General features: G+C 65.4%; 217 protein-coding genes, 1 tRNA gene and 8 pseudogenes (2 of these 226 cut by a window edge). 96 read left to right on the plus strand and 130 right to left on the minus strand.

Annotated features, from left to right (window positions below; genetic code table 11):
- Both ACAM42_RS30405 and ACAM42_RS30410 read right to left on the minus strand, forming a co-directional pair.
- On the minus strand, positions 1-759 hold the 5' end (the start) of the coding sequence (locus tag ACAM42_RS30405; protein WP_369630374.1) for an acetate--CoA ligase family protein. 1431 nt of this gene lie to the left of the window's left edge; the window shows 759 of its 2190 coding nt (coding positions 1-759); its start codon is at positions 757-759; its stop codon lies off the left edge, out of view.
- Between the two features lies 1 nt (position 760).
- Positions 761-1540, minus strand: a complete 780-nt coding sequence (locus tag ACAM42_RS30410; protein ID WP_369630375.1) for an enoyl-CoA hydratase/isomerase family protein — start codon at positions 1538-1540, stop codon at positions 761-763.
- Between the two features lie 407 nt (positions 1541-1947).
- Here ACAM42_RS30410 and ACAM42_RS30415 point away from each other — a divergent pair, with 407 nt between their 5' ends.
- Together ACAM42_RS30415 and ACAM42_RS30420 are read left to right on the plus strand one after the other, a co-directional pair.
- A complete protein-coding gene (locus ACAM42_RS30415; RefSeq protein WP_369632822.1) occupies positions 1948-3060 on the plus strand; it encodes a porin in 1113 nt (370 codons plus the stop codon).
- A gap of 11 nt (positions 3061-3071) precedes the next feature.
- Positions 3072-4781 carry a gamma-glutamyltransferase gene (locus ACAM42_RS30420; protein ID WP_369630376.1) on the plus strand — a complete coding sequence of 570 codons (1710 nt, stop codon included), beginning with the start codon at positions 3072-3074 and terminating at the stop codon, positions 4779-4781.
- Positions 4782-5086: 305 nt separating this feature from the next.
- Here ACAM42_RS30420 and ACAM42_RS30425 read toward each other — a convergent pair whose 3' ends face one another.
- The gene (locus ACAM42_RS30425; protein ID WP_369630377.1) at positions 5087-5365 is read right to left on the minus strand and encodes an enolase C-terminal domain-like protein; all 279 of its coding nucleotides are present in this window, start codon (positions 5363-5365) and stop codon (positions 5087-5089) included.
- Positions 5366-5810: 445 nt separating this feature from the next.
- On the opposite strand from ACAM42_RS30425, the gene ACAM42_RS30430 reads away from it, so the two are divergent.
- From ACAM42_RS30430 to ACAM42_RS30475, 10 genes and pseudogenes are all read left to right on the plus strand, one after another.
- Positions 5811-6554: a GntR family transcriptional regulator gene (locus ACAM42_RS30430; protein WP_139701193.1), complete on the plus strand. Its 744-nt coding sequence runs from the start codon at positions 5811-5813 to the stop codon at positions 6552-6554.
- Positions 6551-7309: an ABC transporter ATP-binding protein gene (locus ACAM42_RS30435; RefSeq protein ID WP_369630378.1), complete on the plus strand. Its 759-nt coding sequence runs from the start codon at positions 6551-6553 to the stop codon at positions 7307-7309. The genes ACAM42_RS30430 and ACAM42_RS30435 overlap by 4 nt, the downstream gene beginning before the upstream one ends.
- Positions 7306-8154, plus strand: coding sequence for an ABC transporter permease (locus tag ACAM42_RS30440; protein WP_139701191.1), 849 nt, complete (start codon positions 7306-7308; stop codon positions 8152-8154). The genes ACAM42_RS30435 and ACAM42_RS30440 overlap by 4 nt, the downstream gene beginning before the upstream one ends.
- Positions 8155-8159: 5 nt before the next feature.
- Positions 8160-9143 carry an ABC transporter substrate-binding protein gene (locus ACAM42_RS30445; protein WP_139701190.1) on the plus strand — a complete coding sequence of 328 codons (984 nt, stop codon included), beginning with the start codon at positions 8160-8162 and terminating at the stop codon, positions 9141-9143.
- 71 nt (positions 9144-9214) lie between these two features.
- A complete protein-coding gene (locus tag ACAM42_RS30450) occupies positions 9215-10219 on the plus strand; it encodes a zinc-binding dehydrogenase (protein WP_221937718.1) in 1005 nt (334 codons plus the stop codon).
- Between the two features lie 46 nt (positions 10220-10265).
- On the plus strand, positions 10266-10700 hold the full coding sequence (locus tag ACAM42_RS30455) for a PaaI family thioesterase (protein ID WP_139701188.1): 435 nt from the start codon (positions 10266-10268) through the stop codon (positions 10698-10700).
- A 7-nt stretch (positions 10701-10707) separates the two neighbouring features.
- On the plus strand, positions 10708-11499 hold the full coding sequence (locus ACAM42_RS30460) for a VOC family protein (protein ID WP_139701187.1): 792 nt from the start codon (positions 10708-10710) through the stop codon (positions 11497-11499).
- A complete protein-coding gene (locus ACAM42_RS30465; RefSeq protein WP_369630379.1) occupies positions 11496-13064 on the plus strand; it encodes a class I adenylate-forming enzyme family protein in 1569 nt (522 codons plus the stop codon). The genes ACAM42_RS30460 and ACAM42_RS30465 overlap by 4 nt, the downstream gene beginning before the upstream one ends.
- Positions 13061-13252: a hypothetical protein gene (locus ACAM42_RS30470; RefSeq protein WP_139701185.1), complete on the plus strand. Its 192-nt coding sequence runs from the start codon at positions 13061-13063 to the stop codon at positions 13250-13252. Before ACAM42_RS30465 ends, ACAM42_RS30470 begins: the two co-directional genes overlap by 4 nt.
- Positions 13253-14243: 991 nt before the next feature.
- Positions 14244-14768: pseudogene (locus ACAM42_RS30475) on the plus strand (ABC transporter substrate-binding protein).
- 36 nt (positions 14769-14804) lie between these two features.
- Here the strand turns inward: ACAM42_RS30475 and ACAM42_RS30480 are convergent.
- Positions 14805-15602 carry an IclR family transcriptional regulator gene (locus ACAM42_RS30480; protein ID WP_139701184.1) on the minus strand — a complete coding sequence of 266 codons (798 nt, stop codon included), beginning with the start codon at positions 15600-15602 and terminating at the stop codon, positions 14805-14807.
- A 221-nt stretch (positions 15603-15823) separates the two neighbouring features.
- Between ACAM42_RS30480 and ACAM42_RS30485 the strand changes: the two genes are divergently transcribed.
- Positions 15824-17122, plus strand: a complete 1299-nt coding sequence (locus ACAM42_RS30485) for an NAD(P)/FAD-dependent oxidoreductase (protein ID WP_369630380.1) — start codon at positions 15824-15826, stop codon at positions 17120-17122.
- A 73-nt stretch (positions 17123-17195) separates the two neighbouring features.
- Positions 17196-18155 (plus strand): alpha/beta hydrolase, encoded by a 960-nt coding sequence (locus ACAM42_RS30490; protein ID WP_369630381.1) that lies wholly within the window; start codon positions 17196-17198, stop codon positions 18153-18155.
- Positions 18156-18275: 120 nt separating this feature from the next.
- Here the strand turns inward: ACAM42_RS30490 and ACAM42_RS30495 are convergent, their stop codons facing one another.
- The gene (locus tag ACAM42_RS30495) at positions 18276-18563 is read right to left on the minus strand and encodes a transposase (RefSeq protein ID WP_369632823.1); all 288 of its coding nucleotides are present in this window, start codon (positions 18561-18563) and stop codon (positions 18276-18278) included.
- A gap of 60 nt (positions 18564-18623) precedes the next feature.
- Here ACAM42_RS30495 and ACAM42_RS30500 point away from each other — a divergent pair, with 60 nt between their 5' ends.
- Both ACAM42_RS30500 and ACAM42_RS30505 read left to right on the plus strand, forming a co-directional pair.
- A complete protein-coding gene (locus tag ACAM42_RS30500; RefSeq protein WP_185993689.1) occupies positions 18624-19775 on the plus strand; it encodes a porin in 1152 nt (383 codons plus the stop codon).
- A 186-nt stretch (positions 19776-19961) separates the two neighbouring features.
- Positions 19962-20801 (plus strand): tripartite tricarboxylate transporter substrate binding protein, encoded by an 840-nt coding sequence (locus ACAM42_RS30505; RefSeq protein ID WP_185993690.1) that lies wholly within the window; start codon positions 19962-19964, stop codon positions 20799-20801.
- Between the two features lie 477 nt (positions 20802-21278).
- On the opposite strand, the pseudogene ACAM42_RS30510 reads toward ACAM42_RS30505, so the two are convergent.
- Positions 21279-22800 (minus strand): annotated as a pseudogene (locus tag ACAM42_RS30510) (IS3 family transposase); the annotation flags it as partial.
- A gap of 228 nt (positions 22801-23028) precedes the next feature.
- On the opposite strand from ACAM42_RS30510, the gene ACAM42_RS30515 reads away from it, so the two are divergent.
- Entirely contained in the window at positions 23029-23250 is a 222-nt protein-coding gene (locus ACAM42_RS30515) for a hypothetical protein (protein WP_139701178.1), read from the plus strand.
- A 25-nt stretch (positions 23251-23275) separates the two neighbouring features.
- Here ACAM42_RS30515 and ACAM42_RS30520 read toward each other — a convergent pair whose 3' ends face one another.
- From ACAM42_RS30520 to ACAM42_RS30545, 6 genes are all read right to left on the minus strand, one after another.
- On the minus strand, positions 23276-24580 hold the full coding sequence (locus ACAM42_RS30520) for a CitMHS family transporter (RefSeq protein WP_139701177.1): 1305 nt from the start codon (positions 24578-24580) through the stop codon (positions 23276-23278).
- Between the two features lie 155 nt (positions 24581-24735).
- Positions 24736-25587, minus strand: coding sequence for a citryl-CoA lyase (locus ACAM42_RS30525; protein WP_139701176.1), 852 nt, complete (start codon positions 25585-25587; stop codon positions 24736-24738).
- Positions 25584-26786: a CaiB/BaiF CoA transferase family protein gene (locus tag ACAM42_RS30530; RefSeq protein ID WP_369630382.1), complete on the minus strand. Its 1203-nt coding sequence runs from the start codon at positions 26784-26786 to the stop codon at positions 25584-25586. Before ACAM42_RS30530 ends, ACAM42_RS30525 begins: the two co-directional genes overlap by 4 nt.
- A 13-nt stretch (positions 26787-26799) precedes the next feature.
- Positions 26800-27765, minus strand: a complete 966-nt coding sequence (locus ACAM42_RS30535; protein ID WP_369630383.1) for a tripartite tricarboxylate transporter substrate binding protein — start codon at positions 27763-27765, stop codon at positions 26800-26802.
- 18 nt (positions 27766-27783) lie between these two features.
- Positions 27784-28806, minus strand: coding sequence for a tripartite tricarboxylate transporter substrate binding protein (locus tag ACAM42_RS30540; protein ID WP_139701173.1), 1023 nt, complete (start codon positions 28804-28806; stop codon positions 27784-27786).
- Between the two features lie 41 nt (positions 28807-28847).
- On the minus strand, positions 28848-29861 hold the full coding sequence (locus tag ACAM42_RS30545; RefSeq protein WP_139701172.1) for an amidohydrolase: 1014 nt from the start codon (positions 29859-29861) through the stop codon (positions 28848-28850).
- Between the two features lie 221 nt (positions 29862-30082).
- Here ACAM42_RS30545 and ACAM42_RS30550 point away from each other — a divergent pair, with 221 nt between their 5' ends.
- On the plus strand, positions 30083-30871 hold the full coding sequence (locus tag ACAM42_RS30550; protein ID WP_139701386.1) for an IclR family transcriptional regulator: 789 nt from the start codon (positions 30083-30085) through the stop codon (positions 30869-30871).
- Between the two features lie 133 nt (positions 30872-31004).
- Here ACAM42_RS30550 and ACAM42_RS30555 read toward each other — a convergent pair whose 3' ends face one another.
- On the minus strand, positions 31005-31808 hold the full coding sequence (locus ACAM42_RS30555; protein ID WP_139701171.1) for a 3-hydroxybutyrate dehydrogenase: 804 nt from the start codon (positions 31806-31808) through the stop codon (positions 31005-31007).
- Positions 31805-32806: an NADPH:quinone reductase gene (locus ACAM42_RS30560; RefSeq protein WP_369630384.1), complete on the minus strand. Its 1002-nt coding sequence runs from the start codon at positions 32804-32806 to the stop codon at positions 31805-31807. Before ACAM42_RS30560 ends, ACAM42_RS30555 begins: the two co-directional genes overlap by 4 nt.
- A gap of 113 nt (positions 32807-32919) precedes the next feature.
- Between ACAM42_RS30560 and ACAM42_RS30565 the strand changes: the two genes are divergently transcribed.
- The gene (locus ACAM42_RS30565) at positions 32920-33765 is read left to right on the plus strand and encodes a LysR family transcriptional regulator (protein ID WP_369630385.1); all 846 of its coding nucleotides are present in this window, start codon (positions 32920-32922) and stop codon (positions 33763-33765) included.
- Positions 33766-33847: 82 nt separating this feature from the next.
- Here ACAM42_RS30565 and ACAM42_RS30570 read toward each other — a convergent pair whose 3' ends face one another.
- The 13 genes and pseudogenes from ACAM42_RS30570 to argH all read right to left on the minus strand — a co-directional run bounded on the left by ACAM42_RS30570 (position 33848) and on the right by argH (position 50424).
- Positions 33848-34900 (minus strand): ABC transporter substrate-binding protein, encoded by a 1053-nt coding sequence (locus tag ACAM42_RS30570; protein ID WP_313906290.1) that lies wholly within the window; start codon positions 34898-34900, stop codon positions 33848-33850.
- 649 nt (positions 34901-35549) lie between these two features.
- Entirely contained in the window at positions 35550-36479 is a 930-nt protein-coding gene (locus ACAM42_RS30575; RefSeq protein WP_369630386.1) for an IclR family transcriptional regulator, read from the minus strand.
- Between the two features lie 230 nt (positions 36480-36709).
- The gene (locus ACAM42_RS30580; protein ID WP_369630387.1) at positions 36710-38632 is read right to left on the minus strand and encodes an acyl CoA:acetate/3-ketoacid CoA transferase; all 1923 of its coding nucleotides are present in this window, start codon (positions 38630-38632) and stop codon (positions 36710-36712) included.
- A gap of 10 nt (positions 38633-38642) precedes the next feature.
- Positions 38643-39425 (minus strand): 3-hydroxybutyrate dehydrogenase, encoded by a 783-nt coding sequence (locus ACAM42_RS30585; protein ID WP_369630388.1) that lies wholly within the window; start codon positions 39423-39425, stop codon positions 38643-38645.
- 686 nt (positions 39426-40111) lie between these two features.
- Positions 40112-41110 (minus strand): branched-chain amino acid ABC transporter permease, encoded by a 999-nt coding sequence (locus ACAM42_RS30590; RefSeq protein ID WP_185993691.1) that lies wholly within the window; start codon positions 41108-41110, stop codon positions 40112-40114.
- Positions 41111-41120: 10 nt separating this feature from the next.
- Positions 41121-41996 carry a branched-chain amino acid ABC transporter permease gene (locus ACAM42_RS30595; protein ID WP_101489724.1) on the minus strand — a complete coding sequence of 292 codons (876 nt, stop codon included), beginning with the start codon at positions 41994-41996 and terminating at the stop codon, positions 41121-41123.
- A gap of 111 nt (positions 41997-42107) precedes the next feature.
- A complete protein-coding gene (locus ACAM42_RS30600) occupies positions 42108-43304 on the minus strand; it encodes an ABC transporter substrate-binding protein (RefSeq protein WP_139701165.1) in 1197 nt (398 codons plus the stop codon).
- 40 nt (positions 43305-43344) lie between these two features.
- A complete protein-coding gene (locus tag ACAM42_RS30605; protein ID WP_369630389.1) occupies positions 43345-44052 on the minus strand; it encodes an ABC transporter ATP-binding protein in 708 nt (235 codons plus the stop codon).
- A 1-nt stretch (position 44053) separates the two neighbouring features.
- On the minus strand, positions 44054-44827 hold the full coding sequence (locus ACAM42_RS30610; protein ID WP_369630390.1) for an ABC transporter ATP-binding protein: 774 nt from the start codon (positions 44825-44827) through the stop codon (positions 44054-44056).
- 939 nt (positions 44828-45766) lie between these two features.
- Positions 45767-46650 (minus strand): annotated as a pseudogene (locus ACAM42_RS30615) (IS5 family transposase); the annotation flags it as partial.
- 61 nt (positions 46651-46711) lie between these two features.
- Positions 46712-47680, minus strand: a complete 969-nt coding sequence (locus ACAM42_RS30620; protein WP_369630391.1) for a Bug family tripartite tricarboxylate transporter substrate binding protein — start codon at positions 47678-47680, stop codon at positions 46712-46714.
- Positions 47681-47703: 23 nt separating this feature from the next.
- Positions 47704-48747: an asparaginase gene (locus tag ACAM42_RS30625; RefSeq protein WP_369630392.1), complete on the minus strand. Its 1044-nt coding sequence runs from the start codon at positions 48745-48747 to the stop codon at positions 47704-47706.
- A gap of 144 nt (positions 48748-48891) precedes the next feature.
- A complete protein-coding gene (gene argH, locus ACAM42_RS30630; RefSeq protein WP_260685116.1) occupies positions 48892-50424 on the minus strand; it encodes an argininosuccinate lyase in 1533 nt (510 codons plus the stop codon).
- 189 nt (positions 50425-50613) lie between these two features.
- On the opposite strand from argH, the gene ACAM42_RS30635 reads away from it, so the two are divergent.
- The 3 genes and pseudogenes from ACAM42_RS30635 to ACAM42_RS30645 form a co-directional block, all read left to right on the plus strand.
- Complete coding sequence (locus ACAM42_RS30635; RefSeq protein WP_369630393.1) at positions 50614-51540, plus strand: LysR substrate-binding domain-containing protein; 927 nt, start codon at positions 50614-50616, stop codon at positions 51538-51540.
- Between the two features lie 164 nt (positions 51541-51704).
- Positions 51705-51829: pseudogene (locus ACAM42_RS30640) on the plus strand (hydroxyquinol 1,2-dioxygenase); the annotation flags it as partial.
- 49 nt (positions 51830-51878) lie between these two features.
- Positions 51879-52543: pseudogene (locus ACAM42_RS30645) on the plus strand (IS3 family transposase); the annotation flags it as partial.
- 66 nt (positions 52544-52609) lie between these two features.
- Here ACAM42_RS30645 and ACAM42_RS30650 read toward each other — a convergent pair.
- The 6 genes and pseudogenes from ACAM42_RS30650 to ACAM42_RS30675 form a co-directional block, all read right to left on the minus strand.
- Positions 52610-52921 (minus strand): annotated as a pseudogene (locus ACAM42_RS30650) (IS3 family transposase); the annotation flags it as partial.
- A 71-nt stretch (positions 52922-52992) separates the two neighbouring features.
- Complete coding sequence (locus ACAM42_RS30655; RefSeq protein WP_369630394.1) at positions 52993-53448, minus strand: OsmC family protein; 456 nt, start codon at positions 53446-53448, stop codon at positions 52993-52995.
- Positions 53445-54830, minus strand: a complete 1386-nt coding sequence (locus tag ACAM42_RS30660; RefSeq protein WP_139706873.1) for an LLM class flavin-dependent oxidoreductase — start codon at positions 54828-54830, stop codon at positions 53445-53447. Before ACAM42_RS30660 ends, ACAM42_RS30655 begins: the two co-directional genes overlap by 4 nt.
- A gap of 3 nt (positions 54831-54833) precedes the next feature.
- Complete coding sequence (locus ACAM42_RS30665) at positions 54834-55985, minus strand: ABC transporter substrate-binding protein (RefSeq protein WP_369630395.1); 1152 nt, start codon at positions 55983-55985, stop codon at positions 54834-54836.
- Positions 55986-56043: 58 nt separating this feature from the next.
- Entirely contained in the window at positions 56044-56784 is a 741-nt protein-coding gene (locus ACAM42_RS30670; RefSeq protein WP_369630396.1) for an ABC transporter ATP-binding protein, read from the minus strand.
- Positions 56781-57692 (minus strand): ABC transporter permease subunit, encoded by a 912-nt coding sequence (locus ACAM42_RS30675; RefSeq protein ID WP_369630397.1) that lies wholly within the window; start codon positions 57690-57692, stop codon positions 56781-56783. The genes ACAM42_RS30670 and ACAM42_RS30675 overlap by 4 nt, the downstream gene beginning before the upstream one ends.
- Positions 57693-58235: 543 nt before the next feature.
- Here ACAM42_RS30675 and ACAM42_RS30680 point away from each other — a divergent pair.
- The 12 genes from ACAM42_RS30680 to ACAM42_RS30735 all read left to right on the plus strand — a co-directional run bounded on the left by ACAM42_RS30680 (position 58236) and on the right by ACAM42_RS30735 (position 69962).
- A complete protein-coding gene (locus ACAM42_RS30680) occupies positions 58236-59150 on the plus strand; it encodes a LysR family transcriptional regulator (protein WP_369630398.1) in 915 nt (304 codons plus the stop codon).
- Between the two features lie 133 nt (positions 59151-59283).
- Positions 59284-59700: a malonate transporter subunit MadL gene (gene madL / locus ACAM42_RS30685; protein WP_369630399.1), complete on the plus strand. Its 417-nt coding sequence runs from the start codon at positions 59284-59286 to the stop codon at positions 59698-59700.
- 5 nt (positions 59701-59705) lie between these two features.
- Complete coding sequence (gene madM, locus ACAM42_RS30690) at positions 59706-60470, plus strand: malonate transporter subunit MadM (protein ID WP_369630400.1); 765 nt, start codon at positions 59706-59708, stop codon at positions 60468-60470.
- A 9-nt stretch (positions 60471-60479) separates the two neighbouring features.
- Positions 60480-62162 (plus strand): malonate decarboxylase subunit alpha, encoded by a 1683-nt coding sequence (gene mdcA, locus ACAM42_RS30695; protein WP_369630401.1) that lies wholly within the window; start codon positions 60480-60482, stop codon positions 62160-62162.
- Positions 62163-62175: 13 nt separating this feature from the next.
- A complete protein-coding gene (gene mdcC / locus ACAM42_RS30700; RefSeq protein WP_369630402.1) occupies positions 62176-62508 on the plus strand; it encodes a malonate decarboxylase acyl carrier protein in 333 nt (110 codons plus the stop codon).
- Positions 62505-63383 carry a biotin-independent malonate decarboxylase subunit beta gene (locus tag ACAM42_RS30705; RefSeq protein WP_369630403.1) on the plus strand — a complete coding sequence of 293 codons (879 nt, stop codon included), beginning with the start codon at positions 62505-62507 and terminating at the stop codon, positions 63381-63383. Before mdcC ends, ACAM42_RS30705 begins: the two co-directional genes overlap by 4 nt.
- 14 nt (positions 63384-63397) lie before the next feature.
- Positions 63398-64099: a biotin-independent malonate decarboxylase subunit gamma gene (locus tag ACAM42_RS30710; RefSeq protein ID WP_369630404.1), complete on the plus strand. Its 702-nt coding sequence runs from the start codon at positions 63398-63400 to the stop codon at positions 64097-64099.
- A gap of 27 nt (positions 64100-64126) precedes the next feature.
- On the plus strand, positions 64127-64810 hold the full coding sequence (gene mdcG / locus ACAM42_RS30715; protein ID WP_369630405.1) for a malonate decarboxylase holo-[acyl-carrier-protein] synthase: 684 nt from the start codon (positions 64127-64129) through the stop codon (positions 64808-64810).
- Positions 64807-65685 carry a triphosphoribosyl-dephospho-CoA synthase MdcB gene (gene mdcB / locus ACAM42_RS30720; RefSeq protein WP_369630406.1) on the plus strand — a complete coding sequence of 293 codons (879 nt, stop codon included), beginning with the start codon at positions 64807-64809 and terminating at the stop codon, positions 65683-65685. The genes mdcG and mdcB overlap by 4 nt, the downstream gene beginning before the upstream one ends.
- Complete coding sequence (locus ACAM42_RS30725) at positions 65682-66590, plus strand: acyltransferase domain-containing protein (protein WP_369630407.1); 909 nt, start codon at positions 65682-65684, stop codon at positions 66588-66590. The genes mdcB and ACAM42_RS30725 overlap by 4 nt, the downstream gene beginning before the upstream one ends.
- Positions 66591-66641: 51 nt before the next feature.
- Positions 66642-68609: an acetate--CoA ligase gene (acs, locus tag ACAM42_RS30730; RefSeq protein ID WP_369630408.1), complete on the plus strand. Its 1968-nt coding sequence runs from the start codon at positions 66642-66644 to the stop codon at positions 68607-68609.
- A 522-nt stretch (positions 68610-69131) separates the two neighbouring features.
- Positions 69132-69962, plus strand: coding sequence for a tripartite tricarboxylate transporter substrate-binding protein (locus ACAM42_RS30735; protein ID WP_369630409.1), 831 nt, complete (start codon positions 69132-69134; stop codon positions 69960-69962).
- Positions 69963-70347: 385 nt separating this feature from the next.
- Here ACAM42_RS30735 and ACAM42_RS30740 read toward each other — a convergent pair whose 3' ends face one another.
- The 4 genes from ACAM42_RS30740 to ACAM42_RS30755 all read right to left on the minus strand — a co-directional run bounded on the left by ACAM42_RS30740 (position 70348) and on the right by ACAM42_RS30755 (position 73719).
- Positions 70348-70698 (minus strand): H-NS family nucleoid-associated regulatory protein, encoded by a 351-nt coding sequence (locus ACAM42_RS30740; protein ID WP_369630410.1) that lies wholly within the window; start codon positions 70696-70698, stop codon positions 70348-70350.
- A 374-nt stretch (positions 70699-71072) separates the two neighbouring features.
- Positions 71073-71642 carry a GIY-YIG nuclease family protein gene (locus ACAM42_RS30745; protein ID WP_369630411.1) on the minus strand — a complete coding sequence of 190 codons (570 nt, stop codon included), beginning with the start codon at positions 71640-71642 and terminating at the stop codon, positions 71073-71075.
- A 327-nt stretch (positions 71643-71969) separates the two neighbouring features.
- Positions 71970-72152: a hypothetical protein gene (locus ACAM42_RS30750; RefSeq protein ID WP_369630412.1), complete on the minus strand. Its 183-nt coding sequence runs from the start codon at positions 72150-72152 to the stop codon at positions 71970-71972.
- 19 nt (positions 72153-72171) lie between these two features.
- Entirely contained in the window at positions 72172-73719 is a 1548-nt protein-coding gene (locus tag ACAM42_RS30755; protein ID WP_369630413.1) for a DUF6035 family protein, read from the minus strand.
- 182 nt (positions 73720-73901) lie between these two features.
- Between ACAM42_RS30755 and ACAM42_RS30760 the strand changes: the two genes are divergently transcribed.
- The 6 genes and pseudogenes from ACAM42_RS30760 to ACAM42_RS30785 all read left to right on the plus strand — a co-directional run bounded on the left by ACAM42_RS30760 (position 73902) and on the right by ACAM42_RS30785 (position 83661).
- On the plus strand, positions 73902-75317 hold the full coding sequence (locus ACAM42_RS30760; protein WP_369630414.1) for a protein kinase: 1416 nt from the start codon (positions 73902-73904) through the stop codon (positions 75315-75317).
- A 63-nt stretch (positions 75318-75380) separates the two neighbouring features.
- Positions 75381-76511: an AAA family ATPase gene (locus tag ACAM42_RS30765; protein ID WP_369630415.1), complete on the plus strand. Its 1131-nt coding sequence runs from the start codon at positions 75381-75383 to the stop codon at positions 76509-76511.
- A 12-nt stretch (positions 76512-76523) separates the two neighbouring features.
- Complete coding sequence (locus ACAM42_RS30770) at positions 76524-77900, plus strand: hypothetical protein (protein WP_369630416.1); 1377 nt, start codon at positions 76524-76526, stop codon at positions 77898-77900.
- 670 nt (positions 77901-78570) lie between these two features.
- Positions 78571-79401, plus strand: a complete 831-nt coding sequence (locus ACAM42_RS30775) for a hypothetical protein (RefSeq protein ID WP_369630417.1) — start codon at positions 78571-78573, stop codon at positions 79399-79401.
- The gene (locus ACAM42_RS30780) at positions 79394-82615 is read left to right on the plus strand and encodes a DEAD/DEAH box helicase (RefSeq protein ID WP_369630418.1); all 3222 of its coding nucleotides are present in this window, start codon (positions 79394-79396) and stop codon (positions 82613-82615) included. Before ACAM42_RS30775 ends, ACAM42_RS30780 begins: the two co-directional genes overlap by 8 nt.
- A 305-nt stretch (positions 82616-82920) precedes the next feature.
- Positions 82921-83661 (plus strand): annotated as a pseudogene (locus ACAM42_RS30785) (transposase).
- A gap of 152 nt (positions 83662-83813) precedes the next feature.
- Here ACAM42_RS30785 and ACAM42_RS30790 read toward each other — a convergent pair.
- The 4 genes from ACAM42_RS30790 to ACAM42_RS30805 form a co-directional block, all read right to left on the minus strand.
- Complete coding sequence (locus tag ACAM42_RS30790; protein WP_369630419.1) at positions 83814-84920, minus strand: ImmA/IrrE family metallo-endopeptidase; 1107 nt, start codon at positions 84918-84920, stop codon at positions 83814-83816.
- 10 nt (positions 84921-84930) lie between these two features.
- On the minus strand, positions 84931-85614 hold the full coding sequence (locus tag ACAM42_RS30795) for a hypothetical protein (protein WP_369630420.1): 684 nt from the start codon (positions 85612-85614) through the stop codon (positions 84931-84933).
- 642 nt (positions 85615-86256) lie between these two features.
- Positions 86257-86331 (minus strand) — tRNA-Arg (locus ACAM42_RS30800).
- 42 nt (positions 86332-86373) lie between these two features.
- Complete coding sequence (locus ACAM42_RS30805) at positions 86374-87042, minus strand: TetR family transcriptional regulator (protein ID WP_369630421.1); 669 nt, start codon at positions 87040-87042, stop codon at positions 86374-86376.
- Positions 87043-87221: 179 nt separating this feature from the next.
- Here ACAM42_RS30805 and ACAM42_RS30810 point away from each other — a divergent pair, with 179 nt between their 5' ends.
- From ACAM42_RS30810 to ACAM42_RS30825, 4 genes are all read left to right on the plus strand, one after another.
- Complete coding sequence (locus ACAM42_RS30810; protein WP_062481754.1) at positions 87222-88517, plus strand: efflux RND transporter periplasmic adaptor subunit; 1296 nt, start codon at positions 87222-87224, stop codon at positions 88515-88517.
- Between the two features lie 15 nt (positions 88518-88532).
- Positions 88533-91700, plus strand: coding sequence for an efflux RND transporter permease subunit (locus tag ACAM42_RS30815; RefSeq protein ID WP_070063807.1), 3168 nt, complete (start codon positions 88533-88535; stop codon positions 91698-91700).
- Entirely contained in the window at positions 91693-93117 is a 1425-nt protein-coding gene (locus ACAM42_RS30820; RefSeq protein WP_062481759.1) for an efflux transporter outer membrane subunit, read from the plus strand. Before ACAM42_RS30815 ends, ACAM42_RS30820 begins: the two co-directional genes overlap by 8 nt.
- Positions 93118-93232: 115 nt before the next feature.
- Positions 93233-93838 carry a cytochrome c5 family protein gene (locus ACAM42_RS30825; protein WP_062481762.1) on the plus strand — a complete coding sequence of 202 codons (606 nt, stop codon included), beginning with the start codon at positions 93233-93235 and terminating at the stop codon, positions 93836-93838.
- A 91-nt stretch (positions 93839-93929) separates the two neighbouring features.
- On the opposite strand, the gene ACAM42_RS30830 is transcribed toward ACAM42_RS30825, so the two are convergent.
- From ACAM42_RS30830 to ACAM42_RS30845, 4 genes are all read right to left on the minus strand, one after another.
- Positions 93930-94478, minus strand: a complete 549-nt coding sequence (locus ACAM42_RS30830) for a DUF2946 family protein (RefSeq protein ID WP_369630422.1) — start codon at positions 94476-94478, stop codon at positions 93930-93932.
- A complete protein-coding gene (locus ACAM42_RS30835; RefSeq protein ID WP_369630423.1) occupies positions 94471-95487 on the minus strand; it encodes a YheT family hydrolase in 1017 nt (338 codons plus the stop codon). The genes ACAM42_RS30830 and ACAM42_RS30835 overlap by 8 nt, the downstream gene beginning before the upstream one ends.
- A gap of 81 nt (positions 95488-95568) precedes the next feature.
- On the minus strand, positions 95569-96021 hold the full coding sequence (locus ACAM42_RS30840; protein WP_062481770.1) for a nuclear transport factor 2 family protein: 453 nt from the start codon (positions 96019-96021) through the stop codon (positions 95569-95571).
- A 52-nt stretch (positions 96022-96073) separates the two neighbouring features.
- Complete coding sequence (locus tag ACAM42_RS30845; protein WP_369630424.1) at positions 96074-96877, minus strand: hypothetical protein; 804 nt, start codon at positions 96875-96877, stop codon at positions 96074-96076.
- A gap of 53 nt (positions 96878-96930) precedes the next feature.
- Here ACAM42_RS30845 and ACAM42_RS30850 point away from each other — a divergent pair, with 53 nt between their 5' ends.
- From ACAM42_RS30850 to trxC, 4 genes are all read left to right on the plus strand, one after another.
- On the plus strand, positions 96931-97524 hold the full coding sequence (locus ACAM42_RS30850) for a LemA family protein (RefSeq protein ID WP_369630425.1): 594 nt from the start codon (positions 96931-96933) through the stop codon (positions 97522-97524).
- Between the two features lie 12 nt (positions 97525-97536).
- The gene (locus tag ACAM42_RS30855; protein WP_369630426.1) at positions 97537-98469 is read left to right on the plus strand and encodes a YgcG family protein; all 933 of its coding nucleotides are present in this window, start codon (positions 97537-97539) and stop codon (positions 98467-98469) included.
- Between the two features lie 5 nt (positions 98470-98474).
- Positions 98475-99005: a TPM domain-containing protein gene (locus ACAM42_RS30860; RefSeq protein WP_369630427.1), complete on the plus strand. Its 531-nt coding sequence runs from the start codon at positions 98475-98477 to the stop codon at positions 99003-99005.
- A gap of 61 nt (positions 99006-99066) precedes the next feature.
- Complete coding sequence (gene trxC, locus ACAM42_RS30865) at positions 99067-99516, plus strand: thioredoxin TrxC (protein ID WP_369630428.1); 450 nt, start codon at positions 99067-99069, stop codon at positions 99514-99516.
- Positions 99517-99534: 18 nt separating this feature from the next.
- Here trxC and ACAM42_RS30870 read toward each other — a convergent pair whose 3' ends face one another.
- The 16 genes from ACAM42_RS30870 to ACAM42_RS30945 all read right to left on the minus strand — a co-directional run bounded on the left by ACAM42_RS30870 (position 99535) and on the right by ACAM42_RS30945 (position 114223).
- Entirely contained in the window at positions 99535-100059 is a 525-nt protein-coding gene (locus ACAM42_RS30870; protein WP_369630429.1) for a DUF3617 domain-containing protein, read from the minus strand.
- A gap of 69 nt (positions 100060-100128) precedes the next feature.
- The gene (locus tag ACAM42_RS30875; protein WP_369630430.1) at positions 100129-100833 is read right to left on the minus strand and encodes a phosphatase PAP2 family protein; all 705 of its coding nucleotides are present in this window, start codon (positions 100831-100833) and stop codon (positions 100129-100131) included.
- Positions 100834-100885: 52 nt separating this feature from the next.
- On the minus strand, positions 100886-102052 hold the full coding sequence (locus ACAM42_RS30880; RefSeq protein ID WP_369630431.1) for a Gfo/Idh/MocA family protein: 1167 nt from the start codon (positions 102050-102052) through the stop codon (positions 100886-100888).
- Position 102053: 1 nt separating this feature from the next.
- Complete coding sequence (locus tag ACAM42_RS30885) at positions 102054-103019, minus strand: substrate-binding domain-containing protein (protein ID WP_369630432.1); 966 nt, start codon at positions 103017-103019, stop codon at positions 102054-102056.
- A 54-nt stretch (positions 103020-103073) separates the two neighbouring features.
- The gene (locus ACAM42_RS30890) at positions 103074-104078 is read right to left on the minus strand and encodes an ABC transporter permease (RefSeq protein WP_369630433.1); all 1005 of its coding nucleotides are present in this window, start codon (positions 104076-104078) and stop codon (positions 103074-103076) included.
- Positions 104068-105603 carry a sugar ABC transporter ATP-binding protein gene (locus ACAM42_RS30895; RefSeq protein WP_369630434.1) on the minus strand — a complete coding sequence of 512 codons (1536 nt, stop codon included), beginning with the start codon at positions 105601-105603 and terminating at the stop codon, positions 104068-104070. Before ACAM42_RS30895 ends, ACAM42_RS30890 begins: the two co-directional genes overlap by 11 nt.
- A complete protein-coding gene (locus ACAM42_RS30900) occupies positions 105600-106769 on the minus strand; it encodes an ROK family protein (RefSeq protein WP_062480207.1) in 1170 nt (389 codons plus the stop codon). Before ACAM42_RS30900 ends, ACAM42_RS30895 begins: the two co-directional genes overlap by 4 nt.
- 250 nt (positions 106770-107019) lie before the next feature.
- Entirely contained in the window at positions 107020-107439 is a 420-nt protein-coding gene (locus ACAM42_RS30905) for a F0F1 ATP synthase subunit epsilon (protein ID WP_062480186.1), read from the minus strand.
- Between the two features lie 18 nt (positions 107440-107457).
- On the minus strand, positions 107458-108873 hold the full coding sequence (gene atpD, locus ACAM42_RS30910) for a F0F1 ATP synthase subunit beta (protein ID WP_062480184.1): 1416 nt from the start codon (positions 108871-108873) through the stop codon (positions 107458-107460).
- A 43-nt stretch (positions 108874-108916) separates the two neighbouring features.
- Entirely contained in the window at positions 108917-109792 is an 876-nt protein-coding gene (gene atpG / locus ACAM42_RS30915; RefSeq protein WP_062480182.1) for a F0F1 ATP synthase subunit gamma, read from the minus strand.
- Positions 109793-109825: 33 nt separating this feature from the next.
- Positions 109826-111439, minus strand: coding sequence for a F0F1 ATP synthase subunit alpha (gene atpA, locus ACAM42_RS30920; protein ID WP_062480180.1), 1614 nt, complete (start codon positions 111437-111439; stop codon positions 109826-109828).
- 47 nt (positions 111440-111486) lie between these two features.
- Entirely contained in the window at positions 111487-112017 is a 531-nt protein-coding gene (locus tag ACAM42_RS30925; protein WP_062480178.1) for a F0F1 ATP synthase subunit delta, read from the minus strand.
- A 7-nt stretch (positions 112018-112024) separates the two neighbouring features.
- A complete protein-coding gene (locus ACAM42_RS30930; protein ID WP_062480176.1) occupies positions 112025-112495 on the minus strand; it encodes a F0F1 ATP synthase subunit B in 471 nt (156 codons plus the stop codon).
- Between the two features lie 33 nt (positions 112496-112528).
- A complete protein-coding gene (gene atpE / locus ACAM42_RS30935; protein ID WP_056576471.1) occupies positions 112529-112798 on the minus strand; it encodes a F0F1 ATP synthase subunit C in 270 nt (89 codons plus the stop codon).
- A 49-nt stretch (positions 112799-112847) separates the two neighbouring features.
- On the minus strand, positions 112848-113726 hold the full coding sequence (atpB, locus tag ACAM42_RS30940) for a F0F1 ATP synthase subunit A (RefSeq protein ID WP_095747009.1): 879 nt from the start codon (positions 113724-113726) through the stop codon (positions 112848-112850).
- 26 nt (positions 113727-113752) lie between these two features.
- Positions 113753-114223, minus strand: coding sequence for an ATP synthase subunit I (locus ACAM42_RS30945; RefSeq protein WP_056576477.1), 471 nt, complete (start codon positions 114221-114223; stop codon positions 113753-113755).
- Between the two features lie 137 nt (positions 114224-114360).
- On the opposite strand from ACAM42_RS30945, the gene ACAM42_RS30950 reads away from it, so the two are divergent.
- The 13 genes and pseudogenes from ACAM42_RS30950 to ispC all read left to right on the plus strand — a co-directional run bounded on the left by ACAM42_RS30950 (position 114361) and on the right by ispC (position 128283).
- Positions 114361-115254: a D-amino acid aminotransferase gene (locus ACAM42_RS30950; RefSeq protein WP_369630435.1), complete on the plus strand. Its 894-nt coding sequence runs from the start codon at positions 114361-114363 to the stop codon at positions 115252-115254.
- Positions 115251-115559: a YbeD family protein gene (locus tag ACAM42_RS30955; RefSeq protein ID WP_095747011.1), complete on the plus strand. Its 309-nt coding sequence runs from the start codon at positions 115251-115253 to the stop codon at positions 115557-115559. The genes ACAM42_RS30950 and ACAM42_RS30955 overlap by 4 nt, the downstream gene beginning before the upstream one ends.
- Positions 115560-115615: 56 nt before the next feature.
- Entirely contained in the window at positions 115616-116233 is a 618-nt protein-coding gene (gene lipB / locus ACAM42_RS30960; protein WP_235926976.1) for a lipoyl(octanoyl) transferase LipB, read from the plus strand.
- Between the two features lie 7 nt (positions 116234-116240).
- Positions 116241-117224 (plus strand): lipoyl synthase, encoded by a 984-nt coding sequence (gene lipA, locus ACAM42_RS30965; protein ID WP_062480166.1) that lies wholly within the window; start codon positions 116241-116243, stop codon positions 117222-117224.
- Positions 117225-117642: 418 nt separating this feature from the next.
- Positions 117643-119538 (plus strand): annotated as a pseudogene (gene dxs, locus ACAM42_RS30970) (1-deoxy-D-xylulose-5-phosphate synthase).
- A gap of 34 nt (positions 119539-119572) precedes the next feature.
- Positions 119573-120514 carry a cyclopropane-fatty-acyl-phospholipid synthase family protein gene (locus ACAM42_RS30975; protein WP_369630436.1) on the plus strand — a complete coding sequence of 314 codons (942 nt, stop codon included), beginning with the start codon at positions 119573-119575 and terminating at the stop codon, positions 120512-120514.
- A 27-nt stretch (positions 120515-120541) separates the two neighbouring features.
- Positions 120542-121465 (plus strand): cyclopropane-fatty-acyl-phospholipid synthase family protein, encoded by a 924-nt coding sequence (locus ACAM42_RS30980; RefSeq protein ID WP_369630437.1) that lies wholly within the window; start codon positions 120542-120544, stop codon positions 121463-121465.
- An 85-nt stretch (positions 121466-121550) separates the two neighbouring features.
- Positions 121551-122660 carry a terpene synthase family protein gene (locus ACAM42_RS30985; protein WP_369630438.1) on the plus strand — a complete coding sequence of 370 codons (1110 nt, stop codon included), beginning with the start codon at positions 121551-121553 and terminating at the stop codon, positions 122658-122660.
- A 35-nt stretch (positions 122661-122695) separates the two neighbouring features.
- A complete protein-coding gene (locus tag ACAM42_RS30990; protein ID WP_369630439.1) occupies positions 122696-123823 on the plus strand; it encodes a Rieske 2Fe-2S domain-containing protein in 1128 nt (375 codons plus the stop codon).
- A gap of 68 nt (positions 123824-123891) precedes the next feature.
- On the plus strand, positions 123892-124764 hold the full coding sequence (locus tag ACAM42_RS30995; RefSeq protein ID WP_369632824.1) for a polyprenyl synthetase family protein: 873 nt from the start codon (positions 123892-123894) through the stop codon (positions 124762-124764).
- 29 nt (positions 124765-124793) lie between these two features.
- Positions 124794-125732, plus strand: coding sequence for a 4-hydroxy-3-methylbut-2-enyl diphosphate reductase (ispH, locus tag ACAM42_RS31000; RefSeq protein ID WP_369630440.1), 939 nt, complete (start codon positions 124794-124796; stop codon positions 125730-125732).
- Positions 125729-127027, plus strand: a complete 1299-nt coding sequence (gene ispG, locus ACAM42_RS31005) for a flavodoxin-dependent (E)-4-hydroxy-3-methylbut-2-enyl-diphosphate synthase (protein WP_369630441.1) — start codon at positions 125729-125731, stop codon at positions 127025-127027. The genes ispH and ispG overlap by 4 nt, the downstream gene beginning before the upstream one ends.
- A gap of 8 nt (positions 127028-127035) precedes the next feature.
- On the plus strand, positions 127036-128283 hold the full coding sequence (gene ispC, locus ACAM42_RS31010) for a 1-deoxy-D-xylulose-5-phosphate reductoisomerase (protein WP_369630442.1): 1248 nt from the start codon (positions 127036-127038) through the stop codon (positions 128281-128283).
- Between the two features lie 94 nt (positions 128284-128377).
- Here ispC and phnY read toward each other — a convergent pair whose 3' ends face one another.
- The 4 genes from phnY to psrA all read right to left on the minus strand — a co-directional run bounded on the left by phnY (position 128378) and on the right by psrA (position 133674).
- On the minus strand, positions 128378-129835 hold the full coding sequence (phnY, locus tag ACAM42_RS31015; protein WP_369630443.1) for a phosphonoacetaldehyde dehydrogenase: 1458 nt from the start codon (positions 129833-129835) through the stop codon (positions 128378-128380).
- Between the two features lie 21 nt (positions 129836-129856).
- Positions 129857-131104 (minus strand): phosphonoacetate hydrolase, encoded by a 1248-nt coding sequence (gene phnA / locus ACAM42_RS31020; RefSeq protein WP_095950119.1) that lies wholly within the window; start codon positions 131102-131104, stop codon positions 129857-129859.
- A gap of 44 nt (positions 131105-131148) precedes the next feature.
- Positions 131149-132465 carry an MFS transporter gene (locus ACAM42_RS31025; protein ID WP_062480079.1) on the minus strand — a complete coding sequence of 439 codons (1317 nt, stop codon included), beginning with the start codon at positions 132463-132465 and terminating at the stop codon, positions 131149-131151.
- A 114-nt stretch (positions 132466-132579) separates the two neighbouring features.
- On the minus strand, positions 132580-133674 hold the full coding sequence (gene psrA / locus ACAM42_RS31030; protein ID WP_369630444.1) for an iron-containing alcohol dehydrogenase PsrA: 1095 nt from the start codon (positions 133672-133674) through the stop codon (positions 132580-132582).
- 177 nt (positions 133675-133851) lie between these two features.
- Here psrA and ACAM42_RS31035 point away from each other — a divergent pair, with 177 nt between their 5' ends.
- The 6 genes from ACAM42_RS31035 to ACAM42_RS31060 all read left to right on the plus strand — a co-directional run bounded on the left by ACAM42_RS31035 (position 133852) and on the right by ACAM42_RS31060 (position 139556).
- Entirely contained in the window at positions 133852-134736 is an 885-nt protein-coding gene (locus ACAM42_RS31035; protein WP_369630445.1) for a LysR substrate-binding domain-containing protein, read from the plus strand.
- An 87-nt stretch (positions 134737-134823) separates the two neighbouring features.
- Positions 134824-136377 carry a class I adenylate-forming enzyme family protein gene (locus tag ACAM42_RS31040; protein WP_369632825.1) on the plus strand — a complete coding sequence of 518 codons (1554 nt, stop codon included), beginning with the start codon at positions 134824-134826 and terminating at the stop codon, positions 136375-136377.
- Between the two features lie 4 nt (positions 136378-136381).
- Positions 136382-137503 carry an SLC13 family permease gene (locus ACAM42_RS31045; protein ID WP_369630446.1) on the plus strand — a complete coding sequence of 374 codons (1122 nt, stop codon included), beginning with the start codon at positions 136382-136384 and terminating at the stop codon, positions 137501-137503.
- 38 nt (positions 137504-137541) lie between these two features.
- Positions 137542-138231: a helix-turn-helix domain-containing protein gene (locus ACAM42_RS31050; protein ID WP_369630447.1), complete on the plus strand. Its 690-nt coding sequence runs from the start codon at positions 137542-137544 to the stop codon at positions 138229-138231.
- Positions 138232-138295: 64 nt separating this feature from the next.
- The gene (locus tag ACAM42_RS31055) at positions 138296-139147 is read left to right on the plus strand and encodes a DMT family transporter (RefSeq protein ID WP_369630448.1); all 852 of its coding nucleotides are present in this window, start codon (positions 138296-138298) and stop codon (positions 139145-139147) included.
- Between the two features lie 79 nt (positions 139148-139226).
- On the plus strand, positions 139227-139556 hold the full coding sequence (locus ACAM42_RS31060; protein WP_095747028.1) for a hypothetical protein: 330 nt from the start codon (positions 139227-139229) through the stop codon (positions 139554-139556).
- Positions 139557-139637: 81 nt separating this feature from the next.
- On the opposite strand, the gene ACAM42_RS31065 is transcribed toward ACAM42_RS31060, so the two are convergent.
- Entirely contained in the window at positions 139638-140702 is a 1065-nt protein-coding gene (locus ACAM42_RS31065) for a DUF6708 domain-containing protein (protein ID WP_369630449.1), read from the minus strand.
- A gap of 265 nt (positions 140703-140967) precedes the next feature.
- Between ACAM42_RS31065 and ACAM42_RS31070 the strand changes: the two genes are divergently transcribed.
- Positions 140968-141843 carry a hypothetical protein gene (locus ACAM42_RS31070; protein WP_369630450.1) on the plus strand — a complete coding sequence of 292 codons (876 nt, stop codon included), beginning with the start codon at positions 140968-140970 and terminating at the stop codon, positions 141841-141843.
- Between the two features lie 109 nt (positions 141844-141952).
- On the opposite strand, the gene ACAM42_RS31075 is transcribed toward ACAM42_RS31070, so the two are convergent.
- The 7 genes from ACAM42_RS31075 to ACAM42_RS31105 all read right to left on the minus strand — a co-directional run bounded on the left by ACAM42_RS31075 (position 141953) and on the right by ACAM42_RS31105 (position 150587).
- Positions 141953-142996, minus strand: a complete 1044-nt coding sequence (locus ACAM42_RS31075; protein ID WP_369630451.1) for an NADP-dependent oxidoreductase — start codon at positions 142994-142996, stop codon at positions 141953-141955.
- A 118-nt stretch (positions 142997-143114) separates the two neighbouring features.
- Positions 143115-143477 carry a DUF3325 domain-containing protein gene (locus ACAM42_RS31080; protein WP_143599174.1) on the minus strand — a complete coding sequence of 121 codons (363 nt, stop codon included), beginning with the start codon at positions 143475-143477 and terminating at the stop codon, positions 143115-143117.
- Positions 143478-143508: 31 nt separating this feature from the next.
- Positions 143509-144147: a DUF4198 domain-containing protein gene (locus ACAM42_RS31085; RefSeq protein ID WP_095747033.1), complete on the minus strand. Its 639-nt coding sequence runs from the start codon at positions 144145-144147 to the stop codon at positions 143509-143511.
- Positions 144148-144202: 55 nt separating this feature from the next.
- On the minus strand, positions 144203-146377 hold the full coding sequence (locus ACAM42_RS31090) for a TonB-dependent siderophore receptor (protein ID WP_369630452.1): 2175 nt from the start codon (positions 146375-146377) through the stop codon (positions 144203-144205).
- Between the two features lie 171 nt (positions 146378-146548).
- A complete protein-coding gene (locus ACAM42_RS31095) occupies positions 146549-149029 on the minus strand; it encodes a TonB-dependent siderophore receptor (RefSeq protein ID WP_369630453.1) in 2481 nt (826 codons plus the stop codon).
- An 87-nt stretch (positions 149030-149116) separates the two neighbouring features.
- Complete coding sequence (locus tag ACAM42_RS31100; RefSeq protein WP_369630454.1) at positions 149117-150055, minus strand: FecR domain-containing protein; 939 nt, start codon at positions 150053-150055, stop codon at positions 149117-149119.
- Positions 150048-150587, minus strand: coding sequence for a sigma-70 family RNA polymerase sigma factor (locus ACAM42_RS31105; RefSeq protein ID WP_174250314.1), 540 nt, complete (start codon positions 150585-150587; stop codon positions 150048-150050). The genes ACAM42_RS31100 and ACAM42_RS31105 overlap by 8 nt, the downstream gene beginning before the upstream one ends.
- Before the next feature lie 311 nt (positions 150588-150898).
- On the opposite strand from ACAM42_RS31105, the gene ACAM42_RS31110 reads away from it, so the two are divergent.
- The 3 genes from ACAM42_RS31110 to ACAM42_RS31120 are packed head-to-tail and all read left to right on the plus strand — an operon-like array spanning position 150899 to position 155315.
- Complete coding sequence (locus tag ACAM42_RS31110; protein ID WP_369632826.1) at positions 150899-151960, plus strand: efflux RND transporter periplasmic adaptor subunit; 1062 nt, start codon at positions 150899-150901, stop codon at positions 151958-151960.
- Positions 151957-153933, plus strand: a complete 1977-nt coding sequence (locus ACAM42_RS31115; protein WP_369630455.1) for a MacB family efflux pump subunit — start codon at positions 151957-151959, stop codon at positions 153931-153933. The genes ACAM42_RS31110 and ACAM42_RS31115 overlap by 4 nt, the downstream gene beginning before the upstream one ends.
- Before the next feature lie 8 nt (positions 153934-153941).
- Positions 153942-155315 carry an efflux transporter outer membrane subunit gene (locus ACAM42_RS31120; protein WP_369630456.1) on the plus strand — a complete coding sequence of 458 codons (1374 nt, stop codon included), beginning with the start codon at positions 153942-153944 and terminating at the stop codon, positions 155313-155315.
- On the opposite strand, the gene ACAM42_RS31125 is transcribed toward ACAM42_RS31120, so the two are convergent.
- The 10 genes from ACAM42_RS31125 to ACAM42_RS31170 all read right to left on the minus strand — a co-directional run bounded on the left by ACAM42_RS31125 (position 155296) and on the right by ACAM42_RS31170 (position 162655).
- A complete protein-coding gene (locus tag ACAM42_RS31125) occupies positions 155296-156696 on the minus strand; it encodes a sensor histidine kinase (RefSeq protein ID WP_369630457.1) in 1401 nt (466 codons plus the stop codon). The two genes, ACAM42_RS31120 and ACAM42_RS31125, sit on opposite strands and share 20 nt — an antisense overlap.
- Positions 156693-157391: a response regulator transcription factor gene (locus tag ACAM42_RS31130; protein ID WP_062478915.1), complete on the minus strand. Its 699-nt coding sequence runs from the start codon at positions 157389-157391 to the stop codon at positions 156693-156695. Before ACAM42_RS31130 ends, ACAM42_RS31125 begins: the two co-directional genes overlap by 4 nt.
- Before the next feature lie 50 nt (positions 157392-157441).
- The gene (locus ACAM42_RS31135; protein WP_369630458.1) at positions 157442-157822 is read right to left on the minus strand and encodes a hypothetical protein; all 381 of its coding nucleotides are present in this window, start codon (positions 157820-157822) and stop codon (positions 157442-157444) included.
- 5 nt (positions 157823-157827) lie between these two features.
- Positions 157828-158322, minus strand: coding sequence for a DUF4260 domain-containing protein (locus ACAM42_RS31140; RefSeq protein ID WP_369630459.1), 495 nt, complete (start codon positions 158320-158322; stop codon positions 157828-157830).
- A complete protein-coding gene (locus tag ACAM42_RS31145; protein WP_369630460.1) occupies positions 158315-158779 on the minus strand; it encodes a Spy/CpxP family protein refolding chaperone in 465 nt (154 codons plus the stop codon). The genes ACAM42_RS31140 and ACAM42_RS31145 overlap by 8 nt, the downstream gene beginning before the upstream one ends.
- 89 nt (positions 158780-158868) lie before the next feature.
- On the minus strand, positions 158869-159252 hold the full coding sequence (locus ACAM42_RS31150; RefSeq protein ID WP_369630461.1) for a DUF4148 domain-containing protein: 384 nt from the start codon (positions 159250-159252) through the stop codon (positions 158869-158871).
- A 168-nt stretch (positions 159253-159420) separates the two neighbouring features.
- A complete protein-coding gene (ptsP, locus tag ACAM42_RS31155; protein ID WP_139700413.1) occupies positions 159421-161226 on the minus strand; it encodes a phosphoenolpyruvate--protein phosphotransferase in 1806 nt (601 codons plus the stop codon).
- A gap of 10 nt (positions 161227-161236) precedes the next feature.
- Entirely contained in the window at positions 161237-161506 is a 270-nt protein-coding gene (locus ACAM42_RS31160) for an HPr family phosphocarrier protein (RefSeq protein ID WP_062478901.1), read from the minus strand.
- Positions 161475-161930, minus strand: a complete 456-nt coding sequence (locus ACAM42_RS31165; protein ID WP_062478898.1) for a PTS sugar transporter subunit IIA — start codon at positions 161928-161930, stop codon at positions 161475-161477. Before ACAM42_RS31165 ends, ACAM42_RS31160 begins: the two co-directional genes overlap by 32 nt.
- Positions 161931-162118: 188 nt before the next feature.
- Positions 162119-162655, minus strand: coding sequence for a hypothetical protein (locus ACAM42_RS31170; protein WP_159274724.1), 537 nt, complete (start codon positions 162653-162655; stop codon positions 162119-162121).
- 102 nt (positions 162656-162757) lie between these two features.
- Between ACAM42_RS31170 and ACAM42_RS31175 the strand changes: the two genes are divergently transcribed.
- On the plus strand, positions 162758-163255 hold the full coding sequence (locus ACAM42_RS31175; RefSeq protein WP_062478893.1) for a TlpA disulfide reductase family protein: 498 nt from the start codon (positions 162758-162760) through the stop codon (positions 163253-163255).
- Between the two features lie 66 nt (positions 163256-163321).
- Here ACAM42_RS31175 and ACAM42_RS31180 read toward each other — a convergent pair whose 3' ends face one another.
- A complete protein-coding gene (locus ACAM42_RS31180) occupies positions 163322-163768 on the minus strand; it encodes a cytochrome c (protein WP_062478890.1) in 447 nt (148 codons plus the stop codon).
- Between the two features lie 161 nt (positions 163769-163929).
- Between ACAM42_RS31180 and ACAM42_RS31185 the strand changes: the two genes are divergently transcribed.
- Positions 163930-164637: a cytochrome b/b6 domain-containing protein gene (locus ACAM42_RS31185; protein WP_369630462.1), complete on the plus strand. Its 708-nt coding sequence runs from the start codon at positions 163930-163932 to the stop codon at positions 164635-164637.
- Positions 164634-165224, plus strand: a complete 591-nt coding sequence (locus ACAM42_RS31190; protein WP_369630463.1) for a GNAT family N-acetyltransferase — start codon at positions 164634-164636, stop codon at positions 165222-165224. Before ACAM42_RS31185 ends, ACAM42_RS31190 begins: the two co-directional genes overlap by 4 nt.
- Positions 165225-165333: 109 nt before the next feature.
- Here ACAM42_RS31190 and ACAM42_RS31195 read toward each other — a convergent pair whose 3' ends face one another.
- The 23 genes from ACAM42_RS31195 to ACAM42_RS31305 form a co-directional block, all read right to left on the minus strand.
- The gene (locus ACAM42_RS31195) at positions 165334-165840 is read right to left on the minus strand and encodes a peroxiredoxin (RefSeq protein WP_070061892.1); all 507 of its coding nucleotides are present in this window, start codon (positions 165838-165840) and stop codon (positions 165334-165336) included.
- Between the two features lie 83 nt (positions 165841-165923).
- Entirely contained in the window at positions 165924-166193 is a 270-nt protein-coding gene (rpsQ, locus tag ACAM42_RS31200) for a 30S ribosomal protein S17 (RefSeq protein ID WP_062478880.1), read from the minus strand.
- Between the two features lie 9 nt (positions 166194-166202).
- Positions 166203-166412, minus strand: coding sequence for a 50S ribosomal protein L29 (gene rpmC / locus ACAM42_RS31205; protein WP_056577224.1), 210 nt, complete (start codon positions 166410-166412; stop codon positions 166203-166205).
- A gap of 55 nt (positions 166413-166467) precedes the next feature.
- Positions 166468-166884: a 50S ribosomal protein L16 gene (gene rplP, locus ACAM42_RS31210; protein ID WP_007838137.1), complete on the minus strand. Its 417-nt coding sequence runs from the start codon at positions 166882-166884 to the stop codon at positions 166468-166470.
- Positions 166885-166936: 52 nt separating this feature from the next.
- Positions 166937-167848 (minus strand): 30S ribosomal protein S3, encoded by a 912-nt coding sequence (rpsC, locus tag ACAM42_RS31215; RefSeq protein ID WP_062478877.1) that lies wholly within the window; start codon positions 167846-167848, stop codon positions 166937-166939.
- 17 nt (positions 167849-167865) lie between these two features.
- Complete coding sequence (rplV, locus tag ACAM42_RS31220) at positions 167866-168198, minus strand: 50S ribosomal protein L22 (RefSeq protein ID WP_007838134.1); 333 nt, start codon at positions 168196-168198, stop codon at positions 167866-167868.
- Positions 168199-168207: 9 nt separating this feature from the next.
- Positions 168208-168486 (minus strand): 30S ribosomal protein S19, encoded by a 279-nt coding sequence (gene rpsS, locus ACAM42_RS31225; RefSeq protein ID WP_062478874.1) that lies wholly within the window; start codon positions 168484-168486, stop codon positions 168208-168210.
- A gap of 10 nt (positions 168487-168496) precedes the next feature.
- A complete protein-coding gene (gene rplB / locus ACAM42_RS31230; protein ID WP_056576555.1) occupies positions 168497-169321 on the minus strand; it encodes a 50S ribosomal protein L2 in 825 nt (274 codons plus the stop codon).
- 2 nt (positions 169322-169323) lie between these two features.
- Positions 169324-169659, minus strand: coding sequence for a 50S ribosomal protein L23 (rplW, locus tag ACAM42_RS31235; RefSeq protein ID WP_056576559.1), 336 nt, complete (start codon positions 169657-169659; stop codon positions 169324-169326).
- Entirely contained in the window at positions 169656-170276 is a 621-nt protein-coding gene (gene rplD, locus ACAM42_RS31240; protein WP_062478869.1) for a 50S ribosomal protein L4, read from the minus strand. The genes rplW and rplD overlap by 4 nt, the downstream gene beginning before the upstream one ends.
- Entirely contained in the window at positions 170276-170956 is a 681-nt protein-coding gene (rplC, locus tag ACAM42_RS31245) for a 50S ribosomal protein L3 (protein WP_369630464.1), read from the minus strand. The genes rplD and rplC overlap by 1 nt, the downstream gene beginning before the upstream one ends.
- Before the next feature lie 236 nt (positions 170957-171192).
- Positions 171193-171747, minus strand: a complete 555-nt coding sequence (locus tag ACAM42_RS31250; RefSeq protein ID WP_369630465.1) for a hypothetical protein — start codon at positions 171745-171747, stop codon at positions 171193-171195.
- A 17-nt stretch (positions 171748-171764) separates the two neighbouring features.
- Positions 171765-173354 carry a hypothetical protein gene (locus ACAM42_RS31255; RefSeq protein WP_369630466.1) on the minus strand — a complete coding sequence of 530 codons (1590 nt, stop codon included), beginning with the start codon at positions 173352-173354 and terminating at the stop codon, positions 171765-171767.
- 151 nt (positions 173355-173505) lie between these two features.
- Entirely contained in the window at positions 173506-173820 is a 315-nt protein-coding gene (gene rpsJ, locus ACAM42_RS31260; RefSeq protein WP_007838118.1) for a 30S ribosomal protein S10, read from the minus strand.
- Between the two features lie 21 nt (positions 173821-173841).
- Complete coding sequence (tuf, locus tag ACAM42_RS31265; RefSeq protein WP_062478858.1) at positions 173842-175035, minus strand: elongation factor Tu; 1194 nt, start codon at positions 175033-175035, stop codon at positions 173842-173844.
- A gap of 141 nt (positions 175036-175176) precedes the next feature.
- Positions 175177-177279, minus strand: coding sequence for an elongation factor G (fusA, locus tag ACAM42_RS31270; protein ID WP_062478855.1), 2103 nt, complete (start codon positions 177277-177279; stop codon positions 175177-175179).
- 97 nt (positions 177280-177376) lie between these two features.
- Positions 177377-177850, minus strand: a complete 474-nt coding sequence (rpsG, locus tag ACAM42_RS31275; protein WP_007829591.1) for a 30S ribosomal protein S7 — start codon at positions 177848-177850, stop codon at positions 177377-177379.
- A 147-nt stretch (positions 177851-177997) separates the two neighbouring features.
- Positions 177998-178375, minus strand: coding sequence for a 30S ribosomal protein S12 (gene rpsL, locus ACAM42_RS31280; RefSeq protein ID WP_013543948.1), 378 nt, complete (start codon positions 178373-178375; stop codon positions 177998-178000).
- Between the two features lie 203 nt (positions 178376-178578).
- Positions 178579-179748: a D-alanyl-D-alanine carboxypeptidase family protein gene (locus ACAM42_RS31285; protein ID WP_070061890.1), complete on the minus strand. Its 1170-nt coding sequence runs from the start codon at positions 179746-179748 to the stop codon at positions 178579-178581.
- A gap of 40 nt (positions 179749-179788) precedes the next feature.
- Positions 179789-180421: an alpha/beta hydrolase gene (locus tag ACAM42_RS31290; RefSeq protein WP_070061889.1), complete on the minus strand. Its 633-nt coding sequence runs from the start codon at positions 180419-180421 to the stop codon at positions 179789-179791.
- Between the two features lie 70 nt (positions 180422-180491).
- Complete coding sequence (locus tag ACAM42_RS31295; protein WP_095950244.1) at positions 180492-180845, minus strand: ferredoxin; 354 nt, start codon at positions 180843-180845, stop codon at positions 180492-180494.
- Between the two features lie 21 nt (positions 180846-180866).
- Complete coding sequence (locus tag ACAM42_RS31300) at positions 180867-181979, minus strand: VanZ family protein (protein WP_369630467.1); 1113 nt, start codon at positions 181977-181979, stop codon at positions 180867-180869.
- A 19-nt stretch (positions 181980-181998) separates the two neighbouring features.
- On the minus strand, positions 181999-182427 hold the full coding sequence (locus tag ACAM42_RS31305) for a CopD family protein (RefSeq protein WP_062478845.1): 429 nt from the start codon (positions 182425-182427) through the stop codon (positions 181999-182001).
- 337 nt (positions 182428-182764) lie between these two features.
- Between ACAM42_RS31305 and hemB the strand changes: the two genes are divergently transcribed.
- Positions 182765-183778: a porphobilinogen synthase gene (hemB, locus tag ACAM42_RS31310; RefSeq protein WP_369630468.1), complete on the plus strand. Its 1014-nt coding sequence runs from the start codon at positions 182765-182767 to the stop codon at positions 183776-183778.
- A 75-nt stretch (positions 183779-183853) separates the two neighbouring features.
- Positions 183854-185002, plus strand: coding sequence for a magnesium transporter CorA family protein (locus ACAM42_RS31315; protein ID WP_369630469.1), 1149 nt, complete (start codon positions 183854-183856; stop codon positions 185000-185002).
- A gap of 84 nt (positions 185003-185086) precedes the next feature.
- Here ACAM42_RS31315 and ACAM42_RS31320 read toward each other — a convergent pair whose 3' ends face one another.
- Positions 185087-185455 (minus strand): hypothetical protein, encoded by a 369-nt coding sequence (locus tag ACAM42_RS31320; protein WP_062478764.1) that lies wholly within the window; start codon positions 185453-185455, stop codon positions 185087-185089.
- Between the two features lie 286 nt (positions 185456-185741).
- On the opposite strand from ACAM42_RS31320, the gene ACAM42_RS31325 reads away from it, so the two are divergent.
- Complete coding sequence (locus ACAM42_RS31325; protein WP_070061881.1) at positions 185742-186632, plus strand: LysR family transcriptional regulator; 891 nt, start codon at positions 185742-185744, stop codon at positions 186630-186632.
- Between the two features lie 51 nt (positions 186633-186683).
- On the opposite strand, the gene ACAM42_RS31330 is transcribed toward ACAM42_RS31325, so the two are convergent.
- Positions 186684-187367, minus strand: coding sequence for a dienelactone hydrolase family protein (locus ACAM42_RS31330; protein ID WP_062478769.1), 684 nt, complete (start codon positions 187365-187367; stop codon positions 186684-186686).
- A gap of 57 nt (positions 187368-187424) precedes the next feature.
- Positions 187425-188024 carry a 2-hydroxychromene-2-carboxylate isomerase gene (locus ACAM42_RS31335; protein WP_062478772.1) on the minus strand — a complete coding sequence of 200 codons (600 nt, stop codon included), beginning with the start codon at positions 188022-188024 and terminating at the stop codon, positions 187425-187427.
- A 139-nt stretch (positions 188025-188163) separates the two neighbouring features.
- Here ACAM42_RS31335 and ACAM42_RS31340 point away from each other — a divergent pair, with 139 nt between their 5' ends.
- Both ACAM42_RS31340 and ACAM42_RS31345 read left to right on the plus strand, forming a co-directional pair.
- A complete protein-coding gene (locus ACAM42_RS31340; RefSeq protein WP_369630470.1) occupies positions 188164-188910 on the plus strand; it encodes an SDR family oxidoreductase in 747 nt (248 codons plus the stop codon).
- A 2-nt stretch (positions 188911-188912) separates the two neighbouring features.
- Positions 188913-189566, plus strand: a complete 654-nt coding sequence (locus ACAM42_RS31345; protein ID WP_056576614.1) for a MarC family protein — start codon at positions 188913-188915, stop codon at positions 189564-189566.
- Between the two features lie 10 nt (positions 189567-189576).
- On the opposite strand, the gene ACAM42_RS31350 is transcribed toward ACAM42_RS31345, so the two are convergent.
- The 10 genes from ACAM42_RS31350 to purT all read right to left on the minus strand — a co-directional run bounded on the left by ACAM42_RS31350 (position 189577) and on the right by purT (position 200371).
- Positions 189577-190038: an EVE domain-containing protein gene (locus ACAM42_RS31350; RefSeq protein WP_369630471.1), complete on the minus strand. Its 462-nt coding sequence runs from the start codon at positions 190036-190038 to the stop codon at positions 189577-189579.
- 153 nt (positions 190039-190191) lie between these two features.
- Complete coding sequence (locus ACAM42_RS31355) at positions 190192-191358, minus strand: ABC transporter substrate-binding protein (RefSeq protein ID WP_369630472.1); 1167 nt, start codon at positions 191356-191358, stop codon at positions 190192-190194.
- A gap of 32 nt (positions 191359-191390) precedes the next feature.
- The gene (locus ACAM42_RS31360; protein ID WP_369630473.1) at positions 191391-193247 is read right to left on the minus strand and encodes a long-chain fatty acid--CoA ligase; all 1857 of its coding nucleotides are present in this window, start codon (positions 193245-193247) and stop codon (positions 191391-191393) included.
- An 8-nt stretch (positions 193248-193255) separates the two neighbouring features.
- Positions 193256-194029: an ABC transporter ATP-binding protein gene (locus ACAM42_RS31365; RefSeq protein WP_056576626.1), complete on the minus strand. Its 774-nt coding sequence runs from the start codon at positions 194027-194029 to the stop codon at positions 193256-193258.
- Between the two features lie 268 nt (positions 194030-194297).
- The gene (locus ACAM42_RS31370) at positions 194298-195116 is read right to left on the minus strand and encodes an ABC transporter ATP-binding protein (protein ID WP_095747054.1); all 819 of its coding nucleotides are present in this window, start codon (positions 195114-195116) and stop codon (positions 194298-194300) included.
- Positions 195113-196189, minus strand: a complete 1077-nt coding sequence (locus tag ACAM42_RS31375) for a branched-chain amino acid ABC transporter permease (RefSeq protein WP_062478791.1) — start codon at positions 196187-196189, stop codon at positions 195113-195115. Before ACAM42_RS31375 ends, ACAM42_RS31370 begins: the two co-directional genes overlap by 4 nt.
- 7 nt (positions 196190-196196) lie before the next feature.
- Complete coding sequence (locus ACAM42_RS31380) at positions 196197-197072, minus strand: branched-chain amino acid ABC transporter permease (protein ID WP_070061875.1); 876 nt, start codon at positions 197070-197072, stop codon at positions 196197-196199.
- A gap of 21 nt (positions 197073-197093) precedes the next feature.
- The gene (locus tag ACAM42_RS31385; protein ID WP_095950254.1) at positions 197094-197924 is read right to left on the minus strand and encodes an AraC family transcriptional regulator; all 831 of its coding nucleotides are present in this window, start codon (positions 197922-197924) and stop codon (positions 197094-197096) included.
- A gap of 113 nt (positions 197925-198037) precedes the next feature.
- The gene (locus tag ACAM42_RS31390) at positions 198038-198979 is read right to left on the minus strand and encodes an alpha/beta hydrolase (protein WP_369630474.1); all 942 of its coding nucleotides are present in this window, start codon (positions 198977-198979) and stop codon (positions 198038-198040) included.
- Between the two features lie 189 nt (positions 198980-199168).
- Entirely contained in the window at positions 199169-200371 is a 1203-nt protein-coding gene (gene purT, locus ACAM42_RS31395; protein WP_369630475.1) for a formate-dependent phosphoribosylglycinamide formyltransferase, read from the minus strand.
- A 180-nt stretch (positions 200372-200551) separates the two neighbouring features.
- On the opposite strand from purT, the gene ACAM42_RS31400 reads away from it, so the two are divergent.
- Genes ACAM42_RS31400 through ACAM42_RS31410 form a run of 3 tightly spaced genes read left to right on the plus strand, consistent with a single transcriptional unit; the run spans position 200552 to position 203665 of the window.
- Positions 200552-201400: a 3-hydroxybutyryl-CoA dehydrogenase gene (locus ACAM42_RS31400; RefSeq protein WP_062478806.1), complete on the plus strand. Its 849-nt coding sequence runs from the start codon at positions 200552-200554 to the stop codon at positions 201398-201400.
- A gap of 37 nt (positions 201401-201437) precedes the next feature.
- Positions 201438-202259: a crotonase/enoyl-CoA hydratase family protein gene (locus ACAM42_RS31405; RefSeq protein WP_369630476.1), complete on the plus strand. Its 822-nt coding sequence runs from the start codon at positions 201438-201440 to the stop codon at positions 202257-202259.
- 47 nt (positions 202260-202306) lie between these two features.
- Positions 202307-203665 (plus strand): serine hydrolase, encoded by a 1359-nt coding sequence (locus tag ACAM42_RS31410; protein WP_307581838.1) that lies wholly within the window; start codon positions 202307-202309, stop codon positions 203663-203665.
- A gap of 27 nt (positions 203666-203692) precedes the next feature.
- Here ACAM42_RS31410 and ACAM42_RS31415 read toward each other — a convergent pair whose 3' ends face one another.
- A complete protein-coding gene (locus ACAM42_RS31415; protein ID WP_369630477.1) occupies positions 203693-204478 on the minus strand; it encodes a type III pantothenate kinase in 786 nt (261 codons plus the stop codon).
- Positions 204479-204612: 134 nt separating this feature from the next.
- Here ACAM42_RS31415 and lysM point away from each other — a divergent pair, with 134 nt between their 5' ends.
- The gene (gene lysM / locus ACAM42_RS31420) at positions 204613-205074 is read left to right on the plus strand and encodes a peptidoglycan-binding protein LysM (protein ID WP_139700443.1); all 462 of its coding nucleotides are present in this window, start codon (positions 204613-204615) and stop codon (positions 205072-205074) included.
- Between the two features lie 19 nt (positions 205075-205093).
- Here the strand turns inward: lysM and ACAM42_RS31425 are convergent, their stop codons facing one another.
- Complete coding sequence (locus ACAM42_RS31425; protein WP_369630478.1) at positions 205094-206047, minus strand: AraC family transcriptional regulator; 954 nt, start codon at positions 206045-206047, stop codon at positions 205094-205096.
- 129 nt (positions 206048-206176) lie between these two features.
- Here ACAM42_RS31425 and ACAM42_RS31430 point away from each other — a divergent pair, with 129 nt between their 5' ends.
- Entirely contained in the window at positions 206177-206449 is a 273-nt protein-coding gene (locus ACAM42_RS31430) for a DUF4242 domain-containing protein (RefSeq protein WP_062478823.1), read from the plus strand.
- Between the two features lie 15 nt (positions 206450-206464).
- On the opposite strand, the gene ACAM42_RS31435 is transcribed toward ACAM42_RS31430, so the two are convergent.
- The gene (locus ACAM42_RS31435) at positions 206465-206875 is read right to left on the minus strand and encodes a rhodanese-like domain-containing protein (RefSeq protein ID WP_369630479.1); all 411 of its coding nucleotides are present in this window, start codon (positions 206873-206875) and stop codon (positions 206465-206467) included.
- Between the two features lie 218 nt (positions 206876-207093).
- Here ACAM42_RS31435 and ACAM42_RS31440 point away from each other — a divergent pair, with 218 nt between their 5' ends.
- The 3 genes from ACAM42_RS31440 (at position 207094) to ACAM42_RS31450 (ending at position 210933) form a co-directional block, all read left to right on the plus strand.
- Complete coding sequence (locus tag ACAM42_RS31440; protein ID WP_070061869.1) at positions 207094-208203, plus strand: TRAP transporter substrate-binding protein; 1110 nt, start codon at positions 207094-207096, stop codon at positions 208201-208203.
- Positions 208204-208330: 127 nt separating this feature from the next.
- Positions 208331-208999, plus strand: a complete 669-nt coding sequence (locus tag ACAM42_RS31445) for a TRAP transporter small permease subunit (RefSeq protein ID WP_369630480.1) — start codon at positions 208331-208333, stop codon at positions 208997-208999.
- Positions 208996-210933 (plus strand): TRAP transporter large permease subunit, encoded by a 1938-nt coding sequence (locus ACAM42_RS31450; protein ID WP_369630481.1) that lies wholly within the window; start codon positions 208996-208998, stop codon positions 210931-210933. Before ACAM42_RS31445 ends, ACAM42_RS31450 begins: the two co-directional genes overlap by 4 nt.
- 14 nt (positions 210934-210947) lie before the next feature.
- On the opposite strand, the gene ACAM42_RS31455 is transcribed toward ACAM42_RS31450, so the two are convergent.
- The 3 genes from ACAM42_RS31455 to ACAM42_RS31465 are packed head-to-tail and all read right to left on the minus strand — an operon-like array spanning position 210948 to position 212167.
- Positions 210948-211388: a DUF6691 family protein gene (locus ACAM42_RS31455; protein WP_369630482.1), complete on the minus strand. Its 441-nt coding sequence runs from the start codon at positions 211386-211388 to the stop codon at positions 210948-210950.
- Positions 211389-211403: 15 nt separating this feature from the next.
- Positions 211404-211841 (minus strand): YeeE/YedE family protein, encoded by a 438-nt coding sequence (locus ACAM42_RS31460; protein ID WP_369630483.1) that lies wholly within the window; start codon positions 211839-211841, stop codon positions 211404-211406.
- Between the two features lie 2 nt (positions 211842-211843).
- Entirely contained in the window at positions 211844-212167 is a 324-nt protein-coding gene (locus ACAM42_RS31465) for a helix-turn-helix transcriptional regulator (protein ID WP_062478840.1), read from the minus strand.
- A gap of 106 nt (positions 212168-212273) precedes the next feature.
- Here ACAM42_RS31465 and ACAM42_RS31470 point away from each other — a divergent pair, with 106 nt between their 5' ends.
- Positions 212274-213185, plus strand: a complete 912-nt coding sequence (locus tag ACAM42_RS31470; protein ID WP_369630484.1) for an MBL fold metallo-hydrolase — start codon at positions 212274-212276, stop codon at positions 213183-213185.
- A gap of 12 nt (positions 213186-213197) precedes the next feature.
- On the opposite strand, the gene ACAM42_RS31475 is transcribed toward ACAM42_RS31470, so the two are convergent.
- A complete protein-coding gene (locus ACAM42_RS31475) occupies positions 213198-215234 on the minus strand; it encodes a PEP/pyruvate-binding domain-containing protein (protein ID WP_369630485.1) in 2037 nt (678 codons plus the stop codon).
- 73 nt (positions 215235-215307) lie between these two features.
- Positions 215308-215586 carry a zinc ribbon domain-containing protein gene (locus ACAM42_RS31480; protein ID WP_369630486.1) on the minus strand — a complete coding sequence of 93 codons (279 nt, stop codon included), beginning with the start codon at positions 215584-215586 and terminating at the stop codon, positions 215308-215310.
- Between the two features lie 217 nt (positions 215587-215803).
- On the opposite strand from ACAM42_RS31480, the gene gorA reads away from it, so the two are divergent.
- Positions 215804-217162 carry a glutathione-disulfide reductase gene (gene gorA / locus ACAM42_RS31485; RefSeq protein WP_369630487.1) on the plus strand — a complete coding sequence of 453 codons (1359 nt, stop codon included), beginning with the start codon at positions 215804-215806 and terminating at the stop codon, positions 217160-217162.
- Here the strand turns inward: gorA and ACAM42_RS31490 are convergent.
- Entirely contained in the window at positions 217159-218067 is a 909-nt protein-coding gene (locus ACAM42_RS31490) for a ketopantoate reductase family protein (RefSeq protein ID WP_369630488.1), read from the minus strand. The genes gorA and ACAM42_RS31490 overlap by 4 nt on opposite strands.
- 52 nt (positions 218068-218119) lie before the next feature.
- Positions 218120-219034, minus strand: coding sequence for a LysR substrate-binding domain-containing protein (locus ACAM42_RS31495; RefSeq protein ID WP_369630489.1), 915 nt, complete (start codon positions 219032-219034; stop codon positions 218120-218122).
- 153 nt (positions 219035-219187) lie between these two features.
- Between ACAM42_RS31495 and ACAM42_RS31500 the strand changes: the two genes are divergently transcribed.
- From ACAM42_RS31500 to ACAM42_RS31530, 7 genes are all read left to right on the plus strand, one after another.
- A complete protein-coding gene (locus ACAM42_RS31500; protein ID WP_369630490.1) occupies positions 219188-219985 on the plus strand; it encodes an ABC transporter permease in 798 nt (265 codons plus the stop codon).
- A gap of 58 nt (positions 219986-220043) precedes the next feature.
- Positions 220044-221072 carry an ABC transporter ATP-binding protein gene (locus ACAM42_RS31505; RefSeq protein WP_369630491.1) on the plus strand — a complete coding sequence of 343 codons (1029 nt, stop codon included), beginning with the start codon at positions 220044-220046 and terminating at the stop codon, positions 221070-221072.
- Between the two features lie 22 nt (positions 221073-221094).
- Entirely contained in the window at positions 221095-222171 is a 1077-nt protein-coding gene (locus ACAM42_RS31510; protein ID WP_062481407.1) for an extracellular solute-binding protein, read from the plus strand.
- Between the two features lie 9 nt (positions 222172-222180).
- Positions 222181-223002, plus strand: coding sequence for an ABC transporter permease (locus ACAM42_RS31515; protein ID WP_369630492.1), 822 nt, complete (start codon positions 222181-222183; stop codon positions 223000-223002).
- Positions 222953-223501, plus strand: a complete 549-nt coding sequence (locus tag ACAM42_RS31520; RefSeq protein WP_062481403.1) for a TIGR00725 family protein — start codon at positions 222953-222955, stop codon at positions 223499-223501. Before ACAM42_RS31515 ends, ACAM42_RS31520 begins: the two co-directional genes overlap by 50 nt.
- Positions 223502-223546: 45 nt before the next feature.
- Positions 223547-225064 carry an AMP nucleosidase gene (locus ACAM42_RS31525; RefSeq protein WP_062481401.1) on the plus strand — a complete coding sequence of 506 codons (1518 nt, stop codon included), beginning with the start codon at positions 223547-223549 and terminating at the stop codon, positions 225062-225064.
- Between the two features lie 181 nt (positions 225065-225245).
- On the plus strand, positions 225246-226126 hold the 5' portion of the coding sequence (locus ACAM42_RS31530; protein ID WP_095747757.1) for a tripartite tricarboxylate transporter substrate binding protein. It continues 79 nt past the right edge of the window; 881 of the gene's 960 nt are visible here — the first part of the coding sequence; the start codon lies at positions 225246-225248; the stop codon falls past the right edge of the window.

Below are 226126 nucleotides of genomic sequence, written 5' to 3' on the forward strand. Positions count from 1 at the left end.
AGATTGAGCTGACTTGCGCCCGGCGTTGGTGCGGCCTGACTTGTAGATGACGACAGGCTTCTCTCGCGTGATGCGTTGCAGGCTCTCGAGAAATGTCCGACCGTCTTTCAAACCCTCGATGTACGCAATGACTACCTGCGTGTTTTCATCGACACGCAGGAACTCGAGATACTCGTGGAACTGAATGTCCGACTCATTTCCGATGCCAACGTAGATCGATAAGCCGATATAGCCGTTGGCCTGGGCTTCAGTAACGAGTGACAGCGCCATATTCCCGGATTGCGACACCAAGGCTATGCCACCCCGCTTCAGATCCGAGAAGCCGACAATATTCGCCTGCGCATGAGTGTTGAAAATGCCGGACGTATTCGGACCAACAATTCGGACCCCGCATCGCACGGCTTCTTCGACCATCCGCGCCTGAAGTTCCGCGCCTTCCTCACCCGCTTCAGCAAAGCCACCGGCGAGAACGACGGCACCCTTCACACCTCTTGCTCCGCATTGAGCGATGACGTCCGGTAGCGTTCGCGCCGGCGTGCAGATGAGTGCCAAATCAATCGAATCTGGAACGTGCGCCAGAGTGGGGTATGCAATTCTGCCGAGGATCGATACTTCCCGCGGATTGACCGGGTAAATCTCCCCGGGAAATCCGTCGTCGATCAATTTCTGGATTGACCGAAAACCGCGCTTCGTAGGATCTTTTGAAGCACCGACTACCGCAATGGACTTGGGATAGAAAACTGGATACAAGGTGTTCATTTCAGTCTCCGTGGAACACAGGTGCTCGCTTTTCTGCGAACGCGTCGACCCCTTCTTGCCAGTCACGCGTTGTGCTGACAAAGGTCATACCCTCCAGCTCTGCGCGTAAGGCCGCATCCAACGTTGACTCCGAAGCAAAGTTCAATTGCTCCTTCGCGAGTTGCATTGAGCGCGGCGCCTTAGTGACCAGTTGACGGCAGAACTGGAGCGCAGATTCGATGAACACCTCATCGTCGAACACGCGATTCGCCAATCCGATCCGTACCGCTTCTTCGCCTCCGATACGCTCACCCAGGAAAACCAGCTCCCGCGCCTTGGCAAGGCCCACAAGCCGCGGCAGCAGCCAGGTGACGCCTCCGCCGAGAAAGTTGCCGATGCTTATCTCCGGAAGACCGATCTGCGCAGTTCTGGACATCACGATGAAGTCCGAAGCGAGCGCGATCTCAGCACCAGCGCCGAGTGCATAGCCATTGACCGCCGAGACAACTGGCTTCTTGAGTTGCAGAAGGCGCTTGCAGAGTAACTGTTCACCTTGCAGGTACTGTCGCCGGTCATACGGCGTACGACCTGCCTTGTGCTCCTTCAGGTCCGCTCCAACGCAAAAGGCGCGGCCGGCTCCGGTGAGCAGGACAACCCGCACTTCGGAATCCCGCTCGGCTTCAACGAGTGCCTCGCCGAGCTCATCGTAGAGCTGCTGCGTGACAGCGTTGAGCCGATGAGGGCGATTGAATCGGATCTGCGCGATCCCGTCGGCAGCTGAAAACATGACTGTCTCGTACATCCAAACCTCCGTGTACGTCCCAGTATATGGATCAAATGCTCCAAATGCAATATGCAAGGATCAATTGGTTGATGCGCAGTTTGGGTGCGGGTCATCTGCGCACTGAGAGCGTTGCATCGCGTGGTCTAGGTAGAACCACCATGCATCATGTGTTTCACAAATCCATAACATGGCGCAAACGTTTGAATCAAAACATGAGCGTGTGGCTCATTTGTTTCACACGTTCAAGCGCGCCAGAGGGGCACCTTCGCCTGTCTCTCAGGAGCGTTCCGTTAGCCAGCCATCAACTCAACATGAAAGCGCAACCAGTGGACATGAAATTGACGGACCACACGACCACGAACATCAGTTCGACGAGAACATCCATCGCCACCGGCCTCGCGAGGTCGGGTTTCAAATGGAATCGTATGCACAAGTCCCTGATCGCGGTGGCGGCCATGACTTTTGCCGGCGCCGCCTTCGCTCAATCGTCGGTGACGATTTTCGGAGTCGTGGACGCCAGGGTGGCGTACGGCTCGGGCAGCGTGGCGAAAAAGACCCAGTTGGCCAGCTCCGGCATGAATGCCTCGCGTCTGGGCTTTCGCGGCGTAGAAGACTTGGGCGATGGCATGTCGGCTTCGTTCTGGCTGGAATCGGCCGTGAACGTCGACGATGGCTCGTTTGGCACAACCAACACTAACAACCAATCCAGCGGTTCCGCTGGTGGTGGCGCAATGGTCTTCGGCCGACGCTCGACGGTGAGCTTGTCCGGCAATTGGGGGGAATTGCGTCTGGGGCGGGACTTCACTCCGCAGTTCTGGAATTTGAGCGAGTTTGATCCCTTCGGGACTACAGGCAACGGCACGACCCAGACCCTCAACTCCATCATCACCGGCACAACGCAGGTCCGCGCTTCGAACAGCATCGGCTACTTCCTGCCCGAAAAGGCCCTGAATGGCTTTTACGGCCAGGGCATGTACTACCTGGGTGAGAACAACAGCAATGCCGTCAACGTCGTTTGTACCTCGCCTGGAGTTCCCGCTGGCTGTGGTGTCAGCACCAAGAACGACGGCAGCGGCTGGGGCGTGCGACTCGGATTCAAAAGCGGTCCATTCGACGTCGCCGCTGCAACCAGTCGCACCACGAACGCCGCAGGCAGTCCGCGACAGAGCAATATCGGAGGGCAATGGGACGCGGGAGTGGCGACGATCATGGCCCACTACTCATGGGACAAGGGCGTTGTGAACGGCTCGATGCGCAACGCCAAGGGTTGGCTGGTCGGCGGCTTGGTACCCGTGGGCGCCGGCGACATCCGCATCTCCTACTCTCAGTACGCGGTCAATCTGGCTCCCGCGCCCGATCGAATCACCAAGAAGTGGGCGCTGGGCTACGCATACAACCTGTCTAAGCGCACGGCTCTCTACGTCACGTACGCGCGCCTGAGCAACGGCGGCGGTGCAACACAGGCACTAAACGGCGCGACGACGGCGGCCAACGGCTCTTCGACCGGGTACGACATGGGCATTCGCCACAGGTTCTAATGAAAATGAAAATGAAAATGAAAATGAAAATGAAAATGGCTGAAGGCAATTGGGATCCCATGGAATCCAACAGTTTCGTAGACGGCGTCCGCGCAGGACTCACTCGTCGTGAACTGGCGGGGGCGCTCGCCATGTTGGCCTCCGCTATCTCCACGGGTGGATGCGCGCAATCGGGAGCATCGACCCAAGGGGCGAGCGCATCCACCACGGCGCCGTTGCACGGCATCGTCGCAGCGGGGGCGAAGCCAGCTGCCGACGCAGGCGCGGCCATACTTTCGGCAGGCGGGAATGCAGTCGATGCCATCGTCGCGACGGCAATTGCAATGGCCGTGGTCGATCCTTCGAACACTAGCATCATGGGGCGGACCCATCTCCTGGTTTTGAATGCGTCCGGTGAGTGTGACGCGATCGACGGCCGCTCCATGGTCCCGGCAGCGTGGCACGCCGGGGACAAAGCGACCGACAGGGCGGGCGTTGTTCCGGTGGGAGGCAACCCACGGAGCTTTGAACATGCCCTGCAGCGATTTGGCCGTCTGGCGATGGAACAAGTTTGCGCGCCGGCCATCCGTTTGGCGCGCGATGGCTTCGAGGTGCCTTCGAACTTGGCACGGGTCTGGTCTCGCCGGGTTCCGGTCCTGCAGCGCAACCCCGTGGCGGCGAAGCTCTTCCTCAAAGAGGGCGGCCTGCCGTACAGAGAGGGGGAAGTCTTCCGACAACCGGAATTGGCTGCATCCCTGTCTCTCTATGCGAAGGGTGGCGCGGATCGATTTCTGAATCAGGCACTGACTCGCGACTTAGCACTGTTGCAGGCAGCGGGAAGCAAGCTGACCACGGAAGACTTTCTGGCGTATCGTCCCATCGACGCCGAATACATCCACACTCGGTACCGCGGATGGGATGTCTGGACCATCGGCAGACAAGGCTACGGTTTCCTTGTGGCGCAGACGCTGGAACTTCTTCAGGCGTACGACCTCCGATTGATGAGTGCCGCCGATCGGTGGGCAACCATGCTCGTGGCTCAACAAGTGGCCTTCAAGGGCCAGCGCGATGAAGCTTTGGGATCGAACGCTTCGTCACTTCTGGATCGCAATCGCATCCAAATGCTCGCCCAACGTGTTCGGGCGATTTTGCAGTCGAGCAATGCTTCGGGCCTGTTCGAGCTTCCACCAACCAAACCTGGCATACCTCAGGACACGACTCACATCTCTGTCGTGGACGCGCAAGGCATGGTCGCTTCGATGACGGAATCCATCGGACCGCACTTCGGAACGGGATTCGCGTCGCCTAACGGCTACTTGTTCGCACACAGCTACCAAATGGCAAGTGGCCAGCCCGACCCGGACGGCCGTGACGTCACATCGATGCTGCCGACCATTCTGCGATCGCCCGATGGGACGCTGGTTGCCTTGGGAGCCGCAGGGGCCGACAAGATCCGCGGGGCGGTCTTGCGCGCCATTGTCAACACCGTCGATCTCGGCATGACCGCGCAGCAAGCCGTTGCCGAACCCGCCTGCGTCATCCACAACGGCTATGTGCAGGCTTCGCGGGAACTCGACCCATCAGTGCGGATGCACTTGCAACGAATAGGTGTCACTCCTCGAATGGTAGGACGAAGCGACGGTGATCATTTCGGCGTCCTGCACGTCGCGAAGCGCCATGCCGACGGAAGCTTTTCGGGGGGGGCGGACACCTACTGGGATGGTGGAACAGCGCTCGTTTGATCCCACCACTGCAGCCGCAGCTTCACGGCCCTGGTTAAGAGCTACGGACCGCGCCAGGAGTTCATCACGCCGGAACGTCTATTGATTCCGACGCGAGCTGATTCGTTTTCACATCTGCCGCAGGCGCAGCGGCGATTGAATCTTCTGCTCTTTCGTAGATTGCGACCGGCGCTTGCGTGCCGCCAGCTTGCGGCGATGGCGACCACCTTGCCCTTGAAACTGTCATGCGATCCGATATCGATCAACAACGGCAGGATCCGGATCGATTCCAAGCCCAGGCGCGGAGGGAACAGGCACATGGCCGTTTACCGGCACTGTCGCTCCTCCAAAAGATCTTCCTCGAAATCGCAGTAGAGCCTTTCAAAGATCGGTGTCGAGCGCGTAGCTGCATTGAGATGCAATGTCGCAAGCTGCCCCGGCCCAAAAAGCGCGAAATGAGGGAAAAACTCGATACCCTCGGCTTCACACAGCGCCCGCACCTTCACCAGTTCAGTATTGGTGCGCCCCCCCGCAGGGTGATGCAACAACGCCGTGCAGGTCCAATGCCTTGCAAAGACGCCGACCAATGCAATGGCTTCAAGCACCGCTCCACCATCGAATCAACGACAGTCCCGGAGAAAGGCCGTCCCAGCGGTTCAAGGCTGAGCAGGCAGCACACGCAGGGACTCAGTCGCCCAGCATGAGATGGTCGCGGTCGGACTTGAACGTCACATCAGTCGGCAACCGATGAAGCTCACGCGCTGCCCTACGCGCAAGTCCTGCTTCCAGTTGATCTCCTGCGGCGGTATCAGCAGCTCCGCAGACAGTGCCTGCGGAATTGGCCACCGGTGACTGCAGCGCCTCCGGAGATCCATCACCAATAGGGCTTCCACGCCGGCCATCGCGTGAGCTGCTCACAGAATGAATTTTCCACATAAGAACGAACGGATTCGTTCGTTAGATTTCAACGAGGCGGCTACTACGCTCTGAGCCCTCTTGTGGTGAACGCAGAACTTCTCTGTGAGCCGCTCACGGAGAAGTTCTGAGCCCATGCCCTCGCCCTTCACCCTTCCATTGCGCTCCGAGCCCGCCCCTTCCCAGGAAGGAGACAGCCAGGGCGCAGCCGCCTACGCGCTGATCCGCCGCGACATCCTGTCCTGCCGGCTGATGCCGGGCGTGACCGTGACGGAAGCCGAGCTGATGGACAGCTACACATTGGGCAAGAACAGCTGCCGCATCGCGCTCACGCGGTTGACCCACGAGCGACTAGTCCGTTCGCGACCCCGCAAAGGCTTCCAGATCGCCCCGATCACGGTGAAGGATGTCGAGGAGGTCTTCGCCCTGCGAGCGCAGCTCGAACCGATGGCCGCAAGGCTCGCCGTGGGCCGCGTCGACACGCAGTTGCTCCACCGACTCGAAGCCGCCTGCCGCGTCGAGCATGTGGCACCGCTGCACGAACGCATCGACGTGTTCATGGACGCCAACAAGCAGTTCCACCTGGCCATCGCCGCCGCCGCCGGCAACGACCGCCTGCTGCGCACGCTGTCCTCTCTGATGGACGAGATGTCTCGGCTGGTGGCCTTGGGCTTCAATGTACAGCGCGTCAAGCCCGAGATTAAGCACGACCACAACGCAATGATCCAGGCCTTCGACGAAGGTGACGGCAAGCGGGCCGAGCTCATCGCGCGCAGGCACATCGAGACCTTCCAGGCGCAGACGCTGGAGAAGGTGTATGCCAGTCTGTCGCAGGCGGGCGCCTACCTTCCCTTTCAGGCCGCGAGGAAGGCGCCGTGAGCGCGCTTGTACGGGACGAGGCCCCGGCGCTGGAAGCCAGGGGCATCGGCAAGCGCTACGGCCGCCTCGACGTGCTCGCCGGTATCGACCTCGCGGTGTATCCGGGCGAAGTGCTCGCGCTGGTCGGACCTTCGGGCTGCGGCAAGAGCTCGCTGCTCAACATCCTCTCCGGCCTCCTGCCACCCGACGCTGGCACCCTGGCCATCGCGGGTGTTCCTGCCAAGAGTTTCAGGCACTGGGAGCGCATCGCCTACATGTTCCAGGAAGAGCGGTTGCTGCCCTGGCGCAGCGTACGCGACAACGTCGCCTTCGGCCTCGAGGCCACGCAAGCGAACGGCGCCGAGCGCCTGCGCCGCGCCAGCGAGGCCCTGCGCAAGGTCGGTCTGGAAGCGGTGGCCGATGCCTGGCCACACGAACTGTCCGGCGGCATGCGCAGCCGAGTGGCGCTCGCGCGCAGCCTGGCGGTGCAGCCCTCAGTGCTACTGATGGATGAACCCTTCTCGAAGCTCGATCCGCAAACCCGCTCGCAGATGCACTCGGAATTGCTTCGCCTCCAACGTGGCAGCGGCGCGACGGTCGTCTTCGTCACCCACGACATGGAAGAAGCTGTGGTGCTGGCGGACCGCATCGTGCGGCTCGCGCCGAACCCTGGCCGTATCGTGGAGGTCGTGGACCTCACCGGGCTGACGCGTCCGCGCGTGCCGGTCGACCCCGCAGTCACGGAGCAGATCCGGCTGCTGAGGATGCGGGGATGAGCTCTACCTTCCCTAGGCGCTTCCTGACGCTGCTCGCACAGCGCCTGCTGCTGGCTGGCGTGATCCTGCTGGCCTGGTGGTGGGGCGCGCAGCACCTGCCCTCCTTCGTGCTTCCAGGGCCGGACAAGGTAACGCAGGCGCTGTTCGCGCTCTGGAACAGCGAGACCTTCGGCCGGGACGTCGTCGCCACCTGCCGGCGCGTGCTGCTGGGCTTTGGTATCGCAACGGTCGTCGGCACGCTGCTGGGCCTAGCCCTCGGCGCAAGCCGGGCGCTGGCGCGCTTCTTCGAGCCCTTGCTGGCCGTCTTCAACACGGTGTCCTCCGCCATCTGGGCGATCTTCGCAATCATCTGGTTCGGCATCTCGGACGCGACCACCGTTTTCGTGGTGTTCATGACGGCGATGCCCTTGATCCTTACCAGCGTCTGGCAAGGTGCGCAGACAGTGGAGCCGCAGTACGTGGACCTGGCGCGCAGCTTCCGCATGTCGCGCGCGCAGGTGCTGCGCAAGATCTACGGGCCGAGCATCTTGCCGCACTTCTTTTCCGGCGCGCGCTTGGCCTTCGGTTTCGGTTGGCGCGTCTCCCTCGTGGCCGAGACCATCGGCTCCTCGGACGGCATCGGCTACCGGCTGCGCCAGGCCGCCGACCTGGTGCAGACCGATCAGGTCTTCGCGTGGACCGTGCTGCTGGTCGCGCTGATGCTGGTGATTGAAGGCGGGCTGCTCAAGCCCGCCGAACGCTGGCTGTTCCGCTGGAAATCCGCCTCGAAGGGGTCGCGCTCCGCCGTGCCTTCGCCTTCTTCTCCTGCTTCCTCCCCCTCCCCGGTCCCAAGTTCTCAAGGATGAATCCCATGCGCAAGCTCTTCGCCGCGACCCTGCTCGCGGCGGCCACACTCACCTCCTTCGCGGCCCAGGCCGCCGACAAGGTCCGCATCGGCTACTGGACCAGTGGCGTCAGCCTCGGCTACGGTGCGGTGCTGGAGTCGAAGGATTTCCTCGCCAGGCGCGGCATCGATGCCGAGTTCGTACATTTCCCAGACGTCAACGCGCCGCTGCGCGCGCTCGCCTCGGGCTCCATCGACCTCGCCTTTGGCGCGCCGCTGGCCGGCGTGTTCGGCACGGCCGCGACTGGAGTGCCCGTGCGCATCTTTGCGGCCACGCAGCCGGCCGACGTGCAGTTCGTGGTGCCGGAGGACTCGCCCATCCGCTCCATCGCCGAATTCAAGGGCAAGAAGATCGGCATGTCGCCCGCGGGTTCGTCGGTGGCGGTGATCGCCGGCGCGGTGCTGGCCGGCAACTACCAGATCAAGCCCAACGAGTTCTCGCTGGTCGGCGGCAACGAGTCGCGGCTCGCCCAGTTCCTGGCGCAAAAGCAGGTCGACGGCGCGGCACTGCGCTCGGTCACCGTGGCGCAGCTGGGTGGCGAGCTCAAGCTGCGGCGCCTCGGCAGCTTCGCGGATGAGTGGAAGAAGCTCACGCGCTCGGACGCCCTGCCCTACATCGGCGTCGGCGCCGTGCGCGCGGAACTGGTGGACAAGCAGCCCGAGGTGGTCGCACGCGTCATCGCCGCCTTGCGCGACACCCTGGCCTGGGGCAACACGCACCGCGACGAGGTGGTGCAGATCCTCCAGAAGAAGGCCAACCTCCCGGCCGAAGACGCGCGGGCCTACGTCGCACTTTGGAACGCGATGAACCGCGTCGGCCTCGAGCCGGAGGACATCGCGACCCTGCGACGCGAGCATGCCGTCTTCGTCGAGTCCGGCCTGGTGAAGGGCGAACTCAAGGACGAGCTTTTCATCACCGCGCCCTATGAACAGTCGAAGACGCTGAAGTAAGCGACCTCGTCAGCCACCTCGCCCGACACAGCCATTCAACCAAGGAACCTTTCATGAGCAACCCCACCACCATGCGTGCTCTCGTGCTCGACGCGCACGGCGCCCTCGACCAACTGCGCGTCGTCACCGACAGACCGGTACCCCGCGCCCAGGCCGGCCACGTGGTCGTGCGCGTCGGTGCCTCGTCCTTCAACTACCACGACGTCTTCACCGTTCAGGGCATGCCCGGCATCAAGGTGCCGCTGCCGGTGGTCATCGGCCTGGACCTGGCAGGCACGATCACCGAGGTGGGCGACGGCGTCTCCGACTGGGCGCCTGGCGATCGCGTGCTGGTCAACCCGCTCAAGCCCGGCGTCGGCCTGATGGGCGAGATGATCGATGGCGGCATGGCCGAGTACGCGCTAGCCGATGCATCGCAGCTGATCGCGCTGCCCGACGAGGTGAGCTTCGAGCAGGCCGCGGCACTGCCGGTGGCCTACGGCACAGCGCATCGCATGCTGTTCACCCACCGCACCGTCAAGGCCGGGGACAAGGTGCTGGTGCTGGGCGCAAGCGGCGGCGTTGGCACAGCCACCGTGCTGCTGGCCAAGCTGCTCGGCGCGGAGGTGATCGCCGCCGCCGGCAGCGATGAGAAGGCGCAGCGCCTGCTCGCGCTGGGCGCGGACCACGTCGTCAACTACCGCGAGACCGATTTCTCCAAGTGGGTCATCGCGAAGTACGGCAAGCCGCAGCGGCGCACCCACGAAGGCGGTGTCGACGTGGTCGTCAATTTCACCGGCGGCGACACCTGGCTGCCCTCCATCAAGAGCCTGAAGCGTGGCGGCACCCTGCTCGTGTGCGGTGCCACCGCGGGCCACGACCCGCGCGAGGACCTGCGCTATGTCTGGAGCTTCGAACTCAATATCAAGGGCTCGAACAGCTTCTACGAAGACAACCTCAAGGCCCTGCTCGCGCTGGTGGCCGAAGGCCGGCTCGACCCCGTCATCGACCGGGTGCTGCCGCTGGAGCGGGCTGCCGAAGGCCTGGCTCTGATCCGCGATCGCGCTGTGCTCGGCAAGGTCGTCGTCGCGCCATGAGTCACCCCAATTGCGGCTTCCTTTCCCTCTTTCTCCGGACCCAACAATGACCGACACCGCATCCCCCGCGCTCCCCAGTGCCGAAGACATTCAGGCCCGTCTACAGCGCGGCCCCTACCACCAATGGCTGGGCCTTCAGGTCCAGTCCGTTGCGCATGGCGAAATCGCCCTGACAGCGAAGTTCCGCGACGAATGGGTGGTCAATCCCGAAGGCGGCTACATCCATGGCGGCATCCTCGCCGCGCTGGTGGACCTGACGGCCGACTGGGCACTGGTCTCGCACACCGGCAAGGGCGTGCCGACCATCGATCTGCGCGTCGACTACCACCGCGCCGCGCGCGGCGACCTGCGCGCGACCGGCAAGGTGATCAAGCTTGGCCGGCAGTTCTCGGTGGCCGAGGCCCAGGTGTTCGACGGCGAAGGCCAACTGGTGGCGAGCGGGCGCGGTGTGTATGCGACGCCGGCGCCGGCCAAGACCTGAGCCGCGCATGCCAGGGAGCTCCCTCGACCACCTGGTCGTCAACACCCGCTTCGAGACCAACGCCGCGCAGGCCCTGTTCGCAGACTTGGGCTTCACGCTGACGCCACGCGGCCACCACACCCTGGGCTCGATCAACCACCTCGTGGTCTTTCCCCAGGCCTACCTGGAACTGATCGGACTGCCGCAAGGCGGCGGCCGGCTGCGACAGGAGATCCTCGACAGCCCGGTGGGCATCGACGGTCTCGTGCTGGCCAGCCGCGATGCCGAGGCCTCGCACGCGGCGCTGGCCGCCGCCGGCTTCGCCGTGTCGCCTGTGCAGCACTTCTCGCGGCCGGTGGAGATCGACGGCCAGACGCACGACGCACGCTTCTCGACCGTGCGCCTGCTGCCGGGGCAGTTGCCCGCCGGCCGCGTCTACGTCTGCCAGCACCATACGCCGGAGCTCTTGTGGCGGCCCGAATGGACCGCTCATGCCAACGGTGTGCGCGGCATCGCCGGCCTGGCCATCGTCGGGCCCGCGCCGCTGCGGCTGCGCGGCGACTACGCCCGGCTCGGACCGTTGACGCCGGACTTCTCGACGGATTTCCTGGACCGCGCCGAGTTCGACGCGCGCTACGGCGCGCTGGCGTCGTTCTTGCCAGCGCGCGAAGACTTCTTCGGCGCGATTCGCCTCGCGGGTGGGGACCCGGCTGCGATGGCGGCCCGGGCCACGGCGATGGCGCTGCCGGCCGCGCAGACCCGCGACGGCCTGGCCATCGCGCTACCCCGCTTTCACACCGTGCTGGAGTTCAGCGCGTGAGCATCGAAGAAAGCCTCAACCTCGGCTGCGTGATCGACAGCGCCGCCGACCCGGAACGCGTGGCCTTCATCGGGCTCGACGCGGCCGGCCGCGCCACCGAGCACCGCTTCGGCGACATCGACGACCGCGCCAATGCCGTCGCCCGCGCCTTGCTAGCGCAGGGCCATGCGCCACAGGAGCGCATCGCGCTGTTGGCGGCCAACTCGGTCGACTACGTGGTCTCGCTCCTGGGCATCCTGCGGGCCGGGCTGGTCGCGGTGCCGGTCAATTTCAAGCTGCCGGCCCCGCTGATCACCTTCGTGCTACGGGACAGCGGCGCACAGCTGGTGCTGTGCGATGCCGAACGCAGGGCCCAGGTGCCCGAGGGACTGCCGGCGCTGGTCTTCGGCACGCAGGCCTTCGACGCGTGGCGCGCTCCCGGCGCACTAGCGCCGCACGTGTCGGTACCGCATGTCCCGGCGCCTGAAGACCTGGCCCTGCTGCTCTACACCTCCGGCTCCACAGGCCAGCCTAAGGGCGTGCGACTGAGCCATGCGAGCCACCGCTGGGTCGTGCGGATGCGCCGCGCGGCGACGCCGCTGGCCGACGAGCGCGTGCTCGTCGCAGCGCCGCTCTATCACATGAACGCGCTGGCGCTGGTGCTGCTCACCCTGGCATCCCATGCCACCGCCGTGCTGCTGCCGCAGTTCAACACGACAGCCTACATCGGCGCCATCGACCGCTACCGTTGCACCTGGCTCACAGCGGTGCCGCCGATGATCGCGATGATGCTGCGCGAACGGAGCGCTCTCGCGGCGGCCGACCTGTCCTCGGTGCGCGTCGTGCGCATGGGGTCCGCGCCAATCAGTCCCGGTCTGCTGGAGCAGATCCGCAGCCGTCTGCCCAACGCGCGCATCATCAACGCCTACGGCACCACCGAAGGCGGCCCGGTCGTTTTCGGCCCACATCCCCTGGGCCTGCCCACGCCACCACTCGCGGTCGGCTTTCCGCATCCGCAGGTGGAGGTACGGCTGGCCGACGACGCGGGGGCAGAACGCGACGAGGGCGTGCTGGAGATCCGCAGCCCCGGCCTGATGCAGGGCTACCACCAGCGGCCCGATCTCTCGCCCTTCACCGCGGACGGCTTCTACATCACCGGCGACGTTTTCCGGCGCGACGACGAGGGCTTCTACACCTTCGTCGGGCGGCGCGACGACATGTTCGTGAGCGGCGGCGAGAACCTCTACCCCGGAGAGATAGAGAAGGTGCTGGAACGCCATCCGGCCGTGCAGCAAGCCAGCATCGTTGCGCTGCCGGACGAGATCAAGGGCACCAAGCCGGTCGCCTTCGTCGTGCCGCGCGCGGGCGTTGCAGCGGTGAACGAGGAGACGCTCAAAGCGTTCTCGCTGCAGCACCTCGCGGCCTACCAGCACCCGCGCCGTATCTGGTTCACGGAGAGCCTGCCGCTGGCCGCTACCCAGAAGATCGACCGCGCCGCGCTGGTGCGGGAGGCTCTGCGCCGCAGCAGCGCCACGCAAGCGGCGCCCATCGATATGCCATTCGCATCCGACCATGGGAAACCATGACGCATCCATCCATCCGCTCCTCGGCCCTGCCAGCCACGCTCTTCGCCGGCATGCTGCTGGCCGCCACACCGAGCCACGCGCTCGACGAGGTCACCGTCGCCCTCGCGATCCCGTCCACCATGCATGACGACGCGTCCTACGCCGCGGCCCAAGCCTGGGCTCCTACAAGGAGCCCAATCTGGCGGTGACGATCATCGTAGTCTAGGGCGCTGGCGCGCGGCCCCGTAGATCGCCGACAAGCGCAGGCCTTCGGCTATCCGACCTGCGAGCCCGTAATGGCTGGCTATTTCTCCGGCAAGGCGCCTTGCCGCTGCGCTATTTCTACTACGGCGTGCCAGCGACCACAATGGAGTTCAGCTGAGCAGCGGCTTCCAGGCGCTTCGCACCGGCCGCGTCGATGCACTCAACTTCCATCGCAGTTTGGACTAGTCACAGGAACGCAGGCTGTAGTTGCGTTTCACCACGCTCAGTCAACCCTCCAGTCGTTCCGACCGAATACCAACAGGCAACTGCTGTCAAAGAGTGAGAGGCTTGGTGGTGGCACGCCGGTCCCGCCACCTGCGCCGTGCCCGTGCCGTTGATACGCGGTAGCGCGTTGAACTGGAAAGACCCGGCCGGCACTTGGCCGCATTACTAGCGGATGGTTGCAGCGGAGTTCGCGAAAGCATGTCAGGCCGTCCTTGCGGTTGCCGTTGACCCGGAGCCCGTAGGGGCGAATGCGCTGGAATCCCTTCGGCTGGTCGTGTTGGATCCTTGTTTTTCGGGATGGCGACCTATCCAGCGTCGAGCATCACCAAGTCGGCATGGTGACCGACCTTGAGCACGCTGCAGCCGCACATATCGAAGCTGCGTGTTGCGAGGCCCATTCTGTATCGCCTTCTTGCCGATTCAGGCTCTCCCCCGATGCCTAATTTTTAGCGCGCCCGACGCGAAAAACGATCCTTGGAAGCAACGCGGTGGGCTCCTAACATTCGCTCCCGCTGGCCCTTCAACGTGACGAAGACAACACGCAGGGTCACGCTCTCCGCTCCCAATTCTTCTACAAGGGAATCCGCCATGGCCAATCTCCGGGACCCCGGTCGCCGAAGCCTTCTCAAGACCTCGCTCGTTGCCGGGGGCCTCTCGTTCGGCAGCATGCTGTCGTTCGACACCTTCGCGCAGGGCAAGGCGCGCATCAACATGCAGCTCGGCTGGATCCCCAGCATCAACCAGATCGGCGAGGTAGTGGCCAAGCGGCTGGGCTTCTACGACCAGGAAGGCATCGAGTTCGCCATCCAGCCCGGTGGACCGAACATCGATGGCGTGGCCATCGTGGCTTCTGGCCGCTATGAGGTGGGCTAGGTTTCGTCCAGCCCCTCGGTAATGTTGGCCGTCTCGCAGGGCCTGCCGATCAAGTGCTTCGCTGTCGGCGCCCAGAAGCATCCGTTCACCTTCTTCTCACTGGCCAAGAATCCCGTGCGCAAACCCGCCGACCTGATCGGCAAGAAGGTCGGCATCCCCTCAACCGCGGCCATCCTGCTGCGCGCCCTGCTGGCGAAGAACAAGATCGCCGAGAAGGACGTCACCATCATCACGGTCGGCTCCGACATGGTGCCGCTGCTGACCGGCGAAGTCGACGTCGGATGCTGCAGGCAGGCGTGCTCAATAGCACCGCGACGGGGCCCTGCTTGGGCAATGCACGCGCAATTGTCTGGACGCTTATAGGGCGAGGGGCCTTGGAATGAAAATAGACGAACGCCCTCAGCCTAGGGCACGCACAGAATTGCTCAGGGTGCGCGCACAAGCCAGCAGCGAGGGCCCCAAGCGGCTCTCAGCCTCCTCGCGCGTCCAGCGGCTGGTGGGGGCCACGATATGCACGGCAGCCACAGGCCGGCCGTGGCTGTCGATCACAGGAGCACCCAGCGTCATGTCACCCAGGAACAGTTCTTCGCGATTGATGGCGTAGCCACGCTCGCGCGCCTGGGTCAACTCGGCCAGAATGGCCGACTCATCGGTGATCGTGAAGCGCGTGTGAACGGCACGCTCGCTCGCGCGCAACAGCGCCAAGGCCTCCGCATCGGGCAGCGCGCTGAGCCAGGCCCGGCCCGATGCCGTGCAGTACATGGGGATGCGGCTACCGATGGGCATGTGCACCGGTACAAACTGGGCGCTGACGAAGCGCGCCACATAGACCATCTCCAGCCCGTCGGGCTCGGTGAGGCAGGTGGTCTCGGTCGTCACGGTGGCGAGCTCCGAGAGATAGGGATTGGCCAGATCAATCAGCGTGTTGGCTGCCAGGTAGTTGTAGCCGATGCGCATCACGCGCGGTGCGAGCAAGTAGCGACGCGTCTGCGGATGCTTTCGCACAAAACCTAGTTGTTCCAGGGTGAAGACCATCCGTTGCGCCGAGCTCTTGCTGATGCCCGCCGCCGCCGCCACGTCAGCCAGCGTCATGCTGCGCCGCTGCGCACTGAAGGCGCAGAGCACGGCCAGCCCCTTTTCTAGCGACTGATTGAACAAGGGGTTCGCGTCTTCTTCGGGCGATTGCGGCGTGCTCATGTGAGAAGCATAGCAGACGCCATTTTAAATATCGCATATCGATATTATCGAATCTTTTAGTGGTTTTTACGTATTTTTATCAGCCTCGCATGTAGTGATGATTGATTCATGCGATTTGAATTTTTGACTGATGAGGCAACGAAGCACTCACCCAGCAACGAGCCCATGGACATGCCTGTGCAACCGGCCTTCCTGCGTCATGCGCCGGACGGAGATACGGCATGAGTGCCCCCTCCATCGGCTCGCACCCCGACGCCCCCTCGCTGTGGGCCGCCACAGCACCCCAAGCCCCCAACACACCCGCGCTCAGTGCCCCCTCGTCAACCGACGTGCTTGTGATTGGCGCGGGGTACACGGGCCTATCCGCCGCATTGCACCTGGCAGAGGACGGAGCCAGCGTGTGCGTTCTAGATGCGCACGAGCCCGGCTGGGGCGCCTCAGGGCGCAACGGCGGGCAAGTAAACCCCACGCTCAAGCACGACCCCGACGACTTGGTGCGCGTCTACGGTGCTGCGCGCGCCGAGCCGCTGATTGACGCCGTCTCCCACTCGGCCGACCTCGTATACAAGCTGATCGAGCGCCACGCCATCGACTGCGCCCCCGTGCGAGCCGGCTGGCTACAGGTGGGCTACACCCAGCAGGCGATAGACGGTATGCACGCTCGCGCCCAGCAATGGGAGCGGCGTGGCGTGCGCGTGGAGACGTTGGGCCGCTCGGCCGTGGCCGCACGCATCGGCACTCCGGCCTTCGCGGGTGGCTGGCTCGACGGACGCGCCGGCAGCATTCAGCCATTGGCCTATGTGCGCGGCCTGGTGCGCGCGGCACAGGCGCAGGGTGTGCAAGTGCACGGAGGCTCGCCCGTGGTGGCACTGCAGCGCCAGGGCACCGGCTGGGTCGCCACCACGGCCCAAGGCCACCGCGTGCAGGCGCAACAGGTGGTGTTGGGCACCAACGGCTATACCGACGGACTATGGCCGGGGCTGGCCCGCACAGTGCTCGCCGCCAACAGCTTCATCGTGGCCACACGGCCGCTCGGCAAGGCGGGTGAGCACATCCTGCCCGGCGGCGAAACGGGCTCGACCTCGCAGCGACTGCTGCTGTACTTCCGCAAGGATGCGCAGGGCCGGCTGCTGATGGGCGGACGCGGTCACTTCAACGACCCGCGGGGCCCCGGCGACTTCGCGCACCTGGAGCGCGCGGTAGCGCTGATGTTCCCCGGCCTCGGGCCTCTGCAGTACGAGTATCGCTGGGCCGGGCGCGTTGCCATCACACGCGATTTCATGCCGCACCTGCACCAGCCCGCGCCGGGCATCACCATGGCACTGGGCTACAACGGGCGCGGCATCGCCATCGCCACGAGCCTAGGCCGGCACGTGGCCGCCTTGACAGCGGGCGGCGGCGCGGCGGCCTGCCCCTTCCCGATCACGCCCGTGCAGCCCCTTCCGCTGCACGGGCTACAGCGCTTCTACATCGCTGCCGGGGTGGCCTGCTACAGCCTGCTGGACCGCATCTGGACGTGAGTGAACTCCGGTCTTGGAAGAGCCCGGGATCTATCTTTCCCTACACAAGAAACGACCTCAACTGGAGCTTTGAATGTACGAATATGCAGGACTAGACCTCGCTCTTGGCTATGCGGCCCATCTGGATCGGATGCAACAGCTAGCACGAGACAATCCACTGCAGGGCCTACCCGGCGTCCGTCTTCGGTACGACATGCTTGGAGAGCGCTATGTCTACCCGAGGCCCGCAGGCATGCGGGTGCGCAATACATTCATTGTGCTGAAAGGCAAGGAGATTCCACTTCGAGTCTATTGGCCTGCCACCGAAGAACCACCGCCTGTCATCCTCTATATGCATGGAGGCGGCTTCGTCGCAGGGAGCCACGATTCGCACGACATGATCGTGGCGCAGCTTGCTCAGGCAACAGGCGCGGCGATCGTTAGTGTGCATTACCGGCGAACGCCCGAGAACCCCTTCCCAGCGGCTCATGAAGATTGCTGGGAGGCTTTGAATTGGACGCACGCCCAAGGAACAACACTTGGATGGGATTCATCGCGGATGGCCGTTGCCGGCGACAGCGCGGGCGGACTGCTTTCCACTGCCATGTGCATGCTCGCAAAGAGAAAGGGAGGACCGCGCCTCCGCTGCCAAGCACTGGTCTATGGCGTCTTTGACATGAATACGGAGCGCCCGTACTACCGTACCGCCAAGGACACTTCGCTCTTCTACGATTCAATATGCACGCTAGTTCCTGCGTACCTCGGTTCGCAGCCTGGAGTCGCAACTGATTCTCTTGCAGTACCGCTGCGCGCGTCTATCGACGAGTTGCGAGGATTACCACCGGCATATTTCCTGAACGCTCAATACGACCCTCTGCTGGAGGAGGAAGGTGAATACGCGGCATTGCTTAAGCAGGCCGATGTCCTCACCACAGTAGAAATAGTCCCCGGAACTATGCACGGCATGTTACGGGCGATGGACGTGTGCCCCAGGGTAAGGGATGCGTTTGACCGTCTGGCGCTGGCGCTACGTCAGCATCTGGGAACAGCATAGCCCCCGCATTACAGCGGCTGACTGAGCCAAGTACTCATAGACGCTCCAAAGCCTTGGAACACCGAGGCGCCACCTTTCTGCGCTTCAGTTCAAAACACACGGTGCCATTGCGCGGTGTGCTTATTGATCGGTACCACGACAATGACATTGACACTGCGCAGCTTGCATCCAGAGCTTCTGGATGCTTTTGAGCCTATCACGCGCTGTCGCGCGCAGCTCGCCGAAGTCGGCGAGACAGCAGTTGGCCAGGACATGCGGCTTGAGCCATGCCCACAGGTATTCCACCGGATTGAGGTCAGACGCGTACGGCTGCAAGAGCACGATCTGGATATGGACACCCAGACAGCCAAAGTAGTCGTACCCCAGCCGACTGCGGTGCGCCTTCAAGACGTCCCAAATGATAAGCACTGGCTGCTTCAAGCATGACCTGTCAGATTACTCGCCCTAAAAAAAACCAGGAGACATTCAATGAAAGACACGCCGATGAGACACCACCCCCCCCTTTCTGCGGCCAGCTTTGCAGTTGCAGCGATATGTCTTTCGCCTGCCGCAAATGCACAATCAAGCGTGGCGCTATATGGCATCTTAGATGCAGGGTTCGTCGTCGCCGATCGTGGTCACGGCGTCAAAATCACCCAAGTCAGCTCCGGCATTCTCTCAGGCTCTCGTTGGGGCGTACGAGGGGTCGAAGATCTAGGTGCGGGACTGAAAGCGCTGTTCACGCTCGAAACGGGACTTGACCTAGATACCGGCACCCTTAAAGCCTTCAGTCCACAGCCTTCCAGCGCCACTCCAACCGCACCAAACGGCGCTGTCTTTACTGGGGGCTTCAATCGTCGCTCATTTGTCGGGCTCGACACACCTATCGGCGAGTTTCATTTCGGCCGTGACTATGCGCCGTTCTTTCATGCCGTACTAAAGGCTGACACGATGTCGCTTGGACTGTTCGGCAACCTACAAAGCAGCGTCAGCATCACTGGGTCATCGGAGCGATGGGTACGTTTTAGCAATGGGGTGAATTACCTCAGCCCGAACCTTGGCGGTTTGCGCGTCCGGGCCGCATACAGTTTTGGGGAAAACACTGGCGCACCCGGAACAGCACCAAAGGGCGCAAGCAATGCGTGGGGCCTCGGGGCTGAGTACTCAATGGGGGATCTTGAACTCGTTGGATCATATCAAGCGCTGCAACTCGCCAACACCGCCGGAATGCCCGTCGCATTCACAGGGAACACAACGACTGTGCGGAATTGGCTCCTCGGCGCTCGTTACACGAACGGCGATTTCGCGGCTACGACTGGGCACTGGCGTGGTTCTTCGCCGTGGAATGGCCGCACTAGCTGGATAGGAGTTGCCTACTCAATGGGAAACCACACCGTATCGACACAGGTTCAGAGCCTGAGCCAAGCCAATCCCGCAGGATCTAAGCGAGAGGCCACCGTGATCGGTCTAGGCTACACCTATAGTCTCAGCCGCCGAACCACGCTCTATGCAACTTGGGGGCGTAGCATAAACAACGCAACGGCCTCCGTAGCCGTGCTTGCAGCAGATGTGTCCATCGCTCCAACAGCGGCCGGAGCGGATCCCAAAGCAACGGCCATCGGCGTTCGCCATACTTTTTGAATGGCTCAGACTTTCAAATTACCACTAGAGACAAGAATGAACTCTGTTCGCAGAAGAACCATGTTACGCATGAGCGCGGCACTAGTAGCTCCAGTGACTATCTTTGTGTCATCCGCAAATGCGCAGAGCTCTACCAACTATCCAAACCGCCCAATAAGGGTCGTTGTTGGATTTACCGCGGGTGGGATGACCGACCTTGTAGCGCGCACAATCGCACTAAAGTGGGGCGAGCGGCTGGGGCAGCCTATGGTCATCGATAACCGTCCCGGCGCCAACAACGTCATCGCAACCACTTCGGTCGCAAATGCCCCCGCGGACGGCTACACCCTCCAGTTTGTAGGTGCCGGTCATGCACTCAATGCCGCCTTGTACAAAAATCTCCCTTACAACTCCGTTACCAGTTTTGAGCCAATCGGTACTGCAACAGTAACGAGCCCCATTCTGGTCGTTAGTCCGACTCTGAAAGTGAATAGCGTGCAAGAACTGGTCGCATTGATCAAGGCACACCCAGGAAAATTCAACTACGCATCCGCGAGTACCTCTGCTCAACTAACGATGGAGTTGTTCAAACAGGTCACAGGGACCGATATCGTGCATGTGCCGTATAAAGGGACTGCCGAGACGGTACCAGAGCTCGTAGCTGGACGTGTGCACATTGCCATTGATAGCATAGTTGGTCTATTGCCTACCATCCGGGAAAAGCGCTTGCGCCCGCTCGCTGTAGGAACGCCGACCCGATCGCCGCTCTTGCCTGAGGTTCCGACCTTTGCGGAGATCGGCCTTGGTGGATTTATTGCGCCAGCTTGGACGGGCTTTCTCGCCCCAGCAAAAACGCCATCGGCCATCGTTGCCAAGCTCAACTCTACGCTGAATTCCGCTTTGCAGGATCCCGAAGTGCAGGGCATGCTGGCACAACAAGCGTCCGTAGTGAAGGCCAGCACACCCGAGGAGTTTCGTCAACTTATCGCTGCGGATGCAGTTCGGTGGAATAAGGTGGTGGAAGAGGCAAATATTCCCAGAATATAGTGCGTGCAGTTTCGGTGTCGGCAATGAAATCTGCACAAGTGGTCTTGTTGCGCGCCATCAACACGCAGATGCCTCATGCGACGCGGGAAGAACCGGCCGTACCGGCGTGCAGTGCGGTGGGCGCGGCAACCATTCGTAGAACCTTGCGCGCTCAGGACATCGTGCGTGTGATGCCCGAGCGTAGAGTGTTCCAAACGCCTGTATCCAGTCAGTCCAATCACAAGCGCTACAGCTACACAGCCGCCCATCGGCGCGAAGCAGACCCGCAATACAGTAACCTGACCAACGCCGAATGGGCACTGGTCGCCGATCTCTTCGAGCGTCCAGCGAGAAAGCTTGGAACCGCCGGCTCGCTACGAGCGCCGGCACATGGTCGACGCCTGCTGCTACGTCCTGCATGCAGGCTACGCTCGGCGCCTGTTGCCATTGAGTTTTGCACTGTGGCAGGCAGTCTGCAAGGCATTTGTGCGCTGGATCCAGAGAGCCGAGAGAGATCTTGATTCGCTGTTCGTTGTACCAACGGATGTAGGAGTCCACCGCCTGTATGAACTGTTCGATGGTTGTGGACTGCCAGTTGCGAGGATAGAACAGCTCAGTCTTCAGCCTGCCGAAGAAGCCTTCGCACGCCGCGTTATCAGGCGAGTATCCCTTGCGCCACATCGAGCGAATCAGCTTCGCATCGGCGATGCGCGAGAGCCAGCCTGGCCAGCGATAGTGGGCGCCACGATCGGAGTGAACGACGGGCCGGTCTTCGGTATCGACCACCGTCTCGATGGCCGCGTCCAGCATCGTGTTGACGAGTTCAGCGTCCGGGCGCGTACCGAGCGACCAGCTGACGACGATGCCGTCGAAGCAGTCGAAGCAGTCGAAGCAGTCGAAGCAGTCGATCATGGGAGACAGGTACACCTTGCCGGCCGGGATCTGGAACTCCGTGATGTCGGTGAGCCACTTCTCGTTGGGCGCTGCAGCCCCGAAGTCTCGGTTCAGAAGGTGTCTGGCGCCGGACTGATCTCTCCCAGGTATGAGCCGTACCTGCGCCGCTTCGGTCGGGCAACGACCAGGCTCTCTTGCTTCATCAGCCGCTGCACAACCTTCTCCGAGATGTTCGCGCGCTGCCTGTTCAGGGAAGCCTGCAGCCGACGGTAACCATAGCAGCAGTGGTTGCGCTCGAAGATGTCGGTGAGGGTTCGTCGCACCTCGGCGTACTTGTCCGCTGCATCGAGCCGAGCTCGATGGTAGAAGTAGGAACTGCGGGCCAAGCCCACTTCGTTGAGCAGTTCCCCAAGGGAATACGTCTGCCTCAGGGCATCAACCAGCAGCGTCTTCTCCCGATTGGTCAGGAGCTGCCGGTTGATGCCCAGGTCTTTTTTGAGATTTCATTCGCCTTCTTCAAGAGGTCTTGCTCAAGCTTCAAACGTCGGATATCGCGTCGCAGGGCCTCGAGCTGGTGCTCCAGGTCCTCCCGTTCTGGGTCTGGCGGTAAATCGTTTTGACGCTTCATGGATGCAGGAGCCTCGCGACCGAGTAGCTGATTTTTCCAGTTGTACAGCGTCGGCCTGCACACGCCCAGCTCTTGGGCCACGGCTTGTGCACTCTCCTGGCGCGTGCACAACGCGATGACAGCCGCATGCTTCATCGCTGGCGGCCGCGCTGTCGCGTTAGATCGACCGACGATGCGCACGTGCAGTTCGGGGTGTGATTCGTGGATCCAGGAACGCAGAGAATCGCGTCCCGGATAGCCCAACGACCTGATGGTGAATGCGATGCAGCTCCCATGATCAAGGTAGTGCCTGACAGCCACCTCTTTCTGCTCCTGAGAATACTTGGGCTTGGAGCGCGCGTAGCCCTTTGGCAAGTCGGACCGCTGCTCGTAATCCCGATACCAACTTCTCAATGCATTCTTGGTTGGGTATCCCAATTGGCGAATGGTCGCCTTGACCCGTTTGCCGAGCTTGACGTACAGCTCGACCGCTCGAATCCTGTCTTCGTATGAATACATGAACTACCTCCTGGTAGTCCAAGTTTTCGTCCGCACCCCCACTGGCTCAGTTTCCGGTCGGCGCCAACATTGCCGCCGAGCGGTTGAAAGAAGTTGTCTGTGGGAGTCATATCGCGTGGCCTTTGGGGAATACTAGGCACGGGCGGAGTTCGGGGATCTCATAAATTTCAGCTTCCGCAGTTAGTTTTTTTGCTGCGGCCCCGGCCCCACCCACCTAGGATTTGGCGGATGAGCATTGCCCGTCCTGTCGTCTTTTTTTCCAGCTCGCTCGATTCACCCGACGCCTGGCATCGGGCCCTGAGCTCGGAACTGGGAGAGTTCGAGTTCGTGGTTGGTCCAGATTGCGGGGATCCCGCGCAGGTGGATGTTGCCCTCGTCTACAGCGTTCCCAAGGGCGGGCTTCGTCGCTTTGAAAACCTGAAGGCCTCAAGTGCCAAGGCGGGTTCGTGATTTTCTGCGGCTCGCGTTCGCCAAGCTATGGAATCGCGATCAACGGAATTACACCCAAAAGTAGCGCTGCTGCCAGCATCGCCAGCACCAGCCCGAAAACCCAAAGCAGTGACGCGCGTTGGTTGTCCCCATACTCGATATCGAGCATAGCAACCAAAAGATAGGTGGACGCGACCAGCGGGCTTAGCAGATGAATCGGCTGACCGAGAAGTGACGCACGAGCCATTTCTGCAGCCGTGATGCCATAGGTGCTGGCGGTGTTAGTCAGAATCGGAAGCACACCGAAGTAGAAGGCGTCATTCGTCAGCACGTAGGTCGCTGGCGCACTTAGCAGCGCAGTCGCTGGCGCCATGTACGGCCCTAGCCAGGTCGGCATCACATTGAGAAGGCCGTCCGACATTTCCTTGAGCATTCCAGTTCCCGCAAGGATGCCCGTGAAGATTCCTGCAGCAAAGATGAGGGAAACAACGGCCAACACATTTGAAGCATGCGCGGCGAGGCGCGCCTGCTGATCTTTCAGCTTGGGATAGTTCAGTAAGAGCGCGATTGCCGTAGCCACCAAGAACAACGCAGGCAATGGCAGCAAGCCCTTGATCAAGGCGATCAGAAGAAGCGCCGTCAACAGCAGGTTGGGAATCAACATGAATGGCCGTCGTGTGTCTACGGATCCGTCGACTGGAGGCTCTCGACTGTGATCTAACGAGAGCATGGCTAGAGCGCCAAGACGTCGACGCTCTTTGACGCCAAAGAATGCAGCGACACCCATTTGATAGATGAAACCCAACAGCATCACAGGGATCAGCGGAACGAACACCTCCGTAACGTCGATGTGCATGGCCGAAGCAGCGCGCGCTGTGGGTCCACCCCACGGCACGATGTTCATGATCCCGATAGACATGAGCAGAACTGTCGCCATGTACTGCAGGCGAACTCCGAGGCGACGGTAGATAGGCAAAAGTGCAGTGATGCAAATCACGTAGGTCGTTGCACCATCTCCATCGAGCGCCACTAGCGTTCCCATGATCGCAGTACCCAGCAGCAACTTTAGAGGGTCGTGGCCGACAACTCTCACGATCATTCGAATCAACGGGTCGAACAACCCTGCGTCTGTCATCACGCTGAAATACAGGATTCCGAACGTGAGCATGACTCCGGTGGGAGCGAGCTTGGTAATGCCTTCGATCATCATCTTTCCGATCGCGTCCGGCGAAGCGACCAGAAGACCAAATGCGATGGGCACCAGCGCCAGTGCAACAAGTGCTGACATGCGCTTGGTCATGATGAGCACCATGAAGGTCAAGACCATGCCGTACCCGAGGGCGAGTAACATTGAATTTTCTCCTGAGGCCGGCCCTGGGGAGTGAGATGTGTGACGACGCGACGCGAGGTCTAGCCATCTTTGGGATAGCACCATCTAGCCATTGACAAGAATGGCTGCCGGAAATTTTTTGATCGCCGCGAACTAGAGCAATCCGCGACTCGAGATCAGCGGGGCATGTCGCTAGCAGGCACCGGACGCGGAGAGGGTCCGTCGTAGCTCCAGATGTACTCGCGTGGAATCGGGCCCTTGTTTCTTCCGCCTTGCTGCGTTTGCTCCCATGCGTGAGCCAGAATTCCGACCGAACGCGACAAGCAGAACAATCCTCGCGCGAGTGGCGCAGGAAATCCTAGTTCCGCATAGATGACGGCAGTTGCACCATCGATGTTCATCGGAATGCGCCTGCCCCCCTTTCTAGACATGAGTTCCGCTTCCACGGCGCGTCCAATTTTTGCGAATCGTCCGCTGACATGACCAGCTTCGGCTGCCTGATTGACAAGTTCGAGTAGCCGCGGCGCCCTCGGATCGATCGGATGAAATCTGTGACCGAAACCAGAAACGAACTTCCCGTGAATGGCAATCGCGTCATCCAGTCCGCGTTGAACGGCAGCGATCTCATCTTCTCCACGCTCGATGCGAGCAGCGATGTTCTGGTACAACTGCACGGCTTGCTCGCCAGCGCCACCATGAACATCTCCCAAGACATTCACGGCCGAAGCCATCGCGTTGTTCAGGCCAATCCCACACGTCGCGGCCATCCTAGCAATGCCGATGCTTGGCGCCTGAGGGCCATGATCCACGGCAGACATCAGCGCAGCATCTAACAAGTTCCCCTGGCCCACGCTGGGGAGTTCGCCGCGGGTCATGAGCCAGATCATCTGTGCGAAGCTCACACGGCCTATTAGTTCCTCAATGGGATAGCCACGGTAGCGGATCACTCCTGGCTCCATTTCGATGATGGAGGTGCGCCACCAATCGCGCACGTCTTGTCGAACCTCTTCGCCCGTCTTTGCATTCATACTGCTTGCACCTCTTTCAGAGTTTCGATCTCGTGGACTCCGTAGCCCAGTTCAGCCAAGAGAGAGTCCGTATGCTCACCCAACTGCGGTGGCGGCGCCACGACGGAAGGTGCCTCACCATTGAGCTTGAAGCCCGTACGCAACACGCGTACATCGCGACCCACGCCCGGGACACTTTTATAGGTCGCGATCATGTCGCGCGTCGCAATCTGCGGGATTTCCAGCACTTGCGGCACGGAGTAAACGGGGCCCGCAGGTACTCCGACCTCATTAAGCGCCCGCCACCATTCATCCATGGAACGGCTTTGCATCGCTTGTTCGATCAGCAATTTGAGCGTTTCGCGGTTCTTGAGACGGGCAGCGCGATCGCTAAATCGCTCGTCGCTGATCCACTCTGGGTACCCCATCACTTTGCAAACCGCTTCGAACTGCTCTTGCTTGTTCGCCGCAATATTGATGAGTCCATCACCGGTCTTGAAAACGCCAGAAGGACTTGCTGTGACGTTGTCATTGCCCATCGGAGTCGGAACACGTCCAGCAACCAAATAGTTCGACACCGCCCATCCCATCGTTGCCATCGTTGCTTCAAGCATCGATACGTCGATAAATACCCCATCCGTGCGCTGCTTGTTCGCCAGAGCCGCCGCTACAGCAAAGGCGGCGGTTAGGCCTCCGATGGTGTCGGCGACAGGGTACCCTGCCCTCAGAGGCGCACAGTTTTCGTCGCCGGTGATGCTCATCGCACCTGACATGCCCTGGATGATTTGGTCATATGCCGGCAAATCACGCAGTGGACCGGTTTGACCAAACCCGGAGATGGCGCAATAGATGAGCTTCGGATTTTCTTTCAGCAACGATTCATAGCCAACGCCGAGACGATCCATCACACCGGGCCGGAAGTTTTCGACCACAACATCTGCGGTCTGCACTAGCCTGAGGAAAACTTCCTTCGCGCTGGCATTTTTCAGATTTAGGGTGATGGAACGCTTGCCCGGGTTCTGCGCCAAAAAGGACACTCCCATGTTGCAGCGATTTAGCTCCGCATCGGCGCCGAGTTGCCGAGCCAGATCTCCATTGCCGCGAGCTTCCACCTTGATCACGTCGGCGCCCATATGCGCCAGTTGATGACAGCAGAATGGACCGGCAAGAACGTTGGTGAGGTCGAGGACCCGAATGCCCTTCAGAGGGGTGAGTGCCATGATGTACTTTCAACTACTCGGGTTTGATGCCAGCTTGCTTGATGACGGCGCTCCAACGCTGGATTTCGCTTCTGACAAATTCGTTCGCTTGCGCGGGCGAATTTGTCACTACCGTCATCCCCATTTCTGCAAACCTCTTTCTAGCCTCGGGCTGCGCAAGCGCTGCACCGATTTCCTTGTTCAGCTTGTCGATGATGGGTTGCGGCGTGCCAGCTGGCGCACCAAGGCCGATCCAATAGTCGATATCCATCTTGGGAAGACCAGCCTCCTTGGCAGTGGGCACGTCGGGGATCATCACGTTCCGTTCTGATCCGGTCACCATCAACGCCTTGAGTTTTCCGCTCTTGATATGAGGCAATGCCGTTGGCACGGAAGTGATAAGGGCCTGGACCTGGTTGCCCATCAGGTCGGTCAGTACGGCGCCGGCACCCTTGTAGGGCACGTGGACGATGTCAGTCCCCGTGGTGTTCTTGAAAAGTTCGCCTGCCAGATGCGTGTTGGTGCCGTTGCCACCAGATCCGTAGTTCAGTTTTCCCGGCTGCGCCTTGGCCAGGGCGATGAACTCCTGAACGGTTTTCGCAGGCACAGCTGGGTTGATGACCAGGACATGCGGCACCTTGACCGCGGTCGTGATTTGCGCGAAGGCTTTGCGGGCATCGAAGGGAATATTCGGCAGCAGCCCCGCTGCGATGGCGTACGACAGTTCGACAGTCAGCAGAGTATTACCATCCGGCGCAGCACGCGAAGCTGCCCCCCATCCAACCAAACCTCCACCACCGGTCCGGTTGTCCACCACCATGGGCGAGCCTACGCCTGGAGCTGCGAACTGGGCAATCACGCGGGTTGCGAGATCGGCACTCCCACCTGGGGCGTAAGGCACGATGATCGTGATTGGCCTGTTCTGCGCAAGCGCGGAGTTTGCGAACAGACAGGCGGTGCCGACAAGCATAAGGCTGCGGCGAGTCATATTGGCTTTCATTTGGTCTCCAACGTTTAATCAAATTGAATCTCGGTCAAGCTTGGCACCCGAGTCCCGTACGGCAAGGCCCCAACGGGATTGCTCGTTCTTCATGAATGCGCCTAGCTCCGCCGCAGTGCCTCCTCGCGGCACACTGCCGTCGCCCCTCAGTCGCTCGACCACCGCTGGATGCATCAGTGCAGCATTCATGACCTTGTTGATGGTCGCGATGGCCTCAGGCGGCGTTCCCGCCGGGGCCACAACAGCCTTCCAGTCCTCTGCCACAAACCCTGGGTAACCAGCCTCGGCTGCCGTGGGTACGTTGGGCAAAACATCGAGTCGCGTGGACGAAGTCACGGCCAAGGCGCGCAGCTTTCCGCTCTTGACAAGAGAGATGACGCTTGGGGGAGTCGCGAAGTAGAAGTCGGTGATCCCTCTTAACAGGTCACTCGCAGCTGGACCGGCGCCCTTGTAGGGCATATGCATCATGTTGATGCCAACACGTTTCGCAAACATCTCGCCGGTGATATGCCCCACGCTGCCGACCCCTACCGAGGCCATGGAGAGCGGCCTTCTCTTGGACAGAGCCTGGAGATCTGCGAGCTGTTTGATCGGCGATGCGGCGCACACGACAAGCACCATCGGCTGCGACGCCAGGAGAACGACGGGGGAAAAATCGCTCTCCACGTCATACGAGACCTTGCTGTGGAGGCTTGGATTGATGGCTAGATTTGCGGTCTGCTCCACGCCAAGGGTGTAACCGTCCTTACTTGCTCTTGCGACAGCGTCGAGCCCGCTATTGCTGCCGACGCCCGACCTGTTGTCGATGACGAACGTCCACCTATCTTTGCGTTCCACCTCATTGACCACCAAGCGCATCAGCACATCTGCTTCACTCGCGGGAGGAAACGGCACAACGAGCTTGATGGGAGCATTGGGGTATGCGCTTTGAGCGAATGCACCTGTTTCTGCGACCAGGTACACCAAACCGGGGGCCACTATGACCAGGTGCGCCAGACTCAGAGCCACTATGCCGCAGGTCAAGAGTCTTCTTGCTAGCATGAAGTGCGCCTTCTTTGGGGTGTGGAGTTGCGAGGGGCAAGTCAGTGCAATCGGTAAACTTGGCTGGCTGTACCTTCGAACAGGTCTTGCCGTTCTTGATTGCTGGCCCTCTTGGTCAGTCGCTTGAAGGCGTTCCAGAGCGTTCTGTACGAGTACGATCCCTTGTCGACCGGAAAATTGCTCTCGAACATGCACCGGTGCGCCCCGAATGCTTCGATGCAGAGTTCGATCCATGGCCTCCACGCCTGAGCAAGCATCTCCGACCCGGGGGGGACATCGCCCTTTTCAAAGTCGAAGCCGTTAATACGCATGCCCAGTCCGCCCAGCTTGACGAAAACATTGGGCAGTTGAGCGAGCTGGCGCATCGATTGAGCCCAGAGCCTGAAGACTTCTGGACCACGCTCTTGATAGGAACCAATACGAACGATGCCACCGCAGTGATTAATGACAATCGTGGTGTCCGGGAACGCTTTAGCGAGATCAAATAGCTCCAGTAGCTGGGGGAAGAACACCCAGGCGTCGTACGAAAGACCGAGCGGGGCCAATTGAGCGAAGCCCTCACGGTAGTTGCGATCCAAGAGGAGTCCACGTGGCGCCGCCGAGAGGGGATTCACTAAAGTGGAGTCAGCATCCCAGGTCGCCAGATGCCTGATTCCGCGAAATCGCCCTTCGCCGGCGTCAATGTGCGCATCAAGCACCTCTCGGACTCCGGCGCCGACTCGGAGGTCCGCGTGCCCCACGATGCCTAGCGCTACTTGGGGCACATCTCTTGCCATTGCTCTAGTGGACTCAACGACAAAAGCCGTCTCGCCAACCGGTTTAAGCACATCTGGACCATCCAGGCGATATCGCGTCATTGCCTGCATGTACACAGACGCGCGCACGTCATGACCCGATCGCGCATCAGCGATGTATTGCTCTTGGAGATAGTGCCAACCGGGTCGATCGTAGAAATGGTGGTGCGCGTCGACGATCTTCAACTCTGGCTCAAGGACCTCTTCCTGCGACAGGGACAACCAGTCTTCACGGACCGCTAGGTAGTTGCTCGCGCTCATGTTTGCTCCTGCGAACCTCGGGATGGCTAGGAATTCCAATCTGAAGTTCTACTGAATAGAACTAAAATCCATCTAGCAGAACTATACAGGCGAGCCATCGTCGGGAATAAAGGGTTTTCCCTATATCAAAAGAGCGGAGATTCCGTTTGCGCGCTAGCTTGACCACTGTGCCAAACTTCGAGGTCACCGGCTGGCAGGCCGACCTACTCGACAAACCCGACATGGCAGAAACATTGGCCCTCACCGAATCCCAGACCATTTCGCTCGACTCGAGTGGTGTCGCAGTACTGGATCGTGCATTCGCGCTGCTCGCGGCCTTTGGGCCGACAGACGACATGCTCACGCTCACTGAGTTGTCTCGGCGGACAGGCCTATACAAGAGCACTGTGTTGCGATTGCTCGCGGCACTCGAGCACGGTGGCTTCGTGCGAAAGCTCTCAAACGGCCAGTACTCCGTCGGGCCCCAACCGCTGCGCCTCGCCGCCATCTATCAGCGATCGTTTCATGTAGAACATGTCATCGAACCATTGCTGAAAAATCTGAGCAGCGCGAGCGGCGAGACCGCATCGTTCTACGTACGACATGGTGAGGCTCGGATCGCAATATTCCGCATCGAACCCGTCCGCGCAGTTCGGGCCGCAGTTGCCATTGGGCAGGAATATCCCATCGGCCAAGGCGCCTCCGGGAAAGTGCTTCAGGCATTTACTCAGCCGCCGACGCCAGCCACGCATCCTATTCGCGGCCGCCTTTGGGCAGTCTCCTACGGTGAGCGGGAGCCGGACACCGCGTCGGTCTCCGCCCCTGTTTTCGGCGTCATGGGCGAACTGCAGGGTGCGCTTGCCCTGTCCGGACCAAGGCAACGCCTGTCCCCTCCAGACGCCATGCTCGCAGCATGTCGGAGTGTTCTGAGGTCAGCTAGTGATGCGACCCGTAGCCTCGGCGGGGATGCCGCCCCCTATGAGCTCAGCCTGAATGCCTTGCAACAAGACATGTTCTCTTTGCCGAAGTGATGGGGCAGAAGGACAGGCCTGCAACCTCTGACGCCCTGACACGACCGGCCCTTCCGTTTTCGGAGCCTCCTGAACTCACGTCCGCCTAAGCCATGTCACGCTGCTTGCAGCAGACCACTTGCCGATGCGCCACCTACTGCGCGGTCCATGCACCATCCATCGCAAGGCTGATACCAGTGATATTGCTTCCCGCCTCGCTGATGAGAAATGCAACTGCTGAAGCAATGTGCTCAGTCGTGGTGAAACGCTGAGAGGGCTCCTTCTCTGCAAGCAGAGTCCTCTCGGCGGCGTCATGATCAAGCCCCATGGCAGACATCCTGTGATGAACTTGCGCCTCGACAAGCGGCGTCCTGACCCACCCTGGACATATCGCATTGCAGGTGATATTCGATCTGGCGTTCTCTAGCGCGATGGTCTTTGTCAGCCCCACTACGCCATGCTTGGCAGATACATAGGCAGCCTTCTCCGCAGAAGCCACCAAGCCGTGGATGGACGCGATATTGACGATTCTCCCAAAGTTGCGCCGCTTCATCCCAGGCAACGCTGCTGCACAAGCGTGAAACACAGCGGACAGGTTGATCGCCATGATCTCGTCCCATTTCGAGGTCGGGAAATCCTCGACTCGCGAGGTGTGCTGTATCCCGGCATTGTTCACTAGCAGATCCACGCGCCCCAACTTGGACTCAACCTCAGACACCAGTCCACGCGCCTGTTCGGGCGACCTGAGATCGGCATGGAAATGGCGTGGCATGTTGGAAAATCCCACTTGCGAGGCGACTTGCATCAGCACGCTGTCGATCTCCTGCGCGGCTCCAAGACCGTGGAGGGCAACCATCCATCCATCAAGAATCAGCGCTTGAGCAATTGCCAGTCCAATTCCGCTGGTCGAGCCCGTCACCAGGGCCACTCTTTCGTAGCGGTTCCGACGATCGCTCATGCAGCCTCCGCCATCCTTAGTACCACAGCACCTTTTCGACCGGAATCTTCGATCAATTCATGCGCCACAGCGCAGTCGACGAGGCCCAACTCTGAGTGGATTGGCACATCGAGTTGACCGTTCTCGAGCAAGGCGATAACACGATTTGCAGCCTCGAAACGCTCACTTTGAGTCAACAGATATACCAGCAGGAACTGCAGTCGGATGCCCTTGAAGAGGAACTTGTAGAAGGGGAGATCCGGACGCAACACCCGCGCGGATCCATATGTGACGACCGTTGCACGCTCAGATAAAAGTTCAGAGAGATGCTCTGCATTTGCCCCAAATTCGACTTCAACCGCGTGATCAATGTGTCGGCCATGGGTTGCCGCCAGCACATCGCCAACAAAGGAGGTACTGGTGAAATCGACAAAGGCGTTTGCCCCCGCACTGGCGATATGCTCTTTGTCAGCCGCCCCGCGGCCTGAAGCAATGACAAAGGCCCCCGCGCGTCTGGCAAACTGAATAGCCAGCCTCCCGACATTGCCCGCGCCGCCACTGATCAACACAGCGCGCCCCGCTAGATCCCCGTATCCCGTCGTAGCATGGCACGCTGTAAGCGCGGGGATACCCAGCGCAGCCCCTGTGGCGAAGCTCACCGAATCTGGCAGGTGAAAGCAGTAGTTTTCGTCAATCGCGATGTATTCGGCAGCTGTCCCGTACTGCCGACGCCATTGACCGTTGCAGATCCAGACGCGGTTGCCAGGCGTGACCCGGCGGCACCCGCCCCCCACCTCGACAACAACACCCGCACCGTCGCTGTGGGGCACCACAAAGGGATAGGGCAATTCACTTTTCCCACCTCGAGTTCCAGCTCTAGCCTTGACGTCCGAAGGATTGACACCCGACGCATGAAGCCGCACCAGGACCTCGCCGACTCCCGGGACCGGGATCTGTCGCTCGCCGCATTTCAGAACGCTGCGCGCAGCGCCCACTTCCTCGTACCAAACTGCCTTCATCTTCAACTCCAAAAATCAATGAAGAGAAGTCTAGGCAGCGGGGATCAATCCGAAAAACGCATAATTCGAATCGCTTCCATCGGAATCAAGGATTGATCTTGCAGGATCTAGATATGGACCTCATTCGGTGCTTTGTCACCGTCGCGGACGCGCGCAGCTTCACCGCGGCGGCCAAACGCCTGTGCAGGTCTCAGTCCGCAGTCAGCACGCGCATTCAGCGCCTCGAACAGATGCTGGACGTCGAGCTTCTTCAGCGAAGCAGTCGACTCGTAGAACTTACTGCTGCTGGAGAGCAGTTTCTTCACCACGCCAACGGCTTGCTACGGCTGAACGACGAAGCGATCGGCTCGGTGGGACGCAACCGACTGCGAGGGCAGTTGCGACTCGGCGTGGTGGAGTACCTCGCACCTCATCGATTGCCTGAGCTTCTGAGTCGTATCCGCCGGCTGCTGCCCGGAGTTGACCTTAGCGTCCGAGTCGCCATGAGTGGCGTTCTGCTTCAAGAGTTCGATACCGGAGACCTGGACATAGCACTCGTCATGGAACAGGAAGGGCGCGGCTCCCCACAGAGCTTTTCCGAAGAGAAGCTGGTCTGGGTTAGCAGCCAGCACATGGCCGCGCCATCGGGCCTCACCGACCTATGCCTTCTACCAGCCCCTTGCGCCTTTCGCACAGCCGCTGTGTCTGCACTTAACACCCGGGGCCATCCATGGCGGGAGGCCGTGTCGTTGAGTGGTGTATTGGGTGTTCAAGGCTGTGTCCGGCAGGGATTGGGCGTTTCGGTCCTATGTGAGTCCGCCCTCGACAACGGATTGATTTGCTTGCCCCAGGGCGATAAGGCCTGGCCAGAACTACCGTCGATGCGATTGGTCACCTATGACCGAAGCTCAAGCCCAATCAGTCGCGCACTGCTGGAGTTACTCAAGAACTCAGGAAGCCCCAATGGGCTGCGAGATTGACCGCCGGACCGCGGCGAGCCCTGCGTTCGAGAGGAATCAGAGTCCAGAGTCACCTCGCCGAGAGGCTCTTCCTGCGAATACTCTATTTGAGTAGCTTCCCGCTGCTGCCAATCAGCGTCACCTCCACATAGCGGGATCCCACTCTTTGATCTTGTGCATAGTGGATTTCTATGCCTCCGAGATCATAGGCTTGCATGGATTCGAGTGCAGCGACAACACGCGATCGTGTAGGCCGTGGCCCGGCTCGACGCAATCCTTCCACCAGCACTTTTGCCCCGAGAAATTGCTCGAAGCTTGTGTAGTTCACAGCTTCACCGGGCGCATATTTTTTCAGCAACTCGTGATATTCACGAATCACTGAGAGGTTCGCAGTGTAGGGATAGGGAACGACTTGACTGATGCCCAACCCCTGCGCGTTCTTGAGTCCTGCAAGCGCCACCAGTTCATTCGGGTCAACCACCGAGATGTTGTAAAGCTGCGCCCGCCCGCCTGCCTCCCGATAGCGTTTGATAAAGGCAGCCGTCGGCCTATTGATAGATATCATGACGACTGCTTGCGCATCAGAATGACGAATGGCGTTCACCGCCGCACTCACTTCATCGGTATTGCGTGCATAGCTTGCTGAGACCGCCAGTTCGAGGTTTCGCTTAGTGAGGGCCGCCTCAACGCCCATGCGCCCTGCGTGCCCGAAGGCGTCATCCTGATGCATCACACCGATGCGCTTCACGCCCAGCGTGACGAGATGCTGCACTAAGTGTTCGGCCTCATCAGCGTAGCCCGCTCGCACATGGAAAATCCACGGATTGAATGGACTCCGCAACGGCTCCCCTCCTGTATATGGAGCCACCAGCGCCGCGCCACCTTGAGCTAGAACTCCCTCACTCAAGAGCCGCGCCACATTTGCTGTTCCGGCAAAGCCAAACAGGGCAACCACATCCGGCTGAGCCAACAAGCTGCGTGTCTGCTGGACAGATTTTTCGACCTCGTAGCCGTCGTCCATCACAACCTGGCGTAACTTGGCTCCATGCACGCCACCACGATCATTGATCCAGTCGAAGTAGATCCTTCCGCCCACGACCATCTGCCGCCCTGTGCTTGCGAGCACACCCGACAAGGGGGCTACTTGACCGATCACCAGATCAGGCGCGGTCGACCCACCTAGAGCCGTGCTCGTTCCAGACAGAAACCAGATAGCTAATGCCACACACCAACGCGACACTCCACATGCGCATATCTTCACGACTTGTCTCCTCGTTCTTTTTGAAAATTGATGTCTTGATGGAAAACAGCGTTGACCTACATCGATAGGAAGAAAGTCGCCCGGGCATCCGATGCAAGTGATCGAGCAGCCGTCGCCATGTCCAGAAGCTGACGTCCACCAGTTGCTAGGAAGCTAGCAGTTGCTAGTACCCCTCAACCCTTGGATTCGGATCGTTGCCGACTAGATCCTCGGAGCCGAAACGGAGGACGAGCGATCCCTTTGCTTTGCAAAGTTCCCGATGCAACTTGCGTAGACGTCCCCATTTTTCTACGCGAGCTACGGTTAGTGCTTTGAATTCGGCACTCAATCTCTCAGAGAGAGGCGCTCATCTCACACAGAAACCTATCGCTCGGAGATTCATTTTTCTGGACAAGGAGTGACGAACTACAGATCGACGCTCTTTCCCACTCAGTCCAGGCGTACCAATCCACTCTAATTTGCACACGAGGCTTCTGAGACTTCTAAGTCTCGGGAAGCCCTCAACTTATCCAACCCCCAACATCGGAGGAAACGCTGCCGACGCTCAATTTCGTTTGCGGGTTTTCAGCGGCGCCGCGGCCAAGGCCTTGCGCGAACTATGAACGTCGCGCGAATCATGAGTCTCAGTCGCGAAGCCGATAGGCACTTCGCCCCCGAGTCGATGCGACAGCCGACGTGCAACACTCAGTGCCTCCTCATGGTATCGCCGACCGCGGTCAGAACCGAGTCCGGCCTTGTTGACGCACACCGCGATGCCAGCCACTACACGACCAGTAGCATCAAATACTGGGGCACCAACCGAGTAGACGCCCTCGCGTACAGTCTCATCGTCAATGCTGTATCCGCGCTTGCGTGTTTGGGCGAGTTCTTTGAGCAAGTCGTCGATATCACTCGGGGCTTTGTTCGTAAGGTGCGTCACCAGACCATCTGCATAGAGTCGACGCACTTCCTCTGGATCGCGAAATGCGAGGATCGCCTTGCCGCTGCCCGAAAGATAGGCCGGCAACCGAGTGCCGATGTTGAAGGCAAGACCCAACGGCCGCGTCCCCTTGCGCGCAGCAAGGTAAAGAGCATCGCTCTCATCAAGCACGGAGAGCACAATGGTCTCCTCGGGCTGAGGACTGCCGTCCGCCCACAGTGCATTGAACTCTTGTGCCTCGTCCGTGTCAGCGAGAAAAGCCCCAGCCAACCCCATTACGCGTGGCCCAACCAGGAAAAAACCACCAGGCTGACGGCGCAAGTAGCCGAATGCAAGCAACGTATTGCACAGACCATGCACGCTGCTCTTCGGCAATGCGAGCTCGCTCGTGAGTTGCGTCAGACTCATCGGCTCTCGGCGCTGTGCGAGCAGGTTGAGCAGAGTCAGTGCACGCGCGACAGCCGGCACCAATGGTGCGGCCGCAGCTTGGGGCACGGTGGATTCGTTGGACGAGAGGGAGGGCGGCATGCTGCTGATGAAGAGCGCGACACCCATTGCAACTGTGCCACGCAGAATGTCTCGGGAGCTGTAAAGTTCATTGAATCGAACTGCGTTCAGCAAACTGGATTTAGTCTATCGACACAGGCACAGGGATCGCAAGATTCGAGCCATCGAACACGGGTAAACACCGAGCTTAAACCGCATTGGCTAGTAGATCACTAGCTCCTCTCCCCACCGACTCCTTGGCAGCCGCCTACGCGCGCGAACAGAGAACGTACGCATCCTTACAGCTTGGACCTCCCAGCTTCGCTTCGGCTTTCATACACATGCGCGGCGACTCCTCGGCGTTCAAGTGCCTCACCGAGCTTCAACCTCATGAATGCACTGGTCGTATAGCGTGACACCGTGGTGTAGTAGCGCTCACTCAGATCACGCACCATCTCTGCGTAGTCATCCAGTACGCCTTCATCGATTCGAAAATCGTCATAGTTGACGATCAGTTGGACCTTCTTGCCAATCGGCTGGAGCAATTTCTCAGCGGTTCCGCGGACTGCCTCGACATCCATCCTTGTCTGAATCTTCAACCCTTGAAAGTTGTAGAAAGCTGTTTCCTTTTCTGAAACATAGCTCATTCGGTCAGCAAGGCTGATTGATAGCAATGCGTCTTTCAAATGCATCGGTTCATCGTGAAAGATGCGCTCATCCATCAACGTGGGGTTGATGACAATGGGAGAAAAATCCATCTGCGCAATGATGTCCCGCTCGACATCAATGCCAGGCGCGACCTCGATCAACTCAATGCCTTCTTCACCGAGCTTGAACACACAACGTTCGGTCACATAGAGCACGCGCAAGCCACGCTTGAGCGCGTACGCCCCGCTGAACGTCACCTGATCAAGTTGCCGGACGAACTTCTGGGCTCTGCCTTCCTTTCGGATGAGTAGCCTCCCATCTTCCACTGCGATATCCAACCCGCCGGCGGTAAAAGTCCCGACAAAGACGACGACGCGGCTGTTCTGAGTAATGTTGATGAATCCTCCGGCTCCCGCCAGCTTGGAGCCAAAGCGGCTGACATTGATGTTTCCGTCCGCGTCGCACTGAGCCATTCCAAGACACGCCAGGTCCAATCCCCCACCGTCGTAGAAGTCGAACTGCTGGTTCATATCGATCACTGCATCAGCATTTACAGCAGCACCGAAGTTCAGTCCCCCTTGAGGCACGCCGCCGATCAACCCCGACTCCGCGGTCAGTGTCATGTAGCGAAGAATCTTCTCCTCCGCAGCCACGAGAGCCACGCCTTCGGGCATGCCTATCCCAAGATTGACAACCGCATTGGGCATCAGTTCGAGCGCAGCGCGACGGGCAATAATTTTGCGCTCGTCAAACGGCATCGCGCCCAACGCTTCCATCGGCACGCGCACCTCGGATGAGTACGCCGCGTTGTACAAGGAACCAAAGGTCTGCATATGATTCTCAGGATCCGCGACGACCACACAGTCAACCAGAATCCCAGGAACCCGCACACTGCGCGGATTGAGAGAACCATACTCCGCGATGCGTTCGACTTGCGCGATCACAAGACCACCTGCATTCCTTGTCGCGGTTGCGATGGCCAAAGTATCTTGCGTCAGACTCTCTCGTTCACACGTCAAGTTTCCCTCGGGATCTGCAGTGGTCGCGCGGATGAACGCCACGTTGATGGGGATTGCCTTGTAGAAAAGAAACTCCTGCCCCTCAATTTCCATGAGCCTGACCAAGTCCCCTTGCGTGCGTGTGTTGACTTTCGCACCTTCTAACCGCGGATCAACAAAAGTGCCCAGCCCAACTCGCGAGAAGCTTCCCGGCAATCCACAAGCCATGTCTCGATAGAGATGCGAAATAACCCCCAACGGCAAGTTCCAGCCATCGACTTTGTTTTCCATCACCAGCTTGCCGACCTCCGGGACCAAGCCGTAATGCCCTCCAATTACGCATCTAAGGAGTCCCTCGTGCGCAAGATGGTTCACGCCTCCACTCGCGCCATCGCCGGGCCCTCCGCCAAAAAGCAGAGTGAGGTCGCGTGGCGCCCCAGTCTCTAGAAAACGCTTCTCAAGTGCGGTGATGAGTTCGACGGGAACGCCGTTGGAACCGAATCCTGAGCAACAAAGTGTGTCTCCATCGCGCATGATCGCAATGGCCTCGGCGGCAGAAACGATCTTTGTTCTCATTGAAGCCCCCTCATTGGGCAGTCCACCCGCCGTCGACGCTGAATGTTGCACCTCGTATCTGATCTGCCGGTGCAGAGCTTAGGAACACAGCAATCCCACCAACCTGTTCAGGCGTCGCAAACTCCAAAGAGGGCTGCTTATCGGCGAGCAGTGACGCTCGAGCCTCTTCTCGCGAGACGCCCTGATGCTCCGCCTTATCATCGATCTGCTTCTGTACCAGTGGTGTCAGAACCCAGCCGGGGCAGACCGCATTGCATGTTATTCCGCTGCGAGCGGTCTCCAGTGCGATCACCTTGGTCAGCCCAACCACACCGTGCTTCGCCGCGACATAGGCCGACTTTGAGGCCGAGCCGACCAGCCCATGAACTGATGCCACGTTGATGATTCGCCCCCAGTTTCGGCTTCGCATGTGTGGCAATGCGGCCTTACAGGCATAGAAGTTCGAAGACAAGTTGGTCGCGATCACTTTCTCCCACACGTCGTCCGGAAAATCCTCAACAGCAGCTGTATGCTGAATCCCGGCGTTATTGACAAGGATATCTACGCTGCCCAATTCGGAGATGCACTGGGACACCATTTCGGCTACCTGCGCCGGAATGGAGATGTCTGCGCCGTTGTACGCCACACGCACGCCCCAGCGCCCGGAAATTTCTTCCTTCAGCTTCTGAATTTGCGCTGTATCGCCAAACCCGTTGAGCAGGATGTTTGCCCCCTTTTCGGCCAATGCCTTTGCAATTCCCAGACCGATGCCCCCCGTGGATCCGGTGACGAGTGCAACTTTACCTTTAAGCATATATGGAGCTTTTCAAATTTAAGCGAGGAGTAATTCGACCGAAGACTGGTCGAGGAGAAGCATCGCGCTGAGGGAAAGGCTGAGCACGTGTCCTCTATCAGCTGCGCGTGCAGACATCCTCTCCCTCCAAGCGTTTTCGAATCACACATGCGATCAGTACCACCGCACAAAGCGCTGACGTAGATCAAGCCAGCCAGCATCCCTCGCGACGCCCCTCGCCAGCGAAATAACTCCTCTCGGGCACAACACTTCTCTTCCGCCCTCAGGCCGATCTGGGCTCCGATTCCCTTGAACTATGTGCTCTGCTTCAGACTGCGGGATCGAACAACCTCGCACCTGATGCATAAGCACACGGCGTTCAGACACCACTGAAACGTTGATCACACGATCTCTAGTGGATCGAGCGTTCTCATCTACTTTCGCGCTGCGCGACCGCGACGCGTGGACCAGGGCTCAGGAGCAGATCTTGCGCACCGCTTCGCCCGGTTGTTTCGACCGAGCAATTTCAAACGTTGCGCAGGCCATTGACTTCCACGCCTTCAGCGCCAACCTAGACAAGAGCGTTTTCTATTACCTAGCCCTGAGAGTTGATCCCCCAGGGCCACGCCTTCAGAAGCGAGAAGAGCCTTTTCCAAGGTGAGGTACTCGATATCACATCAGATGATGTTCCGAGACGAACCGATCCTCTATCGTCTTGTTGGCGCGTCCCATACACGATTCACAAAGTCGATGATCTTTCCCATGATGCCCTTACGGAAGGCCAGCACGCAGATCACGAAGATCAGGCCCGTGACCATGGTGACCGACTCGCCCAGCGTATTGAACCAGTCGACGGTCGTGATGCGCGCCAGGAAGTTGCCGAGTTCGCCGATCTTGTTCTCAAGCAGCACGACCACCGCCGAACCCACGATGGGACCCGACAGCGTGCCCAGGCCCCCCACCAGTGTCATCAGGATGACCTGGCCCGAGGCGGTCCAGTGCACGTCGGACAGCGTGGCGAAGCCCAGCACCAGCGTCTTGAGCGAGCCGGCCAGGCCCGACAGCGCGGCCGAGATCACGAAGGCCAGCAGCTTGAAACGGCTCACGTCGTAGCCCAGCGAGAGCGCGCGCGGCTCGTTTTCCTTGATGCCCTTGAGCACCTGCCCAAACGGCGAGTGGATGGTGCGCACGATCAGCAGGAAGGCCGCGACCACGATCACCAGCGCCACGTAGTACATGGTGAGGTCGTTGGACAGGTCGACGATGCCGAAGAGCTTGCCGCGCGGCACGCCCTGCAGGCCGTCTTCGCCGCCCGTGAACTTGGCCTGCAGCGCGACGAAGAACATCATCTGCGCGAGCGCCAGCGTGATCATCGCGAAGTAGATGCCCTGGCGGCGGATGGCCAGCACGCCGAACAGCCAGCCCAGCAAGGCGCCGGTGAGCGTGCCCGCGATCAGGCCCAGCTCGGGCGTGAGGCCCCAGACCTTGATCGCATGGCCCGCCACGTACGCGGAGCCGCCCAGGAAGGCCGCGTGGCCGAAGGACAGCAGGCCGGTGTAGCCCAACAGCAGGTTGAAGGCCGCGGCGAACAGCGCGAAGCACATGAGCTTCATCACGAACACCGGGTAGGCGCCGAAGAACGGCGCGAGCACCAGGGCGACCAGCAGCAGCGCGTAGACGACGGTGGAGATTTTTTTCATGTTCATGCCGCTCGCCTTATTTCTCTTTGCCGAACAGGCCGGCGGGGCGGATGAGCAGCACGATGACCATGATCACGAACACAACCGTAGACGATGCTTCTGGATAGAAAACCTTGGTGAGCCCCTCGATCACGCCCAGGCCCAGGCCCGTGAGGATGGCGCCCATGATGGAGCCCATGCCGCCGATCACGACCACCGCGAACACCACGATGATGAGGTTCTGCCCCATCAACGGCGACACCTGCATCACCGGCGCCGCCAGCACGCCGGCGAAGGCGGCGAGCGCGCAGCCGAAGGCGTAGGTCAGCGTGATCATCAGCGGCACGTTGACACCGAAGGCTTCCACCAGGCGCGGGTTCTCGGTGCCGGCGCGCAGGTAGGCGCCCAGGCGGGTCTTCTCGATCACGTACCAGGTCGCGAAGCAGATCACCAGCGAGGCCACGACCACCCAGGCGCGGTAGTTGGGCAGCACCATGAAGCCCAGGTCGGTGGCGCTCGACAACGCATCGGGTGCGTCGTAAGGCAGACCCGACACGCCATAGACCGAGCGGAACACGCCTTCGATCAGCAACGTGAGGCCCAGCGTGAGCAGCAGGCCGTAGAGGTGATCGAGCTTGTAGATCCAGCGCAGCAGCAGCCGTTCGATGACCACGCCGAACAGGCCGATGAGGATCGGCGCGGCGATCAGCATCACCCAGTAGTTGACGCCCAGGTACTCCATGGCCATCCACGTGAGGACGGCCCCGAGCATGAACAGCGCGCCGTGCGCGAAGTTGATGACGTTGAGCAAACCGAAGATCACCGCCAGCCCGAGGCTCAGGATGGCGTAGAACGAGCCGTTGACCAGCCCCAGAAGGAGCTGGCTCAACAAGGCGGGAAGGGAAATGTTCATAAGCGTTTCAGAAAACCAACAGCTCTTGCGTTACGTGGAGTCACCGCACGCATCTTTCCCTTTAAAGGGAAAGATGCGCACGACACACGAAATGCGCAAAGCCTTGATGGGTTATTTCCAGAGCGCGCACTTGCTCTCTGCTTTGGTCGTGAAGAGCTGGTCTCCCGGCAGTGTCTTTAGGACCTTCAAGTAGTCCCAAGGCTTCTTCGATTCAGAGGGTGATTTCGCTTCGACGAGATACATGTCGTGGATGAAGCTACCGTCCGCACGAATCTGACCCTTGCCGTAGAAGTCATCAATCTTCATGCTCTTGAGTTGCGCCATCACCTTGTCGGCATCAGTGGTCTTGACCGCTTCGACCGCCTTCAAGTAGGTCATGGTGGCTGAATAGTCCGCAGCCTGAATGTCGGTGGGCATGCGCTTGGTCTTCTCCAAGAATCGGTTGGCGAACTTGCGCGAGCCGTCATTCAGATCCCAGTACCAGCTGGTGGTATGCAAAAGGCCTTCGGTGTTCTTCAACCCCAAGCTGTGAATGTCACTCAGAAAGACCAGCAGGCCGGCGGTCTTCATAGACTTGTTGATACCAAACTCCTTGGCGGCCTTGATTGCGTTGACCGTATCCCCGCCCGCATTGGCCAGACCCAGGATTTGCGCTTTCGAGTTCTGCGCTTGCAGCAGGAACGACGAGAAGTCCGATGCATTGAGGGGATGCTTAACACGCCCCACCACCGTGCCGCCCTTGTCATTGACCACCTTGGTGGTGTCCGCCTCAAGGGCGTGGCCGAAGGCGTAGTCTGCCGTCAAGAAGAACCAGCTCTTGCCCCCCCGCTCCACGACCGCCGAGCCAGTGCCCTTGGCCAGCGCCACAGTGTCGTAGGCATAGTGCACGGTATAGGGCGAGCACTGTTCATTGGTGAGTGCGGAGCTGCCGGCTCCGTTGTTGAAGTACACACGTTTTTTCTCCTGCGCGACCTTCGCAGTGGCCAACGCGGTACCGGAGTTGGTACCACCGAAGACCATGGTCACGCCAGCAGTGTCAATCCATTCGCGCGCCTTCGATGCGGCGATGTCGGCCTTGTTCTGGTGATCAGCCACTACGAGCTCGATGGGTTGGCCCAGCACCTTGCCGCCGAAATCGTCGATGGCCATTTGGATGGCGGTGGCGCCACCCTTGCCTTCAAGGTCGGCGTACAGGCTCGACAGGTCGGTGATGAAGCCGATCTTCACTTTTTCCTGCGCCTGCGCTGCGCCAATGCCCAGCACAAGCGTAGCGACTGCGGCGGCGATAAGACTGGATTTCGTTTTCATGACGATGTGTCTCCTCAGAGGTGTTGGTGAGTATTGGATTTCAGACGCCGAGCAGTTCGGTCAGCACGGGCATCTTGGCTTCGAGCTCGGCGGCGCCGAACTTCAGGGCGATGCGGCCGTGCTCCATCACGTAGAAACGGTCGGCCAGCGGCGCGGCGAAGCGGAAGTTCTGCTCGACCATGACGATGGTGTAGCCCTTGGCGCGCAGCGTGGTGATCATGCGGGCCAGCGCCTGCACGATGACGGGCGCCAGGCCTTCGGAGATTTCGTCGAGCAGCAGCAGCTTGGCGCCGGTGCGCAGGATGCGCGCCACGGCCAGCATCTGCTGCTCGCCGCCCGACAGGCGCGTGCCCTGGCTGTGGCGGCGCTCGGCCAGGTTGGGGAACATGGCGTAGATCTCGTCGACCGACATGCCCTGCCCCGCGCCCTTGAGTTCGGGCGGCAGCATCAGGTTTTCTTCGCACGAGAGGCTGGCGAAGATGCCGCGCTCTTCGGGGCAGTAGCCGATGCCCAGGTGGGCGATGCGGTGCGTCGCCATCGAGACGGTCTCGACGCCGTTGACCTTGATGCTGCCCTTGCGGGCGCCGGTGAGCCCCATCACGGCGCGCATCGTCGTCGTGCGGCCCGCACCATTGCGGCCCAGCAGCGTGACGACCTCGCCCGGCTGCACGACCATGTCGACGCCGTGCAGCACGTGCGATTCGCCGTACCAGGCCTGCAGGCCCTTGATTTCGAGTGCAGCGGTCATCTCAGTGAGCCCCCTGCATTTCGCCGTCGGTGGTGCCCATGTAGGCCTCCATCACCTGCGGGTTCTTCGAGACTTCGGCGTAGGGGCCTTCGGCCAGCACGGCGCCGCGCTGCAGCACCGTGATGGTGTCGGCGATGGTCGAGACCACGCTCATGTTGTGTTCGACCATCAGGATGGTGCGTCCGGCCGACACGCGCTTGATGAGTTCGGCCACGCGGTGCACGTCTTCGTGGCCCATGCCCTGCGTGGGTTCGTCCAGCAGCATCAGCTCGGGCTCCATGGCCAGCGTGGTGGCGATCTCGAGCGCGCGCTTGCGGCCGTAGGGCAGGTTCACGGTCTGTTCGTCGGCCAGGTCTTCGAGGCCCACCTCGGCGAGCAGTTCGCGGGCGCGCGCATCGAGCGGCTTGAGCGACTTCTCGCTCTTCCAGAAGTGGTACGAGGTGCCGAGCTTGCGCTGCAGGCCCAGGCGCACGTTCTCGAGCAATGTGAGGTGCGGGAACACGGCGGAGATCTGGAACGAGCGGATCACGCCGCGCCGCGCGATCTGCGCCGGGCGTTCGCCCGTGATGTCGTGGCCGTTGAACAGGATCGTGCCGGCCGTGGGCTCGAGGAATTTGGTGAGCAGGTTGAAGCAGGTCGTCTTGCCGGCACCGTTGGGGCCGATGAGCGCGTGGATCGAGCCGCGCTTCACCGAGAGGTCGACCTTGCTGACCGCGGTGAATCCCTTGAATTCCTTGGTGAGCTGGCGTGTTTCGAGGATGAGTTCCTCACTCATGTTGTCTTCCAATTCTTGGATTGCAGATTCGCAGCCGTGGCTCGCAACGACAAGCCTCCCGATCGAGCAACCCCAACACCAAAGCGACGCACAGGCTCATGCGAAGCAATGACAGGTCTGTCCGAACGGTGGCTGCATATTTGGGATACAGGGTGCATGACTTGGCGGCGCTATTCCATGGAGCATGGGCGCCAGTACGCCACTCGCCCTCGAATGTTCAGCATACTGAACTGCATTCAGCTTACCGATCTCCAGTCTAAATGTCCGTCCGCCCTTCCGACAAGAGGCAACAGCGCGACTACGGGAAAACACCAACCTGGCAATATGCGTGGCGCGGCGAGCCACAACAACGCGATCGTCACAAGCGCAGCCAATGCGATCGATCAACCAAAAAAGGCGCGTTGTGACTCCAATCTGCGGAGGGCGTGCCCGGTACGGTCTGCGGCCTGTACGAAGCGAGCGATACAGGCACTGGCGCGAAGCAAGTCGCACGTGGTTTTGCAAAGAGCTTCGTTCGCGCCTTAAGCGAGCGCGGAGATTTGGGTCCGCTGCTCAAGTACGGCAAGACCTGGATTCATGTTTATGACCCGCTGGTCTGGTGCGAAGTGGCGGGCGCATGCTGCGAAACGTAGGCTACCTCACAAGATGTTCCGGACAAGAAAACTCCTCACGGCTACTGCGTTCGGCTGGAGACAGGAAGGATCTACATCTTCCGTCATCGCGCGCCACGGGCCATCATGACTCGGATGCATCTGAGTTCTCTGATTTCAAGGCCAAGGATAGTCTGCAGAACGCGATCTGGAGGGTGGGTGAACAAGGTGATGGCGAGCCGTTCAGGCGATCAGATCGCGCAGCCCCAAGCATCGATCTGCTACGCCAAGCCTCGTTGCGTGAGCTTGGCGAGCCCAATTCACGCGCCGCAGACGCCCCCCCGGGCTGTATCAACCGCCTGCGCGCCATCCATTGGTCCGACAGCGAAAACAGCGTGACGAGCTGTGCCGAGTTCTTCGCCAAGCCTCGATAGCAAACCTTCGCGAACCCGAACTGCTGCTTAATCATTCGGAACGGATGCTCGACCTTGGCCCGGATGCTGGTCTTCAGCTTCTCCACTAGCTCGGCATCGAACCCGGGTCGATGAATAGATTCAGCCTCCTGCGTTTGCCCGGACGCATCGCCACGTCCTAGGTCGGCCCCACGGCCTCCGCTCGCTTGTGCACACCCCGGTAGTCCAAGTCACCGAAGGCCGTGTGTCCTTACCGTGCAAGAGCGCGCCGGCGACGTTGATGTCGCTGACGTTCGCCGCTGTGCCCGCCACCGCGTGCGGCAGGCCCAATGCGGCATCTACGCCGATGCGCGTCTTCATCGCGTAGCACCCCTGACGCATTTCCAGATAGCACCAGCCATCGGCGTTCTTGGTCGAACTGGACGCCAAGATCGGTGTAGCGTCCACGACCGTGCCCGTGCGCGCATCAGGCCCTTGGCCTGCAGGATGTCGTTGACCACGCGCAGCATGCCGACGGCCAGGTCATGGGCTTCCAGCAGATGACGAAACAGCAAGATGGTGGTCTCTTCGGGCAGGCGACTAGCGCCGTCACCCAGACCAGCGAACTCCCGGTACAGCGGGGCCGTCGTGCAGCGCTTCTTCCATGGCCGGGCCGCTCAGCCCGAACCATTGCAGCAAGTATTGAATGCGCAGCATCGCCTTTGGCTCGCGGGCTGTGCGGCTCAACGATTTGCACCACTGCGCTCCATGGAACCACCCGGTCGATCTCATCGAGGAACTCGCGCTTGCGCGCCTTCTTCGTCGACGGGTTCAGGCCCAGGCCAAGTTGACTCGGCGGCGTTTGGCGCTTGGCAACAGATGGCAGGCTAGTTTGCGGCTATTCAATCGACCCTGGCGCCAGCATCGCGCACGATCTTGGCCCACTTTTCAGCGTCAGAACGGATTCGATCGGCGAACTCGGTTGGAGTCGAGAGTAATGGCGTAGCTCCTTGTTCAGCCAACTTGCGCTGAATTTCCTTATTACGCGCAAATCCGGCGATCTCTCCTGAGAGCCGAGTCAGCACATTGCCAGGCAGCCCCTTGGGCGCAACCACGCCGAACCATACGTCTACAACATAGCCACGCACTCCCGCTTCGGCCATGGTAGGGACTTCCGGCAGCAGAGGGGATCTCGCAGCGCTGGTCACGGCCAGCGCGCGCAGCTTGCCCGCTTTAACATGTGGCAGCGAGCCTGGCAAATTGTCGAACATTAGCTGAACTTGGTTTGCCAAAAGATCGGCCATAGCCGGTCCACTTCCCTTATATGGGATATGAACAATCGGGGCATGAGTCATCGCCTTGAACAATTCGCCGGAAAGATGATTCGTGGTGCCGTTGCCAGCCGATCCCATATTCACTCGGCCGGGATCCCTCCCGGCATAGGCGATCAGCTCTGACACGGACCGGACCGGCACCTGAGGGTTGACAACCAGGATGTTCGGAACACTCGCAAGAAGTCCAATCGGCGTGAAATCTTTTTCGGGATCGTAGGGCAGGTGCTTGTAGAGCGCACCATTAATTGATTGTGTGCTGATACCAGCAAGCATCAGCGTATATCCGTCCGCAGCGGACTTCGCGACGATGTCGGACCCTATAGTGCCGCCGGCACCCGCCCGGTTGTCGACGATCACACGCTGTCCCAACGCCTCGGAAAGATGCGCAGCAAGCATCCGTCCCAGAAGGTCGGTGGTGCCACCCGGTGGAAACGGAACGATCAGGCGAATCGGCTTGCTGGGATAATCTTGCGCACAAACTACAGTGGCGGCAAGCGCGAGGAGAATCATTGCAAATAGATTTCGTAGACGCTTCATCATGTATCTCCTTGCGTTTTTAATTACTCGTGAAAATAATTTCGAATGGTTGGGACGTCTGCGCCCTGGGCTAGGGCCAGCATGAGCAGAATGCGAGACTTTTGCGGGTTGAAGATTCCCGAGGCAATCCCCTCAACACTCCTCGTGGAGAAGCCGCCGCCAGTACGGGTCGATAGCACGATGGGAAATCCCTGACTCGTCAGTTCAATCAGTCGCTTCCTGACGCTCAAAGGAGTGGCCCCATTCCCGCTTCCAGCAATCACGATTCCCTTGGCGCCTGCGCGAAGGGCCGCGTCGATCTGATCTGCATCCTGATCCTCGTACGAGTAGATGATGGGGACCTTGGGAAACGAATTCACGCCATTCACGTTGAAGGTCAATTTTCCGCGTGGAATTGCAGGCGAGTAGTAGAAGCGGGGCTTCACACCAATGAACATGCCTAGATAGCCTTGCTCCGTCGCTCGAAAAGCATCCAGAGATGTTGTGTTCGTCTTCGTGGTGTAGAAAGCTGAGCCGATCCTGTCGTTCAGAACGATCATGGCGCCTCTGTTGTCTGCATCTCTGCTGGCGGCCAGCGTGATCGCCTGGAGCAGATTCATCGGACCATCCGCGCTGATGGCCGTAGTGGGTCGCATCGCCCCGACAATCACGACCGGTTTTGTACCTGCGGTGGTCAGATCCAGGAAGAATGCCGTCTCTTCCAATGTGTCGGTCCCATGTGTCACCACAACGCCATGAACACCTGGATCGGCCAGGGATCGATTGATTTCTCGAGCAAGCCGCAGCAGGATCGACTGGTCAACGTCGGGACTGCCAACATTGGAGATCTGCTCACCCGTTACGGTCGCGACTTCCCGGATCTCGGGCACAGCATCGATCAGGCTTTGGACCTCGAGCGTCGAGGACCGGTATGTCGTTGTATCGATGCTGCTCTTGGCTGTGCCGGCGATAGTCCCCCCGGTGGCGAAGATGACGACCCCCGGCTTGACCTGCTGCTGTGCATGCACGGCGCCGTTCGCCAGAAGACCGGCGGCGAGGAAGGCGATGATGGTTCTGAAAGCGAGCACGAAATGATCTCCGCTATGCGTGGAAGAGGTGTGTCGAACCAACGGCCGATCTGAAGACTGGGGGCCAGCAGTGGCGCATCGGCTGCGCCCCTACAGGATCGAATGCCATGTCCAGCTCGTGCACCCATGCAGCAAATTCGTTCGTCATGCGACTTCAGCGGCAGCGGTAACCTGATCGACGGCTCGGTTCAGTTGGTTCTGCGCGCGTGCGAGGCGAACACGTGTCCTTTCCATCCACCCGCGGTCGGCTTCGAGCTCTGCCTGGGCATGGACCAGCAGACGTTCCACCTGTTGTGGCGCCACGCTGCCGTCAGTTACGCGCGTCTCGACAAAGCGTCGGGGGTCCAGTGCATCTCGCACGGCCTGATCATCAAAGCCCAATTCCAGGCCAGTGGTTTCCAGCGCCGCCTGGTCGAGCATCGCACCACTGAGATCGCCAGGACCAACCTGCTGCGCTAGGCAGTTGCGCACCAAGCGCGCCACAATGTGGTGGACTTGGCGGAACGAGAGCCCGCGTTCTCGCACGATCACGTCGGCCAAGTTGCTTGCCGTGCACCAACTGCCACGTAACAACGCCGCCATACGGTCTTCGTGCACGACTAGCGTCTCCAATATGCCGGTAAACAAGTCCAGCATGCCCTCGGTGGTGGAAAGCGCCTCGTCAATCAGCGGCAAATCGCGCATGGCTTGGTCGCCGGTGCCTTCAGCGCGGAAAGTAGCCAAGGAAGTGGCCAGCCAGGTCACCGCCGAGCCGGCAGCCTTCTTGATGGTCTCCAGCCCTGCGGGGTTCTTCTTCTGCGGGAAAATGCTACTGGTTCCGCAGTAGCTGTCGTCACTTTCGACCAGACCGAACTCGGTGCTGGACCACACGTGCAGGTCCGTGGCCAAATCGTTCAGGTCGGCCATCACAAAAGCCAACGCGGCTATCGCCTCCGCAGCGTAATATGCCTCTCGCCCCAGCTTGGAGTTCTCTACAAGCCCGTCGAAGCCGAGCAACTCCATCGTGCGCAGGCGGTTTAGCGGCCACGAAGTGCCGGCCAGCCCTACCGTGCCAAGCGGATTGCGGTTGACACGCCCCCACGCTTCGGTCAGGCGCTGGAAACTGTCGTGCAGGCGCGAACTAAAACTAAGGAGGTAATGACCAAATACCCAAGGCTGCGCGTGCTGCATGTGGGTGTAGCCGGGCATGATGGTTCGCGCGTGGCGGCGTGCCTGCTGGTCAATGACTTCGCGTAGGTTATTCAGGTGGTCCATCACATCCAGCATGCGGTTTCGCTTGTACAGGCGTCGGACCGTGGCACCTTGGTCGATTCGGCTTCGGCCGGTGTGCATCTGCCCTCCTAGATCCTCGCCAATAGCTGCGAACATGTACGACTCAACCTGCAGAAGGAAACTGCCTCTGCGCACGTCGATCGGGAAATCTGAAGGTTTGAGGTGCCGCATCACTTGCAATTGCTGCAGGATGGCACGCCCGGTATCTACCGAAATGATGTGCTCCTCGACGAGCATGACGGTATGCGCCATGTCGACAGCGATGAACTCATGAAACTGCCGCTTCTCGCGGTCCAGTCCGGGCAGATCGTGATACTTAATGAGCCGGGCGGCTGGCGGCGCGCTCAGTCGCGCCTCAACGAGCAGAGTTTCCGAGACGAGATGGGATGTCATTGTGATGGTCAATGCAAGGGGCTTAGTGCGTTTAGCTGCCCGAAGTCAAACGTGTGGCCGTCGTCATCGCTGTCTTCGGTTTGGCCACAAAATGATGATGGCGATATCTGCCCAGCACAACGCCATATGGAGTTGGACGCACATAAGGAAATGTTATGCTGACGACGTACGGCATGTGCAGCGCCAACAGAAGGCAACTTGATGCAACTGAATCCCCGACAGCTAGAAGCTTTTCGGAAGGTCATGCTCTCCGGCAGCATGACCACGGCCGCCGAACTTCTCAAGATCAGCCAACCTGCTGTAAGCAGGCTAATCAAGGACTTGGAGAAAACGCTTGATCTCCGGTTGTTCCGACGCGAAGGCAACAAAATCATTGCTGGCGCTGAAGCGCAGCAACTGTTTCGCGAGGTAGATCGCTACTATCGCGGACTTGAGCAGGTCGAACGTGTCGCTGCTGATTTGAAATCAGCACGCATCGGAACGTTGCGTATCGCCTCGATGCACACCTTAGGCCTGAGCTTGCTGAGCGAAGGAGTGCGACGGTTCGCACTGGCGCGACCTGGGCTGGCAATATCGCTAGATGTCCGGAATTCGCTTGGCATCCTCGAACTCACTGCAGCGCACCAGATCGACATTGGATTTGTCCAAATGGTTGGCACTGATTACCCAGGCGTGGAAATCCTTGCATTGCCTAGCGTTGCGAGCGTTTGCGCCCTCCCACGTGGCCATCGCCTTGCACGAAAGAAGATGGTGAAAATTTCCGACCTGCAAGGTGAATCATTTATCTCATTGAGCCGAAACAGTCCGTTCCGTATGCGGCTGGAACTGGCAATGGAAACGGCCGCAGTCACGTGCAATCGCTCCGTCGAAACCACCCTCGCACATGTGGCCTGTGGCATGGTCACTGGTGGACTCGGCATCACAGTAGTGGATCCCTTCACCGCCGCGAGATTTCGGGACGCCGCAATCGTGTTTCGCCCCTTAGTACCCACTGTACCGTTCGAACTTTGCATGGTCTTTCCTTCGCACCAACCGCGATCCAACGTGGTCAACGACTTCATTCACGTGATGAAAGAACTGATTGACGCCAACTACGCATGCGCAAAGGCGACTGGAGGCATACGTTAACGCTTGATATGCAGGAGTGGGCCGACGTCAAACTCGTCTTGGTCTTGCCCTGTTCTGTAGTCAAGGCCAGACCGGATCTACAGGCAACTGATACGACTCGATCAATGATGCAGGCGGGGAGTTACTTTCCGTAGCCATCGACGACCACGCCTCACTACGAACTTGGCGTAGACATCTCCAACGGTGCGCACGGCACTCCATGCCGGTGCGCGGCATCAGCGGCGAGCCGATTGCCAACACCCGCACGGACGCGTGGCAATCGGACGAAGACGGCCTGTATGACGTGCAGCATGGCGCCGGTGGCCGAGCAGCTTGTCTCAGTGAGCCTTGATCACCGCTCGCACTTCTACCATCGTGCTCGGCTTAAGGCAGGAGAGAAGTACGCCGAGGTGCGTCGTACGATCACCGATATCTTTGAGCGCAACCACTGCTGCTACGGCTACCGCCGGATCCAGGCCTCATTGGTCAGGCAGTGCTTGTGCGTCTCGGAGCGGGTGGTTCGACGCCTGATCAAGCAAGAGAGCCTTTTGGCTGCAGTACCAAAACGACGTCATTACGGCTCCTACCTGGGCGAGATCAGCCCTGCGAGAAACTGCTGAACCGCGACTTCGGCGCCACGGCGCCGAACCAGAAGTGGCTCACCGACATCTCGGAGTTCCAACTGCCCGCGGGCAAGGTCTACCTCTCGCCCATAGTCGATTGCTTCGACGGGACGGTGGTGAACTGGCCAATCGGCACATGACCAGATGCAGAGCTCGTCAACACGATGCTGGACGCGGCAATTGCTTCAGTGGGCAACACAGGCGCACGATCTGTTTTTCATTCCGACCGCGGCGCCTACTACCGTTGGCCAGGATGGCTGTCACGCATCGCCCAGGCCAAGCTGGTACGTTGGATGTCACGCAAGGGCTACTCGCCAGACAATGCAGCCTATGAGGGTTTCTTCGGCCGGCTCAAGACCGAGCCGTTCTACGTTCGTGACTGGCGGGCGACGACCATCGAATAGTTCACGCAGGTTCTGGATGCCTACATCAGGGGATGCGAACAAAAAATTGGACTGGTTTTGTGTAGCAAGTCCGAGACTTTTTCGGTAGTCGATAGGGCTGAGAGAACCAAGGGGGATTTTGATCCGCTTCTCGTTGTACCAGCGGGTGTAGGAATCAGTTACCTCAACGAACTGCTCAATGGTCGCGATCTTCGAGACCCGAGAGTACAACGACTTCGTTTTCAGCCGGTCGAAGAATCCTTTGCACACCGCGTTGTCAGGTGAGCGACCCTTGCGAGACATCGAGCGAATGAGCTTCGCACCTTCGATTCGCAAGGTCCGCCCTAGCCAGCGATAGTGAACACTGTGGTCGGAGTGGACGACAAACCGCGAGTCGGGGACGCTGGGCGAAGCAGCCGCTCGACTCCTGTTTCTCACGATCTTGCCCCTTCATTCGCTGCAGCTGCTCAGCGAATTGCGACAGTGGCCTCGATCGGACCACCCCTTCTCAAGGTGTTGTAGATAGGACAGGCGCCAGTGAACGCATCTACTAGCGATTGCGCGGTGGCCAGATCGACCCCTTCAAACAAGAAGTTCAGCCGAATAGCCGCGTAGCGCGTGCCATCTTCCGGGTCGCGCTCGAAGGAAACACCGACTTCGGCGTCCTTCAGCAGCACATCGCGCTCGCGCGCCGCCTTCTGCACCAACCCCAGACCGCACGAGGCGAGCGAAGCCAAGAGCAGTTCGCCCGCCTGCACTGCGTCCCCGGGCCCGCCAGCCGTAGCCTTCGTGTCCGATACGAAGTGGTGCTGGCGCGCGCTCACCAGGAAGCGGCCGAAAATGTCGACGGCACGAGCGCGCACGGTCACGATCTCGCCAGGCGCCACCGGGGCTTCGAGCGGTTGATCGGCGCTCGTGCTCATGCAGTCCTCCTTGCGGACGCAGCGGCTCCCGATGCAGCACGCTCCTTCCATGCGCCGGCAGCCGGCCGCTCCAGGCCCAGGTTCTCGCGCAGGGTCGCGCCTTCGTACGCCGTGCGGTAGAGCCCACGCCGCTGCAGTTCAGGCACCACCAGCCGCACAAAGTCTTCGAACCCGCCCGGCTGGTAGGGCGCGCTGATCATGAAGCCATCGCAGGCACCTTCCCGAAACCAGCGCTCCATGCCGTCCGCCACCTTGTCGGGCGTACCGATCAGGTCGCCTTCGTAGCGGCTGCCATAGCGCTTGCCCAAATCACGCAGGGTCAGCTTGTCGCGTTCGGTGGCTTCGCGCACTTCCTGGTAGTGGCCCTGCACTCCCGGCACGTCGATGTCGGGCAACGCCGAGTCGAGCGGGTATTTCGAGAGGTCCACGTCCAGGTGATAGGACAGCGTGGACAAGCCGGCATGAGGATCGACCAGCGCACGCAGCGCGCGGTCTTTCTCATCGGCGATGGCTTGCGTCTCCCCGACCAGCGGCGTCGCAGCGGGAAGCACCTTAAGCGAGTCGGGGTCACGGCCATGTGATCGCACGCGGTCCTTGATCTCCTTGTAGAAGGCCTTGGCGCTGTCCAGCGAATCGTGGCTCACGAAGATGGCGTCGGCCCATTGCGCCGCGAAGTCCCGGCCGCGGTCTGACGCGCCGGCCTGCAGGATCACCGGGTAGCCCTGCGGGGGTCGGGAGACGTTCAGCGGCCCCTTGACGCTGAACCACTCGCCCTCGTGGTCGACGTAGTGGACCTTCGACGGATCGGCAAACAGCGGTGTCTGGCGGTCCTGCACCAGCGCGTCGTCCTGCCAGCTGTCCCAGAGCTTGAAGACCACCTCGAGAAACTCGTCGGCCCGGTCGTATCGCTTGTTGCGCGGCACTTGCTCTTTCTTCGAGAAGTTGCGGGCTTCTGCGTCCTGGAACGACGTGACGACGTTCCAGGCGGCGCGGCCCGCGCTCAGATGGTCCAGCGTCGCGAAGGAGCGCGCCACCTCGAAGGGCTCGTAGTGGCTGGTCGAGCGCGTCGACGCCAGTCCGAGGTGCCGGGTCGCAGCCGCCATGATCGACAGCACCACCACCGGATCGAGCCGCAGCGAGCCGAGTGCGCCGTAGCGCAGCTGCGTATCGTTGCTGCCCTGGTAGCGGTCGGGCACCGCGAGGATGTCGGCGAAGAAGGCCAGGTCGAACAGCCCCTTCTCGAGCGTGCGCGCGATGCCCTGGTAGTAGTCGGCATCGAGCCAGCCGCTCTCCGATGCCGGATAGCGCCAGCCGCCGGGGCGGCCCGGGCCCGCAGTGACAAAGGCCGCGAGGTGGATCTTCTTGTCTTTGGCGTGGGTCATGGTTCAGGCGCCGAGTTCGGCGGCAACGAGTTTCTTGATGGCGTCGAAACGGGCGTCGAGCAGGAAGCTGCGCACGTCGACCTTGTTCGGCAGGACGCCCAGCGACTGGAAGTTGTCGGCCAGATCCTGCGTCGAATCGGCGGCGGCGCTGTCGATCGGCTTGAGCGCGACTGCCCCCGAGTCGGACAAACGGGCGTCAACGATCAATTGCCGATACACCTTCTGCTCGACGCTGCCGGCTTCGAAGCCTCCGAGCTTGGCCCAGGACGCGACGGTCTCGTCCGGATGCGAGACGGCATACTGCTGTGCCTCCCGGATCAGCCGCACGAGCTTGGCCGCCGCCTGCGGGTTCTTGTCGGCGAAGTCGGCGCGTGCGACGTAGAAGGCATAGTCATAGGTCTTCACCTCCGGCAACGTGCGCGCCTTGTCGCCGAGCTTGGCCAGGGCCAAAGCACTGGCGGGCTGCCAGTGGATCCACGCGTCCACGCTGCCCTGGGTAAAGGCCGTGTAGGCATCGGCACCGCTCAGGCTGACCGCCTGCACATCGCTTAGCCGCAGTCCAGCGCTCTCCAGGTACTTGATCAGGCTGTAAGTGCCGGTGGTGCCGTTCTGGTGGGCGATCTTCTTGCCCTTCAGATCGGCCGCGGACCGGATCGGCGAATCCTTCGCCACCAGCACGTCGACCTCGGTTGCCGGTAGCGGATATGCCGCCAACGGCACGATCGGTACGCCCGCCGCGACTGCGTTGACGATCGCGGTGGCGGTCGCGAAGCTGAAGTCGACGCCGCCAGCCTTGATGCCCTCCATGACCGGCAGCGAGGCGGTGAAGCCGGGCTGCCAGACCACCTTGGCGGCAATGTCGTTCTCGAGCTTGCTGCCGCCGTCCCCAGCGCGCAGCGACGCGAATACGCCCGTGCGGCCGTCACCGATGATGGCGATCGTGATCTGCGAAAGTGCGGCCGCTGAGGTATCGGCCACAGCGGCCGCGTTGCCAACCGCCTTGGCGGGTGCTGCCGGCGGAGTGTCGCCCTTGCCGCAACCGATCAGTGGCAGCGCGCCGGCACCGCCGGCCAGCGCCAGGCCGCTCAGACGCAGGAAATGCCGCCGTGCGGCCGAAGCCGTGGAGACAGGATGAGAAAGCTTGTCGATCGACATGGTCGAGAGTCCTGGTGTAAGTCAAGAAAACGAGAGTGGATGGCGTGCCTGTCGGCGTTCAACGGATGGCCTGCGCGGCTTGCGCAGACACGAGTCCTTCAAGCAGCTCTTCTTTGAGGGCGGCCAGTTCGGGGTCGCCGCGATGGCGCGGGCGCTCGTGGTCGATGAACAGGTCGCGGGCGACGCGCCCGTCGCGCATCAGCAGTACGCGGTCGGCCAGCACCAGCGCCTCTTCGACGTCGTGCGTGACCAGCAGCACGGTGCGCGGCCTTCGTGCGAGAAGGCCTTCGAGCAGCAGCTGCATCGACGTCCGCGTGATCGCGTCGAGCGCACCGAAAGGCTCATCAAGCAGCAGCAGTTCGGGCTCGTGGATCAGGGCCCGCGCGAGTGCGACCCGCTGGCGCTGCCCACCCGACAGAACGACCGGATAGTCCTTGTCGCGGCCGGCCAGCCCCACCGCCGCGAGCAGCGCGCGGGCATCGTCGTCACGTCCACGCAGGCCCAGCGTCACGTTGCGCAGCACCGTGCGCCAAGGCATCAGCCGGTCTTCCTGAAACATCATCCGGATGTCCGGCGACGGGTGGTTCGAGCGCAACTCGACACGCCCCGAAGTCGGCGGCTCGAGCCCCGCGACGATGCGCAACAGGGTCGACTTGCCGACACCGCTGGCACCGATGAGTGCGATGAACTGGCCGGTCGGGATCTCTAGGTCGACCTTGTGTAGCACGGTGCGTTCGCCGAAGGCCTTGCCGACACCGCGCAGGCTCAGCCCATCGCCGCTGGACGATGGTCCGGTCATCGCGCCGCCCCTTTGGCATAGCTCGGATGCCAGCGCAGCAAGCACCGCTCGACCACCCGGGTGATCGAGTCGGCCAGCCACCCGGCGATGGCGTACAACACGATCGCCAGCAGGATGACGTCGGTGCGCAGCAGCTCGCGGGCGTTCTGCACCATGTAGCCGATGCCGTCGCGCGATGCGATGGTCTCGCCGACCACCAACGTGAGCCAAGCCACGCCAAGGGCGTATCGAATGCCGGTCAGGATCGATGGCAATGCACCTGGCAGCACCACGCTGACGATCAGCCCGATGGGCCCAAGACCATACGAGCGCCCCAGCTCGATCAGCTTCGGATCCACATTGCGGATGCCGCTCATCGTGTTGATGTAGACCGGGAACAGCGACCCCATTGCCACCAGCAGCACGCGCGGCTCCTCGCCGATGCCGAACCAGAGAATCATTAGCGGCACCAGGGCCAGATGCGGGATGGTGCGAACCATCTGCAGCGATCGGTCGAGCAAGCCGTGCGCCAGGCTCGACAGTCCGACCAGGAAACCCAACACCAGGCCGGTCGCCGCGCCGGTCACGAAGCCGATCGCGACGCGACGCAAGCTCACCAGCACGTCTCGCTGCAACTCGCCTCGCTCAGCGAGTTGCCACGCCGCGCGCAGCACATCGGAAGGTGCCGGGAGAATACCCGCAGGCAGCCGACCGATTGCAGAAAAGTACTGCCACAGCGCAATCAGCGCGATCGGCAGAAGCCAAGGAACGAAGATGCGCCATCGACCCGGCTCGCTGCGTGTCGAGGACCCCTGCTTCCGATCAGCTGCCGCATCAGCGATGACGGTGATGCGACTTACGGAGGGAGGGAGCGAAAAGGTCGGAGGTGCCGATGGGTCGGGAACCAAGTGAGGAAGAACGGCACTCATGGACGAAGACGCAAGGCTCTCGGCGGCATTGGCGACACGAGAGCCTGCTGGGTTGACATGCTGGGGAAAGGCGGAAGCGTATCGGCGATAGTCCAATGCACAAACTTACATTTATGCATGTCAATATGCGTTCGGCGAGTAAGCATCTGCAGGCGATCAAAACCACACGAAACACTCCTTCGTTCGCCTCAACGGAATGTAGAGTTGTCACTGATTTTCAAGACTGCGCCTAGACAATTGATCCAAGGCAAGCACCTCCAGCACGGTGCGTCGCTTCCAGAGTTTCTGGGGGACTACATCTGCAAAGGCAGTTGTTTAGCGCCGTTGAGGCTCTCGATGCGGAATCACTGTTGCATACCCGCATGTCAACTCGCGATCATCGGGCTAGTACCGTCACCGTGTCGATCCAGTGGAGCCGCCGCTTCGAGCAGGCCCCGCTATGCCAATGGATTCGCAACCTTTTCGTTGGTTTTTTCAAGGACATAGGCGGCTGACAAATTTCGTTCGACTGCAGTACGATCCGCCCCCACTCGCAACCCGATCATGCATCTTCACGTCGACGAAGAGATCACCTTCCGCCGGCTCGAAATCCTCCTGGTCTTCATGGAGACCGGAAATCTCGCCCGTGCGGCCGAAAAGCTTGAAACCAGCGCCGTGAGCGTCCATCGCGCCTTGCATGCACTGGAGTCGGGGCTGCGCTGCACCTTGTTTCGACACGAGGGGCGCAATCTGCACCCGACCGACGCGGCGCAGGCGCTGGCAGAGGTGGCTCGCGACGTCCTGCGTACGATGTCCGAGGGCATCCGCTCCACGCGGGAGGTTGCCGGCTATTCCGCAGATCGGATCCGGATCGGCTCGCTCTACTCTTTGACAAGCCGCACGGTGCCGCGGCTGATCATGGGGTTGAAGCTGCGCATGCCGGACCTGCACACCGAGCTCGTGCTGGGGTCCAATGCCGACCTGTTGCAGAAGCTACGCGATGGCGCGATCGATGCCGCCCTCATGGCGGTTCCCGAGGGGACTTCCGACGTCGAATCCGAGCCGCTCTTCGAGGACGACATCCAATTCGCCGCCCCCACGGGATCTCCTTATTCGGCGCAGCAGGAGATCAACCTGGGCGCCTGCGCCAGCGAACGGTTCGTCAGCCTGAGCGAAGGTTTCGTCACGTACAGCGGTTTCGTGGAGTCGTTTCGCGTGGCGGGCTTCACGCCCAACGTGGTGATGAAGACAGGCGACATCTTTTCACTAATGAACCTGGTCAGCGGGGGCGTCGGCTACACGCTGCTGCCGGGCCGGGTGCGCGGCGTATTGCCGCATAACGTGCAATTGATCCCGCTGCAGCCCAAGTACCTGATGCGCCAGACCATTGCGCTCAACTTCCTGCGCACACGGGAGCGCGACCCCAACCTGCTTGCGCTGCTGACGCTGTGCCGCACTTCGAAGGCCGAACTGTCCTAAGGGTTTACCCGCAATCGTTTCACGCACCGTAAGCATCGCCGCCCCCGGTTAATTGATCGCGAGGGAGGCTGCCGATACCGTACGTCTTCAGAACGCTGCGCATCTTGCACGGCCACAAAAACTGGAGACGAACATGATCATTCTCGGAACCGCCCTGCTGGCTGTGTGCCACCTGCTGGGCATCTTCCTCGGCGATCTGCTCGGGCAGGCGCTGGGCGTGAAGACGAACGTGGGCGGAGTCGGCATCGCCATGCTTCTGCTGATCTTCGCGCGGCTCTACATGCAAAAGCGCGACATCCTGCCGAAGCTGACAGAGCTCGGCGTCGAGTACTGGGGTGCGATGTACATACCCGTCGTGGTCGCCATGGCGGCGCAGCAAGATATGGTCTCCGCGCTGCGCGGTGGCCCGGTCGCAGTGCTTTCGGCCATTGCCGCGGTTGCGGTCTGTGCCTGCGTCATCGCGCTGATCAATCGAACGGAGCGCACCCCCGTTGAAACGGAGGGCGCGCCCAAGCCGCACGACAACCCTCTGCTGACCGAAGCGGAGTGAACGACATGATCGAAATCCTCGAAAAAGCCGCCATCCAGAATGGCCTCGTTACCGCTTTTGCGGTGGTCGGCCTGATCATTCTCCTGTCGGGTCAGATCTCGCGCCGGCTGACCTTCGGCCGCGTTCATGGCTCCGCCATTGCAATCGTGATCGGCCTCGCGCTCGCTTACTGGGGCGGCACGCAGACTGGTGGCCACAAGGGGCTGGCCGACATGTCCTTGTTCGGCGGCATCGGTCTGATGGGTGGTGCAATGCTGCGCGATTTCGCCATCGTGGCGACGGCCTTCGAAGTGCAGGCCACCGAGGCGCGCAAGGCCGGGCTGATCGGCGTGGTGTCGCTGCTGCTGGGCACCGTGCTCCCCTTCATCGTCGGCGCGTGCATTGCACGCGCCTTCGGCTACTCCGACGCAGTGAGCATGACCACCATTGGTGCCGGAGCCGTCACCTACATCGTCGGCCCCGTCACGGGTGCGGCCATCGGCGCGAGTCCGGACGTGATGGCACTGAGCATCGCGACGGGCTTGGTCAAGGCCATCATCGTGATGGTGGGCACGCCCATCGCGGCGCGCTTCCTGGCGCTGAAAACCCCGCGCTCGGCGATGGTCTTCGGCGGCCTCGCCGGCACCGTCAGCGGTGTATCCGCCGGGCTCGCCGCAACCGACCGCAAGTTAGTGCCCTACGGCGCACTCGTGGCGACCTTTCACACCGGCCTCGGCTGCCTGATGGGCCCATCGGTGCTGTTTTTTGCCACCAAGGCACTCGTGGGTTGAGGAACCTCCATGGACCGCATGAACTGGAACATCAAGGCCGAGAATCGCACGGCACGTCTTGCGCGGGCGGCCGCCGCGCTCGGCACCGATCTGACGGGCAAGCGCGTAGCCACCGAAGCCGTCGGTAAGCTGCTGGAGGCCGTGCTACAGCCAGGCGACCGCGTCTGCCTCGAAGGCAACAACCAGAAGCAGGCGGACTTCCTGGCGCGCGCGCTGGTCCAGGTCGATCCGGCGAAGGTGCATGGCCTGCACATGGTGCAGTCGGTGCTGGCGCTGCCCGAGCACCTGGATATCTTCGAGAACGACGTGGCCGCCCGGCTGGACTTCAGCTTCTCGGGACCGCAGGGCGCGCGGCTGGCCAAGCTGGTGTCGGCCGGGCGCATCGAGATCGGCGCGATCCACACCTACCTGGAACTGTTCGCGCGCTACTTCGTGGACCTGACGCCCAAGGTGGCGCTGGTAGCGGCGCAGGCGGCCGATGCCGAAGGCAATCTCTACACCGGCCCCAATACCGAAGACACGCCGGCCATCGTCGAGGCCACGGCGTTCTCGGGCGGCATCGTGATCGCGCAGGTCAACGAACTGGTCGACGGCAAGACCACGACGCTGCCGCGCATCGACATCCCGGCCGACTGGGTGAACTTCGTCGTCAAGGCGCCGCGTCCCAACGTCATCGAACCGCTCTTCACCCGAGACCCTGCGCAGATCAGCGAAGTGCAGGTGCTGATGGCGATGATGGCGATCAAGGGCATCTATGCCGAGTACGGCGTGCAGCGCCTGAACCACGGCATCGGCTTCGACACCGCGGCCATCGAACTGCTGCTGCCCACCTATGCCGAATCGCTCGGCCTCAAGGGCAAGATCGGCAAGCACTGGGCGCTAAACCCGCACCCAGCGCTGATCCCGGCGATCGAAGCAGGCTGGGTCGAGTCGGTGCACTCCTTCGGCTCCGAGCTGGGCATGGAGGACTACATCCGTGCACGCTCCGACGTGTTCTTCACCGGCGCCGACGGCAGCCTACGCAGCAACCGCGCCTTCTGCCAGGCGGCCGGGCACTACGCCTGCGACCTGTTCATCGGCTCGACGCTGCAGATCGACCTGGACGGCAACAGCTCCACCGCCACGCTGGGCCGCATTGCCGGCTTCGGCGGCGCGCCCAACATGGGCGCCGATGCGCGCGGCCGCCGCCATGCGAGCCCCGCCTGGCTCAAAGCCGGCCAGGAGGCACGTGCCGGGCGCACCGGTGCGGCTGGCACACCGCGCGGGCAGAAGCTGGTCGTGCAGATGGTCGAGACTTTTCGCGAGCACATGCAGCCGGCCTTCGTCGACAGGCTCGACGCGTGGACGCTGCAGGAGCAGGCCGGCATGGACCTGCCGCCGATCATGATCTACGGCGACGACGTCACCCACATCCTCACCGAAGAAGGCATCGCCAACCTGCTGCTGTGCCGCAGCGATGCGGAGCGCGAGCAGGCGATTCGCGGCGTGGCCGGCTACACCGCGGTCGGCCTGGCGCGCGACCGGCGCGCCGTGGAGAACCTGCGCGACCGCGGCGTGATCCGCCGGCCGCAGGACCTGGGGATCGACCCGCGCCAGGCCACGCGCAACCTGCTGGCCGCGCGCAGCATGCGCGACCTGGTACGCGCCTCGGGCGGCTTGTACCAACCGCCCAAACGCTTCAGAAACTGGTAGCAGGAGTTCGACGATGAGCGACGTTCCCGCAGGGCTCGAGACCCTGGACTTTTCTTTTTCCGGCGGCCGGCCGGCTGGCGCCTTTGCGTCGATCCTGGTCGGCGTCGTCGGCTCCGGCAACCTCGAGGTCATGCTCGAGCCTGCCGAAGGCATTGACTGTGCAGTGCGCGTCGAGACCTCGGCGCGTGGCTTCGGTCCGATCTGGCAGGCAGTGATGAACGACTTTCACACGCGCCACCCGCTGGCCGGTGTGCGTATCTCGATCAACGACATGGGTGCCACTCCCGCGGTGGTGAGCCTGCGGCTCGACCAGGCGGTGGCCGAGATCACCGGAGGGCAGCCATGATCAGCTATGCCGAATGCTCGGCCCGCGAGCGGCTCGCGCTGCTGCTTGACCCCGGCAGTTTCCATGAATGGCTGCCGCCCGCCGAGCGAATCACCAGCCCGCACCTAGCGCAGCTCGGCGTGCCGTCAGCCTTCGACGACGGCGTAGCGATCGGCCGCGCGACGCTGGAGGGACGCAAAGTTCTCGTCGCCGCGCAGGAAGGCGCATTCATGGGCGGCGGCGTCGGCGAGGTGCATGGCGCCAAGCTGGTCGGCCTGCTGCAGCGGGCCTTGTGCGAGCGGCCGGCGGCCGTACTGCTACTGGCCGAATCGGGCGGCGTGCGATTGCACGAGGCCAACGCCGGTCTCATTGCGGTATCGGAAGTGATGCGAGCCCTGCTCAACGTGCGCGCCGCCGGCATCCCGGTGCTCGTGCTGATCGGCGGTGCCAACGGCTGCTTCGGCGGCATGGGCATCGTGGCGCGCTGCGCCGACTTCATCGTGATGAGCGATGTCGGGAGGCTGGCGATGTCGGGCCCCGAAGTGATCGAGGCATCCCACGGTGTGGAGGAATTCGATTCGCGCGACCGCGCGCTGGTCTGGCGCACGACCGGCGGCAAGCACCGGTGGCTGACGGGCGACTGCGACGCGCTGGTCGAAGACGACATTGCGGAATTTCGCGCAGCGGCCATCGCTGCGCTCGATGCGTCGAAGCCCTTGACCCTGGCCGCGCTGGAAGAGGAGCACGCATTGCTCACGGCGCGCGTGCACGCCCTGTTGGGAGACACCGCCAGCGACAACGAAGCGATGCTGCTCTGGAGCGCGCTGGGCGTTGCCGATGCGCAGCGCGTGCCGGACCTTCCGGTGGAAGTCGTGCGCGCCCTGCGCCCCCACTGACCAAGGAGCATCAGATGCATTGGAATTCCCTTGTCACCCAGCTCTTCGGCTCCTACCACGGCATGCGCGCGACCGGTGACTTTCTGCGCGGAGAAGTGATGTTCGAAGGCGAGCCGATCACGGTGATCGGCACTACGAATCATGCGCCGATCGGCGTCCAGCTCGCCCTGGCGCAGGCACGGGTGGTGCTCGATACCGTAAAGCAGCACCCAGGTCGACCGATCTTGCTTTTGATCGACACGCAAGGCCAGCAGCTTCGCCGACGCGATGAATTACTCGGCATCAACCGCGCAATGGCGCACCTGGGTGCAAGCATCGACCTGGCGCGGCGCCGCGGCCACATCGTGATCGGCCTGGTGTACGACCAGGCACTGTCGGGCGGTTTCATCACCTCGGGGCTAATCGCCGACGCCTGCTATGCGCTGCCGGAGGCAGAGATCCGAGTCATGCGCATTCCCGCCATGGCGCGCGTAACCAAGCTGCCAGAGGACAAGCTCACGGCGCTTTCGCAATCGAGTCCGGTATTTGCGCCGGGCGTGCAGAACTACGTGGCCATGGGTGGCGTGCGCGCCCTGTGGCAGGGCGACCTGAAGACGTGCCTGCGCGCTGCGCTCGCCAACACGCCGACAGAAGACCTGCGCGCGCGCGATGGCGCGCAACGGGGTGGACGCAGGCTTGCCGCCGAGGTCGTGCAGCGCGTGCTGGACGCCGCTTGAACGCCACCTGAACTCCACATCACCGCCATGCGTTCCCTGCGCCGCCACCAACTCGCCCGACTTTCCGAGCAAGGCTGGACCGCCCTCCTCGACGGCGCATGGGACACCCAGGCACGCGAGTGCCTTGCGCACTGGGCGACCCATCGGCTGCCGCTGGTGGTGACGCGCCAGCCGGACTACACCCTCACCAACGGATGGATCGCACTCGGTCTGCCCGCCCCTGCGTGCTGGGGCAGGCGCCGATTGACGTTGCAAGTGCCGCACACCGCGGTACTCGGCCTCGACGACTTCCCGCGTCTTGCTGAGGTGCAGGCGCTGTTGCCGCCGGCAGCACGAAGTCCGGTGCGCGATCTGCTCTGCGCTCTCGATGCGTGCCATGCAGAGGCGCGCGCGTTCGGCAGCTACGGCTGGGAAACCATCAGCGGGCTCGACCATGTGCGGCCGGGCTCCGACCTTGATCTGTCGGTCCGCGTCGATGACGTGGCGCATGCGGATGCGGTGGCGGGTTCGCTGCAGGCCTTTGGTACCGAACGGCTGCGGCTGGACGGCGAACTTCTGTTCGGCGACGGCGCCGCGGTGGCCTGGCGCGAATGGATCGAATGGCGCACCAGACACGCGCGGGCGCTGATCGTCAAGCACCTCGACGGCGTGAGCCTGCAGCACGACACCGCATGGTGCGGGCGAACCGAACCAGCGGAGCTGGCCGGATGAACAACACACCGCGGCCACTGCCACTGCAATTGCACACTCAGCTTACGCTGCTCACACCGATGGCGATCGGCCGCGCCGCCACGCTCGCGCTGTACGACGAGCTGTCGCTGTCGCCCAAGCCCGGCCTGGTCACGTTAATCGACATCGGCAGCCATGACGACATGGATGCCCATACCTTCATGCGCAGCCTGTTCTCGCTGCGCCATTACTTTGCGCAGATCGCCGAGGCCGGCGCTTGCGGCGCGGAATTCGCGGTGCTCGAGCGGTGCGGCATCGCCGCTGAGGCACGCATGCTCGCCGCCACCGGCGGCATCAACACTCACCGCGGCGCGATCTTCATGCTCGGCCTTTTGTGCGCCGCGGCGGGCGCCACACAGCACGGGCGTGCCGGTGCATTGCACCCTGAGTTGCTCCGCGATACCTTGCGCCGATATTGGGGCGATGCGCTGGCCAAGCGCACGCGGCGCGCGCCCGTGCTTCCGGGCGGCATCGCCGCGCAGCAATATGGCCTGCGCGGCGCGTCCGAAGAGGCGGCGCAGGCATTCCCGGTGTTGTTCGAGACCGCGCTCCCCGCCATGAGGCGCGCCCTCGCCCGCGGCCTGACGCCTTCGCAGGCTCGACTCGACACCCTGTTCCACATCATCGCCGTGCTGGACGACAGCAATCTCGCACACCGCGGCGGGCTCGCCGGCCTGCGCTGGGCACAGCGCGCTGCTCAGGGATTTCTGGACCGAGGCGGCATCGCCCGGCCCGATGGGCTTCGGGAGGCGCAATCCATTGCCGACGATTTCGTGCTGCGGCGCCTGTCACCCGGCGGCGCGGCCGACACACTCGCTGCCACCTGCTGGATCGGGCGCGTGTGCCCCGCCCCATGAGCTTCGCGCTGCTCTTTTCCGGGCAGGGCACCCAGCATCCGGCGATGCTGCCCTGGCTGGCCAACGATGAATTCGTGCGCGACATGCGCGCGCGGCTCGGCATCGACGACTGGCGAGCGGCCCTCGCCGATCCGGTCTGGGCCGAACGCAACGACAACGCACAGACGCTGCTGACCGGCCTCGCCCTGGCGGCCTGGAACCAACTGGCGCCGATGATTCAGGCGCCCGACGCGATCGCCGGCTACAGCGTCGGCGAACTGGCGGCCTTCAGCGCGGCCGGCGCGATAGCCCCTGCCACGGCCGCGATGCTCGCGACGCAGCGAGCCAAGGCCATGGACCAATGTGCTGCTCTCGTTCCCGGCGGCCTGCTGGCCGTGAGCGGTCTTTCGGAGCCGATGCTCGCGCAGCTGCTTGCAGAGACCGGCCTTGCCATCGCCATCCGCAATGGCCCGCAGAGCGTGGTCCTTGGCGGCCCCAAGTCGGCGCTGGACGATGCGGAACGCACCGCGCTCACCGCCGGCGCGCAATGCACGCGCCTGCGCGTCGGCGTGGCCTCACACACCCCCTGGATGCACGAGGCTGCGGAGAGCTTCGCGCAGACGCTTGCGGGGGTTCCGTTTCATGCGCCTCGCGTCTCGCTGTTCAGCAACGCGAACGACCGTGTGCGGGATGCCGCGTCGGCGCGAACCGCGCTGGCCGCCCAGATCGCCACGACGGTGCGCTGGGAGGAATGCATGGAGAACATCATGGCGCGCCAGGTGCGCTGCGTGCTGGAGCTGGGGCCGGGCCAGGCGCTGGCGCGCCTGTGGAACCAGCGCTACCCGGGCGTTCCGGCCCGCTCCTGCGACGATTTTCGAAGTGCCGCGGCGATTGCCGCCTGGCTGAACAGCCATGTGGACGGATGAATCGAATCGCCGTCTGTGATCCCACACCCCAAGAACCTCAGGAGATCCGCCATGAGCGACAACGAATCGACGTCCCATCCAATTCCGCCCCCCGCCATGGAGAACGCTTCCGTGTCCGGCATGGCCGCCTATGAACGGCTGGTGGCCGAGGCCGAAGCCGACCACAGCAGCTACTGGTCGCGCCTCGCGCGTGAATTTCTGAGCTGGAAGACGCCGTTCACCCGAGGACTCGACGACAGCCAGGCGCCGTTCTTCAAGTGGTTCGCGGATGGCACGCTGAACGTGTCCTACAACTGCCTGGACCGCCAGGTCGAGCGTGGCCTGGGCGACAAGACCGCAATCGTCTTCGAAGCTGACGACGGGCTGGTGACGCAGGTGAGCTACCGCGAGCTACTGGCGCGCACCTGCCGCCTGGCCAATGCACTGAAGGCGCGCGGCGTGAAGAAAGGCGACCGCGTCGTCATCTACATGTCGATGAGCATCGAAGGCGTGGTCGCGATGCAGGCCTGCGCGCGCATCGGCGCCACCCATTCGGTGGTGTTCGGCGGCTTCTCGGCGCAGAGCCTGCGCGACCGCATCCAGGATGCCGGCGCCGCGATGGTCATCACCGCCGACGAACAGTTACGCGGCGGCAAGCGGCTGCCGCTCAAAGCCATAGTCGACGAAGCCATTGCGCTGGGCGACTGCGAAAGCGTCCACAACGTCATCGTCTACAGGCGCACCCGCGGCGCCATCGAATGGGTGGCGTCACGCGACCGCTGGCTGCATGAGGAGATGCAAGACCAGGCCGAGACCTGCGAACCCGAATGGGTTGGGGCCGAGCACCCCCTGTTCATCCTCTACACCTCGGGCTCGACCGGTAAACCCAAGGGTGTGCAGCATTCCAGTGGTGGCTACCTGCTGCACGCGGCGCTGACCACCGCATGGACCTTCGACCTGAAGCCCGACGACGTGTTCTGGTGCACCGCCGATATCGGCTGGGTCACGGGCCACACGTACATCGCCTACGGCCCGTTGGCGCTAGGAGCGACCGAGGTCATGTTCGAAGGCGTCCCCACCTACCCCGACGCGGGGCGCTTCTGGCAGATGATCCAGGACCATCAGGTCAGCGTTTTCTATACCGCACCGACGGCGATCCGCTCGCTGATCAAGGTGGCCGAAGCCAACGAAGCCGTGCACCCGAAGCGCTACGACTTGTCGAGCCTGCGCATCCTGGGCTCGGTGGGCGAGCCAATCAATCCTGCCGCCTGGGAGTGGTTCCACGAGCACATCGGCGGTGGCCGCTGCCCAATCGTCGACACCTTCTGGCAAACGGAGACGGGCGGCCACATGATCACGCCGCTGCCGGGCGCCACGCCGCTGGTGCCGGGCTCGTGCACCCTGCCCTTCCCGGGCATCGACGCGGCCATCGTCGACGAGACCGGTACCGACGTGCCCAACGGCCAGGGCGGCATCCTCGTGGTGAAGAAGCCCTGGCCGAGCATGATTCGCACAATCTGGGGCGACCCCGAGCGCTTCAAGGCGAGCTACTATCCGCCCGAACTCAGGGGCTACTACCTCGCTGGTGACGGCGCTATCCGCGATGCCGAGACCGGCTACTTCACGATCACCGGGCGCATCGACGACGTGCTCAACGTCTCAGGCCATCGCATGGGGACGATGGAGATCGAGTCGGCCCTGGTGTCCTGCACCGAACTCGTGGCTGAAGCCGCGGTGGTTGGCCGTCCCGACGAAACCACCGGCGAGGCGATCTGTGCCTTCGTGGTGCTCAAGCGCCCGCGCCCAGTCGGCGAGGAAGCCATGCAGATCGCCAATGAGCTGCGCAACTGGGTCGCCAGGGAGATTGGCCCGATCGCCAAGCCCAAAGACATCCGCTTCGGCGACAACCTTCCGAAGACGCGAAGCGGCAAGATCATGCGCAGACTGCTGCGCTCGGTGGCGAGGGGGGAAACCATCACGCAGGACACCTCGACGCTGGAGAATCCCGCCATTTTGGAGCAGCTAACGCAGAAGAGCTGATAGTCAGTACGCACTGAATACAAAGGGACTCTCCGCATCCCTCCAGTCGTCGTCGCATACAAAACCAACTGCCAGCCGTTCGATTGGATTGCTTTCGCCGATTCGATCCTGGAGAAGCTGCGTCGACTTTTCTCGCATATCTGCGGGACTGCACGCTAGCTCAACTCTCACTCGGTGATGGTTCAATATTCAATCGACACCCAGCAACCACAACAGCGTCAACCAACTTTGTGGAAAGCCTGTCGCTCTATGTCACCTTGCACTACACCCAGAGCAGTTCGGCAATAGCCTCACTTCCTGAATCATTGGCGAGAAAGTACGCGGCGCCTGACGCTCTGGCCATCCCTCCCCTCAAGTTGCCGCGGCCGGTCCGTTCCGTAGGCCTGATATGGCTCAGGGGCCATCCGCTCACCGACAGTGCCCGGCTCGTCGTGACGTGTATCGAAGAGGTCGACAACGATCTTGCCACGGTCAACCAGAGATCAATTCTTGTGCTCGGCCACCGGCGCCGTACTCGACACCGTGGCACGCAGTTTCAACGCCGAATTGGCCAAAGAACTGCACGCCACCGTCATCGTCGAGAACCGCCCGGGCGCGGGTGGCAGCGTCGGCACATCTGCGGCCGCCAAAGTCACTGACCAGAACACGCTGCTGATGACGGCGGCGAGCCACAACTTCGCCGGCCATCTGTACCGCAATCCCGGCTACGACCCGATCAAGGATTTCACCGGCGTTGCCGATGTCGGCAACTCCGGCTTCGTCATCGCAGCGCCTGGCGGCTTGGGTGTCAACACACTGCAGGACTATGTCAAGCTGCTTAAGAGTAAGCCCGGGCAGCTCAACTACTCATCCGCAGGCAACGGCGGCGCCACACACCTGGGCATGGCGGCGTTCCTGTCTGCCGCAGGCGCGCAGATGCAGCACGTACCGATGAAGGCCACCGGCGAGGCGGTCAACGAGGTGCTGGCCGGTCGCGCACAAGGGACCATGGCCGCGACCATGGGCCTCACTGGCTTCGCCAATGATCCACGCATCAAGCTTCTGGCCTATACGGGCGCCAAACGCTCGCGCTTCATGTCCGACGTACCTACGGTCGCAGAGTCTGGGATTCCCGGTTTCAAATACGACACTTGGTTCGCCGTGCTCGCGCCTGCCAGTATGCCCAAGGCAGAGGTGGACAAGTTTCATACCGCACTGGGTAAGGTGCTGGCCGATCCAGTGGTGCAAGACCGACTCCTGCGCCTGGGCATGGAGCCCGGCACCATGACGGTTGACGAGCTCAATCGAATGGTGAGGGCAGACTACGAGGCGGCCGGCGCCTTGGTGAGATCGACCGGCGCGCGCATCGAATGAGGGAGTCTCACGATGTCCATCAACATCCCGCGATCCAAACTTCATTTGCGCCTTTGCGCACCATGACCAGTTACTCGCAAGGCAGGCGTCGTCCTCCGCAGGAGGCATCAGATTTGCGCAACCGTGAGTTGTCCCATGGCCGCCGTTGGTACTACGAATCCAGGCATTGCCAACTGGAATGAGCCGCCATCTGGCCGCAAAGCCGGGGGCCGCCACGCACTACCGTAGATTGGTCGCTACCGAGCCAGCTCGCGCTACATCGCAGTCAAGAAACGAGTAGATCTGGCCCGACGGAAATCCGCCGCTGGCGCAACCGCAGCAGACCGTCGAAACCTCTCCTACCACCTTAGCTCAAGTGCTGTGGTGGTGCCGGCTGGAGCCAATACTACTTGGCGAGCAACTCGTCGGTTGACTTTCCTCCTTCAAGGGCAGCTTTGAACCAGGCGGGACGAGGACCACGGCCACTCCATGTGTTGCCCTGCTCATCTCTGAACTTCGGCGCACGAGGTTCGCTTGACTTCTTGGTCTTGACGGTCCTATTTTTTACATTCTTCTTTGGCACAGCTACGCCGCCATTCACCTTTCCAAAACCCAGGTCCGCGGCACTGAAGCCATACACAGCGATCGCCTCCTTGATGCGACTGAGCACACCGTCCGCTTCTTTCTTACGCAGCTGTTCGGCCTCGCGTTGCAATTGCGCAATCTGATTTTGAACCTGGAGGAATGTCTTTGCCATAGGAGCTTTCAATTGAGAAGGGCTCGAGCTTAAACCCTGAGGACCTGCTGCTTGTGTCGGTATTCTTCCCTACTCACGGAGAACTTTCTCGCTCATGACTTTCCTTGTGCGATAGAACGATCTTCACAAGCAAGGACGAACCTCCGCGCTGTGTCACCATGACCTCACGAGCCGCGTACAAACGCCCCTCGTCAGAGAGAAGCAAAAGAACACCTCGAGAGGCGTCTGACTCGGTAGCTGGCCCCGCCTGCAGGATTGAGTACGAGCAGGCTGCTCAGCACTAGATGCGCAACATCTTTCTTCTTCGCCCGATCTGGCTGAACCTCCGCAAGTACGGCATCAGGGAGCGCGCCCTGATCTGTGGATTGACTACCTCATTGCCGCAGCAGCATTTCGTCCGTCAGGTGTCCATGGTCAAAAAGGAACTTTTTACCCTCACTCGTGATTCTCCAAGTTGAGCCGCTCCATTCGTCTCGAGGTCTTTTCTCTGAAGCGAATCGAAGCTCTTTCAGGTGAGCAAGACGCGCTTCAATCTTGAGAGCCGGCTCCTCTTTGAACCACCTGACAATCTCATGTTCGCTATACCCATACATCCGTTGTTCTCCCGTGAGGGAAACGAGAAGACTTATGGTCACAAGCTCGAGGTCGTGTGTGCGCTTGCGATTGGGTTCTTGGGGCAACGGCACCGAGGTCTCCATTGCTTCAAGCAGCACGGGCATTGCCTTCCTTAACAGATCAGCAATTGAGCCTTCGAAGAACTCCCGATTTTCAGAGTACCGACAGTTCGTTAGCAACGCGTGTAACTCTGCTTCAACTCGGACGGGATCGGCCACAGAGATGCAGGCCGCAAGCATGAACGGAGAGGGAACACCCGTAGAGTTGAGTTGGCGAATACGAGACTCAATATCCTGAGTGGTCTGTCCAATTTTGACGAGTCCAGGCATGGACCTATTGGTTAGGAAGTAGATATATCCACGCACCATATTTGGGCCCTCACGGGCAAGCGAACGAAGAAGCGTCCGTGCCGCATAACGCATTCATGATGCGTCGTACTGTAATACGGCGCTCGCGGCAGTAGCGTGGAGTCGATTGTGGGCAAATGATCGCGGCGCGTCATGGGAGAGTGTTCACGAGAAGCGGAGCTAGGCCATGGTAGGAGTATCTACCTCTCAGGGTGGCGGCTTAGAAATCAAGGAGGCATTCGCGGAGCACAGTGAACTACTCATGTTCTCACTCAACCTCACTTCAGAACACGATCCGCTCGAAGTGCTTCACTTCGCTTGGCCCAGGCATAGAGACCCCAGTTGCGCCGGTAACGCACGCAGGATCCGCGCGGGCACGTCGCCTGCGAGCAGGGCGCGCGTAGGGCCGATCATCGCGCCCGCGAACATCCGCGTCACCAGTTCGAAGTCCGCGTAGCGCACGTCGGATGCGCTTGCCAGCAAGCGCGGCAATCCCCTGAACCATCCTGTCCTATCGCGGCAACGGGGCAAGCTCCGGGAACAGCCACTCGAACAGCTGCCTGTGGGTTTCATCCACCTCATATCGGGCCTCCCGGTCTTTCATCGCCTGCTTGTAGCGCTTGACCTTCATCGCCCACTTCCCGCTTTGGTCCTGCTCAGCGAGGAGCTGGCCGCGGCCGAACACCTCGAGCGCACGGCGAAACCAGCGCAAGTATTTCGGGTACGACTCGACGACGTAGTGCGCGACTTCAATGAAGTGGCGCCGGCGAATGCCAACGGGCCGGCCGTGCTTGGCCGAGTAGAAGACATTGAGCATGGCCACCGGCAAGTATCGAACATGCTCTCTGCCATACGTGGCAAGGCAGCTTGCGTCCAGCATTCCCCAATCGTTCCAATGCACCGGAGCGCTCTCTGGAAAGTCCCAGACACTGTCCTCCAGATCCTCCTGCGAGCGCCTGCTGCCAGCCACCTCGAGCCACCACGCTTCGAAATAGGCGGGCCAACTCCTCCGCTCTTCCTCAAGAGCGGCCTGACATTCGGCTTTCCGACCTCGATAGTCGAAGTAGTAAGCCTGCTGTCGCTCGGTATCAAGCGTCAGTTGGAAGAACGATACGCGTTGCCGTCCTAGGATTGGCAGAAAGTGCGCTGGCTTGGGCTCAGACCAAGCGCAGTCAAGCAGGAAGTCGTTGGCAGCAAGGGAAGCATCCCTGGTGTCCTTGGACACAACGAAAGCATTCTGATTGTTGATGAAGAACAGATCGTCTTGGGTCAACCGGCGGCGCTCGTTGTCAAAGCGTGCGAACACCCACACGACGAGCCCGCCCTCCTGCTGATAGAAGTTCCAGCGCTCGGCAATGACATCCAGGAACGTTGTGGACAACTGAACCTCAAAGGCGACCTTCAGGTCCCCGTACATCGCGCTGACGTCGGGCTTGCGCCAATCCCCAGTGATGGATCCCGTCCAACGGGCCTCCTGGGCGATGTCCGTGAACTTACCACTCGCGTGCAGCGAATCAGCAATCCACTGCTTCATTTCGCGGTGAAGGTAGCTCTCCTTGGCACCGTTGTACTTGCGCGCATTGATTTCGGCCTGGGACAGCTTTCCACGGGTTACCGCGCTGCAACTACCGTCTTCGACAATGTGCCGGAAGTAGAAACGTCGGGCCTTCTTCATTGACACCAGAGACACCGGGACAAAGCACTCGGGGCACAGGTATTTCGCCTGGTCCTGCTTAATCAGCCGCTTCACGTCAAACCGGAGCCGCATGACGGTTTCTTCTTCTGCTGTCAGCAAGATGGCCGCATACACCTCGGCACCCGACTCGGTATCGAAGACCTTGGGGATGGCAGGCAACTCCACGCCGAAATTCCTGCCAGATGCGACCGTCGTTTCCGCCATATCAGCAATTTTGCAGCCTTCCGGCCAAGGCGCCGACCAATGAACGTCCCACAGTCCGAGGATCTCGGGGTGGTCTCTTGGAGACAAGCGTGGGAACGACTTGTTGCCGGACGAACCTCGGTGGCGGACCCGTTGCCCCGTCGCAGCGGCGATTTGCACACCATGAAGTAGTCCGTCGAAAATCCACCCGCCACTCTGCGTCTCGACTTGGTTCTAGTGCAGAATGTAACGAAGATAAACTGCGACTCCTCAAGTCGAGCATACGGGAGGGTTATGTGGTACGCGAGGCGCATGCTTAGGCTTGCCTGGGCAAGTAGGATCGCGGCTGTCGGAGCCGCATCGTGAAGCCAGAAGATGTAGACGCTTGTCGCGCACTCGCGACGAAGTACGTCTCGACCCGTGGCGGAGGTGAGGTTGGTGTCAACCTGGGCGACGGCGGATCAGCGGCGGTTTTTCGTTGGGACACAGGTTCAGCCACCAAAGCGCTCAAGGTCTACGACCCCAAGTTCCTCAGTGGTCCGGCGGCTCCTGCGGAGCGCTTCCGCCTCGGCTTGCAACGTCGTTTCATCGGAAATCACTGCCCGCCCCTTATCGACACGTTGGAGGTTGCCGAAGAACATGGCACCAGCTTCGTCGAGATGGAGTTCTTCCCGGGGAAAGAGCTTAAGAGAGTCCTGGCTGATGTACCTGACGACGCTATCGCGCCCGTCATTGGTCAGCTGGTCGCCGCCGTTCAGTTCCTGGACTCACTTGGGATAGTCCATCGCGACATCAAGCCGGAGAACATTCTGGTGTCGGCCGACTTCAAGGAGATGAAGCTGCTGGACCTGGGCATCATTCGTGAAATCACCGAAGTTGAAGACCGTCCGGACGGCACTGACCACGGTGAACGGCGCCCCTTCATCGCCACCGCTCAGTACAGCTCGCCCGAGTATCTTTTCAGGCTTGAAGCCCCTTCGCCGACACTGTGGAAGGCTCTCAGCATCTACCAGGTCGGAGGCGTTCTTCACGACTTGGTATGCAGACGACCACTGTTCGAGAGGGCCGTTGCCGCTGACAACAAGTACGCTTTGGCCATGGCGGTGATGAAAGAGCAGCCGGACTTCGCGGGTGTTCCAGCCCACCTGTCGGCCTGGGCCGCCTTGGCCGCCAGGTGCCTCGCGAAGGACAGTCGGGTCAGGCTGCAGTCCGTCGATTGGAGGGATTTCGCCGTCGCAACCGAATCGCCCGCAGACCGCCTTCGCCGGGCTCTTTCAGGCCGCGCTGCTCGAGCTGTCAAAGCAGAAGAAGTTCTGGCTCAAGCGGTGACCCTGGGCCTGCAGCGTGCGGCCGCTCTGAACGACCTGATCAACGGGGTCAGACGCCAACTGCTGACCGACTTCTCTCCTCAGCTTCGAATCGCATTGCAGGCTGTCGATGAGCATCGGGGCATCCTGCGCCTGACGCTCGACGCTTGTGCCCTGGAAGTGCTGGTGGCGCTGGAGTGCCGCTGGGAAGAGGGTATTCGCGAAGCGATCGGAACCGTTTCACTGGCTGCCATAGCAGTCCAGCAGCAAGGGGAAGGCTCGCCGCCGGAAACCTTCAGCGGTGCTCGACGATTCGTCGGAGAGCTTTCTGTCGGTCCCCCTTCAATGCCACTGTTAACGAGCGTCATCGAGGCAGTGAGTCAACTGACGGTCAAGCATGCCGAGCTGGTCGATGCCGCCATCGCCACGGCAGGACTTGACCTCGTCGCCATGTGCTGGCCGCCAGCCTGAGCGAGAGCGCGACCTACGAAAGGAGAGGTGATGAAGGGTAGTTGGTGGACAACAATCGAGCAGATGGATGCCGACCAGCGGGCGTTCGTTCGAATTGGCGCCGATGGTCGACACCTGTTGGTTGGACCGCCTGGGTGCGGGAAAACAAATCTGTTGCTGATGCGGGCCAGGTACATCTTTGGTCTGGGTCTGAAGAATGTACTCTTCCTGACGTACACGCGGGCGCTGGCTGACTTCATCCGTGCTGGCGTGGCCTCCAAGAAGGGGCTTCTTGAGCCGGAGCAGATTCAGACTTTCTCATACTGGGCCCTCAAGCACATCGCGACCTACGCACCCGAGAAGATGTCCACTCTCGACCGCAAGGCTTCCTACGAGACCTATCGACAGCAGGTGATGGCGGCCCTGGCGGTGGCCAACACCCGTATCGAGGGTGTGAACCTTTACGACGCGGTGCTGGTGGACGAGGTCCAGGATTTGCACATCGACGAGATTCAGGCGCTCCTGCGCGTCTCCGAGCGCGTCACCGTCGCAGGTGATGCAAAGCAGATGGTGTATGAATCGGGCGGCAGCATCGGCATGCTAGAAACCCTCGGATTCCACAAGACGGAGCTACGCTTCCACTACCGAATCGGCACTGCGATTGCCGACGTGGCCGACAAAGCTCTCCAGCCAGCGGACCCCGCCAACCGCCTCCGTGCGAACTGCAACTACCGCGAAGACGAGCAGCAGTCTCGCGCGCGCCTGACCGAGTTCGCCAGCCGTGACGAGCAGTTCGCCGCCATGCACAAGAGCATCGCCAGGCAGCTGCGCAGCTACCCCAATGAAGGAATCGGCGTCATCGTTCCCCGTACCTTCCTACTGCAGGAGCTCAAGGCGAAATTCGCAGCAGCGGAGCCCCTGGCGGGCGACGTGGCCTTCCACGACGAGGACGATGAAGAGCACGGCTTCAGCTCAGGCAAAAATGTGCACGTCATCTCGCTGAAGTCGTCGAAGGGTGCTGAATTTCGTGCAGTGCACCTGTACGGTCTCGAAGAGCTCAAGTACCCCCAGGTCCGCCGCGAACTCGTATTCACGGCGGTCACGAGGGCCAAGACCTCGCTCGACGGCTACTTCACCGGTAAGGTGCTGAGTTCAGTTTCTTCGGCTTTCGCTGAGGCGCCTGTAGCGCCCCTGTCTCCCGAAGACCTCATCTGAAACGAACGAAATATGAAACTAGATTGGCATTCCGCAGACCGAGAGCAGGTCATCGACGCCCTGCGGAGGGTCGGCCCGTCGCCGATGTTTGGGTCAAGTTTTCCGAGCAGTAGCGACCTCGGGCAAGTTCGCTACGCCGTCTCACACGACGACGACGTCATCAACCGTCGCGTCAAGGTTGTTCTTCTCGGCGATGAGCGCAAGGAGTTCTTCTCCTGGGCATCGACCTACGCCGAAGACGTTTTTCCGGTGTCGATGTGTGCACGCGTCATGCTCATGAGCGATTGGCTCGCGCTCGAGTTCGACCATCGGCGCGATTGGGTCGACTTCAAGAACTCGAGTGTCTGGGCCTCCATCTTGCTGGGCGAGCTTCTCGGTCAGTCGCAGGGTGACGTCGATGCTGCGTCGGCACCTATCGGCCGTGCGCCCGCGTGCTTCAGTTATGCAGTCGCTCGCGCTGACCTTCTCTATCCAGGAAACCCGAATGCCCGCACGGAAGTGATGAAACGGCTTACCTCAACGGGAAGAGATGGGCGATTCGGACGGCGTGCGATAGGTCCTGAGGCCTTGTCCCCGGTTTGGTCTATCTGTCAGCAGCTTTCTCACCTGCCAAGCGAAGACCTTGCCTCGCCGGGCACCATTATCAAAATTCTGGAGGCAGTGGACCCTGAAGCGGCGGCGTTGCTGAGCAGTACAGAGCTCCTGTCCAGCGATTTCGCAGAACATCGAATTGAAGGGTTCGATGCGTTGGTCGACCAGCTGTTCTACCGTCGTACGCCAACGGAGCACAGAGTTGGCGGAATCGCACCCGCACTTGCGGCAGCAGCGTTGCTTGCAGGGAGAAGCACGAGCCATATACAGCTGCTGGCGCCTGTGGGGCGCGAGCTTCCCGAGGTCTTGGCGTGGTTCGGAATGTTTGCGGGCCTACTCGGTCAAGGTTATTGGGACCTTGCGTGGACCCGAAGTACGAAGTCGGTCGACCGGCTCTTGCGTCAGCCGTTTCGTGTGGACGAGCCGGTTCGGGCCGACCTCTGCTGGATTGAGTTCGAGTGGCTGTCAGAGATGTTTGGCTCTAGCGAAGTATTCGCCGAGCTACCAAAGAGCGCCCCGAGGAGCCTCTTGGTCGAAGTCCTTCCTGGCGTGGAATTTCAACTTCGTCTGCCTTCAAGCGGGCGCGCGAATGAGCAAGCCTCGACATTTAGTGAGCCAGCAATCTCGTCCATGGCTGTAGATGAGGCTTTGAAGTTCATCGAAGCTGCACATTCGCTGCTGCGTGGGGGCTCGCCCAATAAGCAGTCGGACCTCTTCGGTACTGCGAGCCCACCACCGCCCACAAAAAAGGGAAAGACCGGCGGCACCGGCTCTCGTGGAAGCAAGCAGAAGTCCTGACGGATGTCCGCCTGTCGTCCGGCAGCAGCCCAGTGCCTAGCATCGTAATGGTCGGGAGTTCCAGTTTGCCCAAGCACGACTGGCCATTCGCCTAACCACCGCCGAGTACCCGGTCCTGAAGGTAGTGCGGTCATGGGCCGGTTTCGTGTCGGATGGCAGGTGACGGTTGCTGCCGACATTCAGGTCGCGGACAGTGGATGACTTGGTTCAGTCTGAAGGTGCTGCAGCCGAGGACTCCAGGCCCACCGCTGCCTTCGCCTTATGCAACCGCCCCGAGCGCGTGTCTCGATTAGGCCGTTTCAGCGACACGCGAGTACAGGCGTTTCTCCATTTGCCGAGCGCCGCGGACGCTAAGCAACATCGAGCACTACGCTGCTGCATTCCGCGACTCGCGCCGCTGCCCTCCGAGGCCTGTCGATCACCCCATTCTCTACACAACACAGGTCCCGGGCACGGAGGCCGGCGCAATGGTTCAATGGCTGGGCGTGAAGTCCTGGGGCCGGCGGGGAGACCGACCTGTCTTTTTTCCCCGTGGGTGCGCAGGATCGCGGCTGCGAACGATAGAGTTCATGCCTGTTGCCATCCCGGGAAGCCGGGCGGGGCAGGCACAGGCAGCCACCCGATCACTTTTGGACCGGCTGGCGGCCCCTATGCGTCGTTGGAGTGAGCATTGATAAATTCGATTCCTGTCAAGGTAGACAAAGATGTTTCGGGTCTGAACTGGGAGGTCAGTGATCCTCAGGAACTCGCCAGGCTCATCGGCGTGCTGGCGGTCGGGCAGGCCGCACATGCAGCGCGGATCTTGGAAAAGCTCGTACCAAATGCTCCTGCGGTTTCCGTGGCCGCCTTCAACGATGCCGCATGCGCGCAGCTAAGGATCAAGAGAGGGCTGACGGCGGAGCAGAAGACTGCAGCAATTGCGCATCGCGATGGATTTCTCTTCGAGTGCATTGCCTGGATCGCAACCCGTCAGAGCGCGAATGGGCGGACTTTCCTGAAGGACCCCCACATTAGCGCGACATCGCAGGGTCTTGACGGACTGGTGATCGAGCTTGAACCCAGACGGCAGAGGATCAGGGCTGTGACGATCTGCGAGGAAAAATGCACCATCACCCCTCGCAAACTGTTCAAGTCGCAGGTCATGCCCACCTTCACCGAGCACCATGCGGGAAGCAAGCGAAGCCGTGAACTGCTCGCGACGGCGGTGGATATCATCAAGACCAACTTTGCAGACACGACCGCTGCGACGAGGGCTGCGGCCAGGGTCATCGACCTGGACTGCCGTCACTACCGCGCCGCCCTAACCGTCAGTCCGCCGATGGCCACTGCAGCGGACCGCGCAAAGCTTTTCGCTGACTACAAGGATCTGGCCAATATCAAGCAGGCTCAGCGGATCGGTGCGACCTTTGTGGTGCATAACGACCTGCGTGGTTGGTTCGAGAAACTCGCAAAATCCGTCATCGCGGAAATCAAGAGCGGCGAGGTGAAGAAGCGTGTTTGACGCGAACAGCGCGCAGCTGCTTGAGGCTGCTCCCGCCGTCCCTGGACTGGATCCGGCGAAACTCCCAGAACTGCTGACGCGCCACTATGCGCAACTCGTTGCCCGGCGCCTGCGAAATTCCCAGGAGGAAGAGCGCAGCGACGCGCAGTGGCCCCTGGAGCGCATCGCCGACGTCTACGAGATCATTGCCTCGGTGAACGAGGATGCGGACACGCGGCGCCCCGCCGCGTTCGTCTCCGGTACCGCGCAGCAAATCCTGGCGCGCGAGACGGCAGCGACCCAAATGAACCGCGTCGCCGCGCTCAGCCGCGAGCAGCTCGCGGCATCGATGGCGTCCGCGCTGCTGTTCTTCATCGCGGAGCAATATGCCGACGCCTTTGAGGCCGGAGGCCTGATCGACCTCAGTACCGGCAGCGTGGAGGTCCGGCGCTTGGCCGCACACGTTCGGGATTTCGTGCGTGGAAGGGTCCAAGCCATCGCGGACCGAAGGTCGCAGACGGATGCAGACTCTTCCCCGGACCTGAACATCGAGGAACAGGCGTTTCGCCGGCTTGCGTCCACGCTTGCCGACGGGATCGAGTTCCTTGCGCTCGATGTGCTTTCCGAGCCGCCGTCGGGGGACGTCAGCCACCGCCGGCAGGCAAGGAACAGGTTCCGGCAGGTGCTGGCGCTGTCGGGCCACTCGGGCGAATGGGAGGGGCTGGACGGTGTTCTTCGCACCTCCTATCCGGGGCCAGCTCACCTGGCCTCGCTCCTGCTTGCCGCGAGCGATGGACTGGATGCAGTATGCCTAACAAAGTTGCCGCCCCCGAAGGGCTCGGACGAGGACTTCTGGAAGGGCTGGCTGCAATTCAGGGCCCAAGACAACCCCTATGTCTGGCACAACCATCGCGAGGCCATAGCCAGGGGTTTTCATCAGGTTGGCATGAACTCGGTCCTAGTCCTGCCTACCGGCGCCGGCAAGACAACGGTGTCGACGCTGAAGATCGCAGGTACGCTTGCCAGCGGCAAGAAGGTGGTGTTCCTGGTCCCGACCCACGCCCTGGCGGAACAGGTCACTGGCGACTTGCAAGGCCTTTTTCCTTCTGACCGCTTCGGCATGAAGGTCTCCGCAGAGTTTGACTCCCTGCTCGTCGAGGGCAGCTCGCTTCAGGATATCGAGGTCATGACGCCCGAGGGGTGCCTGGCCATGCTGTCGTACCTGCCCGAGTCGTTCAGCGACGTCGGCCTGCTGGTCTTCGACGAGTGCCATCTGCTGAGCCCAGAAAGCGGCAGGATCGGCCGCGCCCTGGATGGGATGCTGTGCCTCCTGACATTCTGCGAGCAGGTTCCCGATGCCGATCTGCTGTTCTTGTCGGCGATGCTGAAGAACGCGGATGAGTTCGGCGACTGGATCGCCGACCTCACGGGCCGCGACTGCGCCGTTGTGGAGCTACTTTGGAAGCCCAGCCGGCAGGCGCGCGGTGTGGTGGTCTATCGGGGTAGCGATATCACCGCGGCCGAAAAGGAGGCCCTGTCGACCCAGCAACAGCTGGATGAGGAGAAGAACAAGGTTGCCGCGAGCCTGCGAACGGATGCCAAAAAGGTGCTGGTCGCCAGGCCCTATGCCGTCTGGGGTTTGCGACACAACTGGGCCGACGTGCCGGACGCCCGTTCTCTGACCGCTCTTTCGGACACGGCGTTCCCGCTGTCCGGCAAGTATGGGCGCTCACGGGTGACGGCGCTACCCAATGCCAACGAAACGGCCGCGCTGCTGGCAGTCTCCGCAGCCCGGGGCGGCGCCAAGTCGATCGTCTTCGTCAACACAAAGCTTGTCTCGGTGACCACCGCAAAGAAGATCTGCGGCGGCCTGGATCTCGCAGTGGCCCTGAATGATCAGGAAAAGGCATTGTGGTCCACCATCGAGGCAGAGCTCGGCCATGCGAAGCACTCGGTATTCCGCCAAGGCGATTTCGCGGCGGTTCCTCACAATGCCGCGATGCTGCGCGTCGAGCGGATGCTTTCTGAGCAGCTGTTCAAGCGTGCGGGCGGTGCGATGGCGATCGTTGCCACACCAACGCTTGCCCAGGGACTGAACCTGCCCGCTCAGATGGCTATCCTTGCGGGTGACAAACGGGCGGCTGACCAGGGCAACGGCAGAGAGAACCTCGAAGCCCACGAGCTGCTCAATGCCGCTGCGCGTGCCGGAAGGGCCGGCCATCTGGCCAACGGGATCGTCCTTCTGGTCCCTGAGCCTCTCGTGAAATTCGAGAGCAGGCGTCTTGGAGGGTCGCAGTTGGAGGCCAAACTGAATTCAGTGCTTCCGGAAGATGACCGCTGCGTCACGATCACCGACCCGCTGGAGCAAATCCTGGATCTGATCGCCAGTGGCGACACGGATGACAAGTACGTGCGCTACACGGTCAACCGGCTCGCCACCCTGGCGCCATCGGACGCCGACTCCGCTCAGATGGACAAGCTGATGGCCCGGTCTTTCGGTGCCTTCAAGGCGCGTCAGCGACAACAGGAGGATGCCTACGTGGCCAAGACGCTGGGTCTATGGACGGAGGTTCAGGAGGCGGTGGAGGACGAATGGGAGGACGTTGTACTGCGGCTCGCCTCGAAGACCGGGCTGCCACTGGATGTACTGGAGCACCTGCGCCAGAAACTTCTCGATGCCCGCGATGCGTGGCCTGACTCCGTGGTGGCATGGATTCGATTCATCTTCCTTTGGCTGAGGAACGACAGGGAGGCGCGAGAGCATCTTCTTCTCGATGTCAGGAAGGCGGCGCTCAGCGCGACCGGACAGCCAGCGACGGACGCGCTTGAAGCCCTGACGTTGCGTGCGCTCGAGCCGGCCGTGGTCGCATGGGTGAACGGCAAGCCTCTAAATGCGATCGAGCGAATACTGAAGGGCGATCCGGATTCCGGCATTGCAACGCAGTTGCTGCTGCCCCGGGCGCGCAATCTCACTTCGATCTTCATCGTGCGTGGCCTGTCATTCATCGCGGGGGTTGTCGCCAGGATGGTGGTCGAGCTAGAGATCGAGCCGGCAGCAGAAGATGACTCCCTATCGGTCATCAACGGGTTGTCCGCTGCCATCCGGCGGGGCTTCGACTCTCCGGAGAAGCTGGCATTTGCGAATCGTCACCCTGAGGTGCTGGGCCGTGTGGAGCTGCACCGCAGATACGTGGCCGAGCAGTCGTTCGACGCCGAGGACGGGGAGGACCTGTAGCAGCGGAGCTGTCTGGAACTGACGAGCAAGAGGAGCGGCAGTTTCCATCATGGTCTCCCATCGAGTGGATGGGTCATGAACATGTTCCTTCTTGATGCCACTGTCCACGAGTGACCACGCTGGTTGTGTCAGCTTCTGAGGTCAAGAACAGGTCCGCGGAGTCTTCGACTGTCCGCTCTTCCGAGCAGCAGTCACTCAACGTTGAATGGGTGACCGGCCGCTTTCAGTCGAGGCTGTGTGAAAACGCATTGAATCCGTGAATACCGTCGCCTAGATTGAGACAACGCCACGAACTAGGTTGCCACATGAAGCGATTCATCGAGCCAGGGGATCGAAGCCAGATCACGCTGCTGCCAGAGTGCCTTGACGACTACATCTCAGAAGAGAACCCCATCCGCGTAGTCGATGTCTTTGTCGATGAACTCAAGCTCTATCAGCTCGGCTTTGAAGGTGCGGAACCTGCGGCCACCGGGCGGCCGTCGTACCACCCCTCAGTGCTGTTGAAGATCTACATCTACGGCTATCTGAACCAAGTGCAATCCAGTCGACGTCTGGAGCGAGAGGCACAGCGCAATGTGGAGTTGATGTGGCTGACCGGGGCGCCTGGCCCCTGATTTCAAGACCATCGCGGACTTCCGCAAAGATCATGGTGACGCCATTCGTCTGGTGTGCTGAGAGTTCGTTCTTTTGTGCCGCCGGCTCAAGCTATTTGCCGACGGCGTCATCGCCGTGGACGGAAGCAAGTTCACCTGAAGCCGCAGTGCACCCCGGCGCCAGCCAGGCGAATCAGTCGATGGGAGTACGAGGAGGTCCTGGAAAAGGTCCAAGCACGTCTAGATGCTGCGCCCGAGGCCTCAAAGTTCAGGCAACGAACGATCGAACACGTGTTCGGCACCCTGAAAGCGTGGATGGGGGCCACGCACTTCCTGACTAAGACCTTGCCGAACGTGAAAACCGAGATGAATCTGCAGGTTCTGGCCTACAACCTCAAGCGAGCAATCAAGATCCTCGGCGCAAGTACCGTGATTGCAGAGATGAAGTCGTAGGAGCCGACTCGCGTCTTGTGGAGACGGCCGAGAATTCCGGTAGAAACTGAGTCCGCCGGCCCAACGGATCTTGCGCCCCCCATCAATGCAGCTGTTTCCACACAGCCTCAGTCTAGAGCGGTCTTCGCAGCCTCGACTCACCGCAGGCGCCCCTACACTAGACGCAACTTCGGCGGCACTCTTGGCACTGAAGCCGCATCGACCGCCCCAGAAACCACGGACAGCTTGGTCAGTTGGAAAGTTAGCGCATTGATCTCATCCACGCTGAGATTCAGGCTCTCTGCGATCTCACGGCGTCCCTGCTTGCGGCTCTGCAGAATGTCGAGCACCTTAGAGAGGAGCTGAGAGGTTTCTCTTTCTATCGGCTCTGGCTCATTGGTGCGATAGCCACTCTTGGCAATCTCTATACATAAACTCCGGTAGTTCCACTCGCTGACTAGCCCGAGAGAGTTGAACCGATATGCCAGCGCGGCCAGCGACACACCCCAATAGCGCTTCAGCTTCACTAGATACTTGATGGTGTAAGCAGGCGGCTGATTAGCCGTCACGCTTTCCTTCGGCATAAGAAAAGCTGAGGCAAACGCATCGGCCTGGCGCTCCATCTCCGGCCCATGAGTTTGACCATGTTGCATGGTGTAAGTGTCCCGCACCAGATGACCGAGCTCATGAGCGGCATCGAAGCGGCTGCGTTCAGGAGACTTGATGGTGTTAAGAAAGACAAAGGGCCTGCCTTCGTACCAGGTGCAGAAGGCGTCCACATCGCGAGTTTCTTCAGCCAGAGAAAAAACGCGGATCCCCTTGGACTCCAGTAGGTGGACCATGTTGGGAATGGGTGCATTACCCAACCCCCAAACCCTGCGCAGGGTAGCAGCAGCCTCCTCTGGGCTCAGGTCACTCAGGTCTGGCAGATCTGCCTGCGGCAAGCTGAAGCGATCTTCGACCCATTGATTGACCTTGAAGGCAATGGCACCGGCCGCGAAGGCGCAGGCCTTCATGGAGTCTGTCATCTTCGAGAGCTTGCGAAAACTCACCGCATGCTCTTTGATCTCTGGCATGTCTTCGTCAAGGAAAAAAAACTGCTGAGGGAATCTCAGCAGTTTTGCGATACGGGCCAGAAGTTCCGGGTCAGGAGCAGATGCGCCAGTCTCGTAGTTCTGCAGGCTACGGCTGGTGACACCTAACTCCTTGGCTAACTGCGCCTTGGTCAAGCGCCTTCTAACCCTGGCAAATGTGATTTGCTTGGGGTTGATTTCGGACATGATCAACTACTCAAAACGTACCCGTCTTGGGTTCAACGTCCACCGTGGCAGGCGCGTTAGGTTCGTCCTTGCGGATCGTGAAATTGGCCGGATTGTTGGGGATGCTGCCCAGAATCAGGCGAATGCCCCACTCAGTGATTTTCTTGTTATCGAAACCGGTCGGCAACGACAGCTCGAAGCGCACCTCATTCAGAACCTTGTCGTAGTGGTACAGCAGCGCCCAGACCTGAGTCTCCTTCTGCTTTTCTTTGGCGAGCTTGAAAGAGTCACGATTGAAAAGCTCCAACTGACCATTCTTCTGAACGAAGCCCTCCGCCACGGCCCCTTTTTCGGCTTGGTTCGTGGGATCCTCGAAACCGTTCTTCCCCGTTTCGCTGTTGCCCGTCATTACCACGATGGAGATGGAGCGATCGGGCGAACTGATGAAAGGGCAATTCTTCTGCTCGTGGATATGCCACTGGAGCGCCGCGAGCAATGTGCGCAGATCTTCAACGGTTTTCAGCCACTGCTGTACGCCTGCTGCCGTCGGAGCCGACGCGCGCGTGGCGTCGTTGCGCCAGCCAAGACCACCCATGATGGCGTCCTTGAACAGGACAGCATTGAGATCCGAATGCAGTTCTTGCAGGCGCGCTTCCACCTGCACCGGATCATCAATGATAGTGGCACGCCGGATGAAGGCGTTGGGGGCTGTCAACTCAAACTTCCGCACGGCAGCTTCCTTTCAATTTTCCGGAAAGTCTACCTCATATTGAGGGTGAAAAAGCGGAAATACCTACTGACACATCAACACCACGTCACCTGATACTCATGGTCGTCTGGCGCTGCTGCCGTTCGAAGCGACGCGCCCCTATCGCCCGACACGCTGATCAAGGGCGCCAGCCCATTCGAGACTCACGGTCTATTCGATGGTTGATGACCTACGTCAGTAATCTCGGCATATGGGTCGGAGGGGCCGATTGAGTCTGCCGCCTCAAGCGGCCATTGAATTGGATTGGTAGGCTTCTGAAAGCGCGCCGGGCGTGCAACTGAGAAGGTGACGTGCCTCAAGCAGAACGCTCGCAAGAGCCTCCGCCGAGGCCCTCCGATAGGTGCCCCGGCTGAGAGTCAACAGGGACACTTTGACTTGAAGGTGCGCTATTCCTGATGTGCCTGAAAATGGGGGTGCAGGGCTGGCCTTCACGTACCCCCGAGCACCAATTTCGATACCCCTCTAGATACCCCAAAGATGCGTCGGATTGGGGCATACTGCATCGGACTCAATCGGACTACGGAATAGCCCTCTTCAGAGGAGAAAACAAAAAGGCCGGACACCTTTGGAAGTGTCCGGCCTTGTAGCTGGTCCCGCCGCCAGGAATCGAACCTGGATCTCAGCCTTCGGAGGGCCGAATTCTATCCGTTGAAATACAGCGAGAGGGGTGCTCCGGAATGCACCGGAGCCACACATTATGGCCTATCAGGCCGCGGCGGTTTCCGCGTCCTGCGCCGTCGGGACGCCACCGGCCGGCGTGCGCGGGAAACCGAGCCCGGCCAGGTAGACGCGGAAGGTGCGCCGGCCGGTCGACACGAGGTCGAAGGCCGTGGGGTCGAGCAGCCAGTTCTGGATCAGCCCGCCCATCAGGGCGTGCATGCCCTGCGCCGCGACTGCGCCCGGCAACGGCAGCCGGATGCGGGCGCGCCGCGCGGCCAGCCGCAGGGCCTTTTCGAAATCGACCACGCAGGCGTTGCGCGCGTCCAGGTGGCGCTGCTGCACCGAGGCCATGTCGTGCGTGTACTCGACCTTGTGGGTCGCGATGTCGAACACGCGCCGCACCTGCGGGTCGGCGACCATGAGCGTCAGCGCGTGGATCAGGCCTTCCTCGATCTCGACCAGCGGGTCATCGCCGGGGATGTCGCTCTTGGGCGGCGTCTCCAGCGGCAGGATCACGCGCTCCATCATGGCGTTGAACAGATCGGCCTTGTCCTTGAAGTGCCAGTAGATGGCGCCCCGGGTCGCGCCGGCCTGCTGCGCGATCTGCTGCAGCGTGGTCTGCGAAACACCTTGCGCCTGAAACAGCAGTTCCGCGGCATCGAGCAATCGATTCCGCGTCGCCAGTGCTTCTTCCTTCGTACGACGTGCCACCAAGTCTCCTGATTTGTAAAGCGAACGCCCTTTGCGTATCGTGGGGCCATTGCATGGCTGTCACTATACATCCATGAATGTATGTAAACTAGCGCGCTTCTCGGATGGCCCACCTGCCCGTGCTGGTTTACGGATCTCTCCCGCAAACGCGCCATCTCCCGTCTTCGCATCAAAGGAATCACATGCCTCTTCTGCATGTCTCGCGTCAACCGTCCTTGTCGTTTTCGCCGCGTCTCGCGACCGTGGCCCTCGTCTCCCTCCTGTTCCTGGCCGCCTGCGGCAAAGGCGAGGCCCCGGCCGGACCGGGCGGCGGTGGCGGTGGTGCCCGTCCGGCGCCTGAAGTCGGCGTGGTGACGGTCAAGCCCACCGACGTGGGCCTCGTGACCGAGCTGCCCGGCCGCCTCGAAGCCTCGCGCATCGCCCAGGTGCGCGCCCGCACGCCGGGCATCCTGCTCAAGCGCGAGTTCCGCGAAGGCAGCGACGTGAAGGCCGGCCAGCTGCTGTTCCGCATCGACCCGGCACCGCTGGTGGCCGCCACGCAGAACGCCCAGGCCGCACTGGCGCGCGCCGAAGCCAACGCCGTGCAGGCCAAGGCGCTGGCCGACCGCTACAAGCCGCTGGTCGAGGCCAACGCCGTGAGCAAGCAGGAATACGCGACGGCCGTGGCCTCCGCCAAGACGGCCGACGCCGACGTGGCCGCCAACCGCGCGCTGCTGCAGACCGCCAAGATCAACCAGGGCTACGCCGATGTCACCTCGCCCATCGCGGGCCGCATCGGCCGTGCGCTGGTCACCGAAGGCGCACTGGTCGGCCAGGGCGACGCCACCGAGTTGGCCGTGGTGCAGCAGATCAACCCGCTGTACGTGAACTTCACGCAGTCGGCCTCCGACGTGCTCAAGCTGCGCCGCGCCGTGGCCGCCGGCCAGTACAAGCGTGCCAGCGGCGAAGAAGCCGCGAGCATCCGCGTGGTGCTGGAAGACGGCACCGACTACGGACAGGACGGCAAGCTGCTGTTCTCCGACCTCACGGTCGACCCGACCACGGGCCAGGTCACGCTGCGCGCCGAGATCCCGAACCCCAAGGGCGAGCTGCTGCCCGGCCTGTACGTGCGCGTGAAGCTCGAGCAGGCCCAGGTGACGAACGCGATCACGGTGCCGCAACAGGCCGTCACGCGCACCCAGCAGGGCGACCACGTGACGGTGGTCAGCGCCGACGGCAAGCTGAGCCAGCGCACCGTGAAGATCAGCGCCGCCAAGGACAACCAGTGGGTGGTGCTCGACGGCCTGAAGGCCGGCGAACAGGTGATGGTCGACGGCTTCCAGCGCCTGCAGATGATGCCGCCCGGCACGCCCGTGAAGGCGGTGCCGTGGCAGAAGCCGACGCCGAACGGCGCGGCTGCACCCGCGGCACCGGCAGCGTCTGCTGCCGCAGCGGCACCCGCCGCCAGCCCGGCTTCGGCCCCGGCTGACAAGAAGTAATCAGGAGCGCCTCGCATGGCCAAATTCTTTATCGACCGACCTATCTTCGCGTGGGTGATCGCACTGTTCATCATCGTGGTGGGCGGCGTCGCCATCACGCAGTTGCCGATCTCGCAGTACCCGCCGGTGGCCCCGCCGGCCATCGTGATCAACGTCGCCTACCCCGGTGCCTCCGCGCAAACGCTCGAGGACAGCGTGCTGTCCGTGATCGAGCGCGAGATGAACGGCTCGCCCGGCCTGATCTACATGGAATCGGTGGCCCAGGCCGACGGCACCGGCGCCATCACCATCAGCTTCGAGGCCGGCACCAACGAAGACCTCGCGCAGGTGGACGTGCAGAACCGGCTCTCGCGCGCCACGCCGCGGCTGCCCTCGGCCGTGACGCAGCAGGGCGTGCGCGTGGACAAGTCGCGCAACAACTTCCTGCTGTTCGCGATGCTGTCCTCGGACAACCCCGACTTCGACCCGGTGGCGCTCGGTGACTACGCCGCGCGCAACATCGTGCCGGAACTGCAGCGGATCGACGGCGTGGGCCAGGCCCAGCTGTTCGGCTCCGAGAACGCGATGCGCATCTGGATCGACCCGGCGAAGCTGCAAGGCTTCAACCTGTCGGCCAACGACGTCAATGCCGCGATCCGCGCACAGAACGCCCAGGTGGCGTCGGGCACGCTCGGCGACCTGCCGAACATCCCCGGCCAGGCGATCTCCGCCACGGTCACGGTGAACGGCCAGCTCAACAGCGTCGAGCAGTTCCAGAACATCGTGCTGCGCGCCAACACCGACGGCTCGACCGTGCGCCTCAAAGACGTGGCGCGCGTCGAACTCGGCGGCCAGAACTACGCCACCTCCGCGCGCCTGAACGGCGTGCCCGCGGTCGGTATCGGCGTGCAGCCCACGCCCACCGGCAACGCGCTGAAGTCGGCCAAGGCCGTGCGCGCCAAGATGACCGAGCTGGAGCGCTACTTCCCCAAGGGCGTGAAGTGGGACATTCCTTATGACAGCTCGCGCTTCGTGCAGATCTCGATCTCCGAAGTGGTGAAGACGCTGTTCGAGGCCATCGCGCTGGTGTTCCTGGTGATGTTCCTGTTCCTGCAGAACTGGCGCTACACGATCATCCCGACGATCGTGGTGCCGATCGCGCTGCTGGGCACCTTCGCCACGCTGCTTGCACTCGGCTTCTCGATCAACGTGCTCACCATGTTCGGCATGGTGCTGGTGATCGGTATCGTGGTGGACGACGCCATCGTGGTGGTGGAGAACGTCGAGCGCATCATGAGCGAAGAGGGGCTGTCGCCGCTCGACGCCACGCGCAAGGCAATGCAGCAGATCTCGGGCGCCATCATCGGCGTGACCGTGGTGCTGATCTCGGTGTTCGTGCCGCTGGCCTTCTTCGCGGGTTCGACCGGCAACATCTACCGCCAGTTCTCGGCGGTGATGGTGGCCTCGATCGGCTTCTCGGCCTTCATGGCGCTGTCGCTCACGCCGGCGCTGTGCGCCACGCTGCTCAAGCCGGTGGAAGCCGGCCACCACCATGAGAAGCGCGGCTTCTTCGGCTGGTTCAACCGCGGCTTCTCGCGCACGGCCAAGGGTTACGAAGGCGTGGTCGCGCGCATCCTGCGCCGCGCCGCACGCTACCTCGTGATCTACGCCGCGATCATCGGCGCCGTCGCGTACTTCTACACGCACCTGCCGAGCTCGTTCCTGCCCGAAGAAGACCAGGGCAACATCATCGTGAACGTGCAACTGCCCCCGGGCGCGACGCAGGAGCGTTCGCTGTCGGTGATGCAGCAGGTCGAAGGCTTCATCCTGAAGCAGCCTGAAGTGCAGAGCATCGTGAGCGTGATGGGCTTCAGCTTCTCCGGCCAGGGCCAGAACGCGGGCCTCGCCTTCGTGACGCTGAAGGACTGGGAAGAACGCAAGGACCCGGCCAACTCGGCCAGCGCGCTGGCCGGCCGAGCCTTCGGTGCACTGTCGGGCATCCGCGACGCCTTCATCTACCCGCTGAGCCCGCCGCCGATTCCCGAACTGGGCAATGCCAGCGGCTTCAGCTTCCGCTTGCAAGACCGCGCGGGCGCAGGCCACGAGGCGCTGATCAACGCGCGCAACCAGCTGCTGGGCATGGCCTCGCAGAGCAAGATCCTCGCGCAGGTGCGCCCTGACGGCCTGGAAGACGCGCCACAGCTGGAGATCGACATCGACCGCGACAAGGCCAACGCCCTGGGCGTGAGCTTCGACGCGATCAACAGTGCGCTGTCGACCTCGCTGGGTTCGAGCTACATCAACGACTTCCCGAACCGCGGCCGCCTGCAGCGCGTGGTGGTGCAGGCCGATGCGCCGGCACGGATGCAGCCGGACGACCTGCTGCGCCTGAACGCCGTCAACACCAAGGGCCAACCGGTGCCGCTGTCGGCTTTCGCGACCACCAAGTGGGTCTCGGGCGCCACGCAGACCGTGCGCTACAACGGCTACCCCGCCATCCGCATCAGCGGTGACGCGGCGCCGGGCCAGAGCACGGGCGCGGCCATGGCCGAGATGGAAAAGCTCGCCGGCCAGCTGCCGCAAGGCTTCGGCTTCGAGTGGACCGGCCAGTCGCGTGAAGAAAAGCTCGCCGGCTCGCAGGCCATGATCCTGTACGGCTTCGCGATCCTGGCGGTGTTCCTCTGCCTGGCCGCACTGTACGAGAGCTGGTCGATCCCGCTGTCGGTGATCCTGGTGGTGCCGCTGGGCGTGCTGGGTGTGCTGGTGGCGACGATGCTGCGCGCCTATTCGAACGACGTGTACTTCCAGGTGGGCCTGATCACCATCATCGGCCTGTCGGCGAAGAACGCGATCCTGATCATCGAGTTCGCGAAAGACCTGCAGGCGCAGGGCCGCGGCGTGGTCGAGGCTGCGCTCGAGGCCGCGCACCTGCGGTTCCGTCCCATCATCATGACCTCGCTGGCCTTCGGCCTGGGCGTGCTGCCGCTGGTCCTGGCCTCGGGCGCAGGCTCGGCGAGCCAGCGTGCCATCGGCACCGGCGTGCTCGGCGGCATGGTGACCGGCACGGTCCTGGCCGTGATCTTCGTGCCGGTGTTCTTCGTGGTGGTGCGCACGCTGTTCAAGGGCAGCGCGCGCCAGCACGAGGCCGACAAGCGGCATGCGGCAGCTGCCGGCATCACGGGAGACACCACACACCATGACTAAGAAACCTCTGATCCCCACCGTGCTGGCAGCAGCGATGCTGCTGGCAGGCTGCTCGCTGATCCCGACCTACGAGCGCCCCGCGGCGCCGGTGCCGACGACCTACCCGGGCGACCCGGCGCAGCCGTCGGGCCCCGCCGCGGCCGCCCTGCCCTGGCAGGACTTCTTCACCGACCCGCGCCTGGCGGGCCTGATCCAGACGGCGCTGGCGAACAACCGCGACCTGCGCGTGTCGGTGCTCAACATCGAGCAGGCGCGTGCGCAGTTCCAGATCGAGCGCTCGGCGCTGTTCCCGGCGCTCGGCCTCACGGGCACGGGCTCGCGCTCGAGCCCCAACGCCTACCAGGCGATCGATCCGACGCAAGGCAGCGTGGCCTCGCAGTACGCTGTCAACTTCGGCTTCACCGCGTGGGAGCTCGACTTCTTCGGCCGCATCCGCGCGCTGAAGGACCAGGCGCTGTCGCAGTACCTGGCCACGGAAGAGTCGCGCAAGGCCGCGCAGATCAGCCTGATCGCGGCCGTGGCCAGCGGCTGGCTCACGCTGCTGGCCGACGACGAGCTGCTCGAGATCACGCGCCAGACCATGGTCACGCGCGACGAGTCGGTGCGCCTGACCAAGCTGCGCTTCGACAACGGCGTGTCGTCCGAGATCGACTTCCAGGCCGCGAACTCGCAGGCCGAGACCGCGCGCGCCGCCTATGCGCAGCAGCAGCGCGCCCGCCTGCAGGACGAGAACGCGCTCGCGCTGTTGCTCGGCGCGCCGGTGCCGGCCGAGGCCACCGCCGGCGGCACCAAGGGTCTCGCGGGCATCCGCCCGATGCCCGACGTGCCGGCCGGCCTGCCCTCCGACCTGCTGACCGAGCGGCCCGACATCCGCGCGGCCGAGCAGCAGCTGATCGCGGCCAACGCCAACATCGGCGCGGCGCGCGCGAACTTCTTCCCGCGCGTGTCGCTCACGAGCTCGATCGGCACCGCGAGCAGCGAGTTCTCGAACCTGTTCGATCGCGGCACCAAGGCCTGGAGCTTCGCGCCCACGGTCACGCTGCCGATCTTCGATGCGGGCCGCAACATCGCGGGGCTCAACTCGGCCAAGGCCGGGCGCGAGATCGCGGTGGCGCAGTACGAGAAGTCGGTGCAGACCGCGTTCCGCGAAGTGGCCGACGCCCTCGCGGGCCGCGCCACGCTGGGCGAGCAGGCGCGCGCGCAGACCGCGCAAGCCGACGCCGAGGCGGTGCGCTACAAGCTGTCCGACCTGCGCTATCGCAACGGCATCGCCAGCGCGCTCGACCTGCTCGACGCACAGCGTTCGCTGTTCACGGCGCAGCAATCGGCGGTGGCCACGCGCCTGCTGCAGCTGCAGAACCAGGTCACGCTGTACAAGACGCTGGGTGGCGGCTGGGCCACACGCAACAACGGTTGAGACACCTGCGCGTCCGATATGGAGAGGTCAATTGCCCGCGCGGGCAAAGGGCCTCTCTATAATCGCCGGTTGGTTAGAAAAAGCCCCCGACGAGCCCCCCGTTATTGAGGACGCCATGAGCGCAGACCCGCACAACCAGGCCACAGAAGAAGCCCATACCGGCCCGATCAAGAACCCGAAGCAACTGCTGCTCGCGGTATTTTTCTCTTTCATCATTCCGATCCTGATCATCGTGGGCCTCGTGTCCTATGTGGTCTCGGGCACCAAGCCCGCCGGTACCGCGGAGGGCGACAACATGGCGCTCTACGGCGTGACCAAGGAATCGCGCGACCGTGAAGTGGCCGAGCGCCTCAAGAAGGTCGGCTCCATCGAGATCCGTGACGCCAACCGGCCGCTGGCGGCTGGCGATGCCGTGTTCAAGGCACAGTGCGTGGCCTGCCACGGCGCGCCCGGCATCCCCGGCGCCCCGCACCTGAACGACGCCGCAGCCTGGGGCCCGCGCATCGGCCAGGGCTATGCGACGCTGCTCGAGCACGCGCTCAAGGGCAAGGGCGCGATGCCCGCCCAGGGCGGCGGCGACTTCGAAGACATCGAAATCGGCCGTGCCGTGGTGTACCTGGCCAACGCCGGTGGCGCCAAGTTCCCGGTGCCGGACCGTCCGGCAGCGGCTGCCGCACCGGCCGAAGGTGCATCGGCTGCGGCCAGCGCGCCTGCCAAGTAAGCAATCGACGGCGCCTCGCGCCCATGAAAAAACCGGCTCTCAGGCCGGTTTTTTTACGCCCGGACGATCCGGATTGCTATCTTTTCAGTAGCTATACAGCCACGCCTGCATGGCGTTCTGCCGGGCTCAGCACATGGCAGAAGCGCCCCGGCAGGTCGGCCGCGCGCACCGGCTCCGGCGTCCAGACGCCCTGCTCCACGGCCTCGGCGGCGATGCCCACGTCCTGCGTGTGCACCAGCCCGAGCCCCGCCGGCGCCACGAGATAGAGCCGGCCCTCTTCGTCGAGCAGGCAGCCCGACACCTCGGCCGGCACGCCCGTGTGGGCCGTGACCGGGAACGTGCCCGCGCCCTGCTGCGCCACGCGCCACACCAGCGGCGCCGCCTCCAGCTCGACATACACGCGCTGCGGCCCGTTCTGGAAGAACCACTGGCCGTCGGCGTCGTGCTCGTAGTTGCGGTGGATGAAGTCGATCAGCTTGTCGTGCCGCAGCATCGAGCCCTTGGCGCTGCGAAACGGGCCCTGCGCCTGCGTGCGGTCGTCGCGCATGTACCAGTTGCCGCGCGCGTCCAGGCCGAGCCAGCCGTAGCAGTGCGGCACGTTCGGCCACTTGGCCAATGCCTGTTTGACGATGTCATCCATGGGCCGTATTTTGCGCCTGCGTCGACGAGAGGTGGTGCGCCAGCCACCCTCCCACGCGCTCGGGCATTCCGCCCACATGCCCCGGCGGCAGGCCGAGCGGAAAGCCCACGTGGCCGCCACCCGCGGGCTGCCACAGCGTGACGTGCGACCCGACCTCGCTGGGCCCCGGCAGGCTGCGGGCCGGAATGAAGGGGTCGTTGCGTGCGTTCACCACCAGCGCGGGCACGCGGATCGCGCCCAGCAGCGGCTTGGACGAGCCGCGCGCCCAGTAGTCGTCGGTGTTGCGAAAGCCGTGCAGCGGGGCCGTGAACACGTCGTCGAAGTCGTAGAGATCGCGCGCAGCCATCAGCCGGTCGCGGTCGAACAGGCCCGGGAACTGCGCCAGCTTGGCCAGCGCCTTGGGCTTCATGGTGGCAAGGAACATGCGCGTGTAGACCAGCCGGTTGAAGCCGCGCCCGATCGCCTCGCCGCCCGCCGCCAGGTCGAGCGGTGCGCACACCGACGCCACTGCATCGACCGAGGCCCGCGCGCTCTCGCCCGCCTCGCAGGCCCAGCGCAGCAGCGCATTGCCGCCCAGCGAGACGCCGGCCGCCAGCACCGGCCCGCCGCCGCCCTGCATCACGTGCTGCGCGTGCATGCGCCGCAGGATCCAGTCGATCTCCTCGTGGTCGCCCGAGTGGTAGGCGCGCGGCGCGAGGTTCAGCTCGCCGCTGCAGCCGCGAAAGTGCGGCACCGCGAAGGCCATGCCGCGCGCGGCGGCAAAGGCCGCGAAGGCCTCGGCGTAGTGGCTGCGCGAGGAGCCCTCGAGCCCGTGGAACAGCACCAGCAGCGGCCGGGAGCCGGGCTGCGGCGCATCGGCGAAGTCGACGTCGATGAAGTCGCCGTCCGGCGCGGTCCAACGTTCGCGGCGGTACACCGGCGCCGCTCCGTCGAAGCGGCGCGCCCACAGCGCGGCCCAGATGGTCTGCAGGTTGCCGCCGGGCAGCCAGCGCGGGGCGTCGTAGCCCATGGCGTCGTACGCGGCGGGCGACGCGGAATTCGGTGAGAAAGAGGAAGAAGGAAAGGGAGAGGCCATCGCTCGAAGCAGGACTCAGTGCAGGACCTGCGGCGGATCGTTCGCGTCGTCCGGCTCGCGCGCGCTGCCCGGGCTCGCGTGGTGCGCCACCATGCGCCAGCCCTGCGCGGTCTTGTGATACACGTTGGTGGCCAGCACGAAGGCATGGCGCGGCCCCTCGGCCGTGAGCACCTCGATGCGCTCCAGCACGTTGTGCACGGCGCTCGCCAGCGACTCGATCTTGCGCACGCGCGCCGGCGTCGCATGGATGGCGCCGTTGGCGAACATCTGCTCGAAGGCTGCGCGGATCGCCACCGCGCCCACCAGCCGCGGGCCGCCCGGGTGGACGCAGAACACCTCGTCCTCGTCGGCCCAGCAGGCCATCAGCGCATCGACATCGCCGCGTTGCAGCGCTTCATAGAAGGCGGCCTCGACATCGTCGGCAGTGCCGCCGATGGCCGCGGCGGCGCGGAAAGGGGTCTTGGGCATGGCGGTGAAGGGCGAGAGCGAAGGGGGTAGGCCGGATTTTGCCCTGCCCATGTCACGGCCATGTGGCAGCAGGCGACCCGGCCGTGGGTGCTTCGGGCGCGGACGCCGGAATCAGCCACGCACGAGCCGCCGCCTCGGTGGCGCCCTGCGCGGCCTGCCACACCATCTCGGGCGCGGCCACGTGCACGCCGGGCGGCGCCACGCGCAGCGCGAGGTCGACCAGCTCGGCCATCTTGGGCGCGCGCACCGGCTGCTCGTTGGCCGGCACCATGAACCGCATGATCGACAGCATCCAGGCCGCCAGCCGCTCGCCGAGGTTGGCCAGGCGCACGTCAGCCGGCTTGCGCGCCGAGCGCAGCAGGATCACGCGCTCGAAGCCGCAGGCGACCACGGCCTGCTCGTCGAGGCTGGCCAGCCCGCGCTTGAGCGCCTCGGGCAGCCGGCCGCGGTCGTGCGGCTGCACGATGGCCAGCGTGCGCACGCCGCTGGCGCGCAGCCAGCGCGCCAGCTCGGGCAGGTCGGCGGGCTCGGGGTGCCACAGCGCGCGCTCGCGGCCGTGGTACAGGCGCGGCGGATCGAAGGCGACCACCGCCACGTCGGCCGCCACCAGCGGCCACTGCGCGATCGGCAGCGCCGGGCACTGAACCGTCTCGACGCCGGGCAGCCCGTCGTGCATGGGCTCGCGCGCCAGCACGCGCGTGCGCTGGAAGCGGTGGCGGCCCGCGAGCCGGTGCAGCAGCTCCTGGCCGAGCGCGCCGGTCGCACCCGCGATCAGCAGCGTGCCGGTGGGCGGCGCGGCAGCGGGCGGCACCGCGCGGTTCGCGGCCTGCAGGGCGTGGAGGGGATCGAGGGCCATGACCCCATCTATGCTAACTTCGGCCTCCTTCTGCGGAGGTAATGCAAATGATGATGAAGCGCTGGGTCCTGATTCTCGCGGCCGTCCTGTCCCTCAGCGGATGCGGCTACAACCAGTTCCAGTCCCTCGACGAGGCCAGCAAGTCGGCCTGGAGCGAGGTCCTCAACCAGTACCAGCGGCGTGCCGACCTCGTGCCGAACATCGTCGCCACCGTGAAGGGCGAGGCCAGCTTCGAGCAGGACACGCTCACCAAGGTGATCGAGGCGCGCGCCAAGGCCACCTCGATCCAGGTGACGCCCGAGACGCTCAACAACCCCGAGGCCTTCAACAAGTTCCAGCAGGCGCAGGGCGAGCTGTCGTCGGCGCTGTCGCGGCTCATGGTGGTGGCCGAGCGCTACCCCGACCTCAAGGCCAACCAGGCCTTCCGCGACCTGCGCGTGACGCTCGAGGGCACCGAGAACCGCATCACCGTGGCGCGCAACCGCTACATCGAGAGCGTGCAGGAGTACAACGTGCTCGCACGCAGCTTCCCGACCAACCTCACGGCCATGGTCTTCAGCTACAAGCCGAAGGCGAATTTCTCGGTGCAGAACGAAGCCCAGATCTCGACGCCGCCCACGGTCGATTTCAGCACCCCCAAGAAGTAAGAAGCGGCGCCGATGGCCGCAGCCCTGATCCGCCGCGCACTGGCTGCGATCTTCATCGCGGCCCTCGCATGGGCCGGCCTGCCCGCGCTGGCGCAGGGCCTGCTGCCGATCCCCACGCTCACCGCGCGCGTGATCGACCAGACCGGCACGCTCGACGCCGCGCAGCGCTCGGGCCTCGAAACCAAGCTCGCGGCCTTCGAGCAGCGCAAGGGCTCGCAGATCGTGGTGCTGATGGTGCCGACCACTGCGCCCGAAGACATCGCGAGCTACGCGCAGCGCGTGGGCGACGCCTGGAAGATCGGCCGCAAGGGCGTGGGCGACGGCCTGCTCGTAATCGTCGCCAAGGACGATCGCAAGATGCGCATCGCCACCGCCAAGACGCTCGAAGGCGCGGTGCCCGACCTCGCAGCGGTGCGCATCATCGACGAGGAGATGAAGCCGCGCTTTCGCAACAACGACTTCGCGGGCGGCCTGAACGCGGCGGTGGACCGGCTCATCGGCCTGGTCGACGGCGAGCCGTTGCCAGAGCCCTCGCGCAACAACCAGAGCGGCAGCAGCAACGACGGCTTCGACTGGGAGAACCTCGCGATCTTCCTGTTCGTCGGCGTCTTCGTCGGCGCCCCGATCGCGCGCGCCATCCTGGGCAAGACGATGGGCTCGGTCGCCATGGGCGGCGGCATCGGCGTGGTCGCGTTCTTCCTCACGACCAGCACGGTCATCGCGGTGATCGCCGGGCTGATCGCGCTCATGGTCTCGCTGTTCTCGGGCCTTGCCGGCTTCGGTCCCGGTCGCGGCGGCCGAGGCGGCGGCGGTGGGGGTGGCTGGAGCAGTGGTGGCGGTGGCGGTGGCGGCGGCTGGAGCAGCGGCGGCGGAGGTGGTGGCGGCGGATTCAGCTCCGGCGGCGGTGGCAATTTCGGCGGCGGCGGCGCCTCGGGAGACTGGTGAACGACATGGCAACTGCAGACCCCACGCTCCTCTCGAAGCTGGGCCGCATCTGGCGGCATCGCTGGACCGACGAAGCCGCGGTGCGCCGCGTGCTGCCGGCCGATGCATTGGAGCGCTTGGCCGGCCGCGTGGCCGCGAGCGAGCGGCGCCACAGCGGCGAGATCCGCATCTGCGTGGAAGCCGGCCTGCCGATGTCCTACCTGTGGCGCCACGCGTCGCCGCGCGAACGCGCCGTCATGCTGTTCGGCAAGCTGCGCGTGTGGGACACCGCGCACAACAACGGCGTGCTGATCTACCTGCTGCTGGCCGAGCACGCCATCGAGATCGTGGCCGACCGCGGCATCGACGCCCACGTGGGCAGCGCCGAATGGGCCGCCATGACGCAGCGCATGGCCGTGGCCTTCCGCGAAGGCCGCTTCGAGGACGGCATCACGCTGGCGCTGGAAGAGGTGTCGGCGCTGCTGATGGCCCACTTCCCGCTGGCCGACGACCAGCCCGACACCAACGAGCTGCCCGACGCGCCCGTGGTGCTCTGAGGCCCGGCGCCCTCGGCGCCGGCGCCTTGCAATCCGCGCACACGGCCCCTATTTTTCGGGCATGACCGAATCCGAATCGCTGCACATCGTCTGCCCGCACTGCCACACGACCAACCGCGTGCGCACGGCGCAACTGGGCAGCGCGCCCGACTGCGGCAGCTGCCACCGCCCGCTGTTCACCGGCCACTCCACCGCACTGCCCGACGTGGCCACCTTCGATCGCCACATCGCGCGCAACGACATCCCGGTGCTGGTCGATTTCTGGGCGCCCTGGTGCGGCCCGTGCCGCCAGATGGCGCCGGCCTACGAACAGGCGGCGGCCCAGCTCGAACCGCAGGTGCGGCTGGCCAAGGTCGACACCGAGGCGGTGCAGGCGCTGGGCGCGCGCTTCAACATCCGCAGCATCCCGACGCTGGCCCTGTTCAAGGGCGGCCGCGAGGTCGCGCGGCAGGCCGGCGCGATGGGCGCGGCCGACATCGTGCGCTGGGTCAAAGCGAACGGCGCGGGCTGATCCCACAACCGGCCGCGCTCACTTGCGCGGCGGCATCTTCGCCATCGCGTCGAGCATATTCATCTTCATGCCGTTGCCCATGACCATGTCGCCCGGCTTCTGGCCCGGCTTGCAGGGGCCGACCCACTTGGCGTCGATCACGCTCGTGCCCTCGGTGCGGCCCATGAGCGGCGGGCTGTAGGTCGACTTGCTTTCGACGCGGTAGGCGCTGCTGAAGTCGCCACTCATCACGGCGCGCGAGGTCGCGGTGGTCGGGCCGATCTTGCAGACCGAGTCGATGACCAGCTTCACGCCTTCGAGGCGCAGGTCCTGCTTCGAGCACATGTCCTTGCCCATGCCCTGGCCCATCTCGCGCATCGCCTTGTCGGTGGCCGCGTCGATGCATTGCTGGATCGTCTGGCCCGGCACCTTGGCCGTGGCCGCACCGCCCTCGCCGGTCTGGATTTCCCACAGGCCCGGCTTGCGCGCCGGGTAGTCGATGGCCAGCGCGGGGCCAGCGAGAAGACAGGCGACGGCAGCGAGGGAGAACAGGCGACAGGTCATGGCGGGCTCGGTGGACGGCGATGCCGCTTTGTACCGTCGGCGCCCGCGCGGCGGAATACCGCGATCGGTCTACGCCGCCCGCGCCGCGACCGGCGCCAGGGCGGCCGAGGGCCGCTCGCGCAACGCGAAGCCCAGCGCCAGGCCCAGCCCGAGGCCGCCCAGCACGTCGATCAGCACATGCTGGCGCACCGCCATCGTTGAGTACACGATGGCCACCGCCCACACGAGGTTGAGCAGCCGCGGCCAGCCCGGCGCGCCGGCTTCGCGCAGCTGCCGCGCCAGCACCATGCAGGCGAACACCGAGAACGACACATGCAGCGATGGAAAGGCATTGCCCGCCGCGTCGAAGGTCTTGAGGAAGTGCAGCGACGAACCCGGCGCGGCATCGATCGCGAAGTTCGGGATCGCCGTCGGCATCCACCAGAACACGGCCAATGCGATCGCCGTCATCACCGCGCAGCCGATGGCGATGGTGTTCAGCTCGCGCCGGTCCTTGGCCAGCAGCACCGGCAGTGCGATGTAGGCCCACAGCGTGAGGTACACGGGCAGCATCGCCGGCCAGAACGCGATCAGCCGGTCGACGGCCGTGAGCGGCAGCACCCACGCCGGCCCGGCGTGGTGCATGACCCAGAAGTACAGCGGGAAGAAGCCCAGCGTGGCGACGGTGTTGCCGGCCAGCTTGAGCAGCCACAGCGTCCGGCAGCGCTGCCAGAGGGCGCGCGGCCATGAAGGCTGAGGCGAAGGGGCGTCGAAAGGAGATGGGGAATGCGTCATGGCGGCCGCTGGTGCCGCGGCTTCGTCTCGTTTCAACGAGGCTCGTGCGCGGCTACCAGGGCGTCCACTTTAATTCGCTTCCAGCCGACGCCACCGTGCGCTCGATGAAGCGCACGCCGCGCGCCCCGTCTTCCACGCGCGGATAGTCCGCCGCCAGCGGATCGGCCACCTGCCCCGCGAGCCGCGCGCGGATGTCCGCCGCCACACCCGCATAGACGTTCGCGAACGCCTCGATGAAGCCTTCGGGATGGCCGGCCGGCAGGCGGCTCGCGCGCCGCGCCGACTCGCACAGCCAGGGCGCGCCGCGCGTGAGCACGCGCCGGGGCCCGTCGTGCGGCAGGTGCACGAGCTGGCTCGGCTGCTCCTGGCGCCATTCGAGCGTGCCCAGCGTGCCGGAGACGCGCAGGCGCAGGTCGTTCTCCAGCCCGGTGTTGATCTGCGAGGCCACCAGCACGCCGCGCGCGCCGCCCTGGAAGCGCAGCAGCAGGCTGCCGTCGTCGTCGAGCAGGCGGCCCGGCACCAGCGCGCCGAGGTCGGCGCACAGGCTCTCGATCTCCAGGCCGGTGACGGTGGCCACGAGGTTCTCGGCATGCGAGCCGATGTCGCCGATGGCGCCGGCTGCGCCGCTGCGCGCGGGGTCGGTGCGCCAGTCGGCCTGCTTGTTGCCGCCCGCGGCTTCCACGTGGCTGGCGAGCCAGCCCTGGTTGTATTCGACGACGACCTTGCGGACTTCGCCGATCTGGCCCGTGCGCACCATCTCGCGCGCCTGCCGGACCATCGGGTAGCCGGTGTAGTTGTAGGTCACGCCGAACACCGTGCCCTGCTTCGCTACGGTGGCGACCAGCGCATCGGCCTGCGCGCGCGTGTGCACCAGCGGCTTGTCGCACACCACATGGAAGCCCGCCTCGGCGAAGGCCTGCGCCACGGGGTAGTGCACATGGTTGGGCGTGACGATCGAGACGAAGTCGATGCGCTCATCGGCCGGGCGCTTCAGCTCGTCGGCCAGCAGCGCCTGCCAGTCGCCGTGGTTGCGGTCGTCGGCCAGGCCGAGGTCGCGGCCCGAGGCGCGCGCCTTGTCCGGGCTCGACGACAGCGCGCCGGCGACCAGCGCGATCTGGCCGTCGAGCGCCATGGCCTTGCGGTGCACGGCGCCGATGAAGGCGTCGCGACCGCCGCCGACCATGGCGCAGCGCAGGGGACGTGCAGCGATCTCGGTCACCTTAGAACGGCGAATTGGGATGGTAGAAATCTTTCGCGTTTTCCTTGGTGATCAGCACCGACGGAATGATCGTGGTCGCCGGCAGCTTCTCGCCCTTCAGGCGCGCTTCGGCCGTGAGCTTGATCGCGTCGTAGATGAACTTGGGCGAGTAGCTCACGTCGGCCGTGATGCGCTTGTCCTTGCCGTCCATGATGGTCTTGACCATGTCCTTGGCGCCGGCGCCGCCGAACACGATCTTGATGTCGTCGCGCTTGGCCTGCGAGATGGCCTTGAGCACGCCCACGGCCATGTCGTCGTCGGCGGCCCAGATGGCGTCGATCTGCTTGAAGCGCGTCAGGTAGTCCTGCGTGACCTTGAAGGCGTCGTCGCGGTTCCAGTTGGCGTACTTGGCGTCGAGCAGCTTGATGTCGGGGCTGCCCTTGAGCACGGCGTTGAAGGCGTCCATGCGCTCGTTGTCGAGCGTGGTCGCGATGCCGCGCAGAGCAACCACATTGCCCTTGCCGCCGAGCTGCTTGACGATGTACTCGGCCGGGATCTTGCCGAAGGCGGTGTTGTCTCCGGCCACATACGCATCTTGTGCGCTGGTGTCGGTGAGGCCGCGGTCGACCACGGTGACGTACGCGCCCTTGGCCTTGACCTGCGCGACCGGCTTGGTCAGTGCGGCCGATTCAAAGGGGAACACGACGAGCGCGTTGATCTTCGTGACCGTCGACAGGTCCTGCAGCTGGTTGGCCTGCTCGGGCGCATTGGCGGCGGTCTTGATCGTGATCTTCAGGTCCTTGTGCTCTTTCTCGAGGTCCTTCTTCGCCTGGTTGGCCCAGTAGTTGATGCCGCCCATGAAGCTGTGCGTGGCCGCGGGAATCGACACGCCGAGGTTGACCTTTTCCGCGGCAAGCGCGGGCAGGCTGGCGGCGAACGCTGCGGTGGCAACCGCCGTGAGCGCGAGGCGTCGGGTGAAAGTCGTCATGCTGGATGTCTCCTCTTTGGTGGGTGGAACGGGAACGGAACGAACAACGAAAAACTAGCGGCGTCCGCGCTGCAGGAACGCGACGACGATGATCACGAAGCCCTGCACCGCAGCGTTCAGGTACACGCTGATGATGCTGGTGAGGTTCAGGATGTTGCTGATGACCGAGAGCAGGATCGCACCCACCACCGTGCCGGTGATGCTGCCCGCGCCGCCCTTCAAAGCAGTGCCGCCGACGATCACCGCGGCAATGGCTTCGAGCTCCCACAGCAGGCCGGTGGTCGGCGAGGCCGAGCCCAGGCGTGGCACATATAGCAAGGTGGCAATGCCCACGCACACGCCGAGCAGCACGTAGGTGAGGATCTTCACGCGGTCGACGTCCACGGCGGCGTAGCGCGCCACCTGCTCGTTGGAACCGATGGCCTGCACGTAGCGCCCGTAGGCGGTGCGATTGAGGATGACGCCGCCGATGACCGCGACGATCACGAACACCCACACCGGCACGGGAATGCCCGCGAGGCTGGCGTAGTAAACGGGCGCGTAGAGGTCCGACAGCTCGTTGTCGAGCGTGAGCGCGCCGCCGTCGGCAAAGTACGTGAGGTACGCGCGGAAGATGCCCAGCGTGCCCAGCGTCACGATGAAGGGCTCGATGCGGCCCTTGGTGATGAGCAGGCCGTGCGCCAGGCCGAACAGCGCGCCCAGCACCACGGCGAGCACCGCGCCCATCATCACCGCCATCAGCGGCGAGCCCGAGGCCGGGCCAGCCCAGTTGATGAACATGATCACGCTGCCCGCGATGAGCGCGGCCATCGAGCCCACCGACAGGTCGATGCCGCCCGAGATGATCACGAAGCACATGCCCACCGCGATGATGCCGATGAAGGCGGTACGCGTGAGCACGTTCATCGCGTTGTCGACGGTCGCGAAGTCGCCGTTGAGCAGCGTGCCCGCGATGCACAGCAGCACGAGGCCGATGACTGGGCCGAGGCCGTGCAGGCGCTCGGTCCAGCGCGGCTTGCCTTCGCTGCGGTGTGGCTGCTGAGCGGCGTCAGGCTGCATGGGTGTCTGCGGTTCCGGTGGCATGAGCGATGAGCTCCTCTTCAGTCAGGTGGGTCGCGTCCAGCGTGGCAACGAGCCGGCCCGCGCGCATCACCGCGACGCGGTGGCACAGGCCGATCAGCTCCATCAGCTCGGACGAGACGACGATCACCGCGAGGCCTTCGCGGGCGAGTCGCTGGATCAGGAAATAGATGTCGCGCTTGGCGCCGATGTCCACGCCGCGCGTGGGCTCGTCGAGCACCACCACCTTGGGCTGCGGCTGCAGCACCTTGGCGAGCGCGAGCTTCTGCTGGTTGCCGCCCGACAGCGACGAGGCCCGCACGTCGAGCGAGCCGGTGCGGATGCCATAGTCCTTCACCGCCTCGCCGAGCGCCGCGCGCTCCGCGTCGGGCTTCAGCCAGGGCTGCGCGTAGCGCTCCAGCGCCATCAGCGTGAGGTTCTGGCGCAGGCCGAAGTGCACGTGCAGGCCCTTGCCCTTGCGGTCTTCGCTGAGGTAGGTGAGGCCGTGTTTCGCGGCATCGCGCGGATTGCGCCAGCCCTTGCCGTGCGGCACGGGCTCGCCGCGCATCTCGACCGTGCCGCTGGCGGGGCGCAGCCCGAGCAGGCCCTCGAAGAGTTCAGTGCGGCCCGCGCCGACGAGGCCCGCGAAGCCGAGGATCTCGCCGGGGCACACCTCGAAGCTCGCGTCCTGCGCCCAGCCGGGCACGCTGAAATTGCGCACGCGCAGGGCGGGCTTGTCGGCGGCCACGACGAGGTCGCGCGGCGGGTACAGGTCAGCCAACTCGCGGCCCACCATGAGGTTGGCCATCTGCTGGCGCGAGACCTCGGGCGTCGGTGCGCGCGCCACGAAGCGGCCGTCGCGCATCACGATCACCTCGTCGGTGACCTGCTCCACCTCGTCGAGCTTGTGCGAGATGTAGACGATGGTCACGCCGTCGGCGCGCAGCTGCGCGATGAGCTTGAACAGGCGCTCGGTCTCGCCGGGCGTGAGCGTGGCGGTGGGCTCGTCCATGACGAGCAGGCGCGCGCGGCGGGCGATGGCCTTCGCGATCTCGACGAGCTGCTTCTCGGCGACGATGAGGCGGCGCACTTTGGTGCGCGGGTCGATGGCCAGGCCGACGGCGGCGAGCGCGGTGGCGGCATCGCGCTCCATCGCGGCGTCGTCGAGCAGCCAGCCTTTTTTCTTCTCGTGGCCCAGGAAGATGTTCTGCGCCACGCTGAGGTCTTCGGCGAGGTTGAACTCCTGGTGGATGAGCACGATGCCCAGCGCCTCGGCATCGCGCGAGCTCGTGAAGCTTTGCGGCTGGCCGTTGATGCGCAAGATGCCGCCGGTCAGCGACTCGTAGCCCGACAGGATCTTCATCAGCGTGGACTTGCCCGCGCCGTTCTCGCCGAGCAGGCCGTACACGCGCCCCGGCGCCAGCGCAAAGCTCACGCCATGCAGCACCTGCACGGGGCCGAAGGCTTTCACCACGCCGTCGAACTCGACGGCCACGCTGCCCTTGGTTGCCACGGCGTTCGTCATGGCGCTACCCCTCGGGCCTTGAGCGTTTCCTGCATCGCCAGCACGCCCGCGCCGACGAGGCCGCCCTGCGTGCCCAGCGGCGTGTATTGAATCTCGAGGTGTCGCGTCGACAGCGCGAGCGAGCGCTGGTAGACGCTCTGGCGCACGGCCGCGAGAAACAGCGGCCCGATGCGCGTGATGCCGCCGCCGATGAACACGTGCGAGGGATTGAAGAAGTTGACGACCGACGCGAGCATCTGCCCGATCAGGCTGCCGGCGCGCTGGATGATGGCGTTGGCCGCCGGGTCGCCGCCGCGGCTGGCCTGCCCCACGTCGAAGGCGTCGATGCGCCCGCGCGTGCGCAGGCATTCGGCGAGCGTCGCGCTTTCACCGGCTTCGGCCGCCTGCATCGCCATGCGCGTGATCGCGGGGCCCGCCGCCATCGCCTCGACGCAGCCCAGGTTGCCGCAGTGGCAGCGCGGGCCTTCCTGGTCGACGCAGATGTGGCCCACGTCGCCAGCCGAGCCGGCCGCGCCGCGGTACACCTCGCCGTGACAGACGATGCCGCAGCCGATGCCGGTGCCGATCTTGATCACAAGGAAGTTCGAGAGCGAGCGCCGCAGCCGCCACAGCTCGCCGAGCGCCATCAGGTTGACGTCGTTGTCGACGAACACCGGCGCCGCGTAGTCTTCACGCAGGTAGTCGCGGATCGAGAAGCTGTCCCAGGCCGGCATCAGCGGCGGGTTCACGAGCTGACCGATCTCGAAGTTGACGGGGCCGGGCACGCCGATGCCGATGCCCAGGACGTTCCGTGGGCCCTGCCCGCAGCGGGCCAGCAGTTCGCGCATGAGCACGCGCACACGGGCCAGCACCACGGCCGGGCCTTCGCGCACGTCGGCGGCTTCTTCGTGCTGGGCCAGTACCGTGAGGTCGGGACGCAGCACCGCGACATCGAGGCTGGTGGCGCCGATGTCGATGCCGACGAGCACGCCGAGTTCGGCATTGAGCTGGAGGTTTTCGGCGCGGCGACCGCCCGAGGAGCGCTGCAGGCCGGCCTCGGCCAGCAGGCCCTGGTCGACGAGGCCGGCGATCAGGCCGTTGGCCTTGCTCTTGGAGAAGCCGAGCTGTTCGGCCATGGCATGGCGCGAGCCGCCGGCCGACCAGAAGGTCGATTCCAGCAACCGCATTTCGTCGGTCGTGATGCCGCTCCAGGGTGCCACGCGTTTGTCTCCGCTCTTTTTGGAAAGGCGCCGGTCGAACGATCGGGTGATCGGCCGCCGGGCGAAGGCGAATACTAGGAGGGCATCTTCAGCCGGGCAAGGCTTAACTTCGACCTATTTCAAATCAAACTTGCCCATAGCCTGGAAAGGGCGGACGAAAAAAAGCCGCCCGGAGGCGGCTTTTTTCTTTGCTTCTGCCCGAAGGCAGCGGCATCGATTACTTCTTTTGGCGGTACTTGCGCAGCGCAGCGATCTGCGCAGCCATCACGGCCAGTTCCGACTGCGCCATCGCGATATCGATGTCGCTCTTCGCGTTCTTCAGCGCTTCCTCGGCGGCCGCCTTGGCCTTGTTGGCCTTCTCGTCGTCGAGGTCCTTGCCGCGGATCGCGGTGTCGGACAGCACGGTGACGGCGTCGGGCTGCACTTCGAGGATGCCACCGGCCACGAAGACGAACTCTTCGCCGCCGTCGGCCGTCTCGATGCGCACGGCGCCGGGACGGATGCGCGTGATCAGCGGCGTGTGACGCGGATAGATGCCGAGCTCACCGGCTTCACCGGGCAGCGCGACGAACTTGGCTTCGCCCGAGAAGATCGACTCTTCCGCGCTGACCACGTCGACGTGAATGGTGTTTGCCATCTGAGTTCCCATGCCGCCTTAGGCGACCTTCTTGGCTTTTTCGAACGCTTCGTCGATGGTGCCGACCATGTAGAACGCTTGTTCCGGCAGGTGGTCGGCTTCGCCGTTCACGATCATCTTGAAGCCGCGGATGGTTTCCGACAGCGGCACGTACTTGCCCGGCGAACCCGTGAACACTTCGGCCACGTGGAACGGCTGCGACAGGAAACGCTGGATCTTGCGGGCGCGGGCCACGGCGAGCTTGTCGTCGGGAGCCAGTTCGTCCATGCCCAGAATCGCGATGATGTCGCGCAGTTCCTTGTAGCGCTGCAGCGTGCCTTGCACGGCGCGGGCCACGTTGTAGTGCTCTTCGCCGACCACGTTCGGGTCGAGCTGGCGCGAGGTCGAGTCCAGCGGGTCCACGGCGGGGTAGATACCCAGCGAAGCGATGTCACGCGACAGCACCACGGTCGAGTCCAAGTGGGCGAAGGTCGTGGCGGGCGACGGGTCGGTCAAGTCGTCGGCAGGGACGTACACGGCCTGGATCGAGGTGATCGAGCCGACCTTGGTCGACGTGATCCGCTCTTGCAGACGGCCCATTTCCTCGGCCAGCGTCGGCTGGTAGCCCACGGCGGAAGGCATGCGGCCCAGCAGTGCCGACACTTCGGTACCGGCCAGCGTGTAGCGGTAGATGTTGTCCACGAAGAACAGCACGTCGCGGCCTTCGTCGCGGAACGACTCGGCGATGGTCAGGCCGGTCAGGGCCACGCGCAGACGGTTGCCCGGGGGCTCGTTCATCTGGCCGTAGACCATGGCGACCTTGGAGTCTTCGAGCTTCTCGAGGTTCACGACGCCGGAGTCGGCCATCTCGTGATAGAAGTCGTTGCCTTCACGGGTACGTTCGCCCACACCAGCGAACACCGACAGACCCGAGTGAGCCTTGGCGATGTTGTTGATGAGTTCCATCATGTTCACGGTCTTGCCCACGCCGGCACCACCGAACAGGCCCACCTTGCCGCCCTTGGCGAACGGGCACACCAGGTCGATCACCTTGATGCCGGTTTCCAGCAGGTCTTGCGACGGCGACAGTTCGTCGTACGCGGGAGCCTTGCGGTGGATGGAGGCGGTCAGCGTCTGGTCGACCGGACCACGCTCGTCGATGGGCGCGCCCAGCACGTCCATGATGCGGCCCAGCGTCGCCTTGCCCACGGGCACGGTGATGGGGGCTTGCGTGTTGGTCACGATCAGGCCGCGGCGCAGGCCGTCGGAAGAACCCAGCGCAATCGTGCGGACCACGCCGTCGCCGAGCTGCTGCTGGACTTCGAGCGTCAGTGCGCTGCCTTCGAACTTGAGGGCGTCGTAGATCTTGGGCATCTTGTCGCGCGGGAATTCCACGTCGACCACAGCGCCAATACACTGAACGATCTTGCCTTGAACTGCTTCTGCTTGAGCCATGTCTGCTCCGATAAAAATTTAAATCTGTTGAGGTCCGAAGGGCTCAGACACCGGCGGCCGCCGCAGCGCCCGAAACGATTTCCGAGAGCTCCTTGGTGATGCCGGCCTGGCGGGTCTTGTTGTAGACCAGCTTCAGCTCGCTGATCACGTTGCCTGCGTTGTCGGTGGCGGCCTTCATGGCCACCATCCGCGCCGAATGCTCGGACGCCATGTTTTCTGCCACGCCCTGGTAGACCAGCGACTCGACATAGCGGACCAGCAGCTCGTCGATCACGCTTTGCGCATCGGGCTCGTAGATGTAGTCCCACGAGTGCTGGCCTTCCTCGACTTGCAGCGAGTCTGCGGCCAGCGGCAGCAGCTGCTCGACGAGCGGCTCCTGCTTGATCGTGTTGATGAACTTCGTGTAGCACAGGTACACGGCCGAGAGCTTGCCTTCCGCGTAAGCGTCCAGCAGCGTCTTGACCGGGCCGATGAGCTTGTCCAGATGCGGCGTGTCACCCAGGTGGGTGACGTGCGCCACCACGCGGGCACCGATACGGTTCAGGAAGCCCAGGCCCTTGCTGCCGATGGCGACCGACTCGATCGCCACGCCGGCCGACTGCGCTTCGCGCAGCTTGGCCGTCACGGCACGCAGCAGGTTGGTGTTCAAGCCACCGCACAGGCCCTTGTCGCTCGTCACGATGATGAAGCCGATCGCCTTGGCGTCGTTCTTCTTCATGAAGGCGTGCGTGTACTCGGGATTCGCCTTGCCAAGGTTCGCCGCGATGTTGCGGATCTTCTCGCTGTAGGGGCGTGCGGCACGCATGCGCTCTTGCGCCTTGCGCATCTTGGAAACCGAGACCATTTCCATGGCCTTGGTGATCTTCTTGGTGTTCTCCACCGATTTGATCTTGCCGCGGATTTCCTTACCAGCTGCCATATGAGCTCCTTCTTGCGTCGGTCAAAAGGTCGCTCAGGCGAACGACTTCTTGAACGAGGTGGCTGCTGCCAGCAGTTCGGCTTCGGCGTCCTGGCACACCTTCTTGAAGGCCTGCTTTTCCGCGCTGTCGTCCGGCTTGGCCGGCTTGACGTCCCACTTGGCACCATGCTTTTCCATGGTTTCGAGCAGGGCGGCGTGGCTCGTCTTCAGCAGCTGGTGGAAGCCGTGTTCGAACGGGAGCACCTTCTTGACGTCGATGTCGTCCATGAAGCCCTTGTTCACTGCGAACAGCGTGGCATTCATCAGCGAGATCGGCAGCGGGCTGTACTGGGTCTGCTTGAGCAGTTCCGTCACGCGCGCACCGCGGTCGAGTTGCTTGCGGGTCGCTTCGTCGAGGTCGGAAGCGAACTGCGCGAACGCGGCCAGTTCACGGTACTGGGCCAGGTCGGTACGGATGCCGCCCGACTGGTTCTTGATCAGGTTGGTCTGCGCCGACGAACCCACGCGCGACACCGAGATACCGGCGTTGATGGCGGGACGGATGCCGGCGTTGAACAGGCTGGTTTCCAGGAAGATCTGGCCGTCGGTGATCGAGATCACGTTGGTCGGAACGAAAGCGGACACGTCGCCAGCTTGCGTTTCGATGATCGGGAGGGCCGTCAGCGAACCGGTCTTGCCCTTGACTTCACCCTTGGTGAAGGCCTCGACGTAGTCGGCGTTCACGCGGGCTGCGCGCTCGAGCAGACGGCTGTGGAGATAGAACACGTCGCCGGGGTAGGCTTCGCGGCCTGGCGGGCGGCGCAGCAGCAGCGACACCTGACGGTAGGCCACGGCTTGCTTGGACAGGTCGTCATAGACGATCAGGGCGTCCTGGCCGCGGTCGCGGAAGTACTCGCCCATCGTGCAGCCCGAGTAGGCCGACACGTACTGCATGGCAGCCGATTCGGAAGCCGATGCGGCCACCACGATGGTGTAGTCCATCGCGCCGGCTTGTTCCAGCGAGCGCACCACGTTCTTGATCGACGAAGCCTTCTGACCGATCGCAACGTAGACGCAGGTCATGTTCTGACCCTTCTGGTTGATGATCGCGTCGATCGCCACGGCCGTCTTGCCGGTCTGGCGGTCGCCGATGATCAGCTCGCGCTGGCCACGGCCGACGGGCACCATGGAGTCGATCGACTTCAGGCCGGTCTGCATCGGCTGGTCCACGGACTTCCGTGCGATCACGCCGGGAGCGACCTTTTCGATCACGTCGGTCATCTTGGCGTTGATCGGACCCTTGCCGTCGATCGGCTGGCCCAGTGCGTTCACCACGCGGCCGATGAGCTCGGGACCCACGGGCACTTCCAGGATGCGGCCCGTGCACTTGACGGTGTCGCCTTCGGAGATGTGCTCGTACTCGCCCAGAATCACGGCGCCGACCGAGTCGCGCTCGAGGTTCAGCGCCAGGCCGAACGACGGCGTGCCGTCAGCCGTGGGCGGGAACTCCAGCATTTCGCCTTGCATCGCGTCCGACAGGCCGTGCACGCGCACGATGCCGTCGGTCACCGAGACCACGGTGCCCTGGTTGCGGATGTCGGCGCTGACGCCAAGGCCTTCGATGCGGCTCTTGATCAGTTCGGAAATTTCTGCGGGATTGAGTTGCATGACTCTTTCCTTCTTTCAATAAATAGGGCCAACCGCGGCTCGCCGCCTCAGGCGGTGAGCGCTGCTTTCATTTGTTCGAGACGCGCCTTGACGGAGGTGTCGAGGACTTCGTCCCCCACCACCACACGGATGCCGCCGATCAGCGAAGGATCGGATTCCACACGCGTGTTCAGCGGGCGACCGAAACGGCGCTGCAGTGCCACGGCGACCTCGGCGAGACTCGCCGCGTCGATCGGGAAGGCGCTGTAGATCACCGCGTCGGCCGTGCCGCCCTTGGCGTTCTTGAGCTCGCGGTACTGGGCCGCGACTTCAGGCAATGCAGCAAGCCGGCCGTTGTCGATCACCGTGCGCAGGAAGTTCTTGCCGGTGTCCGGCAAGGCTTGCGGCAGCAGACCGGAGATCAGATCGAAGATCTGTTCCGGCGACACCTTCGGGTCGGCAGCGAACTGCAGGAGCTGCGGATCGGCAGTGATGGCGGCCAGCTGGCCGATCCATCCGGCCGTGCCTTCGAGGTCGCTCGAAGTAGCCCCGAAGAGCGCGTCCGCGTAGGGGCGGGCAATGGTCGCAAGTTCGGCCATATCGTCCTCAGAGCTCGGTCTTCAGGCGCTGGAGCAGGTCGGCGTGGACACCGGCGTTGACTTCCTTGCGGAGAATCTGCTCGGCACCCTTGACGGCCAGCGCAGCAACCTGCTCACGCAGGGCTTCACGGGCACGCACGGACTGCTGTTCGGCTTCGGCGTGCGCGTCGGCCACGATCTTGTTGGCCTCCACCGTTGCACGGCCCTTGGCCTCTTCGATGATCTGCTGGGCGCGGCGCTCGGCATCGGCCAGGCGGCTGGTGGTCTCGTTGCGAGACTGAACCAGTTCCTGCTCGACGCGCTGGTTGGCGGAAGCGAGTTCAGCCTTGGCCTTCTCGGCGGCCGCCAGGCCCGCAGCGATCTTTTGTGCGCGTTCATCCAAAGCCTTCGCGATGGGCGGCCACACGAATTTCATCGTGAACAGCACCAGCAGCAGGAAGACGATGGCCTGAACGAACAGGGTCGCGTTGATACTCACGGCAACACCTTTCTGGAGTGGCGTTGAACCGGCTTACTTGGGCAGGTTGGCCAGCAGGGTCGCGGCGAACGGGTTGGCGAAGGCGAACAGCAGGGCGATGGCCACGCCGATCAGGAAGGCCGCGTCGATCAGACCAGCCAAGATGAACATCTTGGTCTGCAGGTCGTTCATGAGCTCAGGTTGACGGGCCGACGATTCCAGGAACTTGCCACCCATCAGCGCGATGCCGATGGAAGCACCGATGGCGCCGAGACCGACGATCAGACCACAAGCGAGAGCGACGAGACCGAGAATGTTTTCCATGATGACTCCTTAGAACAGATTTAAAGCAAACGAAAAGAAAAAGGGAAACTCAATGCGCCTCATGCGCCTGGCCCAGATAGATCAGGGTCAGCATCATGAAGATGAAAGCCTGCAGCGTGATCACCAGGATGTGGAAGATCGCCCAGACAGTGCCGGCAATGATGTGCCCGATGGGCAGCAACACACCGGAGAACGAGGCCGCCATGGCACCGCCCATGAGGGCGATGAGCATGAAGACGAGCTCGCCCGCATACATGTTGCCGAACAACCGCATGCCGTGCGAGACCGTCTTGGCCAGGTACTCGATGACCTGCATCAGCAGGTTGACGGGCCACAGCAGAGGGTGGGCACCGAAGGGCGCGGTGATCAGCTCGTGGCCCCAGCCGCCCAGGCCCTTGACCTTGACGCTGTAGAAGAGGCACAGGAGCAGCACGGAAGTGGAAAGACCGAGCGTGGTCGAGAGGTCGGCGGTCGGCACGGCACGCATGTAGGCGTGGTGCGGATCGTGGCCCAGTGCCGAGTAGACCTGGGTCCAGATGGCCGGCAGCAGGTCGACCGGCAGCATGTCCATCGCGTTCAGCAGGAAGATCCAGACGAACACGGTGAGCGCCAGCGGGGCAATAAACTTGCGGCTCGCGGCGTTGTGCACGTTGGCCTTGGCCTGGTTGTCGACCATCTCGACCAGGATCTCGACCGCCGCCTGGAAACGGCCGGGCACGCCGGGCGTTGCCTTGCGGGCAGCCAGCCACAGCACGAAGCAGCCCAATGCGCCGATGATCAGCGCGTAGAGCACCGAGTCGAGGTTGATGACGTTGAAGTCAACAATGGCGGATTGAACGACGGGCTTGAGGCTCCAGTCGACTTGCCAGTGCTGGAGGTGGTGAACGATGTATTCACTCGCGGTCGGGGCGTGTCCTTCGGCGGCCATCTTTCAGCGTCTCTCTTCCAAAACAGTCAAATCCGGTTCAAAAATTTGGGCCGCACCAGCAGTGCCACCCAGTACATCTTCATGGCGACCACCACGCCAGCCACCATGGCCAGCCAGACGAGCCCCCCGATCAGCCACGGCGCCGCGGCCAGCAAGGCAACGGTCAGCGCGATCTTGATCATCTCCCACACAAAAAACCTCAACATGACAGCCTGCGACGGCATGCCCGGTTTGCGCCGGACACCGCGGACAAACAAGGCCGCGGGGATCGCTACTGTCATGGCTCCGTAAAACGCCGAGATTGCAGCCTCGGATCGCGCCGTCCAGATCCACGCCAGGCAAGCTACCACCACGCCTGCAGCCACTTGGGCTGCGATCACCCACCAGGGTGACAGCTCGGGGTTTTGCTCGCGCAACTTCTGGGCCTCTTCGGCCGTCAGTGGCTTGAAATCGGATTCTTCGGCGTCAACCTCAGGGACAGGGGCGTTGGTTGTCATTCGAATGCACCCCGTGTTTGTCCCCGGAGAATTTTACAAAGCCATTGATTATAAGTAAAACCTAGCGGGGTCCCGCCATAACGTGACACTTCGTCGACAGTTCTGCACCGAGTGTGGCGTCCGCCCATAATTTGCGGATGCAAGACATCACCTCGGCACTGCCCGACACGCCGTGCTTTCTCAACGGCGAATTCACCCCCCTGCGCGACGCGAAGATCAGCGTCCTCGACCGCGGCTTCATCTTCGGCGACGGCATCTACGAAGTGATCCCCGTCTACTTCGGCGTGCCCTTCTGCTTCGACGAGCACATCGCGCGCCTCGAGCGCTCGCTGGCCGAGCTGCAGATCGACAACCCCTACTCGCGCGACGAATGGCGCGCCATCGCGACGCAGCTTGCCGCACCGCAGGGCAAGGCACCGCAGGCGATCTACTTCCAGGTCTCGCGCGGCGTGGCGCCGCGCGACCACGTCATGGTGCGCGGCCTGCGTCCCACCGTATTCGCGATGGTGAACCCCCTGCCGCCCGTGGCCGATGCGGTGCGCACCAAGGGCGCGGCCTGCGTCACCGCCGATGACTTCCGCTGGCAGAAGGCCCACATCAAGAGCACCAGCCTGCTGGGCGCGGTGCTCGCGCGGCAGATCAGCGTCGAGGCCGGCGCCACCGAGACCGTGATGTTCCGCGGCGACTGGCTCAGCGAGGCGTCGTCGAGCAACGTGTGGATCGTGAAGGACGGCACGCTCATCGGCCCGCCCAAGGACAACCTCGTGCTGACCGGCATCCGCTACGGCCTGCTCGAGCGCCTGTGCCAGGACAGCGTCATTCCCTTCGCGCTGCGCCGCGTGTCGCGTGACGAAGTGTTCGGCGCCGACGAGCTGCTGCTGTCCTCGGCCACCAAGGAAGTGTTGCCCGTCGTCACACTCGACGGCCAGACCATTGGCAATGGCCGTCCCGGCCCCATCTACCAGAGCTTGTATGCCGCCTACCAACAGGCCAAGCAACGCAACGCCGACGCGCCAGGAGCCACCGCATGACCGACACAACGCCCCCCACCGACACCGCATCGATCCCCGATCCGCGCAAGGAATCGCTGATCGAGTACCCCTCGCAGTTCCCCATCAAGGTGATGGGCGCGAAGGTCGACGGCTTCGTGCACGCCATCACGCAGATCGCCGAGCGCTTCGACCCGGCCTTCGACGCCACCACGGTCGAGCTGCGCGACAGCAAGGCCGGCAACTACCTGGGCGTGACCATCACCGTCACCGCCACCAGCCGCGAACAGCTCGACGACCTCTACCGCGCCCTGTCTGCGCACCCGATGGTGAAAGTCGTTCTTTGACGCCCCTCGAAGCGCAGTGGCTCGGCCGGGCCGACTACCTCGCCACGTACGCGGCGATGCAGCGCTTCACGCAGGAGCGCACGCCCGAGACGCCCGACGCGCTATGGATCTGCGAGCACGACCCCGTGTTCACGCAGGGGCTGGCGGGCAAGACCGATCACATCCTGGCCCCCGGCCCGATCCCGGTCGTGCAGACCGACCGGGGCGGGCAGGTCACCTTCCACGGCCCCGGCCAGGTGGTGGCCTACCCGCTCATCGACCTGCGGCGCGCGGGCTACTACGTCAAGGAATACGTCTACCGCATCGAGGAATCGGTGCTGCGCACGCTCGCCCACTTCGGCGTGACGGGCCACCGCGTGGCGGGCGCGCCGGGCATCTACGTGCGCCTGGACGACCCGTTCTCGCACGCCGCCCTCACCGGCCCGATGCCCGGCGCCGACCCGTTCCGGGGCCTGGGCAAGATCGCCGCGCTGGGCATCAAGGTGAGCCGCCACGCCACTTACCACGGTGTGTCGCTCAATGTCGCGATGGACCTCGAACCCTTCTCGCGCATCAACCCTTGCGGCTACGCGGGGCTGCAAACGGTCGACCTTTCTACAATCGGCGTCCAAACCACATGGGAAGAAGCCGCCAAAGTGCTGAGCCAAAAGCTCGGGGCTTTCCTGGCTCCTTGACACACCAATGAGCACCACCGAAGTCGTCCGCGACGCCCAGAGCGCCGAAACCTACAACCCGCTGGCCAAGCAGAAGGCCGCGGCCAAGCTCTCGCGCATCCCCGTCAAGGTGGTGCAGACCGGCGAAGTGCTCAAGAAGCCCGAGTGGATCCGCGTGAAGGCCGGCAGCCCCACCACGCGCTTCTACGAGATCAAGCAGATCCTGCGCGAAAGCAACCTGCACACCGTCTGCGAAGAAGCCTCGTGCCCGAACATCGGCGAATGCTTCGGCAACGGCACGGCCACCTTCATGATCATGGGCGACAAGTGCACGCGCCGCTGCCCGTTCTGCGACGTGGGCCACGGCCGCCCCGACCCGCTGGACAAGGACGAGCCGCTCAACCTGGCCAAGACCATCGCCAAGCTGCGCCTGAAGTACGTGGTGATCACCAGCGTCGACCGCGACGACCTGCGCGACGGCGGCAGCCAACACTTCGTCGACTGCATCAGCAACATCCGCGAGCTCTCGCCGATGACGCAGATCGAAATCCTGGTGCCCGACTTCCGCGGCCGCGACGACCGCGCGCTGGAAATCCTCAAGGCCGCGCCGCCCGACGTGATGAACCACAACCTGGAAACCGCGCCGCGCCTGTACAAGGAAGCGCGCCCCGGCAGCGACTACCAGTTCAGCCTGAACCTGCTGAAGAAGTTCAAGGCGCTGCACCCCAACGTGCCGACCAAGAGCGGCATCATGGTCGGCCTGGGCGAAACCGACGAAGAGATCCTGCAGGTGATGCGCGACATGCGCGCCCACGACATCGACATGCTGACCATCGGCCAGTACCTGTCGCCGTCGGGCTCGCACCTGCCGGTGCGCCGCTACGTGCACCCCGACACCTTCAAGATGTTCGAGGAAGAGGCCTACAAGATGGGCTTCAGCCACGCGGCCGTGGGCGCGATGGTGCGCTCCAGCTACCACGCCGACCAGCAGGCGCACGCCGCCGGCGTCTGACGGCACCGCCCGATCGCCCGCCGTGCGCGGGCGTCGGCGCACCCCTTTTCTCCCCCTTCTCTCCCTGACCGCGCACCGCGGCCGTTTTCGAGCGGCCGCGGCGGTCGTGCGCGCGCGCCGCGCCATCCAAAAAACTGATTAAAACCTCGGGGGTAAATAACCCGGGGTATCAAAAAATTTGCAGCCGCATTCGCTTGCGTGCGCCAAATCCATCCCCTACGCTGACCCCCTGATTGCGCCTGACCTTGAATTGAAAAAGCAAAGCCGGCGCAGTGAAAAATTCCCACAGAGGCATTGCAAAGAAAATTGATGCGTCAATTTTCAATGCATTGCTTCACCCAAAAACAATCAGATCCGCGTCGCACGAAGAATTCTTTCATCACGGCCCAGGCGTTTCCAATCCCACGGAGAAACCGGAATGCATGCCCTGCTCGAAGCCATCGATTCGCCCCATTCGCTGCGCCAGCTCGGCGTTGCGCAATTGCCGGGCCTTGCGGATGAATTGCGATCCTTCATCATCGACAGCGTGTCGCGCACGGGCGGCCACTTCGCCTCCAACCTGGGCACGGTCGAGCTGACGGTCGCCCTGCACTACGTGTTCGACACCCCGCGCGACCGCATCGTCTGGGATGTCGGCCACCAGAGCTACGCCCACAAGATCCTGACCGGCCGGCGCCAGGCCATGCCCACCTTGCGCCAATTCGGTGGAATTTCCGGATTTCCCCGGCGCACCGAATCCGAGCACGATCATTTCGGCACCGCGCATTCCAGCACCTCCATTTCCGCCGCCCTGGGATTTGCGTAGGCCGCCCGCATTTCCAATTCGACCGACCACGCCATCGCGGTGATCGGCGACGGGGCCCTGAGCGCCGGCATGGCCTTCGAGGCCATGAACAATACGCAGGCCTGCGGCCGCCTATTGGTGATATTGAACGACAACGACATGTCGATTTCGCCACCAGTCGGCATGCTGCGCCTTTATCTGGGCGGATTGATTTCAGAACGCGCCTATGCCAGCGCCAATGAGGCCAGCCGGCAAAGATTGCGCGCCATGCGCCCGGCGCTGGCCCCCTGCGAGCCCTCGGAGCTCGGCCTGTCGCCCGCCACCCTCTTCGAGCAATTCGGCTTCCACTACACCGGCCCGATCGACGGCCACGACCTGGGCGCGCTGATCCCGGCCCTGCAGAAGTTGCAGGCGCAGCCGGGCCCGCAGCTGCTGCACATCGTCACGCAGAAGGGCCACGGCTACCGCCCGGCCGAGCAGGACCCGGTCCTGTACCACGGCCCCGGCAAGTTCGACCCCGCCGCCGGCATCAAGACGGCTCCTGCGTCGGCCCCCGCCAAGCCGACCTACGCCCAGGTCTTCAGCGACTGGCTCTGCGACGAGGCCGAGGCCGATGCGCGCGTGGTCGCCATCACGCCGGCCATGCGCGAGGGCTCGGCCCTGATGGACTTCGAGCGCCGCTTTCCCGAGCGCTACTTCGACGTCGGCATCGCCGAGCAGCACGCCGTGACCTTCGCCGCGGGCCTCGCGGCGGCGGGGATGCGGCCCGTGGTCGCCATCTACTCGACCTTCCTGCAGCGCGCCTACGACCAGCTGATCCACGACGTGGCCTTGCAGAACCTGCCGGTCGTGTTCGCGGTCGACCGCGCCGGCATCGTCGGCGCCGACGGCGCGACGCACATGGGTGCCTTCGACGTCGCCTACCTGCGCTGCATTCCGAACATGGTCGTGATGGCCGCGTCCGACGAGGACGAGTGCCGCCAGATGCTGCACACCGCCCTGCGCCACGACGGCCCCGCCGCCGTGCGCTACCCGCGCGGCGGCGGGCCCGGCGCGCTGCCCGTGCGCGCGCTGCAGCCGCTGCACATCGGCCGCGGCCAGGTGCGGCGCGAGTCGACGCAGCCCATGGGCGCGCGCATCGCCATCCTGGCCTTCGGCACGATGGTGGCGCCCAGCCTGGCCGCCGCCGAACGGCTCGACGCCACGGTCGCCAACATGCGCTTCGTCAAGCCGCTCGATGCCGAGCTGGTGCTGTCGCTCGCCGAGACGCACGACGTGCTCGTCACGGTCGAAGAAGGCTGCGTGATGGGCGGCGCCGGCGCCGCCTGCCTCGAATCACTCGCCGCGCAGGGCGTGCTGATTCCGTCGCTGCACCTGGGCCTGCCCGACCAGTTCGTCGAGCACGGCGACTGCGCCCGATTGCTTGCTGCCCACGGCCTGGATGCCGACGGGCTGGTGCAGTCGATCCAGGCGTTCTTCGATGCCCACGCCCCCGCATTCCGCACGGCTCGCATGAGCCTCGTTTCCTGAAACCCACCGTGACCGCCAGCCACAGGAGAACCCGATGAGCACAGCCACCGCACGCCGCATCGATGCGCCCGCCCCGCCTTCGCTTCAAGTGATCCGGGGTGCCGAGGCCAACCCGTACCACGCCAAGGTCGAGTACACCTACCAGGACGACCCCGAGGACTGGCGCAAGGCCATCGGCGAGGACCTGATGTTCCAGTTCGGCGTCTACGACGACCCGCGCTCGGTGCCGCCGATCTCGCTCAACGAATCGGGCCTGCGCTACTTCGACCAGCAGATGGAGATCGCGGGCCTGGACCAGCCCCCGCCCTTCCCCATCCGCCGCATCCTCGACGTGGGCTGCGGCTGGGGCTTCGGCCTGCGCTACCTCGCGGAGCACTTTCCGCAATGCCGCCAGCTCGACGGCATCAACATCAGCGAGACGCAGCTCGCGCACTGCGCCCGGTACCACGCCCAGCAGCACCTGAGCGACCGCGTGAACCTGTACCTGTGCGACGCGCAGGACGTCGCCCTGCTACCCAACCCCGACACGCCCTACGACCTGGTGACGATCCGCGGCGTCATCTCGCACTTTCCGAACGACCTGTACGAACGCTCGATGAAGCAGGTGGCCGCGCGCATGCGCCCGGGGGCCAAGGTCGTCATCTCCGACAACCTCTACAACATCCCGCTGGACAACTACCGCTCGGACATCGAGGACGAGGTCGACCGCCTCGCCTGCAAGCACCGCAAGACACCGGCCTACTTCCGTCGCGTGCTCGAAGACAGCGGCTTCGTGGTCGAAGACATGCGCGTGCTCCCGCGCAACATCGACGTGGCGCGCTGGTTCACCGACGTGAAGGAAAACATCGAGAAGAACTTCACGCCGGACACCATCCCGCCGCCGCTGGAGGAGCTGCGCGTGATGGCGGTCAGCCTTTCGGTCGCGCTGATCAAGGACAAGTTCTCGACCTACAGCGTCATCGCCCGACGCCTCTGAATTTCCCCCACAAGGAGCGCCCACACCATGCAAGCATCCGCGCAAGCCGTCGGCATCGACGTCATCCACAGCCGCAGCCTCGACCACTACCAGGACAAGATCGAGCAGGTCTATGCCGACACGCCCGACCAGTGGCGCAAGGCGATCGGCAACGAGCTCTGGTACCAGTACGGCGTGTTCGACGAGAAGATGGACCCGCACGACCTCCCGCTCGACGCCTCCGGCCGGCGCCACATGGAGCACCAGTTCGAACTCGCCGAGCAGGCCGGCGCCGACCTCTCGCCGGCCACCGTGCGCCGCGCGATCGACATCGGCTGCGGCTGGGGCCCGGTGCTGAAGTTCATTGCGCAGCGCTACCCGCAGTGCGCGCGCATCGACGGCGTGAACGTGAGCCGGCCGCAGCTGGAGTGCGCGCGCGAACTCATCGCGCACGAAGGCCTGGCCGACCGCGTGCGGCTGTACCAGTGCAACGCCAAGGACATCGGCGAGCTGCCCGATGCGCAGGTGCCCTACGACCTGGCCATCCTGCGCGGCAGCCTGATCCACTTCACGCCCGAGGTGCTGGAGCAGGCCATGGCCTCGCTGTCGGCGCGCATGCGCACCGGCGGCACGGTGATCATTTCGGAGAGCCTCTACAAGGTGGACCTGGCGACCTACAAGTCGCACATCCCCGACAAGGTCGACCGCGCCGCATCGGGCTACCGCAAGACGCCCGACGGCGTGAAGCAGGTGCTCGAGCGCCACGGCTTCGCGGTGCTCGACCAGCGCGTGCTGCCGTCGAACGCGGAGGTGATCCGCTGGTACGGGCTGGTCAAGGACAACCTGGACGCGCACCACCCGACCAGCAAGACCGCCACGTTCACCGAGCTGCGCGACATCGCCGTGAGCTTCTCGGACGCGCTGGCCAAGGACAAGGCGTCGTCGTTCAGCTTCATTGCGCGGCGGACCTGAAGCGGTGCGCGAACCGGCCCGCGGGCACGGTTCGCCCCAGGCACAGCCATCCATCCTGACGACGTTTCCAAGGAGAGAGAACCCCATGACCCGCCGCATCATGCTGCCGCCGCTGCCGTTCCCCGATCGCTGGAAGATGCACCCGCACTTCGACGCCGAGCATTCGCTGACGAACCGCTTCGAGATGGCGACGCTCGCGTACGCCGACCGCTTCCGGATGTACGACAGCCCGGCGCAACGGGCGCGCCTGGCCAAGATCGAAAACTCGCGCCTCGCCGCCCTGATGTATTCGAAGGGGTCCGACGAGTTGCTGCAGGTCGGCTCCGACTTCGTGGTCTGGGCCTTTGCCTTCGACGACGAATACTGCGACGAAGGGCCGCTCAGCAACGACCCGGCGGGCTTCAACCGCAAGGCCTGCGAAATTCTGCGCGCCATCGACAGCCCGCAGGAGCCGCCGTGCAACGACGACAGGTACGCCATGGCGATGCGGGACATCCGCCAGCGCCTGGACCGGCTGGCCAAGCCCCAGCAGGTCGCGCGCTACACCGAGATGATCCGCTGGTACATCACGTCCGAGATGATGAAGATCACCAACCCCCGGCCGACGCTCAGCGACTTCTTCGTCACGCGCTTGTACAACGGCGGCGGCATGGCCTTTCCGGCGCTGGTGCACATCGTCGGCAATGTCGACCTCGCGCAGGACGAGTACGAGGACCAGCGCGCCCGCGCCATGATGGAGCTGTCGGCCATGCTGGCCATTCTCGACGCGGAGCTGTACGCCTATCCCAAGGAGGTGGCGCGCAACTCCAACGAGAACGACCACAACATCCTCTTCATCTTCGAGCGCGACGATCACTGCACGTTCGACGAAGCCGTGCAGCGCTACATGGAGATGCGCTGGCGGATGATCTCCCTGTTCGAGCGCCTGCGCAAAGACGTTCTCCAGGACGCCTCGCCCGCGATGCGCGAATTCGTCGACGGGCTGTCCCTGTACTACCACGGCACGGCGATGTGGTCGATCTGCAACCACCGCTACGGATCGATCAGCGGTCTGGCGACCAACGACGTCGTCGTCGGCGGCATCACGCACGAGTGCCCACCGGAGAGTTTCGAATCGATCGGCGTCCAGTCATGCGAATGGTGGTGGACGCACGACCCGGCGCGGCGAGAGGTCGCACACCAGCGCCGGGCCTGAGTCCGCCGTGAGCTCCACCGAAACCGAGCGCTCACATGACCGTTCTACTGAAACAGGCCGAGATCGAGACCGACGCGCCTCCCACCGGGCCGATGCAGGTGCCAGACGCTGCGACGCCCCTGCGCGCGCGTCCGCCGATGGTCGCGCACATGAGGTGCCTGCCCGGCGACGCCCGTGCGGTGCTGCCGTACGCGAACGGATGGTTCGTTGCCTGTTTCAGCCACGAACTCCAGCGCGGGGCGGTGCTGATCAAATCGATGATGGACCGCGACATCGTTCTGTACCGCACCCAATCCGGCCTCGCCCGCGTGGTCGAGCCCTACTGCCCCCACATGGGCGCGCACCTGGGGCACGGGGGCCGGGTCGAGGGCGAGAACCTGGTGTGTCCCTTCCATCACCTGCAGTTCGGTCCCGAGGGCGGCTGCGTGCACACGGGCCGCGCCGGGGCAGTGCCCCGCATGGCGCTGACCGCACGGCACATGCGCGAGCGCAACGGCGTCATCTTCGTGTGGGTGCATCACGAGGGACTCGCTCCTTCGAGGGAACCTCCGACGCACGACCTGACCGGCTGGAGCCGGCCTGCCTACGTGCATCACGAACAGGGCGGCTACTTCCAGAACTCCGGGAAAAACAGCGTCGACCTGATTCACTTCGACACGGTCCACCACTTTCAGCAACCGGAGATGTCGGCCGACATCGTCGACAACTGCCTGGTGGTCCGGTTGTCCGCCAGGTTGCTGGGCAGACCCATCTGCCTGCATCTCACGAACTACGACGCCAGCAACCTGTACGGCCACTTCACGATGCCTTCGCTCGGTCTGGAGGCCGGCGTGCAGGGGTATTCAACGCCCGACACGCCCCTTCGCTGGTCCCTGCGCATGGTGACGGCCATGAAGGTCGAACGCTTCGCCCGCTGGCCTGCGGGGATTCAGTCGCTGCTCTATGCGCTGATGACGCCACTCGCGGGCCTGTGGTCGGACCGCACGTCGCACCAGGACACGAAGATCTGGGAGCACCGGGGCCACACGGGAAGTCTCAAGCTGATGGCCGATGAACGGGCCGCCGCGCTCTACCAGCGCTGGGTGTCGCAGTTCTATTCGTGCGGCTTCCCGGGCGTGACCCCCTCGGCCATGGACAGGCCTTCGCACAAGGAGTCTCGATGACCTACACCGTCGAACACACGGCCCACCGTGCGGCGCCCGACCTGGACGAGACCCCCTTCGAGGTCTGGATGCACGACGCGGTCGGCCGTACCGAGCGCGCACTCGCTGCCGGCCTGCCGCCAACCGCGACCGTGCCCTCGCGCCTGCACGAGGCGCTGCGCTATGCCGCGCTCGGCGGCGGCAAGCGCATCCGCCCCTTGCTGTGCCAGGCCGCGGGCGCCCTGGCCCAGGCGTCGCCCGGCGCGCTGGACGCCACGGGCGCCGCCCTCGAGATGGTCCACGTCTACTCGCTCGTGCACGACGACCTGCCCGCGATGGACGACGACGACCTGCGCCGCGGCAAGCCCACCGTGCACGTGGCCTACGACGAAGCCACTGCCATCCTCGTGGGCGACGCGCTGCAGGCGCAGGCCTTCTTCACGCTGAGCGAACTGCCGCTGCCGGCCGAGCGCCGCATTGCACTGGTGCGCGAGCTCTCGGAGGCGGCCGGCTCGCGCCAGCTCGTTGGCGGCCAGGCCATCGACCTGCAGAGTGCGGGCCGGTCCTTGAGCCAGCCCGCGCTCGAGCAGATGCACCGCATGAAGACCGGCGCGCTGATCCGCGCCGCCGTGCGCATGGGCGCGCTGTGCGGCCTGGCCGACACACCAGCGAACGCCGCGCTGTACCGCGCGCTCGACGACTACAGCAGCGCCATCGGCCTGGCCTTCCAGGTGGTCGACGACATCCTCGATGCGACCGCCGACACGGCCACGCTGGGCAAGACCGCCGGCAAGGACGCGTACGACGACAAGCCGACCTGTGTATCGATGCTGGGCCTCGACGCCTCGCGCGCGCTGGCCCGCACGCTGAACGCGCGCGCCCATGCGGCGCTGGCGCCCTGCGGCGTGCGTGCAGAGCGGCTCGGGCAGCTGGCCGATCTCGTGGTCCACCGCGTGAACTGACCCCTCCAACCTCTCGAGGAGCCTCCACCATGCGCGTCATCCTTGCCCAACCCCGAGGCTTCTGCGCCGGCGTCGTGCGGGCCATCGACACGGTCGAACACGCGCTGCGGCGCCACGGCACGCCCATCTACGTGCGCCACGAGATCGTGCACAACAAGCACGTCGTCGACGACCTGAAGGCCCAGGGCGCGGTCTTCGTCGAAGAGCTGGCCGAAGTGCCCGCGGACGCGGTGGCGATCTTCAGCGCGCATGGCGTGAGCCACGCGGTGGAGGTCGAGGCCCGCGCGCGCGGCCTGCGCGCGATCGACGCCACCTGCCCGCTGGTCACCAAGGTGCACGAGCAGGGGCGCCGCTATGCCGCCAAGGGCTATGCGCTGATCCTCATCGGCCACGCCGGGCACCCCGAGGTGACCGGCACGCTGGGGCAGATTCCCGCGCCGGTCACGCTGGTGCAGACCGAGGCCGACGTGGACGCGCTGGTGCTCGATGCCGACACGCCGCTGGCCTACATCACGCAGACCACGCTGTCGGTGGACGACACGCGCGGCATCATCGATGCGCTGCAGCGGCGCTTTCCGCAGATCGTCGGGCCCGACACGCGCGACATCTGCTACGCCACGCAGAACCGGCAGACGGCCGTGCGCGAACTGAGCCAGCAGGTCGACGTGGTGCTGGTGGTCGGCGCGCAGAACAGCTCCAACTCGCAGCGCCTGCGCGAGATCGCGGCGCAGGCCGGCGTGCGCAGCTACCTCATCGCGCAGGGCAGCGAGCTCAAGCCCGACTGGGTGCGCGACGCCGGCGCGGTGGGCGTCACCGCCGGCGCGTCGGCGCCCGAGACCATGGTGCAGGACGTGGTCGCCGCGCTGCGCCGGCTGGCCGAGGTGGAACTGCTGACGCTGCCCGGGCGCGAGGAGCATGTGGTGTTCCGCCTGCCGGCGGAACTCGCAACGGAAGTGGCCGTGCCATGAAACCGCCCGTCGCACGCCGCCTCTCGCGGCAGGTGCGCGTGGGCACCGTGCGCATCGGCGGCGACGCGCCCGTGGCCGTGCAGGCCATGACCAACACCGACACCGCCGACGCGGCCGCCACCGTGGCACAGGTCGCTGCGCTCGCGCGCGCCGGGGCCGAGCTGGTGCGCCTCACCGTGAACAACGAAGAGGCCGCCGCGCAGGTGGCGCCGATCCGCGACGCGCTCGCGCGCCAGCAGGTGCACGTGCCGCTGGTGGGCGACTTCCACTTCAACGGCCACCGCCTGCTCGCGCAGCACCCCGACTGCGCGCAGGCGCTGGCCAAGTACCGCATCAACCCCGGCAACGTGGGCCGGGGCGACAAGCGCGACGCGCAGTTCTGCCAGCTCATCGAGATCGCCTGCCGCCACGGCAAGCCGGTGCGCATCGGCGTGAACTGGGGCAGCCTCGACCCCGCACTGCTGGCGCGCCTGATGGACGCCAACGCGCAGGCGGCGCAGCCGCAGCCGGCGGACGAGGTGATGCGCCAGGCGCTCATCGTTTCGGCGCTGGAGAACGCGGCGCGCGCCGAAGACGTCGGCCTGCCGCCCGATCGCATCGTGCTGTCGGCCAAGGTGAGCCAGGGGCAGGACCTGATCGCCGTGTACCGCGAACTCGCCGCGCGCTGCGACTACCCGCTGCACCTGGGCCTGACCGAGGCCGGCATGGGCTCCAAGGGCATCGTGGCCTCGGCCACCGCGATGGGCGTGCTGCTGCAGCAGGGCATCGGCGACACCATCCGCGTGTCGCTCACGCCCGAGCCGAACGGCGACCGCACGCGCGAGGTGCTGGTGGCGCAGCAAATTTTGCAGTCGATGGGCCTGCGCGCCTTCACGCCCAGCGTGACCGCCTGCCCCGGCTGCGGGCGCACCACGAGCACCTTCTTCCAGTCGCTGGCCAGCCAGATCGAAGGCTGGCTGCACGCGCAGGCGCCGGCCTGGCGCGTGCGCTTTCCGGGCGTGGAAGACATGCACGTGGCCGTGATGGGCTGCGTGGTCAACGGCCCCGGCGAGAGCCGGCTCGCGCACCTGGGCATCTCGCTGCCGGGCTCGGGCGAGCAGCCGGTGGCGCCGGTGTACATCGACGGCGAACGCGCGCTGACGCTCAAGGGCGAGCACATCGCCGACGACTTCACGCGGCTGGTCGAGACCTACGTGGCCGCGCGCTACGGCGCCGATGCCGAGGCGAGCGAGCGGCTCGGTGCGTGGATGAAGCCGTCGTCGCGCGAGCGCGTCGTGCCGATCGCTTCCGCTTAAGCATCCCCATGGCCACGCAACGCCTCACCCTGCTCGGTGCCACCGGGTCGATCGGCGACAGCAGGCTCGACCTCGTGGCGCGCCACCCCGACCGCTTCACGGTGCATGCGCTGACGGCGCACCGCAACCTCGGCAAGCTCTTCACGCACTGCGTCGCCTTCCGCCCCGAGGTCGCGGTGGTCGGTGATGCGCCAGGCGCCATGCAGTTGCAGGCCCGGCTGCGCGCGGCCGGCCTGCGCACCGAGGTCATGCACGGCCCGCAGGCGCTGTGCGAGGTCGCGCAATCGGCGGGCTGCGACACTGTGGTGGCGGCCATCGTCGGCGCGGCGGGGCTGCTGTCGTCGCTGGCGGCGGCGCGCGCGGGCAAGAAGATCCTGCTGGCGAACAAGGAGGCGCTCGTGATGTCCGGTGCGCTGTTCATGCGCGCGGTGGCCGCGCACGGCGCCACGCTGCTGCCGCTGGACAGCGAGCACAACGCGATCTTCCAGTGCCTGGCGGGCGCACCGGCCGGCGGCGCGGGCGTGCAGCGGCTGGTGCTCACCGCGTCGGGCGGGCCGTTCCTGCACCGCCCGCTGGAGGCGCTGGACCGCGTCACGCCCGACGAGGCCTGCGCGCACCCGACCTGGCGCATGGGCCGCAAGATATCGGTCGACTCCGCGACGATGATGAACAAGGGCCTCGAGACCATCGAGGCGCGCTGGCTGTTCGCGATGCCGCCCGGGCGCATCGAGGTGGTGATCCATCCGCAGAGCGTGATCCATTCGATGGTGGCCTATGCCGACCAGTCGATGCTGGCGCAGCTGGGCCGCCCCGACATGCGCACGCCGATCGCGCACGCGCTGGCCTGGCCCGAGCGCATCGACTCGGGCGTGGCGCCGCTGGACTTCCTGCAGCTCGCCCACCTGAGCTTCGCCGCGCCCGAGCTGAAGCGCTTTCCCTGCCTGCGCCTGGCGCTGGAGGTGCTGCGCGAGGGGTGCACGGCCAGCGTGACGCTCAATGCGGCGAACGAAGTGGCGGTCGATGCGTTCCTGAACGGGCGCCTGCGCTACACCGACATTGCGCACGTGGTGGAAGACTGCCTGCAACACGCGCCCGCATCTGCGCACGAGAACCTGGACGAGATCCTCGCAGCCGACGCGCAGGCGCGCGTGCTGGCGGGTCAGGCGATCCAGCGTGCGGCGTTGCGGTCCCCATCGCCGGCGGTCCCACTTTCCGCGTCGGTCACCTTGGACGAAGGCATGGGCGCGCGGCTGTAGCGCGACAGCCACTTGGCCGCCACGGCCAGCGCCATCGGCGGTGGGGTCTCACGCACGGCGCGCGACGCGCCATGCGCCTCGTGCGCCGCGCCGCTCACCATGGCAGCGAGTAGGTCTTGGTGTTGGTGAAGCTCTTCATCGCCTCGAGCACGCCTTCCTTGTAGCCCAGGCCCGAGTCCTTGATGCCGCCGAAGGGCGTGAGCTCCAGCCGGTAGCCCGGCACCTCGCGCACGTTGACGCTGCCCACGTTCAGCTCGCGGATGAAGCGCGTGATGTAGTCCAGGCGGTTGGTGCAGACCGAGGACGACAGGCCGTAGGCCGTGCCGTTGGAGATGCGGATCGCCTCGTCGATGTTCCTGAAGCGGATGACGGGCGACACGGGGCCGAAGGTCTCGTGCTTGGCGACCGTCATCTCGGGGTCGACGTGGTCAAGCACGGTGGGCGAGTACAGCGCGCCGCGGCGTTCGTTGCCGTACAGGAGCTTGGCGCCGGCCGCGATGGCTTCGTTGACCACGGCTTCGAACTGCTTCGCCGCTGCTTCGTCGATCACGGTGCCCATGTCGGTGTCGGGGTCCATCGGGTCGCCGTACTTCAGCGCCTTGGTCTTCTGCACCAGCAGCTCGACGAAGCGGTCGGCGACAGCTTCGTGCACCAGCATGCGTTTCACCGCCGTGCACCGCTGGCCCGAGTTCTTGTAAGACCCGTTGGCAGCGAGCGTCGCCGCCTCCTCGATGTCCGCGTCTTCCATCACGATGATCGGGTCGTTGCCGCCCAGCTCCAAAATCTGGCGCTTGTAGGTGGCCTTGCCCGCGATGTACTTGCCGATGGGCACGCCACCCGTGAAGGTGACCAGGTCGACGTCGGCATTGGTCAGCAGCTCGTCGGCGATCTCCTTCGGGTCGCCCGTGAGCACCGACAGCATCTGCGGCGGCAGCCCTGCCTCGTACAGGATGTCGGCCAGCAGGAAGGCCGTGAGCGGCGTCTTCTCGCTGGGCTTCAAGACGATGCGATTGTTGGTCGCAATGGCCGGCGCCACCTTGTGGATCACCTGGTTCAGCGGATGGTTGAACGGCGTGATGGCGGTGATGGCGCCCAGGAGCGGCTCGCGCATCGTGTAGACCTTGCGGCTCTTGCCGTGGTGCGTGAGGTCGCAGGAGAACACCTGGCCGTCGTCCACCAGCGCCTGGTTGGCGGCGAACAGCAGCACGTCGGAGGCGCGGCCCACTTCGTACAGCGAGTCCTTGCGCGACAGGCCCGATTCGAGCGTGATGGTGCGCGACATCTCGTCCAGGCGCGAAGCGATGATCTCGCCGGCGCGCATGAGGATCTTGTAGCGCTCGTAACGCGTGAGCGTGGGCTTGTAGTCGCGGGCGATGCGCAGGGCATGGCGCACGTCGTCCAGCGTGGCCTTGGGCACGGTGGCGATCACCTCGCCGGTGTACGGGTAGGTGACCTCGATGGTGCGGTCGCGGTGGACTTTCTCGCCCGCGATGCGCAGGGCTTCGCGGTACACGGTGCCGGGCTTCAGGGCGGCGTGGTCGGACTTGCTCATGGAATGCTCCGTCAAATAAGTTCAGGCGGCGGCCACCAGCGGGCCTTGGGCGTGGTTCAGTGCGAGGTCGAGCGCGTCGAAGTTGCGCAGCCGGCGCGTGCTCGCCACGCCCGCGACGGGGCGGTTGCAGATCAGGGGCACCTTCTGCTCCGACACGCCGCCGTGCGAACGCAGTGGCACTTCGAGCGCCGTGAGGTCGTGGCGCGTGGCCGAGGTGCCGATGACGGTGCTTTGCTCGCTCACCACCACGATGTCGCCGATGCGGTCGGGCGGCAACTCGAAGCGCTGCGCGGCCTCCTTGCGCGAGAGCACGAGCTGCATGCCGGGGATGCGCTGGATGCGGTCGATCCAGCCGGGCACCTCGTCCTCGCTGGGCACATACACGGTGGCGAACGAGCCGAGCGCGCCGTGGTGCACCACGTACGGATCGGTGATCGGCAGGATCACGCGCGCGCGGTCCGGGCCGTACCAGCCGTCGAGCACGTCCTGCAGGTAGATGACGTTGGGCGAGCCGTCGGCGCCGTGCTTGTCGTTCATGCCGTGGTCGGCCGTGAGCACGATGGTCGCGCCCAGCGCGTCGAGCTGCGCGAGGTAGCCATCCATCATTTGGTAGAAGGCATTCGCTGCGGGGCTGCCCGGCGCGGCCTTGTGCTGCACGTAGTCGGTGGTCGACAGGTACATGAGGTCGGGGCGACGCGACTCCATGAGCTTCACGCCGGCGGCGAACACGAACTCCGACAGCTCCGCGCTGTACACCGAGGGCACCGGCATGCCGACCATGTCGAGCACGTTGTCGATGCCGTTCTCTTCCATCGTCACCTGGTCCGACTTCTCGGACGAGAAGCAGATGCCTTTCATCTTGTGGCCCAGCAGCTTGCGCAGCTTGTCCTTGGCCGTGACCACCGCGAGCTTGGCGCCCGCGTCGGCAAAGGCCGCGAGCACGGTGCCGGCGCGCAGGTACTTGGGGTCGTTCATCATCACTTCCTGGCCCAGCTCGCGGTCGAAGAAGTAGTTGCCGCAGATGCCGTGCACGGCCGGCGGCGCACCGGTCACGATCGACAGGTTGTTGGGGTTGGTGAACGAAGGCACGACGCAGTCCGCCAGCAGGTCGGCGCCGCCTTTGCGCATGGCCTCGAGGTACGGGGCCACGCCGGCCGCAATGGCCGCGTCGAGGTACGCGGGCTCGCAGCCGTCGACGCAGACGACGACGACCGGGCGGACCATCCAGCGGTAGCTGCGGCCGTTCACTTCGAGTCGATCGGATTTCATGAAGAGATGCTCCTTGGCAAGTTGGGTGTGTCGGTGCGCGGGCTTCAGCGGCGGATGAACAGCGCGATGAAGGCACTGATGAGGCAGCTGGCCGCGACGATGGGGAACACCACCGAGGTGCTGCCCGAGTGGTCCAGCATTCGGCCGATCAGCGGTTCGCCCAGGCCCGCCAGCAGGTACGAGAAGAAATTCATGACACCGGTGGCGGTGCCGGCGCGCTTGGCACCCACGAGGTCGGGGCACAGGGCCCAGAACGACGAGGCCGGGCCGTAGACGAAGAAGCCCGCCAGGAACAGCAGCCCCAGGCCGAGGATGCTGGTGGGCAGCAGGTACATGCCCATCGAGGCGATGGCGCCCAGCAGCATGTACAGCACGATGGCCTTGTAGCGCTTGGAGCCGAACACCTTGTCGGAGATCCAGCCGTTGGTGAGCGCGCCGAAGGCCATGCCCACGGGCAGCGCCACCGAGATCCAGGCCGGGTCGATCATGCCGTCGGCGGCCTTGGCCCAGTCCTTGCCCAGGAAGTGCACCGGCACCCAGACGATGAGCCCGTAGCGTGCGGCGTTCTGGAAGCCGATGGCCAGCGCGGCGATCATCAGCTTGGGGTTGCTGAGCACGGCCTTGTAGCGCGACCAGGAGCTTTCTTGCGGCTCGCCGTCGGCCACGCCGGCCTTGTCGGCTTCCTGCGGGTTGTTGTTCGCCACGCCGGTGTCAGGCGACTTGAAGCCCAGGTCTTCCGGCCGCTCACGAGCGATCAGGTAGAAGGCAATGCCGCCCACCAGCATCAGCAGCACGGGGAGCCGGAAGATCCAGCGCCAATCGAGGTGCAGCACGTTGACGACGATGATCGAGGTCACGAACGACAGCACCGAGGCGCAGCCGGCGGCGAACACGTAGAAGCCGTAGACCTTGCCGCGCTCGCCCGCGCCCCACCAGTTCGACAGCAGCCGGCTGCCCGGCGCCCAGCCCAGGGCCTGGAAGTAGCCGTTGATGCCCCACGGAATGGCCAGGCTCTTGAAGCCGACCGCGAAGCTCACGACCCAGTTGGCGGCGCACGAAAGGATGGCGCCGGCGGTCATCACGCGGCGTCCGCCGAACTTGTCGCCCAGGTTGCCGTTGATGGCCTGCCCGACGGCATAGCACCACAGCAGCGAGGTCGAGGCCCAGCCGAGCATTTCCTTGGAGAGGCCGAACTCCTTCTGGATGCCGGGGATGGCGAAGCCGAAGGTCTGGCGCCCCGTGTAGAAGAAGAAGTAGCAGAACATGGCCGCCAGCAGCATCCGCCACTGCGCCTTGCGGAACGAATTGTCGAGGGGGCGTGCGTAGGTGCCCGCCTGCAGGATGGGATTGGCCGCTTGCATGGTATGTCTCCTTGTCTTGACGGGCGTGGGGCCCGTGGGGCCGGCTCGATGGCCGGCATGCTGTCTGTCGTGTCTGGCTGTCTCTGTCTTGTCTCGCTGCGCAGTCCCTGCCTGTCAGGCCAACGCCGCCGCGCCGATGAAGTTCTTGCCGCGCGCCCCGTCCATGGCGCGCGCGATCATGGCCGCCGCTTCGCTGTCCGCCACGCCATAGTCGGCAAACTCGGTCTTCACGCCAAGCCCCTGCAGGAAAGCCCGCAGTTGCTGCGTGGCGGTCGCCAGGTCGGTGCCGAACAGCAGTTGCAGCGTCCGGTCGCGGTCGGGCGAACGGGCCCAGGCTTTTTCCAGCACGAGGGGCAGCGTGAACGAGCAGGCGATGCCGTGGGCCAGGCCGTGGCGCAGCGTCATCTCGTAGGAGATGGAATGCGCCAGCGCCGTCTTGGTGTTGGAAAACGCCATGCCGGCCTTCAGCGCGGCCAGCGCCATGCGCTCGCGCAGGTCGAGGTTGCCCAGGTCCTTGAGCAGCGCCGGCAGGCAATCGAAGATGTCGCGCACGGCCGAGACGGCGAAGGTGTCGGAGACCGGGTTGGCATTCACGTTCCAGATCGCTTCGAGCGCGTGCGACAGCGCATCGAGCCCCGTCGACACCGTGGTGCCCGCCGGCACCGAGAGCATGAGCTCGGGGTCGACGATGGCGGCCTCGGGCCAGGTGGCGTCCAGGTGCAGCGAGTATTTCTTCTGGTTGCCGGCGTCCCAGATGGTGGCCCACGGCGTCACCTCGCTGCCGGTGCCGGCGGTGGTCGGCACGGCGATCAGCGGCTTGACGCTGGCGGGCACGAAGGGCTTGCCGGTGGCCAGCAGCGCAACGAGCTCGTCGAACTGGCCGTTGGCCGTGCCCACCATCAGGGCCTTGGCCGTGTCGATGGCGCTGCCGCCGCCGACCGCCACGATGGCGTCGCAGGGCGCGTCCGATTGCCAGAAGCCGTTGTACAGCTCGCGCAGGTGGGCGACGTCGGGGTTGGGGCGCACGTCGTCGATGACGGTGACGAGCGCGTCGCCCAGCAGCGCCTGCAGGCGATCGACCAGCCCGAGCCCGCGGGCCTCGGGGAAGGTGACGAGCGCGACGCGACGCCCCGCCAGGAGCGAGGGCAGCCGTGCGAGGCTGCCTCGCCCGGAATGAATGGACACGGGGTTGCGGTAGGCGTGGGGCATGTTTTTTTGTCTCCGGTTTCTGTCTGGGCCGCAGTGTCGAAGCGGCGCACCGGGGCGTCCAATCGCATTTCGCGCGTGCACTCGGTCCAAAACCGATGGATGCCTTCGGGAAAGCCTGCATAGGCGCCGGCGCCGCATCTGAGGGAGGCTCGGCGCACGCCCCTCACGACCGCCTTCATGTTTCACCAGTACTACAAGTGGATCCGCTGCTTCCACGCCGTCGCCAAGACCGGCGGCTTCACCACGGCCGCGCGCTACCTGCACATCGGCCAGCCCACCGTGACCGACCAGGTCAAGGCGCTGGAAGAGCGCTTCAACGTCGAGCTGTTCCTGCGCAGCGGGCGCGCCGTGCGGCTCACGGCCGCGGGCGAGCAGCTGTATGCGATCACGCAGGGCCTGTTCGGGCAGGAGGAAGAGGCGATGCAGTTCCTGCAGCGCGCCCACACGCTGCGCACGGGGCTGGTGCGCGTGGGCGCGGTGTCGCCGCCCATCGCGCTGGAGCTGGCGCGCAGCTTCAAGCGCAGCCACGCGGGGCTCGACCTGACGGTGTCGATCGGCTCCGAGGCCTCCACGCTCGGCGGGCTGCAGGACTTCGACATCGACGTGGGCATCCTCGTGGAGCCGCCCGAGATCGAAGGCCTGCACCAAGTGCCGTACCGCGTGGAGCGCATCGTGGCCGTGGTGCCCGCGAAGCACCCGTGGGCGAAGAAACGCACCATCGCCACGCGCGACATCGCGGGCGAGCCGGTGATCCTGCGCGAGCCCGGCTCCAAGACGCGCCACCGTGTCGAGCGTGCCTGCGCGCAGCAGGGCGTGCAGATGAATTGCGTGATGGAGATCAACAGCCGCGAGGCCATCCTGCACGCCGTGGCCAACGGCATGGGCGTGGGCTTCGTGACGCAGATCGAGTGCATTCCGCTGCCCGGCCTGAAGATGGTGGAGATCGACGACGCCGAACTCTCGATCAGCTACTCGCTGTGCTGCCTGGCGGTGCGCAAGGACCGGCCGCTGATCCGCGCGCTGTTCGAGGTGGCGCAGCAGGGCGACGACACGGCCGGCTGAGCAGGGTTTCGTCGCGGGCGGCACACCCCGCGGCGGGCTTCTTCGCTATCCTGCCGTCTGGCCCCAGACGAAGGATCGACCTTGAACTTGCACCCCGCCCTCCAGGACGCCGCCGCGCGCGACTTCGGCACCCTTGCCGACCTGGTCCGCCTCCACGCCCAGCACACGCCCGAGCGCCCCGCGCTGGCCGATGCCCAGCAGACGCTGGACTACCGCGCGCTCGACGCGCTCATGGACCGCATCGCCGCCGCCCTGCAGCGCGACGGCCTGCGCGCGGGCGACGCCATCGCCGTCTGCGCCGCCTCGTCGGTGCCCTACGCCGCCGTGTTCCTGGGCGCGCTGCGCGCGGGCGTGGCGGTGGCCCCGCTGGCCCCCGGCTCGGCGCCCGCCAGCCTGGCGCGCATGATCACCGACGCCGACGCGCGCCTGCTGTTCACCGACGCCTCGGCCGCCGAAGTGGTGGGCGCCGCGCAGGCCACCGGCCTGCCGCACATTGCGCTCGACGGCTCCGACGTCGGCCGCGCGCTCGACGACTGGCTCGCGGCGCCCGGCGCGAAGCCGGAACCCGTCGAGGTGCAACCCGACTGGGCCTTCAACATCATCTATTCGTCGGGCACCACCGGCGAGCCCAAGGGCATCGTGCAGGGCCATGGCATGCGCTGGTCGCACATCCAGCGCGGCGCGAAGTACGAGTACGGGCCCGAGACGGTCACGCTGCTGTCGACGCCGCTGTACTCCAACACCACGCTGGTGGTGTTCTTCCCCACCCTCGCCTTCGGCGGCTGCGTGGTGCTGATGCCCAAGTTCGATGCGCTGGGCTACCTGCAGCTGGCCGAGAAGCACCGCGTGACGCACACCATGCTCGTGCCGGTGCAGTACCAGCGGCTGATGGCGCACCCGCGCTTCGACGCGCACGACCTCTCGACCTTCCGCCACAAGTTCAGCACCAGCGCGCCCTTCAACGCGGCGCTCAAGGCCGACGTGCTCAAGCGCTGGCCGGGCGGGCTGGTCGAGTTCTACGGCATGACCGAAGGCGGCGGCACCTGCATCCTCGAGGCGCACCTGAACCCGACCAAGCTGCACACCGTGGGCCAGCCCGCGCCGGGCAGCGACATCCGCCTGATCGACGAGGAAGGCAACGAGCTGCCGCGCGGCAACACCGAGGTGGCCGGCGAGGTGGTGGGCCACTCGGCCGGCATGATGACCGGCTACCACCGCCAGCCCGAGAAGACGCGCGAGGCCGAGTGGTTCGACGCCACCGGCAAGCGCTTCATCCGCACCGGCGACGTGGGCCGCTTCGACGCCGACGGTTTCCTCACGCTGTTCGACCGCAAGAAGGACATGATCATCAGCGGCGGTTTCAACATCTACCCGAGCGACCTCGAAGGCGTGCTGCGCGGCCATGCGGCGGTGGCCGACGTGGCGGTGGTCGGCATTCCGTCCGAGCAGTGGGGCGAGACGCCCGTGGCCTTCGTGGTGCGCCGCGAGGGCGACACCACCACCGAAGACGCGCTGCTGCAGTGGGCCAACGCGCAGGTCGGCAAGACCCAGCGGCTGGCGCGCCTGCGCTTCATCGACGAGCTGCCGCGCAGCGCGATCGGCAAGGTGCTCAAGCGCGAGCTGCGCGACCTGAGCGCCTGACCGAGTGAGCGCCGCAAGCACCGACACCGCCCCGCCCGAACACGGCGGCGGCAACGGCCTGCTGTGGGTGCTCGTGGCCGTCGCGGTCGTGTTCGCCTTCGTGCGCCCGCGCGCGCCGATGGACTGGCTGCGGCTGGTCGACTGGCAAACGGTGGGCGCGCTGGCGGGCCTGCTCGCCATCACGCAGGGCGTCGAGAAGAGCGGCATGCTGCAGGCCGCCGCGCGGCGCCTGCTGGCCCACACGCACAGCCAGCGCGGGCTGGCGATGGCGCTCACGGCCACGGCCGCGCTGCTGTCGGCGCTGGTGACCAACGACGTGAGCCTGTTCCTGCTGGTGCCGCTCACGCGCGTGCTGGCCGTGCAGGCGCACCTGCCGCTGGCGCGGCTGGTGGTGCTGCAGGCGCTGGCCGTGAACGCCGGCTCGGCGCTCACGCCCATCGGCAACCCGCAGAACCTGTACCTGTGGCACCGCTCGGGCGAGAGCTTCTTCGGCTTCATGGCCATGATGGGCCCGACCGTGGCGATCATGCTGTTCTGGCTCTTCGTGGCCGTGTGGTGGCTGGTGCCGCGCACGCCGATCGCGCTGCGCGAGGAGACCGAGACCGCGCCCGTGCAGCCGCGCCTGCTGGCGCTGGCCGGCGTGCTGTTCGTCGGCTTCGTGGTCGCGCTCGACCGCCACTGGCTGCTGCCCGGCCTGGGCGCGGTGTTCGGCGTGCTGCTGCTCACCTACCCGCGCGTGCTGCGCGGCATCGACTGGGCCTTGCTGGCCATCATCGCGCTGATGTTCGTCGACCTGCGCCAGGCCGCCGAGCTGCCCGCCATCGCGGCGCTGCTGGGCCACTGGCCCATCGGCGAGGGCTGGCGCGCCTACCTGGCGGCCATTGCCGCTTCGCAGGTCATCAGCAACGTGCCGGCGGCGATCCTGCTCGACCGCTACGTGCACGACCTGCCCGCGCTGGCGGCCGGCGTGAGCGTGGGCGGCTTCGGCTGCGTGCTGGGCTCGCTGGCCAACCTGATCGCGCTGCGGCTGGCCAAGCTGCCGCACGGGCTGCGCGAGTTCCACCGCATCAGCATTCCGTTCCTGCTGGTGTGCGCGGCCTCGGCGCTGCTGCTGCGGCTGGGGTGATGACAGGCGGCGGGGCGGCGCGGACAATCGCTCCCGCCATGCACACGCCCGCCCCTGTCCTCTCATTGCGCGACTACACGCAATCTCGCGGCAGCCACGCGCACGACCACTTCCAGGTGCTGCTCGGGCTCGACGGCGTGCTCGAGATCGAAGTCGAAGGCCGCGGCTCGGGCATCGGCACGGGCCAGGCCCAGGTGGTCGCGCCCGGCGACCGGCACGACTTCGAGGCCCGGCGCGGCGGCAGCGTCTGCCTCGTGCTCGACACCCCGCATGCCCCGTGGGCGCGCTGCGTCGAACAGCCGCCGGCCGATGCACCCCGGCTGCACGCGCTGGCCCGCTACCTCGCACACTGCCTGCAGCAGCCGCAGCACGCGGCGCTCGCCCTGCAGCACGGCCCGGCGCTGCTGCTCGAGGCCTGGGGCGCCGCCCCGTCGGTTGCCGACACGCGCCGCCGCCGCATCGACTGGCCGGCCCTCGCGGCCTGGGCGCAGGCGAACTGGCACCGGCCGCTGGGCGTGGCCGACCTGGCCGATGTCGCCTGCCTGAGCCCCAGCCAGTTCGCGCAGCGCTGCCGCGAGGAACAGGGCCAGAGTGCGATGCTCTGGCTGCGCACGCTGCGGCTGGCCCATGCACGCGAACTGCGGCTCGAAGGCCTGAGCGTGGCCGAGACGGCGCGCCGCACGGGCTACCGCTCGCCGTCGGCGCTCACGGCCGCGCTGCGCCGCTGACACCGTCGTTGCGCGACGACGCACCGTCGGGCCGCGACGAGCGCGGCGCGTAGCCTCGGCGTCCATGCCCGCCACCTTCTACGCCCTGCTCGCCATCGCGCTGTGGGCCACGCTCGCCACCTTCGGCACCGCGCTGTCGCACCTGCCGCCCTTCCTGCTGACCGGGCTGGCGCTGATCGTCGGCAGCGTGCCGAGCTGGCCGCTGGTGCTGCGCGACCGCCGCGCCTGGCGCGTGCCGCCGCGCACGCTGGCGCTCGGGGTGTACGGGCTCTTCGGCTTTCACTTTTTGCTTTTCATCGCGCTGCGGCATGCACCGCCGGTCGAGGCCAACCTCGTGAACTACCTCTGGCCGCTGCTCATGGTGGTGCTGGCGCCGGTGCTGCTGCCGGGCGTGTCGCTGCGCCCGCTGCACGTGGTGGCGGCGCTGCTGGGCTTTGCGGGCGCGGCCATCGCGATCCTCGGCGCGCGCGGCGGCAGCGCTGTGCTTCCCGGCGCGCCCGCCACGTACTGGGGCTTCCTGCCGGCGGCCGGCTCGGCCTTCATCTGGGCCAGCTACTCGCTGTGGACGCAGCGCGTCACGCCCTTCCCGACCTCGGCCATCGGCCTGTTCGGGCTGGTGTCGGGCGCGCTCTCGCTGGCCTGCCATGCGCTGCTGGAGCCGTCGGTGGCGCTGTCGGCGAAAGACGGGCTGCTGGTCGCGCTGTGCGGCCTGGGCCCGCTGGGCGCGGCCTTCTTCGTGTGGGACATGGCGCTCAAGCGCGGCGACGCGCGGCAGATCGGCATCCTGAGCTACCTCACGCCGCTGGCCTCCACCGCGCTGCTGCTGGCCGTGACCGGCCGGGCGCTCACGGCCAGCATCGCGCTGGCGGCGGCGTTGATCATCTCGGCCGCCGTGATGGGCACGCGTGCGAAATGAGACAAATCAGGGCGATGCCCGACAGAGCTTGTCGTTTTTTGTGGCTAGAGTGGAGGCTCAGGAAAAAGGAGTCACCCCCATGGATCAGAAGAACAACAAGACCGAGGATTTCGAGATCACGCCCAAGCTGGTGTTCGACATGAACCTGGCGCTGTACCTCGACCTGGTGGCCGCGCTGGAGGGCGCGGGCGCCGTCACCTACCGGCAGATGGCGGCGCGGGTCCTGAACATCAGCATGGACGCCCGCACCGACGGCGACACCAACCTGTCGACCGTGCTCGAAGGCATCGCCCAGGGCTTCGCAGGCCACGGCGACGGCCTCTCGATCGAACTGCTGAAGGCCGCGCGCGGCCTGCGCGAGGACGATGCGATGGGCGACATTCCGATGCGGCCCAACCTGGACGATTGACCCGTCGCCTGGGGCATCGATCTCCGGCGGCCGATGCGCCGTGCAATCGGCGGGGCACGGCGACGCTGTCGCTTTCGCCGCTCAAGGCGACTTCCTGACGGGCAAAGGCCGCCCCACCCGTTCCAGTACCTCCTGCGGCCAGATGACCTTGCGCATGGTCATGTGGCTGATCCAGTTGCACAGCGCCCACAGGGTGAAGAACGGCAACGTCACAGGAAAAAGGAGCAGAAAAAGAACGGTCGGAAAACGGTTGGTTCTCCACCACCAGCCCAGCTTGGGTCCGAAGGGGCTGACCACGCCCATGCTTTGCCACAAGCTGCGGGGGGGCTCGAAGATTTGAAGCTGCTCGCCCTGCGGAACACCAGGCCCCCCGTCTTCCATGAAGCGACGGATGTGCTCCCACAGCATCGGCACGGTGTACTCGCCCATGCCCAAGCTGTTGCCCACATCGAATTCATCAAGCAGGCGGCCTTCTTTTTCGTCGGGCTTGCGGTAGTCGCGCACCACCAGCGTCAGGCTGTGCAGGCGCGAGAGGGCCTGGCCAGTGGATGCCAACGTCACACGGTGTTCGGCCGTGATGCAGGCCCAGTCGTATTCCACCGCCTGCAGCGCGATGGGTTTGAGGCGCATGCGCTGCCACCCGCTGTCGGCAGAACCGTCGAGCGGCGGAAACAGGCGATAGACCTTGCGGTGCTTGCGGTCGAAGACGGTCGGCTCGTCCTCGGGGGCAAAAAGGTCCATGCGCAAGAAGAAAAGGTACCAGCGAGGAAAAACGTAGAAAGCCAGGAATGCAATGACCACCATCTCCAGCGCCAGGAACGGATGCCGCCAGGACGTGAACACGCTCAATATTCCCGAGGAAACCGCCATCCAGAGGGTCCATGTCTGGACGACAACGCCGGCCGCCACGCTCATCAATGCAAATCCGCGCATCTGTGCGGATGCCCCCGGTTGCTGAAGCACGATCGCATCCTTGAACACCGCCACCACATTGTTCATGGCACTGGGCTCGTCGCTGGCGCGCTTGTTCTTTCTGAAACGCTCCAGCACGCCATTGAGCGCCTGGTCGTCTACCGTGTTCGGCGCAGGCTCGACGCCTTGTAGCAGCGCGATGGCTGGTGCCACGAACTCACCATGCTTGAGCACGTTCAGCTTCCTCCGGTGCAGCTGTATCGTGCTGCATTTTCTTGAAAATCATCCCATCAGGGCTCGATGGGTCTGGGTGCGCAGATTCTGGGCCACAGCCAGTGCATCGGGTCGGCCTTCAGCCCCGCTTGAATGACGGCCCCCAGAGCGTCCAGTATCTTGCTGCGGTCCATGCGTGCAGGTCGGTCACACGACCGGGCCACTGACGAAGCGCGGAGGTTGTCAGAATTTCCCCCTTTCCATACCAACCTGTACCGAGAGCAAGGTGACCTCATTGAATCCCCCCTCGGATGGGGCCCTGTCGGCAGTGCTGCACAAGGTCAGCGACAACATCGTCCTCATCGGGCCTGCGCGAAGCAGGTTGCGGACGGGCGCAGCATTCGCATCGTTCTGCTCGATTGTCTTGCTCTGCGTGCTGTGCGCGACCTTCATCCTGGGCACAGGCGACGGGCCCAACGAATGGGCATCTTTTCTTCCCTCGTTTGGCTTCGCCATGTTCCTGGTTGTGATGGTCTGCACGCAGCTTTTTTATCCTCGAAGCTTTCTGTTTCAGCGTGCGCCGATCTATGCAGTTTTCGATCGCGAAGCGCGGCGGGGCTACTGGGCAAGCGATGGCCAACTGCGCGCTGTGCCATGGAAAGAAGTTCGTTTCTATACCGTCGAGACCAGCCGCGAATCGAGCGCTGGACAACGGCTGCACCAGCATTTCCTGCGGATCGAAAGCTCTGGCCCGAGCGAGGGACGCAGCGTCGAAATACCGGTCACGCAGACCTTCGATCGCTTGAGCGGCGCCATGGTTGTTTCCGGGCTCATCAATGCCTCGCGTCGCTTCATGCGCAACCGTCGCGCCATTGGCGCTGACATGGAGGACCTTCGCCTGCAGCCCCAAGGAAGCATTCTTCGCTCCATCGGAAAGTGGGTCATCCCGCCCCATCAGTCCCTCAAGACGCACCCCTGGAGCGTTCTTTTCGGGGTGCTCGGCTTTCCATGGATCAGCTTGTTTTTCATCTTCACCGCCTTCTACATGGCGGCGGTAAAAGCCACGAGCACGCCCGCCCGTTGGCCGGATGAACTGCTGTCCAGGATCGGGGAGATTCCGGCAGGGTCCCAGCTGGAAGCCATCATCTCGTCGAAGGTCTGACCGACCGTTGTGCAAGGCCCTCCTGCGCTTGCCAACGGTCCGTCGCCCTCCTGATGCCCCACTGGGGGGGCAGCCCCGAACGACGGGGCTGCGGACGCTTTCGGCAGCGTCAGTCTTCGGCGACTTGCAACACCAGCTTGCCGAAGTTCTCCCCCGCGAACAGCTTGTTCAGCGACTCGGGGAAGGTATCGAGCCCCTTCACGACGTCTTCCTTGCTCTTCATGCGGCCGTCCTTCAGGTAGCCGGCCATTTCGGCGATCGCGATCGGGTAGCGGTCGGCGTAGTCGAACACCACGATGCCTTCCATGCGCGCGCGGTTCACCAGCAGGCTCAGGTAGTTCTTCGGGCCGGCGGCCGGCATGCTGTTGGCGTTGTTGTACTGGCTGATGGCGCCGCAGATGATCACGCGGGCCTTGCGTGCCAGGCGCGCCAGCACGGCGTCCAGGATGTCGCCGCCGACGTTGTCGAAGTAGATGTCCACGCCCTTCGGGCAGTGGGTCTTGAGGCCTTCGCGCACCGCGCCCGCGCCGGCCTTGTAGTCGATGCAGGCGTCGAAGCCCAGCTCCTTCACCACCCAGTCGCACTTGGCGGCGCCGCCGGCGATGCCGACCACGCGGCAGCCCTTGATCTTGGCCAGCTGGCCCACGGTCTGGCCCACGGCGCCGGCCGCGCCCGAGACGACGACGGTTTCGCCTGCCTGGGGCATGCCCACGTCCATCAGGCCGAAGTAGCCGGTCATGCCGGGCATGCCCAGCACGTTGAGCCACTGGGTGATGGTGCCCACGCGCAGGTCGACCTTCACGAGGCCGTTGCGCTTGATCTGGTCCTGCGGGATCAGCATGTATTCCTGCACGCCGAGCGTGCCGTACACGGTGTCGCCCACGGCGAACTGCGGGTTCTTCGAGGCCACCACGCGGCCGATGCCGCCGGCGCGCATCACCTCGTCGATGGCCACGGGCGGGATGTAGCTCTTGGCGTCGTTGAGCCAGCCGCGCATGGCGGGGTCGAGCGACAGCGACAGCGTCTTGACCAGCACGCCGCCTTCGTCGGGCTGGGCCACGGGCTCGGTGCTGAAGCGCCAGTGCTCGCGCGTGGCCGTGCCCTCGGGGCGCTTGGCAAGACGGACCTGGTGGTTGGTGAGGGCGCTGCTCATGGTGTCTCCTTGGTGGGTGAATGTGCCGGGCATCGGCGACGCAGCCGCATCGTAGTCGCGGGCCAAGACCCCGCGCGTAGCGCAGGCGACAGCCCGCGCGCCCCCTCCGGGCGCCCTGCTATGGAAGCAGGAGCAGCCCGTACGCCGCCGCCGTGGCGACGCCCAGCACCGAGGCCACGGCGCCGACGCGCCGCGCCCAGCCGGGCCGGTAGCTCACGAGGCCGACCACCACGAGCGCGGCGGCCGTGAGGGCGCCCAGCCACAGCACCCAGCCCATGGCCGGCCCGCGCAGCCGGAGTGCTGCGACCAGCGAGAGGAGCAGCAGCGCCGCGCCACCCAGCTGCTGCCAGGGCCGCGACGGGCCCGGCGTGCGGCCGCGCCCGTGGGCGTCTTCGTAGTGCCGGTCCATCGCCAGGCTCAGCGTGACGAAGCCGCCGAGCGCCGACGCGAACAGGGCGCACACCAGCGCGAAGGTGCTCATCGAAAGCACCCCCGCGCCGGAAGCCCCGCCCTCACCGGACGACGAAGCTCAGCGTGGCGACGTGGCGCGTCTGCGTGTAGGGCTTGCCGTCCCAGCTGCCCTTGCCGTCCTTGTCGGTGTGGTTCACCTCGACCACGTACTGGCCGGGCCAGGGCGTCTGCAGCGTGACTTGGCCGGCGTCGTCGGTGGTGAACTTCTTCTCCCACTTGGGCGGGCCGAACACGACCACCTCGGCCTTGGGCAGCGGCTTGCCCGCCAGCAGCAGCGTGAAGCTGTTGCTGTTGGCGGCCTGCGGCACGAGCTCGAGCGTGTGGCGCGCGACGGTTTCGGTGCGACCGGTGCGCGCCTGGTACAGGCTCGCCACGCCCTTGTCGCTGACGTAGGCGCCCACGAGGCGCGCGTCGCCGCTGGCGTCGGCCTTGACCACGAAGTGGTCGGCATGGCGCGTGGCCGGCGTCTGCTTGCCGTCGGCGGCGATGCCGCGCGGCGCGCTGACCAGCTTCAGGTGGCCGGCCTCGGTCTCGCGCAGGTCGTCGGCCCATTCGCCGAAGTAGGCCTTGGCCTCGCCGCCCGCGGCGGGTTCGAGCCAGACGAAGTGGGCGTGCGCGGCGCCCGAGAAAACGAACGCGGCCGCCGCGAGGGTGGCAAGGGAGAACAGGGGTTTCTTCATGGTCGATGCTCCAGGTAGTGATGGCATGGTTGAGACGGAATGGAAGACGGCTTGTTCAGAACTTGGCGCGCAGGGTCAGGCTCACGTTGCGCGGCTCGCCCCAGAACACGCTGTCGTAGAAGCCCACGTTGCGGTAGTACTTCTTGTCGAAGACGTTGCGGATGTTCAGTTGCGCCGTGACGTTCTTGTTGATCTCGTAGCTGGCCATGAGGCTGAAGACCGCGTACGCCTTCTGCGAGATGCGCGGCAGCGGGTCCTTCATGCTGAACAGCGGCGGCTGCCCATACCACGACTCGCCGTAGATGCCGCTTTGCGCCGTCATGTCGCCGCCGACCTTCAGGCCGCGCCAGGCGCCACTGAAGCGGTAGGCGGTCGACAGGCGCAGCAGGTGCTTGGGCTGGTTGGGCACGGCACGCGCGCCCTTGGCGGTCTTGGCATCGAGGTACGTGTAGCCGGCGGCCACGTTCCAATCGGGCGTGATCTGGCCCGACACGTCGAACTCGAGGCCGCGCGCGGTCACGCCGTCGCCGCTGGCCACGTAGGCCTGGCCGCCGTCGGGCAGGCGAAAGCCTGCGGGCACGCTGCGGTCGAGCTCGGCGAGGTTCTTCTTCTTGACCTGGAACACGGCCGCCGACGCATTGAGCGCACCGCCGAAGTACTCGCCCTTCAGGCCCAGCTCGGCGCTGGTGCCGGTCTCGGGCGTGAGGTACTGGTCGTTGCGGTCCTTCGAGGTCTGCGGGCGGAACAGTGTGGTGTAGCTCGCATACAGCGAGTGCTGCTTGTCCAGGTCATAGACCGCGCCGACATACGGCGTGACCTCGTCCTTCGACTCCGACTTGCCCGTGGTGCGCGTGTACTGCTGCGCCGTGTTGTAGGCGTGCGTGTAGCTGCGGTAGTTGCTCACGCGCGCGCCGACGATCACGCTCAGCGGGTCGGTGAGGCTGAAGCGGCCCGCCACGTAGCCACCGTTGAGCTGCGTGAAGCCCACGGTCCTGGAGCCGTCGGCCAGGAAGATCGGACGCGGGATGTTGCCGGTCCACGTGCGGTAGTCGGGAATGGCCTCGGGGTACGGGATCACCGGCGTGCCGCCCTGCGAGGTGTAGGTCTGGTTGCCGCCGTTCCATCCGGCGATGAAGGTGTGGCGCCGCCCGAACAGACTGAAGGGCCCGGTGGCGTACAGGTCGAAGTTGTCGTTGACGTACTCGCCCTCGCCCCACACGCCGCTCCACAGCTTCATGCCCTGGCCGGTGAAGCGGTTGGGGTAGCCCGCGCCGCCGTTGGCCACGGTGGTGTTGTTGGTGCTGGTGGTGCGCGCATAGCCCAGGTGCACCTTCCAGTCGTTGTCGAAGCGGTGCTGCAGCGAGACGAAGGCCGTGTGCTGCTTGTTGGCCCAGGTGCTCCACGGCGCGCTCAGGCTGGTGTTGCGCGGCAGGTTGGCGAGCGTGCCGTCGTGGTTCCAGTAGGGAATGGCGCCCCAGGTCGCGCCCGAGGGCTTGTTGTCCTGGAAGTCGATGCCGGCGGTGAGCAAGGTGGAGCGCGTGAGGTCGGCCTCGACGATCACCATGCCCACGGTCTTGCGCTCGTGGTACAGGTCCATGTACGAGTCGCGGTCCTGCCAGGCCAGCGCGGTGCGCGCGCGGATACGGCCGTCGGCCGTGAGCGGCACCGACAGGTCGACCTCGGCGCGCTTGTGGTTCCAGCGCCCGTAGCTGAGCGAGGCGCTGCCCTGGAACTCGCGCGTGGGGCGCTTGCGCACCGAGTTGATGGTGGCCGACGGGTCGCCCGTGCCGCCCATGAGGCCGGTGGCGCCGCGGATGACCTCGATGCGGTCGTACAGCACGGTGTCGGACAGCGGCGCGTTCGGGCCGCGCGGCATGCCGTCGATCTGGAAGTTGTTGATCGAGAAACCGCGCGCCGAGTAGTTCACGCGCTCGCTGTCGGCCTGCCCGACCATGATGCCGGTGGTCTGGCCCAGCACGTCGTCGATGCGGGCGCTGCCCAGGTCGTCCATGCGTTCGCGCGTGATCACGGTCACCGACTGCGGCGTCTCGCGGATCGACAGGTCCATGCGGGTCGCGGTGGAGGCCTGCTCGGCGGTGTAGGAGCGGCTGCCCTCGGTGCGGCCGCTGCGGTCGCCCGAGACGGTGACTTCGGACAGCGCCGCGCCGCTGGCGGCGGGCTGTTGCTGCGCGCTGACGACGCCGCAGCAAAGCAGGGCGACAAGGGCCACGGGAGACCGCCGGAAGCGGGCGCGTGAAAACGAATGCTGGTTCATGGCATGAAGAAAGGGGGCGACCCGACCTGTGAAGTCGGCAACGCCCGTTGGCAGGAGATGGCTAGCGACGCACCCGGCCGCGAAGGGGCCGGCAGCGACCTGGCTGCGGAGAAAAAACGCGGTGCGTCAGTAGGTGCCGCGCAAGGTCACGAGCAGGTGGCGCGGGGCGCCGTAGAAGCTGCTGCTGGTGCTGGTGCGGTAGCGCGTGTCGAAGACGTTGTTCAGCGCCACCGACACGGCGAGGTGCTTGTTGATCGGGTAGCGCGCCATGAGGTCGAGCGTGGTGTAGGCCTGCTGCGTGAAGCGCGCGTGGCCCGAGGGACCCAGGCCCGTGCTGTAGGTGTCGCTCTGCCAGTTCAGGCCACCGCCCACCGTGAGGCCGTTGCCGATGCCGGCGATGCGGTAGCTGGTGAAGAGCTTCAGCAGGTTCTTCGGCACCTGCGTGTTCAGGCGCTGGCCGGCCGCGTCGCGTGCCACGCTGTGCGCAAAGCCGCCGCCGACCTGCCAGCCAGGCAGCAGCTCGCCGGCCACTTCGAATTCGTAGCCGCGCGTGGTCGTGCCCTTGGCGGCGCGGTAGGCGGCCGAGCCGTCGGGCGCGAACTCGTTGTCCAGGCGCACGGCGAGGTTGTCCTGCTTCACCTGAAACACGGCGGCGCTGAGGTTGAGGCGGTCGTTGTGGAACGCGCCCTTCACGCCCGCTTCGTAGGCGTGCCCTTCGAGCGGGTCGAGGTAGGTGCCGCTGCGGTCCTTGCTGGCCTGCGGCTTGAAGATGCTGGTGTAGCTGGCGTAGGCCGACCAGTGCTTGTCGAGGTCGACCACCACGCCCGCGTACGGCGTGACGACGCCCTTCTCGCTGCGCGCCGTGAAGGTGGCGGCACGCTGCAAAGGGACGCTGCGCGTCACGTCTTTCCAGTCGCTCACGCGTGCGCCGAGGATGACCGAGAGCGCATCGGTCGGCCGCAGCCGCACCGTGGCATAGGCGCCGGCCTGGCGCGTGGAAGTGTCCTGCCGGCCGGTCACGGGCTGGTGCGGTTGGGCCGGCAGGTCGCCAGTCCAGCTGTTGAAGTTCGCCAGCCACGGATCGAAGCCCGCCACGTTCCAGCCCGCGTACAGCGGCGCGTCGCTGTGTGTGCGCGAGGCGTTGTAGCCCAGCACCAGCTCGTGGCGCCGGCCGAGGAGCTCGAAGGGGCCGCTCGCGTACAGGTCGAATGCGTTCTGCACCGGCACCGCGTTCCAGCGATTCGTCCACAGGCCGAGCCCCGCACCGGTCGCGCGGTCCATGTAGCCGCGCAGCGCGTAGCCGATGACGTCGTCGTAGGCGCGGCGCGAGCGGTTGAAGGCGGCGTGCACGGCCCAGCCGTTGTCGAAGCGGTGGTCGAGCGCGGCGAAATACTGGCGCTGGTCCTGGTACGAGTGGGCCCAGCGCGCGGCGGCGCTGCGCGAGCGGCCGTAGTCGGCCTCTGTGCCGTCGCTGAAATGCAGCGGCAGGCCGGCGCGCGCCACGCCGTCGTTGTCGTGCCGCTGCAGCTCGAAGCCAGCACTGAGGCGCGTGCTGCGCGCGAGGTCGGCTTCAACGATGCCGTAGAACAGGCGCTTGTTCTCGTGGTGACGTTCGATCCACGAGTCGCCGTCCTGCACGGCCGCGACCACGCGCGCACGCACGCGGCCGTCGGCGGTGACGGGCCCGCCGATGTCGAGCTCGGCGCGCTGCCGATTCCAGGTGCCCGCGCTGAACGAGGCGCTGGCCTGCAGCGCGTTGCCCGGGCGCTTGCGCACGAGGTTGACGGTGGCCGCGGGCGTGCCCACGCCGTTGAGCAGGCCGGTGGCGCCGCGCACCACCTCGACGCGGTCGTAGAAGGCCAGGTCACCGGTCTGCAGCAGCCAGGTGCCGGCCTGCGGGATGCCGTCGACCTGGTAGTTCTCGACCTCGAAGCCGCGCGCATAGACGGCGTTGGCGTCGGTGCCGGCGTTGCCGCTTTGCACGAAGCTCAGGCCGGGCGCCTGGCGCAGCACGTCGCTGATCTGGCCCAGGCCCTGGTCGTCGATGCGCTCGCGCGTGAGCACGCTGACCGACTGCGGCGTCTCGCGAAGGCTGAGTTCGAGCCGCGTCGCGGTGCCGATCGCGCCGTCGGTGGTGTAGGAGCCGGTGCCTTCGGTGACGGTGCCGGTGTCGCGCCCGCCGGTGACCGTGACCTCGCTGAGCGCACCGCCCGCGGGCGCTTCGGCCTGCGGCTTCGGACCCGGTGCGCGCTGCGCCGCGACGCGCAGTGCGTAGCCGCCCGACGCACCGCGCACCGCTTCGAGGCCGCTGCCTTCGAGCAGCTGCAGCAGCGCCTCGCGTGCCGTGTAGCGGCCCTGCAGCGCGGGCGCGCGCTTGCCGCGCACGACCTCGGCATCGACGCCGAGCAGCAGCCCCGTGCGCACGGCGAGCGCGGTCAGTGCGCTGCTCAGCGGCTGCGCGGGCTGGTGCCACTCGAAGGCCGCATCGGCAGGCGGCGTTTGCGCGGCGGCCGGCACGGCGAGCAGCACCAGGCTCGCGAGCGCGAAGGCACGGCGCAGGCGATGCCAGCGCTGCGCGGTCTCGGTCGGGTCTGCGGGTCCTGTCATGGTGTGGTGAATCTCTTTTCACCACCTATGACAAGCGGGCACGGGAATCGGGTAGCGGCGCGCGCGGAAAAAAGTGCGCCCGCCCGGTCACGGCGGCGCCGTGGTCGTCACGCGCACCAGCCACGGCGACAGCGTCGACACGCGCAAGCTCGGCAGCGCGCTGGCAAGCAGCGCGAGCGCGGCGTCGCTCTGCTGGATCGGCAGCACGCCGGTGAAGCGCAGCGCGCCCAGGGCCTCGTCGTCGGCCAGCAGCAGGCCGGGCCGGTGCTGGCCGAGCTGGCGCAGCACCTCGGCCACGGGCGCGTCGTCGAACACCAGCCGGCCCTGCGGCCAGGCCAGGCCGCCGGGCGCGGCGGGCACGGTGTCGGTGGTGACGCCGCGGCGGTCGAAGCGCACCTGCTGCCCCGCCTGCACGTCGACCCAGCGGTCGTCGCCGCCCTCGAGCGGCTGCACGCGCACGCGCGATTCGGTGACGGTGACGAGCGTGTCGTCCGCCTCGCGCCGCACGGCGTAGCGCGTGCCCAGTGCCTGCGCGCTGCCGTCGCGGTCGACCACGGCGAAGGGCTTGTCGCCGTGCGCGACCTCGACGAAGACCTCGCCGCGCAGCAGCTGCACGCGGCGCACGCTGCCCGAGAAATCGATGTCGATGGCCGAGTCGCTGTTCAGCGCGACGCGGCTGCCGTCCTCGAGCGTGAGGTGGCGGATCTCGCCGGTGCCGGTGCGCTCGTCAGCCAGCCAGGCCTGCCACGGCATCGCGGCGCCCGCCACGAGCAGGCAGGGCAGCAGCACGAGCGCGCCCAGCGCCTGGCGCGAGAGGCCACGGCGCGCAGGCTGCGGCGCGGGGGTGTCGGGCGTGACCGACTCCCACATGCGGCGCATCTCGGCCAGGAGCCGCGCATGGCGTTCGTCGAGCGCGCACCACGCCGCGCAGGCGGCGCGGGTGGCGTCGTCCACGCTGTCGTCGGCGAGGGTCACGGCCCACAGCGCCGCCTCCTCGCGCAGGCGCTCGGCGGCCGCGTCAGGCATGGGCCGGGGCGTCGGCGCTTTCCGCTTCGGGCACGGCCGCGGCCATGCGGCCATGGCAATGCGCCAGCACCTTCGCGAGGTACTGCTTCACGCGCGTCTCGGACACACCCAGTTCGGCCGCGATCTCGCGGTACGAGCGGCCTTCGACGCGCGCCATCAGGAAGGCGGTGCGGCTCTTCACGTCGAGCTCGGTCGCCAGGAGCGCGAGCACCTGGCCCAGCAGTTCGCGCGCGCAGGCCTTGTCCTCGGCGCTCGGCGCGCAGGCGTCCTCGGCCATCAGCGCCACGGTGCGCAGCACCTCGGCCTCGACCTGCATGCGGCGAAAGCGGTTGATCATCAACCGGCTGGCCACCACCTGCAGGAAGGCACGCGGCTGGCGCAGCACCGGCTGTTGCGGCAGCTCGATGAGGTTGAGAAAGGTGTCGTGCGTGAGATCGGCCGCGGTGAAGCCGCAGCGCAGGCGGCCCAGCAACCAGCTGCGCAGCCAGCCCTGGTGGTCGACGTACAGCTGCCGGACTTCCGGATGGGACATGGTGTGAAGGGGCATCGCGGGTAGCGACGCAATTGAGAGTTATTCTCATTATAGATTTGTAAAGTTTTTCCTGTCCCCCGAAACGTCTCATTCCGCATGAGGCACCGCGCGGGCTACCCGTTTCCGCGTCCCGCACGTCTTAGCAGCATGACCCTCGTTTTCTTCCGCAAGGGCGCCCGGTGACGGCGCCCGCTTCCCGTTCGCGCGCCGGCACACGCCTGCGCATCGCCGCCTTCGCGGCCCTGGCCCTGGCCGCCGCCGCGGTGGCCTACGTTTGGGCGAGTCCGCGCGACCCCGGCTGGGACACCGCCGTGCTGCGCCGCGGCGACATCGAAAGCAGCGTGACCGCCATCGGCACGCTGCAGCCGCGCCGTTATGTGGACGTGGGCGCGCAGGTGTCGGGCCAGATCCTGCGGCTGCACGTGCAGCCCGGCGACCCGGTGAAGAAGGGCCAGCTGATGGTGGAGATCGACCCCAGCGTGCAGCAGGCCACAGTGGACGCCGGCCGCGCCTCGCTCGCGGGGCTGCGCGCGCAACTGGCCGACCAGCATGCGCAGCACCGGCTGGCGCGCCAGCAGTTCGCCCGCCAGCAGCAGATGGCCGCCGAGGGCGCCACGCGCGCCGAAGACGTGCAGACCGCCGAAGCCACCCTGGCCTCGGCCGCCGCGAAGATCGCGCACCTCGAAGCCCAGATCGCCCAGACCCAGGCCACGCTGAAGGCCGACGAAGCGCGCCTGGGCTACACGCGCATCTACGCGCCGATGGCCGGCAGCGTGGTCTCGGTGCAGGCGCGCGAGGGCCAGACGCTCAACGCCACCTACCAGACGCCCGACATCCTGCGCGTGGCCGACCTGTCGAGCATGACGGTGTGGACCGAGGTCTCGGAAGCCGACGTGCGCCGAGTGAAGCGCGACATGGCCGTGTACTTCACCACGCTCGGCGCCGACCGCCGCCGCTGGGAAGGCACGGTGCGCCAGGTGCTGCCCTCGCCGCCCGTGCCCGCGGGCAAGAGCGGCGGCGACGCGCCGCAGGCGCCGGCCGCCAGCAAGGTCGTGCTCTACACGGTGCTGTTCGACGTGGACAACGCCGACGGCGAGCTCATGCCGCAGATGACCGCGCAGGTGAGCTTCGTCGCCGCCTCGGCGCGCGACGTGGTGGTGGCGCCGCTGCCCGCGCTCACGGCCGTGAAGGGCCAGGCCGGGCGCTTCACCGCGCGCGTGCTCGGCCCCGACGGCCAGCCCGCGCCGCGCGAGGTGCGCATCGGCGTGCGCGACCGGCTCTCGGGCGAAGTGCTCGAAGGCCTGGCGGAAGGCGAGCGCCTCATCACCGGCGAGCGCGCGGCCGGCGGCGGCACGCGGAAGTTCCAGCTGTGAGTGCGACCGAGACGAAGACGACCCCGCTGATCGCGCTGCACGACCTGCGCAAGTCCTACGGCGGCCACGACGGCGCGCCGGCCGTCGAGGTGCTGCGCGGCATCACGCTCGAGCTGCATGCGGGCGAGTTCGTCGCCATCGTCGGCAGTTCGGGCTCGGGCAAGTCGACGCTGATGCACCTGCTCGGCTGCCTCGACCGCCCGACCGGCGGGCGCTACCTGTTCGCCGGCCAGGACGTGGCCGGCATGGACGCCGACGCGCTCGCGCGGCTGCGGCGCGAGGCCTTCGGCTTCGTGTTCCAGGGCTACCACCTGATCTCCACCGAGTCGGCGCAGGAGAACGTCGAGATGCCCGCCATCTACGCCGGCGCGGCGCCCGCCGAACGCGCCGCGCGTGCGCGCGGGCTGCTCACGCGCCTGGGCCTGGGCGATCGGCTGGGCCACCGGCCGCACCAGCTGTCGGGCGGCCAGCAGCAGCGCGTGTCGATCGCGCGCGCGCTCATGAACGGCGGGCGCATCGTGCTGGCCGACGAGCCCACCGGCGCGCTCGACTCGCGCAGCGGCGAAGAGGTGATGGCGCTGCTCGACGAGATGGCCGCCGCCGGCCACACCGTGATCCTCATCACGCACGACCGCGAGGTGGCGCAGCGCGCACGCCGCGTGATCGAGATCCGCGACGGCTGCATCGTGTCGGACAGCGGACGCGCGCCCGCCGAAGCGCCGCCAGAGCCGCTTCCCCGGCCCTCCCCTGCGAACACAGCCGACGCCGCCGACACCCCGCGCGCGCTGCTCTCCGAGCTGCACGAGGCGCTGCGCGCGGCCTGGCGCGTGATGTGGATCCACCGCTTTCGCACTGGCCTGACATTGCTGGGCATCGTGATCGGCGTGGCCTCGGTCATCGTGATGCTCGCGGTCGGCACCGGCTCGCAGGAGGCGGTGATGAAGCAGATCTCGCTGTTCGGCGCCGACAAGATGTACGTGGCCGCCATTCCCGACAGCGCGCGCGGGCGCGGCGGCAAGCTCACGCTGGCCGACGTCGACACCATTCGCCGGCTGCCCAACGTGCGCGTGGCCATGCCCTACATCGAGGGCTTCGTGGTCGCACGGCGCGGCAACGTGGACCACCGCACCGAGGGCGGCGGCGCCACCACCGACTTCGAGCAGGCGCTGAAGTGGCCGATCGCGCGCGGCATCTTCTTCGACGAGAGCGACGAGCAGAGCCTGGCCAAGGTCGCGGTGATCGGCGAGCGCGTGCAGGCCGCGCTGTTCGCCGACGGCACCGACCCCGTGGGCCAACGCATCCTGCTGGACAACGTGCCCTTCGACGTGCTGGGCGTGCTCGCCGCCAAGGGCGCGGGCGGCGGCCAGGCCAGCGAGGATGAGCGCGTGATCGTGCCCTTCTCCACCGCCGCCGCGCGGCTGTACGGCAGCAACCACCCGACCTGGGTGGCGGTGGCCGTGCACGACGTCGACAAGGCCTCGGAGACGGCGGCCGAGATCGTCGAGGTGCTGGCCGCGCAGCGCCACGTGCGCGACGTGCAGGTGTTCAACCAGACCGAGTCGATCAAGGCGCGCGCGCAGACCCAGCGCACCATGACCGTGATGCTCGGGCTGATCGCGGCGGTGTCGCTCGTGGTCGGGGGCATCGGCGTGATGAACGTGATGCTCATGACCGTGCGCGAACGCACGCGCGAGATCGGCATCCGCATGGCCACCGGCGCACGCCAGCGCGACATCCTGCGGCAGTTCCTCGTCGAGGCGGTGCTGGTCACCGTGACCGGCGGCGTCGCGGGCGTGGCGGGCGGTCTGCTCGTGGGCGCCGCGCTCATCGTGTGGAGCGTGCCGGTGATCTTTTCCCTCACGGCCATCGCGGGCGCCTTCGGCTGCGCCGTGCTCACCGGCCTGGTGTTCGGCTTCATGCCGGCGCGCAAGGCCGCCGCGCTCGACCCGGTCGCGGCCCTGTCTTCCGAATGACGAATGCCATGACGCGCCTTTTCTTCTCTCCCGCCGCGCTGGCCCTCGCGGCGCTGCTGCTCGCGGGCTGCGCGACGCCATCGGCCGATGCGCCTGCGCGCACACCACCCGTCGCAGACCCGTGGTGGGGCGGCTTCGACAGCACCGAGCTGCCGGCCTTCGTTGCCGCGGTCGATGCCGGCAACCCCGACGGCGACGCCGCCGAAGCCCGCCTGCGCCAGGCCGAAGCGCAGGAGCGCATCACTGGCGCCTCGGCCTGGCCCGAGCTGTCGGCCACCGCCGATGTGCAGCGCCAAGGCCGGCTCGGCGGCGATGCGAACGTGAGTGGCAACCGGCGCGCGCTCGGGCTCGATGCGCGCTACGAGGTCGACCTGTGGGGCCGCCTGCGCGCGCAGCGCGACAGCGCCGGCGCCTCGCGACAGGCCAGTGCCTTCGACCGCGACGCGGTGCGGCTCGCACTGCGCGCAGGCGCGGGCGCGGCCTGGCTCGAAGCGCTGGGCCTGCGCGAGCGCACGGCCATCGCGCGCCGCAGCCTGGACGATGCCGAACGGCTGCTGCAACTGGTCGAGGCCCGTGCGCGCGCGGGCGCGGCCTCGCCGCTCGAGCTTGCACAGCAGCGCGGCATCGTCGCGTCGCAGCGGCGCACGGCCGCCACGCTGCACCAGCAGTCGCGCGCGGCCGACATCCGCATGGCGCGCTGGCTCGGCCAGGCCGGCAGCGAGGTGCGGATCACGGCCACCAGCCTGCAGCAGCTCGCGCTGCCCGCGGTGGACACCAGCCTGCCGGCCGACCTGCTCGCGCGCCGGCCCGACATCGCACGCGCCGAAGCCGCACTGGCCGCGGCCGATGCCGACGTGACGGCGGCGCGCGCGGCGATGTTCCCGACACTCACGCTGAGTGCCGGCCTCGCGGCCGCGGGCCCGCGCTTCGGCACGTTGTTCGATCACCCGGTGTACAGCCTGGCCGCGGCGCTCGCGGCACCGGTCTTCGACGGCGGCCGGCGCGCGGCGGCGCGCGACCTGTCGGCTGCGCGGCGCGAGGAACTGCTCGCGAACTACCGTGCCGCCACCGTGGCTGCCTTCACCGATGCGCTGACCGCGCTCGAGGCCGTGGCCGCACTCGACACGCAGCGCGTGGCACAAGACGAAGAACTGGCGCAGGCCGAACGCGCGCGCACGCTTGCCGAGTCGCGCTACCGCGCAGGTGCCGAGACGCTGCTCACGCTGCTCGATGCGCAGCGCACGCTGTTCGCCGCGCAGGACGCGCGTGCGCAGTTGCTGCAGGCGCGCTTGCAGGCGGGCGTGGCGCTGTACCACGCGCTCGGCGGGGGTTGGTCTGCCGAAGCGGCAGCCTCCACGCGCCTCAGCCGAACCGCACGCTGATCTGCAGGCCCGGGTGCGCGTTGCGCACCGTGAGCCGGCCACCGTGGGCTTCGGCGATGAGCCGGCACAGGTACATGCCGAGGCCGACACCGCCCGTGGCACGCGCCCGCGCGCCGTCGGTGCGGTAGAAGGGCTCGGTCAGGCGTTCGAGCTGCGCGTCGTCAACGCCGGGACCGAAGTCGCGCACTTCCAGCTCGGCGCCGCCGTCGGCCGGCGCACGCAAGCTCACGGTCGGTGGCTGCGGTGCGCCGGCGCTGTAGCGCAGCGCGTTGTCCAGCAGGTTGCGCACCATCAGGCGCACGCGCATGCGGTCGACGGGCTGCGGTGCCAGGCCGTCCGCGAGGTCGAGCTGCACCGCCTGCGCGCCGGGCATCTCGGCCACGATCTCGCGCACCAGCGCGGCCAGGTCGACCGGCTCGCGCTGCAGCGCGGCATGCGGGCTCGCGAGGCGCTCGCTTTCGAGCAGGTCGCTGATCAGGTCGCGCATCTCGTTGAGGTCGCGCAGCAGTGCCTCGCGCTCGGCCTCGCCCTCGGGCGTGGCGGGCAGCAGCTCGGCGTTGAGCCGGGCCCTTGTGAGCGGCGAGCGCAGTTCGTGGCTCAGCGCCAGCAGCAGGCCGCGCTTGGCATCGAGCATGGCCTGGATGTCGCTGGCCATGGTGTTGACGCGCTGTGCGAGGTCGCCCAGGTCGTCGTTGCGGCGGATCGGAATGGGTTGCGCGAACTCGCCGCGACCGAAGCGCTGCGCGCCCTCGCGGATGTCGATCAGCGGACGCAGCAGCCGGCTCACCAGCGCGTAGGCCACCACCACGAGCAGCAGCAGCACGCACAGCGTGGTCCAGCCCGCCGCGCGCGGCGCGAGCTGCCACAGCCGGGGCGCCCAGCCGAAGATGACCTTGTGCCCGTCGGCCGTGGGGCGCACGAACCAGCGCTCGGTGGAGAACATCGACTCCTCGCGGTCGCGGTCGTAGAACCAGCCGCCGCGCGCGTGCATGTCGTTGCCGGGGTTCGACTCCCAGTTCACGCTGGGCCCGGTGATGCGGATGGTGATCGGCAGCCGGTCGACCAGCGCCTGCGCGCGCACCGTGTCGGGCGGCGTGCCGAGTTCGGCGACGAGGCGGTCGGCGTAGTCCATCAGCATCGGCTGCGCGGCCTCGGCCCAGGTGCTGGAGAACGAGCGCTTCATGCCGCCCACGAACACCGCCGCCATCACAAGCGCGAGCACCACGAACATCATGACGATCCGCACGCGCACCGAGCTGCGCCAGCGCTGCTGCATGTGCGCGTGCATGCGCGCGTGCCAGTGCCGGCGGCGCTCCTTGCCGGGGCACAGGCCTTCGTTGTCGGCGGGCACGGCGCCTGCGCGCCTGCGGGGAAATCTCATGAAGACGGCTCGCCCGGCGCCACGGCCAGCGCGTAGCCGGCGTTGCGCAGCGTCTTGATGCAGTCGAGCGGCTCGAGCTTCTTGCGCAGCCGGCTCACCACGATGTCGACCGCGCGCGTGAAGAGCTCGGCCTCGTGGCCGCGCAGCCGGTTGAGGATGTCGTCGCGGCTGAACACCTTGCCGGGCTCGCCGGCCAGCAGCGCGAGCAGGTCGAACTCGGTGCCGGTGAGCTCCACGCGCTCGCCGTGGCGCAGCACCTGGCGCCGATCGAGGTCGATCGAGAGGCCGTCGAACACGCGCAATTGCGCATTGGCGGCAGCAGCCGCCGGCGCGCTGCGCTGGCGACGCAGGATGGTCTGCACGCGCGCCACCAGTTCGCGCGGCTCGAAGGGCTTGGGCACGTAGTCGTCGGCGCCGAGTTCGAGGCCGACCACGCGGTCCATCACCTCGCCGCGCGCGGTGAGCATCACGATGGGGATGTCGCTTTCCTTGCGGATCTCGCGGCACAGTTCGAAGCCGTCCATCTCGGGCAGCATGACGTCGAGGATGGCCGCGTCGTAGTGCCCCGCGCGCAGCTTGGCGATGCCTTCGCTCGGGCGCTTGGCGCTGTCGAGCGTGCAGCCGAAGCGTGCGAAGTAGGTGGTCAGCGGCGCGGCGAGGTGTTCGTCGTCGTCGATCAGCAGGATGCGCGGCATGGCGGGATTGTGCCTCCTGGCAAAGAGAGCGCGAATGGCAAGGCTTGCAATCAATCCGGCCGGCATCGCACCGTCCAGACCAGGCCGGCGCTGAGACCGGCGAGCAAGAGCACGTGGTAGACCACGTCGGGCACCGTGCGCGGGCCGATGCCCGCGACGATGGTGCCAAGGCCCACCAGCGTGCCCAGCAGGGCAAAGCCCTGTCCGGCGATCGCCGCCGTGCGGGCATGCGCGGGGCGGCGCCAGGTTTCGAGCGCCGCGAGCACCAGCACGGAGGCGATCACGGCCTCGGCGGTGCGCGCCTGCGGATGCGCGTGGCCGGCCCCGAGCCAGCCGCCGTGCACCGCCGACGCGGCGGCGAGCGTGAACGCCTCGCCCAGCATCACGGTGCGCGCGAGCGCGGGGCGCATCAGGGGACGCGAACGGGCCACGGCACTCACCACGGATCGGCGCGGCCGATGCGGCCGAGGTGGGTGGACGCAAAGCCGGTCGCGTACTTCAGGCCGAAGCCCAGCGCATGGTCGAGCCCGACGCGGGCCAGCCAGATCAGCCCGCCGGCCACCGCCCACGGCTGCGCCGCGAACACGCCCAGCGCCAGCAGCAGCACGGGCCCGATCAGCGCATGCGCGGCGTTGTACAGCGCCGCGCCGACGCGCGGCCCCGCGAGGTAGCCGAGCAGCGAAAGGTCGGGCGCGAACAGCCAGAGCGCGAACACGCCCCAGCCCATGCCGAACTGGGCATAGCCGACCAGCGCCACCGCGAGCACCACCGCGCCCTCGAAACGCAGCACGGTGCGCACGCCGTCTACGGCCGGCACTGCCGCCAGTTCGCGGGACACCGCGGAACCCACGTGCTGCTGCGGCGCCCGCAGAGCAGGTCGATGCAGCGACACGAAGCGCCCCCAGCCCGGGGGCGAGCCGATTTCAGCCATGGCGCGACCAGCGGCGGCCGCCGCGCTCCATGAAGTCACGCACCTTCTGTTGCTGGGCGGGGTTCAGGTGGTCGAAGAAATCGGCCGCGGCGGCGATGACCTCGGGGCTGCCGGTGCGCACCACGGCGGTCTTCTCTTCGACCAGGCGCGCGGCGCCGGCCTGGTCGAGCGTGTTGCCCGCGAACAGCGCCTTGAACTGCGAGCGCGGATCGCCCGAGCCGCCCGCACCGCGCATGGCCTGGCGCTGCGCCTGCAGCTTCTCGGCCAGCACGGTGAGCTTCTGCTTTTGCGCGGCGTCGAGCTCGAGCTTGCTGCCGACGCGCTCGACCATCTTGGCGCGGAACTCGGCGCTGTCGCCGCCCCAGCCGTGGCGATGGCCGGCACAGCCGGCGATGCTGCCGGCGACGACGGCTAGGCCGGCGAATCCGAACAGGGTGCGTTTGATCCAGTGCTTCATGGGGGTGCTCCTTCATGCGCCCCTGCGCGGGGCTGCTTCAGTGATGGACGAGGCGACGGCGGCGCCGCCCGGGGCGCCGCATCGTCGGCTCAGAGACGGTTGCCGCTGTCGCGCGCGGCGGCGGCACGCGCGTCGACGGGGTTCTGCATCGTCGAGATGACCTTGCTGTTCACGCGCGAGCCGGAGGTCACGTTCTGGTCTGGTGCGGCGGCGGTGCGCACGGCTTCGGCGATGACGCGGGCGCGGTCGGTCGACACGGCCACGGTCTCGGGGCCGCGCGAACCGCGCACGACGTTCTGGTCGGGGGCGGCGGCGGCACGCACGGCTTCGGCGTTGACATCGGCGCGGCTCATGGCCGACACGGGCGCGTGGACGCCCACGTAGCTTTCAGCCTTGGCGCCGGCGGCGGCGAGCATGGCGAAGGAACCGACAGCGACGAGCTGCGCGAGGGAGAAGGACGACTTGACGATCATGATGCTGGCCTTTCTTTCAGGGGTTGGAAGAGGAGACCTGATGGTGCGCGTCGATGCCCGGAGAGTCCTTTCACCCCCGTATCGCCGTATTTCGGTTTGTTTCATCCGCCCCGCGACCCACCGTTTTCACGGTGCATCACGAAGACAAAGGTATGCGAAAGCGCGGGCTCAGCCCGCGAGTGCGGCCGCGGGATCGTCCGCGTCGAGCACGCCCTGCGCCCAGGGTTCGAGCTTGCCGGTGTCGGCGCGCAGCACTTCCTGCTTCACGGCGAGGATGCGCGAGGGGTGCATGGAGAAGCTGCGCAGGCCCAGGCCCAGCAGCAGGCGCGTGAAGGCGACGTCACCGGCCATCTCGCCGCACACCGACACGCCCTTGCCTTGGCGGCGGCACTCGGTGATGGTGTCGGCCACGAGCTTGAGCACCGCGGGGTGCGCGGGGTCGTAGAGGTGGGCGACGGCCTCGTCGGCGCGGTCGATGGCCAGCGTGTACTGGATCAGGTCGTTGGTGCCGATCGACAGGAAGTCGAAGTGCTTGAGGAAGGTCTTGAGCGTGAGCGCGGCGGCCGGGATCTCGATCATGGCGCCGAGCTTGACCGGGCCGTACACGGCGCCGCGGTTGTCGAGTTCGGCGCGCGCGAAGTCGATCAGCGACAGCGTCTGGCGGATCTCGCTGGCGTGCGCGAGCATCGGAATGAGCAGGTGGATCTCGCCGTGCGCCGCCGCACGCAGGATGGCGCGCAGCTGCGTGAGGAACATCGCCGGATCGGCCAGGCTCCAGCGGATGGCGCGCAGGCCGAGCGCGGGGTTCAGGTGCTCCTGCTTGCTGCCCGATTTGCCGTCCAGCGGCTTGTCGGCGCCCACGTCGATGGTGCGGATGGTGACGGGCATGCCCTGCATGCCCTCGACCGCGCGCTTGTAGGCCTGGTACTGCTCTTCCTCGTCGGGCAGGCGCGTCTGGCGCGCCGAGTTCTCGCGGCCCATGAAGAGGAATTCGCTGCGAAAGAGGCCCACGCCCACGGCGCCGGCCTTGACGGCACCGGCCGTGTCCTCAGGCATCTCGATGTTGGCCAGCAGGTCGACGCGCTGGCCGTCGAGCGTGACGGCGGGCTTGTGGCGCAGCCGCGCAAGCCGCCCGCGCTCGAGGTCGCCCTGGCGCTGCTTGAAGCCGTACTCGGCCAGGATGATCGGCGACGGGTCGACGATCATCACGCCGGCCTCGCCGTCGATGATGACCCAGTCGTCCTGGCGCACCAGCTGGCTCGCGGAGCGCGCGCCGACGATGGCCGGGATGTCCATGCTGCGCGCGACGATGGCGGTGTGCGAGGTGCGCCCGCCCACGTCGGTCACGAAGCCCGCGAACACGCTCTTCTTGAACTGCAGCATGTCGGCCGGCGAGAGGTCGTGCGCGATGAGCACCAGCGGCACGTCGAAGCCGTCGCCCGCGGTGGGGTCGTCGTCTTCGTCGTCGTGCGCGGCGGCGGCGCGCTTGCGCCGCGGCGGGCTCGGCGCGAGCACGGCGGCCGTGCCCTTCATGCGATGCAGCATGCGCTCGACCACCTGTTCGAGGTCGGCCTTGCGCTCGCGCAGGTACGGGTCCTCCATCTCGTCGAACTGGCGCGCGATGATCTCGAGCTGCGTGGTCAGCGCCCATTCGGCGTTGTACAGCCGCTCGCTGATCCAGTGCTTCACGCCGCCGCTGAGCACGTCGTCCTGCAGCAGCATCTGGTGCACCTCGAGCAGCGCCGCAAGCTCGTGCGGCGCGTCGTTCGGGCCCATCTGCGCCACGCTGGCCTGCAGCTTGGTGAGCTCGTCGGCCACCGCATTGCGCGCGGTGCGCACGCGGTCGATCTCGGTCTCGATCTCTTCCGGCTTGATGAAGTAGTGCGCCACGTCGATGCGGCTGGACACGACCAGCACCGCGCGGCCGATGGCAATGCCACGGGCGACCGGGAGACCGTGGACTGCGAAGGTCATGCGCGGGTCCTTATTCGCCTTCGCCGAACTTGTCGTCCATCAGTTGGACGATGGCGTTCATGGCTTCGTCTTCCTGCGGGCCGTTGGTCTCGAGCTCGACGGTCACGCCGAGGCCGGCGGCCAGCATCATGACGCCCATGATGCTCTTGGCGTTGATGCGGCGGTCGCCGCGCGACAGCCACACCTCGCAGGGGAAGCTGCCGGCGAGCTTGGTCAGCTTGGCCGACGCGCGTGCGTGCAGGCCCAGCTTATTGCTGATGGTCACGGATTTCTTGATCACTGTGCTTTCTTTTCGCCTGGTTCTGGGGAGCCGCCACTGCCACCTGCATCACGCCGGCGGTGCCGCCCGCCAAGGCCCGCTGCACCAGGGTGTCGAGCGGTTCGTGGCGGTAGGTGACGGCGCGCAGCAGCATCGGCAGGTTGACACCGGCCACGAGCCGCGAGCGCACGCCGTCCACCAGCTTCTGCGCGACGTTGCAGGGCGTGGCGCCGAACACGTCGGCCAGCACCAGCACCTGCGAGCGCGGCGCATGCAACTGCTGCGCGAGCGTGATGCGCGCGGCGGCCAGCGTTTCCTCGGGCGACACGTTGGGCAGCACGTCGAGGGCCACGACGGCCTGTTCGCAGTCGGGGAACACATGCAGCGCGCACTGCCGCAGCGCCTGTGCGAACGGGGAGTGGGCAATGATGAGGATGCTGTTCATGCGGCTCGGAGGACGACGCGTCGATTATGCGGGGGCGCCCAAAGGAAGTAGAGACATCGAGGACACAACGCGGTAGCCGGGGAAAGCGGCCATGGCGGGCGCGTGGCCGGGGTGTCGATTCGCGCGGCGGCAACAGCTATGAAAACGATAGCTGGCCCGCGCATCGCGGCCTGTCGGCCGGCCCCTGCTCATGGCAGGCGCAGGCCCTCGAAGAAGGTCTTGGTCGCCTCGGGCGAGGACGGGCGGCCGAGCACGGTGGCCTGGTAGAGCGACACGCTGCCGTCTTTCTGCGACTGCGCGAACCAGAGCACCTGGACCGGCGCCACGCCCTGCTGCGCCGATTGCCCGTCGAGCCGCCACGGTGCGGGAACGGCCGTGGCGCGCGGCAAGGTGGCCGGCCCCTGGATCACCTGCGCGACGCCCAGCTGGCCGTGCGTGGCCGTGCGCCAGGCCGTGAGCCAGGCCTCGGCCTGCGCCGGGCTGGTGGCGGCGGCGTGGGCCACGGCGAAGGTCGCGCCGCCGGCTTCGCAGCCGGTCATGTCGACCTGCACCGACTCGGCGCCCAGCGGCACCGCCCGCTGGGCGCGGTCGGCCTTGCAGGGCAGCAGCGCGACCAGGCCGGCGTCGGCGATCGGCACTTCGCGCCAGTTGAAGGTGGGGCTGCAGGCGCCCAGCGCGGCGGCCAGGGCCAGCACGGGCCAGGAGGGGGAAGGAAGCGAGGGCATCGGAGGACGATTATCGAGCGGCCTTCGGGGAATGAAGCGCATGCGCCGGCGCGTTCCGGCACGCGGAACTAAAATCGCGCCGCCTCTCTCCTTCAGGTGCCCATGAAAAAATACATCGCTGCCGCCGCCGTCGTGATCGCCCTGGCCGCCGGCGTGGGCGTGTACCTCGGTTCGGGCAGCACCGCCGCCCCGGCCTCGACCTTCGTGCTGCTCGACGGCACCACCAAGAGCACGGCCGACCTGAAGGGCAAGGTCACGCTGGTCAACTTCTGGGCCACGAGCTGCGTGACCTGCGTGGCCGAGATGCCCAAGGTGATCTCGACCTACGACAAGTACAAGGCCCAGGGCTACGACACGCTGGCGGTGGCCATGAGCTACGACCCGCCGAGCTACGTCGTCAACTTCGCCGAAACCCGCAAGCTGCCGTTCAAGGTGGCGATCGACAACACCGGCAGCGTGGCGCAGGCCTGGGGCGACGTGAAGCTCACGCCGACTACCTTCATCGTCAACAAGAAGGGCGAGATCGTGAAGCGCTATGTGGGCGAGCCCGACTTCGCCGAGCTGCACAAGCTGATCGAAAAGCTCCTGGCCGAGGCCTGAGCTTCCGGCTTCCCCCAACAAAAAGGCGCTCCGAGGAGCGCCTTTTTCATGGCCAAAGCCCGCGGCTTACTGGTTGCGGAAGCTGTCGTGGCAGGCCTTGCAGCTCGCGCCGGTCGGGCCGAACTGGGCCTTGAGCGCGTCGATGTTGCCGGCCTTGGCGGCGACGACGAGCTTGCCGGTCTCGGCGATCACCTTGTCCTGGTGCTCCTTGAACTTCGCGGCTTCCTTCCAGACTTCGGGCTTGGCCTTGCCGCCTTCGGTGCCGGCGCCGAAGCCGGCCCAGGGCAGCTTGGCCATGTCGGCGACGATCTCGGCGTTGGCGGCCGCAGCGGCAGCGTCGTAGGGTGCCCGGCCGTTGGCCATGGCGCCGAGGCGGCCGAAGTGCTGGGCCATCACGAACAGCGCGCTCTGGCGGTACTTGATGGCATCTTCGGGCTTGGCGAACTGTGCCGCGGCGGGCAGGGACATCGCAGCGCAGGCGGCTGCAAGGGCGAACGAAGCAAAACGGGTCATCGTGGGTCCTTGTGTGGGGGTTTTGGGCACCGTCGAACGCGGTGCTGCAGGCAGTGTAGGGGCTGCCCGTGTCGGGCGCATAGCAACAACCCGGTGGAAGGACCGGGCCGGACTTTGCTAATCTGCGCCTTCCGCAGCCTCGCGCCCTGGCGCCTTTTTCGATGACCGACACCCTTTCGGTGGCCCGCACACGCGTCTGGGACTTGCCGACCCGCCTCTTTCACTGGGCGCTCGCCTTCGCCGTGATCGGCCTGATCGTGACGGGCCTGAACGGCATCATGGAATGGCATTTCCGCCTCGGCTACACCGTGCTGGCGCTGCTGCTGTTCCGCCTGGTCTGGGGGGTCGTGGGCGGGCGCTGGTCGCGCTTCGCGGCCTTCATCTATGCGCCGGGCTCGGTGATCGCCTACCTGCGCGGCAAGTCGCACCCCGACCACCTGATCGGCCACACGCCGCTGGGCGCGCTGTCGGTGTTCGCGGTGCTGGCGCTTCTGATCCTGCAGGTCGCCACCGGGCTGATGGCCGACGACGAAATTTCCGCCTCCGGGCCGCTGACCCGCTTCGTGTCGGGCGCGATGGTGAGCCTGGCGACGGGCTGGCACAAAGCGCAGGGCAAGTGGATCGTGATCGCCCTGGTGAGCCTGCATGTGCTGGCGGTGCTGTTCTATGTGCTGGTCAAGCGGCACCGGCTCGTCGGGCCGATGCTGTCGGGCGACAAGCTGGTGGTCGCGGGCGCGGCCTCCAACGGGAACGGCAATGGCAACGGCGTGGCCCCGAGCCGCGACGATGCGGTGTCGCGCACGCTGGCGCTGGTGCTGTTCGCGCTGTGCGCGGGCGTGGCGTTCTGGGTGGCGTCGTTGCGCGTATGAGCGGCTTTTCCGTCTCCCGCCCGCTGCCGCTGTCGGACACGCCGGCGGTGGTGCTGCTCACGCCCGACGAACCGCATGAAGTCGACGCCGTGCGCGCGATCTTCCGCGACTACGCAGGCTCGCTGGCCATCGACCTCGACTTCCAGGATTTCGACGGCGAATTGGCCGGACTCCCCGGCGAGTACGCCGAGCCGCGCGGCACCTTGCTGCTGGCGCTGGTCGATCCTGCCCATGTGAACGAAGACGCCGGCCGCGCCGCGCCCACGCTGACGCGCGCCGACGGCACGATCGCCCACGTGGCGGGCTGCTGCGCGCTGCGCCCGCTCGACACCACGGACTACGCGAACGCGGCGGAAATGAAACGGCTGTATGTGCGCCCCGGGTTCCGGGGGCTCGGGCTCGGCCGGCAGCTGGCCGAGGCCATCCTCGATGCGGCCCGCAGCGCAGGCTATGCCTGCGTGCTGCTCGACACCCTCGACGACATGGAGTCGGCGCGCGCCCTCTACGAAGACCTGGGCTTCGCAGAGGTGCCGCCCTACTATCACAACCCCGTCGCCGGGGCTCACTACCTCAAGGTAGAGCTCTAGGCTCGCCCCCAGGCTGCGCGCACTTCGTGTCGCTTCTCCAACCCCCTACCGGGGGCGGGCCGGCCGCTTCGGGCGGCCGTGCGCGGCGGCCCCCCCGAAAGATCCGGGTTCAGCCGCGGGCTTGTGCGAGAAGCGTGTCGGCGTCGCTCACTTCGAACTTGCCCGGGCCTTCGACGTTCAGCGTCGCGACCTTGCCGTCCTTCACGAGCATCGAGTAGCGGTTGCTGCGCAGGCCCATGCCGCGGCCGGTCAGGTCGAGCGTGAGGCCGGTGGCTTTCGCGAAGTCGGCGCTGCCGTCGGCCAGCATGCGCACCTTGGCGCCGGTCTTCTGGTCGCGCGCCCAGGCGCCCATCACGAACGCGTCGTTCACGCTCACGCACCAGATCTCGTCCACGCCGGCGGCCTTGAAGTCGTCGAAGTGCTGCACGTAGCCCGGCACATGCTTGGCCGAGCAGGTGGGCGTGAAGGCGCCCGGCAGTGCGAACAGCGCGATGGTCTTGCCCGCCGTGGCCTTGGTCACGTCGACCGGGTTCGGGCCGATGCTGCAGCCCTCGCCCTCCACTTCGGAATATTCCTGCAGGGTGGCCGAAGGAAGGGTGTCGCCGACTTTGATCATGTGAATTGCTCCTGAAAAAGAAAAACGGCCCACATTGTGGGCCGTTTCCGGATGGGTTGCCTCGAGGGCGACCGAGTGCCTGATCAGACCAGGACGGCCTTCTCGACCAGACGGGTCACGACCCAGTTCTTGGTCTTCGAGATCGGACGGCTTTCCGTGATCTCGATGGTGTCGCCGAGGTGGTACTCGCCCTTTTCGTCATGGGCGTGGTACTTGCTCGTCTTGGCCACGATCTTGCCGTAGAGCTCGTGCTTCACACGGCGCTCGACCAGCACGGTCACGGTCTTGGCACGTTTGTCGCTGACCACCTTGCCGATCAAGGTGCGCTTGAGGGATTTTTTAGCTTCCGTCATGTTCACTCCTTACTTGGCGGCTTGGGTCTCTTGCTCTTTCTGAGCAAGAATGGTCTTGGCGCGAGCGATGTCGCGACGCGTCACGCGCAGCGTCGTGGTGTTCGACAGCTGTTGCGTGGCCTTCTGCATGCGCAGGCCGAAGTGGGCCTTCTGCAGATCCTTGATTTCGGCTTGCAGGCCTGCGACGTCCTTCGTGCGCAGGGTTGCGGCCTTCGTCACCTTGGCCGAAGCCGCGGTTTCTTTCTTCTTACGTGTTGCCATGGATGTTCTCCTCTCAGGCGCCGAGCTGGCGAGCGACGAACGTCGTGCGCAGCGGAAGCTTGGCGGCGGCCAGGCGGAACGCTTCGCGGGCGAGTTCTTCGGGCACGCCGACGATCTCGAACACGATCTTGCCAGGCTGGATTTCAGCGACGTAGTACTCGGGGTTGCCCTTACCGTTACCCATCCGCACTTCAGCGGGCTTGGTAGAGATCGGCTTGTCCGGGAACACGCGGATCCAGATACGGCCACCGCGCTTCACGTGACGCGAAATCGCGCGACGAGCGGCTTCGATCTGGCGCGCCGTGAGGCGACCGCGGTCGGTGCATTTGAGACCGAAGTCACCGAACGCAACCGAGTTACCCGTGGTTGCGATGCCGGTGTTGCGGCCCTTTTGTTCCTTGCGGAACTTTCTGCGTGCAGGTTGCAGCATGTTTTGTTACTCCGTGAGGGCCCCAGGCACTTGCGTGCCCGGGAGCGACCGATTACTCGGTCTTGGCACCGTCCGCTGCTGCAGCGGGCGCGGCTTTGCGGACGCGCTTAACGGCGGGTTTCGAGTCTGCACCGGCACCGCCGGTTGCTTCTGCGGGCTTGTCGCTGCCATCGGCCGGAGCGGTGTTGCCACCGATCGGACCACGGGCACCGGCACGGGGGCCGGGACCACGACGGTCGCCACCCGGACGGTCGCCAGGGCGACCATCACGGCGGGGACCACGCGGGCGGCGCTCTTCGTCCGGACGCGGCGTTTCGACGGCCGGCAGGTCGTTGCGACCCAGCGTGTCGCCCTTGTAGACCCAGACCTTGACGCCGATGACGCCGTAGGTGGTCTTGGCTTCCGAGGTGCCGTAGTCGATGTCGGCGCGCAGGGTGTGAAGCGGCACGCGGCCTTCGCGGTACCACTCGGTACGTGCGATTTCGATGCCGTTCAGGCGGCCAGCCGACATGATCTTGATGCCCAGGGCACCCAGACGCATGGCGTTCTGCATGGCGCGCTTCATGGCGCGGCGGAACATGATCCGCTTTTCGAGCTGCTGCGTGATGCTGTCGGCGATCAGCTGCGCATCGATTTCGGGCTTGCGCACTTCTTCGATGTTGACCGCAACCGGCACGCCGAGCTGCTTGCCCAGTTCGCGCTTGAGGTTCTCGATGTCTTCGCCCTTCTTGCCGATCACGACGCCCGGACGAGCCGAGTAGATCGTGATGCGTGCGTTCTTGGCGGGACGCTCGATCATGACGCGCGACACCGAAGCGTTCTTCAGCTTCTTCTTCAGGTATTCGCGAACCTTGATGTCTTCGGCCAGCATGCCCGCGAAATCGCGGTCGCTTGCGTACCAACGGCTGGACCAGTTACGGGTGACCGCAAGGCGGAACCCGGTTGGGTGGATTTTCTGTCCCATATTTCTTCCAGGCCTTCTTAGTTGCCAACCGTCACGTACACATGGCACGTGGGCTTGCTGATGCGATTGCCGCGACCCTTGGCGCGCGCCGTGAAGCGCTTGAGCGTTGCACCTTGCTCGACGTAGATGGTCTTGACCTTCAGCTCGTCGATGTCGGCACCGTCGTTGTGCTCGGCGTTGGCAATCGCCGACTCGAGCACCTTCTTGATGATCACAGCGGCCTTCTTCTGCGTGAATTGCAGAACGTTGAGCGCTTGATCGACCTTCTTGCCGCGGATCAGGTCCGCGACCAGACGGCCCTTGTCGACCGACAGGCGGACACCGCGGAGGACTGCACGTGTTTCAGACATGGTCGTTCCTTACTTCTTCTGGACTTTTTTGTCCGCGGGGTGCCCCTTGAACGTGCGCGTGAGCGCAAATTCGCCGAGCTTGTGGCCGACCATCTGGTCGGTGATGTACACGGGCACGTGTTGCTTGCCGTTGTGCACAGCGATGGTCAGACCGATGAACTCGGGCAGAACCATCGAGCGGCGCGACCAAGTCTTGATCGGCTTCTTGTCCTTGTTCGTCACGGCCTTGTCGGCCTTGGCCACGAGGTGGTGGTCGACGAAAGGACCCTTTTTGAGAGAGCGAGTCATTGGCTATCCCTTACTTCTTGCGACGCGACACGATGAAGACCTGCGTGCGCTTGTTGTTACGGGTGCGATAGCCCTTGGTCAGATTGCCCCACGGGTCGACAGGATGGCGGCCTTCGCCAGTCTTGCCTTCGCCACCACCGTGTGGGTGGTCGACCGGGTTCATCACCACGCCGCGAACGGTCGGGCGGATACCCATGTGACGCTTCACACCGGCCTTGCCGAGCTGGCGCAGGCTGTGTTCTTCGTTGGCCACTTCACCGATGGTCGCGCGGCATTCGATGTGAATGCGGCGGACTTCGCCCGAACGCATGCGGACCTGGGCGTACACGCCTTCACGGGCCAGCAGCGTGGCCGAGGTACCGGCCGAACGTGCGATCTGCGCGCCCTTGCCGGGTTGCAGTTCGATGCAGTGGATCGTCGAACCCACGGGGATGTTGCGGATCGGCAGGGTGTTGCCGGCGCGGATCGGGGCTTCGGCGCCCGACATCAGGGTTGCACCGGCTTCCAGACCGCGCGGGGCGATGATGTAGCGGCGCTCGCCGTCGGCGTAGCAGACCAGAGCGATGTGGGCGGTGCGGTTCGGGTCGTACTCGATGCGTTCGACCTTGGCCGGGATGCCGTCCTTGTTGCGCACGAAGTCGACAATGCGGTAGTGGTGCTTGGCACCACCGCCACGATGGCGGATCGTGATGTGACCGTTGTTGTTACGGCCGGCCTTCTGGAACTGGGGTTCCAGCAGGGCTGCGTGAGGCGCACCCTTGTGCAGGTGGTCACGCGAAATCTTCACCGCGCCGCGTTGGCCCGGCGAAGTGGGTTTCATCTTGATGACGGCCATGATTAAGCGCCTTCCCCGACGAGGTTGAGCTCTTGACCGGCCTTCAGCGTCACATAAGCCTTGCGAACGTTGTCGCGGCGGCCGATGGACTTGCCAAAGCGCTTGGTCTTGCCCTTGGTGTTGAGCACCGACACGCCCTGGACTTCGACCTTGAACATCAGTTCAACAGCGGCCTTGATCTCGGGCTTGGTGGCGTCTTGCAGCACCTTGAAAGTGACAGCGTTCGACTTCTCGCCGACCATCGTGGCCTTTTCGGACACGATCGGTGCGACCAGCACGTTCATGAGACGGCCTTCGTCGAACTTACGTTGTGCAGGGGTGGGGTTCACGCGGCTCATGCGAACATCTCCTTGAGCTTGTCGACGGCACCCTTGGTGACCAGCACCTTCTTGTAGTGAACCAGCGACACCGGATCGGCGTAACGGGGTTCGACCACGAGGATGTTGACCAGATTGCGCGAGGCAAGGTACAGGTTTTCGTCGACTTCTTCGGCGATCACGAGCACGGACTCGAGATTCATTGCCTTGAAACGGGCTGCCAGCGGCTTCGTCTTGGGCGAATCCACGGTCAGCGAATCGACCACGGCCAGACGGCCTTCGCGAGCGAGCTGCGAGAAGATGGAGGCCATGCCGGCGCGGTACATCTTCTTGTTGATCTTCTGCGAGAAGTTTTCGTCAGGCATGTTCGGGAAGATCCGGCCGCCTCCGCGCCACAGGGGCGAGGACGTCATACCGGCGCGGGCGCGGCCCGTTCCCTTTTGCTTGAAAGGCTTCTTGGTCGAGTGCTTGACCTGTTCGCGGTCCTTCTGGGCGCGCGTGCCTTGACGGGCGTTGGCCTGGAATGCAACGACGATCTGGTGGACCAGGTCTTCGTTGTAGTCACGGCCGAACACGGTCTCGGGGGCGTCGTACTTCGACGCGGCCTGGCCTTGTTCGTTCAGGAGTTCGAGTTGCATTACTTCGCTCCTTCAGCCGCTTGCGGCTTGGCCTTGATGGCGGGACGCACGGTGACGAAGCCACCCTTCGAACCCGGGATCGCGCCCTTGATGAGCAGCAGCTGACGTGCTTCGTCGATGCGGAACACGTCGAGGTTTTGCGTCGTGCGGGTGACGTCGCCGAGGTGGCCCGTCATGCGCTTGCCGGGGAACACGCGACCGGGGTCTTGTGCCATGCCGATCGAGCCGGGCACGTTGTGCGAACGGCTGTTACCGTGCGACGCGCGCTGCGAGCTCATGTTGTGACGCTTGATCGTGCCGGCGTAGCCCTTGCCGATGGTCGTGCCTTGCACGTCCACCTTCTGGCCCACGGAGAACACGCTGCTTGCCGCGATCACGCCGCCAGCCTTGTGCTGACCTGCGGTATCGGCGGTGACGCGGAATTCCTGGATGAGTTCACCAGCTTCGACACCCGCCTTGGCGAGGTGGCCGGCTTGGGGCTTGGTCACGCGCGATGCTTTGCGCGAACCGAACGTCACCTGCAGGGCGACGTAGCCATCGGTCTCTTGGGACTTGATCTGGGTCACACGGTTGTTGGACACATCCACCACCGTGACAGGAACTGCGTCCCCGTCATCGGTGAAGAGACGCATCATCCCCACCTTGCGGCCCAGCAACCCGAGGGAGTTGCTCAGACTCATTTGTTTTCTCCAAAAATGGAAGACTTCCTTCGCCGCTGCCACTTCAATTGGCGACAGCGTTTGGCTGGTTTCCCGGCCTGCGAGAGAAGGTTGATAAATCTCCGCCAGAACGGCGACCGAACGGACGCAACAAGGGCAGAGCCAGAGATTATAGCCCGCAGTCGAACCGGGGCGCAAGTGGCCCTTTTCGGGCCGGATTCAGGGGGTTCCGGCCCCGTTTCGGGTGGCTTTCGGGCCTATTTCGCGGGCAGCGAGATGATGCTGTCGCCGCCTGGCAGCGACTTGATCTCGCCGCCGGCCTTCATGGCGGGCGCCGCCGCGCCGGTCTGGATCGGGATGGAAATGGCGCTGGTCCGGCCGCCCTGCGTGATGAACACGTTCAGGTAGGCCAGCCCCTCGCTCTGGCTGACCACCGTGACGGAAGCGTCGGAGCGCTGCCCCGGCGGCAGGCTCAGCGACGCGCTGCCGGACAGCGTCAGGCCTGCATCGACCGTCAGCGCCACGCTGGCGCCCGCGGGGTCGCTGACGCCATCGAACTGCAGAACGACCACGGTCGGCTTGCCGGCCTGCGGCGCGCCGCCCAGCCGGTACTGCAGCTTGACGCCGGAGTCGTTGGGTTTTCTCGATGCGGTCACCCAGGGGGTGGCGGAGCCCTTCAGGCCTGCAGGCGACAACTTCGCGGTGGTGCGCGCCGGCGGTATCCCGTCAGCCAGGGCGCAGGCCGAGAGCGCGGACAGTGCAAGTCCCGCCGTCAGTGCGGCAGCCAGAGAGAGGCGAGTGTTCAGGATCATCGCGAGCCTTCCCTTCCTTATTGAACGAGCACGGTGAGGCACACCGGCGTAGCAGAGGAGCTCGTCATTGCGGCATCTCGCACTGCCAGAACGTACTCACCCGCACTCAGGCTGACCCGGTTGCCCGACCGGGCGATCTCTCCGCCCCGGAAGACGTCGAAGTCCGGCACCGCGGCGTTCCCGACCGTGACCTGGTAGTCCCGGTTCGCCGGCGCGATGAAACGCAGGTAGGCAATGTTGCCGAGCTTGTTGCCCGTGCCCGCCACGCTGGAGACACAGACGTTGTTGACCACCGCACCAACAGCCAAGGCCCGGTACATCGGCAGCACGCCGGGCACGCTGGGCAACCCGCCGTCGTTCGATTCGCCCGCGCCGAATGCATCGCTGGAGGTGATGTTCTGCGCGGTCAGCAGGCTGTTCAGCGCCGAGGCGTTGCCAGGCGACGTCGCATTGAACGCGGCGGCGAAGGCGTGGATCGACGTGACCGGCGCGCCGCTTCGGAACTGGAAGCCGGTCAAGGTGTCGTGGATGGGCTTGAAGCCGGCCTGCCGGTTGAGGTTCCACAGGATGGCCTGGACAGATGACTCGCGGGACCAGCCGGGATTGCTTGTAGGACCACGCGAGAGATCCAACGGGCTGCCCCCCCTTTGCTGCGGCAGCTTTGAGTCGACATAGTTGCTTCGTTCCAGGGCAATGCCTGACCACGCATTACCCCAACCCTCGGAGAAAGCAAGGCGCCGATCGAGACGATCGTCCATCGAATGCCCGCCTCCGATCGAGTCATCCCGACTGAAGGCCGATTGGTAGTAGTGCCCCCATTCGTGCGCGATCACTGGTGCATCGAACTCGTCGGTGTCCACATCCTCCTTGCCCAGCACGTAGATCTGCCGACCGTTGCTTCCGCTGTTGAAGAAGAAGGTCGTGCCAATCTGTCCCGCCGAAAGATTGATTCCGTCCGACGGCGCGTTGTTGACGCTCCAGAAAACCTTCAGCACAGGAAACGCCGAAGCCGGCGCCACCGACAGCACCTTCTGCATGGAGGTGTAGATCGTGTCGAGCACGGCGAACGGCGCCGCGACCCGCGTCCCGCTGTAGCGCAAGCCATCCCAGCCGCTGTCCGCGCGCAGGTCGCGCGTCAGCGCCGCGCTGCCCGACGAAAAGCTCGCCGACTGCATCGAGTACAGCGCATCGCTGCGCGTGTTGTCGCGCACCGTGACATCCCAGGTCGCGCCCGGACCGGTCCGGGTCAGCTGGGCCCGGACGCGCACGGTGATGTTCGTGTTCGCCGGCACCGAGACCGCGTAATTGCCACCGTCATCCGTGGTGGTCAACGCGAGCTGCGCCGACGTGTTGGCATCGAGCACCTCTACCGTGGCGCCGCGCACGGGCTTGGCCGTCGTGTTCGCGTACAGGAGGGGCCCGTTGTTGTTTGGCACCGAGTCGTAAGTGGCTTTCCCGCTCAGGGCGACCGGGTTCAGCACGATCGGCAGGCCGATGGGAAACCCACCGCCGCCACCGCCACCACCACCGCCTCCCCCACCGCAACCTGCCAGCAATGCCGCAGCGATGCACGCCGCACCGAATGCAAAAGAGAACTTCTGGCTCATCACGTGTGCTGCCCTCGTTTCAGCCCCGGCGCACTGCGTCCCGCAGGCCGGTGCGCGAGGATGCCACAGTTGAGAAACAAACGTGAAGCGCAAAAAAGCCCGCCGGCATTTCTGCAGGCGGGCTGTGCTCGGAATGCGACGCGAGGTCGAATTACTGCAGCTTGATCTCGACGTCGACGCCGGCCGGCAGGTCGAGCTTCATCAGCGCGTCCACGGTCTTGTCGGTGGGGTCGACGATGTCCATCAGGCGCTGGTGCGTGCGGATTTCCAGCTGGTCGCGCGACGTCTTGTTGACGTGCGGCGAACGCAGGATGTCGAAACGCTTCATGCGGGTCGGCAGGGGCACGGGGCCCTTGACGATCGCGCCGGTGCGCTTGGCGGTGTCCACGATTTCAGCGGCCGACTGGTCGATCAGCTTGTAGTCGAATGCCTTCAGGCGGATGCGGATCTTTTGCTTGGTAGCCATGGTGATTCCTTTGCGTCCGGCTTAGATGTCGAGGATCTTGGCCACGACGCCCGAACCCACGGTACGGCCGCCTTCACGGATGGCGAAGCGCAGGCCTTCTTCCATCGCGATCGGGTTGATCAGCTTCACGGTGATGCTGACGTTGTCGCCGGGCATGACCATTTCCTTGTCCGCGGGCAGCTCGATCGCGCCGGTCACGTCCGTCGTGCGGAAGTAGAACTGCGGACGGTAGTTGTTGAAGAACGGCGTGTGACGGCCGCCTTCGTCCTTGGACAGGACATACACCTCGGCGGTGAAGTGCACGTGCGGCTTGATCGAGCCGGGCTTGCACAGAACTTGGCCGCGTTCGACTTCTTCGCGCTTCGTGCCGCGCAGCAGCACGCCGACGTTGTCGCCAGCTTGACCTTGGTCCAGCAGCTTGCGGAACATTTCCACGCCGGTGCAGGTGGTCTTGACGGTGGGGCGGATACCGACGATTTCGATTTCTTCGCCGACCTTGATCACGCCGCGCTCGACAGCGCCGGTCACCACGGTGCCGCGACCCGAGATCGAGAACACGTCTTCCACGGGCATCAGGAACGTGCCGTCCACAGCGCGCTCGGGCGTGGGGATGTACGTGTCCAGCGCTTCTGCCAGCTTCATGATGGCGCCTTCGCCCAGATCACCCTTGTCGCCTTCCAGGGCGAGCTTGGCCGAGCCGTGGATGATGGGGGTGTCGTCGCCGGGGAATTCGTACTTGTCGAGGAGTTCGCGAACTTCCATTTCGACCAGCTCGAGCAGCTCCTTGTCGTCGACCATGTCGCACTTGTTCAGGAACACGATGATGTAGCCCACGCCCACCTGGCGAGCCAGCAGGATGTGTTCACGGGTCTGGGGCATCGGGCCGTCAGCGGCCGAGCACACCAGGATGGCGCCGTCCATCTGGGCAGCGCCGGTGATCATGTTCTTCACGTAGTCGGCGTGGCCGGGGCAGTCGACGTGTGCGTAGTGGCGGTTGGCCGTTTCGTACTCGACGTGCGCGGTGTTGATCGTGATGCCGCGGGCCTTTTCTTCAGGCGCTGCGTCGATCTGGTCGTAAGCCTTGGCTTCGCCGCCGAACTTGGCCGACAGCACGGTGGCGATCGCAGCCGTCAGCGTGGTCTTGCCGTGATCAACGTGACCGATCGTGCCCACGTTCACGTGCGGCTTGGTGCGGGTGAATTTACCTTTTGCCATTTTTCAATCCTTGAAAGAGCATGTCCCGTGTGTTGGTTTTATGTCTGCATCCGATTGCTGGTTCGCCCCGCACGGGAACAGGGCGGCACCGGATCGCAGACAAGAAGGGCCGCGCACTGCGCGGCCCCACATTCTTGAAACTTACTTCGAACGCGCAGCCACGATGGCTTCGGCGACGTTACGGGGAGCTTCAGCGTAGTGCTTGAACTCCATCGTGTACGTGGCGCGGCCTTGCGTGGCCGAGCGCAGCGTCGTCGAATAGCCGAACATTTCCGACAGCGGGACTTCAGCCTTGATGAGCTTGCCGCCACCGATCATGTCGTCCATACCCTGCACCATGCCGCGACGGCTGGACAGGTCGCCCATCACGTTGCCGGCGTAGTCCTCAGGCGTTTCGACTTCCACGGCCATCATCGGCTCGAGGATGACCGGGCTGGCCTTGCGGGCGCCTTCCTTGAAGCCGAAGATCGCGGCCATCTTGAACGCCATTTCGTTCGAGTCCACGTCGTGGTACGAACCGAAGTGCAGCGTGACCTTGACGTCGACGACGGGGTAGCCCGCCAGCACGCCTTGCGTCAGTGCTTCCACAACGCCCTTTTCCACTGCAGGGATGTATTCGCGAGGAACCACACCGCCCTTGATGGCGTCGACGAACTCGAAGCCCTTGCCGGCTTCCTGCGGCTCGATCTTCAGGATGACGTGGCCGTACTGGCCCTTACCACCCGACTGGCGAACGAACTTGCCTTCGGCTTCTTCGACGGTCTTGCGGATCGTTTCGCGGTAAGCCACTTGCGGCTTGCCCACGTTGGCTTCCACGCCGAATTCGCGCTTCATGCGGTCCACGATGATTTCGAGGTGCAGTTCGCCCATGCCGGAGATGATGGTCTGGCCGGATTCTTCGTCGGTGCGCACGCGGAACGACGGATCTTCCGAAGCCAGGCGCTGCAGGGCGATGCCCATCTTTTCCTGGTCGGCCTTGGTCTTGGGCTCGACGGCCTGCGAGATCACGGGCTCGGGGAATTCCATGCGCTCCAGCGTGATCATGGCGTTCGGGTCGCACAGGGTTTCGCCCGTGGTGACGTCCTTCAGGCCCACGCAAGCGGCGATGTCGCCGGCACGGATTTCTTCGATTTCGAGACGTTCGTTGGCGTGCATCTGCACGATACGGCCGATACGTTCTTTCTTGCCCTTGACCGGGTTGTAGACGGTGTCGCCCTTGCTCAGAACGCCCGAGTACACGCGCACGAAGGTCAGCTGGCCGACGTACGGGTCGGTCATGAGCTTGAATGCCAGCGCCGAGAACTTCTCGCCGTCGTCAGCCTTGCGGGTCACGTCTTGCTCGTCGTCGTCCGTGCCGTGCACCGGAGGAATGTCCAGCGGCGAAGGCATCAGTTCGATCACGGCGTCGAGCATGCGCTGCACGCCCTTGTTCTTGAACGCGCTGCCGCACAGCATCGGCTGGATTTCGCCGGCGATCGTGCGCGTGCGCAGACCGTGGGTGATTTCCTCGAGCGTCAGGTCACCTTCTTCAAGGTACTTGTTCATCAGCTCTTCCGAAGCTTCGGCCGCGCTTTCGACCATCTTCTCGCGCCATTCCTTGGCCAGCTCGACCAGCTCGGCGGGGATTTCGCGCGTTTCGAACTTCATGCCTTGCGAGGCTTCGTCCCAGAAGATCGCCTTCATCAGACGCAGGTCGACCACGCCCTGGAACTTGTCTTCGGCACCGATCGGAATCACGATCGGCACGGGGTTGGCCTTCAGGCGGTCGACCATCATCTGGCGAACGCGGAAGAAATTGGCGCCGATGCGGTCCATCTTGTTGACGAACGCCAGACGCGGCACCTTGTACTTGTTGGCCTGGCGCCAGACGGTTTCCGATTGGGGCTGCACGCCGCCGACCGAGTCGTACACCATGACGGCGCCGTCCAGCACGCGCATCGAGCGCTCGACTTCAATGGTGAAGTCCACGTGGCCGGGGGTGTCGATGATGTTGATGCGGTGCTCGGGCAGCGAGTGGTCCATGCCCTTCCAGAAGCAGGTCACGGCTGCCGAGGTGATCGTGATGCCACGCTCTTGTTCCTGCTCCATCCAGTCGGTCGTTGCCGCGCCATCGTGCACTTCGCCGAGCTTGTGGGTCACGCCCGTGTAGAACAGGATACGTTCGGTGGTGGTGGTCTTGCCGGCGTCGATGTGCGCGGAGATACCGATGTTGCGGTAGCGCTCGATGGGGGTCTTGCGGGACATGATGTACTTTCGGGTTTAAATGCGTTGAGCGCTGGGCGTCGAGCACGGGCGATTTCGCCCGGTACTCAACCCCCAACGCTCAAGAGACGTGTGTTTTTTAGAAGCGGAAGTGGCTGAAGGCGCGGTTGGCTTCTGCCATGCGGTGCACTTCGTCGCGCTTCTTCATGGCACCGCCACGGCCTTCCGTGGCTTCCATCAGTTCGTTGGCCAGACGCAGGGCCATCGACTTCTCACCGCGCTTGCGGGCAGCTTCCTTGATCCAGCGCATCGACAGGGCGAGGCGACGGACAGGGCGGACTTCGACCGGCACCTGGTAGTTCGCACCACCGACGCGGCGCGACTTCACTTCGACCATCGGCTTCACGTTGTTGATGGCAACGGTGAACGCTTCGAGGGGGTCCTTGTCCGGGTTCTTCTTCTCGATGAAGTCGAGGGCACCGTAAATGATGCGCTCGGCAACAGCCTTCTTGCCGCCCTCCATGATCACGTTCATGAATTTGGACAGCTCGACATTGCCGTACTTGGGATCCGGCAGGATTTCACGTTTGGGGACTTCGCGACGACGTGGCATTTTTCTAACCTCTTTGCTTCAGTTGGCATCGTTTCCGATACCGCGAGAGCCAGTCAGGACTCTCACTTACTCGACCCGACATTGGGTCACTTCGTTCGACAAGCCCGCCAAGGCCATCGAACACCGCTTGTTTTCTGACAGGAAGGCTTAGGCCTTCTTGGGACGCTTCGCGCCGTACTTGGAACGCGACTGCTTGCGGTCTTTCACGCCTTGCAGGTCGAGCGAACCGCGCACGATGTGGTAACGCACACCGGGCAAGTCCTTGACACGACCGCCGCGAACCAGCACGACGCTGTGTTCTTGCAGGTTGTGGCCTTCGCCGCCGATGTAGGAAATGACTTCGAAGCCATTGGTCAGACGGACCTTGGCAACTTTACGAAGCGCCGAGTTGGGCTTCTTGGGCGTCGTGGTGTAGACGCGGGTGCAGACACCGCGACGTTGCGGCGAGTTCTGCATGGCAGGGCTCTTCGAATTGATCTTTTCGACCGTTCGACCCTGACGCACCAGTTGATTGATGGTTGGCATGAATGAATTAGTCCCAAAACAACCCGACTTTGGTAGTGAAACCGCCCTTGGTCGTGACTCAAGGAAGCCGGGAATAACGAAAACGTGAAACCCTTCGGAAAATTCCGAAAAGCCCACGAGTATAGCAGGCAGGTCTGAAATGGCAATGTCAGGCGCCTGGAGCGCCCGCCACCGCCTGTTTCAAGGCCGTTTTTTCCTGTCTCTTACTTGATCCAGAGACGCACGGCGTCCCAGGCGCGGCCGAAGACGCCGGCCTGCTCGACCGGCTCCAGGGCGACCAGCGGCACGTCCGCCAGGGGCTGGTCGTCCAGCGTGACCTTGAGCGAGCCGACGGCCTGGTACTTGGTGAACGGCGCGACCAGCGGGTCGGGGCGCGACACCTGCGTCTTGATCTTGCTGGCGGAACCGGTCGGCACGGCGACCACGATGGCCTCGGGGCGGCCCAGCTTCAGCACGTTGGCCTTGCCCTTCCAGACGGCGGGCGTGGCGGCCGGCTGGCCGGCGTCGAACAGGCGCACGGCGTCGTAGGCCGTGTAGCCCCAGTTCAGCAGCTTCTGCGACTCGTTGGCGCGCACGGCCTCGCTGCTGGCGCCCAGCACGATCGACAGCAGGCGGCGGCCGCCGGTCAGGTTCGGGAAGTCGCGCTTGGCGGTGGCAATCATGCAGTAGCCAGCGGCGTCGGTGTGGCCGGTCTTCAGGCCGTCGACGGTCGGGTCGCGGAACAGCAGCAGGTTGCGGTTGGTGTCGTTGGTCGACGGGGTGCCCGGGTAGCGGTACTTCTTGATGGCGTAGTACTTGGCTTCCTCGGGGAAGTCGCGCACCAGGCGCGTGGCCAGGATGCTCAGGTCGCGCGCGGTGGTGGTGTGGCCGGGCGCCGTGAGGCCTTCGGGGTTCTTGTAGGTGGTGTTCTTCATGCCCAGCACCTTGGCCTGGGCGTTCATCATCTCGACGAAGTGCTCCACCGTGCCGCCCACGCCTTCGGCCAGCGCCACCGTGGCGTCGTTGCCCGACTGCACGATCACGCCCTTGATCAGGTCTTCCACCGGCACCTGCATCTTGGGGTCGATGAACATGCGCGAACCGGGCATCTTCCAGGCGCGCGGGCTCACCGGCAGGGTCTGGGTCAGCGTGATCTTCTTGGCGCGCAGCGCGTCGAACGCGACGTACGCGGTCATCAGCTTGGTGAGCGAGGCCGGCTCGACGGGGCTGTCGATGTCCTTCTGCGCCAGGATCTGGTTCGCGGTCACGTCCAGCAGCAGGTAGCTGCGCGCGGCGATTTCAGGCGGGGCCGGCATCTGGGCGGCGGCGATCACGCCAACCGAGGCAGCAGCGGTCAGCACCAGTGCGCGAAGCGCAGTGAAAAAACGATTCATGGAGAGTGTGGGAAGAGGCGAAAACAAGCCTGAAAGGCTTTCATTCGGTGCCCGCGCGCAGATGGCGGGCGACCAGGCTTTTGAGCAGCGGCAATTGTCCGTGAAAGAAATGGCCGCCCCCCGGAATAACCGTGACAGGGAGTGACTGGGGGCGTGCCCAGTCCATCACGGCGGCGAGAGGCACGGTGTCGTCGGCTTCGCCATGGACCACCAGCGCGCGCTCGTGCGCTTCGGCCGGCAGCGTGGCCACCGAGAAACGCGAGGCGGCCGTGCCCACCAGCACCAACTGCCGCACGTCGCGTGCGGCCCAGAGCTTCTCGGCCGCGCAGCTGGCCACGAACGCACCGAAGGAAAAGCCGGCAATGGCCAATTGGCCTTCGGGCGCGAGCTGGCCGACGACATGCAGCATGTCCTCGAGCTCGCCGCGCCCTTCATCGTGAGCGCCTTCGCTGGCACCGACGCCGCGGAAGTTGAAGCGCACGGCCGTCCAGCCGCAGGACACGAAGGCGCGGGCCAGGGTCTGCACGACCTTGTTGTCCATCGTGCCGCCGAACAGCGGGTGCGGATGGGCGATCACCGCGATGCCGCGCGCGTCGCCCGACGGCAGGTCGCGCTGCACCTCGATCACGCCCGCGGCGCCCTGGAGGCTGATTTTTTCGGTCTGGGAGTTCATGGCGCTGGGGTTGGCTGGGCCGGCGATGCCGGCAACGTGCACGGTACGAGCACGGGGTCCGCGGGAAAGTTCAGCGACCGACGTCGGGCGGCAACACCAGCCGCTCGACGACCTGGCCGTTCTTCAGGTGCGACTCGACGATCTCGTCGATGTCCTCGGCGTCCACGAAGGTGTACCAGACCGCCTCCGGATAGACCACCGCGACGGGTCCGCCCGCGCAGCGGTCGAGGCAGCCGGCCTTGTTGACGCGCACCTTGCCGGGCCCGGCGAGCCCCTGCTCCTTCACCTTGGCCTTGCAGCGGTCGAAGCCTTCCTGCGCGTTGTGCAGGGCGCAGGAGTCTTCGCCGTTCTTGCGTTCGTTCAGGCAGAAGAAGATGTGGCGGCCGTAGTAGCCGGACGGCGCGGCGGGAGTGGTGCTGGGCATCGACCGATTTTATGAGCGCGCTCAGGGCAGCGCCGGACGACGGCGCCGCGACAGCGCGGCCACCACGTAGACCAGCACCGCAAAGGGCCAACCCCAGCCCAGCCACTGGGCCAGGCCGTGGAAGCGGATGAAGCGGCCCTGCTCCCAGGTGGCCAGGGTCTGCGCGAAGTAGGCGCTCTCGGGCGCCTGGTTCAGCAGGCTCAGCTGCAGCACGAGCCCCATGAGCAGCAGCGCCCCGCACAGCCGACGCGGCGCAAAGAGCAGCAGCACGCCCGCGAACACCGCCGCGGCCAGCCCGACCTGCACCGGCAGATCGAGCCAGGCCCACGCATGCTCGGGGCCGTAGCTCATGGCCGCCGACAGCGCCGAGGCCGCGACGCCCGCGAGCAGGATGAGCGGCAGCAGCACCGCGCGCTGCACCACGTTGCGTGCCACCAGGTAGCCCAGCAGGCACGGCACCAGCGCCCCGAGCATCACGCACAGCAGTTCCACGGCCGGCACCAGCGGTTCCAGCTCGAACTGGCGCACCGGCAGCCAGTCGATGAAGGGCGTGTCGAGCAGCCACTCGGAGATCGTCGTTTCCAGCCGCTCGAACACCTGGCCGAGGCCGAAGGTGACGGCGGCGGGGAACAGCAGCGCAAAGGGCCAGAGCGCGAGCAGCACGAGGCCGCCGCGCGCGTCCTCGACGAACCATTGCGAGCGCACGCGGCTCCAGTGGGCGATCGCCCCCAGCCGCTCCAGCGCCGCGGCCAGCACCGCGCCGAGCACCGTGCCCGCGATGTTCAGCCCCAGGTCGACATTGGAAGGAATGCGCGCCGGCAAATAGCTCTGCAGCGTCTCCATGGCAAAGGCGATCGCCGCGCCTGCCACCGTGGCGCGCAACAGCGCACGCCACACACTGTGACTGCTGCCCGTGCGCAGCACGCTCAGCGCACACAGAAAACCGAAGGGCACGTAGCCCGCCACATTCACCCCGAAGTCGAAACCCGTCCAGTACTTGGGCCAGGGCGCCGAGAGGTAGGCCCAGGGCGCGATCCCCTGGTCACGCCAGTCGGCGAAGGGGTACAGGCTGGCATAGACGATCAGCGCCGCATAGGCCAGCGCCAGGGGGAGCGCGGCAGACTTGTGCGGCATGTCTACCGTCGACACGGGCTCAGAAGGGCTTCACCACCACCAGGATCACGATGCCCAGCAGCAGCAGCACGGGCAACTCGTTGAACCAGCGGTACCAGCGGTCGCTGCGACGGTTGCCGCCCGCCGCAAAACGGCGCAGCAGCACGCCGCAGCCATGGTGGTAGCCGATGGCCACCAGCACCAGGGCCAGCTTGGCGTGCATCCAGCCGTTGCCGGGGCCGCGCCCGATGCCGTAGCCCAGCCAGAGCCAGGCGCCGAACACCAGCGCCGGCACGGCCAGGAAGGTGGTGAAGCGCAGCAGCTTGCGCGCCATCAGCAGCAGGCGCTCACGCTCCGCGACCGACTCGGGGGGCACCATCGCCAGGTTGACGAAGATGCGCGGCAGATAGAACAGCCCGGCAAACCAGCTGGCAATGAAAACAATGTGAAGAGATTTGACCCAGAGCATGGCGGCAGTTTAGTGGTGGCTGCACACTGACCCCTCTTCGGGGCCCTTTGCCAAGGTTTCGGGCAAAAAAAAGCCCGACGTCTTCACGTCGGGCTGGGAAGCCCTTTTGCTGTCACACATCAAGGCACCCGCTCAGGGAGGAAAAGCGGGGAGCGGCAAGCCGCCCGCTTCAGAATTTAACAAAGACGAAACAAGGTTTCAAGCGATTGAGGCAGTTTCTTTGACTTTTACAACAAAAATCTAGAACTTAAGTTCTATTAATTCCCGTAGTTGTCAGACAACTTGCCTCCAGCAGCGCTGGGCTGCGATTTCGCGCTTCAGGCACAATTTTAGATATATGACGTCACCATTTTCCCCGCTCGCGATGTTCCCCGCCGGCCGCCCGCGACGGCTGCGCCGCGATGCCTTCACCCGCAACCTGGTGCGCGAGCATGCGCTGACGACGAACGACCTGATCTACCCGGTGTTCGTGCAGGAAGGCCAGAAGCGCCGCGACGCCGTGCCCTCGATGCCCGGCGTGGATCGCCTGAGCCTGGACCTGCTGCTGCCCGTGGCCGAGCAGTGCGTGCAGGCCGGCATCCCGGTGATGGCGCTGTTCCCGGTGATCGACGCCAGCCTCAAGACGCCCGCGGGCGACGAGGCCTTCAACCCCGACGGGCTGATTCCCCGCGTGGTGGCCGCCCTCAAGGCGCGCTTCCCCGAGCTGGGCGTGATGACCGACGTGGCGCTCGACCCCTACACCAGCCACGGCCAGGACGGCCTGTTGGACGAGACGGGCTACATCCTCAACGACGCCACCGTTGAAGTTCTGGTGAAGCAGGCACTCACACAATCGCAAGCTGGCGTCGATATTGTGGCGCCGAGCGACATGATGGACGGCCGCATCGGCGCGATCCGCACCGCGCTCGAAGCCCGCGGCGACATCCACACGCGCATCATGGCCTACAGCGCCAAGTACGCCAGCGCCTTCTACGGCCCCTTCCGCGACGCTGTCGGCTCGGCCGCGACGCTCGGCAAGAGCAACAAGAAGGTCTACCAGATGGACCCCGGCAACAGCGACGAGGCCCTGCGCGAGGTCGCCATCGACATCGCCGAAGGCGCCGACATGGTCATGGTGAAGCCCGGCATGCCCTACCTGGACATCGTGCGCCGCGTGAAGGACGAGTTCCGCGTGCCGACCTTCGCCTACCAGGTGAGCGGCGAGTACGCCATGCTGAAGGCCGCCGCCCAGAACGGCTGGCTCGACCACGACGCCGTGGTGCTCGAAAGCCTGCTGGCCTTCAAGCGCGCCGGCGCCGACGGCGTGCTGACCTACTTCGCGCTTGACGCCGCCCGGTTGCTACAAAAATAATAGCTACTGCGGCATACCTGCCGCACCTCCACGGCACTTCTGGCGTGGAAGAAGAACCACCGGGGGCGAGTGTCCATGCGCATCTTCGAAATCAGCCGCTCGCAGGTCAGCGAGCACGCCTCGCTGGCGCCGCTGGCCGTGCCGGGCGCCTGCGCCGCCGCCAGCTACCTCTGGATTTCGCTGACGCGCGACGAATTCCGCGCCGCCCAGCCCGAGGTGCAGCAGATCCTGCAGACGCTGTGCCAGACCCAGCTGGTCGACCTGCACGTGGCCGACCTGCTCAACGACCAGTTGCCCTCGCACTACGACTACACCTCGCTGTACGACGTGCTGGTGTTCCGCCGCCTGGCCACGGGCAACGGCCAGGACAGCGCTGAACCCTCACCTTCACCCTCAACGCCGCAACGCCCGTCGCGCGGCGGCCCGCCGGTGCTGCGCCGCATCGACACCCGCCCCGTCGGCTTCGCGGTGTTCGACCGCGTGCTGCTCTCGGTGCACCCCGAGGACGGCACGGTGCGCGATGCCTTCGCCGCCCGGCTGCTGGCGGCCGCCTCGTCGGACGACCGCGGCACGCCCGCGCTCGACGTGCGCGCCACCTCGGCCCGCTTGCCGGCGAGCCCCGCCGACCTGATGCTGCGCATCGTCAACCTGATCGTCGACGGCTACCTCGACATGCGGCGCGAGCTCACGAAGCAGCTCGACCACTGGCAGACCGAGCTCATCGACCCGCGCAGCCGCTTCACCAACTGGAGCGCGCTGATGGAGGCGCGCCAGTCGCTGCACCGCCTCGACGAAATCTGCGAAGACCAGCGCGCCGCCATGCAGGACTGGATCGATTCGCTCGAGACCCTGCCCATGCCGCAGGGCGAGACCGCGCAGCGCGAGCGCGACCTGATCATGGTGCGCAGCCGCGACGTGCTGGAGCACATCCAGCGCGTGGTGCACCACGTGCACCGGCTCGAGCAGAACGCCGAGACCGCCGTGCAGATGCACTTCAGCGTCCAGGGCCACCGGGCCAACGACATCATGCGGGTGCTGACCGTGCTCACCGCCATCTTCCTGCCGCTCAACCTCATCGCGGGCATCTTCGGCATGAACTTCGAGTTCATCCCGCTGGTGCACAAGGCGGACGGCTTCTGGATCGCGATGTCGGCCATGCTGGTCATCGCGGTGCTGCTGGTCCTGATCTTCTGGCGCAAGCGCTACCTGGCCCGCACACGCTGAGCGCCCATGAAAAAAGCCACGCGGTTGCGTGGCTTTTTTCAATCAGCTCTGACCGCCCCGGAAGGCGGCTGGCTTCGCGGCCAATTACTTGGCGACGGCGCCCGAACCTTGCTGGGCTTGAACGCGTGCGTCCATCGGGTTCACCATGGTCGAGATGACCTTGCTGTTGACGCGCGAACCCGAGGTCACGTTCTGGTCGGGAGCGTAGGCGGTGCGGATGGCTTCGGCTTCGACGATCGAACGGTCCTTCGACACGGCCACGGTTTCCGCGCCGCGCGAGCCACGCACGACGTTCTGGTTCGGGGCTGCGGCGGTGCGCTGGGCTTCGGCGTTGACTTCGTCACGGCTCTTGGACGAGATCACTTGGGTCACGCCTTGGTACGTCTCGGCTTGGGCGCCGGTGGCGGCCAGGAGGGTCAGGGCGGCGGCTGCGAAAATGTGCGAGGTCTTCATGTCTGTTCCTTGTGTTCGGCTAGATGGGGTGTCCACCAGGCTTGCACGTTGGCTCGCCTGTGCGGCGAGTGTCAGCCGGAATTCCTTCGGGAAAACACTCGGTTCAGAGACACGGTGTTTCCTGTAGCGAAACAATCAGTCAACAAAGTCGTGCACGCAAAAAACCGGGCGCACACCGCCTGACTGCTTCCGGCTTACACCAGAACCCCGCGCCGGTCCTATCCGGCAAAACCCCCGAGAATCGGCACACCGCGCTCCCTCGCGAAAAACAAAGGGTTTCACTGACATGGACAGTCTCGATCTGATCAAAACCTTCCGGGAAGTCGCCTCGCACGGCAGCTTCTCCCAGGCCGCCAAGCGGCTCGACATGTCGAAGGCCACGGTCAGCAAGTACGTCGCCGAACTCGAGACCCGCTTCGGCGTGCGCCTGCTCAACCGCTCCACGCGTTCCGTCAGCCTCACCGACGCCGGCCAGCTGCTGCTGGAGCGCAGCACGCCGATGCTCGAAATGGTCGAGCTCACCCAGGCCGAGTTGCAGGAGCGCGCCAGCCAGCCCGGCGGCCGGCTGCGCATCTCGGCCCCGCACGGCATGGGCAACGGCGAGTTCCCCGACCTGCTGGCCGACTTCATGCGCCACTACCCCGACGTGAGCATCAGCCTGCAGCTGACCAACCGCACCGTCGACCTCGCCGAGGAAGGCATTGACGTCGACATCCGCAGCGGCCCGGTGGAAGACGCCAACCTCATCGTGCGCAAGCTGCGGCTCATCCACATGGTGGTCTGCGCCTCGCCGGTCTACTGGAAGAAGCACGGCAAGCCCGCGCACCCACAGGAGCTCGCCCACCACGAGGCGCTGACCCATTCGCTGCTGGGCACGCAGCCCGCGTGGCGCTTCGATGACAACGGCCAGCCGCTGGACGTGCAGGTCAAGAGCCGCATGGACTGCACCGAGGGCGCGCCGCTGATCCGCGTCGCGATGCGCGGCTTCGGCGTGATCTACCTGCCCTCGCTGCTGGTGCAGTCGCACATCGACAGCGGCGAGCTGGTGCCGGTGCTCGAAGGCTATGCGCGCAAGGACATGTGGCTGTCGGCCGCCTACCTGCAGCGGCGCCACAACAGCGCGGCGCTGCGCGCGCTGCTCGATTTCCTGCAGACGCGGGTCGGCGCCAAGAAATAGAAATGAAAAAGCCCGGCACTGCCGGGCTTTTGCTTGAGGCGCGCTGCGGTCTCAGCCGACGTGCTTGGCAAAGAAGGCCAGCACGCGTTCACGCGCCGGCTTCGCCGCCTCGGCGTTGTACGAGCCGCGCTGGTCGCAGTTGAAGCCGTGGTCGGCCTCGTAGACATGCACGTCCACTTCGGGGTGCGCCTTCTTGAAGGCCTCGATGGTGTCCAGCGGAATCCAGTGGTCGCGGTTGCCGAACTGCGCGAGCACCGGCACCTTCGGCTGGCGTGCGCTTTCTTCCGGCGTCGTCATGCCGCCACCGTAATAAGGTGCGGCAGCGGCCAGACCCGGCAGCAGGGCTGCGGCGCGCCAGACCAGCAGGCCGCCCCAGCAGTAACCGACGATGCCGACCTTGCCCGCCTTCGAGGCGTAGGCGATCGCGGCTTCGAGGTCCTGCAGCACGCCGGGCGCAGGCAGCGCCTCGACCGCGGTCTTGTAGCCGAAGCCGGTCTTCATGTCGTCGTCGCTGTAGCCCAGCTCGACGCCGGGCTTGACGCGGTGGAAGGTCGACGGCGCCACGGCCAGGTAGCCGTCGGCCGCGTAGCCGTCGGCTACCGAGCGGATGTGCGAGTTCACGCCGAAGATTTCCGGCACCACCACCACGGCGCCGCGCGGCGTGCCCGTGGGCTCGGCCACGTAGGCGGGAAAAGTGAAGCCGTCCTTGGCGGTGAGGTCGATGAATTGGCCCATGGGGTTCTCCTGAAACGATGGAATGAAAAAAGAAAAAGCGAGTTGGCTTGCGCGCCGTCAAGCGCGCAGCGCCCGCTCGACGAAATCGAGCCGGTCCTGGCCCCAGAAGATCTCGCCGTCGATCACGTAGCTCGGCGCGCCGAACACCTGGATGTCGATCGCTTCCTGCGTGTAAGCCTCGTAACGCTCCTGCACCGCCTGGCTCTGCGATTGCTCGGCGCGCTTGGCCGGCAGGCCGCATTCCGCGACCAGGGCTTCGAGCAGGTTCGGGTCGCCGATGTTCCGCTCCTGAACCCACACGGCCGCGAACACCGCCGCGCTGATGCGCATCGCGGCCTCGGTGCCGTCGTGCATGTCGACCGCGATGATCAGCCGCGCGGCATCGTCGCCGGCCACCGGAAAGAACTTCGGCTTCGGGTTCAGCGGCAGGCCCAGGTGCTTCGAGAAGCGCGCCAGCTCGAGCAGCCGGTAGGCCTGGCGCTGCGGTGCGCGCTTGCCCAGCGGCAGGCCGCCCGACACGGGGAACACGCTGCCCATGTCGATGGGCCGCACGCGCACGGTGGCGCCAGCGGCCGCGGCGATGGCGGCAAAGCGGGTATGCCCCAGATAGGTCCACGGGCTCTGTGGCGCAAAGTAATAGTCGATGGTCTTGTGCATTCAGTAACCTCCGTGCTGCGCACTGCGGTGCGAGCTGGCTTGGGGCGGCGCGGCGCTCGTGCTCATGCGCCAGCCCTCGGTGATGTAATCCAGGCCGTCGGTTTTAACTGACGCACAGTTTCTCTGCAGGAGGTGGGATTTGGACCAGGTGCTCTTGATCACCGGCGGTGGGCGCGGCATTGGTGCCGCCACGGCCTTGCTCGCCGCGAAGCGCGGCTACGCCGTGGCCGTGAACTACGCCAGCGACTCGCTGGCCGCCGACGAGGTGGTGCGCACCATCCGCGCGGGCGGCGGCACCGCCATGGCGGTGCAGGCCGACGTGGGCGACGAGGCCCAGGTGCTCGCGATGTTCGCGAAGGTCGACGCCAAGCTCGGGCGCCTCACCGCACTCGTGAACAACGCCGGCGTGGTCGATGTGCAGGCGCGCGTCGACGAAATGAGCGTGGCGCGGCTGGAGCGCATGTTCCGCATCAACGTGATCGGCAGCTTCGTCTGCGCGCGCGAGGCGGTGAAGCGCATGAGCACGAAGCACGGCGGCGAAGGCGGCGCCATCGTCAACATCTCCAGCGGCGCCGCGCGCATCGGCTCGCCCGGCCAGTACGTCGACTACGCGGCCAGCAAGGCAGCCATCGACACCCTGACCATCGGCCTGGCCAAGGAAGTGGCCGACGAAGGCATCCGCGTGAACGCGGTGCGCCCCGGCGTGATCGACACCGAGATCCACGCCTCCGGAGGCCAGCCTGGCCGCGCCGCCGAGATGGGCCCAGGCGTGCCGATGAAGCGCAGCGGCACCGCCGAAGAAATTGCCGGTGCCGTCCTGTGGCTGCTCTCGCCCGAGGCCAGCTACACCACCATGGCCCTGCTCGACGTGACCGGAGGACGATAACGATGAGCACCTCCATGGACCTCATCAAGCCGCTGGTCACGCTGGTGGCCATCGTCAACCCGCTGGCCATCGTGCCCTTCTTCATTCACTACACGCAGGACTACTCCGACGCCCAGCGCAAGCGCACGGTGCGCATGTCAGCCTTCAGCGCCTTCGTGGTCATTGCCGTCAGCGCGCTCATCGGGCTGCAGCTGCTGTCCTTCTTCGGCATCTCGATCGCGAGCTTCCAGGTCGGCGGCGGGCTGCTGCTGCTCATGAGCTCGATCTCGATGCTCAACGCGCAACCGGCCGAGAGCAAGACCAACGTCGACGAGCTGCGCGCGGTGGAAGTGAAGGCGTCGATGGGCGCCTCCATCGCGGTGGTGCCGCTCACCATTCCGCTGCTCACCGGCCCGGCCGCCATCTCCACCGTGGTGATCTACGCCGACAAGACACAGCACCTGTGGGAGCTGGGGCTGCTGGTCGGCTATGGCGTGGTCGTAGCGCTGGCGACCGCGCTGGCGTTTTCGCTCGCGCAGCCGATCGCGCGGGTGCTCGGCAAGACCGGCATCAACATCATGACGCGGCTGATGGGCCTGATCCTCGCGGCGCTCGCGGTCGAGGTGATGGCCGACGGGCTCGGCAAGCTGTTCCCGATCCTGTCGAAAGTCGCCTGAACCGGTTCGTTCAGGCCAGCATCTTCTCGATGACCTTCCAGTGCGCCGGCTCCACCGGCGTGATCGACAGCCGGTTGCCCTTGCGCAGGATGACCAGATCGGCCAGCTCGGGCTTGGCGCGCAGCTCGGGCAACGCCAGCAGCCGCGTCTTGCGCAGCGCCTGCACGTCGACCAGCAGCCAGCGCGGGTCTTCCTTCTTCGCGCTGGCGTCGTAGTACGGCGACTTCGGGTCGAACTGCGTCGGGTCGGGCTTGATGGCCGAGGCCACGCGCGCGATGCCGGCAATGCCGGGCTCGGGGCAGCTCGAGTGATAGAACAGCACGCCGTCGCCGACCTTCATGCCGTCGCGCATGAAGTTGCGGGCCTGGTAGTTGCGCACGCCGGTCCACGCCACGGTGGCATCGGGCGCGGCGAGGGCATCGTCGATCGAGACCTCGTCGGGCTCGGATTTCATCAACCAATACTGGGGCATGGCGGGCTCACGCTGAGAGTTCGCCGCAAATATAAACCTGCGCGCCCAGATCGTGGAACACCGCGGAACCGGCTTTGCCGGGCCGCTGGTGTTGCCCCCGGCGAGGGGGTTGGAGAAGCGACACGCAGTGCGCGAAGCCTGGGGGAGTACCAGTTACGGCGTCACGTAGTCGGAGACGACGACCCACTTGCCGTCCTTGATCTGCGACAGCCGCGACTGGTCGTTGCCCAGGCGCTTGGTGGCGGTGTAGGTGCTCTTCGGGCTGCCGAACATGTCGGGCTCGAAGGTGATGCTGTCCATCGCCTTGATGAAGCTGTCGGTCGTCAGGTTCGGGCCGGCCTTGGTGGCGGCCTTGATGAACGAGTCGATGATCACGTAGCCGTACACCGAGAACACGGTCGGGTCTTCGTTGAACTTGGTCTTGTACTTGTTGGCCCAGAAGCGCAGCGGCTGCGACTGCTCGTCGGTGTAGGGGTTCTGCACCGTCATGGTGGCGTACACGCCGTCCATGGCCTTGCCGCCGAGCTTGTGAATCAGGTCGGTGTAGGCCGCGCTCGAGCCCAGGAAGGTCGGGTTGAAGCCGGTCTTGCGCGACTCGCCCACCGTGCCGATGGTCTCGCGGATGATGGTGCCGAGCACCACGAGGTCGCAGTTGGCGGCCTTCATCTTGGCGACCTGCGAGCTGAAGTCGGTGGCGCCGCGCTTGAACGAGGTCTTCTCGGCCAGCTCCATGCCCGCGGCCTTCAGGCCGGCCTCGGCGCCGCGCTGCACTTCCAGGCCGAACTCGTCGTCCTGGTAGATCGTGCAGACCTTCTTGGCGCCCTTGTCCTTGATCATCTTGGGCAGTGCCAGGCGGATCTGGTCGTAGTAGGTGGCCGCGAACGAGTACTTCAGCCGGTTCAGCGGCTCGTACATTTCGCGCGCCGCCGTGATGGGCATGTAGTTGACGACGTTCTTGTCGAACTGCACCGGCATCGCCGCCATGTTCTGTGCCGTGCCGATGTGGCCGGCCATGATGAATATCTTTTCCTGGTTGACCAGCTTCTGCGCCGCCAGCACCGCCTTCTTCGGGTCGTAGCCCGAGTCTTCGACGAAGAGCTTGAGCTTGCGGCCGTTGAGCGTGCCCTGCTCGTTGAGTTCGTCCACGCGCAGCTGCATGCCGTTGCGCGCCTGCTTGCCGAAGCCCGCCAGCGGACCCGACAGGTCCTGGATGGTGCCGATGCGGATCTCGTCCTTGTTCACGCCCTGCTGCTGCGCGGACGCGAGCGTCGCGATCAAGCCCAGCACGGCCAGCGTCGTCAATGTCTTGAGCTTCGTCATAGCGTTGTCTCCTCGGGTTGGCAAAAAAGAGGTCAGCGGTACATGGCGTCGATGCGCTGCGCGTACTTGGTCTGCACCAGCTTGCGCTTGAGCTTCATCGTCGGCGTGAGCTCCTCGTCCTCGGCGCTGAGCTGCGTTTCGAGCAGGAAGAATTTCTTGATCTGCTCGACGCGCGCGAACTTGGCGTTGACGCGATCGATCTCGCCCTGGATCAGGTCCTGCACTTCCTGCGTGCGTGTCAGGCTCTCGTAGTTGCTGAACGGCACGTCGTGGTCCTGCGCGAATTTCTCGACGTTCTCCTGGTCGATCATGACGATCACCGTGAGGTAGGGCCTCTTGTCGCCGATCACCACGGCATCGGTGATGTAGAGGCTGAACTTGAGCTCGTTCTCCAGCTCGCTCGGGGTCACGTTCTTGCCGCCTGCCGTGATGATGATGTCTTTCATCCGGTCGGTGATGCGGAAATACCCGTCCTCGTCCATCACGCCCACGTCGCCCGTGTGCAGCCAGCCGTCGGCGTCGATGGTCTCGGCGGTCTTCTCCGGCAGATTCAAATAGCCCATGAAGACATTGGGGCCGCGCACCAGGATCTCGCTGGTGGCCGGATCGATGCGCACCTCGTTGTAGCCCGTGGCCGGGCCGATGGAGCCGGGCTTGATGCGGGTGACGGGCACGGCCGTGGAAGCACCGCACGACTCCGTCATGCCCCACACCTCGAGCATGGGCACGCCCAGCGCGAGGTACCACTTGACCAGCTCAGGCGAGATGGGCGCCGCGCCGGTCACGAGAAAGCGCGCGCGGTGGATGCCGATGAGCTTGCGCGCGTTGTCCAGCGCCAGCAGCCGCGCCAGCCGGAACTTCAGGCGCAGCCCCGTGCCGATCTCCTGCCCCGCGAGCACCTTGTTGGCGATGGTCTCGCCCACGCCGATGCTCCAGTGGTAGGCGGCCTGCTGCAGCGGGCTGGCCTCCTTCAGCGCGATCATCACGCCCGAATAGAACTTCTCCCACACGCGCGGCACGCCCGTGAACACCGTGGGCGCGATCTCGCGCACGTTCTCGGGCACCGTCTCGGGGTTCTCGACGAAGTTGAGGATCGAGCCCGTGTACATCGCGAAGTACTCGCCGCCCATGCGCTCGGCGATGTGGCACAGCGGCAGGAAGCACATGCGCTCGTCTTTCTCGTCCTGCGCGATGAGCGTGTTGTAGCCGCGCGCGGTGTACACCAGCCCCGCGTGGCTGTGCATGGCGCCCTTGGGCTTGCCGGTGGTGCCCGAGGTGTAGACCAGAATCGCCAGGTCTTCGGGACGGCAGGCCGCCACGCTGCGCTCCACCGCCTGCGGATCGCCCGCCAGGTGCGTGCGGCCGAGGGCGCGCAGCGCATCGAGGCTCATCACGCCCGGGTCGTCGAGCTCGCGCAGGCCTTCCATGTCGAACACGACCACGCGGCGCAGGCCGGGCAGACGGGCACGCACCTCGAGTGCCTTGTCGAGCTGCTCGTCGTCTTCCACGAAGAGCACGGTGGTGCGCGAGTCTTCGCACAGGTACTCCACCTGCGAGGCGGCGTCGGTCGGGTAGATGCCGTTGGACACACCACCGCAGCTGAGCACGGCCAGGTCGGCCAGCACCCATTCGATGACGGTGTTCGAAAGAATGGACGCGCACTCGCCGCGCGTGAAGCCGATGGCCTGCAGGCCGGCCGCGATCTCGCGCACGGCCTCGGCGGTCTGGCGCCAGCTCCAGCTGCGCCAGATGCCCAGCTCCTTTTGCCGCATCCAGATGTTGTCGCTGCGCTGGCGCACGGCGTTCCAGAACATGGCCGACAGCGTCTCGCCGGGCACGAGGATGTCGTGGCCGGGTTCGATGGTTCGAAGATCCCAGAGTCCTTGCATGGCGACGGCTACCTCCAGGTCTTCTTCTTTTTCCAGCGCCGCTCGCCGCGCACGCCGTCGTCCTTGACACCGAGGTAGAACTCCTTGATGTCGTCCTTCTCGCGCAGACGTTCGCACGAGTCTTCCATCACGATGCGACCGTTCTCCAGCACGTAGCCGTGATCCGCGGCGTTGAGCGCCATGTTCGCGTTCTGCTCCACCAGCAGGATGGTGGTGCCGCGCTCGCGGTTGATGCGCACCACGATCTCGAAGATTTCCTTGGTGAGCTTGGGGCTCAGGCCCAGGCTGGGTTCGTCCAGAAGAATGAGGTGCGGCGCCGCCATGATGGCGCGCGAAATGGCCAGCATCTGCTGCTGCCCGCCCGAGAGCAGGCCGGCGTCCTGCGTGGCGCGCTCGCGCAGGATCGGAAAGTAGGTGAAGACGGTCTCGATGTCCCGCGCCACGCCGTCGCGGTCCTTGCGCGTGTAGGCGCCCATCAGCAGGTTGTCCTTCACCGACAGCAGCGGGAACACCTCGCGCCCTTCGGGCACATGGCTCAGGCCCTGCTGCACGATGAAGGCCGGGTCTTTCGCCGTGATGTCCTGGCCCTGGAACTCGATGCTGCCCTTGCGCGGATCGATGATCCCGGAGATGGTCTTGAGGATCGTCGTCTTGCCCGCGCCGTTGGAGCCCAGCACCGTCGCGATCTCGCCCTTGCGCACCTTCAGGCTCACGCCCCGGATGGCCTTGATCGGACCGTAGGCGCTTTCGACATTGAGCAGTTGGAGTACGACGTCGCTCATGCGTGTGCTCCCGAGTTCAAGGCGGAACGCGCAGAGCCATCACGCCACGACGAAGCCCGGTGTGCGGTGCGGCGTGGGCGCCCCCTCTGTGCCGCCGAGGAGCGCAGCGTTTCGCGGATCAGGGCTCGCAGCTGTTTGAGCGAAGCGAGTTCTGCGAGACCCCGCGAAACGCGAGCACCGCAGGGCAGCCGCGCAGCGGCCGGCACAGTGGGGGCGACCGCGCCGTGCCGCGCACCGGGCGTCTCCAAAGGGGTAACGAAGAAGCAAGTCACGCCACCACCCTCCGCAAACTGCTCACGTCATCCACAGTCCCAAGGTAAGCCTCGATGACCCGCGAATCCGCCTGCACCTCACGCGGAGACCCCGTAGCCAGCACCTCGCCCTGATTCATGGCCAGCACGCGATCCGACACCTTGGAAACCAGCGACATGTCGTGCTCGACCATCAACACCGACACCCCCAGCTCATGCTGGATGTCCTGAATCCAGAACGCCATGTCCGCCGTCTCCTCGACATTGAGCCCCGAAGAAGGCTCGTCGAGCAGCAGCAGCTTGGGCTCGGTGCACAGCGCGCGTGCAAGCTCCACCACCTTGCGCACGCCATAAGGCAGCCCCGCCACCATCGAGTCGCGGTAGTGCTGCAGGTCGAGCAGGTCGATCACCTGCTCCGCCTTCTCGCGCGCCGCGATCTCGGCGCGGCGCGTGGCCGGCGTGAAGAACACCTCGCTCCAGAACCCCGTCTGCCGGTGCGTGTGGCGCCCGATCAGCAGGTTGTGCAGCACCGTCGCATGCTCGAACAGCTCGATGTTCTGGAAGGTGCGCGCAATGCCCAGCGCGGCAATGGCGTGCGGCGCCTGCTGCGTGAGCGCGATCGCCCCACCCGCCTCGCCATGCCAGGTGATCTCGCCCGTGGTCGGCGTGTAGATGCGGCTGATCAGATTGAACACCGTCGTCTTGCCCGCGCCGTTCGGGCCGATGAGCGTGAACACCTCGCCGCGCCGCACATCGAAGCTCACCTTGTTGACCGCCAGCACGCCGCCGAAGCGCACGCTCAGGTCTTTCGCAGACAGAAGGACGTCGTTGCTCATCTCAGCCGATCCGATTTGGTGAACGACTTCTGCCGCTTGAACAAACCCTTGCGGTAGAACGGGAAGAGCTGCAGCCAGGTGCGGATCTTCAGCCAGCGCCCGTACAGCCCCAGCGGCTCGAACAGCACGAAGGCGATCAGCACCAGCCCGTACACCAGCCCCTGCAGGCCGGGCGCCTGGCCGACCACCGCCGGCAGCCAGTCCTTGCCCATCGAGATCAGCTGCGGCATCGCGATGAGGAAGATCGCGCCGAGGAACGCGCCGTGCACCGAGCCCAGCCCGCCGATCACCACCATCAGCAGCAGGTCGATCGACTGCAGGATGTTGAACTGGTCCGGCGAGATGAAGCTCAGCTTGTGCGCATACAGCGCGCCACCCAAGCCCGCGAGCGCGGCCGAGATCGCGAACGACATCGTCTTGTAGCGCGCCAGGTGGATGCCCATGCTCTGCGCCGAAATCTCCGAATCACGGATGGCGACGAAGGCACGCCCCGTCGGCGAGCGCAGCAGGTTCAGGATGCCCAACGTGGACACCACCGCGACCACCAGGCACAGAAAGTAGAAGCCCTCGCCCGAGCCCAGCGACCAGCCGAACAGCTGCGGCGACTTCACATGCAGGCCCGCATTGCCGCCCGTCACGCTTTCCCAGCGCGCGAACACCTCCTCGACGATGAAGCCGAAGGACAGCGTCGCGATGCCCAGGTAGATGCCCTTCACGCGCAGCGCCGGCATCGCCACCACCACGCCCACCGCCGCCGAGAGCGCCGCCGACGCGAGTAGGGCGAGCGGGAACGGCACGCCCATGTTCGTCAGCACGCCCTGCGTGTACGCGCCCGTTCCGAGGAACGCCGCGTGCCCGATGGAGAACTGCCCCGTGAAGCCCGCCAGCAGCATCAGCCCCAGGCCGACGATGCCGTAGATCAGCACGAAGGTCAGCTGCGCGAGCCAGTACTCGTCGATGACCCACGGCGCGACGAGCAGGAAGGCCACGAGCAGGCTGTACCAGAGCACGTGGCCACCGTGCCGCGCGAGGCGGATGTCCTGGTCGTAGCTGGTCTTGAAGATGAAGCGCATGGGATGTTCAGACCTTCTTGCGCAGCTTTTCGCCGAACAATCCGTTCGGCTTGATCATGAGCATCAGCAGCACCACGATGTACGGCGCCGTGTCCTTGAAACCGTCGGGCAGATAGAAGCCCGCGAACGACTCGACGATGCCGATCACCAGCCCGCCGACGATCGCGCCCGGCAGGCTGCCGAAGCCCCCCACCACCGCCGCCGGAAAGGCCTTCAGGCCGATGAAGCCCATGTTGGCGTGCACGAAGGTGATGGGCGCCAGCAGCATGCCGGCGATGGCCGCCACCGCAGCGGCGAGCCCCCACACCAGCCCGTTGAGCCGCTTCACCGGAATGCCCATGTAGTAGGCCGCCAGCTGGTTCTGCGACGAGGCCTGCATCGCGATGCCCAGCTTGCTGTAGCGGAACATGGCGTACAGCAGGCCGCACAGGATCGCGGTGGCCACGATGATCACGAACTGCTCCAGGTTCACCACCAGCTCGCCCAGCTTCCAGATCTGGTCCTTGTAGGGCACGGCCAGCGTGTGGGTGTCGGTGCCGATGCCCGGCACCATGGTGATGAGGCCGCGCGCCACGTAGGCGATGCCGATGGTCAGCATCACGATCGAGAACTGCGGCTGCCCGAGGATCGGGCGGATCACCACCAGCTCGAGCAGCACGCCGAAGGCCGCCATGGCCACCACGGCCAAGAGCGCCGCAAGCCAGAACGGCATGCCGAAGAGCGACATGCCCGCGAAGGCACCGAACGCGCCGAGCATCATCAGGTCGCCCTGCGCGAAGCTCACCGTTTCGGTGGCCTTGTAGATCAGCACGAAGCCCAGCGCGATGAGGCCGTAGATGCACCCTTGCGCAATGCCCGAAAGCAGGAGTTGGAGGATCTGCATGCGATGCCGTCCCGCCTGCGCTTACTGCCGGAACCCGCCGGCCGCGTCGTGCAGCGCGAGGCGGCGCGAGCCCGCCACGATGTCGCTGGGCTTGAGCCCGTAGACCTGGCGGATCGAATGGCTGAAGTGCGTGGAATCGGGGTAGCCTGTGTCCAGCGCGATGTCGGTGAGCGTGCCGCTCTGGTGCACGTAGCGCAGCAGGCTGCGCGCGCGCTTCCAGGCCCGGAAGCCGCGAAACGCCATTCCGGTTTCCTGCTTGAACAGGTGCAAAAAGCGCGAGAACGACAGGTGCACCGAGGCCGCGCAATCTTCCGCCGAAGCGGGCGCGGCCGGGTCGGCCACGAGCATGTCGACCACCTTGCGGATGCGCGCGTCGAGCGGGCGCGGCGTGAGCGGGCCGTCGAAGAACAGCGCGTCGAAATCGAAGCCGTCGAAGTCGATGCCGCGCGCCGAGGCCGCCAGCAGGTGGGCGTGGACCTCGCGCATGCGCTGCACGAAGGCCGGCGCATCGACCGGGCCGCAGTGCTGCAAAAAGGCCGGCATGCGCGCGGGATCGACCGACTCCGATTCGATCAGCAGGTTGAAGATCAGCGGGCAGGCGCTCTCGACCTGGTGCGGCACGTGCGGCGGCACCACGATGAACTCGCCGCTTTGCCAGGCCCCGCCGCCGATGCGGATGCGGTTGGGCGGCGCACCGGCGGGCGACACGTACACGCCGTGCCCGCCCATGGCGCGCTCGGCCGCGGCGCCGAGCAGCCCGGCGTAGAAGACGCGCTGCGGCGTGAGCCACATGAGGCGTTCGCCCTGCCGTGCATCGCCGCCCGAAGGCGTCGACGTCCTGGTTCGCTGCATGGTGTCTGTCTCCTGCATCGGTCGACGACGTCCGACCGGGGGGTGGCGCCGCGTTCGCTGGATCGTAGCGGCGGGGGCCTTGCGCGCGGCATCCATTTGCGCGGGGACTTTCCCTAGGCCGGCGCGAACGCGCGGCGCAGTTCCGCCGCGCACAACGCGACGGCGGTGTGGGCCTCGTCGAGCACCTTGCCCATGGTGATGAAGCCATGGATCTGGCGCTCGAAGCACACGTAGTTCGCGCGGTTGCCGGCGGCCGTGAGCGCCTCGGCATACGCCGCGCCTTCGTCGCGCAGCGGGTCGTAGCCGGCCGTGAGCACGAGCGCCGGCGGCAGGCCCGCCAGGTCGGTGTGCAGCAGCGGCGAGGCGCGCCAGTCGAGGTCGTGCTTCGCGTCGGTGATGTAGTGGTCGTGGAAGTAGGTCATCGTGTCGCGCGTGAGCAGGTAGCCCTGCCCGTTCGCCTGGTGCGACGGATGGCCGCGGCGCATGTCGGTGGCCGGGTAGATCAGGAGCTGGAACACGATCGGCAGGTCGCCCGCATCGCGCGCGGCGATCGACGCCACGGCCGCGAGGTTGCCGCCCGCGCTGTCGCCGCCCACCGCGAGGCGGCTCGCATCGAGCCCCAGCGCGGCGGCCTCGCGGCGCACCCAGCGGGTGGCGGCGAGCACGTCGTCCACGGCGGTGGGAAAGCGGTGCTCCGGGCCCATGCGGTAGTCGACCGCGACCACCGCGCAGCCCGCGCCGTTGGCCAGCTCGCGGCACAGCACGTCGTGCGTGTCGAGGTCGCCGATGACCCAGCCGCCGCCGTGGTAGTACACCAGCACGGGCAGCGGGCCCGGGCCTGCGCCGAGCGGCTTGTACAGCCGCACCGCAATGGTGCCGTGCGGCCCGTCGGCGGCGAGGTCGCGCACCTCGGCGACCTCGGCCGGCAGCGGCTGCGTGGCGGTGCGGCGCTCGCGGTAGTAGGCCCGCGCGTCGGCGGGCGACAGGGTGTGGGTCGGCGGAATGCCGCGCGCTTCGATGAAATCCAGCAAGGCGCGCGCCTGGGGATGCAGCATGGTGTCTCCGGTGAATCGAACGGAGCGCTCAGTGTGGAGGGCGGGGCGCCTGCGGGGTATCCGCATGCACCCGCACCCGACCGGCGTCCTGGCGACAAGACCCGCACCATGCCCGCACCGCTGCGGGGTCGCTTGCGAAAACTGGCTACCGGGGCCCGGCTCGCGGGTTCACCCGGAGGGTTCGGTCGCTCAGGCCGTGCGGGGCTTCACGCGCGAGGCGGCTTCCTTGGCCAGCTTGCGGGCCGTGTCGGTGTCGGCCGCATGCACCAGCGCCACGCCCATGCGGCGCTTGACGAAGCTCTCGGGCTTGCCGAACAGGCGGATGTCGCTGCCGGGCACCTGCAGCGCCTCGGCCACGCCGTCGAAGGCGATGCCGGTGGCGTCCACGCCGCCGTAGATCACGGCGCTGGCGCCCGGGCTCTTGAGCGAGGTGTCGACCGGCAGGCCGAGGATGGCGCGCGCGTGCAGCTCGAACTCGTTCTGCCACTGCGTGGCCATGGTGACCATGCCGGTGTCGTGCGGGCGCGGGCTGACTTCGCTGAACCAGACCTCGTCGCCCTTCACGAACAGCTCGACGCCAAACAGGCCCTGGCCGCCCAGATCGGCCGTGACGGCCTGCGCGATCTGCTGCGCCTTCTGCAATGCGGCCGGCGCCATGGGGTGGGGCTGCCAGCTTTCCACGTAGTCGCCGCTGACCTGCACGTGGCCGATGGGGTCGCAGAACTTGGTTTCGACGGCGCCGGCCGCGTCCTTCGCGCGCACGGTCAGCAGCGTGATCTCGTAGTCGAAGTCGATGAAGCCCTCGACGATCACGCGGCCGTGGCTCACGCGGCCGCCGGCCATGGCGTGGTCCCAGGCCTTCTGCACGTCGGCCGGACCGTCGATCTTGCTCTGGCCCTTGCCGGAGCTGCTCATCACGGGCTTGACGATGCAGGGGTAGCCGATGCCCGCGTCGATGGCGGCCTGCAGCTCGGCCAGCGAGTCGCAGAACTTGTAGGGGCTGGTCGGCACGCCCAGCGTCTCGGCCGCCAGGCGGCGGATGCCTTCGCGGTCCATCGTGAGGCGAGCGGCGCGGGCCGTGGGAATGACGCGCACCACGCCCGCGTCTTCCAGCTGCTGCAGCATGGGCGTGGCGATGGCCTCGATCTCGGGCACCACCAGCGTGGGCTTCTCGGCCTCGATCAGCGCCTTGAGCTGGTCGGGGTCGCTCATGGTGATGGTGCGCGCGTGGTGCGCCACCTGCTGGCCGGGGGCGTTCTCGTAGCGGTCGACGGCGATGGTCTCGACGCCCAGGCGCTGCAGGGCGATCAGCACCTCCTTGCCGAGCTCGCCGGAGCCGAGCAGCATCACGCGGGTGGCGGAAGGGGACAGGGGAGTGCCGAGGGTGGTCATGCGAGGGCTCGAAAAAATGGGGTTGAAAACAATCGCAGCACTGTAAGCCACCCCGGGCCGGTGTCGCCCACGGGAACGGCGGCCCCTCCGGGCTGATTCACAATTGCCGCCATTGCGCGACGGCGGCCCCGCGCCCGCCTCGCCTGCGTTTTTCTTTTTTTGTTTCAAGGAGCATTTTTCATGACGATTCAGACTGTGGGCATCATCGGCGCCGGCACCATGGGCAACGGCATCGCCCAGGCCTGCGCGGTGTCGGGTGTCAACGTGGTGATGATCGACGTGGCCCAGGCCGCCGTCGACAAGGGCATCGCCACCATCTCGGGCAGCCTCGACCGCCTGATCAAGAAAGAAAAGCTCACGGCCGAGCAGAAGGCCGCGGCGCTGGCGCTGATCAAGGGCTCGACCGACTACAACGACCTGAAGGGCGCGCAGCTGGTCATCGAGGCCGCCACCGAGAACCACGCGCTCAAGCTCAAGATCCTCAAACAGGTGGACGAGCTGGTGGGCCCCGAGGTGATCATCGCGTCGAACACCTCGTCGATCTCGATCACGCAGCTGGCCGCCGCCACCTCGCGCGCCGACCGCTTTATCGGCATGCACTTCTTCAACCCGGTGCCGATGATGGCGCTGGTGGAGCTGATCCGCGGCTACCTCACGAGCGACGCCACGCACGACGCCGTGAAGGCGCTGGCCGAGAAGTTGGGCAAGTCGCCCATCACGGTGAAGAACGCGCCGGGCTTCGTGGTGAACCGCATCCTGGTGCCGATGATCAACGAGGCTTTCTTCGTGCTGGCCGAGGGCCTGGCCACGGCCGAGGACATCGACGCCGGCATGAAGCTGGGCTGCAACCAGCCCATCGGCCCGCTGGCGCTGGCCGACATGATCGGCCTGGACGTGTGCCTGGCCGTGATGGAGGTCTACCTGGAGCAGTTCGGCGATTCCAAGTACCGCCCCTGCCCGCTGCTCAAGGAAATGGTCGCCGCCGGCCAGTTGGGCCGTAAAACGGGCCGCGGCGTCTACACGTACTGATCCGGCATTCCATAAAAACAAGGAGACAAGCAACGCCATGACCGCCACCCCCACCCCCACCACCCCACCCGCCGAAGGCTGCATCGACACCCAGGTGCTCGACCACGTGCTGCTGATCGGCATCAACCGCCCCGCCAAGCGCAACGGCTGGACGCCGCCGATGTTCAAGCAGCTGGCCGAGGCCTACACGCGGCTGGACGACGACCCCAGCCTGCGCGTGGGCGTGCTGCATGCGTTCGGCGACCACTTCACGGCGGGCCTGGACCTGCCGGCGGTCACCGAGTACATGAAGCGCGGCGAGAAGGCGATTCCGGCCGGGCTGGTGGAGCCGCACGACTTCGGCCTGGAGGGCTACCGCCGCCGCACCAAGCCGATGGTCGCGGCCGTGAAGGGCATCTGCTTCACGGTGGGCATCGAGCTGATGCTGGGCGCCGACATCGTGGTGGCGGCCGACAACTGCCGCTTCTCGCAGATGGAAGTGCAGCGCGGCATCATGGCCACGGGCGGCGCCACGCTGCGCATGGCCGAGCGCGCGGGGCTGGGCAACGCGATGCTGCACCTGCTCACGGCCGACGAGTTCGGCAGCGCCGAGGCCTATCGCCTGAACTTCGTGCAGAAGGTGGTGCCGGCCGGCCAGGAGCTGGACGAAGCGCTGCAGATCGCGCAGCGCATCGCGGCCCAGGCGCCGCTGGCCGTGCAGGCCACGCGGCTCAACGTGCTCAAGGCGATCGAACACGGGCCGCTGGCGGCCGTGGCGGAGTTCATCGAGACGCAGAAACGCCTGTCGAACAGCGAGGACGCGGCCGAGGGCGTGCGCTCCTTCATCGAGCGCCGGCCTGCGCGTTTCAGCGGCCGCTGAGGCTGTTGATTTCCGTTCCGTTTCTGTCGTCCACTGGAGCCCGTTGCATGCCCTCTTCTTCTGTGTCGTCGTTTCTCTTCTTTCAACGCACGGCGCTGGCCGCCGCCTTCACCCTTCTTGCCGTGAACACCAGCCTCGCCCAGACCCCGCCGGCGCCCGCGCTGCCCGATCCCGCCGCCACCTCGGTCGAGGCGCTGGGCTGGATGCAGGGCTTTCCGCCGCCGCCCGACAAGCAGATCACCTTCGACAACCCGGTCGGCGGCGTGTACCCGCGCATCCGCTGGAGCTTCTCGCACGTGCGCGAGACGGTGCCCACGGCCAACGTGTGGCGCGGCCCCGGCGCCGCCAGCCCGCTGCCGGCGGCCAAGCCCCGCTTCGACATCGAGGCCGTGCGCTTCCAGCCCATGGGCGGCGGCGAGGCGCAGACCTTCGGCCAGATGATCGCGCGCACCTACACCGACGGCATCCTGGTGCTGCACCGCGGCCAGGTGGTCTACGAGAAGTACTTCGGCGCGCTCACGCCCGAGCGCCCGCACCTGGCGATGTCGGTCACCAAGTCCTTCGTGGGCACGCTGGCGGCCATCCTCGCGCAGGAAGGCACGCTCGACCCGTCGGCGCCGGTCACCAAGTACCTGCCCGAACTCAAGGACACGGCCTACGGCGACGCCACCGTGCGCCAGGTGATGGACATGACCATCGGCGTGCGCTACTCCGAGAACTACGCCGACCCGAAGGCCGAGGTCTGGGACTATGCGCGCGCCGGCGGCATGCTCACGCAGGGCGCCAACTACACGGGCCCGAAGTCGTTCTACGAATTCCTGGCCACGCTCAAGAAGGAAGGCACGCACGGCGATGCCTTTGCCTACAAGACGGTCAACGCCGAGGTGCTGGCCTGGATCGTGCGCCGCGCGTCCAACCGCTCGCTGGCCGACCTGCTGAGCGAGAAGATCTGGCGCCGCATCGGCGCCGAGCAGGACGCGTATTTCATGGTCGACCGCATCGGCACCGAGTCGGGCGGCGGCGGCCTGAACACCGTGCTGCGCGACATCGCGCGCTTCGGCGAGACGCTGCGCAACGGCGGTCGCGCGCCCAACGGGCAGCAGGCGATCGCCAAGGCGGTGGTCGACGACATCCAGCGCGGCGCCGACCCGGCCAAGTTCGCGAAGGCGGGCTATGCGCTGCTGCCGGGCTGGAGCTACCGGAACATGTGGTGGGTCTCGCACAACCCGCACGGCGCGTACATGGCGCGCGGCATCCACGGCCAGAGCATCTATGTCGATCCGAAGGCCGAGATGGTGATCGTGCGCTACGCCGCGCACCCGATCGCCGCCAACGCGGGCAACGACCCGCTCACCCTGCCCGCCTTCCAGGCCATGGGCGAGGCGCTGATGAAGCCTGAGCCCTGATGAGGCGGTGAGAAGAAGGAAGACGGGTCAGCCGGCCGCCGCCGGGGCCCGTGCCTTCGCGATGACGAGCAGGCCGTCCATGATCAGGCTCTCGACCAGTTCGAAGTCCCCGTTCATGGCGGGCGCCATCTTCCAGCCCGCGCCGCCGGTCATGAAGCAGGCCGGCTCGGCGCCGCAGTGCGAGCGCACGTGCTGCACCATGCGCTCGACCGCGCCCGCGATGGCGTAGGTGCCGCCGCTGGTCAGCGCGTCGCTGGTGTTGGTGGGAAATTCACGCACCTCGCCGGTGGGGACGTGCAGGCCCGCCGTGCCCGATTCGAGCGCGCGCAGCATGATGCCGTGGCCAGGCAGGATCAGGCCGCCCAGGAACTTGCCGCTGGCATCGATCGCCTCGACGGTGACGGCCGTGCCGATCAGCACCACCACCATCGGCCGCTCGGGCCCCTGCGACAGCATGCGGTGGCGCGCGCCGATCATGGCCACGAAGCGGTCGGCGCCCAGCCGCGTCGGATGGTCGTAGCCGTTGACGATGCCGGCCTCGCCCGCGCTCGACACCACCCAGCGCGGCGTGCAGTCGAAGCGCTCGGTGATCTGCTCTTCGGCGCGCCGCCGCAAGGTGTCGCCGGCCACGACGCAGCCCAGCATGGACCCGGGCGCCGGCAGGTCGGCCCAGGGGCCGTCGGCCAGCCGTTCGATGTGGTCGAGAAATTCGGCACCATGGGCCTGCAGTGCCGCGCCGGGGAAGGCCCCCTCGTAAAGCGCCCACTTGAGCCGGGTGTTGCCGATGTCGATGGCGAGGAAGGGGGAAGACATGCGCGCGATTATTGCGACTTTGTTGTTATTCCTGCTGGCGCCTCTTTGACAGTCGCGGCGCGGGCCTACGCGGAGCGTCCCGGTTCCGCCGCTACATTCGCCTTTTCCATCCACCACGGCACAAGGAGAACACCATGGGATTGCTCAGCTTCATCAAGGAAGCCGGTGAAAAACTGTTCGGCGGCTCGTCGGCCCAGGCCGCCACGCCCGATGCGAACACGGCAGCCGCCGCGGCCATCAAGACCTACATCGAGACCCAGAACCTCGGCCTCACCGGACTGGAAGTGACCTACACCGCCAGCAGCGGCGTCGTCACCCTCGCGGGCCAGGCGCCCTCGCAGGAAGCCAGCGAGAAAGCCGCGCTCGCCGCGGGCAACGTGGCCAACGTGACGAGCGTGGACAACAACCTCGTCGCCCCGGCCGCGCCGCCGGCCCAGTACCACGACGTGGTGCGCGGCGACACGCTCTCGGCCATCTCGAAGAAGTACTACGGCGACGCCAACAAGTACAACGTGATCTTCGAGGCGAACAAGCCGATGCTGTCGCACCCCGACAAGATCTATCCGGGACAGAAGCTGCGCATTCCGGCGCTCTGACCCCCGCAACGGCGCCTCGCTAGGCGCCGTTGTGCCGCCAGGCCCCTGGCGACACGCCGTACTCGCGCTTGAACGCGCGGTTGAAAGCGGCTTCCGATTCGTAGCCCACGCCTTCGGCGATGCGCGCCAGGTTGCCCTGGTCCTTGCGCAGCATGCCGGCGGCCAGGATCATGCGCCAGCGCGCCAGGTAGTGCATGGGCGGCGCGCCCACCAGTTCGGTGAAGCGGTCCGCCAGCACGCTGCGCGAGGTGTGGATTTCCTGCGCCAGTGCATCGACCGTCCAGTTGCGCGCGGGCTCGGCGTGCATCAGCGCCAGACAGCGGCTCACATAGGGGTCGCGCAGGCCCGCCAGCCAGCCGGGGTTGTTGGCGGGCATGGATTCGATGTAGCCGCGCAGCACTTCGGTGAACAGCACTTCCGCCACCTTGGCGGCCAGCATCTCCGAGCCGGGCGTGTGCGAAGCCGCGTCACCCAGGACGAAGTTGACCGACTGCTCGATCCACGGGCCTGCCGGCCTGCTGCGCAGCGGCGTGGTGAACAGGCGCGGGATGTTCGCCATGACGGGGTTGGGCGCGTCGCCTTCGTACGCGAACCAGCTGCAGACCAGCAAGGTGCGGTCGCCCTGGCCGCCGTAGCGCACACGCGCCAGCTCGGGCGCTCGCGGACTCACCACATGCGACATGTCCACCGCCGCATGCTGCAGGCCGCTGCCCAGCACATGCGAATCGCCATGCGGCGCGACGATCACGTCGCCGGCGTGCGCGCGCACCGGCGCCTCGCCTTCGACCTGGGCCCAGCATTCGCCTTGCAGCACGAGGTGGCAGATGGCCAGGCGCTGTGCGCCGGGCCTGAGCACCTGCGCGATGTCCGCGCCTCTGGGTACCTTGAAGCACCAGGGTGCATACATGTCCCCGTTCAGGAACAGCGCGCCCTCCAGGCGGATGGTCCGCAGCACGTCCGACAAGACATCCATGGTCACCTCCCGGCAAGCGAGGGCGGGGTTCCGGACAACAAGTCCGGCGAGACGGGCAATACAGGACGGCTTCGCGTCGGCACCATAGGTCCTGGTCGCCTTCGACCGATTCTAGACAGGAGTACCGCCATGCCCAAGTTCGTCATCGAGCGAGAGATCCCCGGCGCCGGCCAGTTCACCGCGGCGGACCTGAAAGCCATCTCGCAAAAATCCTGCGGCGTGCTCAGCAGCATGGGCACCGACATCCAGTGGATCCACAGCTACGTGAGCGACGACCGGATCTACTGCGTCTACCAGGCCACCGACGAGGCCCTCGTGCGCCGGCACGCGGAGCTCGGCGGCTTCCCGGCCAACCGCGTGGACCGGGTGTACAGCGTGATCGACCCGGCCACGGCCGAGTGAGGCGCGCGGCGCGCTCTAGTTCTGGCGCCAGGGCAGCCCGCGCTTGCGCCAGCCGCCGATCAATCCGCGGTGCCCGTTCTCGTCCGGGTTGCCCTCGAAGCCTTCGAGGATGTTGTAGGCCTGCGCGCCCAGCTCGGTCGCGCGCTTGGCCGCCGCGATCGAGCGCACGCCGCTGCGGCACAGCAGCACCAGCTTCTTGCCGCCCTCCGCGGCGGCACGCACGCCGTCGTCGAACGCCGGGTTGATCGCCATGCCCGGCCACTGCTTCCAGGCCAGCGGCACGGCGCCGGGCACGTAGCCGACCCACTCGCGCTCGGCGTCGGTGCGCACGTCCACCAGCACGGCCTCGCCGCTCGCCATCCACTGCGCCGCCTGCTCGGGCGTCACGTCGCCGGCGTAGCCTTTTTCTCCAACGGGTTCACTCATGGTTGCTTTCTCTCTCGAATCTCTAGGGTAAGCCCGGAGCCTTTGGCGGCTGCGGGCGATCGATCTGCACGCCGGATGATGGAATTTTTCACCGGTTCGTGAAAACCCTGTTTGTCACAAGGTGTGGCGCGCCAAAGATGGCGGTCGCGGCCAGTCGAAACCATAACGTGAAGACGACGGCCTGGGTGTTCCGGTCAGAGAACTATATGGAGAGACACATGACAGACAGCAAATCGCCCCGCCGCCGCAGCCTTCTCAAGGGCGCGGCGGTGGCCGCAGGCGCGATGTCCGCGCCGATGGTCAGCATGGCCCAAACCACGTCGCTGCGTTTCCAGAGCACCTGGCCGGCCAAGGACATCTTCCACGAGTACGCCAACGACTTCGCCAAGAAGGTGAACGACATGGCCGGCGGGCGCCTGAAGATCGAGGTGCTGCCCTCGGGCGCCGTCGTGCCCGCCTTCCAGCTGCTCGAAGCGGTGAACAAGGGCACGCTCGACGGCGGCCACGGCGTGGTGGCCTACCACTACGGCAAGAACTCGGCGCTGGCGCTGTGGGGTTCGGGCCCCGGCTTCGGCATGGACGCCAACACCGTGCTGGCCTGGCACAACTACGGCGGCGGCAAGGCGCTGCTCGACGAGATCTACAAGAGCCTGAACATGGAAGTGGTGTCGTACCTGTACGGCCCCATGCCCACGCAGCCGCTGGGCTGGTTCAAGAAGCCGGTGGCCAAGGTCGAGGACATGAAGGGCCTGAAGTTCCGCACCGTGGGCCTGGCCGTGGACATGTTCACCGAGATGGGCACCGCGGTGAACCCGCTGCCCGGCGGCGAGATCGTGCCCGCGCTGGACCGCGGCCTGATCGACGCGGCCGAGTTCAACAACGCCTCGAGCGACCGCGTGCTGGGCTTTCCCGACGTGGTGAAGAACTGCATGCTGCAAAGCTTTCACCAGTCGGGCGAGCAGTTCGAGGTGCTGTTCAACAAGGGCAAGTACGCCGCGATGCCGCAGGAGCTGCGTTCCATCATCGACTACGCCGTGCAGGCCGCCAGCGCCGACATGAGCTGGAAGGCGGTGCAGCGCAACTCGCAAGACTATGCCGACATGAAGAAGGCCGGCATCAAGTTCTACAAGACACCCGACGCCGTGCTGCGCGCGCAGCTCGCGGCCTGGGACAAGACGGTGGAAAAGAAAGCCGGCGAGAACCCGCTCTTCAAGAAGGTGCTGGAGTCGCAGCGCGTGTTCGCCGAGCGTGCGCTGCAGTGGCAGAACGACTATGGCGTCGACTTCAAGATGGCCTACAACCACTACTTCGGGAAAAAGAAGAGCTGATGCTTCCCGTCGGCGCGCACGTCGTTCCTGCGCGCGCCTTCCCCCCGCACAGGGGGCAACACCGGTGGCCCGGCATCGCCGGCTCCACGGTGTTCCATGAACGGGCCTCGCCCATGCTGCTGCCGCCATGACCATCCAACGCTTCCTCCACGCCGTCGACCGGTTCAGCATGGTCGTGGGCAAGACCTTCTCGTGGCTCATCGTCGCGCTGATGCTGCTGGTGTGCGGCGAGGTGTTCAAGCGCTATGCGCTGAACGCGCCCACGGCCTGGATCTTCGATGCCAACAACATGCTGTACGGCACGCTGTTCATGATGGGTGGCGCCTACACGCTCTCGCAGGCCGGCCATGTGCGCGGCGATTTCTTCTACGGCAGCATGAAGCCGCGCACGCAGGCCGCGCTCGACCTCGTGCTGTTCGCGGTTTTCTTCCTGCCCGGCGTGGTGGCGCTCACCTGGTCGGGCTGGACCTACTTCGGTGAATCGCTCGCGATGCGTGAACAGACCTTCAACGCCGACCCGATTCCGGTGTACCCCTTCAAGTTCGTGATTCCCGTGGCCGGCGCGGTGCTGCTGGTGCAGGGCCTCGCCGAGATGGTGCGCTGCGTGCTGTGCCTGAAGACCGGCGTGTGGACGCCGCGCCTGAAAGACGCGGAAGAAATGGACGTGGTCGGCGACCAGCTCGCCAGCAGCAGCTACGTGAACGAGGCCGACAAGCGCGAGGTGATCGAAAAAGCCCACGCCATCGAACAGGCCGCGCAGCAGCGCAAGAGCGACACGACGGGAGGTGCCGCATGAGCGAACCGGCACTCGGCCTGCTGATGCTGGGCCTGATCGTCTTCGTGATCATGCTCGGCTTTCCCACGGCGTTCACGCTGATGGGCCTGGGCATGTTCTTCGGCTTCATCGCCTTCTACGACCCCGCCTCGCCCTGGCTCGACAACAAGGTCTTCGACCTGATGGTGCAGCGCGCCTTCGGCGCCATGACCAACGAGACGCTGCTGTCCATTCCGCTCTTCGTGCTCATGGGCTACGTGATGGAGCGCGGCGCGCTGGTCGACAAGATGTTCCACAGCGTGCAGCTCGCGTTCCGCCGCGTGCCGGGTTCGCTGGCGGTGACCACGCTCATCGTCTGCACCTTCTGGGGCATCGCGAGCGGTCTGGTGGGCGCGGTGGTGGTGCTGATGGGCGTGATCGCGATGCGCCCGATGCTCAACGCGGGCTACGACACGCGTCTGGCGGCTGGCGTGATCACGGCCGGCGGCACGCTGGGCATTCTCATTCCGCCCTCGGTGATGATCATCGTGTACGCGGCCGTGGCGGGGCAGTCGGTGGTCAAGCTGTATGCGGCGGCGATGTTCCCGGGCTTCTTCCTCGCCCTGCTGTACCTGATCTACGTGATCGGCTGGGCCGTGCTGCAACCGAAGGTGGCGCCCAAGATGCCGGTCGACCAGCAGCGTGCCCCCATCACGCCGTGGGTGGCCCACCTCGCGGCCAGCTACTCGCCGCGCATGCTGCCCGCGCTCGCCGCGGCCGTGGTGGCGCCGGGGCGTGCCCTGCGCGGCGCGGTCGAGGGCGTGCGCCTGAGCTGGTGGATGCTGCTGCGCGGCCTGCTGAGCGCACTGGTGCCGCTGGCGCTGGCCGCGGTCACGCTGGGCTCGGTGTGGTGGTACGTGACCATCTACTCGCAGAAGGACAACAACGCGGCCGCCCCGGTGGCCACGCAGCAGGCGACGCAGAAGACCGGCGAGCCCGCAGCCGCCGCGCCGGCTGCAGCCGAATCGTCCGGCACCGGTCTGGCCGAGCCGCCGAGCACCGACGAACCCGCGAACACCACCGAAGGCAGCGGCCTGCAGGAGCCCCCCGGCGGCGTCGAGGAACCTCCCGGCAGCGAGCCCGCCGCCGCCCCTGCCAGTGAGGGTGGCCTGCAGCAGCTGGGCGACGCGGTCGAGGCGCCCAAGACCGCCGCGGTGCCCGATGCCTTCTACACCGGCTTCTGGGTGGCCTGCCTCTTCACGCTCGCGCTGCTGGGCTGGTACTACTGGCGCATGGACGCGGAGCAGTTCGAAATTTTGCGCATGCTGGTGTCGTCGGTGATGCCGCTGGCCACGCTCACGCTGGTGGTGCTGGGCGTGATTTTGTTCGGCATCACCACCGCCACCGAGTCGGCGGCGGTCGGCGCGGCCGGCGCCTTCCTGATGGCGTGGCAGGCCGGCACGCTGAACTTCAAGAAGATCAAGGAGGCGGTGTTCCTCACGCTCAAGACCACCTCGATGGTCTGCTGGCTGTTCGTGGGCTCGGCGCTGTTCTCGGCGGTGTTCGCGCTGCTGGGCGGCCAGCGCATCGTCGAGGAGTGGGTGCTGAGCATGAACCTGTCGCCGCTGCAGTTCTTGCTGCTGTCGCAGGCGATCATCTTCGTGCTGGGCTGGCCGCTGGAGTGGACCGAGATCATCGTGATCTTCGTGCCCATCTTCCTGCCGCTGCTGGCGCACTTCCAGATCGATCCGCTGCTGTTCGGCGTGCTGGTGTTCGTGAACCTGCAGGCGGCGTTCCTGTCGCCGCCGGTGGCGATGTCGGCCTTCTACCTGAAGGGGGTGTCGCCGCCGCACGTGACGATCAACCAGATCTTCGCGGGGATGATGCCGTACATGCTGATCGTCATCCTGTGCATGGTGTTCATGTACATCTGGCCGGGGCTGACGCTGTGGCTGCCGCAGTACCTGTACGGCTGAACGCGCGCGCCTTCTCAGGCTGAGGCCGGGCGCCGCGCGAAGCGGCGGCGCTCGAGCAGCTCGAACAGGCCCATGCCCAGCAGCATGGCGCCCACGAAGACCAGCGCCTTGACCTCGCCCGTGCCGAGCGAGACCAGCGCAGGCCCGGGGCAGAAGCCCGCGATGCCCCAGCCGACACCGAACAGCAGGCTGCCACCGACCAGGCGGCGGTCGATGTGGCGCAGGCTGGGCAGCGTGAGCGGCCCGCCGAGCAGCGACGCCTTGCGACGGCCGGCCAGCAGGAAGCCGACGGTGCTCACCGCCACCGCGCCGGCCATCACGAAGGCGAGCGACGGGTCCCAGGCCCCGCCCACGTCAAGAAAACCCAGGATCTTGGCCGGGTTGGCCATGCCGGAGACGATGAGGCCGAGCCCGAAGACAAGGCCGGCGAGCAAGGAAGCAATGGCGGTCCACATGGCAGGTCTCCCGATTCAGAGGTTCAACAGGTGGCGCACCACGAACACCGTGGCGAACCCCGCGGCCATGAACGCCAGCGTGGCGACCAGCGAACGCGGCGAGCGCCGCGCCAGCCCGCACACGCCGTGGCCGCTGGTGCAGCCCGCGCCATAGCGCGTGCCCACGCCCACCAGCAGGCCGGCCAGCGCGAGCGTGCCGTAGCCCGCGTCGATCTGCGCCGCGGGCAGCACGGCGAAGAGCCCGTAGACGAGCGGCGCGCCGACCAGCCCGAGCACGAAGGCCGCGCGCCAGGCCATGTCGCCCTTCATGGGGCGCAGCAAGCCGCCCAGCACGCCGCTGACGCCGGCGATGCGCCCGTTGAGCAGCACGAACATCGCGGCGGAAAGTCCGATGAGCACGCCGCCGGCCAGTGCGGCCCAGGGCGTGAAATGAGGCCAGTCGATGGTGGGCATCTTCAGTTCTCCTTCGGGCAGTAGAGGCGGTACAGCACCGCCAGGATCTCGAGCAGGGCCGGGTCGGCCACGCGGTAGTAGATGTTCTTGCCCTCGCGGCGGGTGTCCACCACGCCTTCGGTGCGCAGCACCGACAGCTGCTGCGACAGGGTGGGCTGGCGGATGCCCAGCGTGCTCTCGAGGTCGCTCACGCACATCTCGCCCTGCGAGAGCTGGCACAGCAGCAGCAGCCGGGCCTCGTGGGCCAGCAGCTTGAGCACGGCGACGGCCTGGCCGGCGGCGCTGCGCAGCAGTTGGGGGTCGATGGCGTGGGTCGGGGTCTTCATGGGGGGATGACAGTTCGCGAAATAACATTATATTAATTCATATAATATTTGTCGCTTGATTGATTGAATGAGTGCCTGGCCTCCAGGCACCGCAGAAGGAGCGCCGATGACCCCGACCCCCATGCCCCCACGCGCCACCACCCAGGCCTTCTTCGATCCCGCGACGGGCACGGTGTCCTACGTGGTCTGGGACCGTGCGACGAAGCGCGCCGCCGTCATCGACCCGGTGCTCGACTACGACTTCCGCTCCGGCCACACCGACACCGCCTCGGCCGACCGCCTGCTGGCGTACGTGCGCGCGCAGGCCCTGCAGGTCGACTGGATCCTGGAAACCCACGCGCACGCCGACCACCTCTCGGGCGCGCGCCATGTGCAGTCGCAGGCCGGCGGGCGCATCGCCATCGGCGAGCACATCCGCACGGTGCAGGCCACCTTCCGCAGCCTCTACAACCTGGAGCGCGACTTCCTGCCCGACGGCAGCCAGTTCGACCACCTCTTCAAGGACGGCGAACGCTTTCACGTCGGCGAGATCGAGGCGCAGGCCCTGCGCGTGCCCGGCCACACGCCGGCCGACATGGCCTACCTCGTGGACGACGCGGTCTTCGTCGGCGACACGCTGTTCATGCCCGACCTGGGCAGCGCGCGCGCCGACTTTCCGGGCGGCGACGCGCGCGAGCTCTACCGCTCGATGCGCCGGCTGCTCGCACTGCCGCCCGAGACCACGCTGTACGTCTGCCACGACTACCCACCCGCCACGCGCGAGCCGCACTGGCAGAGCACGGTGGCGCAACAGCGCACCCACAACATCCACGTGCGCGACGGCATCGGCGAAGACGAGTTCGTGCGCATGCGCACCGCGCGCGACGCCACGCTCGAAGTGCCGACGCTGATCCTGCCGTCGATGCAGGTCAACGTGCGCGGCGGCCGCCTGCCGCCGCCCGACGACAACGGCGTGGCCTACCTGCGCATTCCGCTGAACACGCTGCCGGGCCACCGCCCGCGTGCCACGCCGGGCTGAGGGCGCAGTGAACTAGCGCCGCCGCTCCACATACGGCCGCGCCTGCAGCAGCACGATCTTGTCTCCCACGGTCGCCCACTCGATGTCCTGGTCGACCGCATTGAAGGTGCGCTTCACCGCCGCGCCCACGTTCGCGAGCCGCACCACCAGTTCGTCGGTCAGCACGTGGCGGCCGACTTCCACGGGCACTTCCTTCACGCCGCCGTCCTTGTCCAGCTGCAGTGCCGTCTCCTCGGCCGAACGGCTGAGCACCTGGATGGCTTTCGACCAGCTCGAGTACATCACCTGCTCCGCCACGCGCTTGCCCTCGACCACACGGATGCCGATGCCGCGCTTGGCCGAGATGTACGTCACATGTGGATGCCCCGCGTCGAAGGGGTCGCGCGTGATCATCACGCCGGCGTTGGTCGAATCGATGGCGGTCTGCACGAACACGCCCATCAGCACCGACTCGGCGCCGAAGCCGGCGGCGCTGCGCGCCTCCCAGGCCTCGGGGTTGAACACCGAGGCCCAGACCTTCTTCACCGCGAGCTCGAGCGCGTCGCCGGTCTTCACGTTGGGCACCGTGGTGTAGAGCCCCGCGCCGCTGAAGCCCGGCAGGTCTTCCGAGTTGGACGAGCTGCGCACGAACACGCCGCCCCCGCCCAGCTGCGCCTGCCACGCCGCGCGCCAGGCCGCCGCGGTGGCGGGCTCGACGGGCCATTGCACGATCTCGTCGCGCAACTGCGCCAACGCCTTCTGCCGCACCTGCGGGTCGCCCGCGAAGCCGGGCTGCTGCTGCATGCGCGCGATGCGCTCGGCCAGCCCGTTCGACCGCATGAAGCGGTCGTAGTGCGCGAACGGAATGCAGAAGCCGTCGGGCACGGTGGTCGAGGGAATGTGCGCGGCCAGCACGGCGCCGAGGTTGGCCGCCTTCGAGCCGCATTGCACGCTGTGGCGCGCACGCAGCGAGGCCAGCGGCAGCAGGCGCGTCTCGCGCAGGTCCGGCTTCGCGGCCTTGCTGCCGGGCAGCGCGCCGGTGGCAGCCGCACGCACGGCGCGCGGCGGCAGCGCGGCGATTTCTTCCGGCGTGAGGCGGCGCAGCTGGTAGCCCGAGGCCGCCACCTTCAGCGCCACCCACTGGCCCGCGTGCGCCTTCAGCACCGTGGCGGCATCGCGCACGTACGCGTTCGGAATGCCCCAGCCCTTGGCCAGCAGGTTGACGTGCGACAGCGCCGTGGACGGCCGCTCGGTGAGCACGCCGGCCACCGGCGGCAGGTTGATCGGCACCTCGCGCAGCACGGCGATGTCGTCGGGCAACAGCGCGTTCAGGCCCGAGGCGTCGTTCACGATGCGCACGCGGCCGGTGGCGGTGCCCAGATTCATCGGCAGGAAGGGCTGCTCGCGGATCAGCGCCTCCTGGCTCACGAAGTCGATGCCGGCCTCCTTCGCGATGCGCTCGTGCAGCGTCGAGTTGGTCTTGAACTTCACCGGCGCGAAGAAGCTGGCCTTCACCTGCGCTTCGGCCTCGCGCAGCAAGGGCACCGTGAGCCGGTCGCCTTCCCAGAACTCGTAGGTGAAGGTGCCGATGTTCTGCTGCCAGCTCAACGTGCCGAACAGGAAGCGGCGGTCCGGCACGAGGTAGTTGCGGTCGATCTCGCGCTTGACCGTGTTCGGCGTGAGCCGCGTGTCGCGCAGGAAGCGCACATGCAGCTGAAAGCGCGGCGTGTCGATGTAGTGCATGCGCGCCGGCTTCGCCTGCCGGTCGATCGCGAACAGCACGTGGGCCAGCTGCATCGGCGTGCCGGCGTCGTAGACGCGCGCCAGCGTGTCGAAATCGCCCTGGCTGCGCAGTGCCGGCAGCGAGGCGGGCACGGCGGGGCGCGGCACGAGTTGCGCGGCCGGGCCTTCGGGCTGTGGCTGGTTCTGCTGCTGGTAGTACGAGGGCTTGCGCGCGAGCTGTGCACCGGCCGGCGCGGGCGCGACGGCCATCGCGCACAGCGCCAGGACCGGCAGCCACGCCAGTGCCGCGCCGTCCTTTTTCTTCTGCCTGTTGGAATCGTTCTTCATGGGGCTCCTCCTTCATTGCCGACAAGCGCGAATTCTCGCTGGCGGCCCGCCCCGTTTTTCGCGCGTCGCCGCGCTACGTCGCCTGCGTCGACTGGCCGCATTGCGCGCAGAACTTCGCGCCGGGCGCCATCGCCGTGCCGCACTGCCGGCAGGCCGCGGGCAGCATCGACGTGCCGCATTGCTGGCAGAAGCGCGCACCGGCGGCGTTCACCGCGCGGCAGGCCGGGCAGGCGCTGCCGCCGGATGGCGGTGGCGCGTCGCGGCCGTACCCGTGGCCGCCTTGCGAACCGTGGTGCCCACCGCCGTGGCGCGCGCCGCCATGTCCACCGAAGAGTCGTTCCAGCATGCCCATGTGTTTCTCCCTTGCGTCGTGCAACAGGCCAGTGGCAACGTCGCCGGTGGCGATGAATTCCCGCGGGCCTGACTGCAGTGGATTCCCTGAAGCAGCTTCAGGGTCAAGCGCCCTCCGGCAAAGACCCTCGCAGGCCGCGGTGCTTCACGGCCATGCCCCCGGCCGAAGCGCCGCCATCGCCCCGCCGCTACAGTCGGCCGCAAGGAGCGTCTTTCTCATGCAACCATTCGATTTCGACCTCTTCGTCATTGGCGGCGGCAGCGGTGGCGTGCGCGCCGCGCGCATGGCGGCGCAGACCGGCGCGCGCGTCGCGCTGGCCGAGGCCGCCGAGCTCGGCGGCACCTGCGTCAACGTGGGCTGCATCCCGAAGAAGCTCTACAGCTATGCGGCCGGCTATGCCGAGTCTTTCGAGGAAGCCGAAGGCTACGGCTGGAAGCTCCCGTCGGCGCCGCAGTTCGACTGGGCGCACCTCAAGGCCCAGCGCGCCAAGGAGATCAGCCGGCTCAACGGCATCTACGGCTCGCTGCTGAAGAACTCGGGCGTCACGCTCGTCACCGGCTGGGCCCAGCTGGTCGATGCGCACACGGTGGAAATCGAAGGCAGGCGCCACACCGCGCGCCACCTGCTGGTGGCCACCGGCGGCACGCCCTTCGTGCCCGAGATTCCAGGCCGCGAGCACATCGTGACCTCCGACGCGATGTTCGACCTCGACCCGTTCCCCAAGCGCCTGCTGGTGGTGGGCGGCGGCTACATCGCCTGCGAGTTCGCATCGATCTTCAACGGCCTGGGGTCCAAGGTGACACAGCTGCACCGCCGCGCCCACCTGCTCACCGGCTTCGACGACGACGTGCGCCAGTTTCTGGCCAACGAGATGGGCAAGGCCGGCGTCGACGTGCGCCTGAACTGCGAGGCCTCGTCGATCGCGCGCGGGCCCGACGGCCTCGTGGTCACGCTCGCGCGCGGCCAGCAGATCGAGGCCGACACCGTGCTCTTCGCCACCGGCCGCGTGCCCAACACGCAGGGCCTCGGCCTCGAGGCGGCGGGCGTGAAGCTCGACGCCAAGGGCGCGATCGCGGTCGATGCGCACTACCGCACCTCGGTGCCGTCGATCTACGCGGTGGGCGACGTGTCGACCCGCGTGCAGCTCACGCCCGTGGCGCTGGCCGAGGCGATGGTGGTGGTCGATGCGCTGTTCGGCAAGGGCAAGCGCGGCATGGACTACGAGTTCATTCCCACCGCCGTGTTCACCCACCCCAACATCGGCACCTGCGGCTACAGCGAGATCGACGCGCGCGCGAAGTTCGGCGAAGTGACCGTGTTCTCCAGCGAGTTCAAGTCGCTGCGCCACACCCTCTCGGGCCGCAGCGAGCGCACCTTCATGAAGCTCGTGGTCGACAAGAAGAGCGACCGCGTGGTGGGCCTGCACATGGTGGGCGCGGACGCGGGCGAGGTGGTGCAGGGCTTTGCGGTGGCGATGCGCGCGGGCGCGACGAAGGCGCTGTTCGACAGCACCATCGGCATCCATCCCACCGCCGCCGAAGAGTTCGTGACGATGCGCGAGCCGATGCCCGGCTAGCCGCCGGCCTGGGGCTGCTTGCCTTCGAGCAGCTTCACCATCACGAACAGCACCCGGTTCGCCGGCGTCGGCACGCCCAGCGCCTCGCCGCGCCGCACGACCAGCCCGTTGAGGTGGTCGATCTCGCTGCGCTTGCCGCGTGCGAGGTCCTGCGCGGTCGACGAATACTGCGAGGGCATCGACTGCGCGATGCCGCGCACCGCCGCGTCGACATCGCCCGGGATCACCACACCTTCGGCCTTCGCCACCGCGAGGCATTCGGCGACCACGTCGCGGATCACGTCCGTCACGCCCGTGCCCTGCACGAGCTCGCCATACGGCAGCTGCGACACGGCCGACAGCGCGTTGTAGGCGCAGTTGAGCACCAGCTTGGCCCACAGCGCGCCGCGCACGTTGTCGGAAATCTGCGTGGACACGCCGGCCGCGATCAGTGCCTGCGCGACCTCGTCGCTGCGGCGCGACGGCGCGATCACCAGCTCGCCGCGGCCGTGGTGCTTCACATGGCCCGGCCCCGCCATCTCGGTCGCCACGTAGACCACGGCGGCGGCCACGTCGTGCGACGGCAGCGCCGCGCGCACGCGCGCGTCGTTGTCGACGCCGTTCTGCAGCGTGAGCACCAGCACGCCGGGTGCGAGGTGCGGCTGGATCTGCGCGGCAGCCGATTCGGTGTCGGTGGACTTCACGCAGAACAGCACGAGGTCGGCGCCCTGCACGGCGCCCGCTTCGGTGCTGGCATCGAGGCGCACCTGTTCATCGAAGGCCTTGGTCTCCAGCCGCAGCCCGTTCGCACGCACCGCCTCCACATGCGAAGGCCGGCCGATCAGCACGACTTCGTGGCCCGCGCGCGCCAGCATGGCGCCGTAGTAACAGCCGACCGCGCCGGCACCCATGACTGCGACTTTCATCGATTCGATTCCTTGGTTGCTCCGTGGCCAGAGCGTAGCGAAGACGGCCGCTTCATGCCTCGGTCTCCACACCGCGCGACTTCTGCCCTTCGCCCATGATCCATTCGCGAAACGCCGCGAAGGCCGGCAGGTCGAGGCGGTCGGGCCGGTAGCACAGGTAATGGCCCTGGTCCACGCGCACCGGCGTGCCGCAGGGGCTCAGCAGCGCGCCTTCGGCCAGCTCTTCCTGCACCAGCAGCTTGGGCACGAGCCCGATGCCCAGCCCGTTGAGCGCCGCCTGGATCAGCGCCGAGTACTGCGCGAAGCGCGGGCCGGCCACGGTCTGCACCTCGGGCACGCCGTGCTGCGCGGCCCACTGGCGCCAGGCGGTGGGCGCGCCCTCGTGGTGCAGCAAGGTGTGGCCGACGATGTCGATGGGCTGCACGATGCGGTGGCGCCCCTCGACCAGCGCGCGCGCGACGATCAGCACGAACTCGCGCCCCGCGATGTATTCGGACACCACGCCGGGCCAGCCGTCGGGGCCGTAGCGGATGGCGGCATCGACGCCGGCCGGGATGCCGTCGCTGGGCTCCAGGTGGCGGCTGAAGCTCAGCATGACGTGGCGGCTTTTCTGGCTGAAGGCCGGCAGGCGCGGAATGAGCCATTTGGTGAGAAAGGTGGGCACGCTGGCCAGCGTGAGCAGGCCGGCGCCGGCATCGCCCGAGCGCGCCTCGAAGGTCGCGGTCTCGATGGCGCGCAGGCCGCCCGAGATCTTCTGCCAGTACACGCGCCCCTGCGGCGTGAGCTGCACGCCGCGGCCGTTCTTCTGCAGCAGCTCGCGGCCCAGGAAAGCCTCGAGCCCCGCGATCTGCTTGCTGACGGCGCTCACGGTGATGCACAGGGCGCCGGCCGCGAGCGTGATGCTCTGCTGGCGCGCCACGGCGTCGAAGGCCAGCAGTTCCTGGATGGTGGGGCAGTCGCGTTTCATGCCTGGCTCCGGTTGATGAAAGTCGTGTGAAAAACACTTGCCGATTGCTCAAGTGTCGTCATCCAACTTTCACCCATAAGTGTGCATCTGCTTCCTAGAATTCGCTGGAACGCGGCAATCCGCCGTGGGCAAAAAGTAGAGCATCCGGAAAGTATGCCGGGTGCGCAAGACCTTCGGAGACACCCCTTGATTCGCGGCATCTCGCTCGTCTACGGCCTGTACCTGCTGCTGCCCATCGCCCTGCTGGCGATCGGCAGCTTCGGCGGCAACTGGACCAACACGCTGCTGCCCACGGGCGTCACCGGGCAGTGGTATGTCGACCTGTGGCTGGACACCTCGTTCCGCAAGGCCTTCGTGAGCAGCCTCGTGGTGGCGATGGCGGCCTGCGCGATCAACACGGTGCTGGCGCTGCCGCTGGCCTATGCGCTGTACCACGGCGCGCGGCGCGGCAGCAGCATCGCGGCGCGCATCGTGAGCGCCACGCCGGTCGCGGTGCCGACCATCACGCTGGCCTTCGGCTACATGATCGTGTTCAACACCGACCTCGCGCCCTGGCTGGGCTCGATGCCACTGCTGATCGCCGCGCACGCGATCCTCACGCTGCCCTACCTCACGAACACGCTGCTCACCGACCTGCGCCACCTGGACCTCGGGCGGCTCGAGCAGGCGGCCGCCACGCTCGGCGCCTCGGGCTGGCAGCAGTTCACCGGCATCGTGCTGCCCAGCCTGCGCCAGAGCCTGATCAGCGGGCTGGTGATGGTGGCGGCGATTTCGGTGGGCGAGTTCGGGTTGTCGAACCTGCTCACGAGCTTCCAGAACCGCACCTACCCGGTGGTGCTGCTGCAGGCCTTCTACGGCGCGACGGGTTTTGCCTGCGCGGCGACCGTCATCCTTCTCGTGCTGGCGAGCGCGTCGGCCCTTCTTTCCTCTTCTCTGGTGAAGCAGCCGTGAGCCGCCGGGCCGCTCCCAAGGCGAACACCGTAGCGCGCAGCGCGAAGGTTACCCATCCATGAGCCTCCTCCTCGACAACGTCAGCTACAACTACCCCGGCAGCGCGCACGGCCTGCACGACGTGTCGCTCGACGTGCGCACGGGCGAGCTCGTCGCGGTGATCGGGCCCAGCGGCTCGGGCAAGTCGACGCTGCTCAAGCTGGTGGCGGGGCTGGAGACCGGCCACACGGGCCGCATCGTGCTCGGCGGCGACGACATGTCGCGCACGCCGGTGCACCAGCGCCACATCGGCATGGTGTTCCAGAGCTATGCGCTGTTTCCGCACCTGAGCGTGCTGGACAACGTGGCCTACGGGCTCAAGCTGCGCAAGGTGGACACGGCCCCGCGCCGCCAGCGTGCGCAGGAGCTGCTCGACATCGTCGGGCTGGGCGACCACGCGCGGCGCGCCGTGGCACAACTCTCGGGTGGCCAGCAGCAGCGCGTGGCCCTGGCCCGTGCGCTCGCCATCGATCCGCGCGCATTGCTGCTCGACGAGCCGCTCTCGGCGCTCGACGCCAGCGTGCGCGGCCACCTGCGCGACCAGATCCGCTCGATCCAGCAGCGCTTCAACGCGACCACGCTGCTGGTCACGCACGACCAGGAAGAAGCGCTGGTGATGGCCGACCGCGTGGCGATGCTCAAGGACGGCCGCCTGCTGCAGATCGCCACGCCGCGCGAGATCTACGAGCACCCTGCCAGCCGCGCAGTGGCCGAGTTCGTCGGGCTCTCGACCATCCTGCCCGCCAAGGTGGCGTCGCCGGGCCGGCTCGACATGGGCTTTGCCGAGCTCTTCGCCGAGACCGGCAGCCGCCCCTTCGGCACGCCCGTGCATGTGCTGGTGCGGCCCGAACACATCCGGCCCGACCCGGCGCCCGACAGCGTGAACCGCCTGGCCGGCCGCACCGGCGCGCAGCGCTACCTGGGCGCGCTCACGCGCTACGACTTCGACGTGGCGGGCGCGGGCAAGCCCTTCCTCGCCGAGTCGGCCGCGCCGGCGGCCCAAGCAATCGCCATCGCCCCCCAACACCTTCGCCTGCTCGACCACTGACCTTTCCTCTCAAGGAGCCACCATGCAACGCAGACATCTGATCCAGGCCGCCGGCGCACTGCCCGTGCTGTCGCTCGCGCGCACCGCTTTCGCCTTCGACGGCCCCGAGCTCTACGCGGGCGAGAAGGCGCTGTACGCCGAAGCGCAGAAGGAAGGCCTGTGCGTCTCCTTCGACACCGGCCCCGAGTGGGCCAACTGGAAATCGCTGTTCCGCGACTTCAAGAAGCGCTACCCCGAGATCGAGCTGACCTACAACGACATCGGCTCGGCCGCCACCGTGGTCGCGCTCGAAAAAACCAAGCGCCGCCCGCAGGCCGACACCGCCTACTACTTCGCCGCCTCCGCCGTCGATGCCGCGAAGAAGGACGTGGTCGCGCCCTTCAAGCCCGTCAACTTCGACAAGCTGCCCGCCGTGTTCCGCGAGGCCGAAGGCCGCTGGTTCACCATCCACACGCTCAACATCGCGTTCCTCGTGAACAAGAAGCTGGTGAAGAACGTGCCCACCGGCTGGGCCGACCTGCTCAAGCCCGAATTCAAGAGCACGGTGGTCTACCTCGACCCGCGCTCCACCGGCATCGGCCAGGTGCTGACCTTCGCCGCGGCGTATGCCAACGGCGGCAGCGTCGACAACGTGCAGCCCGGCACCGACTACCTGGGCAAGCTGCATGCAGCCGGCAATGTGCTGCGCGTGGAAGGCACGACGCCGTACGCCAAGTTCCTCAAGGGCGAGATCCCGGTGTGGATCAGCTACGAGAACGACGGCCTCAAGGCCAAGCACGTCGACGGCATGGGCGATGCGGTGGAAGTCGTGATCCCGAAGGAAGCCAGCGTGGCCGCGCCCTATGCCATCAGCCTGGTGAAGAACGGCCCGAACCCCAACGCCGGCAAGCTGTGGCTCAACTTCATCATGAGCGAGGCGGGCCAGTCGCTGTTCGCGCAGGGCTTCGTGCGCCCTGCCGTGCCGGGCACGCCGCTCTCGGCCGATGTCGCGGCCAAGATGCCGGCCGCGCCGCAAATCAAGCCGCTCGACGTGGTGAAGGCCTCGGAGCGCAAGGCCGAGGTCGACAAGCTCTGGGCGCAGGCCGCGCTGGGCAAGTAAGAGGCCGTGATGCGACGCTTTGGCGCCTGGCCCGCCTGGGCCTTCATGGCGCTGTTCTTCGCGGTGCCGCTGGCGGCGCTGCTGCCCGAGGCCTTCGGCGAGGGCGGCAGCGCCTTCGGGCGGCTGTTCGGCAACCCGCTGTTCCTGGGTGCGCTGCGCAACACGCTGGGCCTGGGCCTGGCGGCGGGCGCGATCTCGGCGGTGGTGGGCACCTGCATCGCCATCGAACTGGCGCGCCAGCCCGAGGGCCGGCGCCAATGGATGATAACGCTGCTGGGCCTGCCGCTCGCGTTCTCGGGGCTGGTGATCGCCTACGGCTTCATCCTCGCGTTCGGGCGCGCGGGCTTCGTGACGCAGCTGCTCGCGGGCCTGGGCGCCGACCCGGCCGTGATCGGCAGCTGGTTCTACAGCGTGTCGGGCCTGGGGCTGGCGTATGCCTACTACCTGATCCCGCGCGTGGCGCTGTCGTTGTACCCGGTGTTCGCCAACCTCGACCTGCGCCCGGCGCAGGCGGCGCGCACGCTGGGCGCCTCGAAGGCGCGCGCCTTCCGGGACACGGTGCTGCCCGAGGTGCTGCCCTCGGTGCTGTCGAACGCCTGCATGGTGGCCGCGATTGCCATGGGCACCTACGGCACGGCGCTGGCGCTTGTGGGCACGCAGCTGAACATCCTGCCGCTGATGCTGCTCGCGCAGGTGGGCGACGGCGGGTCCGATTTCGCGGTGGCGGCGGCCCTGTCGCTGGTGCTGATGGTAGTGTGTGTGGTCGTGATGGGAGTGGGCGATGTCTTTACACGAAGGCGCGAGCGCGGTGCTGTCGGCGCCGGTCACTGAGGCGCTGACGCGCCTGGCGCAACGGCAGTGGGGGCCGCAGCGCCACCGCCAGCCGGTGGCGATGCTCGGCCCGGGCGACGGTGGCCCGGCCGAATGCGAGGCCGCCTACGCGGTGGCGCATGCGCTGGCCGGTGCGGGCATGGCGGTGGTCTGCGGCGGGCGCGGCGGCGTGATGGCCGCGGCCTCGCGCGGCGCGGTGGAGGCCGGCGGCATCGCCGTGGGCATCCTGCCCGAGGACGACGACCGCCATGCCAACGAATGGCTCAGCGTGGCCATTCCCACCGGCATGGGCGAGATGCGCAACGGCATCATCGCGCGCAGCGGCGTGTGCCTGGTCGCCATCGGCGGCAACATGGGCACGCTGTCGGAGATGGCCATGGGCCTGAAATGGGGCAAGCCGGTGTTCGTGATGCACGGCGACGTCGCCCTGCCCGGCGCGGTGCAGGCCACGGACGTGGACGACATGCTGGCCAAGGTGCTGGCTTGCCTGTTGGACTGACCTCAGGACCTCCCCGCCGACACGGGCGCATTGCACAATGACGGCATGCCCTACATGCCCACCTTCGTCGCTCCCGCCCGCTTCACCGACGCCGCCGAGGCGCTCGACCAGGTCAAAGCCATCTACCAGGGCGGCCTGGCCCACCTGCGCGAATCGATGCTGCGCTTTGTCGCCGGCGAGGCGCTGCCGGGCCGGGTGCGGGCCTGCTACCCGTTCGTGCGGGTGCACACGCACACCGTCTCGCGCCACACGCCGCCGGCCAACGCCGGCCTGAGCTACGGCTTCGTGGCCGGCCCCGGCCGCTACGAGACCACGCTGACGCGGCCCGACCTGTTCTCGCGCTACTACCTCGACCAGTTCCGCCTGCTGCTGGAAAACCACCAGGTCGAGATCGAGGTGGGCACCAGCACGCAGCCCATTCCGATCCACTTCTCGTTCGCCGAGAACGACCACATCGAAGGCACGATGAGCGCCGAGCGACGCGCCCTCATGCGCGACGTGTTCGACCTGCCCGACCTGGGCGCCATGGACGACGGCATCGCCAACGGCACCTTCGAGGCGCTGCCCGGCGAGCCGCAGCCGCTGTCGCTGTTCACGGCGGCGCGCGTCGACTACTCGCTGCACCGCCTGCGCCACTACACGGGCACGGCGCCCGAGTGGTTCCAGAACTTCGTGCTGTTCACCAACTACCAGTTCTACATCGACGAGTTCGTGCGCCTGGGCCACGAGGCCATGGCCGACGAGAACAGCGAGTACATCGCCTTCATCGAGCCCGGCAACGTGATCACGCGCCGGCGCGGGCTGGCCGCCGGCCACAGCGACACCTTCGCCCACCTGCTGGACGGCAGCCAGGGCACCGCGCCGCCGCGCCTGCCGCAGATGCCGGCCTACCACCTGGTGCGCGAGGACTACAGCGGCATCACCATGACCAACATCGGCGTGGGCCCGGCCAACGCCAAGACCATCACCGACCACATCGCCGTGCTGCGCCCGCACGCCTGGATGATGCTGGGCCACTGCGCCGGCCTGCGCAACACGCAGCAGCTGGGCGACTACGTGCTGGCCCACGCCTACGTGCGCGAGGACCATGTGCTCGACGAGGAGCTGCCGCTGTGGGTGCCGATTCCGGCGCTGTCGGAGATCCAGCTGGCGCTCGAGCAGGCGGTGGCCGACGTCACGAAGTGCGAGGGCCCCGACCTGAAGACGATCATGCGCACCGGCACCGTGGCCAGCACCGACAACCGCAACTGGGAGCTGCTGCCCGGCAACCAGCCGCAGCGCCGCTTCAGCCAGAGCCGCGCCGTGGCGCTGGACATGGAAAGCGCGACCATCGCGGCCAACGGCTTCCGCTTCCGGGTGCCCTACGGCACGCTGCTGTGCGTGAGCGACAAGCCGCTGCACGGCGAGATCAAGCTGCCCGGCATGGCCAACCACTTCTACCGCGAGCGCGTGGAACAGCACCTGCGCATCGGCATGCGCGCCATCGAGATCCTGCGCCAGGAAGGCACCACCAGGCTGCACAGCCGCAAGCTGCGAAGCTTCGCGGAAGTGGCTTTCCAGTAGGCTCCGACGCCTTTCGCCCCTCTTTCCCCCTCAGGGTTTCTCCCTGTGCGGGCGAGGGCGTGTTTGCCTTGTTTCGCGGACATCATTGGCTGTCACGTACACAACTGGAAACACGATGCGCCCGTCTTCGCCGCCTGCTGCCGCCGCCCTTCCCCTGTCCCGCCGCCGCTTCGGCACCTGGCTGGCAGCCTCGGCCGCTGCCGCCGGTGCGGGCCAGGCCGCGCTGTGGGCCGGCAACGCCCGCGCGGCCGACGCGCCGCTGAGCAGCAAGCTGCGCATCGTCATTCCCGCCAACGAAGGCGGCGGCTGGGACCAGACCGGCCGCGCCCTCGGCGCCGCCCTGCTGGCCTCGGGCGCCGTGGGCACCGTCACCTACGAGAACATCGGCGGCAAGGGCGGCACCATCGGGCTGGCCAAGTACGTCGAGAAGTACGACGCCGACCCCGAGGCGCTGCTGGTCAGCGGCATGGTGATGGTCGGCGCGGTGGCGCTGCAAAAGCCCGCCGTCACGCTGGCGCATGTGTCGCCCGTGGCGCGCCTCACCAGCGACTACGAGGTGGTCGCCGTCAAGGCCGACTCGCCCATCAAGACCCCCAAGGACCTCGTCGCCCAGCTGCGCGCCGATGCCGCCAACACCGTCATCGCGGGCGGCTCGGCCGGCGGCGTGGACCACATGTTCGCCGGCATGCTGGCGCGCGTGGCCGGCGCCTCGGCGTCGCTGAACTACCAGCCGCACCCGGGCGGCGCGCAGGTGGTCGAAGCGCTCGAGACGGGCAAGGCGGCGGTCGGCATCTCGGGCTACAGCGAGTTCGCCGAGAACATCGCCAACGGCAAGCTGCGCGCCATCGGCGTGTCGTCCAAGCACCCGTTCCAGGGGATCGCCTCGGTGCGCCAGCAGGGCGTGGACGCCGACCTGGCCAACTGGCGCGGCGTGATGACCGGCAAGAAGGTGCCGCCCTACCGCCGCGGCCAGCTGCTCGAGGCGGTGCAGCGCGCCACCACACACGACCTCTGGCAGAAGACCATCAAGCGCAACAACTGGGACCCGTACTGGATGGCGGG

Origin of the sequence: Variovorax sp. V35 (assembly GCF_041154465.1) — a bacterium.
GTDB classification, from domain to species: Bacteria; Pseudomonadota; Gammaproteobacteria; order Burkholderiales; family Burkholderiaceae_C; genus Variovorax; species Variovorax boronicumulans.

Coding starts and splice junctions, on each gene's coding strand:
- ACAM42_RS30410 (WP_369630375.1), bottom strand. CDS start 1,540: ATGTACGAGACAGTCATGTTTTCAGCTGCCGACGGGATCGCGCAGATC.
- ACAM42_RS30415 (WP_369632822.1), top strand. CDS start 1,948: ATGCACAAGTCCCTGATCGCGGTGGCGGCCATGACTTTTGCCGGCGCC.
- ACAM42_RS30420 (WP_369630376.1), top strand. CDS start 3,072: ATGAAAATGAAAATGAAAATGAAAATGGCTGAAGGCAATTGGGATCCC.
- ACAM42_RS30430 (WP_139701193.1), top strand. CDS start 5,811: ATGCCCTCGCCCTTCACCCTTCCATTGCGCTCCGAGCCCGCCCCTTCC.
- ACAM42_RS30440 (WP_139701191.1), top strand. CDS start 7,306: ATGAGCTCTACCTTCCCTAGGCGCTTCCTGACGCTGCTCGCACAGCGC.
- ACAM42_RS30445 (WP_139701190.1), top strand. CDS start 8,160: ATGCGCAAGCTCTTCGCCGCGACCCTGCTCGCGGCGGCCACACTCACC.
- ACAM42_RS30450 (WP_221937718.1), top strand. CDS start 9,215: ATGCGTGCTCTCGTGCTCGACGCGCACGGCGCCCTCGACCAACTGCGC.
- ACAM42_RS30455 (WP_139701188.1), top strand. CDS start 10,266: ATGACCGACACCGCATCCCCCGCGCTCCCCAGTGCCGAAGACATTCAG.
- ACAM42_RS30460 (WP_139701187.1), top strand. CDS start 10,708: ATGCCAGGGAGCTCCCTCGACCACCTGGTCGTCAACACCCGCTTCGAG.
- ACAM42_RS30470 (WP_139701185.1), top strand. CDS start 13,061: ATGACGCATCCATCCATCCGCTCCTCGGCCCTGCCAGCCACGCTCTTC.
- ACAM42_RS30480 (WP_139701184.1), bottom strand. CDS start 15,602: ATGAGCACGCCGCAATCGCCCGAAGAAGACGCGAACCCCTTGTTCAAT.
- ACAM42_RS30485 (WP_369630380.1), top strand. CDS start 15,824: ATGAGTGCCCCCTCCATCGGCTCGCACCCCGACGCCCCCTCGCTGTGG.
- ACAM42_RS30490 (WP_369630381.1), top strand. CDS start 17,196: ATGTACGAATATGCAGGACTAGACCTCGCTCTTGGCTATGCGGCCCAT.
- ACAM42_RS30500 (WP_185993689.1), top strand. CDS start 18,624: ATGAAAGACACGCCGATGAGACACCACCCCCCCCTTTCTGCGGCCAGC.
- ACAM42_RS30505 (WP_185993690.1), top strand. CDS start 19,962: ATGACCGACCTTGTAGCGCGCACAATCGCACTAAAGTGGGGCGAGCGG.
- ACAM42_RS30515 (WP_139701178.1), top strand. CDS start 23,029: ATGAGCATTGCCCGTCCTGTCGTCTTTTTTTCCAGCTCGCTCGATTCA.
- ACAM42_RS30520 (WP_139701177.1), bottom strand. CDS start 24,580: ATGTTACTCGCCCTCGGGTACGGCATGGTCTTGACCTTCATGGTGCTC.
- ACAM42_RS30525 (WP_139701176.1), bottom strand. CDS start 25,587: ATGAATGCAAAGACGGGCGAAGAGGTTCGACAAGACGTGCGCGATTGG.
- ACAM42_RS30530 (WP_369630382.1), bottom strand. CDS start 26,786: ATGGCACTCACCCCTCTGAAGGGCATTCGGGTCCTCGACCTCACCAAC.
- ACAM42_RS30535 (WP_369630383.1), bottom strand. CDS start 27,765: ATGAAAGCCAATATGACTCGCCGCAGCCTTATGCTTGTCGGCACCGCC.
- ACAM42_RS30540 (WP_139701173.1), bottom strand. CDS start 28,806: ATGCTAGCAAGAAGACTCTTGACCTGCGGCATAGTGGCTCTGAGTCTG.
- ACAM42_RS30545 (WP_139701172.1), bottom strand. CDS start 29,861: ATGAGCGCGAGCAACTACCTAGCGGTCCGTGAAGACTGGTTGTCCCTG.
- ACAM42_RS30550 (WP_139701386.1), top strand. CDS start 30,083: ATGGCAGAAACATTGGCCCTCACCGAATCCCAGACCATTTCGCTCGAC.
- ACAM42_RS30555 (WP_139701171.1), bottom strand. CDS start 31,808: ATGAGCGATCGTCGGAACCGCTACGAAAGAGTGGCCCTGGTGACGGGC.
- ACAM42_RS30560 (WP_369630384.1), bottom strand. CDS start 32,806: ATGAAGGCAGTTTGGTACGAGGAAGTGGGCGCTGCGCGCAGCGTTCTG.
- ACAM42_RS30565 (WP_369630385.1), top strand. CDS start 32,920: ATGGACCTCATTCGGTGCTTTGTCACCGTCGCGGACGCGCGCAGCTTC.
- ACAM42_RS30575 (WP_369630386.1), bottom strand. CDS start 36,479: ATGGGTGTCGCGCTCTTCATCAGCAGCATGCCGCCCTCCCTCTCGTCC.
- ACAM42_RS30580 (WP_369630387.1), bottom strand. CDS start 38,632: ATGAGAACAAAGATCGTTTCTGCCGCCGAGGCCATTGCGATCATGCGC.
- ACAM42_RS30585 (WP_369630388.1), bottom strand. CDS start 39,425: ATGCTTAAAGGTAAAGTTGCACTCGTCACCGGATCCACGGGGGGCATC.
- ACAM42_RS30590 (WP_185993691.1), bottom strand. CDS start 41,110: ATGAACATGAAAAAAATCTCCACCGTCGTCTACGCGCTGCTGCTGGTC.
- ACAM42_RS30595 (WP_101489724.1), bottom strand. CDS start 41,996: ATGAACATTTCCCTTCCCGCCTTGTTGAGCCAGCTCCTTCTGGGGCTG.
- ACAM42_RS30600 (WP_139701165.1), bottom strand. CDS start 43,304: ATGAAAACGAAATCCAGTCTTATCGCCGCCGCAGTCGCTACGCTTGTG.
- ACAM42_RS30605 (WP_369630389.1), bottom strand. CDS start 44,052: ATGACCGCTGCACTCGAAATCAAGGGCCTGCAGGCCTGGTACGGCGAA.
- ACAM42_RS30610 (WP_369630390.1), bottom strand. CDS start 44,827: ATGAGTGAGGAACTCATCCTCGAAACACGCCAGCTCACCAAGGAATTC.
- ACAM42_RS30620 (WP_369630391.1), bottom strand. CDS start 47,680: ATGAAGCGTCTACGAAATCTATTTGCAATGATTCTCCTCGCGCTTGCC.
- ACAM42_RS30635 (WP_369630393.1), top strand. CDS start 50,614: ATGCAACTGAATCCCCGACAGCTAGAAGCTTTTCGGAAGGTCATGCTC.
- ACAM42_RS30655 (WP_369630394.1), bottom strand. CDS start 53,448: ATGAGCACGAGCGCCGATCAACCGCTCGAAGCCCCGGTGGCGCCTGGC.
- ACAM42_RS30660 (WP_139706873.1), bottom strand. CDS start 54,830: ATGACCCACGCCAAAGACAAGAAGATCCACCTCGCGGCCTTTGTCACT.
- ACAM42_RS30665 (WP_369630395.1), bottom strand. CDS start 55,985: ATGTCGATCGACAAGCTTTCTCATCCTGTCTCCACGGCTTCGGCCGCA.
- ACAM42_RS30670 (WP_369630396.1), bottom strand. CDS start 56,784: ATGACCGGACCATCGTCCAGCGGCGATGGGCTGAGCCTGCGCGGTGTC.
- ACAM42_RS30675 (WP_369630397.1), bottom strand. CDS start 57,692: ATGAGTGCCGTTCTTCCTCACTTGGTTCCCGACCCATCGGCACCTCCG.
- ACAM42_RS30680 (WP_369630398.1), top strand. CDS start 58,236: ATGCATCTTCACGTCGACGAAGAGATCACCTTCCGCCGGCTCGAAATC.
- madL (WP_369630399.1), top strand. CDS start 59,284: ATGATCATTCTCGGAACCGCCCTGCTGGCTGTGTGCCACCTGCTGGGC.
- madM (WP_369630400.1), top strand. CDS start 59,706: ATGATCGAAATCCTCGAAAAAGCCGCCATCCAGAATGGCCTCGTTACC.
- mdcA (WP_369630401.1), top strand. CDS start 60,480: ATGGACCGCATGAACTGGAACATCAAGGCCGAGAATCGCACGGCACGT.
- mdcC (WP_369630402.1), top strand. CDS start 62,176: ATGAGCGACGTTCCCGCAGGGCTCGAGACCCTGGACTTTTCTTTTTCC.
- ACAM42_RS30705 (WP_369630403.1), top strand. CDS start 62,505: ATGATCAGCTATGCCGAATGCTCGGCCCGCGAGCGGCTCGCGCTGCTG.
- ACAM42_RS30710 (WP_369630404.1), top strand. CDS start 63,398: ATGCATTGGAATTCCCTTGTCACCCAGCTCTTCGGCTCCTACCACGGC.
- mdcG (WP_369630405.1), top strand. CDS start 64,127: ATGCGTTCCCTGCGCCGCCACCAACTCGCCCGACTTTCCGAGCAAGGC.
- mdcB (WP_369630406.1), top strand. CDS start 64,807: ATGAACAACACACCGCGGCCACTGCCACTGCAATTGCACACTCAGCTT.
- ACAM42_RS30725 (WP_369630407.1), top strand. CDS start 65,682: ATGAGCTTCGCGCTGCTCTTTTCCGGGCAGGGCACCCAGCATCCGGCG.
- acs (WP_369630408.1), top strand. CDS start 66,642: ATGAGCGACAACGAATCGACGTCCCATCCAATTCCGCCCCCCGCCATG.
- ACAM42_RS30740 (WP_369630410.1), bottom strand. CDS start 70,698: ATGGCAAAGACATTCCTCCAGGTTCAAAATCAGATTGCGCAATTGCAA.
- ACAM42_RS30745 (WP_369630411.1), bottom strand. CDS start 71,642: ATGCCTGGACTCGTCAAAATTGGACAGACCACTCAGGATATTGAGTCT.
- ACAM42_RS30765 (WP_369630415.1), top strand. CDS start 75,381: ATGGATGCCGACCAGCGGGCGTTCGTTCGAATTGGCGCCGATGGTCGA.
- ACAM42_RS30770 (WP_369630416.1), top strand. CDS start 76,524: ATGAAACTAGATTGGCATTCCGCAGACCGAGAGCAGGTCATCGACGCC.
- ACAM42_RS30790 (WP_369630419.1), bottom strand. CDS start 84,920: ATGTCCGAAATCAACCCCAAGCAAATCACATTTGCCAGGGTTAGAAGG.
- ACAM42_RS30810 (WP_062481754.1), top strand. CDS start 87,222: ATGCCTCTTCTGCATGTCTCGCGTCAACCGTCCTTGTCGTTTTCGCCG.
- ACAM42_RS30815 (WP_070063807.1), top strand. CDS start 88,533: ATGGCCAAATTCTTTATCGACCGACCTATCTTCGCGTGGGTGATCGCA.
- ACAM42_RS30820 (WP_062481759.1), top strand. CDS start 91,693: ATGACTAAGAAACCTCTGATCCCCACCGTGCTGGCAGCAGCGATGCTG.
- ACAM42_RS30825 (WP_062481762.1), top strand. CDS start 93,233: ATGAGCGCAGACCCGCACAACCAGGCCACAGAAGAAGCCCATACCGGC.
- ACAM42_RS30830 (WP_369630422.1), bottom strand. CDS start 94,478: ATGGATGACATCGTCAAACAGGCATTGGCCAAGTGGCCGAACGTGCCG.
- ACAM42_RS30835 (WP_369630423.1), bottom strand. CDS start 95,487: ATGGGCTACGACGCCCCGCGCTGGCTGCCCGGCGGCAACCTGCAGACC.
- ACAM42_RS30840 (WP_062481770.1), bottom strand. CDS start 96,021: ATGCCCAAGACCCCTTTCCGCGCCGCCGCGGCCATCGGCGGCACTGCC.
- ACAM42_RS30845 (WP_369630424.1), bottom strand. CDS start 96,877: ATGGCCCTCGATCCCCTCCACGCCCTGCAGGCCGCGAACCGCGCGGTG.
- ACAM42_RS30850 (WP_369630425.1), top strand. CDS start 96,931: ATGAAGCGCTGGGTCCTGATTCTCGCGGCCGTCCTGTCCCTCAGCGGA.
- ACAM42_RS30855 (WP_369630426.1), top strand. CDS start 97,537: ATGGCCGCAGCCCTGATCCGCCGCGCACTGGCTGCGATCTTCATCGCG.
- ACAM42_RS30860 (WP_369630427.1), top strand. CDS start 98,475: ATGGCAACTGCAGACCCCACGCTCCTCTCGAAGCTGGGCCGCATCTGG.
- trxC (WP_369630428.1), top strand. CDS start 99,067: ATGACCGAATCCGAATCGCTGCACATCGTCTGCCCGCACTGCCACACG.
- ACAM42_RS30870 (WP_369630429.1), bottom strand. CDS start 100,059: ATGACCTGTCGCCTGTTCTCCCTCGCTGCCGTCGCCTGTCTTCTCGCT.
- ACAM42_RS30875 (WP_369630430.1), bottom strand. CDS start 100,833: ATGACGCATTCCCCATCTCCTTTCGACGCCCCTTCGCCTCAGCCTTCA.
- ACAM42_RS30885 (WP_369630432.1), bottom strand. CDS start 103,019: ATGACGACTTTCACCCGACGCCTCGCGCTCACGGCGGTTGCCACCGCA.
- ACAM42_RS30890 (WP_369630433.1), bottom strand. CDS start 104,078: ATGCAGCCTGACGCCGCTCAGCAGCCACACCGCAGCGAAGGCAAGCCG.
- ACAM42_RS30895 (WP_369630434.1), bottom strand. CDS start 105,603: ATGACGAACGCCGTGGCAACCAAGGGCAGCGTGGCCGTCGAGTTCGAC.
- ACAM42_RS30900 (WP_062480207.1), bottom strand. CDS start 106,769: ATGCGGTTGCTGGAATCGACCTTCTGGTCGGCCGGCGGCTCGCGCCAT.
- ACAM42_RS30905 (WP_062480186.1), bottom strand. CDS start 107,439: ATGGCAAACACCATTCACGTCGACGTGGTCAGCGCGGAAGAGTCGATC.
- atpD (WP_062480184.1), bottom strand. CDS start 108,873: ATGGCTCAAGCAGAAGCAGTTCAAGGCAAGATCGTTCAGTGTATTGGC.
- atpG (WP_062480182.1), bottom strand. CDS start 109,792: ATGGCAGCTGGTAAGGAAATCCGCGGCAAGATCAAATCGGTGGAGAAC.
- atpA (WP_062480180.1), bottom strand. CDS start 111,439: ATGCAACTCAATCCCGCAGAAATTTCCGAACTGATCAAGAGCCGCATC.
- ACAM42_RS30925 (WP_062480178.1), bottom strand. CDS start 112,017: ATGGCCGAACTTGCGACCATTGCCCGCCCCTACGCGGACGCGCTCTTC.
- atpE (WP_056576471.1), bottom strand. CDS start 112,798: ATGGAAAACATTCTCGGTCTCGTCGCTCTCGCTTGTGGTCTGATCGTC.
- atpB (WP_095747009.1), bottom strand. CDS start 113,726: ATGGCCGCCGAAGGACACGCCCCGACCGCGAGTGAATACATCGTTCAC.
- ACAM42_RS30945 (WP_056576477.1), bottom strand. CDS start 114,223: ATGACAACCAACGCCCCTGTCCCTGAGGTTGACGCCGAAGAATCCGAT.
- ACAM42_RS30950 (WP_369630435.1), top strand. CDS start 114,361: ATGCAAGACATCACCTCGGCACTGCCCGACACGCCGTGCTTTCTCAAC.
- ACAM42_RS30955 (WP_095747011.1), top strand. CDS start 115,251: ATGACCGACACAACGCCCCCCACCGACACCGCATCGATCCCCGATCCG.
- lipB (WP_235926976.1), top strand. CDS start 115,616: ATGCAGCGCTTCACGCAGGAGCGCACGCCCGAGACGCCCGACGCGCTA.
- lipA (WP_062480166.1), top strand. CDS start 116,241: ATGAGCACCACCGAAGTCGTCCGCGACGCCCAGAGCGCCGAAACCTAC.
- ACAM42_RS30975 (WP_369630436.1), top strand. CDS start 119,573: ATGAGCACAGCCACCGCACGCCGCATCGATGCGCCCGCCCCGCCTTCG.
- ACAM42_RS30980 (WP_369630437.1), top strand. CDS start 120,542: ATGCAAGCATCCGCGCAAGCCGTCGGCATCGACGTCATCCACAGCCGC.
- ACAM42_RS30985 (WP_369630438.1), top strand. CDS start 121,551: ATGACCCGCCGCATCATGCTGCCGCCGCTGCCGTTCCCCGATCGCTGG.
- ACAM42_RS30990 (WP_369630439.1), top strand. CDS start 122,696: ATGACCGTTCTACTGAAACAGGCCGAGATCGAGACCGACGCGCCTCCC.
- ACAM42_RS30995 (WP_369632824.1), top strand. CDS start 123,892: ATGCACGACGCGGTCGGCCGTACCGAGCGCGCACTCGCTGCCGGCCTG.
- ispH (WP_369630440.1), top strand. CDS start 124,794: ATGCGCGTCATCCTTGCCCAACCCCGAGGCTTCTGCGCCGGCGTCGTG.
- ispG (WP_369630441.1), top strand. CDS start 125,729: ATGAAACCGCCCGTCGCACGCCGCCTCTCGCGGCAGGTGCGCGTGGGC.
- ispC (WP_369630442.1), top strand. CDS start 127,036: ATGGCCACGCAACGCCTCACCCTGCTCGGTGCCACCGGGTCGATCGGC.
- phnY (WP_369630443.1), bottom strand. CDS start 129,835: ATGAGCAAGTCCGACCACGCCGCCCTGAAGCCCGGCACCGTGTACCGC.
- phnA (WP_095950119.1), bottom strand. CDS start 131,104: ATGAAATCCGATCGACTCGAAGTGAACGGCCGCAGCTACCGCTGGATG.
- ACAM42_RS31025 (WP_062480079.1), bottom strand. CDS start 132,465: ATGCAAGCGGCCAATCCCATCCTGCAGGCGGGCACCTACGCACGCCCC.
- psrA (WP_369630444.1), bottom strand. CDS start 133,674: ATGCCCCACGCCTACCGCAACCCCGTGTCCATTCATTCCGGGCGAGGC.
- ACAM42_RS31035 (WP_369630445.1), top strand. CDS start 133,852: ATGTTTCACCAGTACTACAAGTGGATCCGCTGCTTCCACGCCGTCGCC.
- ACAM42_RS31050 (WP_369630447.1), top strand. CDS start 137,542: ATGCACACGCCCGCCCCTGTCCTCTCATTGCGCGACTACACGCAATCT.
- ACAM42_RS31055 (WP_369630448.1), top strand. CDS start 138,296: ATGCCCGCCACCTTCTACGCCCTGCTCGCCATCGCGCTGTGGGCCACG.
- ACAM42_RS31060 (WP_095747028.1), top strand. CDS start 139,227: ATGGATCAGAAGAACAACAAGACCGAGGATTTCGAGATCACGCCCAAG.
- ACAM42_RS31075 (WP_369630451.1), bottom strand. CDS start 142,996: ATGAGCAGCGCCCTCACCAACCACCAGGTCCGTCTTGCCAAGCGCCCC.
- ACAM42_RS31080 (WP_143599174.1), bottom strand. CDS start 143,477: ATGAGCACCTTCGCGCTGGTGTGCGCCCTGTTCGCGTCGGCGCTCGGC.
- ACAM42_RS31085 (WP_095747033.1), bottom strand. CDS start 144,147: ATGAAGAAACCCCTGTTCTCCCTTGCCACCCTCGCGGCGGCCGCGTTC.
- ACAM42_RS31095 (WP_369630453.1), bottom strand. CDS start 149,029: ATGACAGGACCCGCAGACCCGACCGAGACCGCGCAGCGCTGGCATCGC.
- ACAM42_RS31100 (WP_369630454.1), bottom strand. CDS start 150,055: ATGCCTGACGCGGCCGCCGAGCGCCTGCGCGAGGAGGCGGCGCTGTGG.
- ACAM42_RS31105 (WP_174250314.1), bottom strand. CDS start 150,587: ATGTCCCATCCGGAAGTCCGGCAGCTGTACGTCGACCACCAGGGCTGG.
- ACAM42_RS31120 (WP_369630456.1), top strand. CDS start 153,942: ATGACGCGCCTTTTCTTCTCTCCCGCCGCGCTGGCCCTCGCGGCGCTG.
- ACAM42_RS31125 (WP_369630457.1), bottom strand. CDS start 156,696: ATGAGATTTCCCCGCAGGCGCGCAGGCGCCGTGCCCGCCGACAACGAA.
- ACAM42_RS31130 (WP_062478915.1), bottom strand. CDS start 157,391: ATGCCGCGCATCCTGCTGATCGACGACGACGAACACCTCGCCGCGCCG.
- ACAM42_RS31140 (WP_369630459.1), bottom strand. CDS start 158,322: ATGGCTGAAATCGGCTCGCCCCCGGGCTGGGGGCGCTTCGTGTCGCTG.
- ACAM42_RS31145 (WP_369630460.1), bottom strand. CDS start 158,779: ATGAAGCACTGGATCAAACGCACCCTGTTCGGATTCGCCGGCCTAGCC.
- ACAM42_RS31150 (WP_369630461.1), bottom strand. CDS start 159,252: ATGATCGTCAAGTCGTCCTTCTCCCTCGCGCAGCTCGTCGCTGTCGGT.
- ptsP (WP_139700413.1), bottom strand. CDS start 161,226: ATGACCTTCGCAGTCCACGGTCTCCCGGTCGCCCGTGGCATTGCCATC.
- ACAM42_RS31165 (WP_062478898.1), bottom strand. CDS start 161,930: ATGAACAGCATCCTCATCATTGCCCACTCCCCGTTCGCACAGGCGCTG.
- ACAM42_RS31170 (WP_159274724.1), bottom strand. CDS start 162,655: ATGCCCTCGCTTCCTTCCCCCTCCTGGCCCGTGCTGGCCCTGGCCGCC.
- ACAM42_RS31175 (WP_062478893.1), top strand. CDS start 162,758: ATGAAAAAATACATCGCTGCCGCCGCCGTCGTGATCGCCCTGGCCGCC.
- ACAM42_RS31180 (WP_062478890.1), bottom strand. CDS start 163,768: ATGACCCGTTTTGCTTCGTTCGCCCTTGCAGCCGCCTGCGCTGCGATG.
- ACAM42_RS31185 (WP_369630462.1), top strand. CDS start 163,930: ATGACCGACACCCTTTCGGTGGCCCGCACACGCGTCTGGGACTTGCCG.
- ACAM42_RS31190 (WP_369630463.1), top strand. CDS start 164,634: ATGAGCGGCTTTTCCGTCTCCCGCCCGCTGCCGCTGTCGGACACGCCG.
- ACAM42_RS31195 (WP_070061892.1), bottom strand. CDS start 165,840: ATGATCAAAGTCGGCGACACCCTTCCTTCGGCCACCCTGCAGGAATAT.
- rpsQ (WP_062478880.1), bottom strand. CDS start 166,193: ATGACGGAAGCTAAAAAATCCCTCAAGCGCACCTTGATCGGCAAGGTG.
- rplP (WP_007838137.1), bottom strand. CDS start 166,884: ATGCTGCAACCTGCACGCAGAAAGTTCCGCAAGGAACAAAAGGGCCGC.
- rpsC (WP_062478877.1), bottom strand. CDS start 167,848: ATGGGACAGAAAATCCACCCAACCGGGTTCCGCCTTGCGGTCACCCGT.
- rplV (WP_007838134.1), bottom strand. CDS start 168,198: ATGTCTGAAACACGTGCAGTCCTCCGCGGTGTCCGCCTGTCGGTCGAC.
- rpsS (WP_062478874.1), bottom strand. CDS start 168,486: ATGACTCGCTCTCTCAAAAAGGGTCCTTTCGTCGACCACCACCTCGTG.
- rplB (WP_056576555.1), bottom strand. CDS start 169,321: ATGGCCGTCATCAAGATGAAACCCACTTCGCCGGGCCAACGCGGCGCG.
- rplW (WP_056576559.1), bottom strand. CDS start 169,659: ATGAGCCGCGTGAACCCCACCCCTGCACAACGTAAGTTCGACGAAGGC.
- rplD (WP_062478869.1), bottom strand. CDS start 170,276: ATGCAACTCGAACTCCTGAACGAACAAGGCCAGGCCGCGTCGAAGTAC.
- rplC (WP_369630464.1), bottom strand. CDS start 170,956: ATGAGTCTGAGCAACTCCCTCGGGTTGCTGGGCCGCAAGGTGGGGATG.
- ACAM42_RS31250 (WP_369630465.1), bottom strand. CDS start 171,747: ATGATCCTGAACACTCGCCTCTCTCTGGCTGCCGCACTGACGGCGGGA.
- ACAM42_RS31255 (WP_369630466.1), bottom strand. CDS start 173,354: ATGAGCCAGAAGTTCTCTTTTGCATTCGGTGCGGCGTGCATCGCTGCG.
- rpsJ (WP_007838118.1), bottom strand. CDS start 173,820: ATGGCTACCAAGCAAAAGATCCGCATCCGCCTGAAGGCATTCGACTAC.
- tuf (WP_062478858.1), bottom strand. CDS start 175,035: ATGGCAAAAGGTAAATTCACCCGCACCAAGCCGCACGTGAACGTGGGC.
- fusA (WP_062478855.1), bottom strand. CDS start 177,279: ATGTCCCGCAAGACCCCCATCGAGCGCTACCGCAACATCGGTATCTCC.
- rpsG (WP_007829591.1), bottom strand. CDS start 177,850: ATGCCACGTCGTCGCGAAGTCCCCAAACGTGAAATCCTGCCGGATCCC.
- rpsL (WP_013543948.1), bottom strand. CDS start 178,375: ATGCCAACCATCAATCAACTGGTGCGTCAGGGTCGAACGGTCGAAAAG.
- ACAM42_RS31285 (WP_070061890.1), bottom strand. CDS start 179,748: ATGAATCGTTTTTTCACTGCGCTTCGCGCACTGGTGCTGACCGCTGCT.
- ACAM42_RS31290 (WP_070061889.1), bottom strand. CDS start 180,421: ATGAACTCCCAGACCGAAAAAATCAGCCTCCAGGGCGCCGCGGGCGTG.
- ACAM42_RS31295 (WP_095950244.1), bottom strand. CDS start 180,845: ATGCCCAGCACCACTCCCGCCGCGCCGTCCGGCTACTACGGCCGCCAC.
- ACAM42_RS31300 (WP_369630467.1), bottom strand. CDS start 181,979: ATGCCGCACAAGTCTGCCGCGCTCCCCCTGGCGCTGGCCTATGCGGCG.
- ACAM42_RS31305 (WP_062478845.1), bottom strand. CDS start 182,427: ATGCTCTGGGTCAAATCTCTTCACATTGTTTTCATTGCCAGCTGGTTT.
- hemB (WP_369630468.1), top strand. CDS start 182,765: ATGACGTCACCATTTTCCCCGCTCGCGATGTTCCCCGCCGGCCGCCCG.
- ACAM42_RS31315 (WP_369630469.1), top strand. CDS start 183,854: ATGCGCATCTTCGAAATCAGCCGCTCGCAGGTCAGCGAGCACGCCTCG.
- ACAM42_RS31320 (WP_062478764.1), bottom strand. CDS start 185,455: ATGAAGACCTCGCACATTTTCGCAGCCGCCGCCCTGACCCTCCTGGCC.
- ACAM42_RS31325 (WP_070061881.1), top strand. CDS start 185,742: ATGGACAGTCTCGATCTGATCAAAACCTTCCGGGAAGTCGCCTCGCAC.
- ACAM42_RS31330 (WP_062478769.1), bottom strand. CDS start 187,367: ATGGGCCAATTCATCGACCTCACCGCCAAGGACGGCTTCACTTTTCCC.
- ACAM42_RS31335 (WP_062478772.1), bottom strand. CDS start 188,024: ATGCACAAGACCATCGACTATTACTTTGCGCCACAGAGCCCGTGGACC.
- ACAM42_RS31345 (WP_056576614.1), top strand. CDS start 188,913: ATGAGCACCTCCATGGACCTCATCAAGCCGCTGGTCACGCTGGTGGCC.
- ACAM42_RS31350 (WP_369630471.1), bottom strand. CDS start 190,038: ATGCCCCAGTATTGGTTGATGAAATCCGAGCCCGACGAGGTCTCGATC.
- ACAM42_RS31355 (WP_369630472.1), bottom strand. CDS start 191,358: ATGACGAAGCTCAAGACATTGACGACGCTGGCCGTGCTGGGCTTGATC.
- ACAM42_RS31360 (WP_369630473.1), bottom strand. CDS start 193,247: ATGCAAGGACTCTGGGATCTTCGAACCATCGAACCCGGCCACGACATC.
- ACAM42_RS31365 (WP_056576626.1), bottom strand. CDS start 194,029: ATGAGCGACGTCGTACTCCAACTGCTCAATGTCGAAAGCGCCTACGGT.
- ACAM42_RS31370 (WP_095747054.1), bottom strand. CDS start 195,116: ATGAGCAACGACGTCCTTCTGTCTGCGAAAGACCTGAGCGTGCGCTTC.
- ACAM42_RS31375 (WP_062478791.1), bottom strand. CDS start 196,189: ATGCGCTTCATCTTCAAGACCAGCTACGACCAGGACATCCGCCTCGCG.
- ACAM42_RS31380 (WP_070061875.1), bottom strand. CDS start 197,072: ATGCAGATCCTCCAACTCCTGCTTTCGGGCATTGCGCAAGGGTGCATC.
- ACAM42_RS31385 (WP_095950254.1), bottom strand. CDS start 197,924: ATGCAGCGAACCAGGACGTCGACGCCTTCGGGCGGCGATGCACGGCAG.
- ACAM42_RS31390 (WP_369630474.1), bottom strand. CDS start 198,979: ATGCTGCATCCCCAGGCGCGCGCCTTGCTGGATTTCATCGAAGCGCGC.
- purT (WP_369630475.1), bottom strand. CDS start 200,371: ATGACCACCCTCGGCACTCCCCTGTCCCCTTCCGCCACCCGCGTGATG.
- ACAM42_RS31400 (WP_062478806.1), top strand. CDS start 200,552: ATGACGATTCAGACTGTGGGCATCATCGGCGCCGGCACCATGGGCAAC.
- ACAM42_RS31405 (WP_369630476.1), top strand. CDS start 201,438: ATGACCGCCACCCCCACCCCCACCACCCCACCCGCCGAAGGCTGCATC.
- ACAM42_RS31410 (WP_307581838.1), top strand. CDS start 202,307: ATGCCCTCTTCTTCTGTGTCGTCGTTTCTCTTCTTTCAACGCACGGCG.
- ACAM42_RS31415 (WP_369630477.1), bottom strand. CDS start 204,478: ATGTCTTCCCCCTTCCTCGCCATCGACATCGGCAACACCCGGCTCAAG.
- lysM (WP_139700443.1), top strand. CDS start 204,613: ATGGGATTGCTCAGCTTCATCAAGGAAGCCGGTGAAAAACTGTTCGGC.
- ACAM42_RS31425 (WP_369630478.1), bottom strand. CDS start 206,047: ATGGATGTCTTGTCGGACGTGCTGCGGACCATCCGCCTGGAGGGCGCG.
- ACAM42_RS31430 (WP_062478823.1), top strand. CDS start 206,177: ATGCCCAAGTTCGTCATCGAGCGAGAGATCCCCGGCGCCGGCCAGTTC.
- ACAM42_RS31435 (WP_369630479.1), bottom strand. CDS start 206,875: ATGAGTGAACCCGTTGGAGAAAAAGGCTACGCCGGCGACGTGACGCCC.
- ACAM42_RS31440 (WP_070061869.1), top strand. CDS start 207,094: ATGACAGACAGCAAATCGCCCCGCCGCCGCAGCCTTCTCAAGGGCGCG.
- ACAM42_RS31445 (WP_369630480.1), top strand. CDS start 208,331: ATGACCATCCAACGCTTCCTCCACGCCGTCGACCGGTTCAGCATGGTC.
- ACAM42_RS31450 (WP_369630481.1), top strand. CDS start 208,996: ATGAGCGAACCGGCACTCGGCCTGCTGATGCTGGGCCTGATCGTCTTC.
- ACAM42_RS31455 (WP_369630482.1), bottom strand. CDS start 211,388: ATGTGGACCGCCATTGCTTCCTTGCTCGCCGGCCTTGTCTTCGGGCTC.
- ACAM42_RS31460 (WP_369630483.1), bottom strand. CDS start 211,841: ATGCCCACCATCGACTGGCCTCATTTCACGCCCTGGGCCGCACTGGCC.
- ACAM42_RS31465 (WP_062478840.1), bottom strand. CDS start 212,167: ATGAAGACCCCGACCCACGCCATCGACCCCCAACTGCTGCGCAGCGCC.
- ACAM42_RS31470 (WP_369630484.1), top strand. CDS start 212,274: ATGACCCCGACCCCCATGCCCCCACGCGCCACCACCCAGGCCTTCTTC.
- ACAM42_RS31475 (WP_369630485.1), bottom strand. CDS start 215,234: ATGAAGAACGATTCCAACAGGCAGAAGAAAAAGGACGGCGCGGCACTG.
- ACAM42_RS31480 (WP_369630486.1), bottom strand. CDS start 215,586: ATGGGCATGCTGGAACGACTCTTCGGTGGACATGGCGGCGCGCGCCAC.
- gorA (WP_369630487.1), top strand. CDS start 215,804: ATGCAACCATTCGATTTCGACCTCTTCGTCATTGGCGGCGGCAGCGGT.
- ACAM42_RS31490 (WP_369630488.1), bottom strand. CDS start 218,067: ATGAAAGTCGCAGTCATGGGTGCCGGCGCGGTCGGCTGTTACTACGGC.
- ACAM42_RS31495 (WP_369630489.1), bottom strand. CDS start 219,034: ATGAAACGCGACTGCCCCACCATCCAGGAACTGCTGGCCTTCGACGCC.
- ACAM42_RS31500 (WP_369630490.1), top strand. CDS start 219,188: ATGCCGGGTGCGCAAGACCTTCGGAGACACCCCTTGATTCGCGGCATC.
- ACAM42_RS31505 (WP_369630491.1), top strand. CDS start 220,044: ATGAGCCTCCTCCTCGACAACGTCAGCTACAACTACCCCGGCAGCGCG.
- ACAM42_RS31510 (WP_062481407.1), top strand. CDS start 221,095: ATGCAACGCAGACATCTGATCCAGGCCGCCGGCGCACTGCCCGTGCTG.
- ACAM42_RS31515 (WP_369630492.1), top strand. CDS start 222,181: ATGCGACGCTTTGGCGCCTGGCCCGCCTGGGCCTTCATGGCGCTGTTC.
- ACAM42_RS31520 (WP_062481403.1), top strand. CDS start 222,953: ATGTCTTTACACGAAGGCGCGAGCGCGGTGCTGTCGGCGCCGGTCACT.
- ACAM42_RS31525 (WP_062481401.1), top strand. CDS start 223,547: ATGCCCTACATGCCCACCTTCGTCGCTCCCGCCCGCTTCACCGACGCC.